This window comes from Candidatus Poriferisocius sp., assembly GCF_965204145.1.
GTDB lineage: Bacteria > Actinomycetota > Acidimicrobiia > Acidimicrobiales > Bin134 > Poriferisocius.
On sequence record NZ_OZ241977.1, the window covers coordinates 1,092,194 to 1,313,870 of the forward strand.

The following is a 221,677-nucleotide window of genomic DNA, read 5'->3' on the forward strand; positions in this document are numbered from 1 at the left end:
CGGAACCATCGCCGTTCGAGCCATCAGACGGGCGAAGTAGCTCCGGTCACGCCAGCGTCTAAGTCCTCTGGGCAACTGATGGGCCGCTAGATTTGCGCCGTTGACGCCGGTTGGCCTGCCGACCCGGTTGAGAGAAGGAGTTGCTATGGCAACGGTGCCGCTGCACGAGGAGATCGAGCCGCTTAGGGACATGGTGCCCCTGGGAGTGATCAATGCGGAAGTCTTGCCCGATTTGCGGACCACACCGCTGGGGGAGCCTCCCGAGCTCAGCGACGCGGTTGAGCGCACCGACCATGTGGTAGACGAGGCCAACGGTGTGGTGGTGCGGGTACACCGAGCTGTGGGCCAGGAGGGTGCCGTGCCGTGTGTGTACTCGATCCACGGCGGAGGTTACATCCTGGGCAGCTATGAGATGGACGACGCCAAGTTCGACCGGTGGTGTCAGGAGTACGGCATCGTCGGAGTGTCAGTGGAGTACCGGCTGTCGCCGGAGACGCCCTATCCCGGTCCGCTAGAGGACTGCTACGCCGGTTTGAAGTGGACATACGACAACGCGGCGGAGTTGGGCATCGACCCTGACAAGATCGGCATCACCGGAGTCAGTGCTGGTGGCGGCTTGTGCGCCGCCCTGGCCCTCTTGGCCCGGGACCGGGGCGAGGTGCCGTTGCAGTTCCAGCTTCTCGACTGCCCCATGCTCGACGATCGCCAAATCACCCCGTCGAGCCAACTCGACGACCTGCTGATTTGGAGCCGAGAGTCAAACGCCTTCGGCTGGCAGAGCTATCTCGGCGACCTCTACGGCTCTGATGACGTGCCGTACACCGCAGCGGCGGCTAGGGCCGAGGATCTGTCCGGCCTACCCGACGCCTACGTCTGCATTGGCGGGGCCGACGGCTTCCGCGACGAGGACATCACCTACGCCATGCGCCTGTACGGCGCCGGCGTTCCCACCGAGCTCCACGTCTACCCCGGCGCCCCCCACGGCGTGGCCATGTTCGGCCACCTCGAGATTGCCCAGCGCTATTCCGCCGACCAGGAAGACTGGCTCCGCCGACAACTTGAGCGGCTCGGCTGAGGGTTTACCAGCCAAACAGCACCAGAGAAGCGGTTACTGCGATGGTCTTATTGGACGAGGAGATCGAACAGCTCAAGCACACGGTGCCGACCCGTGATCTCAGTGCTGCGCTGCTGCCCGAGGTTCGGGCCAGCTTGCCGGTCCAGTTTCCTGAGCTGAGCGACGCGGTGGAGCGGTCAGACCATGTGGTGGATGAGGCCAACGGCGTGGTGGTGCGGGTACACCGGCCAGTGGGACTGGAGGGTGCGGTGCCTTGCGTATACTCCATCCACGGTGGGGGCTACATCCGGGGCACCTACGACATGGACGACGCCAAGTTCGACCGGTGGTGTCCCAAGTACGGCATCGTCGGCGTGTCGGTGGAATACCGGTTGGCCCCTGAGACGCCCTACCCCGGTCCGCTGGAGGACTGCTACGCCGGTTTGAAGTGGACATATGACAACGCCGCGGAGATCGGCATCGACCGCAACAAGATCGGCATCACCGGGGTCAGCGCCGGGGGAGGACTATCCGCCGCTCTGGCGCTGCTGGCCCGGGACCGGGGCGAGGTCCCGTTGCAGTTCCAGCTCCTGGACTGTTCCATGATCGACGACCGCCAGATCACCCCATCCAGCCAGGATGAAGACCTGGTGATCTGGAACAAAGCGTCGAACGCCTTTGGCTGGCAGAGCTATCTCGGCGATCTCTACGGAACCGACAACGTCCCCTACACCGCGGCTGCCGCCCGAGCCGAAGACCTTTCCGGCCTCCCTGAGGCCTACGTCTGCGTAGGCGGCGCCGACGGCTTCCGCGACGAGAACATCATCTACGCCATGCGCCTCTACGGCGCCGGCGTCCCCACCGAACTCCACGTCTACCCCGGCGCCCCCCACGGAGTAGGCCTCTTCCCCCAAACCGCCATAGCCCACCGCTACGCCACCCACCGAGAACACTGGCTACGCCGCCAACTTGAGCGGCTTGGCTGAGGGCGACACCAGGCTTGAGGCCGTCTCAGTCGTCTTGGACCAGGCGGGCGGGGAAGCCGCCTTTGGAGATGGGGCCCCATTGGTCGATGGTGAGGCGGATTAGGCATTTTCCCTGGTGGGCCATGGCTTGGCGGTATTCGTCCCAGTCGGGGTGTTCGCCGGAGATGACTCGGAAGTACTCGACTAGGCCGTCGAGAGCCTCGGGCATGTCGAGGCACTCAGCCGTGCCGTCGAGCTGCATCCACTCGCCGCCGAACTCATCCGACATCACCACCACTGACGCGTTGGGGTTGCGCTTGATGTTCATCGACTTGGCCCGCTCGGGGTAGCTGGACACCACCACCCGGCCGCTGGTGTCGAGGCCCATGGTTACCAGCGAGCTCTGAGGTCGCCCGTCGCGGCGGGTGGTGAGGAGCACGCCCCGGTGGCGGGGGCGGACGAAGTCCTCCATCTCAGCCCGGTCGACGTAGCGGTCGGTAGCAATCGAAGCCATGGGTTGAACCTAGCTGCCTGCTGCCAATGGTCCTGAACTACAGCGTGCGCCGAATGGGAAGAAGATTCTGGAAGACCGGGTCGCGTCCCTCGGTTCTCGCCGCGAAGACCTCGGCCATATCGTCGGGGTGGAACATTCCGGATTGCCAGGTGGCGACGTAGTTGAGGCCGTCGGCAACGCTGTGGTCACGGGTGTAGTTGAGCATCTCCTTTGAGCCCCAAATGGCCAGCGGCGAGCGTTGGACAATTTCCTGGGCGATGGCGAGCACGCCTTCCAGCATGGCGTCGTGGTCGGGATAAACCTGGTTGACCAGCCCGGCTGCCTTTGCTTCATCGGCGGTGAGTCGGCGGCCGGTATAGGCCAACTCTCGGGCGAGCCCGTCGGGAATGATCCGGGGTAGACGTTGCAAGGTGCCCAAATCAGCAGTCAGGGCGATGTTGATCTCCTGGATACAGAAGAAGGCATCGGCGGTGCAGTACCGCATGTCGGCGGCGCAAACCATGTCCACCCCTCCTCCGACGCAGCCCCCCTGCACAGCGGCCAGTACGGGCATGCGGGCCTTCTCCAAACAACTGAACGACTCCTGAAGGGTTAGGGCGAGGTTGCGAGTCTCGGCCCGGACCCTCCCGAACTCCGGTGCCTCACTGGACTCTGATCCTCCCGAGAACAGCGAGTCCGGCTGGGTGAACACCGACAGGTCCATACCCGCAGTGAAATGGCGTCCGGTGGAGGAAATCACCAGCGCCCGGGCGTCACCGGAGTCCGACAGCTCGTTTACCGCGGCGGGCAGCTCGGACCAGAACTCCGGAATCATCGAGTTCTTGGCCTCGGGCCGGCTGAGCCGTAGATGGGCAACCCCGTCGTCAAGATCGATCTCGAAGCAGGTGTGTTGCTGTTGTGAGTTAGACATCCTGTCCTCCTTTCGTAGCCAATCCGCTCGACTTGGATCGGCGTTCGGGGGCGTTGCCGAGCAAACTAGCCGGGTGCTCGTAGTGGACACTCATACTCACGTGATCTCCGACGACCTTGAGAAGTATCCGCTCCAGGTTGCCGACTATCCGGGGGTGGAGTGGGTGTACGAGGCTCCGGTGACCGGCGAAGAGCTGTTGGCCGAGATGGCCGCGGCCGGAGTGGACCGGGCGGTGCTGGTGCAGGCCCAGGGTGGCTATGGCACGGACAACTCCTATGCGCTGGACGCACGGGCGGCCTATCCCGGTTCGTTCAGCGCGGTGGTGATCGTCGACGAACCTGCCGAGCTCGACCGGCTGGCAGCAGCCGGGGCGGGCGGTGTGCGGTTTTTCGCCATTGGCGGAGGAGGACCGCTGCACGATGAGGCCACTTGGGACACCGCGCGACGACTCGGCCTGCGGGTGAGCGCGGCCACGGTGCCTGAGTATCTGCCTGCACTGGGTGAGGCTCTGGCTGCCCATCCTGATGTGATCTTGTCTCTCGACCACTGCGGGTTCGCCCCCGAGACCATCGGCGACTATGCCCACCTGGGGAATCTCTATCTCAAAGTCACTCCTCATGTGCTGGATGCGGGCGATCCGACAGTCATGCTGGAGCGGCTGGCCGAGCAGTTCGGCCTCAACCGGCTCATGTGGGGATCGGACTACTCCCAGACCCACGACCGGCCCTATAGGGAACTGGCTGATCAAGCCCGGGCGGCCTGTGCTGGGATGACTCAGAGCGAACAGGCCCAATTCTTGGGAGGCACTGCCTTGGCCCTTTGGCCGGAACTGGGCTAGTCGATCCCCAGCATCTGGTCGATCACCGCAGCCATGGCGGCGGGGTCGCGCTCGGTTTCGCGGGTTTGGCCGCCAGCGTCGAGGAATCGCTGCATCAGCGGTACGTGCTGACCGGTGGCTGAGCAGGCCATCATGGCCTGGGTCTCGGCCAACAACCCCGGCTCCACCGGACCCAGCGCGGCGTCCACGGCTTGTTTTGCCTTGGCTATTGACAACCTCGGCGAGGCGGCGATGCGACGGGCCACTTGGGCAGTGTGGGCCCGGAGCTCATCGGAGGGCAGCACCCGGTTGACGTAACCGATGGCGGCAGCCTCCTCGGCGGTTACGTCGTTGCCCGACAAGACGATCTCCAGCGCCCGGCTGCGGCCCACCAATCGGGCCAAACGCTGGGTGCCGCTCGCCCCAGGAATAATGCCCATGGCCACCTCGGGCTGGCCCAACACGGTGCGAGGTCCGGCAAAGCGCATGTCGAGCGACAAAAGGAACTCCGAGCCGCCGCCCCGGGCGACGCCGTCGATCATTCCGATGGTGGCCACCCCCATGGTGCGGCAGCGGTCGAACGTGGCCGCGGCGAAATTGGGCTCGGTCGGCACCTCGTCGGGTGCCTCCATGGCCAAGATCTGCTCCACATCGCCATGCATCAAGAAGAACTCGGGGTCGGCACTTTCGAACACCAAGACGTGAACCTGCTCATCAGCCTCAACCGAGTCGAGCAGCCCCATGAGCCCGCCGATCAAGAGGCCGTCAACGAGCTGTTTGGGGGGATGGTCGATAACCACCCAGCCGACGCCATCGGTAACTCTCAAAGAGAAGGGGCCAAAACTCTGCCCACTTGTTTGGTCACTCATTGTGATCCTCCCACTGGTTCCAATACGCCACTTCTGACAACGGCCGACGGCGGACGGGGCCGAAGGGCACCGCGGGCCAACCCATCGGGATGCCGCACACGATGTGGACGTCGTCGGGGATGCCCAGCACGTCGCGAACCTCGTCGGCCCGGAAGGTGTGCAGCGTGGTCAGCACCGTGCCCAACCCCAGGCTGCGGGCCGCCACCAGGAGGTTCTGCACCGCGGGGTAAATCGAATGGCTCACCCCCCGCTGGGTGGAGCACACGATTATGAACACCGGCACGTCGCCGATCTCACGGGCGAATTTGGCGGCTTTCTCGACGACTCCGGTTTCCTGGCCCCGCAACCACTCAGTGCCCGCCGCCGACGGGTTGTTGTACGACTCCTGCTGGGCTTCGAGATAAAGCTCGGCCAAACGGCGGCGCTTCTCATGATCAGTGACCACCACGAATCGGGCGAACTGCCCGTTGATGGCGCTAGGGGCCCGGATGGCGGCGTCCAGCACTTTGGTGATCAGCTCATCGGGCACCGCATCGGGCAAATAGCGCCGCACCGCCCGCTGGGTGTGCATGGCCTCGAACACGCCGACCTCGGCGGCTGCTTGGTTCATGGGCTCCGACAGTAGCGGTCGCAGAAATGTGCGGGTTGTCGTCAGCCCAGCGATAGCCTGCACCCATGGCGCAAAAGCACCGCATCAAGATCACCTATTGAGTTCCTTGAAACTTTTCCGAGCACGCCGTGAGCGCTGCCAAGGACTTGCTACAGAGCTACCAGCACATCATCGAGGATCTGACCTTGGTGACCGGCGCATCGGGCATCTTCGACGTCGAAGTCGACGGTGAGATGCTCTTTTCCAAAGACGACTGCATGCGACACGCCGATGTCGGCGAGGTGCTGAAGCTATTCGCCGAACAGTACGCCGAAGGGGTGCTGGTCTACGGCTCGTAGCTGTCCGGACCATCCGGGCGGGCCACTACGCTGCGGGCGTGGACGCCGAGGCAGCAGAGGTCACGATCGACATCGATCATCAGACACCGGAGTTCGTTGCCGGTCGCCATAGCCGCTACGACGAGTTGCGGGCGCGCTGTCCGGTGGTGTTCAACGAGCACTACGGCGGGTTCTGGATGGTCACCGACTACGAGTCAGTGGCCCAAGTAGCCCGAGACAACGAGACGTTCGCCCACAAGTACGAGCCCGACGCCCCCGACGGCATCTCCTACATGGGCATCTGCGGGGTGCCCCGCCCGGGCTACATCCCCCGCCAAGGGGTGTCTGAGATCGATGGCCCCGAGCACGCCGACCTGCGGCGGGTGCTGAACCCGCTCATGACCATCAACGCAGTGGAGAGCAACCGCCCCCGCATGGAGGCGGTGTCGGCATGGTTCCTCGACGAGATCGTCGAGTCGGGCGAAGCCGACTTAGTGCTTGACTACACCACGCCGGTGCCCGCGGTGCTGACGCTGGAGATGATGGGCATGGTCTCATCCAACTGGCAGCACTACGCCGACTTCTTTCATGCCACCTCGTCGTATGAGCCCACCGACGAGCGGTACCTCAGTGCGATCGCCCATCAACCGGACATGTGGGGGGAGCTTCGCGACTTCGCCGCGTTCCGTCGAGACAACCCAGCTAACGATGTCACCACTGCGTTGGTGTCTTCCCCGCTGGATGGCCGGATGCTGGACGACGACGAGATCACCGCCATCATGTGGAACCTTGTGGCGGGCGGCCTGGACACCACCACCTCGCTGGTGTCGTGGGGCCTGCACCACCTTGGCACCCATCCCGAGGACCGCTCCCGGCTCATCGAGAATCCGGGCCTGATCCCTGCCGCGGTGGAGGAGTTCTTGCGCCACTACAGCCCCAGTGAGACCCTCACCCGCACCGCCACCCGTGACGTGGAATTGGGCGGCCGTCAGATCCGGCGGGGAGACATCGTGTTCATCAGCTGGGTGACGGCCAACCACGACCCTGCCATGTTCGATGCCCCCGACGAGGTGCGCATCGACCGCGAGGTGAACAAGCACTTGGCGTTCGGGCTGGGCGGCCACCGCTGCATCGGCTCGTCGATTGCCCGCATCGAGTCGGAGCTCATGCTGAGAGACGTACTCGCCCGCATCGGCGATTACGAGATCGACCTCGACGGGTTCAAGCCCTATCCGGGCAACCTGCTGATGACCGGCGTGGTGTCGATGCCGGTCGCGTTTACGCCTGGGGCTCGCACGGGGGCAACCGACCCCTTCGCCTGAGGGCCTACCAGGCCCGGCTGATGGGTGTGGGGTCTAGCTGAGCCGCTCGACGATCATGGCCATGCCCTGGCCGCCGCCCACGCACATGCTCTCGACTCCGATGGTCTTGTCGGCGTCTTCCAGGCCATTGAGCAGGGTTCCCATGATGCGGGCGCCGGTCATGCCGAAGGGATGACCCAGAGCGATAGCTCCGCCGTTCACGTTGAGCTTGTCGTAGTCGATGCCCAGTTCGTCGGCGCTGGGGATGACCTGGGCGGCGAAGGCCTCGTTGATCTCCACCAGATCGACGTCGTCGATGGTCATGCCGGCTCGGTCCAGTACCTGGGTGATGGCCGGAATGGGGCCGAGGCCCATGATCTCGGGGTTCACCGCAGCCACCCCGGAGGCCACGATCCGGGCCAGCGGCTTGACGCCCAACTCGGCGGCCTTGGTGTCGCTCATGACCACCACCGCAGCGGCCCCGTCGTTGAGCGGGCAGGCATTGCCCGCAGTGACGGTGCCGTCGGGGCGGAACACCGGATTGAGCTGGGACACCTTTTCGATCACGGTGCCGGCCCGGATGCCGTCGTCCTTGGTCACCAGCGTGCCGTCGGCCAGGGGATAAGGGGTGATTTCCCGCTCGAAGAAGCCCCGTTCCTGGGCGGCCTCGGCCCGGTTCTGCGACCTCACCCCGAACTCGTCCTGGCGCTCGCGACTCACATTCCAGGCCTGGGCCACGTTCTCGGCGGTCTGGCCCATGGCGATGTAGATATCAGGCAGGCCTTCGGGAGGCTCCCACGCTGGCGAGCCCTCGCCGCTGCGCTCGGCCGAGCGGGCCTCGGCGTCGGCAAACTTGTCGTTCTTGCCACCGCGGTCGGACGCACCGGCGGCGAAGCGGCTCACGCACTCCACTCCGCCGGACACGAACACGTCGCCCTCACCGGCCCGCACTGCGTGGGCCGCCATGCGGATGGTTTGAAGCGACGAGGAGCAGTAGCGGTTGACGGTCACGCCGGGCACGTCGAGGCCGGCCAACAACCCCGACAAACGGGCGATGTTGTAGCCGGCCTCGCCCGCGGGCTGGGCGCAGCCCCACATCACGTCCTCGACATCGGCCCCATCGATCTGGGGGACTTTGCCGAGAACGTCGCCGATGATGAACGCCGACATGTCGTCGGGGCGGACGTCGACCAGCGATCCCTTGACTGCTCGTCCGATGGGCGTGCGGGAGGTGGCGACGATTACTGCTTCGGGCATGGTTGCTCCTGGTTTGCTTTTGGTCGATTGGGATTGGGGCCCTAGGGCCTATCGGGAGGGGAAGTCTGGAGTCTAGGAGAGGTCTACCCGCTCGGTATCTGTTCCGCTGCGGAGGTGCTTGCCCGGTCGGGCGTCGGTGAACTGCCCGTCTCGGACAATCTCCTCGCCGTTGCAGAACACGTGGTCGATGCCGTCGGCCTCTCCGTACAGGCGGGGGGCGCCGGCGGGCAGGTCGGCCACCACGGTGAGGGGCTTGGCCCCCACCTGGGACTCGTCGATCACCACGACGTCGCCGTGCCAGCCCTCTTGGAGCTGGCCCCGATCCTTCAGGCCGTACAGCTGGGCCTGCACGTCGGTCATCAGGTGGACGGCCTCTTCCATGGAGATGAGTTCTCGCTCTCGCATGCACTGGCCCAGCATCGAGGTGGCGTAGTTGGCCGTCATGAACAGGTCGAGGTGGGCCCCGGCGTCGGAGGCGCCGATCACCGCCCGGCCGTCCCGCCAGATTTCCATGCGGGCCTTCCAGTCCTCGGTGGAGGACACCGGCGGCGGGGTGCCGAATGAGGTCTTCAGCTCGTCGGCCACCACGATGTCGCACAGGGCGTCGAACGGCTTCTTGCCCTCGTCCTCGGCGATCTGGCCCACAGTGCGGCCCCGGTACTGCTCGTTCTCGGGAGCGAACGTGTCGAAGATGATCTTGGTGGACCAATCGGCCAGTCCCTTGAGGGGCCCGGGCTGCTGGGCCAGCTCGTCGAGCCGATCGCGCTCGGCCTGGTCGGCCAACAGCGCCATCTTCTCGGCGGGCGGGGCGAGCATGGCGCCCTCCCAGTCGGGCAGGGCGTCGAGCACGAAGCCGCCGGCCATGCTGAGGCGAATCGAGAAGGCCATCGGCACGGTGAGGGCCACCACCTTGCCGCCGTTGGCCTTGGCGTGATCGCTGGCCTCCAGCTTGGTGTAGCACTCGTCGAGGTTGCCCTCAGCCACGGTCATCACGTTCCAGTTGAGCTGGGTCTGGGCCGCCACCGACATGTCAGTCATCAAGTTGATGGCGGCATCGTCGAACGGACCGACGCAGGGAATCAGCTCCAATGAGGTGCCCGGATACTCTGAGCAAACCCGGGCCAGTTCCACCAGCTCCTCTCGGCTGGCGTAGCGGCTGGGCACCATGTTGCCGAACGGATCGTTGTGGGTGCGGGCGTAGGAAGAGGAGAACCCCAAGCCGCCGGCCTCCAAGCCAGCCCTCAGCAGGTCTTGCATCTGGGCCAGTTCCTCGGGGGTGGCTTCCCGCTTGACGCATTCCGGTCCCATAACCACCCGGCGGAGCGCAGAGTGGCCCACCTTGAATGCGGTGTTGATCGAAAGAGTGCCGTCGAATGCGTCGAAGTACTCGGCGGTGGACCGCCAATTCCAGGGCACCCCCACCTGGAGCGACTCCAGGGGCATGCCCTCCACCCGGGCCAGCATCTGCATCAGGTACTCACCGTCGGCGGGATCATCGGTGAGCGGTGCGATGGTGAACCCGCAGTTGCCCCCGATCACGCTGGTCACCCCGTGCAGGGGCGACGGGCTCAGCGTGGTGTCCCAGAACACCTGGGCGTCGAGGTGGGTGTGCACGTCGATGAAGCCGGGGCACACGGCCTTGCCGGCCGCGTCCACCGTGTCGGCGGCCTCAGCCGCGCTCAGATCGCCGATGGCGGAGATTCGACCTCCTTGCAGGCCCAAGTCGCCCCGATAGCGAGGGCTGCCGGTGCCGTCGACAATGTCTCCGCCGGTGATGATGGTGTCAAACATGGTTCGCCCCTAGTGCGCGCTGGTTCGCACGCTCGGCAAATAATCTAGGCGATGCCTGGGTTCGTTGGCGAAGAACCGGTCGTTGAGTGAACGGCCCGAGCCAAAGCATCGGTAAGCTTCCTCCCCATGGCAGAGATCCCCCGCATCATCTCCGTGGACGACCATGTGGTCGAGCCGCCCGACCTGTGGACTGAGCGTTTGCCCCGCAAGTACCACGACCGCTGCCCCCGGGTGGAGCGCGACAAGGCCACGTTCCACTTCGAGGGCGGGGTGTTCAGCTACGAGAAGGGGTCGCCCGACGGCACATGGGGCGACTGGTGGCTCTACGACGATCTGATCTACCCGTTCCCCAAGCTCTCGGCGGCCATCGGATTCGAGCCGCTCACCAATACCCCGGTCACGTTCGACGAGATCCTTCCAGGGTGCTGGAAGCAGAAGGAGCGCCTCGAGGATATGGAGGCCAACCACGTAGAAGCCTCGATCTGCTTTCCCAATGTGCTGCCCCGGTTCTGCGGCCAGACCTTCCACGAGCGGGAGGACAAGGAGCTGGCCCTTTTGTGCGTCAAGGCATACAACGACTGGATGATCGACGAGTGGTGTGCCGGCGACGGCCAAGGGCGCCTTATCCCGCTGACCATCATCCCGCTTTGGGACGCCCACCTCGCCGCCCAGGAGATCCACCGCTGCGCTGACAAGGGCAGCTTCGCGGTGGCATTCTCCGAGAACCCCTATCACCTGGGCTTGCCGTCGATCCACGACCCCAGCGGGTTCTGGGAGCCGTTCTTCGCCGCCTGCGAGGAGACCGGGACGGTGGTGAACATGCACATCGGCTCCTCCTCGAAGATGCCGACCACGTCGCCCGACGCGCCGTTCGCGGTCAGCTCCACCATCACCTTCAGCAACGCCATGGGCTCGATGTGCGACTACATCCTCTCCGGGGTGTTCGAGCGGTATCCCGGCCTGCGGGTGGCCTACAGCGAGGGCCAGGTGGGGTGGATGCCCTATGTGATCGAGCGCATGGACAAGCTGTGGGAAGAGCGGATCAACGACGATGACGGCGATTTTGGGGTGAACCTGCCCAACCCGCCGTCGTCTTACATCGCGGGCCACGTGTGGGGCTGCATGTTCGACGACGAGGTGGGGCTGCGGAATCGCGACCTGATCGGCATGGACCAGATCACCTTCGAAGTGGACTACCCCCATGCCGACTCCACGTTCCCTCACACCAAAGAAATCGCCACCAGGATCGTCACCCAGGCCGGACTCGATGATGAGGAGGCCTACAAGCTGCTGCGGGGCAACGCCATCGAGCTGTACAGCCTGGAGAAGTACGGAATCGCCGCGTAGCCAAGCTAGCCGCTTGGAGCAGCGAGCATTCCGGCAAGGGGGGAGATGGCCATGGCGCTGGCCGAAATGGAACCGCTGAACGTCGACGAGGAGTATCGCCTGCTAATCGGAGGCGACTGGGTGACCCCGGAGGCGGGGACCTACGAGATCGTCGATCCCAACACCACCCAGGTGATCGGCCACGCCCCCGAGGCGTCCGTCTCCCAGGTGAACGACGCTGCCGCCGCGGCCAAGGCGGCCCTGCCGGGCTGGCGGGACACGCCGATGGCCGAGCGGTGTGCCCTCTTGGGCCGGGCTGCTGACCTGATCGACGAGCGGATCGGCGGCCTGACCGGGCTGCTTCAGGGGGAGACCGGGGCCACCATCAACATCACCGAGGCGGTGCAGCTACCCGCGTGCGGTGACCGGTTCCGCCAGTACGAGATTCCGGTGGACCTGGACGAGTCAATGGCGCCCTACCCGGTGGAGGCCAACCCGCTGGGACCGGGCGGCTTGGCCGGTGCCCATGTCATCCGCCAGCCGGTGGGGGTGGTGGCCTGCATCACCTCGTACAACTTCCCGCTGGTCAACGTGTCGGGCAAGGTCGCCCCTGCGCTGGCTATGGGCAACACCGTGGTGATCAAGCCGGCGCCTCAGGATCCTCTGGCCATGATCAAGGTGGTGGAGATCATCGAGGAGGCCGGATTTCCCCCCGGTGTGGTCAACATCATCACCGGGTCGGGGGCGGCGGCGGGGGCCGGACTCGTGGGATCGCCCGACGTGAACATGGTGAGCTTCACCGGTTCGTCCGCGGTGGGGGTCAAGATCATGAGGGCCGGAGCAGCCACCATGAAGCGCCTGCTCATGGAGCTGGGCGGCAAGGGGGCCTGCGTGCTCACCGACGACTGCAACGTTGACGCCGCGGTGGGGGCCATCGCCTCGGTATGGGGGCTCCACAGCGGGCAGATCTGCACCGCGCCCACCCGGGTTATAGTCCACCGCTCCCGCTACGACGAGCTGGTGGACAAGCTGACCGCGGTGGCCGGGATGCTCAAGGTGGGCGACGCGCTCGACCGGGAGACGATCGTCGGACCGGTCATCACCGAACTGCATCGCAACCGGGTGGAGCACTTCATCGCCGGCGGCGTGGCCGAAGGGGCCACCATGCTGTGCGGCGGTGAGCGCCCGGACTTGCCCGGTTACTTCGTGGCCCCAACCCTGCTGGCGGATTGTGAGCCAGGTATGCGGGTGGTGACCGAGGAGATCTTCGGGCCGGTGGTGGCGGTAATGGCCCACGACGGCGACGACCACGCTGTGGAGTTGGCCAACGACAGCCACTACGGCCTGTTCAGCTACGTGTTCGCCGACAGCCCCGCCCGAGCCTTCGAGATCGGCCAGCGCATCGAGTCGGGCAACGTCGGCATCAACTCACTGGCCCCCCACATCCACGCCCCCTTCGGCGGCTTCAAGATGAGCGGCATCGGCCGCGACCGAGGCGTCTACGGCCTCCACGCCTACAGCGAACTCCAAGCCCTCAGCTGGGTGTCTAGCTAGCTCCTGTTAGTGGCCGACGCCTGGGCCAGTAGGCTTGGGGGGTTATCGGCCTTGTGAGGCCCGTGCTTCGGCCTATCCGGCCCCTCGAATAACAACTTGTAGGTTGTATTATCCGGAAGTAGGGTCCAAATGTGGGAGGTCGAGTACACCGACCAGTTCGAGATTTGGTGGGGCAAACTGGTTGTAGGCCAACAGCGCCGGATCTCAGCGGCTGTCGATCTGCTCATACGCGACGGCCCCAGCCTCGGTCGCCCCTATGTGGACACCGTCGCCCGCAGTCGGCACTCCAACATGAAGGAACTGCGGGTAAGTACACTTCGGATTCTTTTTGCCTTCGACCCGCTGCGGAAAGCGATCCTCTTGTTGGGCGGGGACAAGTCCGGGCAATGGACCAGGTGGTACCCACGGGCAATCCGTCGAGCTGATGACCTCTATGACCAGCACCTGGTATCCCTGCGAGACGAAGGATTGATTTGATGGCCAAGAAATTCAAAGACCTCGCGGCACCCCTCTACGCCGATCCCAAGTCTCGGGAGCAAATCGAGCGGCACAAGCGGGACATGGAAGCCGAGCTATTCGCGTGCAAGCTGGTCGATCTGCGCCAAGATTTGGGGATTAGCCAGACCGATCTGGCCGAGCGGCTAGGCATATCCCAGGCTGGTGTCTCCAAGCTAGAACGGTCCACCGACCCCAAGCTCTCCACAATGCGCAAGCTCACCGAAGCCCTCGGAGGAACCCTGCACATCGAGGTGCGCGTCGGAGACCGTTCCATCGAACTCGGCACGGAGGCCATTGAGTAGACAGAGCCACTCGGAGCAGCCGAGTGAAAATTGCCACAGGCGGGTGGTTTGAACGGCTCCTAGACGGGGCGGTGGCCGCCGGGGTACGGGGTGGTGGCGTCGAGGGTCATGACGGTGAGGCCTAGTTCGTCGAGTAGGGAAAGGCTGGATAGGATTTCCCCGCAGCGGTCGATGGGGCAGTCGCACAGGGCCACGGCCGCCTCCACCATGGCCTCCATCGACTCGATTTGGTCGGGTCGTAGGATATTTCCCACCAATTCATCGGCCCCCTCGGACAACACCGCGGCTTGGGGCTCGATGGTGTTGATGCGGATGTTGCGGGGGTGCAGTTCCACGGCCAGTGCGCTGGTCATGCGGTTCAGGGCCGCTTTGGTAGTGCCGTAGAACCCGAACACGCCTTTCACGCCATCAGAGGGGAACGGCGGGCCGACGGCCAGGTTGGCGGTGGCGCTGGAGAGATTCACGATCCAGCCCTCTCCGGAGGCTTCCATGTCGGGCAGCACCGCGTCGATCAGGTCGTGGGGACCCAGCAGGTTGATCTCCAGCATGAGGCGGCGCCGCTTCAGCGGATAGCCAACCATGGGCTGGTAAATGGCCGCGGCGGCGTTGTTGACCAGAATGTCGATTGGTCCCAGCGCCTCTCGAGCCTGGTGCACGATGGTCGCTCGGCTTTCGGCATCGGCCAAGTCGGCCTGGATGGCGATGTGGGTGCCGGAATGGGCGTTGAGCTCGGCCAGGGTCTCGTTGAGCGACCCGGACAGGGTGGGATGGGAATCCAGTGTTCGGGCGGTGATGGCCACATTGGCCCCTTCGGCAGCCAGTCGTTTGGCGATGCCCTTGCCGATACCCCGACTGGCTCCAGTGACGATGGCATTTTTGCCCTCGAATCGATTCATGGCGAGCATCCTAAGTTCACAGGCCTTCACACCTCGCAGTGAGGCGCTTCCAACTGCCCTGTCTCTGGCCGCCGGTACTAGGGTCGCCACTCATGTTGAGTGAAGGAACGAAGGCTCCAGAGTTCACTGCGCCGGATCAGGATGGGAACGATCTGTCGCTGGCTGATCTGCGGGGGAATTGGGTGGCGTTTTGGTGGTATCCGAAGGCTTCTACCAAGGGTTGAACGATTCAGGGACAGGGATTCCGTGATCGAATCTCCGAGTTTGAGGCCCTGAACGCCGTAGTGGTGGGGGCATCGTTCGACTCCGTGGAGGACCAGAAGGGCTTTGTGGATGGCGAGAGCTTCCCGTTCGCGCTGATCTCCGACCCCGACCGGGCTGTCGGGCGGGCCTATGACGCCGAGAGGGCCGAGGGCGAGCCTTACTTCGAATATGGGCTGCCCCGGCGGATCAGCTACCTGATCTCACCCGACGGCATGGTGGCCAAGGCCTATGACCTTGAGGGTCAGGACTTGGCTGAGCACGCCGCCGTGATTATCGGCGACATCAAGGCGCTGAGCTAAGGGCTTAACGCCAAGGGCTCCGAGGGGCCAGCTAGAACTCGATGACCCAGCGGCCTCGAGTGCCCCCGGCTTCCAAGCGGGCGTGAGCCTCTGAGGCGTTCTCCATGGGAACGGTGCCGGCCACCCGCAGGGACACCTGGCCGTCTTCGGCCTGTTGGCGAAGGCGGTCGAGGCGGGCGTAGTCCTTGTCGTATGCGAACACCCAGGTGATGTGAAACTGGATGCCTCGCTCTTCGTTGCCCGGCCATCCCCGCACCGAGGCGAAGCCTCCGCCGTCGCGCACCGCGGCCACCAGCGGCTCCATCTGCACCGACCCATCGGCCAGGCCGTCCACGCCGTCGGGGGCGTGCTCCCGGATTCGGTCAGCCACGTCGTCGCCCCGGCGCACAATCACGTCGGCGCCGAACGAGGCCACCAACTCCTCGTCTGCCTCGGAGGAGTCAGCGATCACCCGCAGGCCGTCGGCCTTGGCCAGCTCCACCATGTAGCCGCCGTAGCACCCGGCCGCCCCGGTGACCGCCAGCGTCTGCCCGGGCTGGAGGTTGAGCTGGTCGAGGCTGAGCCGGGCGGTGAGGCCGTTCATGGGCAGGGTGCTGGCCTCGGCGAACGATGAGCCTGCTGGCATCCGGGCCACTGATTCCGCCGACAGCACCACATATTCGGAGTAGGCCCCGTGCGATCCCATGGGCACCACCATGGCCATCACATGATCGCCCACTTGTAGGTCGGTTTGGGCGCCCTCTCCGATCTGGTCCAGCACCCCGGCCACGTCCATGCCCGGGATATAAGGCGGCGGCCCGGTCTTGGCCTGCTGCTCGGCCCGAGTGCCGGCCCTCACATGGGTGTCGGTGGGGCTGACCGCGGTGGCTCGTACCCGAATTCTTACCTGGCCGGGACCGGCCTCGGGGGTGGGCAACTCCACCACCTCCAGAGCCTCCGGCCCGCCGTACTCAATGACTCCAACTGCTCGCATGGGCCGACAGGCTACCCGGCTCCTGGCTGACCGCCTGTGCTCAGCTCTGGGCGCGGGCGGCCACCACGTCGGTGAAGTCCACGAACGAGCGCAGAGTGTGGCCCCCGTCAACGGTGATGAACTGGCCGGTGGTGAAGCTCGACTCCGGGCCGGCCAGATAGCGGATGGCCCCGGCAATGTCGTCGGGACGGCCGATGCGCTGGAGGGGCTGCTGTTCGAGGTACTGGGCCACCACGGAGTCGTTGTTCGCCAAGCCCTGGGTAGTGTCGGTTGCGGTCAACCCCGGGCGCACCGCGTTGACTCGGACATTCCGGTCGCCTAGTTCGTCGGCGGCCACCCTGACAAGAGCGTCCACGCCAGCTTTGCCCGCGCAGTATGGGGCCAAGAAGCGACAGGATTGGATGGCAGAGGTGGACGACACCGCCACGATAGAGCCTCCTCCGGCGTCGGCCATGTGGCGTCCGGCGTGCTTGATCATGATGAATGGGACCACCACGTTAAAGCTGACCGTTTCGGCAACCTGCTCCGGCTCGTAGTCGAGCACCGCGGCCATGACCCCTCCGCCGGGCACCGATACCGCCATGTCGAGCCGACCGGCGGGCTCGGCGGCCAGCGACACCGCGGCCAAGATTTGATCGCTGTCGGTGGCGTCGCAGGCCGTCCAGCGGATCGAGCCGCCTGATTCGGCGGCCAGCGGCCCGAGCTCGTCGGCAACCTCCTGGAGATGGCCCGCGTTGCGGCTGGCGATCACCACGTGGGCGCCGTCGGCCACCAGCAGCCGAGCCGTGGATCGGCCGATGCCGCCGGCACCCCCGGTGACTAGGGCGGCCATACCGGCCAGCGGCAGATTCTCAGACGGGTTGCTCATAGGTCGGCTACTCCTTCGCGCACCGCAGTACACAGCAGTTCGGTATGGCGATGGGCCAAGTCGTCGGGCATGCTGGCGATGCTGGTCCAGCAGTAGGCCTCCACCATGGGGATGCCCTCCGACAAGCGGCCCAAATGGGCTATGGCCTCGTCGGGGGTCAACACCTCCATCGGGGAGATGACCCCCATGGTGCTGCGCCGCTCCCGCAGCTTTTCCACCGTGAGCGGGCTGGGGGTCTTGCCGGTGCCCGATGCCCCCGCGGCCCGGTAAGTGTTGAGCTGCCAGGCCAGGTGGGGGAGGATGCGCTCGTAGGCTTCCTCGGGATCGTCGGCCACCACCATGCTCACCACCCCGGCCATCTTGGCGATACCCGGATCGTGACCGCCCTCGGTCAGGCCCTCGGTGTAGGGCTCCAGCGAAGCCGGGTTGATCGACAGCAGGCCGCAGCCCAGCCGTCCGGCTCGGCGGGCGCCCTGAGGACCGTTGTAGCCCAACCAGATGGGGAAGGGGTGCTGCACCGCCGGCGGGGTGACGACGCCGCCGTCCATCAACTCCCGTACCTCCCGCACCCGTTGGTCGGTGGTGGTGTAGCGCTTGGACAGGTCGGCCCCGTAGGCCTCGAACTCGTCGTACACGTAGCCCGCGCCCAGCCCCAGATCGATCCGGCCGTTGCTGATCTGGTCGGCCACCGCGGCCTCCTCGGCGATCTGCGGAGCGAGACGAAGCGGAGCCAGCAGCACCGCGGTGCCGATCCTGACGCGCTTAGTTCGTGCCGCCACCGCGGCGGCGAAGGTGAGGGGCTGGGGCAGATAGCCGTCCTCGAAGAAGTGGTGTTCGCTGAGCCACACCGAGTCGGCCCCCCACTCCTCGGCCTGCACGGCCAGCTCCAGCGACTGCCGATAGAAGTCGGGCCAGGGCTTTTGCCACTCCGGTGGGTTCCGCAGGTCCATGTAGATGCCGATGCGCATGGCCCGACCCTACTGATCTTCAGCAGTTCTACTCGTCTTGGGTGCCTCTACTCGTCCTCAGTAGCAGCGGGCATCCAGTCGGGCCAGTGGTCGGCCAGGGTGAGTGACCATTCCGGGGGGCGCTTTTCCAGAAAGGCCATGACTCCCTCGGTGGCATCGGGCTGGCCCATGACGTGGAGGTGGATGCGGCGCTCCAGCTCGTTGATCACTCCTTGGTCGCCGGGTGAGGTAGTCCACAGCAGGCGCTTGCTGAGGGCCACCGACACTGGGGCCACGTTGACGGCGATGTCGCGGGCAGTCTCCAGGGCGGTGGGCAATACCTCTTCGGCGGGCAGGGCGGCGGTGGCCAGCCCCATTTGGGCAGCCTCTTCGCCGGTGTACATCTGGCCGGTGAGCAGAATCTCGAGCGCTTTGGCGTGGCCCACGGTGCGAGGCAGGGTCCAGTGGGAGCGAAAGTCGGGAAGCACTCCCCGGCGGTTCTGCACGATGCCCCAGCGGGCGTCGGTGGCGATGTAGCGGATGTCGCATTGAAGGGCCATAGTCATGCCCAGGCCCACCGCATGGCCGTTGATGGCGGCGATGACCGGCTTGCGCACGTCCCAGGGGTGGAACTCCAGGGCGTCAGAGCGGAAGCTGTCGGGGTTGGGGGTACCGAACACTCCTGGTCCGCCGGAAAAGTCGGCCCCCGCGCAAAAGGCGCGGCCGGCGCCGGTCATAACCACCGCCCGCACCTCCTCGTCGCCATCGCTGCGGCGCAGGGCGTCGGCAAGCTCGGTGCCCATCAGCGTGCTGAAGGCGTTGAGCTTCTCGGGACGGTTCAGCGTGATCACCGCCACCCGGTTGTCCACCGAATAGGCGATGTCTTGGTAGTCGTCAGTCACTGGTCCTGGTATCTCCTCAAGGCCCGGGGGATGGTGACCACGCCCGCGCCGGCGATCACCACCGCTGCGATGGTCGGGATCCACATCCATGCCGGGGGCACGTCCAGCTCAAAGAAATTCCGCGCCCATGGCCACACCATCACGATCAGATACGACCCGCCCATGGCCGCGGCCAGGCCGATCTTCCACGGCCGCAGCGGGCGGCTGATCACCACCAAGATCACCAGCCCGACTCCCAACAGGGTGAATGTGGCCACGGTGCGGGCCTCGGGCAGTACTTTGTCCACGTAATCGCCCTCACCGTGGCGGCGGGCGATCTCGTAGACGAAGAAGGATGCCACCGCGGCCAACACCCCGGCGGGGATGGAGAACCGCAGCACCCGGGCCAAGAATCCAGGACGGATCAGCTCGGTGCTGGGGGCCAGGGCCAAGAACAGGCCGGGCACGCCGATGGAGAAGGTGCCCACCAGGGTGAGATGGCGGGGGAGGAACGGGTATTCCACGGTGAAGATGCCCACCAGCGCGGTGAGCAGCACGGCGTAGGCCGCCTTGGTCACGAACAGGTTGGCCACCCGCTCCACGTTGTTGATCACCTTGCGCCCCTGGGCCAGCACCTCGGGCAGGGTGGCGAACGAGTTGTCGAGCAGCACCAGTTGGGCCACCGCCCGGGTGGAGGCCGAGCCGCTGCCCATGGCGATGCCCATGTCGGCGTTCTTCAGGGCCAGCACGTCGTTGACGCCGTCGCCGGTCATGGCCACGGTGTGGCCCCTCGACTGGAGCGCGCCCACCATGGCCTGCTTCTGCTGGGGGGTGACTCGGCCGAACACGGCGTTGTCGGCCAGGGCGGCGGCCATCTCGTCGGTGTCTTCGGGCAGCTCCCGGGCGTCGATGTGGTTTTGGGCATTGGGGATGCCGGCCCGCTTGGCCACGGCGGCCACCGTGGCGGTGTGGTCACCGGAAATCACCTTGAGGTTCACCCCCTGCTCCCGGAAGAAGGCCAGGATCTCGGGGGCGTCGGGGCGGATGGTGTCTTCCAGCAAGATCAGGGCCAGCGGGGTCCGGCTCTCGGGCAGGGTCTCATCGGCCAGCGGCTCAGGGCTTCGGGCCAACAACAGGGTGCGGCGTCCCGCTTCGGCGTGGACCGCCACCTGGTCCATTACCGCGGGGAGGTCGCCGGCAATCACGTCGGGGGCTCCGAAATAGAAGGCTCCATGGCTGCGGAATTCCATAGCCGACCACTTGCGGGCGCTCGAAAACGGGATAGTCCCCACCGGCGACCAGCCACCGGCATCGCTGTCGTCGGGAGCGGGGTAGGCGTCACGCACCGCCAGCATGGTGGCATTGGGGGCCTCGTCGGCGTGGGCCATGGCCCCGAGGGCAGTGGCCACCAGGCTGGGATCCACACCGGGCAAGCTCTCCACGTCGCCGAAGCTGATGTGGCCGGTGGTGATGGTGCCGGTCTTGTCCAAGCACAGCACATCGGTGCGGGCCAGCAACTCCACGGTGGCCAGCTCTTTGGCCAACGCCCGGCGGCGAGCTAAGGCGACTACCCCGGCTACGAAGGAGAGGCTGGTCAGAAGCACCAGCCCGTCGGGAACCATGGCCACCGCGGCGGCCACCGTGCCCTGAAGCGCGTTCTGCCAGCGGTCCTCGGTGTCGAGCAGCACCAATATCAGCAGAGCCGAGGCGGGGGGAATGATGATGATCAGCCAGCGCAGCACGGTGTCGATGCCCCGGCGCAGCTCGCTGTTGACCAGGGTGAAGCGCTTGGCCTCTTCCGACAGCGAGCTGGCGTAGGACTTGGCCCCGATGCGGGTGGCCTGGTAGCGACCACTGCCCGCGGCCACGAAGCTGCCCGACAACAGTTCATCGCCGGGCTCCTTTTCGATGGGGTCGGCTTCCCCAGTCAGCAGCGACTCGTCGGCCTCCAGGCCAGAGGAGGTAAGCACCTCCCCGTCCACCACCACCTGGTCGCCCGGGGCCAGCTCCAGCACCTCGTCGGCCACGACCTCGCTGACCCCGACTTCGGCGACCTCCCCATCGCGCACCACCCGCGCCTTGGGGGCGCTGAGCACCGCCAGCTTGTCCAGTTCGCGCTTGGCCCGGATCTCCTGGGCCACGCCGATGACGGCGTTGGACACCACCACCCCGACGAACAGCCCGTCGCGGGGAAACCCGGCCACCAAGATGGCGGCGAACAGGGCCAGCATGATCCCGTTCACCGGGGAGAACACGTTGGCTCGCAGAATCTGGGACAGCGTGCGTACCGGGGCATCCGGTACCTGGTTGGTGCGTCCGGCGGCCACCCGCTCAGCCACCTGCTCGGCGGTGAGGCCCCGCGCCGGGTCGACTTCGGTGGCCGAGGTTGCGGCGGTGTCAGGAGCCATCAGGCTCCGAAGTTACCGGCTGGGAATCGAGATGGGACGATTCGCCAATGTGAAGGCTGACCACCGAACCGGTCACTGCCAGATGCGCAAAGAGCCCTCGATGGTGGCGGCGGCTACTGACATCGTGCCGTCGGGACGGGTGAGCACTGCGATGTTGGTGGCCAGTGTGCCGCCGAGCGGGCGGCTCCACATGTCCACAGCGCCGTCGGGGCCGTGGCGCACGCCGGCGATGTGCTGCCGGTCGAGCGTGGGGAGGATCACTTCGACATAGCTGTCCCGGTCGACGTCGGCGGCCACGGCCTGCTCGAGGTTCCGGGCGCCGAACTCATGGGACTGGTAACCCGTTCTAGTTGCCACAACCCCTAATCTGCCTCCGCTCAAACTCAAGAACCTCACCGATCCCTGGGCGTCGGGGTAGAGGACTTCGACGATCTCGGTTTGCCCGGTGGGACTGAGCGGCCCCACCGCTACCAGGTGGCGCCAGCCCAACAATCGGTCCACCGGATCGCTGATCGCCACCACACCGCCGCCAGTGCTAGAGGCCACCTCAAACCAGATTTCGCTGTCATTGCTGACGGTGAGCACCACATCGTGGATCCCATCGCCATCCACATCGGCCAGCAGGGGTGCAATGGACTCGATGACGTCGTCTCCAGACTGGTAGATGGTGTCCACCTCGTTCACTCCAACGGTGACCACCACCACTGCCGTGGCCTCCAGATTGTCGCCCAATGCCGAATGGGGGAAGCGGTCGGTGGGCTCGGCCAGCACCAGCACCTTTTCCGGGCTGATTTGGACCACCCGGGTGTCGGGAAGCACTTTGAGCTCGGGACGCCACAGTGTGCCGTCGGGCTCCAGCACGGTGAGCCGCTGGAGGTTGTCCACGTAGGCAGCTCGATTGCCCGTCAGGTACACGGGCACGCTGTTGGGTGACGCGTTGGCCGGTGTGGTGGCCAGTCGCACCGAATTGCCCTGTACAGCCAACACCGGTGGCTGGCCGGGGGCCAGCCGGTCGCCGGGGATGTTGATGGGGGAGGGCTGGCCCCCAATGGGGATCTGATAGCCGTACACCGTTCCGTCGGCCAGGGCAACTGCCCAGACGTCCCCGTCGGGGGTGCTGGTGCCGGTGACCCAGGTCGGGACATCGCCCAGGTTGATGTCCTTGGTGGTGATTTGCTGGATGAACCCGGTGCCCAGCCCCGAGCCGGTGGCCAATCGGTTGCCGTTGGGCTGGTAGACGGGATCGACGTAGATCACCGGGCCGAGGTCGGGGGGAGGAGTGGCGGTGGCGGGGGGCTGTGAGTCGGCCGGTGTGGCGGTGGGGCGATCCCCAGCAGCGGGGCCGTTGGAGCCCGATCCGCAGGCGCCGATGGCCGCCGCGACCACAAAAGCAACCACGGCCAGTGCCCATCTCACTCCCGCAGCTCGACGGAGAACACCTCCGGTCATGTCCGCTCGAACCGCCAGCCCCCCTCGTGCAGGGTGAGACGGTGCCGGGGGCCGGGCGCGCCGGCATCATGGGTGTCGTAGCCGGCATCGCCGTGCCACAGCGACACCGGGACTTTGCCGTCGAGGGCGATGTGGGTCTCGTAGTGGGGGATGTCGTCGGCCCGGCTGTGGGCGGCGGCCAAGGCGTGGTCGACGGTGGGGTGCTCGGCCAGCTCCATCAGGGTGATGAACGTGGGGGGGACCATCTCGACCTCACCCGCCTGGTGGCGGGCCAGGGTGTCGGCCGGTCGCCACCAGGCGTGCTCTTTGATCTCGCCGCCGTCCACGGTGACGGAGCCGGCGGGCGCAGGGGCCAAGAAGAACCAGGTGGCAAACCGCTTGTTGATGGTGGTGGGGGGCACCCAGTGGGAGTAGGGCACCAAGTCGTCGATGGCGATGGCGAGGTCGGCCTCCTCAGCGGCTTCCCGTACTGCCGCGGTCAGGCTGGCAGCGTAGATGTCATCGGGCCGGTCGGCGGGATAATCGTCGTCGTCGACTCGGCCGCCGGGGAATACCCACATCCCGCCGACGAAGCTGAGCTTGGAGCTGCGCCGCATCATCAGGGTCTCCAGTCCTCCCGGGGCGTCGCGCAGCAGCACCACGGTGGCTGCGGCCACCAACTCCGGGGCATTGTCGTCCTGCCCGGCCCAGTCGGAGAACCGATGGCGCTTGCTGCTGTTTTTCTCGTCGCTCACGGGGAATCGCTTCCCATCATCCGGGCTCTGACCTCGGGGTCGGTGACGAACACCGGGGCATTGTCGTCGCCCAGCATGGCCAGTTTCACCGACATGCCGCCGTCTACCGCCAACACCTGTCCGGTGATGTAGCTGGCCTGGGGGCTGAGCAAGAACACCGCGGCGGCAGCGATCTCGGCGGGATGGCCTCGACGCCCCAGGGGGATGGCCCGTTTGGTCGCTTCGAGCGACTCATGATCACCGGCCCGGGGCGTGGTTATGGTGCCGGGGGCGACGGCGTTGACCCGGATGCCGTGGCCGCCCCACTCCACAGCCATGGTGCGGGTGAGCGAGTTGAGCCCGGCTTTGGCCGCTCCGTAAGCAGCCAGGAAGGGCTGGGAGGCCAGGCTGCTCACCGAGGAGACGTTGACCATGGCCCCGCTGGCGCCGCCGTCGATCATGGCCCGGGCCACCGCTCGGTTGAGGAACGCCACATAGCGAAGGTTGTTGGCCATGACCCGGTCCCAGCCTTGGCGGTCGATGTCCACCAAGGGGCCGAAATCATCGATGCCGGTGCCGCCGGCCACGTTGATCAGCCCGTCGATGCGGCCATGGGCGTCGAGCGCGGCCTGCACGATGGCCGCCGGAGCGTCGGGAGCGGTGAGATCGGTCTGGACTTTGACCACCGGGCGGGGGAGCAAGTCGAGCTTGTCCAACTCCTCTGGAGACTGTTCCACAGCGACCACGTTGGCTCCGGCCGCGAGGGCCGCCTCGCAGGAACAAGTGCCGATTCCCCCTCCTCCGGCACCGGCCACGATCACGGTGGCTCCGGTGAGGTCGGCAACAGGGACAGCCATTCCTCTCACACTATGGCCTGTCGCCTCGGCAGCCTTGTCATGGGATATGGCTACAAGTCATTGGCCGGTTATCGACCCTGGCAATATGAGGCGTCGGGAAGCCGGAGAGAGGAGTTGCAGTTATGAAGGAGCTCAAGGGCAAGGTCGCGGTGGTTACGGGGGCGGCCAGCGGGATCGGCTTGGCCATGACCAAGCAGTTCGTCTCCGAGGGCATGCCGGTGGTGATGGCCGATGTGGAGGAGGAGGCGTTGGCGGCGTCGGCTTCCCAACTTCAGGCCGAGGGTGCCGATGTGCTGGGCGTGCTGTGCGATGTGAGCGACGCGGCCTCGGTGAACGACCTGGCCGAGCAAACGCTGTCTTCATACGGCGGGGTGCATGTGGTGTGCAACAACGCCGGGGTGGGACCCGCCGGGCTGATGTTGGAGACCACCCCTGAGGAGTGGGAGTGGATCGTAGGGGTGAACGTGATGGGCGTGGCCCACGGTGTGATCACGTTTGCCCCGCTCATGGTCGAAGCGGGGGAGGGCCACATCGTTAACACTGCGTCGGAGGCCGGTTTGGTCACCAACACCGCGCTGGGCATGTACTGCGCCACAAAGCACGCCGTGGTGGGATTGACCGAGTCGCTGTGGCGAGAGGTGCACCCCCAGGGTGTGGGGGTGTCGTGCCTGTGCCCCAATCTGGTGGACACACGGATCTTCCAGTCGGAGCGGAACCGACCCTACGACGCCGAGCTGACCGCCAGCCAGAACGCCATTTTGACCCCGATGCGGGAGATGCTCAGCGCCCGGGGTATCGCCCCCTCCCAAGTGGCCGCCAACGTGTTGGATGCCATCGTGGAGGATCGGTTCTGGGTGTTCACCCACGACATCACCCCGGAGGCGGCCGCGGTGCGCTTCACCGACATCGAGGCCCGTCGCAATCCCACTGACCCCTATGCGGGAATGGAGTTCTAGCGGTCGCTTCGGGGTCCTTCGCCAGCGCTGGGCTAAATTCTCGTCATGGCTGTAGTGGACCACGCTCCCCGTCTTCCGCTGTTCGACACCCTGGACTTCGAACAATTCCATTCTGATGAGCTGCCCCGGCGCTTGGCTGAGGGCAACGGGGCGCTGGCCGCGAGCATCGGCGCAGGGGCCCTGGTCAAGAGCTTCGCCTGGCGGCTGACCGATGGCCGGTCGGTGACCTATGTGGTGGGCGACGGTGAGGTTGAGGTCCGGCCCGGCGACGACGCCGAGCTGGTGGTGGAGGTCAGCGAGCAGAACTGGTCGAACTACGTGGCCGAGCTGTGGACCTGGGTCGGCCTGCTGTATTCCGAGGCCGCCGAGATGGTCCGGGGCGATTTCGGGTTGTTCGAGGACTTCGAGCCGGTGCTGTTGGCCATGTACCACGGCCGTCCCCTGTATGAGGGATGGGAGCCCACGGTGGATCTGTCCCGCAGCTTCACTCTGGACGACGACCACGAGGAGATGAGCCGGTATCTCAATGAGGCTGGGTTCCTCCACATCCGTGGCGTGTTCAGCGCCGAGGAGATCGACACTTTGCGGGCCGAGGTGGAGCGTCAGCGCGGCGAGGCCACCCCCGACGACCACCGCTCCTGGTGGGCCATTAACGCCGACGGCGAGGAGGTGTGCTGCCGGGTGACCCACATGGACGACCGCAGCGATCTGATGCTGAGCCTGATTGGCGACCGCCGTTTGGACGCCATCGGTGCCCTGGGAGGAGACGACTTCGCCGCCTATCCCGAGCGGGGCGACGGCGTCTCGGTGGTCATCAAGCTGCCCAGCATCGTGGAGGGCATGGCCGATCTGCCTTGGCACCGGGACTGCGGCACCGGCGGGCACTCCATCACCTGTCCCACGGTGAGCATTGGCATCCAGCTCGACGAGTGCTCTGAGGCCAACGGCCAACTCCACTATCTGGCCGGTTCAAGCGACTCTTCCAGTCGGTCTCGACACGTGCGTGACGACTGGCCCACGGTGGCCATCAACGCCTCACCGGGCGATGTCACCGTCCACTACGGCCACACCATGCACGGTGCCCCGCCCCCCACCGCCGCCCCCAAATCCGGTGGCCGCCGCACCATCTACGTGGGCTACCACAAGCCCATCTGGGCCGAGTTCATCCCCCCCGGCCAGGGCTACAACGACATCCTCTTCAAAGACGGCGGCCGCATCCTCAGCCCCGAAGAGTTCCAAGAGCAGAACAGCTAAGCATGCCGCAACCCATGTAGCTTGAGCCCGCGTTGAAGGTAACCGATATGGCTGAGTGGAATCCAATAACTGGCTTCGTGGGTAAAGGGCTGACTGCGGCTTTTGCGATTATGTTGACAGGGTTGAGCGCTTTGGCTGGGTATGGCTGGCATGTTACGGAATCGAATGGCATGGGACTCGGATTTGCTCTGCTCTTGTTTGGTGCGGCACTTTTTGCCGCACAGTACTATGACGTCAGTCGACACAACATAGGAAGACCTCCATACCTGACACACTTGGTCATGTCCGCGGCAGCTGTGTTCTTTGGAGTGCTGTATGCCGTTCAGATCAATAGTGGAACACTCAGCTTGTTTGTGCTGCTGTTGGGACTTATCGGTGCGTTATCCTTTGCGGTTCTAGCTGGCATGTCGCTTAAAGGAACCGACGTTTACACACACAATTGGAAGGCACCGTTATTTGTACTTCCAATGTTCATGTTCTTTTGCTTGAACGGAGCAAAGACATCTGATGAAGAGGGTCGAGTAAGAGAATTCCTTTACCGCGACACCCCAATAATGTTGGCAGTTGCTGTTGCCTTGCTTCTTTTTATACGCCCTATTCTCAAGCAACAGGAAATAAAATATAAGGTGACAAAAGGTTAAACTAATCGAGAAATAGTTGGCAAATTATTTCCTCCAAGTGGGGCTCGAGTTTTTTGGCGATGGCGTCGGTGTCTTCGCTGAGGTAGTCGTGGGGGATCACCACCCGGGGGACGTCGGGCATGCCTAAGGAGCGGGCCACGGTGTCGGCTGCCAGGGTGAAGGGCTCAGTGACCACGGTGACAGTGGGGATGCCGAGCCTCTCCAGGTTGACGGCGTCGAGCACACTGCCCGACGTGCATGAGCCTCATTTGGCCAGGCCGTTGACCACCCCCGCGCAGGCTCGGAACGAGGCCAGCATGTCGTCGCCGGCGGGGCGGCTGAGCACCGGCTTGTGCTGGCGGACCACGGCGGTCACGTCCAGTCGGTGGCGGAACTCCTGCTCCATTACTTCGGTGTAGCGGGTGAAGTCGGGGCCAGACGAGGGGTTGTACTCGTTGACCAGGAAACCGATGGTCAGCGGCCCCTGGGTGTGGCCCCGACGGGACGCCAGCGCGCCGTCGTTGATCACCACTTGGCCCCGGGGATCCACCAGCTCACCGCTCAACTTCACACTCCAATCCTGCCAGTTCTAGCCATCCAGCGCTCGGCTCACCGCGTAGCCGCCTAGGTTGCCCCAGCCGGCGCACACCGCCATCCAGGGGATGGACTCCGCCCCGGTGACCATCACGTGGATGTCCTCGGGCCGCTCGGTGATCGGCACCAGCGTGTCGGGATTGTCGGTATCCACCCAGTCGGGCCACCACGCATAGGGAGGAACGCTGGGGGAGAGGAGGTCGCCGATGCGCCGCCGGGCCTGCTGCCAGAGTTGCTCTTGCACGGCGGCCCGGTCGTAGCTGTTCTCGGCCATGTGGCGGGCTTCGTTGGGGGTGAGCACCACCAGGGTCTCGCCCATGGTGTGGGTGTTGTTGCACCCCTTGATGGCCATGGCGTCGGCCAGTTGGGCCAGGCGGTTGACGGGCGTGTCGTCGGTGCCCCACATGGCCACACTGGTAGGGGACTCGCAGGCGAACACGGTGATCCCGCTGGCCGCGTCGACGCCTCGGGCCTGGTGCAGAGGGGGCCACGGGCTGGCCGGCGACTCGGCTACGCAGAAGGCGTAGCGGCCGGGGTGGCCGAACACCTCTTTGACCGGCTCACCGGGGGTGGCGCCGCCGGCGTTCCACAACAGCAGCTTGACGGCCCGACCGATGGCCGCGTTGGCGTGGGCCCCGCCACCGCTGAACACCGATTCGGTATGGGCCATATCGAGCTGCCCCACGATTGGTCCCGACACGATGACCAACGGCCAGCACGGATGGGTGGTGGTGACCACCCCCCGCAGGTTGAAGCGGTCCTCCATCATGGCCTCGACGGCAGCCAGTACCACCTTAAAGTGCTCGGGCCGACAGCCGGCCATGGCCGCGTTGGCCGCTACCACCTCGACGGTGGCCGCCCCGCCCCTCGGGGGGATGGCCCCCAAGAGCAATCCGGGGTCCCGGCCCGACGCCTCCACCAGGGCATCAACTGTGGCCCGGGTGGGAGGATACACCGGCAAGCCGTCGGTCAGCCCCTCGGCGTGGGCCAGCGCCACCCACTCTTCGACGGTGTCGGCAGTAGTGATCAGGCTCATGTGCTCAATCCCACCCGAAGAGCCGCTTGGGGTTGGTCTCGAAGATGGCCTGTTTGTGGGCGTCGGCCAGGTCGGGGCGGTTGGTCACGCCGGTCACGCTAGTGGGGAAATCGCTGTCCCAGTGGGGGTAGTCCGATGCCCACACGATGATGTCGCAGCCGATCTGCTCGATCACCTGGGGCAGGCCGTCCTCGCCCTCGGTGGATACGAACAGCCTCCCTTCGGCCAGGTACTCGCCGGGCGGCTTGGTGATGGCGTCGAACTCGTGGCTTCGGTACTCATAGTGCTCGTTCAGGCGCTCCATGGTGTGGGGAACCCAGCCCACGCCGCCTTCCAGCAAGGCGATCCGGAGCCGCTTGAACCGCTCGAACACCCCGCCGCAGATCAGGGTGGTGGCCGCGAACATCAGGTTGAACGGGAACTCGATCACGTGGAGCTGGGCATAGGCGTCGGTGAACCGGCCATTGGCGAACCGGCAGCCGCCAGCGTGGAAGCCCAAGGGCACGTCGAGCTGCTCAGCCAGGTGGTAGAGCGGGTCGTTGTCGGGGTGATCGGGATTGCGGTCGCCCACCGCGCAGGGAACGGTCAGCGACACGAACCCCAGCTCGGTTACGCACCGCTCGGCTTCGGCCACCGCCTCGCCCATCCACTTCAGCGGCAGCGCGGGAGTGCCCCGCAAACGCTTGGGGTCGGCCGAGCACCAGTCGGCCAGCCAGTTGTTGTAGGCCCGACAGCAGGCCACAGTCAGCTCTTGGTCTGCTCCGGCATACAGGCCGAGGGACATCGCCCCGTACAGCACGGCGACGTCGATGCCCTCGGTGTCCATATCGGCCAGCCGGAGCGAGGAGTCGACCCCGCCCTCCCGGAGGGTGGTGGACTCCCGGATGCCCTCGGGGGCCCAGGCCCCCACACCAGTGCCCGGGGGGATCACCTTGCCCTCGATCACATAGCGGGTGGTGCCCCGCTCATCGGTGATCATCCGGGGCCGGCGCTCGTGGAACCGGGCTGGGAGGTACTGCTCCCACAGCTCGTCGGGCTCGAACACGTGGCCGTCCACGTCGATCACCAGATGCTCCGGCATGCCATGAAGCTAACCCGTCAGCCAGACAGTGGCCCGCGCCGGGCGGGCAGGGCGTAGTCTGCTGCCCATGGTCAGTCTTGGAGTCCTTCCCCACATGCACGAGTCGGTGGTCACCGACGCCCGCTGGATCACCCAATTCGCTCAGGCGATGGACGAAGAGGGAGTGGAGTCGATCTGGACGGTGGAGCACGTGGTGGTGGCCAACAACTACGAGCCCCGCTATTCGTACTCGGAGTCGGGCCGTATGCCTGGCGCCCCCGGCGTGGTGATGCCCGACCCGCTGGAGATGCTGGCGTTCATGGCCTCGGTCACCGAGCGGGTGCGGCTGGGCACCGGGGTGGTGGTGCTGCCCCTGCATCCGCCCGCGGTGATGGCCAAGCGGGTGGCCACTCTCGATGCCCTCAGCGGCGGGAGGGTGATCCTCGGGGTGGGCAGCGGCTGGCAGATCGAGGAGTACGCCGCCTGCGGGGTGCCCTATGAGGGCCGAGGGGAGCGGCTCGACGAGTGCATTGGCGCCCTGCGGGAGCTGTGGGCCCCCGGCTACCGCACCTACGAGAGCAACGCCGTGAGTTTCACCGAGTGCGAGAGCCTGCCCAACCCGGCCCAGCCCGGCGGCCCGCCCATCGTCATCGGGGGCAGTACCGGCCGGGCCGCCCGTCGGGCCGGGAGAATTGGCGACGGCTTCTACCCTTACGTGATCTCGCCGGAGGACTATGCCGACCGGGTGGCCACCATCCGGGCCACCGCCATCGAGCACGGCCGGGACCCCGACGCCATTGAGATGACGGTGTGGCCGGGCAGCTACCAGCTGGGCGGGTCGTTCGACTTGGGCCTCATCGAGAGGTACGCCGAGTCGGGCCTCGACCGGCTGATCGTGTCGGCCGCCGAGTCGGGCAGCACCGACATCGACGAAATCCGCCGCTTCGTCGGCCGCTACCAGGCCGAAGTGCTGGACAAGATCGGAGGATAGCCATGGCGCTAGTCACACAGGTCGGCGATGTGAAGGTGATGCTGGTGCGGGAAACCCTGCAACCGGTTCCGGCCGAGGGAATGTATGTGGAACCCGACATGGCGGTGTTCGAGGCCAATGCCGACTGGCTTCGGCCCTATTTTCTGGACGACGAGGGCAATATGCCGCTGTCTATCCATGCTCTGGTGCTGGAGTCGGAGGGCCAGACCATCATGGTGGACACCTGCATCGGCAACCGCCCCATCGAGATGGTCCCCCAGATGAGCCATCTGGGCGAAGGATTCCTCGACGAGTTGTCCGCGGCCGGCTTTGAACCGGGCGACATCGACATCGTGCTGTGTACCCACCTGCATTTCGACCACGTGGGCTGGAACACGATCCTGGTCGACGGGGAGTGGGTGCCCACCTTCCCCAACGCTCGGTACCTGTTCGGTCGCACCGAGTACGAATACTGGGACTCCGGTGCCGAAGGAGCGGCCATCACCTTCGGCGATGCTGTTCGCCCAGTGCTGGACGCCGGCCTGGCCGACCTGGTGGACAGCGACCACCAAGTCACCGGCGAGATAAGCCTGGAGCCCTCACCGGGCCACAGCCCCGGCCACGTAAGCGTGCGCATCTCATCGGCGGGCCAAGAGGCCGTGATCACCGGCGACCTAGTCCACCACCCGATCCAGTTCACCGCTCCCGAGTGGGTTATGACCGCCGACGACGACCCGTCAAGAGCCTCCGAGACCCGCAGAACCTTCCGCGATCGCTACGCCGACTCCGGCATCCTCATCTTCGGCACCCACTTCGCCGGCCCCAGCTGCGGCCACTTGTCCAACGCCGACGGCCGCTGGGTATTCACCGTCAAGTCGTAGCCAGGAATCTCAACTTCCGGCTACGGAGGCGCGGGACATCACTCTTCGGGCAGGGTGGTAGTCGTTGATGCCGTAGTGCTGCACGGCCTGGTTGTCCCAGATCACCACGGTGTCAGGGGACCAGCGGACCCGGCAATGGTATTCGGGGATCTCGGCTTGGCGGCAGAGCAGGTTGAGTAACTCGTCGCTGTTGTCAACCGGTGAACCGTCGCGGCCAACCAAATCAGTGGTGAAGCCGGCGTTCACGAACAGGGTGAGTCGTCCAGTGCGGGGATGAGGGCGGGCCACCGGGTGGACAGCGGGCGGAACTTCGGCCCGCAGCTTGTCCAGATCGTCCCCGTACTTGTCGGCGTAGGCCCCGATGCTCCAGTCGTGGCGGGCTGACAGGGAGGTCAGTCGGTCTTGAAGATCAGGGTCGAGGTTGTCCCAGGCGGCGGCCATGTCGGCGAACAGGGTGTCGCCCCCCACAGAGGGAATCTCGATGGCTCTCAGGATGGTACAGACCGGCGGGTGAGTTCGAAACGTGCCGTCGGTGTGCCACATGTTCTCCAAGCCGACCACGGTGTCGTTGCGCTCGAAGGTGATGGCATCTGTTTGGGCGGCGGTGCCGGGATTGGGGATCAGCTGATCGTCGGTGAGCGGTCCCCAGCGAAGGGCCAGCGCTCCCTGGGCAGCGACATCGATGGGCTGACCTCGCACGATGAGCACCTTCCACTCCAGCAATGCCTGATCGAGCTCCGCGAACAGCTCGTCGTCCACATCCTCCAGGGACAAGCCGGACAGCTCAGCCCCGATAGTGGGGGCCACCGGTGAGACCTCGAAACGCCGGAACTGGGCTGGCATCCAGCCCTCCGGCAACCGTCGCATGACCCGAGGACCAACGGAGTGGCGGCGTATGGATGCCATTGTGATCGATAGGTCTTCTCTCAATCAGCGGCGTCGCGCTCGGCGAATATGTCGGTGGCGATATCGAAGGCCTTCATGGCGGCGGGGAAGCCGGCGTAAATGGCGGCTTGGATCATGACCTCGCAGATCTCTTCCCGGCTCAGGCCGAAAGAGTCCAAGCCCATGATGACGTGCTCGCGGATGGCAAACTCGTTGCCCAAGGCGGTCATCATGGCAATGGTGGCCAAGCTGCGCTCCCGGCGGCTTAGAACAGGCCGACCCCACACCGCCGACGGCCCCACCCTCAGCATGTCCATCACGTCATCGCGAACTTCCTCGGGAATCGGCAGGCGGCTAAGCACATCAGGCTGGCGAGGTTCAGTCATAGCCCGACCGTACTCCACGCCTGTTTGCGATGGCCCATCTCATAAGGTGACGCCGATGGCCAGCGGGTTAGGGCGGTTTCGGGCGGCAGCCGAAGTGCTAGGTGTTCAGGTGGAGCCAGTGAGGTATCCAGAGGGGACTCGTACTGCGGCAGATGCCGCCGCGGGGGGCTGTGAAGTCGGACAGATTGTGAAGTCTCTGGTGTTCGCCACTCCAAGCAGGCTGGTGTTGGCGCTGACCTCGGGGGCCAACCGAGTGGACACCGATCACCTAGGCGAACTGCTGGTGAGGAGATCACCCTGGCTGATCCAGAGTCGGTGCGAGCAGCCACCGGCTTTGCCATTGGAGGAACTCCGCCGTTCGGGTATCTCACTCAACTGTTTACCTGGATAGATGAGGACTTGCTGGTCTACGAAACCGTGTGGGCCGCAGCCGGAACCTCGGATTCCTGCTTTTCCATGTCCCCCACAAGGCTGACAAAGATCTCGAATATGGGATAACCCACAGCAGCCCTATAGGCCGCACCAGCAGATCACTGAACGTGCGATATACAGAGCACAAAAAGAAAGACACCCCCGTGGGCAGGGCAATCCGGCAAAAGGGACCGGACAGGGCGTTCGTGGTTGAGGAGTGCGACACGTTAGAGGAAGCCAAGCGGGAAGAAGCGAAACTCATTATCATCAACAGGCTCGTAGACGGTATCCACCTCCTGAACGACTGACGCCCTTATTCATAGCTGTTCACGCAATTGGGATTGTCCACGTTCGCTATCAGCAGGCACTCCAGGAGATTTTTGGTGCCGGCTTCCCCGTCCCGTGCAAGCAGGGCCCCTCATTCCCGGCCAAGTCGATGACTGGATAGCCTAGGATCTTGTTTGCCATCGCAACCTCATTCTCTCATTATCTCTCTTTATCTGTTCGCTTAATGACATCGCACCACTGTCCGATACAATCTTGAAGATCACTGACGCGCATGAGCGGAATATCTCAATACAAACAAAGAAGCAGTGAACCCATGGAAAACAAGGGCTTCAGCAATCGTTTCTTCACTTGGAAAGATTGAATTGGCAACAATCGAAGTAATATATTGCTCTACAGCGGCACATAGTTTAGTCAAATTCGCGGCGTCTAGTATTCGCATGCCTGCGATAGGTGTGGCATCCGTTGCTAGTTGACCGGAATGATGAATGCTCATTGGGGTGGCCTTGCAAGTGTTATCATAATTCTGAGCAAACCAGCTCATGGATTGGGAAAGTTGCCCCATGTCGCGCTTCCTCAATTCCGATATGGAACCGCTTTTGCATTCAATTACAAGGAACTTAAGAGCACCCATGCTCCATAACACATCCGGTCCGATTCCATATTCCTTTTCAGGCCGTTGCGCATTGAATCCGAGCAGGAAGCCCAATTCTTCAACAGCATCTTCGAATTCGTTAACTCGTTCGGGGTCAAATTGAAGGCGATCTCGTAAGTCACCATAAAACAACAATAGATCATTTTGACTTGGAAAATTGGTAGACAAATAGGAATATGCAGCCGCGGCTTGATTTAATGCAGCCGGCGTACGTTTATAGCTAACTCCGTGTACTGGTCGCAAGACTCTTGGATTGAGTCGAATGGCACCAGCTAGTGCCTGTTGTGCTTGCACGGGGTCAATCGGGTGCATAAAGGTGGCGAGTTGCTCCTGCAACCAGCCTTTGGACTTTTGGTCCTCAGTGGCCTCAATGCCGTCCCTCAAGTGTTCGCAAGCGACATCATATTGACCAATGCATGCAGCTTCAAATGCATTTCGCAAGTGAAGCGAAAAGGGTTCCGTTGTACCGGTGTCGTCGTAGGTCACACCAACTAGGCAATTGCCGCTAACAGTGAGCCAACCTTCATCGCGGTTCAGGCATTGCTCAACGGCACCTTCAATATCATCAATGCTGCAACCTTGTATCTGCTTTGCTACATTCATCGATAGATCGAATTGTGCACGAGTGGCAGGACTAAGCTTCGCACGCATTTCAGGCCTGGCTAAGGTACTAGATAGGCTTGAGCCGAGAAGAAGGACAACGCAATAGTCCCTAGCACTTCGCACTCCACGGCCCATACCTTGTTCAATCTTTTGAAGTTTACGGTGGGCTAGTGTGGGACTTCCTCCAAGCAATTCGGACAGTCTCCGCTCAGAGTTATTGAGAGCTTCTGGCAAGTTGTCGACGACTAATATTCTGCAAGCATCATCTGGTAAGTCAATGCCATCGTATTTGTTTACAAGTACCACTAAACCAACGTGGCTGCTCTTTAATCTATCCACTACGTCTGCGATCTCATCCGCTTTTGCAATTACGTCTGCGTAGTCGTGCCAAGCAATGGACCGTCTGTAACTAGGTACCAAGACAACGGTATTGTAGCGATTAGCCAGGGACCGGACTAAGTCTTGAATTTCAGATTCGTCTATCTGAGGATTCACTTCAAGGGGAGAGAGAATGAAACGGTCTCCAATGTCTGCGGCACTATTAGGTGTAATGGGGTCGAGGACAGCCTGTTCGAGGACCCCAAAATGTGTCACGAGAACACTTTCATCTGCGAGAGTGGCTGTCAAAAATATATGTCTGTTGGCATCTTCGAGTTTAATGACTTTGTTTGTTGGCGGGCAGAAGGGCCTAATTTCTAAAGAATCACACGAGTATATTGCCTGACAAGCAGGCAAGATATCCTTTACAAAAGGCCATGTGAAACGTAACTCATCGTCATCCTTATGGCTCTGCAAAACTGCCATTACACGGGCATGATGGTCTGCCCAAGACGCTATTGGAACTCGGATAGTGACGCCAACGGTCTGATCTTCGAGATCGGCAAGGAGCGCGGCATGCTGTTTTGATATTTCGGTGCGAAAGATTTCTAAAATCTCGGTGTATGCTTCGTGATCGTTCGGTATGATGACAGTAGTCTGCTGCTCTACAGTGTTGACGCAGGCGTGGGCATCGTCAATTACAACGGAGCCAATTGGTACAGGTTCGGTCCGCGTGCTGCCAGGCCCTCCAAAGATCGATCGCCCATTGACTATCCTATATATATTTACTATGCCTATTGCCTGTGAAGACAGATATTGTGTTGATTTTGGATCATCGGTCCAGGGTATGCCCAGTTGGGTAGCTTGCTGTGCTGCTTGATCGGCAAGGAAGTTGTCTGGAGCAGCGTAGAGAGATGGCCCGAAACCTTCATTCATGCTACTTTGTAGAGCGAGCAAGCCCACGACAGTCTTTCCGGTTCCGGTGTTCATTTTGATGACAATGTCTCGCTCTTGTCTTCTCTCATACCAGGAATCCAATACTTGTCCCTGCACATCCCGCAGGTATTCGAATTCAACTGAACGACTATTTAGGGATGTAAAGATATCTCTTGGATTGATTACAGTGTGCTCGTGAGACGCTTGCAACCTTGTGAAATCAATGGACATTACGGCTCCAAATGAGTTATGCCTTCTTGGGGGTAGGCAGCAGGGCGACAAGCGACCTCTGTGGACTGCCCGATGGCGGTATTTGTGTTTCTGTTGAGAATCTGGGTGTGTGTCCTTAAGGAAGGATGATTGTATATCACCTGGATGTGGTTTGCCAAAGTATTAACTTTCGTTTCGGTGGCCACTAGATGTGAAGAGTTGACGGAGGTGAGTTGTGGAGCGTAAGCCGTTGCGAAAACGATGGCAGGGTAGTCTGCTGTCAAGAAAATGGGAAGATTGTTTGGGTATGGCGAGGAGAGCAACTAGGGATGTGGGGCAGGTGTGGCGAAAGGGACTTGCGTCGAGGCTGCCTCTTTCTTGTCTGCCATCGGGAGGCGGAGATACGGGTGGGGTATGGGCGGAGGCAAGAGGAGTGGCCTGAGCTGGCGCCTTGACGGTGACTGTGGAGAGGACGTTGCCTCCGGGGGCACATTCCACTTCGGCGTTCTGTTCGTACTTCCCAGCTAAATTGTAAATTGACTTAGTTCTGCTGGTCTGTGGTGCCTTACCTGCGGTTTCGACGCTGCTCCAGCGGATTTTGCCCGGCACGAAATCGTGTGGACCAGGCGAGACTAAGATATGGTCTAATATAAACTAGATTACTTAAGGAGATGTCTGATGGTCAAAGCTGATTTGGGGAGTACCTGGACCGTGGCTGAGGCGAAGGCGCGGTTGTCGGAGGTGCTGCGTCTGGCTGAAGAGGAAGGGCCGCAGCGCATTGGGGTCAGGAAGCCGTGCATCGTGGTGACTGAGCACCTTTGGCTGGAGCGTGCCCCGGAGCACAAGCACATGGGCCGCTGGCTTGTTGAGAATATGCCGCGCGGTCTCGATCTAGAACTGCCCGATAGGAGTGAACCTGATCGTGAGGTCCCCTTTCTTGATTGGGATAAGGGGTGAGCGGATACCTCGTCGATACCAACGTGGTATCGGAATTGGTGGCGCCTGACCCGGACTCAAATGTCGTCGCCTTCTTGAATAGCCAGTCCGTCCTATGGTTTTCGGCCGTCGTCGTTCACGAGCTCCAATTCGGCTTGCATCAACTTCCAGAGGGCTATCGCCGCAGCCGGCTCCATTTCGTTCTGATGGCGTTTGTCGACAGTTTTGCCGACAAGATTCTGCCGGTAGGGCGACGAGAAGCTGAACAGGCGGCAGCCTTGAGGGGCCAGGCCCGTCAACAAGGCAGGACAATTCACTTGGCCGATGGGTTCATCATGGGTACGGCTCTTGTTCACGGGCTTGATGTTGCAACCCGAAACGTTGGCGACTTCGCCGATTATGGGATTGATGTCGTCAATCCGTGGGAGCCGGTGTAGGCCAGTCGCGCTGATCGAGGGCGCCGGCGACTGCGGCGCCGGCGGTTACTCCGCAGGCTGCGGCCCATAGCCAGCTGAGGGCGGCCAGGGTTCCGGCGGTGGCCACGGTGATGGCGGTGCCGCCTATGGTCCAGTTCACGGCTACTGCGGCTATGGCCGATACCACTGAGAACCAGAGGGCCGACACCAAGCCGCCGATCAGGTGATGGCGCAATGGCTGGTGGGGGCAGGACATTTTCTGCACCAGGGAGAACACGGCCAATGCAGATATGAAGCCGACCACTGGGGCCAGCCGGGGGTCGACCCAGACCGCTATGGCGGTGGGCCCGGCGATCAGCGGAAGCGCGCCCACCAGGAGCCAAAATCCGGTGAACCGTTCCAGCCACCACGAGCGGCGGGGGGCGCCTCGCACCCGGCGTACGGCCCGGCAGGCGGCGGCCGCGGCCCGCATGGTGCCCCATACTGCAACCACTGCGGCGATGGATGTGGCTGCCGGGGGAGCGGAGACCACATCGGCGAACTCCTCGCCGATGGTGCTGTCCACATCGCTGAGCGCGGTCTGGCCGGCGTCGGCCAGCCACTCGTTGAACCGGTCGGCTATCCGGTCCGATACCGCCCGAACTGTGGAAGCGATGGCGGCGGCGGCCACTGCGGCCGGAAACAGTGATACCGCCGACCAGAAGGCGATCTCCGCCGCTCCGGTGCCGCCTTCGCCCTCCCGCCAGCACGAAACGGACTGCTTGGCCAGGGAAACGGCCCTCGTGAACCAACTCTCAGCAGCAGCCGACGGTGCCTCGTCAGCGCCCATCAGCGAGCGAGTCAGCCGGCCTGGGCTTCGGCGAGGCGGGGGATGAGCGCGTCGAAAACCTCGGCCCAGTCGCCCACGAAGCCGATGTCCACGATCTCCCATAGGGGAGCGTCGGGGTCGGGGTTGATGCCCACCACTGTGCCGGCATTGCGGACGCCCACGGTGTGGTTGAACTTCCCGCTCATGCCGATGGCGAAATAGAGACGGGGACTGATGCTGTGGCCGGTGATGCCCACTTGGCGGGCCCGGGGCATCCAGCCGTAGTCGGTGACCTTGCGGGTGGCGCACAGGGCGGCGCCGATGGCGGCCTGGTGCTTCTCCAGCTTGGGGTAGTCGGCCGGGTCCACCCCTTGACCCACGCCGATTACCACTGAGGCGTTGGCCAGCTCATCGCTGTCGTCGTCTCGGTAGCGCCTGATGATCTCGAGGCGGCTGTGGCCGGGAGAGTCAAGCGACAATCGGCGGGCCGGGGGGCGGTCGGGATTGGGCCGGGGGAAGGGCAGCACCCCAGGGCGCACCGTGGCCATTTGGATGGGAGAAGCGCAGAGAATCTCGGCCACCAGCCATCCCCCGAAGGCCGGCTTTAAGGCGATCAGCTTCCCGTGGTCATCCACCTTTAGCCCCACGGCGTCGCCGGTGAGTCCTGCGCCCAGTGTTGCCGCCATCCGGGAGGCCACCTCGCGGCCCCAAGCGGTGCCCGGTGCCAGCACGGCCCATGGCTGGGTCTCGGCTGCCCAGGCCGACATGGCCGACGCCAGATCTTCCTCGACCAGCGATGCCCCGTTTTCGCGGTCCACGATGTTGATCTGCTTATCGGCTCCCCATGGGCCCAGATCCTCGTCGGGGTCGTCCAGGTCGGGACCGAGGGCGGCCACCCAACCGCCGATCTCTGCGGCCAGATCGGCGGCGGCTCCGAGGAGCTCCCGGTTCACCCGCTCGCGTCCGGGCTCCACCAGCACGGCAATGGCGGGACCATCATCACCAGCCATAACGCGCCCGGGCACCAGAGGAGGCTCAGCACTCGAACCGGAGGCCAGCGCCCCCTTCTCGGCCAAGATCGCCACCGCCTGATCGATCTGCTCGTCCAGCGTGCCGGTCATCATCTGGCGGCCGCGCTCCACGTCGATCATCTGAACGGGCCCGACCGTGGTGGGGCTGGCCTCCTGACCCCACGGACCGGAACCCAGGTCAGCCGCGCTCACTGTTGTGATGTGGGAGCTGTCCACCGTGGCCCAGGCCTCCGGGTCCTTGATCTTGCACGGGTCGCACAAACGCTCCGCGCACGACACCACCGCGGGTAATTGCACTTCTACATCCACCCACTCGTCGTCGTGTTCCAACCGCAGCTCCAAGCGGTCGCCGTGAAGGGAGAAGTGCCGAACCCCGGTGGCGAACGGCAAGCCCATCAGCTCGGCCAGCTGCGGTGGCACCTGGCCGGTGTCGGAGTCAACCGAGTTGCGTCCCATCATCACCAGATCGAAAGGTCCAAACCGCTCCAGGGCGGCGGTCAGGGCCTTGGCGGTGGCCCAAGTGTCGGACCCGGCGAACTCCGGGTCGCAGATATGGATTCCAGCGTCCACCCCGAAAAGGAGGGCCTCCCGGCACACGTTTTCGGCCGATGGCGGTCCCAGAGTCAACACGGTCACCGTACCCCCGCTGGCCCGGGCCACCTCGGTGCCCTTGGCCACGGCGCGGCGGCAGTAGTCGTTCATGTGCATGTCGATGCCGTCTCGCACCATGCGGCCATCGGGCCCGAGAACCATGTCCTCGAACACCGGGATCTGCTTGGCCAAAACAGCCACTCGCAGGGGGCGATCCGGTGCAATCACTTCATCGGGCGGGTCAAACATCTGGTTTGAGGCTACCGAGCGCGAAGTGCCTATTTCGGGTTGGGCGATGTTCGGCGCGGCAACAGGTGGCTACGGTTGCCGGATGGCATTCACATGGCGGCGAATCGTTACCGGGCACAACGACAGCGGGGCACCGGTCATCATCTCCGACGGGCAGGCACCGTCGAGCTTCTTGGGGCGGAGCACGGCCAGTATGTGGTACGTGGGACAGCGTCCCGCCACAGTGGACGACGGCGGAGAGGAGCCGGACGACCGCAAGGACTTTGTTCCCCCGCCCGGTGGGATCTCGTGGCGGCTGTTCACGTTGAAGCCTTCGGGCGGCAAGGCGATCGGCCCGCTCGATGATCCCCGATTCGACCAAGACCGGGTCGGCTTTCACGTCACTCCTACCATCGACTTCATCGAGATCATCTCGGGGCAGATCCGGTTGGAGTTGAACGAGCATTGGGTGGAGTTGGCTGCCGGTGACTGTGTCATTCAGCGGGGTACGTGGCATCGGTGGATCGTGATCGGCGACGATCCCTGCACGTTCAGCGCCACCATGTTGGGAGTGGGCGACGGTGCTGATCCCGGCTTCGCTGGGGCATCCGTTGGCACCGTCGGACCTCGCAGGATCGTGACCGACGGCGACGGGGTGTGCGCGGACGGCCCTCCGGCCACTGCATCACAATCCGACGGCGGACTGCTGACCGCCGAGCTGTGGCACACCTTCGCCCCGGTTGTCAGCGAGCTCCAGGGCGGCGACGCCCCCCAGTCGGAGATGCAGCTCAACCCGCCGGGCGGAGGAGTGACCTGGAAGCAGGTCACCATCCCGGCGTCGATGGCCGACCAAGCGGCGTTGATGCACCAAACGCCCACCATCGACTTCGTGCGGATCGCCCAGGGCACGGTGGACCTCGAGCTGCCTGGCCAGCCGCCAACGCACCTGGTGGCTGGCGACTGTGTGATTCAGCGAGGCACCGAGCACGCCTGGCGGAATACCGGCGACGGCCCGTTCACGCTGTCGGCGGTGATGATCGGGGTGGGGGATGGCTGATCTCGATCCGAGGCTCCAAGCGCTGCTGGACAAAGACGAGATCACCGACACCATCCACCGGGTGGCCCGGGGCACCGACCGGCTCGACAAGGAGCTGATCGTCTCCGGCTATCACCCCGACGGCTTCGACGACCACAACAACTTCCGGGGCAGTCCGGTGGAGTTTGCCGACTGGGTGCTGGAGGTGCTGGTGCACTTCGACTACACCCAGCACCTGTTGGGCCAGTCCCGCATCCAGCTCGAGGGTGATGTGGCCTTCGTGGAGACGTACTGCAACGCCCACCACGTGGTGCATCCCACCGAGGAAGGGTCGGGTTCCGACATGCGCATGGGACTGCGCTACGTGGACCGCTTCGAACGGCGCGACGGCGGTCCCTGGCTGATCGCCACCCGGATCTGCGCCTTTGAGTGGCGCTACACCTTGGAGCTGAATTACTCGTTCCCCTACGACGACGATTTCACCATCGGCTACCGGGACCGCTCCGACATCACCTATACCCGGGCAGGTCTGATGGGGGAGCCGCGGGGGTGATTCCCGTCCGGGCCGACGCGCCTCCGCAATACAGGAGCGGAGATGGCGCTCGATAGGCGGCCTATCCGGTTTGAGCGGTTGGCCCTGGAGGAAGTGGTCCACGAGATGTTGACCTTGGCCGCCCTGGGCGACGGTTCGGGGTGGATGAACGTTCAACCGCTGGTGGCCGACGACGACCGGCCCTATGAGTCGATGGTGTTCAAGCTGTTCACGGCCAAGGGACCCGCCGTCCCGCTCGGCACTTGGGTGCCGGGCCACCATTACCGGGACAAGTGGCAGCCCGCCTCAGTGGGATTACAGCATGCCGGTGGGCGACACGCCTCCAAGCTGCTGGAGGAGCGGGGGGTGACCGAGCCCGACGGTTGGAACCGCCGCCAAGACCACATCAAGCGGGGTTTGGTGTACGAACTGCCCGAGGGCCAGGACCCGCGAGTGGCGTTGGAGTTCCTGGTTGACGCCATGGCCCAGCTCGTGGAGTTCCCACTCAGCGGGCGCTGGCAGGCGCTCATCCTGACTCAGCGCTAGGCCTGTTCCTCCCCGGCCCCGAGCCGGTCGGAGGCGTCCTTTTTGAGTTGGCCCTTGGCCACCTTGCCCCCCGAGGACCGGGGCAGGGCATCGACCACGAACAGGTGCTCGGGCCACCACTCCCGGGACACGCCGCGCCCGGCCAGGTGCTCTCGAAGCCCGTCCAAGTCCAGGGTGGTTCCGGGCACCAGCTCCACGTAGGCGGCCACCCGCTCGCCGAATACCGGGTCGGGGGCGGCTACCGCGGCCACCATGGCCACCGACGGATGGGTCATCACCTCGTCTTCCACCGCAGGGGCGCTGATGTTCTTGCCCCCTCGGATGATGAAGTCCGAGGTGCGCCCCACTACCCGCAGATAGCCGTCGTCGTCGATCTCCACGATGTCGCCCATCAGCATCCGGCCATCGTCGGTCATCAGCTCGGTGTTGGCCTTGGCATCGTCGTAGTACCCCAAGGCGGTGGCCGGTCCCCGGCAGGCGGGCTGCCCCCGGCCCCGCAGCTCGGGAAGCAAAGAACCGTCGTCGGGGTCGTAAAGGGCACAATCCATTTCGGGTTCGCACTTCCCGCCCGAGCGCAGCCGGGCCGACCGAGGATCGCTCAGCCGGGTGCCGCTCAGCATCCCGGTCTCGTTGGATCCGTAGAAGTTCAGGACAGTGCAGCCGGTGCGGTCCTCGAACTCGGAAGCCCGCTGATAAGGGATGGCCTCGCCGCCGGTGAACATCAGCCGCAGCGACGACAGATCGTGGTCGTCGAACACCGGTGAGTTCAGCATCATGATGAACTGGGTGGTGACCGCGCACAGCACGGTCACCCGCTCGGCCTCGATGAGCCGGATCAGCGCGGCGGCATCGAAGTCGGCCATCACCACGGTGGGCACGCCCAGAATGGTCGGGGTGTAGTGGGCGGTCCACAGCCCGAACCCGAACGGGGCCGGCACCGGCACGCAGAACACCTCGTCGGTTCCGAGCCCGCTGTACTCCACCGCCTTCTGGTGGAAGTAGAACCACCGGTTGTGGGTCTGCATCACGCACTTGGGCAGTCCCGTGGTGCCTGAGGTGGAGTTCAGCAAACACAGCTCTGATGCCCCCAGACGACGCGCCTCGACGGCCTCGGCGAATCCCTCGACAGACGCCGGCCTGGGGGCAGGCTGATCGTCGAGCGTGATGGCGGCACCCTGGCCTGGACCGTCAATGACGATGTGATGGGCGAGATCGGGGAGGTCGCGTCGCAGCTCGGCCACCGCGTCGGCTGCCGGCCGGCCTCGAAGCTCCCCCCCGGTGACGATAGCCCGAGCCCCGGATTTCTCTACCAAATGGGCGATTTCTGCCGGCCCAGCCCGGTGGCCGATCCCCATGACCACCACTCCGGCCTTGTCGGCGCCGGTGAGGGAGGCGTGGACCGCCGCGCCATCCGGCAAGATCACCGCCACCCGATCGCCCCGGTCCAGACCCGCAGCCAACAGCGCAGCCGCAATCCGATCCGAAAGCTGGTCGTAGCCCACCCAAGTGGTCCGGTCGATGCTCCCCAAAGAGCCCTCCTCAGATGGTCGGCTCCACGTGATATAGGCGGTGTCGCCGGGCCGCTCAACCGCATTGCGGCGGATCAGATCGGTAGGAGTCTCATGCCCCCACCAACCTGCGGCAACATAGGCCGCGGCTGTTTCAGGGCTGGCGCTGAGGTTGTCCAGCTCTATTGGATTTCGACCGTCAGCGTGTAAGTGCCTTCGTCCCATCCCGCAACTTTCACGAAGTACGGGCCCGCACTCGGCGCTTCCCAGAGGATGCGCGGGGCCAGGTCATCGTAGTCGTCGCTGTATGCCAGTTCCTCGTCGCCGTCACATAGCGCGACTTCTGGATCACGCATGGTGCCCGGAGCGACATCGATTTGGTAAGACTCGTCTGCTTCTGCCTCGAACACGAAGAAATCCCAATCGACGTCGTAGTCGATCGCACCCTGGGCGGCCTCACCCACCGTGAGAGGGGTGGCATCAGCGATCGTGTTGGCGTGATCGTCAGCAGCGACCGCGCCATCCAATCCGGCGTTACAGCTGTCTTGGAGCGGCCAAGGCGCCTCGGTCGCCGGCGGGACCATATTGTCGTCGGTGCCATCCTCCTCGTTGGCCTCGTCGGGAATGTCCCCGATCGACAGGTCGGACAGGCAGGTGATCAGGCCGGCGAAGTACGCCTCGTCGGCATCGTCTTCTTCATCATCTTGGGTGGCCAATGGGGTTAGGACTTCTGGCCCGGCGCTGACGAGCCAATCTCGTGCGCACTCTCTCTCCTCGTCGCTGAGTTCGGCCGGGTCTGCACCCGCTAGACCGACCACCGTGTCAAACAATAGGTCGGGTACGCAATTGAACATACCGAAGCCGGGGAAGTACGCGTCTCCGGTGAAATACGCGTCTCCGGTGAACCAATCTTCCGCGCACTCTCTCTCCTCGTCGCTGAGTTCGGCTGGGTCTCCCCCCAGGAGAGCGACCGACGAATCGACTAGATACCTGAGCGTGCATTCCTGCCCTTTGTCCCTCACTTCGGAGAGCGAAGTATCGTTGTCAGGATCGTCGAGGTTCAAAATCACCCAGGCGTCGAGGTCAATTCCGCTGAGCCACTGCCGCAGGCACGTTTTTTCCTTGCTGTTGAATTGTGTGTCCAGTAAATCGTTGCTGGTGCTGTGGAGTTGGTCAGGCATGCAGCCCATCATGCCGAATAAGAGGACAGTCATCATGGCATTGGCGTTGGGCTCGTCTTCAGTGTCCCAAGCTGCCGCGGCGGTAGCAGAGACGTCTTGGGCCCATTCCCAAAAGCAAGCTCTCTCGTTCTCGCTCGCATTCTCTAGTTCCACATCGACTATTGCGTCTTTGGCTATCACGGCGGCCATCACAGCCAAGAGAGCGGCGCCTCCGGTTTCTGGGGACAGACATTGGAATATGACGATCTCCCATTCGTCAAAATCCGCATATTCATCAAGATCGAGGAGGGCAGCGATTGGCTGGGACATGGCCGATTCCAGGGACTGGTCGCCTAGGCGTTCGCGGATGCACGACTGCTCCAAGGGTGTGAATGTGTCGAACAGCGGCTGCCAGGTGGTGTCGCTGTCCACGGTGACGCCAAGGTCGATGAGCTCTTGGCCTGATTCGGGGGTGGGCGACGAAGGGTGGTCTGAGGGGTCCGCGGTGGCACCGGGGTCTTGGCGCGACCCCCCGCAGGCTGTGAGCGTAAAGAGGGCCGCGATCCATAACATGGCAATCGCCCGGGAGCCCTTAGTCCGCCGGGTCTGCCGCCGCACCCAACATTCGTCGTGCCGCTTCTTCGCTGCGAGAACCGCCCCGATTCTTTGCACGCATCTCATAGACAACTTGTAGAGACCGCTGTACATGGCCGGAAAGGTTGCCACACATCCCAGCAGATTTCAGGCACCCATTCAGCGGTTGGGGAGCACGCTGGCTGGAGGCGCCGCGCCAACCCCTGCATACCGCACACCGGTAGATCGGGCGCGGGCCGATGCTCGGTTTGCCCCGCAAATGTCGGGTCCGCAGAACGCTAGAAGCTGTTGGGGTCGGCGATCACCGAGTCGGGGATTGGGTGGCGGAAGAGGTCGCTGGCGTTGGCCCAGCAGATACGGGCGACCTCGTCGGCGGGGATGCCGGCGAGTTGTTTGCGGAGCAGTTCCTGGGTGTTGGGCCAGGTGGAGTCGGCGTGGGGGTAGTCCGACTCCACCATCAGGTTCTCCAGGCCTATGTAGTGGCGGTGGTCGAAGGCCGAGGGGTCGTCTATGGCGCAGAACCAGAAGTTGCGGCGCAGGGTGTCGGCGGGGGAGAGTTCCACGTCGTTCCAGGTGCCGTACATGGAGTCGTACTTGCGGACGTGCTCCAGGCGGTCCAACAGCCCGGCCACCCAGCCCAGACCCCCTTCGCTGAGGGCGATCTTGATGTTGGGGAACCGCACCGGGATCTTGGAGTACAGCCAATCGACCGCGGCGAACATGGCGTAGCCGAAGAACAGCACCCCCACGGTGTCGGACGGAGCGTCGGGGGAGGTGGCCGGCGAGGTGCCCGATGAGCCCACGTGCAAACACACCACCGTGTCGGTCTCCTCGCAGGCGGCCATGATCGGGTCCCAGTGGCCCGAGTGCAGGCTGGGGAACCCCAGAGAGTGGGGGGCCTCGGAGAAGCTGATGGCCTTGTAGCCCCGCTCGGCGTTGCGGTACACCTCGGCCGCGCCCACCTCGGGGTCGAGGAAATAGGTGAGCTGGCAGGGGATCATGCGGTCGGGACAGGCCCCGGACCACTCCTCGATGTTCCAGTCGTTCCAGGCCCGCACCGCGGCCAAAGCCAGGTCGGGGTCGTCGGTGAGCTGCTGGAACCGCTGTCCGCAGAAGCCGGGCAAGAACGACGGGAAGCACAGCGAGGCGTAGACGCCGTTGAGGTCCATGTCGACGATCCGGGTCTCGATGTCCCATGCTCCCCGGCGCATGTCCGCAAAGCGGGTGGGGTCAAAGCTGTACTCGCTGACGGGGCGCCCGGCCACCGCGTTGAAGCCCACGTTGGGCAGCGAGTGGCCGGCATACAGCCAGGTCTCCGATCCGTCATCGAGGGTGGCCACTCGGGGAGCGTCGTCGGCGTATTTGGCCGGGAACCGGTCGACGAACGCGCCGGGAGGCTCCACGATGTGGTCGTCCACCGAGACCACCGGCGTCCACCGATCGGCTCGCTCAGGCTCGGGCAAGAACGTCACCTGACCCTTGACATTCTGGGTGAAAGAGCTGTCGGCGGCGAGATCGTCGAGCGAGATGGCCATGATCTAGCTTGCCGCGAATCAGCCCGGCTGGGCCACTGAGAGGCGCACTTGGAGGTCGGTGAAGCTGGGAGGGCCGAGGCCGTCGCTGGCGTGCAGGGCCAGATACCGCTCGCTGGGCTCGACGATCATGCCGGCGTTGCCCAGCCACGCCGTCTCGAGCCCGCCCAGGTCCCAGGCGTTCCACACTTCCAGGCGCCGGGTGTGGGCCCCGCGCACGGTCAGTTCCACCGCGACCGGACTGGTGTCCGACCACAGGGTGATGATCTCGGCGGTGGCATCATTCACCTCAAGCTGGCCGTTGACCGCAGCCAGCTTGAGGGCTTGGCGTCGATCGGGTCGGGCGGCGATCCATTCCACCCGCACCTTGGTGCCCTCCGACACCGCCAACCGCAGCAGCGGCCGGACGTCGCGCCCTCCGTGCGAAACAGTCTCGGCGCCGTCGGCAAAGTGGTCGCTGAGCGTGGGACTGGCAGTCATGGCCGGCCGAAGGGGTCGAGGCCTTGGTCGCCCCATGTGGGGGTGGGCTTGCTCTTTGTGGCCCAGCAATAGCGCAGCATGGTTTCGGGCAGGCTCAACTCCTCAATGGTGCCGGAACGGGGATTGAAGCGCTGGGGCGCCTGTCCGACGGCCATCAGCGTCCGGTTGTCCTCGCCGAACACCGCCGAGGAGCGGCGCTCGGACAGGTTCTTCCAATAGCGGCGGCGCACTGCGGTGATTGACGGCGGGGTTCCCCGGGGGGTGAGCTTGAAGATGGAATCCCCGGCTTGCCATGGCCCCGCCGACGATGGCTCCTCGGGCAGTTCCCCGTGCTGGGAGGCGGGGTTCAGGGCGGGCTGCTCTTCGTACGGTTCGACAGAGGCTTCTGAATACTCGACGGCGGCGGGGGGGATCTCCGGGGGGTAGTCGCCGGAGTCCGGGGCCAAGCTGGTGTCGGGTCCCTCCTCGGGAAGGGGGGCGTCGACCGTCAGCCATCCGGGGGTGCCGGTGGTGCGGGGGCGGAACGTGCGGCGGATGGGCTTTCCCATCCAGTCCAAGATGATGGCCAGAGTGGCCAAGGCCAGCATGATCAGCAAAAAGACGAAGAAGATGGCAATCGAGGACATAGGGCCGGTAGGTGGATTTTATGCTTAGCGACCCTGGAAACGGGGGTCGCGGTGCTCGACGAAAGCGGCCCGTCCTTCAGCAAAATCCTCGCTGGCCCAGCAGTCGGCGATGGCATCCAAGGCCGCCTGGCGATCTCCCCGGCCAGTGACCGCGGCGATAGACAGCTTGACGGCCCGAAGTGTGAGCGGAGCGTTGGCCGCCAAGCGGGCGCAGAGCTGCTCGACCTCGCGGTCCAGCTCATCGGCGGGCACAACCTTGTGGGCCAAGCCCATGGACGCGGCCTCCTCGGCGCTGATCCGGTCCCCGGTCATCAAGACGCGCGCCGCGTTTGCATCACCCACCCGGCATACCAGCTGCTCGACGCCCTCGATGGGATACCCCACCCCGAGGCGGGCGGCGGGAATGCCGAACTGCGACCGGTCGGTGGCCACCAGCAGGTCGGCGTGCAGGGCAACTAGGAGCCCGCCGCCAAGGCAGTAGCCGTCCACCGCGGCGATCAGCGGCTTGGTGAGGCGGCCCAGGGCGGCTGGTCCTCGACTGGTTCGGGCATCACCCGGGGAGGGGTTGCGGCTCGGGCCCCGAGCGGAGTCCAGGTTTCCGATGTCGGCGCCGGATGCGAACGCCCGGCCTCCGGCACCGGAGATGGTCACCACCCGGATCTTCGCGTCTTGCTCGTAGGCGTCGACAACGGCGGCCAGCGCCGCGAACATGTCGGTGGTGATGGCGTTGTGCCGCTCGGGATTGTTGAACACGATACGGCCGACCGCGCCCTCGACCTCGGCGATCAGCTTGTCGGTTTCGGTATCCACGCTCTGGGCCATGGGGTAGTAGTAGCACGATGGCCATGTACGACCGAGCCGAGGCCGGAAACGGGCCACTCGATGGCCTCCGGGTGATCGATCTCACCAGGGCCCGGGCCGGCCCGACCTGCACCCGGCAGTTGGCCGACATGGGGGCTGAGGTGATCCGCGTCGTCGAGCCTCGCCCCTACGCCCTGGGAGGATCGGACACCTACAACCTCCAGCGCAACAAGCGGTCGATGGTGCTCGATCTGACCGACGATCAGGCGCGCAATGCCTTCCTCCGGTTGGCCGAACGGGCCGACGTGGTGGTGGAGAACTACCGGCCGGCGGTCAAGGATCGCCTGGGCATCGGTTACGAGGTGCTGTCGGCCCGCAACCCCCGGCTCGTGTACGCCAGCCTGTCGGGGTTCGGGCAAGAGGGGCCGTACGCCGACCGCCCGGGGGTGGACCAGATCGCCCAAGGGCTGAGCGGGCTGATGAGCGTGACCGGGCCGCCGGGGAGCGGGCCATGGCGGGTGGGGATCGCCATCTCCGACACGGCGGCGGGCACGTTCCTCACCCAGGGGGTGCTGGCCGCGCTGTTGGCCCGGGAGCGCACCGGGCGGGGCCAGTGGGTCCACACGTCGCTCTTGGAGGCGGCCATCAACTTCATGGACTTCCAGGCAGTGCGTTGGCTGATCGACGGCGAGGTCCCACCCCAGGAGGGCAACAACCATCCCACTATCGTGCCGATGGGCATGTTCCCCACTGCCGACGGGCACGTCAACGTGGCCCCGATGTCCCGGTGGGAGACGTTCGCCGAGGCGCTGGGCGCTCCCGAGCTGGTGGCCGATCCCCGGTTCGCCGACCGCGATACCCGCACGGCTCACCGCAGGGAGCTGGACGAGATCATCGAGCAGCGCCTGGCCACTGCCACTACCGCGGAGTGGGTAGAACGGCTCAACGCCGCAGGGTGCCCGTGCGGGCCAGTGCTGGCGGTGGACGAGACGTTCGCCGATCCCCAGGTGGATCACCTGAACATCTTCTCGGTGGTCCCCGACCCCGATGGCGGCGAGCTAGCGGTGCTTCGGCTCCCGCTCACGTTCTCTGAGACTCCCGCCGCGGTGGGCGCCGGCCCCGTCCACCCCGACCACCACACCCGCGAAATCCTGGCCGAGCTGGGCTATGACGACGCCGAGGCCGACGCGCTGGTCCACAGTTTCCACTGACTCCGGATCAGGGCAGGCGGGCGAGGAGGGTCAGGAGCAGCTCGTAGAAGCCGTCGGAGTCGACTTCGGTGATGAACTGGCAGTTGGGAGGCCGGTCGGTGACGTCCCACCAGTCCACCACGGTCATGCCCAAGGTGAGGGGGGAATCGGTCTCCACCTCCACGTTGCAGTGGCGGCCGCGGTAGAGGTCGGGGCGCAGCAGGTAGGCGATCACATTGGGATCGTGGAGAGGGCCGCCGAAGGTGCCGTACTTGTCCACATCGAAGCGCTCATAGAAGTCCAGCATCCCGGCGGCGGCCGCCCCGGTGCGGGTGCCCAACCCCCGCACCTGGTTGATCCAAGCGTCGGTCATCAGCGCCTTGTGGGTCACGTCGAGGGGGAGCATGGTGACCGGGGCGCCGCAGTGAAGAACGATCTCGGCGGCATCGGGGTCGACGAACACGTTGAACTCCGCGGTGGGGGTGGTGTTGCCCCCACCGAAGAATCCGCCGCCCATGCATACGATCTCCCGGATGTGGCGGGCCGTCTCCGGGGCGGTCTCCAGCACGGTGGCCACGTTGGTCATCGGCCCCACCGGGCAGATGGTGATCTCCCGCTCTCCGGCGGCCACAAGCGTCTCGGCAATCCAGTCCACCGCGTGCTGGGTTTGCAGGGCAGTGACGGGATCGGGCAGGTCGGCGCCGTCGATGCCGGTTTTGCCGTGGACGTGCTCGGCGGTGACCAGGTCCCGGCGAAGCGGGCGGTCGCAGCCGGCGAACACCGGGACTTCGGGGCGGTCGGCCAGCTCGACCAGGATGAGGGCGTTGCGGGCGGTCAGCTCCAGGGGCACATTGCCGGCCACCGCGGTGATGCCCAGCACCTCTAGCTCGGGGGAGGCCAGTGCGGCCAGGATGGCGATGGCGTCGTCCTGGCCGGGATCGGTGTCGATGATGATCGGCCGGAGGGCGCTGTTTGGTGTCGGGCTCATCGCTTTCGTCCTGCTCTGGTGGCGGCAACGGCATGGGCGGACCATTCGAGGTCGTCGTCCAGGGGTTCCAAGTCCGCCGGGCACCCGGCGTGGTCCAGGGCCCAGCCCAGCAGGGTATCGGCCAGCCAGGGGTTTTTGGGCAGCAGCGGTCCGTGCAGGTACGTGCCCACCCGACGGCCGGCCACCGCTCCCTCGCAGCTGTCGTGTCCGTTGTTGCCGTGGCCTCGGCGCAGGTGCCCGAGCGGCGTACACCCCCCGCCGAGATAGGTACGCCCGGCGTGGTTCTCATAGCCGACCACTGTGCGGGACTGGCCGTTGAGGGTCACGTCCAGCACCACATCGCCGATGAGGCGGCTCGTTCCAGCGGTGGTCTCCAAATCCAGCAGCCCTATGCCGGGCATTCGCCGGCCGTCGGCCGCCGTGTAACCGTGGCCCAAGAGCTGGTAGCCGCCGCACACCCCCAGCACCACCGCACCGTCTTCTGCCGCAAGGCGAAGTGGGTCGGCCTTGTGGGCGAGGTCTTCGGCCACCAGCATCTGGTCGCGATCTTGGCCACCGCCCAGGTAGTAGAAGTGGCAGTCGGCCGCGATGGGGTCGCCGAGCCCTGCTTCTGTGATCTCCAGTGACAATCCTCGCCATTCGAGGCGACGAGAGAGCACTGCGATGTTTCCCCGGTCGGCGTAGATGTTCAGATGGTCCGGGTACAGATGACAGAGCCTGACTGGTGGGTTCCCGGTGCTCATTCGTCCTCCCAGAAGGCGGGGACGAGGCCTCGTTCGGCCAGCACCGCCTGGAACTCGAGCAGGGCGGTGTAGGTGGGCAGAACGTAGAGGTAGCCGTCGGTTTCGCTGGCCTTCAGGGCGGCATTCAGCCCGGCGGACACCGAGGGAACGACCGAGAGGCGCTCGGGGTCGAATCCGGCGTAGCGGAATCGCAGCGCCATGTCGTAGCCCCGATCGCCGCCCACCGTGAGCGACGCCAGCCGGTCGCTGTCCAGCAGCAATTCGTAGTCCACGTCCCAGATCCACGACACGTCCTGCCCGTCGGCGGTGCGGTCGTTGAGCAGCACCAGCAGGTGGAGAGGGTGGTCTTCCAAGAGCATGGTGCGGATGTTCTCGTTGGCCCCGGCCGGGTTCTTGGCCAGCAGCGTGGTCACTTTCACCTTGCCGACCTGGGTGCGCTCGGCCCGTCCGAAGGCCGCCTCCCGCTTGGCCAGCGCGGGACCGATGGCCCCTGGGGCAAGGTCGAGGGCGACAGAGGTGGCGGTGGCGGCGAGGGCGTTGTAGGAGTTGTGCATGCCCGGCAGCCTGAGCGACAACTCAATCGGACCTTGGGGGGTGGCGATGGAGAGTCGCTGGCCGTCCAACCCGTGCAACTCCACCCGGGTGGCCCGGACATCGGGCTGGACGCGGGCCAAACCGCATTCCGGACAGGACCACCTCCCGAGGTGGGCGATGGTGACCATTTCGTAATGCAGCGCTGCGCCGCAGTTGCGGCACTCGGTGGTGTCGGCGGCGTGGGGCAAGCGGTCGCGGCCCACGCGGGGGTCTTCGATGCCGTAGGACACGGTGTTGGGGTGCCGGGCGACGATCTCGGCTACTGCGGGATCGTCGGCGTTGTAGATCACGGTTGCGGCTGGGTCGAGTTCGGCCACTGCGGTTCGCCAGCGGTCAACCAGGTGTTCGAGTTCGCCATAGCGGTCAAGCTGGTCCCGGAAGAGGTTCATCAGGGTGACTACCCGCGGCTTGGTTTGGGCCATCAGCCCCGGCAGAGCCGCCTCGTCGACTTCGAACAGGGCCACTTCGGCCCCATCGGCGTTGAGCAGGGCGGTGGCCACCCCCCGCTCCAGATTGGAGCCGGCGGTGTTGGCCACCACGCGGGCGCCGTTGGCATCGAGTGCGGCCCGAACCAGCCGGGCGGTGGTGGTCTTTCCGTTGGTTCCTGAAAGGAGGATCACGCCGCCGGAAACTGAGCGGGCCATCTCTGCGGTGGCCTCCGGCCGCAAGCGGTTGAGCAGCAGGCCGGGAATGGTGGTACCGCCGCCCCGTCCGAGCTTCTGGGATAGCTGTCCTGCTCCACGGGCCGCTCTGGCGGCCAATCCCTGAGGCAGCGACGGCATCCTCATAGTGATGTATTACTACCGAAAGCGGCGGAAGAACTCGCGGATGTCCTGAGCCAGGGCCTCGGGCTCCTCCATGGCCGCGAAGTGCCCTCCCTCAGCCATGTCGGACCAGTGGACGATGTTGTAGTTGTCCTCCAACCAGCTCCGGGGGGCTTGCATGATCTCCATGGGAAAGTTGGCCATCCCCAGAGGGGTGTTGAGAGGGTCGCCCAGCCCGGCTGCACCAGGGCGCAAAGTCTCGTAGTACATGCGGGCCGACGACCCCCCGGTGCCTGTGAACCAGTACAGCGAGATGTTGGTGAGGAGTCGATCTCGGCTCACCGCCGATTCGATGGTGCCGTCGTTGTCGGTCCAGGCCAAGAATTTCTCGGCGATCCAGGCCAGCTGCCCGACAGCGGAGTCGGTCAGCCCATAGGCCAGGGTCTGGGGCTTGGTGCTCTGGATCTGCATATAGCCCGCGCCCTCGGTGAAATAGAGGTTGGCCCGGCCCAACCCGGCCTGCTCGGCCTCGGTGAGCTCGCCGGGCCCATCCTCAGGAGCCGTGGCGAACAAGAAGTTCACATGGACGGCCTCGCAATGGTCGGGGTCACAGCGCCCTATGTTCTGGGAGATCATCGACCCCCAATCGCCGCCCTGGGCCCCGTAGCGCTCATAGCCCAGGCGCTCCATCAATTGAGCGAATGCCTTGGCAGTGCGGAAGGTGTCCCATCCTCGGTCGGCGGTCGGGCCCGAAAAGCCGTAGCCCGGCAGCGAGGGGGCGATCACATGGAAGGCGTCGGCCGGGTCGTCGGGGTTGGTCAGCAGGCCGATCATGTCGAGGAACTCCACCACTGATCCCGGCCACCCGTGGCTGATGATCAGCGGATAGGCATCGGGGTGGGGGGAGCGCTGGTGGATGAAATGGATGTTCTGGCCGTCGATGGTGGTGGTGTAGTGGTCGAGTTGGTTCAGCTCCGCCTCGGCGGCCCGCCAGTCGTACTCGTCGGCCCAGTAGCGGGCCAGCTCCTGGATGTAGCCCATCTCTGCGCCGTAGTCCCAGCCGGCATCGGGAAGCTGGTCGGGCCAGCGGGCATCCCTCAGGCGGCGGTGGAGGTCTTCCAGGGCAGCGTCGGAGATTTCGACGGTGAACGGGGTGATCTCGGACATGGGACTCCTCAGGTCGGTTCTTGTCGTTAGGCGGGGGCGCGGGAGATCAGACCCGCGTTGTCCCGGGCTCGCTTCAGAGTGGCGGCGGCCACCGCACGGGCCTTGTCGGCGCCCGTGGCCAGCAGTCGGGCGATCTCGGCCGGATCGGACGACAGCTCACGGTAGCGCTCCCGGATCGGGGTGAGCAGCTCGTTCACCGCATCGGCGGTATCGGCCTTGAGCGGACCGTATTGGCTGTAATCGTCGGCCACCGATTCAGGGGTTCGGCCAGTGGCCGACGCCAGAATGCCAAGCAGGTTGGACACCCCCGCTTTGGCCTCGGGGTCGTAGCGGACCTCGTTGTCGCTGTCGGTCACCGCCCGCTTGAACTTGCGGGTGACGGCCTCGGGTTCTTCCAACACGCCGACGGTGCCCGCCGACTCCAGCGACTTAGACATCTTGTCGTCCGGGTTCTGGAGGTCCATGACCCTGGCACCTGCGGTGGGGATGACATGCGCGGGCACCACGAAGGTGTCGCCGTAGCGGCGGTTGAAGCGCTCGGCGATGTCGCGGCACAGCTCGATGTGCTGGCGCTGGTCATCGCCCACCGGCACCAAGTCGGTGTCGTACAGCAAGATGTCGGACGCCTGAAGGGCGGGATAGGTGAACAGGCCGGCCGATACGAAGTCGGAGCGGTCGGACTTGTCCTTGAACTGGGTCATACGGCGCAGTTCCCCAAAGCCCACCGTGCACTCCATCATCCAGGCCAGCTCGGCGTGCTCGCTCACCGCGCTCTGCACGAACAACGTGGATTGTTCGGGGTCGATGCCCACCGACATGAGCATGGTGGCCGCCGCCATGGTGTTATCCCGCAGTTCGGCCGGATCAGGGGCGGTGGTGAGGGCGTGGAGATCCACTACGCAGTACACCGCGTCGTGCTCGTGCTGATAGGCAACCCAGTTGCGCAGCGCGCCCAGAAGGTTGCCCAGGTGCATGCCGCCAGACGGCTGGATTCCCGAGAACACTCGAGCCACGCCGGTCAAACTACCCGCCCCGATCGCAAAACCCCTATGCGCGAATAGGCGAGTTCTACACTTGGCGGGTGGTCGCAGAGGTGAGAACGGAGGTGTCGGAAGGGCCGTTCGAAGTGCGAACCGAGGTTTTCGAGGGCCCCTTCGACCTGCTGTTGCACCTCATCTTGCGAGAAGAGGTGGACCTCTACGAAGTGAGGGTGGGCGACATCGTGGATGCCTACCTGGCCGAGCTCGACCGGATGGAGCAGCTCAACCTGGAGGTGGCCACCGAGTTCCTTCTGATCGCGGCCACGCTGGTGCAGCTGAAGAGCAGCCGCCTGCTTCCCGACAGCGAGTCGCTGGATCTGGACGAGGAGCTGGCCCTGTGGTCGGAGCGAGATCTGCTGCTGGCCCGCCTGCTGGAGTGCCAGACCTTCAAGGCGGCTGCCCAAGCCCTGGAGCAGTTGGCCGCGGGCGCGGGGCGGGGCGTTCCCCGCACTGCGGGACCCGACGAGCGCTACCTCGAATTGGTGCCCGATTTTCTGGAGGGGATCGGCCCCGATGATCTCAGAGCCGCGTTCCTGCGGGCCACCGCTGCCCGGCCCACGCCGCGGGTGAACGTACAGCACATCACCGACATCCCGATCAGCGTGGACGAGGTGACCGCCGACCTGATGGCCCGGCTGCCCGAGATCGGCACGGTGGGATTCCGGGAGCTGACCGACGACCTGGAGACCGGCATCGAGGTGGTGGTGTACTTCCTGGCTGTTCTGGAGCTCTACAAGCGGGGTTTGGTGGACGTCTTGCAGGCCGCGACGTTCGGCCGCATCGCCATCACCTGGAGCGGGGAAGCCGACTTCGACCAACCGCTGATAGGAGTGGACGCCTATGACGGATGAGAGCATTGAAGTCCGTCAGGCGGTGGAGGCCATCGTGATGGTGGCCGAGGAGCCGGTCCCGCCGGGGCTCATGGCCCAGCTCATTGAGATTCCCACTGGTCAGGTGGAGGCTATCTGCGCCCAGTTGGCTGAGGAGTACCAGGCCGAGGGCCGGGGATTCGAGCTGGTTCGGGTGGCCGGTGGCTACCGCTTCCGCAGCCGTCCCGAGGCCGAGTCGTACGTCAAGCGGTTCGTGGTCAGCGGCCAGAGCTCTCGCCTCTCGTCGGCCGCGCTGGAGACCTTGGCCATCGTGGCCTACAAGCAGCCGCTGTCGCGGGCCCAGGTGTCGGCCATACGGGGAGTGAATGCCGAAGGGGCCATGCGCACGCTCCAACAGCGGGGACTGGTGCAGGAAGTGGGCCGGGATCCCGGTCCGGGGAACGCCCGCCTCTTCGCCACCACCCCGGCATTCTTGGAGCGGCTGGGGCTCGACTCCATCGACGACCTGCCCCCGCTGGTCGACTTCGTGCCCGACGCCGAGGTGATCGAGGCATTGGAGACCAGTCTGATGGCCGATAACCGATCCGGGTCATCTGGAACCGACGGCCAAGACATGCCGGCTCGAGGGCAAGAACATGGCCCTCCCGTGTCGATGCTGGAGCCCGAGAGCGGCAACGGCGATGTACCGACAGTGTGAGCGAGGCTGAGCGGATTCAAAAGGTCCTGGCCGCCGCCGGTGTGGCCAGCCGCCGGGCAGTCGAGGAAATGGTGGTGCAGGGCCGCATCGCGGTCAACGGGCAGCCCGCCAGACTCGGCCAGCGGGTCGATCCTGAATGCGACACGGTGGAGGTGGACGGCATTCCCGTGGGGTTGCGGGCCGATCTGGTGTACTACCTGCTGAACAAGCCGACCGGCGTGGTCGCCACGGCGTCCGACCCCCAGGGTCGCCCCACCGTGGTTGACATGGTGCCTGGCGAACCCCGGGTGTTTCCGGTGGGTCGCCTCGACGCCTACAGCGAAGGGCTGTTGCTGCTCACCAACGACGGCGGCCTGACCCACCGGCTGACCCATCCGTCCTTCGGGATCGACAAGGAATACTTGGCCCACGTGGAGGGACAGCCCCGCCGCGGCGCGCTGCGGCAACTGCGCGATGGGGTGGAGTTAGAGGATGGTACGGCTCAGGCGGTGGCAGTTTCGCTGCCCGAGCCGTCGGTCATCCGCATCGTGGTCCACGAGGGCCGCAACCGCCTGGTCCGGCGGATGTGCGAGGCCATTGGCCATCCCGTGATCCGCTTGGTCCGCACGCGGATCGGCCCGCTGGCTGATCGCAAGCTCTCTCCGGGGGAGTGGCGGGAGTTGAGCCGAAGCGAAGTTAGGGAGCTGGAGCGCGGCGGTTCGGGATCCACCGTCAACTGAGTTCAGGGCAATCACGAGGGGTCGGTACAATTTCGGCCGTGAGCAGCGCTGTCCGCGCCCTGCGGGGTGCAACCACCATTGACGCCGACACTCCGGAACAGATCGAGGAGCGGATCATCGCGCTGTTGAGCGAGCTGATGGACCGCAACGACATCCACCACGACGATCTGATCAGCGTTGTGTTCACTGCTACCGCTGACATCGATTCGGCCTTCCCGGCGGCGGCGGCTCGGGCGTTCGGCTTGGGCGACGTTCCCTTGCTGTGTGCCCAGGAACTCGACATCGAAGGCGGCACGCCGCTGTGCTTGCGTGTGCTCGTCCACCTGAACACCGAGCGGGGACGAGAAGAGCTCCATCACATTTATTTGGAAGGCGCACAAGGCCTGCGCGACGACCTTCCCGAGTGATGGCCACTCAGCGGGCAGCCATTATCGGCACCGGGCTGCCGGGAGGTTCAGGCAGAGCAGCCATTATCGGCACCGGGCTCATCGGAGGCTCCATCGGTCTGGCATTGAGGGAGCGGGGCTGGTGGGTTACCGGCACCGATCAGGATGAAGCGGTCGCAGCCGAAGCGCTGAGCCGGGGTGCGCTCGATGCGGTGGGGCCGGCGACCGATGCCGGCATCACGTTTGTGGCCACCCCGGTGGGTTCAGCGGCGGCAGAGGCCCGCAAGGCGCTGGCGTCCGGCGGCGGGCCGGTTACCGATGTGGGCAGCGTGAAGGCCCCCATCGTGTCCGCAGTGGCCAACCATCGTTTTGTGGGTGGCCACCCCATGGCCGGCAGCGAGCAGGAGGGGGTGGCTGGCGCTCGGGCCGACCTATTCAAGAACGCGGTGTGGGTGCTCACTCCCACCGACGACACCGAGGATGATTCCCTGGTTCAGATCCGCTCGGTGGTGGCCTCTTTGGGAGCTGACGTGGTGTCGCTGGCCCCGGAGCGCCACGACGCCTTGGTCGCGGTGGTCTCGCACGTGCCCCATCTCACCGCAGCCACGCTCATGGCCTTGGCCGATGAGCGCTCCGAGGAGCACCAGGTGATGTTGCGGCTGGCCGCGGGCGGTTTCCGGGACATGACCCGCATCGCCTCGGGACATCCTGGAATCTGGCCCGACATCTGCGATGAGAATTCCGAGGCCATCTGCTCGGTGCTCGACCGGTTCATCGACGCGCTGGGCGACGTGCGCACCCTGGTGGCAGAGGGCAATCGGGGCGGGCTGTTGGAACTCTTGGAACAGGCGCGAAGTGCCCGAGCCCATCTGCCCTATGGACTGGATAGAGATGTCTCGCTTTCTGAGGTGAGGGTGCCGGTGTTCGACCGTCCCGGCGAGTTGGCCCGCATCACCAGCCTGACCACCGATATCGGGGTGAACATTTTCGACCTGGAGATCGCCCACTCGGTGGAGGGCGGCCAAGGCGTGGCCATCTTGGTGGTCAATGCAGAAGCAGCCGACGGCCTTCTGGAGGCCCTCCGGAAGCAGGGTTACGCCCCGTCGTCGAGAGCCCTGTCGTGACCGTTCTAGGGGAGCGCCGGGGTGCGGGGGGCCTGTCGTGACCGCCATCACCATAGAGGGGAAGTGCCGGTTCACCGGACGGCTCCAAGTACCGGGCGACAAGTCGATCTCCCACCGGGCGCTGATGATCGCTGCGCTGGGCCAGCGGCCGTGCACCATTAGGGGGTTGTCCAACGGTGACGACGTCGTCCGTACTCGCCGTGCTGTTGAGGCGCTGGGTGCTCAAGTGGAAGTGGCGGAATCGGGCGAAGTGGCCGTCACCGGGGGAGTGCGCGGCGCCCGCGGCCCTATCGACTTGGGGAACTCCGGCACAGGCATCCGGCTGTTGGCCGGGCTGTTGGCCGGCTTCGACTTCACCACCACGCTGGACGGAGACGCATCGATCCGCCAGCGGCCGATGGACCGGATCATCGACCCGCTGACCGCGATGGGAGCTTCAATCAGGGGCAGCGGCGAGAACGGCTCACTGGCACCTCTGACCATCGAGGGCCGCCCGCTGCGGGGCATCGAGTACACCTTGCCGGTGGCCTCGGCCCAGGTGAAGAGCGCGGTGCTGCTTGCTGCCCTGAGGGCCGAGGGGCCGACCACGGTGCACGAGACGCTTCCCACCCGAGCGCACACCGAGGAAATGCTTGCCGCCGCCGGAGTGAGGCTGGAGCGCGGGGCCTGTTCGGTGACCGTGTGGCCGGGAGAGGTGGAACCCCCCGATGTCGAGGTGCCCGGCGACCCGTCGCAAGCCGCATTCTGGGTGGTGGGCGCCTGCGTGGCCCCCGACAGCGACTTAGTGGTGGAGAACGTCTACCTCGGACAGGCCCGGGGAGGGTTCATCGAGGTTTTGCGGCGCATGGGTGCCGACATATCCGTAGATTCGGACTCGGGTGACATCCGGGCTCGATCCAGTGAGCTCAAGGGAACCCGGGTGACCGCCGAAGAGATGCCGGGCTGTATTGACGAGGTGCCCATTCTGGCCGTGGCCGCCGCGGCCGCCGAGGGGGATACCATCTTCGAGGGCGTCGACGAACTGCGGGTCAAAGAGACCGACCGGGTGGCGGCCATCGCCGGACTGCTCGACTGCCTCGGCGCAGGACGCCGGATCGACGGCGACACGCTGGCGATCACCGGAGTCGGCCGCGCCGAAGTCATGGGCAGCGGTACTGTGGACTCCCGTGGAGACCACCGGATGGCCATGGCGGCGGCCATCGCTGGAGCAGTGGGCCGCGGTTCGATGACAGTCGAAGGTTTTGAGGCCACGAACACGAGCTACCCGAGCTTTGCCCGCAACCTGGAGCACAGCACCGGATGGACGCCATGAGCACCGCCGACGGGCAGATGGGCGAGGGTGTGAGGGTAATCGCCATCGACGGCCCGGCTGGATCGGGCAAGTCCACGGTGGCCCGGCGGCTGGCTGAGCGGCTGGGCCTGGAGTATCTGGACACCGGGGCGATGTATCGATCGGTGGCCTTCGCCGCCATGGCCCGGGAGGTCGACCTGGCCGACAGCGACGCCATCGTCGAGGTGGCCCGCACCAGCGACATCCAGGTGGACGACACCTCGGTCATCGTGGACGGGGTGGACGCCACCACTCAGATCAGAGGCCCGGAGGTCACCCGGTCGGTGAGCACGGTGGCGGCCATCTCGGGGGTGCGGGAGGTGCTGCGGGTGCGCCAACAGGCCTGGGTGGTGGAACGGGGCGGAGGGGTCTTAGAGGGTCGGGACATCGGCACCGTGGTGTTTCCCGATGCCGAGCTCAAGGTGTATCTGAGCGCGTCGGCCGCAGTCAGGGCCGAGCGGCGGGCAGGCGAGGTGAGCGCGCTCGACTACGAAACGGTGGCCGCCGACCTGGCGGCCCGGGATGCGGCCGATTCCTCCCGTCAACACGACCCGCTGACTCAGGCGCCCGACGCGGTGCACATCGACACCACCGACCTAACCGTGGACGAAGTGGTGGACGAGCTGATCGCCCGATTGGGATGAGCCAAGTCGAACTGCGCCCCGAGGAACTGGAGGTCAGGTGAACCCACCTGACCTGCGCCCCGAGGAGTTGGAGGTCAAGGGGCGAGCGGCGGGTGTGGTGTTCCACTTCTTTGTGCAGCGGCTGGCCCGGGCGGTATTCGGTGCGTATTTCCGCTGCTACACCCGCGGGCGGCGCAACTTGCCTTCAAAGGGCGGGGTGATAATCGCCCCCACTCACCGATCCAACCTAGACACCCCACTCGTCGGCGCCTCAGCCGGTCGCCATCTGCGCTACTTTGCCAAGAGCGGCCTCTTCCGGGGGCCGGTTGCCAAATGGTTCATGGTGGCCATGGGCGCTTTTCCCGTTCGGCGGGAGATGGTCGACCGCAGCGCTCTGAGAGCCGCGCTGACCGTGCTGGAAGCCGGGCAGCCGCTGGTGGTGTTTCCCGAGGGGGAGCGCAAGTCTGGAACCCGCATCCATCCACTGTTGGACGGTGTGGCCTGGCTGGCGGCCAAATCCCAGGTGCCGGTGGTGCCGGTGGCCATCGGGGGCACCGAGCGGGCGATGGGTATCGGCGTCCGCATGCCTCGGCCCCGCACAGTCCGGATTGTGTGGGGCGAGCCGTTGGCCCCGCCTGCGGTGGACGACCGGGGTCGCCAGAGCAGAGAGTCTTTGATCCAATACTCCGCAGAGCTTCACAAAATCCTCCAGCGCATGTTCGACGAAGTGCAGCAAGAACTGGGCCTTCCCGGCTGGGATCCTGGCGACCCCGAGTAAGACTTCAGGTCGCGGTCAATGGCTGGCAATAAGGCCGTCGAGCACATCGCTGGCCGCCACCTTACGATCCACTATCGGGGTGGGTGACGGTGGACCCCCCAAGCTGAAGGAGGCTAGAGACCCGGAAGCCTCGATCAGGTCGCGAAGATTGCGGGGCGGAGGAAAGTACTCGTCCTCATCGGTGATCGAAACCTCCTCGATGCCTTCGGCTGGGTCGAGTCGATCCAATACCTCGTTGATCAGTTCCTCGGGAGCGGAGGCTCCGGCGGTCAATCCTACGACGCCGGAAATGTCGTCGGGCAGCTCTGATGCCCGGTTGACTCGAAAAACTCGCTGGCAGCCCAGCTCTCCGGCCAGCTTCTCCAGCGCCCGCGTGTTGGAGGAGTTGGCCGAGCCCACGATGACGACGGTGTCGCATCGCTCGGCGATGGCGGTCAGGGCAGCTTGGCGATTGGTGGTGGCGAAGCACAGATCGCTGCGCCCTGGCGTCCACATGTCGGGGAACCGGTCTTGGGCCGCGTGCAGCACCCCCTCCCAGTCTCGGTGCGACAAGGTGGTCTGGGCCAAAAGGGCTACTGGCTCTTCGAAGTCGGCCAGTGCCTCCACGCCGGCGATGTCTTCCACGGGATGGATGGCCTTGGGGGCTACTGCCATGGTGCCCACGGCCTCTTCGTGGTCTTCGTGGCCCACGTAGATGATGCGGTACCCCTTGTTGGCCCGCACTTTGACCTCGTGGTGGACCTTGGTGACCAGCGGGCACACCGCATCCACCATGTAGCTGGCCTGCTCGGTGGCCGCGGCCACAACCTCGGGCGCCGAACCGTGGGCGGAGAGCATGATCGGATATCCGGGGGGAACCTCGGAGATGTCGTCTACGAACACCACACCGAGTTGCTCGAATCGGCGCACTACCAGCTTGTTGTGGACGATCTCGTGGTAGCAGTACACCGGCCCGTCGAAGGTTCGGACCAGCCAGGCCAGCGCCTTGATGGCCATCTCCACGCCGGCGCAGAACCCCCGGGGAGCGGCCAGGATCACCTTCTCGACATCCACAAGGTCAATTTAGTGGTCGGCCGGGGCATTCTTGCCCTCGTATCATTCTTGCCATGTCCGCTCCCCGGGTGACAGCGGTCGCCGAAGGGTCGGTGGCTCAGCAGTACGGCTTGAGGGCCGGCGACGAGCTCCTTTCCGTGAACGGCTGCGTCCCCAAGGACGTGATCGAGTACCAGCAGTTGGTGGACGAGCCTGAGCTGAGCCTGGATGTCCGCCGCGACGGGGTCGTGCTGGAGCTCGAGGTGCTCAAGCGGGCCGGGGAGCCGTTGGGCGCCCAGGTGGACTCGGCGCTGTTCGACCGGGTGCGGACCTGCGACAACCACTGCGAGTTCTGCTTCATCTACCAGCTTCCGCCGGGCCTGCGCCCCAGCCTGTATCTGAAAGACGACGACTATCGACTCTCGTTCCTCTACGGAAACTTCACCACTCTGACCCGCTTTACCGAAGCCGACCTGGAGCGGGTGGTGACCGAGCGACTGTCGCCGCTGAACGTGAGCATCCACGCTACCGACCCCGACGTGAGGGCTGACATGCTCCGGAACCGCCGCGGGGCCACCAGCCTGCGCTGGCTGCGAGCGCTGCTCGACCACGGGATAGAGGTGCACGGTCAAGTAGTGGTGTGCCCCGACGTCAACGACGGCGATGTCCTGGAGGACACCCTGGCCGGGGTGTCCGATGAATACCCCGATCTGGCCAGCGTGTGCGTCGTCCCTCTGGGCGTGTCACGGCACACATCAGAACCCCGGTTGAGGCCCCACACGAAGTCCGAGGCGGTTGCAGTAGTCGGGGCGGTGCACGAGTGGCAGGAGATCAACCGACAGATGCTGGGCCGCCGACTGGTGTTCGCCGCCGACGAGTACTACCTGCTGGCCGGGATGGAGTTTCCCGACCCGGAGGCCTACGAGGGGTTTCCCATGCACGAGGACGGAGTGGGCATGGCGGCCACGCTGGAGTTGGAGTTCTCGGGTCAAACCGAAGATGTGACCGGAACCCGGCCGGGATTCTTCGCCTGGGTGGAAGGGGCCCCCGCCGAGGGCTACCGGGCGCCGAGGACCGATGGTTCGACGCCGATCGGTCTGCGGCCCCGCACAGTAGCTCCCGTGGGTGTGATCACCGGGGAGTACGGGGCCGCGGTGCTGAGGCCGCTGGTGGCTTCGTTGGACCGCGTGGATGTGCGGGTGGTTCCGGTGGAGAACCGCTTCTTCGGCGGGACCACCGCAGTGGCCGGGCTGCTGGTGGGCGAGGACATCGCCCGCACGCTGGCCGCCCAACCCGAGGGCCACCGCTATCTTCTGCCCGACGTGTGCTTGTCGCAGGGCATGTTCTTGGACGGAACTCGGCCGAGCGATCTTCCCCGCCCGGTGGAGGTGGTGCCCGCCGACGGCGTCGCCCTGCGTAAGGCGATCGGCGGCTAGCGCCGTGGTCGAGGCCCTTTCCCCGTCGCTCTCCCGCCCCTTGCCCACGGTGGCGATCGTCGGGCGGCCCAATGTAGGCAAGTCCACGCTCATGAATCGGATCCTGGGCCGTCGGGAGGCCATCGTGGCCGAGCAGCCCGGGGTGACCAGGGACCGCAAGGAGATGCGGGCCAGCTGGCAGGGGAGGGAATTCACGGTGGTGGACACCGGCGGCTGGCTGCCTCAGGGCGGGGGCGGCAACGCCTCCATGGATGCCAAGGTCTCGGCGCAAAGCGAGAAGTCCATGGAGGATGCCGACGTGGTGGTGATGGTGGTGGACTCCCAGTCGGGCATCACCGGCGACGACGAGGGGGTGGCGGGGAGGCTGCGGGGACGGCCCGGACCGGTGTTCGTGGCGGTGAACAAGGTGGACGACGACGCTCACGAGAATCTCATTTGGGAATTCGTGAGGCTGGGGTTGGGCGATCCGTTCCCGATCAGCGCCCTTCACGGTCGGGGAGTGGGGGACTTGCTGGATGCGGTGATGGCATCGCTTCCCGAGGACTCAGGGGACCAAGCTGAGGTGGAGAACGATCCTGGGCCTGTAGATGAGTTGGTCACCGTGTCGGTGTCCATCGTGGGCCGGCCCAACGCGGGGAAGTCCACTCTGTTCAACCGCCTGATCGGCGACGACCGGTCGGTGGTCCACGACCAGCCGGGCACCACCCGAGACGCCATCGACACCGTGGTGCATACCGAGCTGGGGCACATCCGGTTCGTCGACACCGCGGGCATGCGCCGCCGGGCCCGCATCGATCAGGCCGCCGAGTACTACTCGCTGCTGCGGGCGTTGGCCGCGGTGGACCGCTCCGACATCGCCCTGCTGGTCGTCGATGCCACGGTGGGGGTCACCCACCAGGACCAGCGCCTGGCCGAGCGCATCGACGCCGCCGGCTGCCCGATCGTGGTGCTGCTCAATAAGTGGGACCTGCTCGACACCGAGGCCCGCGAGGCGATTGTCCTCGACATCGACCGCCGCCTGCACTTTCTGGGCGACGCGGCGGTGCTGCGGGTCAGCGCTCTGTCGGGAAAGGGGCTGAACCGGCTCTTGCCCGAGCTTCGGGGGGTGATCGCCGAGTACCGGCGCCGCATCCCCACCCAGGCGGTGAACCGGGTGCTGCGCGACGCCCAGGCCGCCCATCCCGCCCCCGACGGTGCCCGAGTGCTGTATGCCACCCAGGGGGCGGCCGACCCTCCCACCTTCACGCTGTTCGCCAATCGGACGCTGCCCCGCACCTATCTGCGCTATCTGGAGCGCCGTTTGCGGGAGGCATTCGACCTGGGATCGGTGCCGGTGAAACTGCGGGTTCGCCGCCGATCCGGCGACTAGCTGGTGGCCCATCCGAGGGTCCAGTAGCACGAATGTGGCAGGAATTAGGCCCATTTGCGGGGTAACCTTCCGCGATGGAAACCCTCCTCCTCGTCCTGACCGCGGGGGTTTGCGCATTTGCTGCTGGCGTTTTCGTCCGAGCAGCCCGGCACCGCCATCGGTTCCTGCTGCGGGTGGAGCACACCCACGCGGGCGAGGGATACGACGAGGAGGGCGAGAGCGCCTACGAGGCGGCCCACACGCTGGCCCAGTCCAGCTTCCGCCGGGACGCCCATGCCGCGCTTCTGTACGCGGCCTTGACCGTGGTGGCCACCCTGACCGCAGTCTTGGAGTCCCGGGCGGTGGCCGCCGTCTTGGCCCTGGTGGTGGTGCCTGCTCTGTTCCCGCTGTGGTGGGGACGTCGCTCCGTGGCCGAGGCCCGGCTCACCCAAGAGCGGTTCGAGATGGAGCGCCGAGCGGAGGAGACGCTGAGCCAGGGCGATCTCGCCCCGCTGGCCTGGGCGGGACGGCTGGCCCCCGACGACCTCCCCGATTTCGCCGGCTACGAGATGGGCCGGGTGTACCAGGCGGGTGAAGGCGTGATGGCCGGGGACTTCTTCGACGTGTTCCGGGTGGGCCCAACCCGGGTGGCCGCGGTAATCGGCGATGTGGCCGGCCGGGGCATCGAGTCGTCGATCACCGCATTTCAGGCCAAGTATCTGCTCCGGGTGTTCCTGCGCCAGTTCCGCGATCCGGCACAGGCCTTGGAGGAGCTGAACGCCCAGATGTCGTCCATCGAGCGGGCCGAAGAGTTCATCTCGGTGGTGATCGTGGTGTTCGACACCGAGGCCCAGTCCATGCGGTACGCGTCGGCGGGCCACCCGGCGGCCTGGTTGTGGCACGAGCGCGAGGTGCAGCCGCTGCGGGCCACCGGGGCCTTGCTGATGCTCGACCCCGACAGCACCTATTTCAGCCGGGAGATCCCCCTGGACTCCGGCGACATGGTGCTCATGTACACCGACGGGTTGGCCGAGGTGCGCTATGGCGACGCCCAATTCGGCGAGGACCGCATCGCCCAGCACCTGCGCCGCGACCCCACCGTTTCCCCCGACGTGCTGTGCAAGACGCTGCTGGAGGCCGCCCGGGATTTCGCCGACGGCACCATCACCGACGATGTGGCCATCCTCGCCGTCCGCCGGGCCTGATCCATTTGCGCACACCCGCACTGGCGGGCAGACAGACCACTAACGGGAGGAAGCGCCGCTTTGGGTCTTGCGTCGCTCCTGCTGGTGCGGGCGACCCTGCGGCCTGCCGTTTGAATTCCTTCCGCCTCGGTTGTTGTCTTGTCGGCCGGATTGGTTGCGCTGGCTTCGGGAGTTGCCGTTTGACTTCTTTCTGCCGCGGTTATTGTCTCGGTCGGGCCGGTTGCGACGCTCTTGGTTCTTGCCGCTTCGCTTCCGGTTGTTTTGGCCAGCTCCCTTGGGCTGGGTCGGCTTGCTACGACGGACTGGCGCCTCTCTCTGCTCGATCGAGGTGGGACTGGTGATGGGCTGATTCAGCCCGAGCTGTTGCTGGATCAGCTTTACGTCGGCATGCTGGCCTTGTTGGATCAGCGACACCACGAGGCCCGTCTCGCCGGCACGAGCCGTGCGGCCTGAGCGGTGCAGATACGCCTTGTGATCCTCCGGTGGATCGAAGTGGATGACGCCTGCCACGCAATCCACGTGGATTCCCCGAGCGGCAACATCGGTGGCGACAAGGGCCATCACCCGGCCGTCGGTGAACTCCCGAAGCGTTCGGGTGCGGCGGTTCTGAGCGTGACCGCCATGAATGGCGGCGGCGCTGACCCCGCGTTGGGAAAGTTGTCGGGCCAACCGATCTGATCCATGCCGCGTCCGGCAGAACACGATCGTCGGTCCTGCCGAAGAAATCACATTGGCGCACACATTGACCCGCTCGGTCTTTTCAACAGTCCAGAACCGATGATCGGCTGACCTGACGTCGGGCGTGGCATCGCCTACCTCATGGGTGATGGGGCGATCCTGGTAGTCCCGGGTGAGCTTGGCCACGTCCTTGTCAAGAGTGGCCGAGAACATGACTGTCTGGCGCTCGGAGTTGGTTTGGTCGAGGATGCGCCGAACGGCGGGCAGGAACCCCATATCGGCCATGCGGTCGGCCTCATCGATAACAACTTGGTCGGTTTCGTGGAGGCTCACCGCTCTCTGGTCGATCAGATCCTCCAACCGACCGGGGCATGCGACCAGGATGTCCACTCCTTTTTGCAACTGCTTTCGCTGGTTTACGTAGCCAACCCCCCCGTAGACGGCGGCAACGCTGATCGGACCGGAGATCGAGCGCAGCTCCGATGCGATCTGGTCGGCGAGCTCGCGAGTGGGGGACAAGATCAACGCCCGCGGCCGTCGAGGCCTGGCCTGGGCGGTGTTGGCGACCAGTGGAATTCCGAATGCAAGAGTCTTGCCCGACCCGGTAGGCGCTCGACCGCAGATGTCTCGGCCTTCCATGGCATCGGCGATTACGGCGGCTTGGATCTCGAATGGCTTGTGGATGCCGTTGCGCTCGAGCGCGCGGCAGATGGATTCGGGCACGCCCAACTGGGCGAAAGTGGGGGGCATTGGGGCTCCTTGCCCGCGTGGGGCGGGCGGCTAGGGGATGATTGGCGCCTGAAATCGTCAGCGTGGCGCAATACAGCATCGGGCAACTTGCCCGGAATCAGAGAAAGAAACTCGGAGGCAACCCGCTCGGCAGAAATCTTCGACCGAGTAAGGCCAGGCTATCACCGCCACCGGCAAAACCCGCATCTTCTCCAAGCGCCGGGGGTCGCTGGCCGACGGATACGACTTCGGCGCTTCCTGCTTCGGGGTCTCGGCGCCTCGTGGTGGCAAGCTATGGCCGTGCCCTGGTGCGAGCCCTGCGACCGCTTCTGGAACCCCGGCTCAGTGACCGAGGAGGGGGAGTGCCCCACCTGCGGCACCCCGGTGGAGACCCCACCCGAGGCAGAACCCCTGCCCCGCCAAAAAGTCCCCTGGCACTTCTGGGTAGCCATCACCGCCGCCGGCATCTACCTAGCCTGGCGCGCCATCCAAGGCATCGGCCTTCTGTTCTGAGGGGGATCTTCTGAAATCCCAGTGGTCGGGCTGCCGGGATTTGAACCCGGGACCTTCGGTCCCCCAGACCGACGCGCTAACCAAGCTGCGCCACAGCCCGTAACGGAGTGAGCATAGTGCGGTGGCGTGGGGGCGCCCTACCTGGATAAGTAGGATTGGGTCCGTGTTGGACCTGGTGATTCGCAACGGCACCATTGTCGACGGCACGGGAAGCCCGGGTCTTGCCGGCGATCTGGCGATCACTGGCGGGCGCATAGCCGCTATCGGTGAAGTAGCCGAATCTGGGCGCAACGAGATTGATGCCACTGGCCAAGTGGTGTGCCCCGGCTTTGTGGACCCCCACACCCACTACGACGCCCAACTGTTTTGGGATCCAGCGGCCTCTCCCTCCAACCTGCACGGGGTTACCACTGTCATCGGGGGCAATTGCGGCTTCACCCTGGCGCCCCTCAACCCCGGCGACGCCCCCTATCTCCAGCGGATGATGGCCAAGGTGGAGGGCATGCCATTGTCGGCACTGGAGGCCGGCCTGGACTGGTCGTGGCGCACCTTTGGTGACTACTTGGCCCGCCTCGACGGCAACCTCGGAGTGAATGCCGGGTTCTTGGTAGGTCATTGCGCCGTCCGCCGAGTGGTCATGGGTGCTGAGGCCACGGGCAATGAGGCTGATCCCGACCAGCTGGAGGCGATGAAATCCCTGCTGGCTGAAGGCATCTCAGCGGGGGGCCTGGGATTCTCCACCTCGCTGTCCTACACCCACAATGATGGCGACGGCGCTCCTGTGGCCTCCCGCTTCGCTAGCAACGACGAGGTGATCGCGCTGTGCTCGGTGGTGGCACAGCACGAGGGCACTACTCTCGAGTACGTCACCGATGGCTGCATGCAGGGCTTCACCGAGGAAGAGCTCGACTTGATGGTGGCCATGAGCCGGGCAGCCCGTCGCCCGCTCAACTGGAACGTGCTCACCATCGATTCGGCCGATCCCGACCGTTACAGGGCCCAGCTGGGCGCCTCGGTGCGGGCGGCCGAACGCGGAGCTCGGGTGGTGGCGCTCACTATGCCGGTGCTGGTGGGCATGAACATGAGCTTCTTGAACTACTGCGCCCTCAACATGCTTCCCGACTGGGGGGAGGTGCTCGGTTTGCCGGTGCCCGAGCGGATGGCCCGTCTGGCCGACCCCCAGACCAGAGCCCATTTGGCCGAGCGGGCCGCGTCGCCCGATGCCGGTGTGTTCACCCGGCTCACGGGCTGGGGCGGGTACCGGATCGGGGACACCTTCAGCTCGGCAAACGAGGAGATGACCGGGCGGACCGTGGCCGACATCGCCTCCGAGCGAGGCACCGGGCATTTCGACACTCTGCTAGACATCGTGCTATCCGACGAGTTGCGCACCGTTTTGTGGCCCGCACCCACTGACGACGACGACGAGAGCTGGAGGCTTCGAGCTGAGGCATGGCAAAGCGAGCACACCCTTATCGGCGGCTCGGATGCCGGTGCCCATCTCGACCGAATGTGCGGTGCCCCCTACACCACCGCGTTTCTGGGTGATTGCCTGCGGGGCAGAAAGCTGGCATCCCTGGAGACGGCAATCAGCATGCTCACCGATGCTCCCGCCCGGCTATTCGGCCTACGGGAGCGGGGCCGCATCGAACAGGGGTGGCACGCCGATGTGGTCGTATTCGACCCTGGCACAGTTGATTCCGGTGCCATGCGCATGGTTGAGGACCTCCCGGGCGGTTCGCCTCGCCTGTTTGCCGACGCGGTCGGAGTGAACCATGTGCTGGTGAACGGCCAGTCGATCGTGAGCGGTGGACGGGCCACTGAAGCCCGCCCCGGCACTCTTTTGCGTTCGGGGCGTGATACCGACACTGTGCTGGTCGGGTAGTGGATCTCGAGCAGAGCAAGGTGACGTTGGCCCAGTGGCGGCGTCGGCTGGAGATTTTCTCGCTGCGCTGGCAGGCCCGTCTGGACACCCGGCAAGTCGACCGGGCGGTTCCCTGGGTTGTCGCCATATTCTTGGGAGGGGCGCTGTCGGGTTTGGCCTTGACCCGGGCCTATCAGCTGGATGCCGGGGCCGATCTGTCGGCCTATCTTCAAGGTCTGTGGCTCATCGGGGAGGGTTACGAGCCCCGGGCCAGCGTGGCTGGACACAATCTTTTGTGGGAGCAAGCCGCTTTCATCCTGTACCCGGTGGCGGGGCTGACTGCCCTGTTTCCCGAGCAGCCCACGCTGTTGTGCTTGCAAGCCGCGGCCCTGGCCTTGGCAGTGGTACCGCTGTGGCGGATTGCCCGTGACGTAGGCGGCCTCAAGTCGGGGGCGGCCTTTGCGGTGGTATTCGCCTATTGCGCCTACCCGGCGATCCACACGATCAACCTCTCCGACTTCCACCCTGAGGCCCTAGCGGTGCCCGCACTGTTCGCCGCAGTGCTCACCGCATTCAAGGGGCGGTGGAACTGGTTCGCCGTGTTCGCGCTGTTGGTGGTGACCTGCCGGTCGGATCTGGCCTTCGCCCTCTCCGGACTGGGCCTGCTGGTGCTGCTGGAAGGGCGCCGTCGCCCCGGAACCTATATCTCCCTCGGTGGCCTGGCCTACGGGCTGGTGGCGATGACCGCCATCCAGCCTCGGTTCAACGCCGGGCGGTTCCCCCACATCGAGGCGTTCTCCGACTTCGGCAGCGGGCACCCGGGCTCGGTGCTGTGGGGCTTCATCTCCGCCCCCCACCAAGTGGTGGCCGACGCGGTGTCGCAGGCCAATTTCCAGATGGTCGTCTTCCTGCTCGCCCCGGTGATGCTGCTGCCCCTGGTGGCGCCCCGCTATGTGCTGCCGGTGCTGCCCCTGTTTGCGGTGTACCTGGTGGCCGACGTGCCCTCCGGCCAGCTGGTCGAGGCTTCCCAGACGGTGCCGATGATTCCGTTCGTCTTTGCAGCCACAGTGTTTGCCCTGGCCCGCTCGGGGCGGGTGCTGGTGGAGCGGGTGAACGTCGACCGCCGCCTGCTCACCGCCCTTGTGCTCACCGCTGGTCTCTTCTTTGTGCGCGATGCTCCCAGCTCCATTTATGAGAGGCCCTGGGATTGGGGCCAGCGCGACACAATGGACATCGCCCGCCAGGAGGCAGCCGATCTGATCCCCGCAGATGCGTCGGTGCGAGCTTCAGAGCAGGTGCTTCCCCTGCTGTCGGACCGCACTCGCCTGTATCAATTGCACACCGGGGACGATCCCGACAGCGCCGCGGTGGCGGCCACGCCCAAGGTGGAGTGGATCGTGTTCGACCCAGCATCGGCACCCGACTGGAGCCCTCTTGACATAGAGAGCTTCGACTTGGATGTCCGGCGAACCGGTTTTGAGCGGCTTGAGTTGGAGGAGGGAGGGCTCTCCCTGCGCGTCTATCGCCTGCGCAACGTGATCCAGAGCTAGGCCGGGAGGTGTGAGCGCAGGGTCTCAGCGGCTTGGGCCAGTTCGTCGGCGGGAACTGAGGCCTTTGCGTTGGCGAAGTCCAAGTCGCTCATGCCGGACATGGGGATCACGTGCAGATGGGTGTGGGGCACTTCGAGGCCGGCGATGATGAGGCCCACACGAGACGGCTCGAAGGCGGCCATCTGAGCGGTGCCCACCGTATGGGCCACCACCATGAGGTGGGCGGCCAGTTCTGGGGGGACGTCGAGCCAATGGTCGATCTCGGCTCGGGGCACCACCAGGGCGTGCCCCGTCTGGATGGGGTTGATGGACAAGATGGCCACGCAGTCATCGTCCTCCCACACGAAGTGCCCGGGGAGTTCTCCGTTCATGATCATGGTGAACACGCTGGCCATAGCCCCATCGTAGGGGGCAATGCCTTGAGGCCGTAACATCTCCGCTTATGGGAGAGTCCCAGCCGGCTCCAGACGAATCTCGGATATTGACGGTTCCCAACTTCGTGTCGGTGCTCCGGCTGGGATGCGTGCCGGTGTTCTGCGTGCTGCTGTTGGGCATGGGCAATCGGGCCGGGGCCGCCATCTTGCTCGGAGTGCTGGGGGCCACCGACTGGGTCGACGGCTACATCGCCCGGCGGTTCAACCAGGGTTCCGAGCTGGGAAAGATCCTGGATCCCACTGCCGACCGGCTGATGTTCTTGGCCGCAGTGGTGGCCATGATGGTGGACGGCTCCCTCAACCTGGCATTCGGGGTGACCATGCTGGTGAGAGAAGCTGCGGTCTCGCTGGTTGTGGTGGTGCTGGCGGCAATGGGAGCTCGCCGGATCGACGTCACTTGGACTGGAAAAACGGCCACGTTCGGTCTCATGTTCGCTCTGCCATTCCTGCTGCTAGGCGACTCGAGTGTGGGCGGTGGTACCGCCCTTCGCGGCATTGGCTGGGGCCTGGGCATCCCCTCGCTGGTGCTCAGCTACTACGCGGCGGTGGAATACATCCCCCGGGCCCGCCAGGCCCTCGCCGACGGGAGAGCGGACCGAGCCGGAGCCTCAAGCTGAGGTTGAGAGTTTCGGCGAGAGCCGGTACGGTGTCGCTAATGAACGTTCCGGCAGAACTGCGTTATTCCGAAGACCACGAATGGACCAGGGTTGAGGGCAACCGGGTCTGCTTGGGCATCACCGATTACGCCCAAGATGCTCTCGGCGACGTCGTCTACATCGAACTTCCCCCGGTGGGGACAGAGGTGGCCGGTGGCGAGCCCTTCAGCGAGGTCGAGTCCACCAAGTCGGTTTCTGAGATCTATTCGCCGGTGACCGGGACCATCGTCGAGGTAAACACCGATTTGATCGACAACCCCGAGCGGCTGAACGAGGATCCCTACGGCGAGGGGTGGATCTGCGTTATCGAAGCCGTCGACCTGGCGGAACTGGACGGTCTTTTGGACGCGGCGGCCTACACCGATCTGACAGAGAGCATCGATTGACTTCCCAGCCCCAGGACGATGAGACCACGGTTGTCTATTGCCCGCGGTGCGGCCACCCCAACGGGCCCGACGACAACTTCTGTTCCTCGTGCGGATATCGACTCCAGCCGACCGGCGAGTTGGAAGGGGCTGGCTCCGTGGACGAGCCAACCACGGAACTGGAGCTTGAAGCTGATCTGATCCGGTACCCGGCGGTGCTGGTGGTCACCCAGGGACCGGCCGCAGGGAGCCGGTTCGAGCTATCCAAGGCTCGTGTGACCGTGGGCCGCCATTCCGAGTCCGACATCTTCTTGGACGACATCACGGTGTCTCGTCGGCACGCGGAGGTGTATCGAGAGGGCTTGGTGCAGCACGTCAAAGACATGGGCTCCCTGAACGGCACTTATCTGAACAGTCGGCGGGTGGAGGATGCCGGGCTGAAGAACGGCGACGAGCTCCAAGTCGGCCGCTTCAAGCTGGTGTATTACGACGGGACGAGCGAATGAGCGCCCAGTACCGGTCGATTGGGCAGGTTCTCGACTTGCTGAAGGACGAGTTCTCCGACATCAGCATCTCCAAGATCCGCTTCTTGGAGAGCCAAGGGCTCATCGATCCTGAGCGCAACCAATCGGGCTATCGGAAGTTCACCGAAGCCGACATCAACCGCCTGAGGTGGATTCTGGAGCAGCAGCGGGATCATTTCCTTCCTCTCAAAGTCATCAAAGAGCGCATCGACTTCGAAGCCTTCGACGAGACCGATGGCAACAGGGCGCCCGGCGAAGAGGAAGCCGTCCCACGCTCCCCGGACAGAAGGCGCCCGAACCCGCTGGACTCGGGGTCGGTCTCGGTTTCGCTTTCCCTCGACGAGCTGGCGTCGGCCAGCGGGTTGAGCCAGGTCGACATCATGGAGCTCCAGAAGTTCGGACTCATCGAGCCCATCGACGGCGGAGCGCTGCCGCAATACGGCGATGAGGCAGTCATCGTGGCCAAGGTTGCGGCCGGATTCCTGGCCCACGGTCTGGAGCCCCGCCACCTGCGGGCCTACAAATCGGCCGCCGAGCGTGAGGCGGGGCTGTTGGAGCAGCGGATCATGCCCTTGGTGATGCAGCGCACGGCGAAGTCCCGCAAGCAGTCTCAGGACGTGTTGGTGGAGCTGATCAACCTCGGCTCGGAGCTGCGGCTCTCGCTGCTCCGGGGCGCCTTGGCCAACCACACCGGGAATCGCTAGCCCCATGGACCCTGTGGCGCCCGAGCTGTTTGCAAGCCGGGAAGCCATCGAACAGGCGGTGGGACGCGTGGCCGCCGAAGTCTCCCAACAGTGCTCGGATGGGGTTGTGCTGGTGTCGGTGTTGAAGGGGAGCCTGCCGTTTCTTGCCGATTTGGTGAGGGCGGTAGACATCACTGTGGAGGTGGACTTCATGGCTTTGTCCCGGTTCGCGGCTGATTCGGGACGGGTCAGGCTGGTGAAGGATCTGGACTGCGACGTGACCGGACGCGACGTGGTGTTGGTAGAGGACATCGTGGACACCGGACTGAGCCTCGGCTATCTCGTGGGGGAGCTGCGCCGTCGCTCGGCTGCGTCGGTGTCGGTGGCCGCGCTCCTCAACCGGAGCGCTCGCCGCATTCTGCCCCTTGAGCCCGACTACGTGGGGTTCGAGGCCCCCGATGAGTTCTTCTTGGGCTATGGATTGGACTGGGACGGCCGCTATCGCAACCTCGACAGACTGGTAATCGGGAATCCTGACCTGCTGGCCGACGATCCCGACGCTTACGTCCCTATGCTCTACTAACGTGGACACGATGAAGGAAATGGAGCTGATCGGGGTACGGATCGAACTGCCGTCCAACGCCCCGATCGTGCTGCTGCGGGAGACCGACGGTGAAGGCCGGCTGCTGCCCATCTTCATCGGAGGAGCGGAGGCTCAGGCCATTGCCCTGGCCATGGAAGAGGTGGAAACCCCCCGCCCAATGACCCATGACCTGTTCAAGAACGTGCTGGACGACTTGGGGGTTCGAATCGAGCGCATCGTAGTGACCGAGTTGCGGGACCGGACTTTCTACGCCGAGTTGGAGTTGAAGGGGAGCAATGGGGCCCGCCGGATCTCCAGCCGCCCATCAGACGCGGTGGCCTTGGCCGTGCGAACTGGAGCGCCTATCTTCGCCGACGAGTCGGTGCTGCAAGCCGCCGGGCATACGGTGGAGCCCGATGAGCCTGAAGGCGAAGAGCCTCCAGCCGAGGAGGTTCTGGACCAATTCCGTGAGTTTTTAGACCAGGTGACCCCCGAAGACTTCAACGGCTGACGTTCTCCAGCCCCGGAATCCTCCCTTGACAATCCACAGGGCGAGGTTTACCCTGTGGAAACTCATTGGCGTAGTTTCCCCGGTGTAAGATGCCGAATTGGAAGCGCGCCCCGGCACTGGAGAGTCAGATGAGCGATCGAGGACAAGTTGCCAGCGACTTCAGTTCCCCACACACAATCGAGATCGTCGGAATCACCTACCGCCAGTTGGATTACTGGACCCGGACCGGGTTGGTCACCTCCACCGCGCAGGAAGCGGTGGGAAGCGGCAGCCGCCGCCGATACTCCTACAACGATCTGTTGGAGTTAAAGCTGATCAAGCGGCTATTGGACGAGGGGATCGCCCTTCAGCGGGTGCGCGAGGTGTTCGACTATCTGCGCGATGAGCTGGGCGAGGATGTGGCCAGCGCCGATCTGGTGATAAACGGCAACAAGTCGCTGCTGGTCCGCACCGACGAGCAGATTCTGGATGCGCTCCGCCAAGGACAGGGGGCGCTCTACCTTCGCATGGACGGCTTGATCGAAGAGGTGGATGCCGCGGTGCGGGAGCTTCCCGTGGAGGAGACCCTTCCTGTGGATACTTCCGAGCCCCAAACTGGCGTCAGCGCCGCCCGAACCGGCACGTAGGTAGGCCTGCGAGAGAGTGTTCGCCCACGATTCCGAGCGGCAGTTCGCCGAGCTGCTCGATTTCTACGGCGTCGAGTGGCGCTATGAGCCCCAGACTTTCGTGCTCTCCCGCAACGGGTTCGGCGAGGTGACCGAGGCGTTCACCCCCGACTTCTACCTTCCCCAGTTCGACCGCTATGTGGAGATCACTACCGCGCGCCAGAAGTACATCACCCGCAAGAACGGCAAGGTCCGCCGTTTGCGGGAGCGCTATCCCGGCATTGACGTGGTCGTCTTGTGCCAGCGGGATTATCACAGCCTGCTGAGCAAGTACGGTTTCGACGACGTCACCGGGGAAGACGGCGACCTGACCCACACCGGGGCGGGCGCCGGAACCGGTTAGCCGAACAGGGAGGTCGACGTGCGTTCCTCTCCGCTGGAGAGCCGGCATCGGGGCCTGGGTGCCAAATTGGTGCCCTTCGGTGGCTGGGAGATGCCGCTCTCGTATCCGTCGGGCACCTTGGCCGAGCATCGGGCGTGCCGGACTGACGCGGTGGTCTTCGATGTGAGCCATCTCGGCACTCTGCGGGTCGCCGGCTCTCACGCCTATGACCGCCTCCAGCAGGCGTTCACCAATGATCTGGCTCGAATCGGCCCCGGGCGCACCCAGTACACTCATCTGCTGGACGACGACGGCTCGGTGCTGGACGACATCATCGTGTGGTGGACGCAGCCGGACGGCTTCGATGTCATGCCCAATGCGTCCAACACCGACCGGGTGCGCGACGCCTTGGGCGGATCGCTAGCTGACGCTGGCTTCCAGGCCGACGATGTCACTGGCAGCCGGGCGGTGCTGGCGGTGCAGGGTCCTGAAGCCCGCACCCGGCTGGCCGAAGTCTCGCTCGGTGCGTCGGAGGTGGCCCGCAATTGCGTGGCGCCGGTGGAGTGGTCGGGCACTCCGCTGACGGTGGCCGGCACCGGTTATACCGGCGAAGACGGCGTAGAGATCGCAGTGCCCGCGGCCGCGGCTGAGCTCCTCTGGGATGCGGTTGTCGAGGCGGGGATCGTCCCTGCCGGGCTGGGCGCCCGAGACACCTTGCGCTTGGAGGCCGGTTTGCCGCTGCACGGCCATGAGCTCGGCCCGGGCATCACCCCGCTACAAGCCGGACTGGGCTGGGTGGTGCGCTGGGACAAGCCGTCATTTCGGGGACGGGAGGCACTGGCCGCCGAGCGGGAGCGGGGCATTCACCGAAGGCTTCGAGGACTGCGAGTCGAGGGCCGGCGCCCGCCCCGGGAGGGCCAAGCGGTGCTTCGGGACGGCGAGGTGGTGGGAGAGGTCACCTCAGGCAACTTCTCACCCATGTTGGAGACGGGTATCGCCCTGGCCTTCGTGCCTCCTGATGCCGGCATCGGAGACGTGCTGGCCGTGGATATGCGGGGCACACCCACGCTGGCCACAGTGGTGAAGCTCCCGTTCGTCTAGCAGGTTACAAAGCGCTGACGGCCTCAAGCACCTGGCTCTCGGGTATGCCGCCTCGCCACGAGGTCTGGATCGTGCCGTTGCCGTCCAGCAGCATTCCTGCCGGTTGGCCCGAGATACCGAGTTGACGCCATGACTCGAACGTCGGATCCCAGAGCATGGTGAAGGTGGTTCCGGTGGATTCCACAAAGCTCTCAGCCAGCCCGAGGCTGTCTTGGGTTCCGACTCCGATGACGGTGAGCTTGTCGGCGTTGTTTCGAGCGAACTGCTCGACGCCGGGGGCTTCCCGGCGGCAGATGGTTCAATGGGGCGCCCAAAACCAAAGAACAAGGGGCTTGTCCGCCGGGGCAAAACTGGCCAGATTCACGGTGGCCCCTGTGGCCACGTCGACCACCTCGACCGAGGGCAGGTCCGACGCCGGGGCCGGGGCCGCGCTCTCCGGTGCCGGTTCGGTCGCGGACTCCTGAGTCGCCGACGCCTCTGTTGAGGTCGGCGACTCAATGGGGGCGGTCTCGGGGCTGTCGCTGCTGTCTCCGCAAGCGGCGGCGCTTAGTGCCAAGCAGACGGCAATGGCAAGAACTCTGATCTTCGACTTCATAAATGCACCCACGTCAGGCTGTTCCAATGCTGGCCACCGTGTCCAATATCCAGCTGTCCGATGGGCTGGCCCGTTTGTCGATTTCCTGGCCAAACCGGTTGAGGACGATTACACGGTGCTGGCTGGTGATTCCAAGCCCATTCCAGGAAGCACCGGACGAATCCCAGAGCATCTGGAGCGAATTCCCGGTTCCAGTTCTCCGAACGAAGTCTTCGGCCTGACCCAGATTGTCTCGGGCACCCACCCCGATCATGGTGAACTTGTCGGTGTTGTCTCGAGCCAACTGCTCAAGGCCGGGGGCCTCCCGGCGGCAGGTGGGTCAATGGGGCGCCCAGAACCACAGCACAATGGGCCGGTCAGACGGGGCGAAGCTGGCCAAATTGACGGTGGCTCCGGTGGCCACGTTCACTAGCTCAACCGATGGCAAGTCCGAGTCGGGAACCGGCGTTGAAACGGGGGTCGGCTCTGGAGTGGGTTTCGGGGTCGGTTCTGGAGTTGACACGGGGGTCGATTCCGGAGTCGCGACTGGCGTGGACTTGGGGGTAGGCCTTGGTGTTGTTGGCGTCGAGGCGGGAGTGGATTCCGGCGCCGATGTGGCGGCTGGCGTGGAAGTGGTGGTCGGCACTTCGGGAGCGATGGTTGGCTCAGTCTCAGTTGGAGCGGGAGAAGGTGCATCCTCGGGCTCAGGCAACCCCGGCGACGCTCCCATGCTGTCCTCTTGGGTAGTCGGCTCCGATGGCCCAGCAGTGGGCGCGGCCTCCGTCGGCGCACCCGCTGTCGGCTCGGCGTCTTGGGCGGGTTGATGCGTGGCCTCAGCCCGGGTGGGCGCAGTGGTTGCATTCGCACTGTCGCTCACCGATGTCTGGGAGCCCCCGCAGGACACCGCAATCAGGCTCAACGCCAGCGCCATGCCCAATGCGACGGCAAACCCCCTGGTCCGGTTTCCGGGCTGGAAAGACCGAGTGCTCACCCTCCCGATGCTATCGCCGCGCCTTGGAAGTGGCAGCAGCGACAGCTATCGGGGGGTCATTGAATCGCTAATCGATTGGCCGGTAGGGAGCGGTTTGCTGGACGCAGGTGGGAATATCGGGATCGCCAGGACATGGGAAGTTGAACGCCAACTCGGTCACCACGTCGGGAGCGCCGAACTTGTCGGGGCCGAAGGTGGCGGGAAGCTGGTGCTGGATGTCCACTGAACCCAGGTTCTGGAAGGCGGTGTAGATGTCTTGGCGGGTGGGATTGGGCCCGGCGTCGTAGATGGCCCTGGCCACCATGCGCATCTCGGTACACACCGTGGAGGTCATGCCGTAGGCGCTGTCGTAGCTCCCGTAGATCTCCCGGGTGTGGTTGGCACCGATAGCGCTATGGGCCGCATAAGTCTCGTTGCACATGATGTTCAGCGGTGCATTGAAACTGAGCACGGGGTCGTCGGAGCGGAAGTTCCCGGTGGGGGCATCGTCGATGATGATGGTGCCGTTGTACAGCTCTGCGGCAGTGTCTCCGCCGAACTGGGCCACCTTGCCCGACACCAGGTCACCGGCCTGGCTGTTGAAGTCGGAGTTGTAGAACTGCACGTCGCCGGGGGCGTAGCCCTGGTTGACCATCTCATTGATGAATTGGGGCAGGCTGAGCACGTTGAGGCCGGGGAAGACCACGTCAACGCCCTCCTCCAGCATCCGCTCCACCGCGATGTCGTTGCCCTCACGGCAGGTGGTGGCTCCGCCGCAGCCGATCTGCTCGGCCACCGCGATGTCGTAGCCAGCGGCCTCTATGACATCGATGATCCCGGCTTGTACGGTCTCGGGTTGCCCGGGGGTGTCGGGCCAGATCACCGCAATGGTCTTGCCGTCCAAGGCGCCGGTGTCGATGATCGCCTGGGTCATGTTGACCACCGAGTCCTCGGCCACGGGGCTCAGCGAGTACAGCAGGCCGTTGGCCTGGTCGTGGAACTCGCGGGGGTTGCCCTGGGTGGTGAGGAACAGGGTGTCGTGGTCGGCGGCGATGCACAAGATTGCGCTGCCTTGGAAGCCGGTGGTGTTGGTCACGATCACCGCGTTGTGATCCTCGGTGGCTTCGATACAGGCTTGGTTGCGCAGCGTGTCGATGTCCTCGCCGCCGCCGCCGAGCGCGGATACCTCCACGAGGCGGAGGTCGATCTGGCGGCCCCAGATCCCGTTGCAGTCCTCGTTGATCGCCTTGGTGAACGCCTCGAACATGTCCTTGGGGTCGCCGACCGGAACGGCGAAGCCGATGCCCTCCAGCTCCTCGAGCTTGGTGCGGAGGTGGACGATGGTGATGGAGTCTTCGGTGATGCCCACGTCGGTGGCCTGGGGCGGCGAATCCGGGTCGGGCGTGGCCGTGCAGAACACGTCCAGCGGCTGGAACGGGTGGGAGCGGTCGAAGGTCTTGTGGAAATCGATGAACAAGTCGCCCCGGGGCTCGTCGAAACCGATGTCCACCATCTCTTCTTCGGTTGGTTCCGAGGGCTCGTCGGCCTCGTCGGACGGCTCAGAGGGCTCCGGCTCGTCGGGCGACGGTGCAGTGGCCTCCTCAGCCGGGGCTGGCTCGTCCCCATCACCAGAGTCGGCCGGGGCCGCGGGCTCGTCGGTGGCCGGCGCCTCGGTCTCTTCTGCCGGGGCTGGTTGTGCGCCGCCGTCATCGTCGTCGCCTCCGCATGCCGCGGCGATGAGTGCCAATGCCAGCAGCGCCCCCAGAATCTTGAGCATCTTGTGAGACACGGTTACCCCTCTCCGTCGTATGGCGACGAACAGTAGCCGATGGTGATTGAGGGTGTATAGGGATCAGGTGATGCGCTGCCCTGTTGCAATGGCCTAGTCTCGCGGCCCGATGGGGGACCAAATGGACGACTCGGTAGAACCGGACGTCGACGGCTCGCAGCTGGACGACCCGGCCAGCCTGGCCTCGGCGGTCTTCGAGGAGGAGTCCAAGCGCTTAGCCGAGCAGGCGGCCAAGTCGGAGGTGGTGGTGCTGCCCGACGACCTGCTGCCCGGTGTGGGCGAAGCGCCCATGACCCTGCGGCAGGGGATCCGGGCGGGCGGGGCGAGCATGCTCGTGGTGCTCTTTCTGCTCAACGTGATCGACGAGTTCGACCGGGTGGCGATCGCCGTGCTCTTGCCCGACCTCCAAGACGCCTTCGGAGTGTCGGACACGGTGATCCTGGGCATCTCTTCGTTCGGCGGCGTGGCCCTGGTGCTGGGTGCGGTGCCGCTGGCCTGGCTGGCCGACCGGGTGAAGCGCACCCTTATTGTGCCGGTGGCCACTGCGGGGTGGGCGGTGAGCGTGTTCCTCACCGGGTTGGTGAGGAACCCATTCCAGTATTTCTGGACCCGGGTTCTCACCGGGGCGGGCCAGGCCAACCGCTTGCCAGTGCACTCCTCGCTGCTCACCGACACCTATCCCATTCCCGCTCGGGCTCGGATCTTTGCCTTTGAGGGCATGGGCCGGCCCATTGGCCTGCTCATCGGGCCGGTGCTGGCCGGTGCCATCGCCTCGATTGCCGGCGGGGATGACGGTTGGCGCTGGGCATTCTACATTTTCGCCATCCCGCCGATTGTCCTCGCGCTGGTGTCGCTGATCCTGAAAGAACCCCCTCGGGCGGGCAACGAGCAGCAGGCCATCTTGGGCGAGCAGTACGAGATGCCCCCCATCGGGTCGGATCTTCCGGTTTCCATGTCCACGGCCTTCGCCCGGCTCAAGAAGGTCAAGACCTTTTACTTCCTGGCCGTGGGGGTGGGCACCCTCGGCTTCGCTCTGGTCACGCTGCCCAGCCAGCTCAACCTGATGCTGGAAGATGAATACGGCTATGAGGCCTTCCAGCGGGGCTGGGTGACGTCGCTGGTGTGGCTGGCCAGCCTGGTCGCCATTCCGATCTCGGGCTTCAAGTTCGACGGGTTGTTCCGGGAGGACCCAGCCAAGATGGTGCGTACCGCGGGCACGCTCATCATCATGTCTGGCGTGCTGGTGCTCATCGCCATGCGATTCCACCAGCCCGCCATCATGATCTTCGGCATCAGCCTGGCCAACGCCTGCACGTCGGCCTCCTTCGTGGCCGCCGCCCCCACCATTGGTGCGGTGGCCCCCTACCGGATGCGGGCCCAGGCGTTCGCGCTGTTGCCGGTGTTCATCTTCTTGATGGGCGGGTTCATGGGCAGCATCATCGCCGGTTCCATCAGCGATGCCCACGGAGAGCGCCTGGCCATCAGCATCGTGGCCCCGCCGGCTTCGATCATCGGCGGCCTGCTGGTGGCCTACGGCTCCCGCTACATCAAACGCGACATCTCGCTGGCGGTGAGCGAACTGGTTGAGGAGCAGGAGGAGATGCGACGCATGTCGGAGCATCCCGACGACATCCCGGTGCTCCAGGTGCGGGGACTGGACTACAGCTACGGCCCGGTTCAGGTGCTGTTCGACTGCGGTCTTGAGGTGCGCCGTGGCGAGACGCTGGCCCTGTTAGGCACCAACGGCGCTGGCAAGTCCACCTTGTTGCGGGCGGTCAGCGGTTTGGGTGTTCCCGACCGGGGGGCCATCCGGCTCAACGGGCGCACTATCACCTACGCCGATGCCGAGCTGCGCTTCAAGCAGGGCATCGTTCAGGTGCGAGGAGGCGCCGGAGTGTTCCCCGGCCTAACGGTGGAGGAAAACCTTCTGGCCACCATGCTCAGCACAAAAGAGGAGAAGGCCGAGATCTTCCGGCGAGTCGAGCGGGTGTACGACGTGTTCGGCGCGCTGCGGGAGAAGCGCACCCAAGCCGCTGGAGACCTCTCCGGGGGTCAGCAGCAGATGCTGGCCTTCGGAATGGGCTTGATGCACGAACCCGAGGTGCTGCTCATCGACGAGCTCTCGCTGGGCCTGGCCCCGGTGGTGGTGCAAGAGCTGCTGGAGGTGGTGGAGCAGCTGAAGGAGACCGGGCTCACCATGATCATCGTGGAGCAGTCGCTGAACGTGGCCCTGAGCGTGGCCGAGCGGGCGGTCTTCATGGAGAAGGGCCGGGTGCGCTTCGAGGGTCCGGCCCAAGAGCTGGCCGAGAGAGACGACCTCGTGCGGGCGGTGTTCCTCGGTGCCGAGGGCGGTTGAGCGGTGAGGCGAGCTGACGCAGGCCGGGACCGGATGGTCGTGCTGTGATCGACATCGGCTGGGAGATCTCCCAACAGGACTTGTTCTCGGGCAGCGTGCGGGGGCTGATTATTGCCGCGCTGGCCGCGGGCTTCGTGCTCATCTACCGCTCGACCGGAGTGCTCAACTTCGCATACGCCGAAATCGGGAGCTTCGGCGTTGCCCTCATGGCCATGCTCACATTCCGCTACGACGTGCCCTACTGGTTGGCGTTCTTCCTGGCCATCGGGGCCGCAGCAGGCTTCGCCATGGTCACTGAGCTGGTGGTGGTGCGGCGCCTGTTCAACTCGCCGCGCCTGGTGTTGTTCATCGCCACCCTGGGGGTGGCCCAGTTGGCCATCTTCGCTTCCATCCAACTTCCCGACGTGTCCCGGCCCGGGCCGTTCCCCCTGCCCCCGAAGCTCACTGTCCAAGAGTACCGGTGGAAAGTCACTGACGATCTCCAAATCGGGGGACGGGAACTCCTAGTGGTGATTGTGGTGCCGCTGGTCATCGCCGCCTTGGCGCTGTTCTTGGGCCGAACCCGATTCGGGTTGGCCATCAGGGCCTCAGCGGAGAACGCCGACACCGGGAGGTTGTTCGGAATCAGCGTGCGACGAGTGTCCACCATGGTGTGGACCATCGGCGGCGCGCTGGCCGGGGTCACTCTTATTCTGCTGGCACCATTGCGGGGGTTCAGCGCCGCCGACGTGAGTACTGCCAGCCTCGGGCCGGGCCTGCTCCTTCGGGTGCTGCTTGTTGCACTCATCGCCCGAATGCGGTCGCTGTGGGTCACGCTGTTTGCTGGCATTGGCGTGGGCATCTTCCAGCGGCTGTTCCAGGGCAACGTCGACCGGGAGATCCGCGAGGCGGTGGATGTGATCTTCTTCATCGCAATCCTGGTGATCACGGTGATGTTCGCCCGCCGGGGCACCGAGGACGAGGGAGAGTGGTCGCTGTCGCCCAAGGTGAAGGCCATCCCCGAGCGGCTCCGAGGCCTGTGGTACGTCCGGAACCTGTCGAGGTTCGGATTCGTCGCCCTGTTCGGTGCCCTGGTGCTGCTCGGGCTGTTCCTCACCAAGAACTCCAACCTCTACACCTGGACCCGCATCCTGGGCTTTGCGCTGATCGCCTTGTCGGTGTCGATGCTCACCGGCTGGGCCGGGCAGCTCTCGCTGGGCCAGTTCGCCTTCGCCGGAGTGGGCGGCCTCACGGTGGTGGCGCTGACCGAGAACGGCGACATCCCGATACCGTTCGACTGGTGGGATTGGTCGTTCGACCTTCCCTGGGGGGTGGCCATGGTGATCGCGGTGGCCGCGGGAATGGTCACCGCCTTCATCATCGGCGTGCCCGCGCTGCGGGTGAAGGGGCTCATGCTGGCGGTGACCACGCTGGCGTTCGCCATCGCCGCCATGTCGTGGATCTTCGTGCAGGACGTGTTCACCCAGGGGGCCACCAATACGCCCAAAGTCATCCCTCCGGTGTGGGGTCCGTTCGACTTCACCGCGTCCCGCAAGTCGTTCTTCTTCTTGGTGCTTGTCTTGCTGGCTCTGGCGGTGTGGATGGTGGCCCACCTGCGCAAGACCGGAATCGGCCGAATGATGATCGCGGTGCGCGACAACGAGGACATGGCCGCCGCCTCCACCGTGTCGGGTAGCCGGATCAAGCTCATCTCGTTCACCCTGGCCGGGGGGCTGGCCGCACTGGGGGGCGGGTTGATCATCACCGGCGAGCCCACCATCAACCCCCAAGTCCTGTTCAACTCCAATGAGTCGATCAACGTGATCGCCATCGCGATCATCGGCGGACTGGGGTCGATCGCCGGGCCGCTGCTGGGCGTGTTGTGGGTCAAGGGCATTCCCGCCATCTTCGGGGCCAGCGACGAGGTGCGGCTGCTCACCTCCGGTGTGGGCCTTCTGCTGTTGTTGATGTATTTCCCCGGCGGGTTCATGCAGCTCCTCTACAAGCTGCGCGACTTCTTGTTGGGGCTGGCCGATGAGCGCATGGCGGCGCGCGACGCGGCAATGCCAGTGCCGGCGTTGGACAAGCCGGTGCCGATCACCAGCGAGCGCACGGTTTCGGTTGAGGAGGGTCAACCGTGGCTGGCGGTGCGGAACGTACACGTCCACTTCGGCGGGAAGGTGGCGGTGGACGAGGTCTCCATCGACGTGTACCAGGGAGAGCTGGTCGGATTGATCGGCTCCAATGGGGCGGGCAAGTCCACCCTCATGAACGCGGTCAGCGGTTTCGTGCCGTTCAAGGGCCAAGTGGAAGTGCTGGGAAGGGACATCTCGCGTTTGCCGTCGTACCGACGTCACCGGGGTGGCCTGGGCCGGGGATTCCAGCACGCCAAGATCTACCCGGACCTCACCGTGCGAGAAGCGTTGATGGTGGCGATGGAGGCCCGCGACCGCTCATTGCTGGTGCCGTCGCTGCTGGGAGTGCCGCCATCGCCGGGTCAGGAGCGGCGCAAGCGGGCCGACGTCGATAGCCTCATGGACTTTGTGGGGCTGGGTCGTTATGCCGACCACTTCATCTCCAACCTGTCCACCGGGACGCGCCGGATAGTGGAACTGGCCAGCCTGCTGGCGGTGGACGCCAAGGTGCTGCTGCTGGACGAGCCCACCGGGGGTGTGGCCCAGCGGGAGAGCGAAGCATTCGGCCCGCTCATCCGGCGCATCCAGGCCGAGCTGGGTGCCGCGGTGGTGGTGATCGAGCACGACATGCCGCTAGTCATGAGCATCAGCGACCGGGTCTACTGCTTGGAGGCAGGGCGAGTGATCTCTGGGGGGTCGCCGGAAGAGGTGCGGAACGATCCGCTGGTCATTGCCTCGTACCTGGGCACCGATGTGCGGGCTATTGAGCGCTCCGGGGAGCGTACGACCTAGATCCTCCGAAGAGCGGGGTTGGAGACTGCTGGGGGGATGTAGAAGGCATCGTCGGGGTTTAGGTCATTTCCGGGAGGGACGAGTTCGTCGATGCGGTCGAGGACATCGTTGGACAGCCGTAGGTCGGGGTCTTCGAGGGCGGCATCGAGTTGTTCGGGGGTACGGGGACCGATGATGGTGGAGGTCACCGCGGGGTGGGCCAGGGTGAAGGCGTAGGCCAAGGTGGCCATCGAGCAGCCCACTTCGGCAGCGAGGGCGTCCAGTTCCTCCACGAGATCGAGCTTATGGGCCACCACGGGGTTTTCTCGGTCCCAGCGCTTGGCACTGACCAGGTTGCGAGTGGCTCGGGAGTTCTCCGGCCACTCGGCGTCCTTGCGGTACTTGCCGGTGAGCCAGCCACCGTTGAGGGGGCTCCACACGATCACGCCCATGTTGTAGGCCAGGCAGCTGGGCAGCACGGCTCGCTCGATCTCTCGGGTGAAGATGGAGTACGGGGGCTGCTCGCAGCGGACCCGCTCCAATCCTCGGCGCTCGGCGGCCCACTGGCCCTCCACAATGAGTTCAGCCGGAAAGGTGGAGGTGCCGATCATGCGGATCTTGCCGGCCCGTACCAGATCGGTGAGCGCGGCCAGGGTGTCGCCAAAGTCGGTGCGGGGGTCGGGGCGGTGCATCTGGTACAGGTCGATGTAGTCGGTGTCGAGGCGGCGCAGGCTGTCTTCCACTGCCTGGGTCACCCAGCGGCGGGAGCCTCCCTGCATGTTTATGTCATCGCCCATCGGGCCGTAGAACTTGGTAGCCAGCACCACGTTGTTGCGCCGCCCCTTGATGGCCCGTCCGACAATTTCCTCGGAGATGCCCATGCTGTAGCGGTCGGCGGTGTCAATGAAGTTGATCCCGGCGTCGAGGGCTTTGTGGGTCATGGCCGCGCACTCGGCCTCATCGTTGTTGCCCGCGGGGCCGTACATCATGGCCCCCAGGCACAGGGTGCTCACCTGGACCCCGGATCCTCCCAGCGTGCGGTATTCCATGGGGATTCCTTTCGAGTGACTCGACGAACTGGAGTTACTGGCTGGTGGCCTGGGCAATCACCGCGGCCACGGCCTCAGGCTGGGCCAGCATGGGGGAGTGGCTGCCCTCCATCACCACGGAGTTGCCGACCAGTCCCGCGCATGTCCGCTGGAACTCGGCGGTCAGAGTGCGGTCGTCGGCGCACACGATGTAGGTGGACTCCACGTCCCGCCAGGCCGCCCGAGCGAAGCTGTACGGCGCTTGGCCCAGCGGCTGGGGGCGGAGCTGCGACTCGGCCCAGGCGACATCTTCAGGGGTGCAGTCGTGGTAGAAGAGGTCGCCTGCGGCCCCGGGCTTCACCGAGCTGTAGCCGTCTTCGCCGTGCTCAAGGGCGGGGAAGAAGTTCTCGGCGATCACCGCCTCGGCCACATCGGGGGGATTCGTCTCACCGCTCTCATCGCCGGGCAGGATGGCGGCCAGGTACACCAGATGGTCCACGGTGGCCGGATCGAGCCCGGAGATGGACAGGCCGCCGAGCGAATGGCCCACAGTCACCACCGGCCCTTCACCACCCAAATGCTCCCTCATGCCGCTCACATCGGCCTGGAATGCGGCGATGTCCTCTGCGGTAGTCGGACGGCACAAGTCGGAAGAGTGGACAGCGATGCCCATATCCCTCAAGCACTCCTGCACCCGCTCCCAACACCACGGTCCGTGAAACGCCCCATGGGCCAAAACAACTCCTGCGGTCATGGGGCCGAACTGTAGTCCCCGCTAAGTTGCCGCCATGGAGTCCACCGAATCGCTGGAGGAGCGGCTGGAGCGGCTGGAGTCCATCGAGGAGATCCGGGGGCTGGCTGCCCGCTACTGCCTGGCGCTGGATATGCGGGCAACCGATGCCTGGGTCAGCCTGTTCCCCGCCGATGTGCAAGTGGGCCGGGGCCGCTCCGGGCGGGCCGCGCTGGCCGAGTGGTTCCGTGAGACGATGAGCGGCCAGTTCACCGGCACTGCCCATGTGACCGGTAACCACATCATCGAGTTCGACGGGCCCGACCGGGCTCGAGGGGTGGTCTACTCCCGCAACGAGCATGAGACCGGCGACGAGTGGGTGATCATGACCATGATGTACTGGGACGACTACGAGCGCATCGACGGCCGGTGGTACTTCCGGCGGCGCCTGCCCCTGTACTGGTACGCCACCGACCTGAACGCACCGCCGATCGGGGACGACAAGATGCGCTGGCCCGACGAGGAGCCCTACGAGGGGGCGTGGCACGAGTTCTGGCCCACTTATCGGGAGTTCTGGGAATCGCGCCTGGACGAGGCCGCCGATGTGGCCGAACCGGCGCCGGTGGGAGAGTTCCTGATCTGGCTGCGGGGCAACGCCGAAGGGCTCCCCAGCGTGCGAGTGCGCTGACCATGCGGGCCGCCTACCACGAGACCCAGGGCGGGCTGGATGTGCTGCGGGTGGGGGAGTTGTCCGATCCCGAGCCCGGTCCCCATGATGTGCTGATCCAGGTGAAGGCGACGTCGATGGATCGGGTGGACGTGTATTGGCGGGAGGGCTCGCACGGCATGAAGCTGCGCTGGCCCCAGCACGTGGGCGGGCGCGACATCGCCGGATTGGTGGCGGCTGTGGGGGCGGAAGTGAAGTCGGTGGCTGTTGGCGACCGGGTGGTGGCGTCGGGCGAGCGGACCCACGCCTCGCTGGCGCTAGCTCCCGCGGAGTTGACGTTTCCCCTCCCTGATGGCATCAGCTTCGAGGCTGGAGGGGCCACCCCCACGGCAGGCCGCTCCGCCCATCAGGCCCTCATCGAGAAGGCCCAGATCCAGTCGGGGGAGACCGTGCTGGTGATGGCTGCTGGTTCGGGAGTGGGCAGCTTCGGGGTGCAGATTGCCCGGGCCATGGGCTGTCGGGTGATTGCCACCGCGGGCTCAGCCCACAAACGGGCTCGAGCGATGGAGTTGGGCGCGGAATTGGCCATCGACCACTACAACGACGACATCGTTGCGGCGGTGCGGGAGGCCACCGACGAGAAGGGGGTGGACGTGGTGCTCGACCATGTGGGCACCCCGGTGTTCGCTGCCGCGATCCGGTCGCTGGCCCCCGAGGGCCGGTTTGTGACCTGCGGGGTCACCGCCGGTCACATGGGAGAACTGCACTTGGGCCAATTGTTCGTGAAGGGCATCACCCTCATGGGGGTGGGCCGCCCCGACAATCAGCGGATCGCGGCCACCATGCGGGGTTTGCTGGCCATGATCGCCCAGAGACAGGTCACGCCGCAGATCGCCGCAACATTCCCCCTAGAGGAGATCGCAGATGCTCACCAGCTGATGGAAAGCTCCGATTTCTTCGGCAAGATCGTGCTCGTTCCCTAGCCAGGAGATGTAGATGCGCTCATTCCAGTTCCCCATTGAGGCGGGCCACATTCAGGAGTTCAAACGGGCAGTGGGCGACCACGACGCAACGTTCGATCCTTATGCGGCTGCGCCACCCACGTTCATGGTGGCCGCTGACCGCTACGACCCCGAATACGACCGCCGACTGCGCTCCGACCGCCCGTGGCCACCGGTGGCGCCCGAGTCGGGATCGGGCTTCCACGCTGGAATGGTGTTCGAGTACCACCGTCATCCCCGAGCAGGTGAGGTGCTCACTGCCACGGTGGCTGATGGCGAGGAGTGGACCAAGCAAGGGCGTAGGGGCGGTGCCTTGCGGTTTCGAGAGATCGTCACCACCTTTGTTGATGCCGATGGTCAGCCTTGTGTGACTGCCCGGTGGATCAACGTGAGGGCCGCCAACGAGGTGCGGGAATGAGACCCGAGGTAGGTGTTCGACACCGCCAGGTGGTGGCCGAGGGACTCACCCGGACCCAACTGGTGGCCTATGCCGGGGCGTCAGGCGACTTCCACCCCTTCCACCACGACGAGGTCTACGCCACCACCCACGGCTTCGACCAGCTCTTCGCCCACGGCATGCTGACCATGGGCATTACCGGGGAGGCTCTGGTTGCGGTGTTCGGGGAAGAGGGGCTGGACCGTTACGGGGCCGACTTCTTGAAGCCGGTCTGGCCCGGCGACACCCTCACCACTGAGCTTGTGGTAACCGCGGTCCACGCCGACGGCTCAGTGGAGGTTGACATCTCCACCACTGATCAAAACGGCACGCAGGTGTTGCGGGGCACCGCGGCCGGAAGGCTGGCCGCAGAGTAAGCCTGATCAGGCCAGTAGCTCTTGGAGCCTCTCGACCGGGTTGCCAGAGATCACCAAAGCCTCGCCAATAAGGGCGGCGTGGTAGCCGGCATCTCGCACAGCGGCCATCGTGGTGCCGCCGGGAACAGCGATACCTGACTCAGCCACCGTGACCACATGGTCAGGAAGAAGTGGTGCCATGCGCTCGGCCCGCTGATAGTCCATGGTGAAGGCCTCACTCTTGGGCTTCTCCCGCTGGTTGACCCCGATGATGTCCGCCCCGGCTTTGAGGGCGACGTCTAGCTCGCTCTCCGATTTCACCTCGGTGAGCACGTCCATCCCCAACGACAAAGCCAACTGGTGAAGTTCGGCCAGCTGGGTGCCCGTGAGGTCGGCCACGATCAGCAGCAGCGCATCAGCCCCCATCGCATGGGATTCGTGGACGTCTTCGACGGTCGTGATGAAGTCCTTGCGGAGAACTGGCAGCCCAGAGGATCGGGATGCCGCGGCCAGATCGTCGCCGCTGCCTCCGAACATTGCTTCGTTGGTGAGTACCGACAAGCAGGCCGCCCCGCCATCGCGATAGGCCACTGCTAATTCAGCTGGGTCGAGGTCTGTGTTCAGATCGCCCCGAGACGGGGATCGTCGCTTGATCTCCGCGATGATGGCCACGTCGTCGCTGGCCAAGAGAGCCTGCTTGAAGCGCCCTGCTCGACTGGCCCGCTCGTCAGCTCCCATGAGTCGGATGATACGGGGGAGTTCTGCTGCCGGAGAAAGCAGAAACGGGTGGCTACGCCACCGCGGGCATGACCTCGGTGGCGAACAGCTCAAGCGTCTCAGGGGTGGCGAAGTCGCTGAACTGGAGCACGAACTGCTCAGCGCCCATCTCCCGGTCGGCCTGAAGGCCCTTGGCCACCTCGTCTGGGGTGCCCGCCACGAGGGCCCAGTCGCCGAACCGGCGCTGGGCGGTGGCCACTATCTCGTCCCGGGAGGCCGAGGAAGGCGCTAGGCCGATGGCCCGCTGCACCGACAGCCGGGCGTTGCCCGACAGGGGCAGCAAATCAGCTAACTCGGCCATGCCGTACACCGGGCAGTTCCACCAGTCGGCAAAGTCTCGCACCAAAGGCATGGTCAACGTGCGCCCCGCCCCGCCGATCACGATCGGGATATGGCCGTTCACCGGGGTGGGCTGCTGCTGGGCGTCGTGCAGCTGGAAGAACCGGCCCTCGTAGTTCACCAGCTCACCGGCGAGCAGAGCCTGCACCACCTCCAGCGTCTCCCGCAGGCGGGCTGCCCGCACCGCCGGCGGCTCGTCGCCGAGACCAAATCGCTCCATCTCATCGGGCACCGAGCCCCAGCCGATACCCAGATCGAAGCGCCCACCGCTGAAGTGATCCAGACTCACCACCATTTTGGCCAGCAGCGCTGGATGGCGGAACTGCCCGCACAACACCATGTGGCCGATGCGCACCCGCTCAGTCCACGCCGCCACCGCTGCAGCGGTCACAAAGGCGTCGTACATGGGAGCGGCGGACAACAAGGGCGGATTCAAATGGTCCATGAGGTCGATCTTGTGGAACCCGCACGCCTCCGCCGCCCGCACCCGCTCTTCGATGATGGCCATGTCCATCCTCATCTGCGGCATGAACACGCTGAACTGTGGAGCATCGGTCATTTCAGCCTCCCTTCCCGAGGCCGCGTCGCTGCATGTCGTCGGTGTCCACCGTCCAGTTGCGCATGGCCTCCTCTTCTACCTCTTTGGCTTCGGCGAAACTCATGCCGTCGGTGTCGTCGTAGATGCGCATGGTGGCGGCGGTGGCGGGGGTGGTGGCGGCCACGATCTGGGCGGCTAGTTCTCGGGCTTTGGCTAGCAAGTCGTCGTGGGAGACGACGTGGTTGACCAGGCCGATGCGTAGGGCCTCTTCGGCGTAGACGAAGCGGGCGGAGGCGGTCATCTCTTTGGCCATTCGCTTACCCACTGCTCGGGGTAGGAGCGCGGTCATTCCCCAGGCGGCGATGACCCCGATCTTGGCGTGAGTGTCGGCGAATCGGGCTTGATCGGAGGCCACAATGAAGTCGCAGCTCAGGGCGATCTCCAGGCCTCCGGTGACGCAGGTACCGTTTACCGCGCAGATCAAGGGTTTGGCGGTGTCTCGGCAAGCTTGGGCCGGATCCTCAGCTTGACGCTTGTTCCCGTCGGGGTTTTCTGACAGGCCGTCGGCGGCCACTTCTCGCAGGTCTACGCCGCCGGTGAACACCGGGTCGGCTCCGGTCAAGATGACGGCGTCCACCCGGCCGTCGGCGTCGGCTGCCTGCAGCGCGGCGCACAGGTCGTTGCGCATCCGCTTGGTCATGGCGTTACGAGCCTCGGGTCGGTTCAGGGTGATGGTGGCGATGCCGTCGCTGACGTCAACGAGCAGGCGCTGGTCTTCGGGGGTGACGGCTTTCTCAGCGAGTTCGGCCATGTCGTCAGCAGCCGTCGATCACGTCCACGGCCTGCTGGCGCAGCCAGTGATCGGCCAGTACCAGTAGCACCTGGGCCTCCACCATCGGCACCGCTCGGGGCAGCACGCACGGATCGTGACGGCCGCGGGCGGCCAGCGTGACCGGGTTGTTATCGCGGTCGACCGTCTCCTGGGGCGACGCGATAGTGGCGGTGGGCTTAAACCCCACCCGGATCACGATGTCCTCGCCGTTGCTGATGCCGCCTTGTACTCCGCCGGAGCGGTTGGAAGCAGTGCGGGGCCGGCCGTCGGGCCCAGGGGCAAAGGGGTCGTTGTGTTCTCGACCGGTCATGGTCACCCCTGCGAAGCCCGAGCCGATCTCGAAGCCCTTGGCCGCGGGCAGCGACAGCGCGGCCTTGGCCAAATCGGCCTCTAACTTGTCGAACACTGGCTCGCCTAGGCCTGGAGGCACCCTTCGGGCCACGCATTCGACTATCCCGCCCAGCGAGTTGCCGTCGCGGCGGGCGGCTTCAATGGCCTCGGTCATGGCCTCCGCGTGTTCGGGCGACGGGCATCTGGTGGCATCGGCCTCCACATCGGCCAAAGTCACCGCAGACAAATCGACATCGGCAGCGATGGTGCCCACCTGTCGGACCCAGGCCAGCACCTCGATGCTGGCTGCGGTCCGAAGGAGCTGGCGGGCGATGGCACCAGCCGCCACTCGGCCGATGGTTTCCCGGGCGCTGGCCCGGCCCCCTCCCTGCCAGTTGCGTATACCGTACTTGGCTTCGGTGGTGTAGTCGGCGTGGGAGGGCCGGTAGACGTCCTTGAAGTCCTCATAGGCGCTGGGCCGGGCATCGGTGTTGCCCACCAACATGGCGATGGGCGATCCCAGCGTCTGGCCCTCGAATACGCCCGAGAGGATCTCCACCTTGTCGGCCTCGTCTCGCAGCGTGGTGAGCCGGCTCTGTCCGGGTCGCCTGCGGTCCAGATCGTGCTGGATCATCTCCTCGTTCAGCGAAAGCCGGGGCGGGCAGCCGTCCACCACCGCGCCGATGCCGCCGCCGTGGGACTCCCCAAACGTCGTGACCCGGAACAACCGCCCCGTCGAACTGCTCATTGCACCTCAACACTACAGACCGGGCAGTGCCGCTCTGAGGGTCATATTGGCCTGTTGACGGTGGCAGTCATGCCTTGATCGGCCTTCCTGTGGCAGTGTCGCGACATGGATTTGGGGCTATCAGGAAGAGTGGCGTTGGTTACGGGGAGCTATCGGGGGACGGGGAGCGGGGTTGCCCGGGTGCTGGCGACTGAGGGTGCTGAGGTGGTGGTTCACGGGTTTGAGGAGGGGCAGGCCGATTGGTTGGCCGATGAGCTGGGACCGCCGGCTCGGGCGGTGTGGGGAGACATCTGCTCCGATGAGGGGGCGGAAGCGGTGGCCAGCCAGTGCGGCCCAGTGGACGTCTTGGTTAACAACTACGGGGTGGCGGTGGGCGGCACCTGGGAGGACGACGGCACGGACGTCTGGGTGGATGCCTACAACCGCAACGTGTTGAGTGCGGTGCGGATGACCCGGCTCATGGTTCCCGCCATGATGGAGCGGGGTTGGGGCCGGATCGTGCTGGTGTCAACCGTGGGTGCGACCCGACCAGGCGACCGCATCCCGGGTTACTACGCGGCCAAGGGCGCGCTACCGGCGATGACAGTGAGTCTGGCCCGGGAATTGGCCGGCACTGGGGTGACTGTGAACTGCGTCAGCCCGGGGGCTATTGCCACTCCAGAACTGGTGGAAATGTGGACTCGTCAGGCCGAGCGGGAGGGCCGCTCCACTGATTGGGCCGAGATCGAGCGCCACGTAACCACCGAGATCATGCCCACGCTGACCGGGCGCATCGCCACCGTGTCTGACGTGGGTGAGTTGGTGGCCTTCGTGTGCAGCGATCGGGCCCGCCAGATCCACGGCGCCCACCTCCGCATCGACGGGGGCGCGGCCGACGTGGTGACGTAGGCTGCCCGGCGATGCCGACCCTGTATGACGTCGTCCGCGACTTCAGCCACACCTGGCCTGACAAGCTGGCAGTGCTCACCGAGCGGGACGGACACCGCTCATTCCGAGAGCTGGCGACCCACGGCGGGGCTCTAGCCCACCAGTTCCAAACCCGCTTCGGTTTGGGCCTGGGTGACAGGGCCTGCATCTGGATGCAGAACCGCCCCGAGTACATCGAGTGCCAGCTGGGTATGCAGGCCATCGGTCTTGCGGGCGTTCCCATCAACCCGGAGTGGACCGATCCGGAACTGGATTTCGTGCTCAACCACTCCCGGTGCCGCTTGGTGTTCGCTGAGGCCGAGCGGGCCGAGCGGGCGGTGGCTCTAACCACAGGCATGGACATGGTGGAAGCGGTGGTGAGCGTGGACGAGCCGGTGGACGGGGCGTTGCTGCTGGCCGATCTCATCGGCGAGTCACCGGAGGGCGCGGGCCTGGACCTGCCCCCGGTGGACGGGTTTGTGGAGGGCAACGTGCTCTACACCTCGGGCACTACTACCGGACGGCCCAAGGCGGTGCCGATGAGTCCCGAGCTGTTCGCCGGAGGGGCGGTGCCCTATGAGGAGATGTTCGGCCTGAGCCACACCGACCGCTCGCTGGTGGTAACCCCGCTGTTCCACGGCAATGCCATGGGCGGGGCCATGTCAGCGCTGAGCCGGGGAGCCAGCGTGGTCATGCAGCGCAAGTTCTCGGCGTCGCGGTTCTGGGCGCTGGTCGACTTGTACCGCCCGACCTACTTCCTCACCCTGGTGCCCATCATCAACATCCTGATGGCCCAGACCCCCGGCCCCCATGAGAAATCGCACTCGCTGCGGGTGATGATCCCGTTGGGCTGCGCCCCGATCATCGAGCAGATCGAGGAGCGCTATGGGGTGCCGTGCATGGACTGGTATGGCATGACCGAGGCCGGGTCGGGCACCTACACCCGCTTGGACGAGCCCCGCCGGCCCGGCTCGGTGGGCAAGCCGTTCGAGGGGTCAGTGCTGCGGATATTCCTTCCCGACGGCTCAGAGGCGCAGACGGGTGAAACCGGGGAGATCTGCTTTCTGCGGTCCACCATCGGGTTCAACGGCTACATCGAAGACGCCGAGGCCACCGAAGCCGCCACATCGGGGGACTGGTTCCGCACCGGCGACCTGGGTTACGTGGACGACGAGGGCTACCTGTACTTCGTGGATCGCCAGAAGGACATCGTGCGCCGGGGCGGGGAGAACCTGTCCACCATCGAGGTGGAGACCGCGCTTCGCACCCACCCCGCAGTGGGCGACGTCGCTGTGGTAGCCCGCCCCGACCCGGTGTTGGGCGAGACAGTGGCCGCATTCATCGTGGTGGCCGACGGCTACGAGCTCCCCACCGAAGACGACCTACGGACCCATACCGAAGGCACTCTGGCCCCCTACAAGGTGCCCACCACCATTCAGCCCATCGAAGAGCTCCCCCGCACCGGCAACGGCAAAGTAGAAAAGTTCCGCCTCCGCCAGCGCTTCAGCTAGGCGAACTCGGCTCGGATTTGGGGGCCGTGCTGGTTGATGGCAGGGAGGGAGTGGGCGGCAGCGTCGCCAGTTTCGTCCCAGTCGGCGGTGGTGGCCGGGGCGGGGATATCGATGGTGCCGTTGGGGTGGGTGACGGTGATGCGGTTGAGTTGGGGGTGAGAGGAGAGTCCGGCGACGTCGTTGACTGCGCCGAAGGCCATGCGGCTGTCGGTGAGCTTGCCGTGGAGTTCGTCGGTGCTTAGGCGGCCAAAGACCTCGGCGACGGCGTCGTCGGTCTCGGTCCTGTTTATGACTCGAGCTTTGTTGGTGGCGAAGCGGGGATCGTGGGACAGGTCTGGTCGGTCGAGCACTTCTTCGCACAGGGTGCGCCACTCGCGGTCGGACTGAACGGCGATGAGCAGGATGGTGCCGTCAGCGGTGGTGAAGCCCCCATAGGGGGCGATGGACGGGTGGGCCAATCCCACTCGCTCAGGTCCCTGGCCCAGGTAGTCGTGGTGCAGCAGGGGTACGGTCATCCACTCGGCCATGGTCGAGAACAATGAGACTTCAATGTTTGCGCCTTCGCCGGTGCGGGCTTGGCGGACCAGTGCCTGGCTGATGGCTCGGGCAGCGGCTTCACCGGTGGCGATGTCGGCCACCGACACCCCGACTCGACCGAGCGGACCCGGCGCTCCCGAGACCGACACCAGGCCGCTCTCGGCCTGCACTAGCAGGTCGTAGGCCTTCATCTGGGCATAGGGTCCGGTGGGTCCGTAGCCCGAGATGTCGCAGGTCACCAGGCCGGGATACTGCTTCCGCAGGGATTCTGAGCCGAACCCCAGCCGTTGGGCGGCGCCCACGGCCAGATTTTGGATGTAGACATCAGCTCGTTCGATCATTCTCCCCAACAGTGCTTGGTCTTCGCTGTCTTTGAGGTCGAGGACGATTGACTCCTTGCCCCGGTTTAGCCAGGCGAAATAGCTGGAGAGACCGTCGGCCGCCGCGTCGTAGCCCCGGGAGAAGTCGCCCTCGGCTCGCTCGATCTTGATGACTCGGGCCCCGGCATCGGCAAGCCGACACGATGTCAGCGGCGCGGCCACGGCTTGTTCGATTGAGACCACCAGCACGCCATCCAGAGGCTTGGCCGAGCTCACTCCAGCAACGTACCCCTGCATGGGCTGAAACGACCAAGAGATAGGCTCCGGCGATGACACCAGAAGAGATCCTGGACCTGGCTCGCGAGCACGCCGCGGCCGAAGCAGAGAATGACGCCGAGCGGACGCTGGCCACGCTGGTGGACGAGCCCACCTACGAGTTCTGGCCGATGGGCAAGGGATTCACCGGCGGTGATCTGGCTCGGACGTTTTATCTGGAGCAGTATCCCAAGTTCGCCAAACGGGTCACCGACTTCGGCGTGCTGGGGGAGTGGACCAACGACCAGTGCGCCATCCAGGAGTACTGGATCGAGATCGACGGCCAGACCCGCCATATGGTGATGTCGATGATGCCCGCCGCCGGTGATCTATTGACCGGCGAGAAGCTGTATTGCGATGACGCCTTTGTGGAGGCTTTGCTCGGGCCTCTCTGCGTACACCTGAAGCCGCTCTAGCCCAAGAGATGCTTCTGCACCTTGCCTAATGCGTTGCGAGGCAACTCATCTACCAGGTGAAGTATGCGGGGGTGCTTGAAGTCGGCGCACACTCCCTCTAAGTGGGAGCGCAGGTCATCCAAATTGGGTGTCTTGCCAGAGGCAGGTACGACCCAAGCAGTGACGAGCTCGCCCCACTCTTCGTCGGGGGTGCCGGTGATGGCTACATCGTCGATGTCGAGATGGGAGCGCAGGGCGTCTTCCACTTCGCGGGGATAGACGTTCAGGCCGCCGGAGATCACCAACTCTTTGGCCCGGCCTTGCAGTCGTAGGTAGCCCGCCTCGTCGAACTCGCCTAAATCGCCGGTGTGGAACCAGCCGTCTTGGTCGAAGGCCTCCTCGGTGGCCTCGGGGCGGCGCCAGTATCCGGCAAAGACGTTGGGGCCCCGCACCATCACTTCATCGGAGTCGGGGGCTAATCGCAGTTCCACGCCGGGGAGGGGGAATCCCACTGTGCCAGCCCGGCGCTCTTCGTCGTAGGGGTTGGACACCAGCATGATGGTCTCGGTCATGCCGTAGCGCTCTAGCACTCGCACTCCGGCGGCCTCTTGCAGGCGGCGGTGGAGATCAGCGGACAGGGCAGCGGAGCCGGCCACGCACAGCCGAAGCCGGGAGAGTTCTCCAACCCTGGGCGACTGGGCCAGCCGGGTGTACATGGTGGGCACACCGAAGAACAGGGTGGCGTCGTGGGCTTGGGCCGCATCTAACACGGCGTCGGGGGAGAACCCGTCCAACAGCACCGCAGAGGCACCGGTCAGCAGCGTGCCGTGCAGCCCGACGCCCAGCCCGTGCATGTGGAACAGGGGAAGGGCCAGAACCAGGCGATCGTCGGAGGTCCACCGCCAGGCAATGCGCACCGATTCAGCTCCGGCCAGCAGATTCCCGTGGGTCAGCACCGCACCCTTGGGAACCCCGGTGGTGCCCGAGGTGTAGCCCAGCAGCGCGGGATCGCCGCTGGAAAGCTGATCGAGGCTGGGGGCCGTCGCGTCGTCCAGGTCCAGTCGGGGGGAGACCACGGTCATCTCCGGGGCAAGCTCGGCCAGCCACCGCACCCATTCAGGCCTGTCCACCACCGCAGCACGGGGATCGGCGTCATCCACAATGTGGGCTAGCTCGGCTCGCTGATAGGCCCCGTTCACCGGTACCACGATGAGGCCCAGCCGCAGGGCAGCCACATGAGCTACCACCAAGTCCACCGACGCGGCTGCCGAGAGGATGACTCGGTCGCCTTTGCGGAGCCCTGCACCGAAGAGCCTTCCGGCTGCGACCTTCGTGCGCCTAGCCAAGTCGCCCCTTGAAATCCACCCGGTCCCCGGGTCCCACAACGTCGGTTTGGTCGCCCCGGATGCCCACCGCTTGGCCCACGCCGCTGGAAGGCTGACTTCGTCCAGCAAGTCCACGTCATCGGGGTCTATGCCTCTAGGAAAGTGGACAGCATCGGCTCGGGCAGTGCTCACGACTCACGATAATGTCACTCGCCGTGCCCCTGAACCTGGCCACTGCGTGGGAAACAATTGCGGAAGTGGTGCCAGACGCGGATGCGGTGGTGTGTCATCCGGTCAGCCGAACCTGGCAAGAGTTTGAGGATCGGGCAGCTCGGCTGGCGGCGGCGCTGGGGGAGTTCGGCATCGGCGCGGGCGACAACGTGGGGCTATACCTCTACAACGGCAATCCCTATAGCGAGGTGACATTCGGGGCGTTCAAGGCCCGGGCTGCTCCCTGCAATGTGAACTACCGCTATCTGGGGAGCGAGTTGCGCCACCTGCTGGAGGACGCTGACGCCAAGGCGGTGTTCTTCTCTCCCGAGCTGGCCGACCGGGTGGAGGAGGCCAGGGGCGACCTGCCCCTGCTACGGGCGGCCATCTGTGTGGGCGACCCGGGCGACCCGGTGCCCGACTGGGCGTTGGACTACGAGACTCTGATCGCCGACCACGATCCGGCACCTCCCATCGACCGCAGCCCCGACGACCTGTGGATCCTCTACACCGGCGGCACAACCGGCAATCCCAAAGGGGTCATGTGGCCTCACAGTTCGCTGATCGGCGCCATGGCCCCCAACTTCAGGGCGCTGAGGCTGCCGGTTCCGGAGAACCTGGGGCAGGTCAAGTCCAACATCGCCGCCATCTACGACAGCAACCGGGTGACCCGTCAACTGGCGGCGTCGCCGCTAATGCATGGCACGGCCAGCATCGTGGCGCTGTCTACTTTCACCCAGGGTGGGGCGGTGATCACCATGCCCGAGCGCAGCTTCGATGCCGATGCCTTGTGGCGCTGCGTGGAGCGAGACAGGGCGACCGTGCTCACCATCGTGGGCGATGCCTTCGGCCGGCCCATGGCCGAGGCCTTGGATGCGGCCGAGGCCCGAGGCGAGCCCTACGACCTGTCGTCGGTGTTCATGGTCATGTCGTCGGGGGTGATCTGGAGCCAGCCTGCTAAAGAAGCCTTGTTGGTACACAAAGACGTGAAGTTGGTGGACTCCTTGGGCTCCAGCGAGGGCACGGGTACGGGGATGAGGATCAGCGATCGCAAGGGCGGATCGGCCACCGCCCGGTTCACACTGGGGGAGAACGCCGCGGTCTTCGACGAGGACGGTCAGCCGGTGGAACCCGGCTCAGGACAGCAGGGCATGGTGGCTGTGGGCGGCCCCATCCCCATCGGCTACTACAAGGACCCGGAGAAAACGGCGGCCACGTTCCGTATCATCGGCGGTCGGCGCTGGTCGGTGCCCGGCGATTGGGCCACCGTCGAAGCCGACGGCACCATCACGCTGTTGGGCCGGGGTTCGGCCTGCATCAACAGCGCGGGGGAAAAGATCTACCCCGAAGAGGTGGAAGAGGCCGTCAAAGCCCATCCCGCAGTGGCCGACTGCCTGGTAGTGGGAGTGCCCGACCCGAAGTGGGGCGAGGCGGTGACCGCGGTGGTGCAGATGGCAGTCGAAGCCAGCGACGACGAGGTTATTGCCGATGCCCGCACACGATTGGCTGGCTACAAGCTTCCCAAGTCACTCATCCGGGCCGATGCCGTCCAGCGGGGCGCCAATGGCAAGCCCGACTACCAGTGGGCCAAGAAGTTCGCCCTCGAATCCCTAGCCGTTGATTGATTTTCTCGGGAACTCTGAAAACATAGAGCCATGAGCATCAAAGTGACTGCGCTACCGGCGGCCTTGGGCGCCACAGTGGAGGGACTCGATGCCGATCACCTCGGCGACGGAGTAGCGGCCGAGTTGCGAGAGGCATTCTGGGCCCACAAGGTGCTGTTCTTCCCTCAGATTCACTTGACCGATGAGCAGCATGTGGCGCTCGGCTCGCTGTTCGGCGACCTGGCTGCGGTGAGCAACGACGACACCGACCATCGCGACCACCACACGGTGGACGACGAGGGCAAGATCTTGGTGCTGGACAGCTCCAATGCCTATTCGCGGGCCAACTTCTGGCACACCGACGTGACCTTCGCCCGCCAGCCTCCGCTGGGGTCGCTGCTGTCGATGAAGGAGTCCCCGCCCTCCGGCGGCGACACCATGTGGATCAACACCCAGGCCGCCTACGAGGGGCTGTCCGATCCCATCAAGGCGGCCATCAACGGGATCACCGCCCGCCACGGTCGGGCCGGACTCACCGAATTCACCGACCACCCGGCGGTGACCGTCCACCCCGAAACCGGCAATCGCATCTTGTTCGTGAACCGGGGATGGACATCGTCGCTCAATGGGATGAGCCATCTGGAGAGCAGAGGCCTGCTCACCCTGCTGTGCGACCACATGGAGCGCCCTGAGTACACCGTGCGATGGCGGTGGAGCGACGGCGACGCTGCCTTGTGGGACAACCGCTGCACCATGCACTACGCCATCGACGACTACGGTGCCGACCACCGTCGCATCCATCGGGTGACCATCTACGACCCCTCCGGCGCGGGCCCGGCGGCGGCCACGCCGACGGCGTAGCTAGAGCTCCAGCAGCGCCTGTTCGACCACCTCGGTCAGCGCGGGGTGGATGTAGAGCTGCCCCCGGGCCATCTCGTCGACGGTGAGGCCGAACTGCATTCCCTGGATGAGCTGCTGGATCAGGGTGGGGGCCTGAGGGCCGATGATGTGGGCGCCCAGCAAGAGCCGGGTATCGGGATCGGCCAGCACCTTGGTGAAGCTGGTGGTGTCCTCCATGGCCCAGCCGTAGGCGGTATCGCTGTAAGGGCGAACGGCTCGGAGATAGGGCCGCCCCTCGGCTCGCAACACCTGCTCGGTGGCCCCCACCGCGGCCACTTGGGGATGGGCGAACACCGCGTGGGGAATGCCGGAGTGATCGGGCGCCCGCAGATCGTCGGGATGGGCGATGTTGTGGGCCACGGCTCGGGTGTCCTCGTTGGCGGTGTGCTTGAGCTGGGCAGCGTGGCAGATATCGCCCAACGCCCATACCCCCTCCACTGCGGTGCGGAGATACTCGTCGGTGACCACATAGCCGGCATCGTCGAGCTCCACCCCTGAGCGGGTCACGCCCAGCTGCTCGCCGTTGGGCACCCGACCGGTGGCCAGCAGCAGAACATCGCCGGTCACGTCCTGCGCCTCGGTGCGCACGGTGATCTGCGACCCTGCTTGGGAAACGTCGACGATGGGAGAGCCGAGAGCGCAATCCATGCGCTGGCCCACGATCTGCGTGAACGCAGCCGACACGTCCTCGTCCTCGGCCCGCAGCAGCCGCTCGGAGCGGTTCACGATCGACACCGACACGCCCATGGCGTCGAACACGTGGCCCAATTCGGCGGCGATATAGCCCCCACCCAAGATCACCAGCCGCTCGGGAAGCGCTTCCAGCCGCATGACGGTGTCGGAGGTGTGGTAGGGAACCTCGTCCAGGCCAGGGATCGGGGGGATGTACGGCCGGGCCCCGGCGGCCAGCACTATGTGATCGCCAGTGATCTGCTGTCCGTTTACCTCAAGCGCTTTGTGGCCGGTGAACCGGGCATCGCCCTTGAATACGGTCACCTTGTCCAAGCTGTGCCGGTAGTCCTCTCCACCCTGGGCGATGGGGTCGATTCGCCCGAATACCCGGTCCACGATCTCGGGCCAGCGCACTGCGTCCAACGAGGTATCCACCCCGAGATGCCCGGTGTGGCCCGCTTGGTGAGCCATGTCGGCGGCGTACACGAACATCTTGGAGGGGATGCAGCCCCGGTTGAGGCAGGTGCCCCCGAACACATCCCGCTCAATGAGCGCCACCCGCCAGTCGTCGAAATCAGGGGTGAGGACGCTATTGCCCGACCCAGTGCCCACCACCACCAGGTCGAATTGCACGGGTGATTCAGCCATAGGCGGGATCAGCTGTCCCGGGGAGGCCCTTTGGCGGCTTGGTCCTCGTCGATGAGCTGGCCCCGGAAGCTGGGGTTTCGGCCCTTTTGGATGTCTTCGTGGCGCTGCATGATTGCTGGCGCATACACGTAGTCGGTCCAGATGTAGAACTGGTTGTTGAGCACCGCGTTGTACACCAGCTCGGCCACCTCGGGCGGCTTTACCGCGTCCTCGTAGATGGCCATCATCAACTGCATCCGCTCTTCATCCTCAGGGGTGGGGTCGGGCGGGATGATCGGCGAGCGCAGCGACTCGGGGCGGTTGCGCTCGGAGTTGATGATGTTGGTGGTCACCAGGCCAGGGCACAGCACTGACACGCCGACGGTCGAGCCGCTCTCCTGAAGCTCGTTGTAGAGCGTCTCGGAGATGGTCACCACCGCGTGCTTGGTGGCGTTGTAGGGACCGATGTTGGGATACGAGGTGTGGCCGGCGATGGAACCGGTGTTCACGATGTGGCCGTCGCCGTGCTCTATCAAGTGGGGCAAGAACACCCGGATACCGTGAATCACCCCCCACAGATTCACCCCGAGGATCCATTCCCAGTCGGCGGTGGTGAGCTCGTGCATCAAGCCGCCGCCGCCCACCCCGGCGTTGTTGCACACCACGTTGACCTGCCCGAACCGGGCGAGAGCAGCCTCGGCCAGCTCGTCCATGTCCCGCTCGGAGCTCACGTCGGTGAGCACGCCCACCGCATCTACTCCGGCGTCATTCATCTCGGCCACCGCGGCGTCCATGGCCGGCCCTTCCACGTCGGCGATCATGATGCGGGCCCCGGCTGCGCCGAATCGGTCGGCCATGGCCCGGCCCATCCCGCTGGCCCCGCCGGTGATGACTGCTGCTTTGCCCTCAAGAGTGTCCATGGGCCGACGCTATCGCCTGTTTGCGGTGGGAAGCGGTGTCGGAAACTAGGGTTCCCGCGGTGAGCACAGTCAACGCGGTTGTGATGTACCCCTTGGCGATGGATGAGGCAGAGCTCGACGATCTGCATCGACGGTTCCCCGGCGTGAAGTTCGACAACATTCCCTATTTCGAGCCCCACGGGCTGCGGGATGCCAAGGCCAAGGGTCGAGTCACCGATGAGCTGCTGGCCACTGCGCCGCCCCTGTCGGATGCGGAGCGGGTAACTATCGCCGACGCCGACGTGCTGATGGCCCTTGACTTGCCCGAGGGGATCAGAGAGTGGGCCACCCGGCTGCGCTGGGTGCAGGCCATCGGGGCGGGCATCGGTCAATTGGAACCGACCGAGTTGAAGGCCAAAGGCATCGCGTTGACCAACGCCGCCGGGGTGGCCTCGGCCCCTATTGCCGAATTCGCCGTGGGCCGGTTGCTGGAGGTGTGGAAGGACATCCGGTTATTGGAGCGCCAGCAGAAGGACCACCACTGGCAGATGCACCAGGGGCTGTTGGTGAAGGGAAAGACCATCGGCATCGTCGGGTTGGGGGCCATAGGCCGGGATGTGGCCCGCCGGGCCAAGGCCTTCGAAACCACCGTGCTGGGCAATCGCCGCTCGGCGCAACCCGGCGACACTGATCCCGACGTCGATGAGCTGTACGGCCTCGACGGGCTCGATGAGATGCTGGCCCGCTGCGACGCGGTGGTGCTGAGTGCTCCGCAGACCCCCGAGACCATTGACTTGTTCGACGCCGAGCGCTTTAGGCGGCTCAAGCCGGGCACGGTGGTGGTGAACGTGGGCCGGGGGTCGATCATCGACGAGGACGCGCTGGTAGCCGCGCTGGAGTCGGGCCAAGTGGGCGCCGCGGTGCTAGACGTGACCCGAGAAGAGCCGCTGCCCGCCGACAGCCCGCTGTGGGATGCGCCCAACATGTACCTGTCGCCCCACTGCTCCACCGCCCGAGAGGGTTACAACGAAGCGCTGATGGAGCTGTTCTGCGACAATCTGGAACGCTTTTTGGCCAACGAGCCGCTTCGCAACGTGGTAGACCCCGACCGGGGATACTGAGAACAGGGAGAAAATGATGCCTTCAGATGCCTACAACGCCGCTGTTACTGCTCTAAGGCAGCAGATGCAAGATGCCGCTGCTGGTCCGCCGGCTGACTTGGCCACGACCCGGGCCGGTTTTGAGGCGGCCTACAGTTCAATGCCCGTCCCCGACGGGGTGAGCTTCACTCCGGTGGACGCCGGCGGGGTTCCCGCCGAGTGGGTGACGCCCCCCGAGGTTGATGGGAACCGGACCATCATCTACCTGCACGGCGGCGGCTATGTGGTGGGCAACCTGAACACCCATCGCCACGTGGTCAGTCGCATGGCGGTCGGGGCCAAGGCCCGGCTGTTGAACGTGGACTATCGACTCGCACCGGAGAATCCCTTCCCTGCTGCCTTGGACGATGCCATGGCCGCGTGGCAATGGCACTTGGACAACGGGGGAGAGGCGGCCCACACCGCCATCAGCGGCGATTCCGCCGGTGGGGGACTGACCATCGCACTGTGCATGAAGCTGCGCGACGAGGGTATGGAACAGCCCGCCTGCGCGGCCCCCATCTCGCCGTGGACTGACTTGACGTTCTCCGGCGATTCCATGATCGAGCGGGCCGACCGCGACCCCATGCTCGCCGGTGCCGACTCCCTGCATGGGATGGTCATGGCCTACGCGCAAAGCGTTGACGCCACCAATCCATACGTCTCACCGGTGTTCGGCACCTTCGACAACCTGGCTCCCATGATGATCCAGGTGGGCACCGAGGAGGTGCTCTACGACGACAGCACCCGAGTGGTCAAGGGCATCGAGAACGCCAACGGCGCCGTGGAGTTCCGTCCCTGGCAAGACATGATGCACGTCTGGCACCTCTTGGCAAGCGTGGCCCCCGAAGCCGAAGAGGGCATCGCTGAATTGGCTGCCTACATCGCGGAGAAGACTTAGTTAGCCGCCAAGCGCGCCCCGAGGGTGCGGAGCTGTTGGGTTCCGGCGCCCAGGCTGCACTCGATGTGCTTGTTCCACAGGGTGTAGCGATGGAGGGGGTAGTCGATGCTCACTCCCATGCCACCGTGGACGTGCTGGGTGGCGTGGGCCACGTCGTGGGCCCAGTGTGAGGCGTACCACTTGGCGATGGGCAGCCGGAGCGAAGCGTCGTTGCCCTCGGTCAAGTCGTAGAGCACGGCGTTGGTACACAGCCGCACGGCCTCCACATGCATGAACTGGTCGGCAAGGCGCTGGGTGACGGCCTGGAAGGTGGCCACCGGACGGCCGAACTGCTCACGTTCTGAGGTGTATTCGGCGGCCAGGCGCAGTGCCCGGTCAACCACGCCAATCTGGGTGGCGCACAGCAGGGCCACCGCGCGATCGGCCAGCCACGCCACTGCTGCCCCGTCGGCCGGGCCCAAAGGCTCGCACGGTACCCCGTAGAAGCTCACCTGATGCACGGGCTGGAGCCGGGTGGACATCCCTGCCTCCATGGCCACTGCCGGGTCGGACAGGTCGGCCAGAAACAGCCCCGTGCCGCTGATGATTCCGTTGTCGGAGCCGTCGTCGAGCCCGGCCACCACCACCATCTTGGAAGATTCAGCAGCGAACTCAACCACCTCTTTGGCGCCCACCAGCTTGCCGTCAACCACCCGGGCCGATGGGTTCGTGATGTCGTCGTTCAGGTACTCCTGAAGGCCGAGGGTCAACAGGTTGGACCCGTCGGCGCACCCGGGCAGCTCTCGCCGGCGCTGCTCGTCGGAGCCGAAGGCGTCTACCGCGAGCGCGGCCAGCATCCCGCTCCACAACGGAAGCGGGGCCACATGGCGCCCCTGGGCTTCAAGCACCTGGCCGACGGCAATCAGGTCCAGACCGCCGCCTCCCACGTCCTCGCCCAGACCTATGCCCACCAGCCCCGCCGCGGCCAGCTCGCCGCAGAGGTCCCGGTCGAACCACTCTTCGGCGGCTTCGATCTCCATGAGCCGCTCCATGTCGAGCCGGTCTCCCATGATCCGGTTGGCCAGTTCAGATACGGCTTGCTGCTCTTCGCTCAGGGTGAAATCCATCGCCTTGCCTCCTGCCTTCTACTTGCCGCTGCTACTTGCGGCGCTTCTCGCGGGGCAGGCCGAGACCGGCCATGCCGATGATGTCCCGCTGAATCTCGTTGGTGCCGCCACCGAAGGTCAGCACCCAGCAGCCCCGGTACGACTCCTCCATCCGATGGGAGAAATCAGCGTGGGGTGAGCCCTTTTTGAGGTGACCGGTAGCCCCCACCACCTCGGTCAACCCGGAGTAGATGAGGTGCATCGATTCCGAGCCCCACACCTTGATGGTGGATGCCAGAGCCGGGTTCACGTTGTTGCCCACCGTGGACTCGTAGGCCACCTTCCAGTTCAACAGGTCCAAGAACTCCACCCGGGCCCGGCACTCGGCCAGCTTGACCTGCACCCACTCCTGGTCGATCACCCGGCGGCCGTCGGGCAGCTTGGCCTCCTTGGCCCAATCCACCGCTTGGTCGACCAGGTTGGCGATGCCCCCGGAAGCACAAAGCGACACCCGCTCATGGTTGAGCTGGTTGGTGATGAGGCCCCAGCCCCCGTTCACCTCGCCCACCCGCAGCCAGTCGGGCACCCGAACGTTGTCGTAGAAGGTGGCGGTGGTGTGGCTGTTGCCCATGGTGACGAACGGCTGGATGTCGAAGCCGGGGTCGTCAGTGGGCGCCAAGAACATGGTGATGCCCTTGTGGGCAGGAGCGTCGGGGTCGGTCCGAGCGGCCAGCCAGACGTAGTCGGCGTCGTAGGCCAGGCTGGTGAACATCTTCTGGCCGTTGATGATCCACTCATCGCCGTCGCGCACTGCCCGGGTCTTCAGCGCGGCCAGGTCGGTGCCCGCAGTGGGCTCGGAATAGCCGATGGAAAAGTGCATCTCGCCGGCCAGGATCTTCTTCAAGAAGAAGTCTTTCTGGCGGTCGGTGCCGTAGTCCCGAATAGTCGGGCCCACGGTGTTGATGGTGAGGAACGGCACCGGAACCTGGGCGGCCCAGGACTCGTTGAAGAAGATGTACTGCTCGATGGGGGTGAAGCCCTTGCCTCCGTACTCCACCGGCCAGCCCACGCCCAGCCAGCCGTCGCTGCCGATCTGGCGGATCAGCGCCTTGTAGTCCTCGTTGGCCTCGGTCTCGGTGTGGCGGATCTTCTCGCGCACCTCGTCGGTCATCAGATTGGAGAAATACGTCCGCAGCTCCTGCTGGAGCTCAAGCTGGTCATCGGTCAATTCGACGCGCATGGCCCAAGTCTGGCAGCCCCAGACAGAGTGCGGCCATACAAGACAGGTAGCCTCACATTGATGCTGGTGGTGGGACTCACTGGGGGAATCGGGGCGGGCAAGTCCACTGCGGCGGCCTGTTTCGCCGAGCTGGGAGCAGCGGTGATCGACGTGGATGCCATTGGCCGGCAGGTGCTGGCTCCCGGGGGGCGGGCCGAACAGGGGGTGATCGACGCCTTTGGCCCTGAAATCACAGACGACCGCGGACACATCGACCGGGCCAAGGTGGCTGCCGAGGTGTTCGGTCGCCCCGACCGGCTCGCCGCCCTGGAGGCGGTCAGCCACCCGGCCATCAATGCCGAGTTGGATGGGCAGCTCCACGCATTGGCCGCCAGGGGAGAAGCCCAGATGGTGGTGCTCGATATGGCGGTGCTGACCGAAAGCCGTCTCGGCCAGTTGGAGTCGGGGCGGGGCTACACCAAGGTGGTAGTGGTCGAGGCCCCGGAAGCAGTGCGCTTGTCCCGGTTGATCGAGCGGGGCCTCACCGAAGAGCAGGCCCGCGCTCGCATGACCAGCCAGGCCACCGACGCCCAGCGCCGGGCAATTGCCGATCATGTGATCGTGAACGACGGCACCCCGGAAGAGTTGGCCTCGGGCGTCGATCGAGTATGGGCTGAGCTGACCGGGAGCTAGCCAGCCAGCATTGGCGTGCTATGAGCGGGGGACCGCTTCCCAGGGTTGGCCCTTGTAGGGGTCGGGCTCCTTGGGCAGGCCCAGCACCCGCTCGCCGATGATGTTGCGCTGCACCTCGTTGGTGCCCCCGGCGATGCCCATTCCCGGCGAGCTGATCACTGCGTCGGCCCATTGGCCCCCGTCGCCGTCCTCAGCCTCCCACGCCTGGCCCGACGGTCCGGCCAACTCGATGGCCACGTCGGCCGCTTGACGGCTCAAAATGGCCGCGTTCAGCTTGGCAATTGACCCCTCAGGTCCCGGAGCTCGCCCCGACTCGGCCGCTTGGCGGATCCGCATGCCGATGAACGACTGGATGCGCTCGCGGATGTAGAGGTCGGCCAGCGCTTCACGGGCTACTGGATCGCCGGCCCGACCCCGTTGCTGGGCCTCACGTATGAGTTGCTTGCTGCCCTTCCGCCCGGCCATGGCCCCGGTTCCTCCGGCCCCGATCGCCACCCGCTCGTACATGAGCATGGCCACGGCCACGTTCCAGCCCTCGCCTTCGCCTCCCACCAGGCAGTCATGGCCCACGCTCACGTCGGTGAGATAGACCTCGTTGAAATGAGAGCTCCCGTTGATCTGGCGCAATGGCCTGATGTCCACCCCGGGAAGCGAGAGGTCCACGATGAACATGGACAGCCCCCGGTGCTTGGGCTGGGTTGGGTCGGTGCGGGCCACGCACAGGCCGTAGTCGCAGTACTGGGCGCCCGAGGTCCATACCTTCTGGCCGTTCAGCACCCACTCGTCCCCATCGCGCACCGCCCGGGTGGCCAGGGAGGCCACGTCGGAGCCGGCACCGGGCTCGGAGAACATCTGGCACCAGATCTCATCGCACCGGATGATGGCGGCCTGATGTCGGGTCCGCTGCTCGGGGGTGCCGAAGTCATTCATTACCGGCAGGCACATCCCATGGGAGATGGCCGCGGGCACCAGCGGAGCCTGGTATTGGGAAAGCTCCTGGTTGAACACCTCCACATAACTCTTGTCCAGGCTCAGCCCGCCGTATTCCTCCGGGTAGGTGATGCCCCCCAGCCCAGCGTCGGCGAGCGCACCGTGGAACCGGCGGCATTCCGCCACCAAGGACTCTTCATTCCATTCCACGGGTGGCTCGTTACGGGGAACGGCGTTGTCGGCAAGGAACTCCTTGGTCCGCTCCCGGAACTCATCGAGGGTGAGAGTCATAGCGAGAGCCTACGACGCAAGACACTGATGTTTGCTAGGCCACCGGACGAACAGCCTCGGCTGGGTCCATGCGCGATGCCCGCCATGAGGGGTACATGCCGGCCACTAGGCCCACTCCCAGCGTGACTCCCAGCCCGATGCCGATGAACGACAACTCCACAATCATCGGCCAGTCCAGCACCTGAGTGGCCACGGCCACTACAGCAATCCCGAGCCCAATGCCGGCTAGACCGCCGAGCAGGGTCAACAGCATCGACTCGATGAGAAACTGCACCGCGATGTGGACCTTTCGGGCGCCGAGCGCCCGTCGCACTCCGATCTCGCCCCGCCGCTCGAGCACGGAGATCAGCATGATGTTGCCCACCCCGATGGCGCCCACCACGATGATCACCACCACCAGCAGGCTGAGTAGCGACTCGAAGTTCTCGCTGATGATCTCCCGGGCCTCCAAATCCAGCGAAGACACCGCCACCTCGCCGGGGGCCTCGGGGTTGGCCTGGCGGGGGAGCAGTTCCCGTACCTGTTCGATCACGTCCAGGTTTGCTTGGACCCAGATGCGCTCGGGATTGTCGTCAGCGTCGTAGAGTTCCTCGGCGACCGGGAATCCGATGAGCGCGGCCCGATTCAAGGTCAGCCCCTGGCTGATCGTGAACGGGTCCAGCACGCCGATCACCGCGAATTCGTGTCCGGAGACATGCACAGTGGGGTTGGCGTACAGCTCGTCGAACCCCAGAACCTCCGCGGTGTCGGAGCCGAGAACCACCGTGGGCACGTGCAAGGTGGCCGCATCATGGAACCGGCCATGTGCCACCCCGCCCCGCAGCGGGATGAGCAAGTCCAAGTCGTCCTCGTTTACGGCGAACATCCGGATGCCCCCGGTCTCGACCGAGGGGATGAAGTCGGTCTTGCGGACGGTGGCCGGCACCCGGCGTATGGAGGCAACCACATCCACCAGGTCTCGCATGTGGGTGTCGATGGCTGCGGCTGCACCGGGCAGGAGCTCGGGATCGTCGGCGAAAGAGGTGCCAGGGGTCAGCTCGAGAACGTCGATGCCCTGTTCCAACAGCTCCCGCTGGGCGTCTTCTTCACCGGAATTGATGATTCCCACCAGGGCCACCAGCGCAGCCACGCCGATGGCGATGCCGATTGCGGCCATGGCGGTGCGGCCTTTGCGGGTCCGCAGCCCCAGCGTGCCCAGCGAGACGGCGTCGCGGAATCGCAGCTTGCTGCGAGCCATCTCAAGCCTCCGCCGAGTCGTGGCTGATGAGGCCGTCGAGGATGGAGACCGACCGGGGCATTCTGGCGGCCAGGTCTCGGTCGTGGGTGATGATCACGATGGTGGACCCCGCCCGGTTGAGCTCCAAGAAGAGCTCGATGATCTCCTCGGTGGTCTGGGAGTCGAGGTTGCCGGTGGGCTCGTCGGCCAGCACGATCGCCGGGTCGCCCAGCAAGGCCCGAGCGATGGCCACCCGCTGACGCTCTCCTCCAGAGAGCTTCCCCGGCCGGTGGTCCATCCGGTGGCCCAGGCCGACCCGGGTCAGCACTTCGCGGGCCATCTGCCGCCGCCACCGGAGGCTGATTCCCTGGTAGAGGGAGCCGGTGGCCACGTTGTCCAGCGCCGACAACCCTTCCAGCAGGTGGAACTGCTGGAAGACGAACCCGATGTGCCGTCCCCGGACCTCGGCCACTGCGCCATCCCGAATCCGTGAGAGAGGTTGGCCGTTCACCACCACTTCGCCCGAACTGGGACGGTCCAGAGCCCCCATGATGTTCAACATGGTGCTCTTGCCTGAACCGGAGGGACCGACCACCGCCACCAACTCGCCCGCTCGAACAGTGAGGTCAACACCGTCTAAGGCCCTTACCGGAGGCGAGCCTGGGTAATGCTTGACCACTTGGTGCAGTTCCAGCACCTTGCGGGGCTCGGTCACCATCGCAATGCTCTTCGAGAGCGTCCCAGTCTTGGTACTGCTGGGGGTCGCGCCACTAGGGGATGCGTACCAAGTCGCCCACTTCGAGGTCGCCGCCGGTGATCTCGACGAAGGCGTCGACAAACGTCCCCACCTCTACCGAGACCAATGTCGTCGATCCGTCGCGGACCACTTCCACTGAGAAGCCTCCATCCACGGTGGCAATGAGCGCTGAGGCGGGAACCACGAGGGCATTGGGCGTTACTTGTTCGGTGATGGTCCACGTCACGGGTGCGGCATCGAAGCGGGAGGAGGCCTCATCGTCCAGCAACAGGATGATGACCTCGATGGTGGGATCGCTGGCCGCACCGGTCTGCGGGTTGGTCAGTCGGGTAGCCACCCGGGCCACTTCCGACACCACCCCAGGAGTGATTCGGCCATCAGGCAGTTCCACTTCCACCCGGTCCAAGCGGTTCACAATCTCGGCGTCACCGGGGTCGATATTGCTCACGATCTGCTGGTGTTGGCCCGTGGTGGTGAACGCCGCTGCTTGGGCTGCCACTGGCTGGCCCACGATGGCGTTTACCGACGAGATTCTGAAGGACTCCTCGATGAACACTATGAAGCCCATGGCGATCTCGCCGGTCTCCTCCACCCCCAAGCGGTTCTGCCATTCCTCCACAACATTCTCGGTGGCAATGGTGAAGTTCTCGTCGACGGTGATGTTGTCGGCGCCGGGTATGCCCATGTCGACCAGGGCTTGTTCGAGCTGTTGCACGTCGGGCCCGTCTTCCATGAATCGCGTGTAGGGGCGATACATGGGACGCTCGCCCCTCAACAGCACCACCGGATAGCTGTTGACCTCGAAGAGGGTGTCGCCGACATCAAGAATGTCGCCCTCTTCTGGGAGGCGCCCGGTGACAATCCCTGAGGTATTGGTGTACAGCGGCTCGGGATCGCCGAAGCCCAGGGTGCCGGGGAACTCCTCGGTTTCGACGAGGTCGCGCCGTACCACCTCCGCGGTGTTCAGCTCCTCGGTTTCGCGGAGGATCTCCTCGCTGACCGATGGGGCGGGGGACGCCGTTTCTGTCGCAGCCTCCGGCTCCGGAGTCTGCGTGCTGGTGCTGGTTTCGGTGGCTTGCACGGCCGTCTGAGTGGGCGGATCGGGTTCTGCGGAGGGTGTCTGCGCAGCGGCTTGGTTGGGCTCCCCCCCGCCGAAGACCGGCAGGCACACTCTCAACGCGGCCTGGATCTCCGGGGCGAGGCCGGCGGTGCCGCCGTCGCCCTGTCCGGGGAAGCCGGTGTTGGGGTACTGGCCGAAGTCGGGGTCGGGGAATTCGTCCAATCCCTGATCGCGCATGCACTGGGAGAACGCCACTGCGTTCTCCTCCTGCTCCACCTGCTGCACGTTGGTGTCCTGCTGGGGCGCGAGAGCGATCAATTCGCTGAAAACGCTGGCGCAAGTTTGGAGGGCTGGGGCCAAACCGGGCTGGGTGAAGCTCACTCCGGCCTCCTGCATGGCTCTGAGGAACGAAGCCTGGTCCACGATCTGCGAGCTATCGATGTCGGGGAAATCCGGGAATCCCTCGTCGCGGATGCAGCGGGAGAAGTCCACGAAGGCCTCGTCGCGCATCCGCAGGAGCTCTTCTTCGGATGGTCCCTCCTCGGTGTCGGCTTGGGCAGGAACCAGCGTTTCGTAGATGTCTTCTTGTTCCGATTCTTCTGGAACCGGCTCAGGGATTGGCACCGCTGGGAGGTTGGCGATGTTCTCCAGTGCATCGAACAGGCCATCGGGGAGGACTTCGCTCAAGTCGGTGGTGACGACGCTGTTGGAGTCGCTGTCTGGTGCGGTCCCACAGGCGCCCCCCGTCAGGGCCAGCGCCATGAGGGTTCCGACAACCCATCGGATGCGGTTGGTGTTCTTCATGACTCTTCCAATCCAAATAGTCTGCGGGCGTTGTCTCCCGCTACCGCGGCCTTGTCGTCGTCTGGCAGATCAGATTCAAGAAGCTGCCCCAGGATGTGGCTGATGCGTTGGCCCAGAGGCCAGGAGTACAGGTCGGTTCCATAGACATAGCGGTGGGCGCCGTGCTGGCGCACATGGTTGGCGATGAAGTCGAAATTGTACGAAAGGCTGCAATCGAACACCAGATTGGGATAGGTGGCGGCCAGGTGGCCGCAGTGCTTGGTGCCTTCATGGGTGGAGTACCCGTCGAGTACCAGCATGGTGAGATCAGGGTGGCGGGAGGCGAGTTGCCCGACCTTCCACAACGACTCCTCCGCAGTCTCGTCCAGCGCGTGGATCACCGGCAGCAGTCCTAATTCGCCCATCGCCCCGACATAGGTGTTTACCCAGTGATTGTCGATGCTCACCCCTTGGAAACGGGTGTGAAAGCTCATGCCCACCAAGCCCAGCGGCCCGGCAGCCCGCTCCAGTTCGCCCAGGCTGACCTCGCCGTCGCGCGGCTCCACGATGCCGATGGCCACCGGGAAGCGGTCGGGGGTGGCGTCTCGGTAGGCAGCGATTTTGTCATTCTCGGCCTGGGTGTCGGCATGGCCGTTGGGTCGCAGATACCCGTGGCCGGGAATTACCGCGGCCTGCTCGATTCCGCCGCTGTCCATGATCTCGATGCGCTTGGCCAGTTCCAGGGCAGCGTAGGCCTCGGGGTCAGGGGCCTCCTCAGGCGGTAGACCCAGCGCCCCCGAAGCATCGCCCACGTGGTGGTGGACGTCGAAGACAGATATGCCCGACGAGGCGCCCATCGCTATCTCCGTTTGAACTCCGGCTTTCGCTTCTGGCTGAACGCCAGCGGCCCCTCTTTGGCGTCATCGCTCTGGAACACTTTCCAGCCGTATTCGAATTCGTGGGCTAGGGCCTCTTCCTCGGTCATTCCGTCGGTCTCGTGCAGCGTGCGCAGAATGGCCTCCACAGCCAGCGGGCCGTTCTCGCAGATCACCTCAGCGATTTCCTTGGCCTTGTCCAGAGCCTGTCCGTCGGGTACCACATGGCCGATGAGGCCGATGTCCTTGGCCTCGGCGGCGGTGATGTGCTTGCCGGTGAGCAGGATCTCTGCCGCGACGGTGTAGGGGATTTGGCGGCGCAGCCGCACTGCGGAGCCGCCCATGGGGTAGAGCGACCACCGGGCCTCCGACACTCCGAACCGGGCGCTCTCTCCGGCCACCCGGATATCCATGGCTTGGAGGATCTCGGTACCCCCCGCGATGGCCACCCCCTCGACCGCGGCGATGATCGGCTTGGTGGGCCGGTAGCTGCGCAGCAGCGCCTTCCAGTGGAGTTCGGGGTCGGCGGCCTGACGGGCGGCCACGTCGATCTCGGGGTCGGCGTTGCCGGCGTCGCCGCTCATGGCCTTCAAATCGGCGCCCGAGCTGAAGTTGCCTCCTGCGCCAGTCACGATGATGCAGCGGATGTCGTCGTTGTCGGAGGCCTCTTCGTAGGCGTCTAACATCCGCACCATCATCGCTCCCGATAGGGCGTTGTACCGTTCGGGGCGGTTCATGGTGATGATGATTAGATGGCCGTCTCGTTCCACGATGGCGTCGGGCACCGGCTGATCTCCTTTGTTCGAGGCTGCAATATCCGGCAGCCCCCGAAAACTAGTGGGCCGGTGGCAAATGGGGCGAAACGGGTAGCCCTTTACTGGTCCAGTTCCTGGAGGTCCTCAATGGGTGGGCAGGCGCAGAAAACGTTCTTATCGCCGTGTGCCCCGTCGATCCGGCCGACAGGGGGCCAATACTTGCGGTCGCGGAACTCGGGTAGGCCGAAGACGGCCTGCTCTCGGGAATAGGGGCGGTCCCAGTTGCCGTATGTGATGGCGTCGGCGGTATGGGGGGCGCGGCGCAGCGGGCTGTCCTCGATGGCGATCAGCCCGTCGGCCACCTGGTCGATCTCGGCTCGAATGGCGGCCATGGCGGCCACAAAGCGGTCGAGTTCAGCTTTGGACTCCGACTCCGTGGGCTCGACCATCAGCGTCCCCGCCACCGGGAACGACACAGTGGGGGCGTGGAAACCGAAGTCGATGAGCCGCTTGGCCACGTCGTCCACGGTGACTCCGGTCTGGTTGTGAAGGGGACGCAGATCGATGATGCACTCGTGGGCCACTAGGCCGTTCTCGCCGGTATAGAGAACCGGGAACATGCCGTCGAGGTGTTTGGCCAGGTAATTGGCGCTTAACAGCGCCACGCCGGTGGCGTCGGTCAGCCCCTCGCCGCCCATGGCAGTGATGTAGGCCCAAGAGATGGGCAAGATGCCGGCCGAGCCCCAAGGAGCGGCCGAAACCGCCCCCACCCCCGTGGACGGGCCGGCTTCGGCCACCACCGGGTGGTTGGGCAGGTGCGGGGCCAGATGGGGGCCGACCGCCACCGGGCCCACCCCGGGTCCGCCGCCGCCGTGGGGAATGCAAAACGTCTTGTGGAGATTCAGGTGGGACACATCGGCGCCGAACTGGCCGGGTTGGGCCACCCCCACCAGGGCGTTGAGGTTGGCCCCGTCCAAGTAAACCTGTCCGCCGTAGGCATGGATCAGGTCGCACACTTCGGTCACCGTGGCCTCGTACACCCCGTGGGTAGACGGATAGGTGATCATGAGGGCGCTGAGCCGGTCGTCGTGCTCCACCACCTTGGCCTTCAGATCGTCCATGTCCACGTTTCCGTCGTCGTCGCAGGCCACGACCACCACTCGCATGCCGGCCATGACCGCGCTGGCCGCGTTGGTGCCATGTGCGGAGGCAGGGATAAGGCACACATCCCGCTGGGTCTCGCCTCGGGCGGCGTGGTAGCCCCGAATGGCGAGCAGGCCGGCCAACTCGCCCTGGGAGCCGGCGTTGGGTTGGAGCGACACCGCGGCATAGCCGGTGATGGTCACCAGCATCTGCTCCAACTCGTCGATCAGCGCCCGGTACCCCTCGGTCTGATCAGAGGGGGCAAAAGGATGCATGGCGGCGAACTCGGGCCAGCTCACCGGTTCCATCTGGGTGGTGGCGTTGAGCTTCATGGTGCACGACCCCAGCGGGATCATGGTGCGGTCCAGGGCCAGGTCCTTGGAGGCCAAGTGGCGCAGATAGCGCAGCATCTCGGTCTCGCTGTGATAGCGGTGGAACGTCGGGTGGGTCAGGTACTCGCTGGTGCGGATGCTGTCGGCAGCCAGGGCGTCGGGGGTCGTCGCGTCAAGGTCGTCGATGTCCTGGGGATCGGCGGCAATCCCAAAGGCCCGCCACAAAGAGATCACTGTGCCCCGGGTGGTGGTCTCGTCCAATGAGAACGCCACGGTGTCGTCGTCAACCGGGCGCAGGTTGAGCCCCTCGGCCAATGCCGCGGCCACGATCTCTGGGGCTTGGCCCGGCACTCGGACGGTGACGGTGTCAAAGAAGTGCTCGGCGGCCAACTCAAAGCCGCCCTGACGGAGCCCGGCGGCGGCAATGGCGGTCAGGCGGTGGACCCGCTGCGCGATGCGGGCCAGCCCTTCGGGGCCGTGGTACACGGCGTACATGGCGGCCATCACCGCCAACAGCACCTGCGCGGTGCAGATGTTGCTGGTGGCCCGCTCCCGGCGTATGTGCTGTTCCCGGGTTTGGAGGGTGAGCCGGTAGGCCACCGCGCCGGCGTTGTCGATCGACACCCCGGCCAGCCGGCCGGGCAGCGACCGCATGGCCGACTCTGGCACGGCGATGAACCCGGCGTGAGGGCCGCCGAAACCGAGGGGGACCCCGAAGCGCTGCGACGATCCCACCACCGCATCGGCGCCCAGCTCGCCGGGCGGGGTCAACAGGCAGAGCGCCAGCAGATCGGTGGCCACTGCCACCAGCGCGTTGACGTTGTGGGCGGCGGCGACGATCCCGCTCAGGTCGCCGATGCGCCCCGAACTGCCGGGGTGCGACACCAGTACTCCGAACGCCCCATCGGCGAGCTCTTCGATGTTGGCCTGCTCCAGGTCGGCGATCACCACCTCGATGCCCAGCGGTTCGGCGCGGGTGACCACCACGTCGATGGTTTGGGGATGGGTGTCGGCGTCGACGATGAACCGGTCGTCAGGGGCCTTGCGGTTGAGCCGCCGCAGCAGCGTCATGGCCTCGGCCGCCGCGGTGCCCTCATCGAGAAGCGAGGCATTGGCCATGCCCATGGCGCACAAGTCGGTGACCATGGTCTGGAAGTTGATCAGCGCCTCCAGACGGCCTTGGGAGATCTCCGGCTGATACGGCGTGTATGCGGTGTACCAGGCGGGGTTCTCCAGCACGTTGCGGCGTATCACCGGCGGGGTGATGGTGTCGTAATAGCCCATGCCGATCAGCGAGGTGACCACCCTGTTGCGGTCGGCCAGCTCCCGCAGCGCCTCAGTGGTGGCCGCCTCGGTCATGGAGGGCGGCAGCTCCAGGGGGGTGTTTGAGCGGATGTTGGATGGAACTGCGGCGTCCACCAACCCTTGCAGGCTGTCGAAACCGATCTCGGCCAGCATGGTGGCCTGATCCTCGGGACCAGGGCCGATGTGGCGGGCCTGGAACTCGTCGGGGTTCTCCAGATCTTTCAGGCTGTTGGGGGGAGTGGTTACTGAGCGCGCGGTCGGCAATGACACGGTGGTCTAGCTTACCGGCGCTTTCGCCGCTCTCGCCGTCTACGGGGCGCCCGCGGCCCCGTCGGCCATCCCGTAGCGGTGGAACGGCCCGAAGAAGCCGTGCTCATACAGCCCGTAGCCCACATTGCCCTCGTAGGTGTAGCGGCCCACATGGTCGACCACGCCGTACTGTCCGATGGGCTTGACCTCGGTGTCGACATCCAGCACCTTGCCCTGCACCACCAAGCCGGGACCCTGGTACATGCCGTGCCGCCAGTCGGCGTCCATGCCGTATCCGGTTCCCACGGAGACGAAGTTCACCAAGAGGGGCTGGCAATCGATCTCGATCCCGGCCTCGGGGAAGGAGATGGTGGAGTGGGTCAGCACCCGAGTTCCCGACTCGAAGGTGTGGTCGTGCTCGGATCGGCCCAGATCTTCATCGGGGCGGCCGTCGACCCACACCCGCTTGCCCTCGACCAACCGCCGGGTGCCGTCGTCGGCCTCGTTGTTCATGTACAAGATGGCATGATCGTCGAACATCATGGGGAAGTAGTTCCACATCCCGGACATGACGTTGACACCCTGGCGGATGCCGTCACCTTCGGGCTCGCCCACCGGGCGGATACCCCAGGAGCGGTCTCGGGCGCCGCCCCATCGGTCGGGAGTGACCGCGAAGTCCTCGCCGCCTACCGACAGAGCTCCCTCCCACCGGCCGAGCTGGGCGAAGCGCTGGGTGTTGAACACAACCCGGCCCTCGCTGCGGATGTACTGGTTGGGCTCCTCCATAGCCCGGATGGACGCATCCCAGGTCACGTCCATGGCGATGGAGTGCTCGTTGGGCTCCACGATGAAGCGCACCTTCTTGAGAGGCTCGATGACCTCGATGCGCATGGGGCCGACCGACATATCCATCCGATCGGTGAGTGGCCGGGAACCCCTCACCACATGATGCTTGTCGCCCCGGCGGACGCAGCAGAAGGCGTCCTGGACACCCAGATTCGGGTACTGGCCCATGCCGAAGATGGCGAACAGTTCGTCGCTGGAGCCGTGCAGGCAGAAGTAGTTGCGATCGTAGAAATTCCGGTCGGTTGTGCCTGCGTGGCGGATCCAGTCGGGGGACTGGTGGACCGGGAACTCGTCCCATGAGGAGATGGCCATTGTTGTCCTTTCAGTAACCGTTGCGCGGTGGCCTACCTTATGTCCTCGTAGCAATGGCAATAGAAAGCAGATGATCATGAGCAACACGATGGAGGGCAAGGTGGCTTTGGTGACCGGAGGTGCCAGCGGGATCGGCCAAGCGGCCGCGGTGCTGTTCGCCCGGAGAGGGGCGAGCGTCGTGGTGGCCGACCGGAATACGGAGGGCGGCGCTGAGACGGTGGCCCTGATCGAGGCCGAGGGAAGCCAAGGCCAGTTCTTCGAGACGGACGTGACCGACGAAGACCAAGTAGCCGCCCTTGTGGCTTCTGCGGTATCGGCGTTTGGCCAGCTCGACTACGCCTTCAACAACGCGGGCATCACCCACCCTTCCCGGCTGTTCCACGAACTCACGCTGGACCAGTGGGACGAGATGATCGCGGTCAACTTGACCTCGGTGTTCTTGTGCATGAAGCACGAGATCATCCAGATGCTGGCCCAAGGCGGCGGAGCCATTGTGAACACCGCGTCGGGCGCGGCCATCATTCCTGCGCCCGGCCAGCCCCACTACACCGCAGCCAAGCGTGGAGTGCTAGGGCTGACCACCTACGCCGCCGACGAGCTCAACAACAAGGGCATCCGGGTCAACGCCATTTGCCCGGGGATGATCGACACTCCGATGGTGGCGTCGTGGCGGGAGTCGAGTCCGGAGATGGCCGAAGCGGTGGTCCAGATGATGCCCGGCGGACGCTTGGGGCTGCCCGTGGAGGTGGCCGAGGCTGCGGTATGGCTGTGCAGCGACGAAGCGCGCTGGGTGTCGGGCGACACCATGGTGGTCGACGGCGGGATGCTCAACCGATAGCAGCCAGTGCGTATGCTGCGACCATGACGAGGACGCAAGTGGCCGCGGTGGAGGGGTTGTTCACGCTCGACTCCGATGAGCCCCGGCTGATCGGGGGGCGGGCTCGCAGCCGCGGTTCCTATTTCTTTCCCAAAGCTCTGGCCGGCTCCGACCCGGCGTGTTTGGGCGATGAGATCGACGAGGTGTCGCTTAGCCGCACCGGGCGGCTGTGGTCGTTCACGACTGGTGAGTACGCCCCGCCTGCGCCCTACGTGATTCCCGGCGACGAGTTCGAGCCCTACGTGGTTGCTGCGGTGCGGCTGGCCGAGGAGAACCTGGTGGTGCTGGGCCAGGTGGTGGAAGGCGTGTCGGTGGAGGATCTCTCGGTGGGCATGGAGATGGAGTTGGTGATCGATGTGCTGTATTCCGACGAGGAGCATGACTACCTGGTGTGGAAGTGGTCGCCGATGGGGATGAGCGAGAACGGAGAAGACTGATGGACGAGATCGGTCAGAAGGGAAGCGGGTGAGGTAGCAAATGGACGAGATCGCCATCTTGGGTGTGGGGATGCACCCGTGGGGTAAATGGGGCCGAAACTTTGTGGAGTACGGGGAACAGGCGGCCCGCGACGCGCTGGCCGACGCCGAAGTGGGCTGGGAAGAGATCCAGTTCGTATCGGGGGCCAACAGCGTGCGCTGCGGCTATCCCGGCTACGTGTCGGCGTCTACCTTTGCCAACGCTCTGGGGTTCACCGGCTGCCAGTTGGCCAGTTCGTATGCAGCGTGCGCCTCGGGGGCTACTGCGCTGAGCATCGCCCGGGCCCAGATCCTGTCCGGTGTGTGCGACGTGGCCTTAGTGGTGGGAGCCGAGTCCACCCCCAAGGGATTCTTCGCTCCCAACGCCGGGGAACGCCACGAAGACCCCGACTGGCTCCGGTTCCATTTGGTGGGAGCCACCAACCCCACATATTTCGCCCTCTACGCCCGGCGGCGTATGGAGCTGTACGGAGACACCTCCGAGGACTTCGCTGCGGTGAAGGTCAAGAACTCCCGCCACGGCGTGTTCAACCCCAATGCCCGCTACACCAAGGAATACGACGTTGACGACATCGCCAACTCGCCAATGGTGGCCGACCCGTTGCGCCTGTTGGAGATCTGCGCCACCTCCGACGGCGGGGCCGCCCTGGTGGTGTCGAGCCTGGAATGGGCGGCCAGCCGGGGGGTGGACAACCCAGTAAGGGTCTCGGGCATCTCCACGGTGAGCCCCACCTACCCCAACAGTGTGATCGAACTGCCCTATCTGGCGTCGGACTCGTGGGCCGCGGTTGGCGACGAGACCATGACCTTCAAGGACAACATCGCGGCCCGGGCCTATGAGGAGGCCTCGGTGTCGCCCGAAGATCTGGACTTCGCCGAGGTGTACGACCTGTCGTCGGCCTACGAGCTCGACTGGTACGAGCACATCGGGCTGTGCGAGCGGGGCGACGCGGCCAAGCTGCTGCGGGCGGGAGACACCGCGCTGGGCGGACGCATCCCGGTGAACCCCTCGGGGGGGCTGGGTGCCTTCGGGGAGGCCGTTCCCGCCCAGGCCATCGCCCAGGTGTGCGAGATGGTGTGGCAACTCCGGGGCGAGGCCGGGCACCGCCAGGTGGAGGGCGCCCGAGTGGGCCTGTCGATCAACCATGGCATGTTCGGCCACGGCTCCTCAGTGATCTGCACCCGCTGACCCGCTCGCCCGGTTCTCGGTACTGGGGATCGCCCTCTGGCTAGAGTGCCCGCCATGGCGCCACCTGATCTGCTCAGCTCCGACGAAGACCGCTACGACGTGTACCGGGTGTACCGGGACGACTACCCGTGCTTCCACGACGAGGCGTCCGACACGTGGTTTGTGAGCCGCTACGCCGATGTGGAGCACGTATTCAAGAACCCGGATTTCAGCACCGACATGTACGAGTGGATGATCGAGCCGGCTCACGGCCCGACGCTTTTGTCCAAGCATGGGGCTGAGCATTCCCGCTACCGCAATCTGGTCGCGCCCTTCTTCCGGGGGGCATTGCTGGAGGCCGACTTCATGCCCATGATCGAGACCCAGGCTCGCTCGATGATCGATCAGTGGATCGACGACGGGAGCTGCGATCTGGTTGAGGGCTTGTCGAGGTACCTGCCCATCAAGGTGATCGTGGCCATGCTGGGCCTGCCCGATGAGGACCATCCCAAGTTCCAGGATTGGTATGAGTCGATCAACCGGTTCGTGTCCAACATCAATCAGGACCCCGACATCATCGCGGAAGGGGAGCAGACCCGGGTCGAGTTCCAGGACTACCTGATGCCGGTGATCGCCGAGCGCCGCCGCAACCCCGGCGACGACTTGCTGTCGAACCTGGTGACCGCCGAGATCGACGGCAGCGGCCTTTCCGACATCGAGGTCAAGTCGTTCACCAGCCTGCTCTTGACCGCCGGGGGAGAGACCACCGACAAGGCCATCGCCAGCCTGTTCAAGAACCTGCTGGAGCACCCCGATCAGCTCGAGCAGGTGCGCAATGACCGCTCCATGGTCACCATGGCCGTGGCCGAGACCCTGCGCTACAGCCCGCCGGCCCACTGGATCCAGCGTCTGCCCCACGAGGAGGCCGAGCTGCCGTCGGGCACTGGCACCATTCCGGCGGGGGCCACCGTGACCGGCATCATCGGGGCGGCCAATCGGGACGAGCGCAAATACACCCACACCGACCCCGAGCTGTTCGACATCAACCGTCAGGATCTGCCGGCGTCCAGTGCCTTCGCGGCCAATGCCGAGCACACCACGTTTTGCTTTGGCCGGCATCACTGCGTGGGTTCTTATCTGGCCAAGGCCGAGATCGAGGCCGCGCTCAACATCGTGCTGGACTGCACTGAGAACCTCCGTTTCGCCGATGGATTCGAGGCCAAAGAGGTTGGAGTTTTCCTCCGGGCTCCTGCTGAATTGAGAGTGGAGTTCGATCCGGCGTAGGGCGGCTAGTTCTTGAGGGAATTGGTACCCGATTCAAGGGTTTCCTACTATTGCGACTTCAAGCGTTGGACAGATTCTGAGTCGTCCAGAGAGGGGACAACTATGAAACGCTCTTTGTGGAAGTTGCTGGCAGCACTGCTGGCATTGACATTGATTGCCGCCGCGTGCGGCAACGATGACGACGATGTCGCTGATGAGCCAGCGCCTGCCCCGGCTACTGAGGCTCCGGCCCCAGAACCGACCGAGGCCCCCACTGAGGCTCCGGCTCCCGAGCCCACTGAAGAAATGGCTCCGGAGCTGCCCGACATCACGATTGGGTACCTCCAGTGGATCTACGCCGATGAGGCCGGAAAGCGCATTGAGGACGCTGCGAAAGAAGCGGTGGACTTCCTCGGCTGGGGCTATGAGACCTGCGACGCCGCCGGCGACCCGGCGCAGATGCCGGTGTGCGGCAACCAGCTGCTTGACGCCGACATCGACGTAATGCTTACCGACGGCATCCCCGAGGCGTTCATCACCGACGTGCTCGAGCGGGCCGCGGACGAGGGCGTGCCGGTTCTGTCAGCCGGCGGCGAGGTCGATCCCCGCGACTTCTACATCGCCAGCTTCGCCTCCGATGACACCGACCTCGGTGTGCAGCTTGCCAACTATCTGGTTGAGCAGCTTCCTGACGGGGGCAACATCATTGTGCAGACGGTGCCCACCGCATGGAGCGACAAGCGCATTACCGGGCTCAACTCGGTAATCGAGGGGACCGGCATCACGGTTGTCGACCAGTGGGAAGGCGACTTCGCCAACCTGGTGGCTGGTACCGAGGCTGATGTGACCACCAAGTTGCAGCAGTATGACGATGTTGACGCTGTTTGGATCAACTTCTCGGTTGCTTCCATCGGCGCTGCCTCGGCAATTGGAGCCCTATATCCCGATGGCGACGATCCAGATCGACCGCTACTGGTCACCTTCTACGCCAATCCGACCACGGTCAATGACATCCGCGACGGCCGAGTAGATGCTGCGGTAGACGAGAAGCTGGAGTGGCAGAGTTGGGCGCAGGTGGATGCCGTTGCCCAGATGCTGGTATTTGGCACCGAGCCGAGCCAAGAGCGTGCTCCGAGCTATGACGGCCGAATCTTCTCCGTACGGCAGGTGGTCACCATTGACACCGTCAATGCCATGCCAGCCGACAGCACTGAGGTTCCAGCACCGGATCCCCCAGGTGACTACGAGGAGTACTTCCGCAACAAGTGGTGCGGTCAATTCAGCGGAGTCGCCAACTGCGGCTGAGAATCTGAACTTGCACTCTTGGTGTAGGTGACTTGATCCGCTGGGGCCGGTGGCAGCATGCCTGCCACCGGCCCCAGCGCGTACTACCTGCTACTTTGGCCTTAGGAGGCTCTAGACGTGTCTGAAATAGATTCAATCCAGGCCCCTTCCCCAGGGTCAGGTGGCAGGTTTCAAGATTTTGACCTGCTGAAGGTCATCTCACGCTTTGGGGTGATCATCACGCTGCTCGCCAGCATCCTGATCTTCGCCATTCTCAACGATCGGTTCGTGGAGATCGACGGGATCCGAACCAGTCTCAACCTGGCCTCTCCACTGCTGATGTTGGCTCTAGGCCTCACTGTCGTCTTAGCCATGGGCGATTTCGATTTGTCCGTAACCGGAATTCAATCGGCGGCTGGGGCCATCGTGGTCATTCTCATTGTCAACCATGATTGGTCTTGGTTGCTCGCTGTTGTGGTGGGCCTGCTGTTCTGCCTGGTGGCAGGTTCAATAAACGGCCTCCTGGTCTCTTATGCCGGGATGCCCTCATTCATCACGACTCTTGCCACCGGCCTCATATTGATAGGAACCAGATATGAGGCAGCTGATGGGCGCAACATCACTGGCGCAAAAGACCTGCCTGCCATCTATCGCGACTTCGGAGTCGGCAGGCCGGATCCCTGGTTGGAGTTGCATACACCGGTATGGATAGCCGCAGGGCTGGCCATACTCATGTGGCTTCTTATGGCCAAGACCGAGGCAGGGCGCTACATGTATGCCATTGGCGGCAATCCCGAGGCAGCACGGTTATCGGGGATAAACGTCAAAGCTCTACGAGCCCTAGGGTTTTCTGCCGTTGGTTTCATGGCGTTGTTCGCCGCCGTTACTTCGACGGCAAGAACTGCCTCGTCGGTGGCAGACAGCGGTTTCTCAACGCTACTTGGAGCCTATGCCGCAGCCTTCTTGGGAGCGGCCGCCTCAAAACGGACTCTGTTCAATGTGCCGGGAACCGTGTTGGGTGTGATCTTTTTGCAAGCTGTTGACAGAGGGCTGATCTTGGAGGGATACAGCACCGGTGTTCGGGATATCGCCAAGGGCTGTATCTTGTTGTTGGCCATGGCGTTCACCCGCATCGGCGCCTCCCGGCGATGACCGCTACACCGCTGGCGGAGCCAGCACCTCTGCTTGAAGTCTCTGATGTCACCAAGCGCTATCCGGGCGTGCTCGCGGTGGACAATGTGACCGTATCGCTGGAGTCTGGCCAGATCGTCGGACTGGTGGGCAAAAACGGGGCGGGCAAGAGCACGCTCATCAAGATCATCGCGGGGGCGGAACACGCCGACGAGGGCCATCTGCAGCTGAACGGCGAGCCCCTAGAGCTCCACCGTCCCCACGATGCCACCGACGCCGGGCTGGCCTTCGTCCACCAAGACTTGCAAGACGTTGGCGATCTGTCGGTGGCTGAGAACGTGATGATGGGTCTGGGCTATCCCCGCAAGATGGGGTTGTTCGTGGACTGGGCCGAACTGTACCGCCGGGCCGCTGAGCCCATTGACCGGCTGGAGGCCGGCATCGATCCCCGCGAGCCGGTGGGAGAGCTAAGCGTGGCCAAACAGCGGCTGGTCATGATTGCCCGCGGGCTCGCTCAGCAGGCCCAGCTTCTCGTGCTGGACGAACCCAGCGCCTCGCTCACCGATGAGGAGATCGAGCACCTGTTTGCGGTCGTCCGTCGGTTGCGGGATGACGGCATCACCGTGGTGTATGTGTCGCATCGGTTGGAGGAGATCTTCGAGCTCACCGAGCGGGTGATCGTGATGCGCAACGGACAGCTGGTGGCCGATGAGCCCACCTCAGCGCTGAATCGGGCCTCGCTGATCTCCCACATCACCGGCCACGAGCACGCTCAAACCGCGACTGAGCGCAGAGCCAGCCAGGAAGTGGGAGGACGCCCCGACACGGAGGCCGTCTTGGAGGTAGAGGGAATTAGCGCCGACACCGGTGTACGAGATTGCACTTTCGACGTGCGCAAGGGCGAGATCTTGGGCTTAGGCGGGCTGATGGGCAGTGGCCGTACCGAGTTGGTTCGGGCGGTGTTCGGTGCCGATTACCGTCAGGAGGGCTCAGTGCGGGTGCACGGCTGTGAGATTCATGGCAACCATCCCTCAGAGTCCATGTCGGCGGGCTTGGCCCTGCTGCCTGAAGACCGCAAGACCCAGGGCAACATCATGGATTTCAGCGTGCGCAACAACATCACGCTGGCCTCCCTGGACCGCCACCGGGTTCGACCCCGGGTGCCGGCGCCATCGCCGCGGTCGGAGAAGAAATCCGCTGACCGGCGGATCGACCGGTTGAGCATCGCCACCCCTCACGACCGCCAGCTCGTGCGCCTGTTGTCGGGCGGGAACCAGCAGAAGGTGGTCATCGCCAAATGGCTGGAGCAGGGGGCCGATGTGTTGATCTTCGATGAGCCCACCATCGGGGTGGACGTGGACGGCAAAGAGGAGATCTACGACATCATGGAGGAGCTGGCTGCTGAAGGGAAGGCGGTAGTGTTCATCTCCTCGGAGTTCTCCGAACTGGTCGGCGTGTGCCACCGGGTGCTGGTGCTCCACGAGGGCCGCATCGTCGGCGAACTGGAGGGCGACGCCGTCACCGAGCCGGCCATTGTGGAGATCTGCTACAGCCAGCACTGATCCGCCATCTGACCTCTGGTTTGTGGGCCTTGGGTGTGGGGACTGTCACCGGGGGTCGGTACTGTGCGGCCACGGGCTTTAGAGAGCCGAGGCGAATACCGATAACTAGAGGCGGGTATGAAGAAGCTTCTGATCTTGTTGCTGAGCGCGGCATTGGTTATGGCTGCATGCTCGGATGCCGGCTCCGATGTGCCGATCACCGGATCTATGGGTCCGGGCGAAGACACGACGATGGAGGAAGCGGCCCCTTCCGCTGAAGCCACCGCCGAGCCCTCGGAGGAGCTTGAGCCCGACGAAGAGCCCGAGCCGACCGCTCAGCCCGAGGCCCCAGTCGAGGAGGGCGACAAGTGCCAGTCAGCGGGCGACACCGCATCAGGGGCCGCGGAGGGCCTGCTGCCAGTTGACCCGGACGTGAAGATCGGGGAACTCGACAACGGGCTCACCTACTACCTGCGGTCCAACGACAGCCCGGGCGGTGCCCTGTCGCTGCGGCTGGTCGTTGATGCGGGATCGCTCAATGAGCCGATTGTGGGCGCGGGCTATGCCCACTTCTTGGAGCACATGCTGTTCAACGGCACCGAGAAGTATCCAGGCAACGAGATCGACGATGCATTGCACAGCATCGGTATTGAGTTTGGTGCCGACAGCAATGCCTACACCTCATACGACGAGACCGTGTACATGCTTGACCTGGTCATCGACGAAGAAGAGGGGTCGGTGGACACCGCCTTCGACGTGCTCTCCCAATGGGCCCATGCCGCCACCATCACCCCCGAGGATCTGGAGGAAGAGCGGGGGATCGTCCGGGATGAGTACCGCTGGAGGGATGAGACCGGCCGGGGCGTCATCCAGCAGGTATTCGAACGAATGTACAGCCAGGGCACCCCCTATGAGGACCGCCCGCCGATCGGGACGGTGGAGAGCATCGAGGCGACCACCGCTGAGAATCTGCGGGCTTTTTATGAGGCGTGGTACGTGCCCTCCAACATGGCAGTGGTAGCGGTGGGCGATCTCCCCGTCGAAACCCTCGAGGATCTGGTTGAGGAATATTTCTGCGGTATTCCCGCCGGGGAGGACCCTGCGCCACCTGACAACTGGTCGGCGTTGAATCCAGAGGCGACTTTCGACATCGCCACGTCGCCAGAACAGTCCTACTCCTACCTCTCTCTGGACATCCGCCTGCCGTCTTGGGATCCCAACACCGTTGATGGCGACCGCCAACTGTGGATTGAAGAGATCATCAGCATCATGGTGGGGAACCGCTTGCAGGACGGCTATGAACAGGGCTTTTTGTCGCAGATCGATCCAACCCACTGGTCGGCGTTCTCCTATACGCGAGGCTTGCGGTACTACGGCACCAACCTGCGGGCGGATGATTTCCCAGCCGCCCTCACCGACTACTGGTCTTTGCTGCTGAGTCTTGCCGAGCATGGCTTCAGCGATGCTGACTTGGAGCGGGCGGCCAAGGCCATCAAGGCCGACTTGGAGTCGGCGATCGAGGCAGCCCCCACCATTCAGGATGCCCAACGCGCCGGTCAGTACACAGCGCACTTCTTGGGAGGCCGCGACATAGGAAGGGTGGAGGACACCGCGGCGCGGGTCGATGCCCTGCTTGAAGAGTTGCAAATCGACGACCTCACCGACCGCTATCGGGAGATCCTGGAAGAGAGCGGGCTGATCCTGATTGCCGTGGGTCCCGATCCCTCCCAGGTCCCCAGCGTCGAAGAAATGCGGGCCGCGCTCGACGCGGCCGCGCCGGGTGAGCTGCCTGCCCAGACCGGCGAGGCGACCGAATTGCTGACCGTTCCCGCTGCGGTCGACCCGGTGAGCGAGGGGCCGATTGAGGCAATTGCCGATGAGCTTGACGACGCCTATGAGTGGGCATTCGACAACGGAGCCCGGGTTATGTACGCCTACTCAGACATCTCGGAGAACGAGGTTGGGTTGGACGCCGTCTCGTGGGGAGGTTGGTCGGCGCTCCAGGAGGGTGAGCGGCCTCTGGCGCAGTACCTGGCGACCCGGGCAGTGGGCAACAGCAGACTGGGCGATCTGAGCCCGGCGCAGATTTCCCGCTATCTGGACGGTCGCAACGCCCAAGTCCGGCCATATATCGCCGAGACCACTGAGGGACTCTCAGGGGTGTCTGACACCGCAGGCGTGGAAACGATGTTCCAACTCATGCATCTGTACATGACCGCCCCCCAAGTGGATGACCAGGCCTTCGGCGAGGCGGCCAACTTCGGCGACATCATGGTCTCGCTGTCGCTCTCCGATCCCGATTGGCAGGAGGCGGTGGCGCTTTTCGATGCGCGCTACGGGGATGCCTTCGAGTGGTTCAACCTGGTTCCCTCCCAGGAGAGATTGGACTCGCTGACTGCCGAAGAACTGCTCGACATCTACCAGCAGCGCTTGGTCGGGGTGGATGACTTGGTAGTGGTAGTGGTCGGCGATGTGGAACGCGATCTCGTGGAGCGGATGGCCCGAACCTATGTGGGAACGCTTCCCTCGAAAGAGGCCGACAGCTACGTGAACCGGCGTACGCCGGTGCCCGGTGGTGTTGTGCGCCGTGAAGTGGTGCTCGGCCCCGATATTCAATCCACAAAGGCGACCTACACCTACGAGGCTTCCCTGGACGTGAACCCCGCGACGCAGGTGGCGATCAGGGTGCTCGATGTGATCCTCAGCAAGCGTCTCGTCGGGGACGTCCGAGAAGACCTGGGGGATACCTACGTCGTCGGTGCCTCCCTAGGCCAGAGTTTCACACCTGAGCCCAGGATCACCGGCAGGGTTGCCGCTACCGGTCCTCCCGACCAAATGGACAGCATCGAAGCGGAGATGGCCCGCATTCTGGCCGAGGTGCATGCAGGTGAGATCACCGATGAGGAGTTCGAACAGGCCCGGGCCGTGGTTGGCGACGACTTGGAGCTGATCGACAACGGCGACCTGGTGAACGTACTCATCCGCCGGGTCTATGCCAGCGACGATGAATTACCCACACCTCAGCGGCTCGTTGACGAGCTGGAGGCACTGGAGCTTGGCGACGTGCAAGCGCTCGCTGCGCTGCTGTTCGATCCTGATCAGCACATCCAGATCGTCCGAGTGCTCCCGTAGGCGTGTTCCGGTCGGGCCGGTCGGGCCCGCCGCCGGGGTCAGACCTGGCGCTCCTGCTCGCTCCAGTGGGGGTCGCGCAGCACCCGCTTGAGGATCTTGCCAGTGGGGGCCTTGGGCAGCTCGTCCACGAAGGCCACCGACCTTGGCTTCTGGTATGAGGCCAGGTTCTGGCGGGCGGCGTCGATGATCTCGTCCTCGGTGGCGGACATGCCCGGCTTGAGCACCACATAGGCCATGACCGACTCGCCCCAGGTGTCGTCGGGCACGCCGATCACCGCGGTCTCTAGCACGGCCTGGTGGGTGGCGATGGCCTCTTCCACCTGCACCGAGTAGATGTTCTCCCCGCCGGAGATGATCATGTCCTTGGCTCGGTCAACGATGAACACGTACCGCTCGTCGTCCCAGGTGGCGATGTCGCCTGTCCACATCCACCCGTCCTTGATGGTGTCGGCGGTGAGGTCGGGGCGACGGAAGTAGCCCAGCATGTTGGCCTCCGACTTCACGATGATCTGGCCGGGCGTCTTGCCGTCGCAGGGAACGTCCACGCCGTCGGCATCCACTACCCGAACCGAGGTGACGAACCCCTCCCGGCCGCACGACCGCAGCCGCTCGGGGCGGTGGTCGTCGCGGATGGCCCGGATGTGGTCCTCCTGGGCCAGGAAGCACATGGTGGTGCCCTCGGTCTGGCCGTAGCCCTGGATCAGGGTGCACGGGAACTTGTCCATGGCCTCGGTGATGACCCGAGAGGGCATGGGGCCGCCGCCGTACTGGATGTTGCGCAGGCTGGAGATGTCGTAGTTGTCGAATCCCTCCACGGCCATCATCCAGTTCAACATGGTGGTGACGCCCAAAAAGGCCGACACCCCCTCCTCTTGGATCAGCTCCAGGGCCAGGGTGGCGTCGAAGTTCATCAGCACCAGTGGGCAGCCGTGGGCCAGATAGTTCATAGCCAGCACCACCGGGATGTGGAACATCTGCCCGGTGAGCATGTACACGTCGCTGGGGACGATGCGCTCGGCCACCGTCTGGTTGAGCATCCCGAAATAGACGCTGCGGTGGCTGTGCAGCGCGCCCTTGGATTCTCCGGTGGTTCCCCCGGTGTAGAGGATGAACAGCGGGTCGGTGTCGCCCACCTCGGACGAAGCCTCGGGTTCGGCATCTGATGAGGAGGCCACGAGTTCTTCGTAGGAGCCATCGCCGCCTTCGCCGTACTGGAGCCAGTGCTCCACCGAGCTCACCAGCCCGGAAAGCTCGGCCGACTCAGCGGCGTATGCGCCCTGGGTGATGTAGGCCCGGGGCTCGCCGTTGTTGACGATCTTGGCCAACTCCGGGGCCGACAGTCGCCAGTTCATGGGTTGGGCCACCAGGCCAGAGCGCCCGCAGGCGAAGTACAGCGCGGCGTACTCCACTGAGTTCTGGCTCAATATGCCGACCCGGTCGCCCTTTTCTAGTCCCAGGCCAATCAGCCCGTTGGCCAGTCGGCGGACGTGCTCGTCGAAGGCTGCGAACGTGACCCGCTGGCCGGTGGTGGAGTCGATGATCGCCTCGCGGTTCGGCGTCTGCCGGGCCCACTTGGCGGGGATCTGGCCGATGTTCATCTGCGGCTCCTTTCTAGAGACCGATAGAGATGTTCATGGCCGCCTATGGCCGACCGTCCCTAGTAGGGCAGATCAAGGGCCAAGGAGCGCTTCTGGATCTTCCAGTCGTCGCCCACCCGCACGCAGTCGTCGGTGTACACGCCGCTGGAGAGGACGGTGAGCTGGCTGTTCTCCACGGTGATGAGCACCAGATAGCTGATGGCGGTGATGGTGTCCTCGGTCTCGTTCTCGAAGTAGAGGTTGGTCACCACGTGGCGGCGCTGGTCGGTCTGCTCTTCCATGGCCCCGCTGAAAAGCCCGGCGATGGCCTCCGACCCCTCGAAGGTGATCGGATCGCCCCCGGCGATGGTCATTGCGAACACCGGGTTGTCGGGGGCGAACATTCCGATGAGGAAGTCGCTGTCGCCCACGTCATAGGCCACCCCGGCGTGGTTCAAAAGCTCGGTTACTGCTTGCTTGTCTGCCATTGGATTACTCCATTCCCAGTTGCTCTACCGTGCCTCGCCACGCAAGCGAGCCACCGTCGATCAAAATGTACGCGCCGTTGATGAAGCCGGCCTCTCGGCTGGCCAAGAAGCACACCAGCTCACCGACCTCCGAGGGGAGTCCCAGGCGGGGGATGAGCGAGGTGTTGATAAGCGCCTTCTCGAACGCCGCCGGGTCGTCGGCTTGCTTCACGAAGTCGGTGACCATGTCGGTGGCAATGGCGGTGGGGCCATAGCAGTTGACCCTGATCCCCAGCGGGGCCAAATCCACAGCCAGGTTCTGGGTTTGCAGCCGGATACCGCCCTTGGATGTGCCGTAGGCCGCATTGTTTGGATAGGCCGACTGGGCGCCGGTGGATGCCGCGTTGACGATCGACGGCCAGTCGCTCTCCTTGAGATAGGGGAGCGCCGCCTTTGAGCAGATCCACGGGGCGACGGCGTTGACCTCCACCACCTTCCGGAACACGTCGAGGGACATCTGCTCCAGATTGCACTGGTCGGCGGGCGCCAACCCGCTTTCATGGATGCCGGCGTTGTTGTGCAAGACGTCGATGCCGCCGAAGGCCTCAGCGGCGGCCGCCATCAGTGCTTCCACCTGATCTGTATCGGTCACATCGCAGTGCTGGTATGCCGCGGTGCCCCCCGATGCGTTGATCTCGTCGGCGACCGCCTGTCCCTGTTCGTCGCTGAGGTCGGACACCATCACTTTGGCGCCCTTGCTGGCCGCGACTCGGGCGGTGGCCGCCCCGATGCCGGTCGCTGATCCGGTGATGACGAATCGCAGTCCTTCGATGCCCATTTATGCCCCCTAGTGCGAGATACGGCCCGCAGCGTAGGCGGCTTGGTTGGTGGCTGTAAAACAAAGCCGCCAGCCACATCGAATCGCAGGGCCACAAGGGTCTCTTGGTAGGTTTAGCCGGTGCCCTCGCTGATCACCACGCCGCCGGAGCGGGCCGGTGCCGACCCCCGCCCCGAGTTGGCCATTCACGAGGGACGGGTGCTCTTGACCGGCAGCCGGTGTGGGGACTGCGGCTATCCGCAGGCGGTGAACCCGCCGCGCTGTCCGATATGCGGAAGCCATTCCGTGGCGCCTGCGACCTTTGGCCCCAAGGGGACGGTGTTCAGCTCCACGGTGCTGCGGATCCCTGTGCCAGACCGCACACCGCCGTTCACCCTGGCCTATGTGGATGTGGACGAGGGTCCCCGGATCCTCGCCCACGTGGACGGGCCGGATGAGGCTCTGGTTCCCGGCAGCGAGGTGGTGCTGTCGGGATGGAGCGAGCACGGCGACCCCGTCGTGCGGAGGTCTGGGCCGTGACTGGCGCGGGCACGGCCATCTGGGGGGTTGGGACTTCGGCATTCGGCAAGCAGACCTCGCTGGGCGGTCCTCGCCTAGCCTGGCAGGCCACGGTCGAGGCGCTGGACGATGCTGGGTTGCAGGCTTCCGACATCGACGCGGTCTACGCGGGGACGGTATTCGGCGATCCGGGGACGGTTACCCGGTGCCTCCAGCAGATCGGCATCGTGGAAGTACCGGTTATCACCATCGAGAACGCCTGTGCCAGCGGCACGTCCGCGTTCCACGAAGCCCGCGAATCGGTGGAAATCGGCCGTTACGAGCGGGTTTTGGCTTTCGGCATCGAGACCATGACTGCCCATTTCGACGGGGCCATCAGTCCCATTGCCTCTGATCCCGACGGTGCCCAGGGCTATGCGATGCCCAGCATCTACGGAATGTCGGCCACCCGCTACAAGTACGAGTTCGGCGTGACCGACGAACAGATGGCCGAGGTGGCGGTAAAGAACCGCCGCCATGCCATAGGCAACCCCCGGGCCCAGCACCACAAGACCGTGACCGTTGAGCAGGTATTGGGCAGCCGCATGGTGGCTGACCCCATCACCCTGTTCCAGTGCTGCTCTATTGCCGATGCCGCGGCGGCTGCGGTGGTTGGGCCGTTGGGGGGCTCACGAGACCCGCGTGGAGAAGTGGCCATCCGCTCCAGCGCACTGCGCTCGGGCCGACTGTGGGACCACACCACCGACAAGGTGTGGGGCTGGGACATCGTGGCCGACACGGCGGCCCGGGCCTATGAGGAGGCCGGGGTGAGCGTAGGCGACATCGACGTGTTCGAGGTGCACGATGCCTTCACCATCGGCGAGATCATCACCACTGAGGCACTGGGGCTGTGCGAACTGGGCGAAGGCGGGCGGCTGGTGGAGTCGGGCCACACCTCGTTGGGCGGCCTCCAGCCAGTCAACCCGTCGGGCGGGCTCTTGTCACGAGGCCACCCGCTGGGAGCCACCGGTCTGGCTCAGATCGCCGAGATCGCATGGCAGCTTCGGGGCATGGCCGCTGACCGCCAGGTGCCCGGGGCTCGCCTCGGCGCTGTGGAGACCATGGGCGGGGGCACCGCAGGGATCGATGGCAACGCCTGCGTGGTGACCGTGCTGGAGCAGGTGGGCTGACTCAATGAGCGACCGGCAGACTTTGGCCATCGACGATGAGGTCTTGTCGCCGGAGCGGATCGCCGATCCCCATTCTTATTTCTCTGTGCTCCGCGAGCACGATCCGGTTCATTGGAATGAGAAGTACCGGGCGTGGTTCATTCACCGCTACGACGATGTGCTCGACGCGTTGCGAGACCCCCGGTTCTCCTCCGAGCGCATCGGCGCGGCTTACGACCGTCTGACCGACGAGCAGAAGGCTCAGCGCCAACCCACCTATGACATCTTGATGGACTGGTTGGTATTTCGCGATCCCCCCGACCACACCCGGCTGCGTCGACTGGTGAGCCGCGCCTTCACCCCTCGAGCTGTGGAGGCTTGGCGGAATCGAGTCATCGGCGTGGTCGACGAGCTGATCGATGGCTTATCCGACAAGGAGCACTTCGATCTGATCGAGGACTTCGCTTATCCCATCCCTGCGGTGGTGATCGCCGAGATGATGGGGGTGCCCGCCGAAGACCGCGACCGGTTCAAAGACTGGTCCGACGACGTGATGATTCTGGTGTTCGGTGCCCGTGGAGTGGGCGACCGGCGGGCCCGGGCCCAGCAGGGGCTGATCGAACTGGCCGCCTATCTGGGCGAGTTGGTGGCCCACTACCGGCAGCATCCGGCCGACAACATCATCTCCAACCTGGTGGAGGCCTCCGAGGGAGACGACAGTCTGGAAGACCCCGAGATCGTGGCCAACTGCGTGCTTTTCCTCTTCGGCGGCCACGAGACCACCACCAACCTGATCGGCAACGGCATCCGGGTGCTGCTCAACCATCCCGGCCAGCTTCAGAAGCTGCGGGACGACCTCTCGCTGATAAAACCAGCGGTGGAGGAGATCCTGCGGTTTGACGGGCCGTCCAAGATGGAGGTTCGCACCTTGGCCGACAAGGTGGAGATGGGGGACAAGACGCTCCCCGCGGGCGACATGGTGTACCTCGTGCAGCACGCCGCCAACCGCGACCCCGGGGTATTCGATCAGCCCGACCGATTCGACATAACTCGAGACCCCAACAACCACATCGGCTTCGGCTTCGGGCTGCACTTCTGTCTGGGGGCGTCGGTGGCTCGCCTGGAGGGGACGATCGCCCTGGAGGCCTTGGTGCGCCGCCTGCCCAATTTAGAGCTGGGGCCTGAGCCCGAGGTGTGGGTGCCCACCATGCTGAGCCGGGGACTGGAGCACTTGCCGGTGAGCCTGACATGAGCTCCCCGCGGCCCCTGGAGGGATTGGGCGCCGTGGTCACCGGGGCCACCGGCGACATCGGCGGGGCCATTGCCCGGGTGCTGGCTGGCCAGGGGGCGCGAGTCGGCCTCATCGCCCGGCGAGCCGAGCGTTTGGAAGAGCTGGCTCATGAACTGCAAAGCGGCGGCACAGATGTCTCCGTGGCTCCATGCGATGTGACTGATTCTGACGCAGTCTCAGCCGCCGCGGAGGCCATCAGCGAGGGAATCGGCCCCATAGACATCCTCATCAACAACGCGGGCGGCGCCCGGTTCACCGCTCCGGTACTGGACATCAACGAACCGGGCTGGTCGAAGACCGTGGCCCTCAACCTGACCGCACCGTTCTTGGTGTCGCAGGCGTTCGGGCGGTCGATGATCGAGCGGGGCGGGGGCAGCATCGTCAACGTGGGCTCGCTGTCGGGGTTGCGCCATCTACCCGGCATGGCGGCCTACTCCGCGGCCAAGGGCGGCCTGTTCCAGCAGACCAAAGCGTTGGCCCGGGAATGGGCCCCCCACGGCGTGCGAGTGAACGCGGTAGCCCCCGGCTTCGTGGACACCAGCGGCTGGGACAGCTACGACAAAGACGCGGTAGTAGCCGAGGCCGGCATCGGCATCCCGTTGGGCCGCTGGGCCACCGCCGAAGAAGTGGCCCTGCCGGTGGCCTTCTTGGCCTCCCCGGCCGCCTCCTACATCACCGGCGCAGTTCTGGTTATCGACGGCGGAATGCTGGCCTAGTTGCTGGTGAGGCGCAGTCCGGCGTCGAGCCGGACCACCTCGCCGTTGAGGAACGCGTTCTCCATGAAGTGGACGACGAGGTTTCCAACATCTGAAGGGGTGCCCAGGCGGTGGGGGAACACGTTGTCTTCCACCAGCTTGGCGATGAAGTCCTCGTTGAGGGTGGCCAACATGGGGGTGTCCATGGTGCCCGGGGCGATGGTCATCACCCGGATGCCCCACACCGCCAGGTCGCGGGCCATGGGCAGCGTCAGGCCGATCACACCGGCCTTGGAAGACCCGTAGGCCGACTGGCCCACTTGGCCCTCGTAGCCGGCGATGGAGGCGATGTTCACGATGAGGCCCCGCTCACCGTCTTCGTTGGGCTCGTTGGTCGACATAGCCGAAACCGCATGGCGGGCCACGTCGAACAGCCCGATCAGGTTCACCTCAATGTGCTGGCGGAAGTGCTCCATGGAGTTGGGGGTGCCGTCGCGGGAAACCACCCGCTGACCGGAGCTGATCCCCGCACAGCTCACCAGTACGTCCACCTGGCCGTGAGCCTCGGCCGCGGCGGTCACGGCCCGCTCGACATCATCAGAGTCAGTGACATCAACGGGGACAAAAGCCACCGCCTCGCCCATGTCGTCGGCCATGGCCTCTCCGGCCGAGGAGGGCAGGTCCAAGATCACCGCCCGGCCGCCCTTGCCCACCAGGGTCTTTATCACCCCGGCGCCCAGACCGGAGGCCCCGCCGGTTACCAACGCAACAGATCCAGGTACCTGCATCGCTTAGAACTCCCGGAGGCGGGCGCTGGTCGGGTCAACTTCGGTGCGCAGGATGTGCAGCTCCTCAGCAGTGGGCTCCGCGGTGGTGGGAATGTCGTCTTCGGGCATCACTACCTCGAAGCCGGTGGCCTCCTGAACCTGCTCAGCGGTAACGCCGGGGTGAAGCGAGGCCAGGCGCATCCGCTTGCTGGAGGGTTCGAAGTCGAACACGCACAGGTTGGTGATGCACAGCTGCGGCCCGCCGGGCATGCCCATGCGCTCTCGGTGGTCGCCGCCGTCGCCCCAGCCGATGCCGGAGCGGAAGTGGAGCTGGTCTACGAAGGTGCGGGGGTCATGGGTGGACGACCACAAGTAGATGCGGGGGATCATGGCCCCGAGATCGGCCATCCCGCCCCCGCCCGGCAGCCGCACCTTGGGGGCGTCGTAGGGGCCGATCACCGTGTTGTTGACGTTGCCGTAGGCGTCCATCTGCGCGCCTCGGAAGGCAAAGGTGTTGTAGCGGGCCCCTTGGGCGTAGCTCCAGAAGTCGAAGGGGGAATTGCTCAGCATGGAAGCCCCGCCCCACAGCGAGTCCGAGAGGGTGGAGTCGCCTATCTCGTCGGGATCGGCGTCGACGGCTATGGAACTGGCTCCCCACACCAATTCGGGCGCATGGGTGCGCCGGGCCAGCAGGTAGCCGCACACCGGAATGAACGACACCGCGCCGTTGAACGCCCGGGTGTCGTTGGACATGGCCCGGGAGAAGGTCACCACCATCAACTCGTCCATGGTGCAGTCGTAGCCGGCAACCGGGGTGCTCATGCCGAGGCCCCCGTCGCCACGCTGTTGACGGCCAAGAAGTCTTCCCAGGTCTCCGGCCCCACCACTCGTTCCTGGAAGAACTGGGTGAACGTCTCCCGGTCTCGGGCCGCCTGGGAGTACTCCGTGAAGAACCCTGAATCATGGCCGTAGTCGGGGAAGCACGAGCAGGGGTAGGCGCCGATTGGGGCTGGGGCCACCGTGTCGATCATGAACCTCGGATACGTCGTGCGCTCCGGCTCGGCCGTGAACGCCGCGGTGTCCACCACCCGCTCTACCGAAGCCACCGTGCGACTGGCCGCGTTCACGATCTCGTTGTCCATCCACACCAACTTGGGATTTACCCTGGTGTTGCCCCGCTCGTCGGCTTCGTGGGCGTGGACCAGGGCCACATCCACCGGCAGGCGAGTGCAAGCCACGTAGTGCTCGCCCGTGGGGCCGTCTTTCTCCTCGCGCACCGCGCCGCTTTCGGCGTGCAGGCCGAGCACGTCGGTGCCCAGTCCGGCCTTGGTGGGCATGAACGGCAGGTTGTAGCTCTGGGCCTGGAGTCGGCAGATCAACAGATGCTCGCTGTACTCCTCAATGGCCACCTGCCCCGACTGCACCGCCGCTCGGAAGTTGGGGGCCAGGCCCAGGCCCTCGAAGCTGACCAGCCCGGCGAGCACTCGGCGCACGCAGCCGCCGGCCACCAGCCAGTCCACCGCCATACCGGACACAATGGCCACCAAATCCAGGTCTTTCTTCTGCTGGCGCACCAGCTCGCGCACCAGGGCCATGGGGGCGCTGTTCATCGACAGGCCGCCGATGGCCACGGTGGAGCCGTCGGGAATCGATGCTGCCGCCTCTTGCAGTGTCGTGACTTTGCTCATGAGATCTTCCGCTTCCCCCTGACTGGCCATTCTTGAAGTTCTTGCAGCCCGCCGTACTATACGGCCCATGACCGAAGCCCCAGACATCCTCTCGCCCGAGTACGACGCCAATCCCTACCCCTTCTACGAGGTGCTACGCGACGAGTACCCGGTGATGTGGCACGAGGGCACTCAGGCCTACGTGATCAGCCGCTACGAGGATGTGGCCGGGGCGTTTCGCAACCCTCAGATCTCCAGCCGCAACTACGAATGGCAGACCGAGCCGGTTCACGGGCGCACCATCTTGCAGATGGAGGGCAAAGAACACTCCTCCTACCGGGGCATCGTCAACCCGATTTTCCGGGGCAGTTATCTGGAGCAGAGCATCGTGCCGGCCATTACCAAGGCGGCCCGCCAGCAGATCGGCGAGTTCTTGGCCGACGGCGAGGTGGACCTGTGCAAGAGGTTCAGCACCTACTACCCGATCGGGGTGATCGTGCAGCTCCTCGACCTCCCCATGGAGGACGTGCCCCAGTTCTACGAGTGGTACACGATGATCATGGACTTCGTGTCCAACATCACCGGCGACGAGGAGAAGAACCGCCGGGGCATGGCTGCTCGGGCGGAGATGGGGGAGTACCTCATGCCCAAGATCGCCGAGCGGCGGGCCAACCCCGGCGACGACCTGCTCACCGCCATGGTGACCAAGGAGTTCGACGGCGTGCAGATGAGCGACGACGACATACGAGGTTTTTGCAGCCTGTTGCTGACCGCCGGGGGAGAGACCACCGAGAAGGCCATCACCCTGACCATGCGGAACCTGCTGGACAACCCTGAGCAGATGGCCGAGGTGCGAGCCGACCGCCAGCTCATCGGCCCAGCCTTCGCAGAGACGCTGCGGTTCACCGGTCCGGTGCAGATGATCATGCGCCACACCGACGAGGACGTTGAGTTCTCCGGCGGCGCGGTGGAAGCAGGCCACACCCTCGAGCTGCTGCTGGGTGCAGCCAACCGCGATCCGGAGGCCTTCGACGAGCCCGACCGGTTCGATATCCACCGCACCGACATGGAGTTCGAAAAGGCCTTCTCCGCCGCCGCCGACCACACCGCGTTTGCCTTGGGTCGCCACTTCTGCGTGGGTTCAATGCTGGCCCGGGCCGAGTTGACCGTGGCCATGGACGCCCTGCTCGATGCCATGGACGACATTGCCTACGCCGATGGCTACGAGCAGGTGGAGACCGGGGTCTATACCCGGGGCTTGACCTCGCTGCCGCTGACGTTTACGCCGAATCCGGATTTTGTGGCTGGCTAGCGGGGGACGACGTAGCCCGCGTCGTCGCGGTCCCAGGTGTCGGGAGTGATGCCCTCTTCACGGAGCTTGAACTTCTGCACCCGCTCGGAGGGGGTCTTGGGCAGGTCGTCACACCAGCGCACATAGCGGGGGACGGCGAAGTGGGCCATGCGGGGGACGCAGAAGTCCAGCAGTTCGGTCTCGGCCAATTGGTGGTCGGGCTTGAGCACCACCACGGCCATCACCTCTTCCTCGCCCAGCTCAGAGGGCACGCCGATTACCGCTGACTCCAATACCGCGTCGCAGGTGTTGATCACCGCCTCCACCTCGTAGGAGGAGATGTTCTCGCCTCGGCGGCGTACGCAGTCCTTCATGCGGTCGATGAAGGTGAGGTAGCCGTCCTCGTCGAGGCGGCCCCGATCCCCGGTGTGGAACCACAGATTGCGGAAAGTCTCTACCGTCACGTCGGGCATGTCGAAGTAGCTGTCGATCATGATGTGGGGCTTCTTAGGCCTCACCACGATCTCGCCCGCGGTGTTGGGGGGTACCGGTCGATCTTCGGGATCTACTACCTGCACGTGGTACAGCGCCGACTCCCGACCAGCGGTGCCGATCTTGCGCATGCCCCGACGGTTCTCGGTGGTGATGGCCACCTCGGTCATGCCGTACACCTCGCTGAGATGCACGCCGAAGCGCTCCTCGAACGGCTCCCAGATCTCGATCGGACAGGGGGCGCCGAATCCGTTGCGCACCGGGTTGTCGGCGTCGTCGGGCCGCTCGGGCTGCTTCCACAGCATCATGATCAGCCCGCCCTGGTAGTTGAACGCGGTGATGCCGTCGGCTCGACAGCGGTCCCAGAACCGGCTGGCCGAGAACCGCCGGTCCATGATGAGCCGGGCATCGGCCTCCATGGCGCACATCACGCTGGTGTACTTGGCGTTGATGTGGAACAGGGGGAAAGCGGTGTAGAGCACGTCGTCGGCGTCGTAGCCCACCAGATCCACGGTGTGGCGGGCCAGGTTCAGGTTGGCCTCATGGCACAGCATCACGCCTTTGGACGGGCCGGTGGTGCCCGAGGTGTAAAGGATCACCGCGGTGTCCCGGTAGTCCACATCGGGTTCGGGGGCGGGGGAGTCGAGGTACAAGTCGGCCAACTCGTGGACGGTGACATGGCCGGGAAAGCCTGGGGTGCCTGAGTCTTCAGTGCCCTCGGCCCGGTTTACCACCACGTGCTCGAGGCCGGGGAGGCTTTGGGCCGCCTCGGCGATGCGGTCGAGGTAGTCGGCGTCGCACACCACCGCCGAGGAGCGCGACTGGCTGATCAGATACTCCAGCAGGTGACCCCGGTAGGCCTGGTTGATGGGCACCTCCACCACCCCGGCCTTGTTCATGGCGAACCAGGCGTCGATGCACTCCAGCGAGTTCTGCATCATCAGACAGGAGCGGTCGCCCTTCCCCAACCCGAGCGAGGCCAAACCGGCGGCCAGTCGGTCGGAATCCAGGTCGACCCCGGCGTAGGTTTTGTCCCGACCCTCCACGGTGAGGGCCAGCCGGTCGCCGTTGGCTTCGGCCTTGTGGCGGATCCACGCTCCGATGGTGCGCGGTGCGGCGGTGTTGGGGTTGGCGCTCATGGCTGGTCCCGTCAGTTCAGCACTTCGGGGGCCTCGCGCAGCAACCGCCGCACCGCCCCCTCCCAGTAGTACCGCACCGTCATGTGGTGGCTGTTGACCGCGGCCTTCAGGGTGGGGCGCTGGTCGGGGGGCACCGGCACCGGGGTTTGACCGGCCTGCATGGCGTCGTAGTTGAGGCGGCATACCCGCTCGAAGTTGGAGGCCCGGTAGACGGCCTGCTCGGTGGTCTCCCCGGCGATGAGTACCCCGTGGTTGGCCAGGATCACCGCGGTGGCGCTGCCTACTGCGTCGGCCATCTCTTGGCCTCCGGCGGCGTTGTCAACCCCTCCGGTGTAGGTGCCGAACAGGGCGATGTCGCCGTCGAACATGCAGGCCTGCTGGTCGGTGATCTCCGGCAGCTTGTGCATGGTGGACAGCAGGCTGCCGTAGTAGGGGTGGTTGTGGATCACCACTCGTGCATCAGGGCGGGCCCGGTGCATCTCGGTGTGGATGAACACCGCCGGGGTGACGTCCCAGCGGCCCTCGAGCACCTCTCCGTCGGCATTGATCATCAAAATGTCGGAGGCAGTGATCTCGTTCCACCACAACCCATAGGGGGTACACCACATGGAGCCGTCGTCGGCGTCGTCCCGCACCACGGTGATGTGCCCGGCCACATCCAGGGCGTATCCCTCGGCGTCGAGGATGCGGGCGGCGCAGGCGATCTTCTGAGGCACGGTGAGCGGCTGGTCGAGTCCGGGCATCACCCGGGGAAATCCGCTTTGTCCGGCGATGGCTTCGTCTAGCTTGCCCATTCCCTGCTAGATAGCACACTTGGAAGCTTCCCAAAGAATGTGAGAGCACCGGAAGGGGCGAACTATGGGCTGGAGAACGATGGGCGAGGCCGGGTATCCGGCCGGTTTGGAGGCCAATCCGGCCGTGCCGCCTCGCATTCAACGCTGGGATCACATCGGGATCGCGGTGCGCTCCATTGAGGCCGCGGTGCCGCTGTTTCGGGATGTATTCGGCGGGCAGTTCGTGATGGGGGGCGATGACATACCGCTGGACATCCGTACCGCCATGTTCAAGCTGCCCGACACCGTGAAGGTGGAGCTGCTGGAGCCGCTGAACGAGCAGAGCTACCTGCACCGCTTTATCGAAAAGCACGGGGAGGGTTTTCACCACGTGACCATCTTCGTGGACGACGTGGAGGCCACCATCGTGGACTTGGAGGCCGCCGGCTATGAGGTGGTGGACACAGAACTGAGCGAACCGCACTGGCGGGAGACTTATGTGCGCCCCCGATCAGGGCACGGCTGCCTGTTCCAGATCGTGGACTCGACCATCGACTGGATGAATCCCCACCCGCACTGCACGGTGGAAGACGTGATAGCCGGCAAGTGGCGCTGGTGGAGGAGCCAAATCTGGCACGTCGACCAACTGCCCGACGGCTATAGCGAATGATTCCCCGGTGGGCGGCGGGTCAGAGCCCCAGTTCGGCTTGGAGTTTTTCGGCTAGGCGGAATTTTTGGATTTTGGTGGCGGACATGGGCCATTCGTTGGGGGCCACGAACTGCACGTGGCGGGGGATCTTGAAACTGGCGATCTGGCCTCGGCAGAACTCGATCAGCTCGTCCTCGCTGGCCTCGGCCCCGGGCTTGAGCTCGACGAAGGCGGCCGGTATCTCGGAGTACTTCTCGTCGGGCAGGGGCACCACTTGGGCGATGGCCACCGCCGGGTGGGTCTGGAGGTAGCTCTCGATCTCCACCGCGGCCACGTTCTCGCCGCCCACCTTGAGCATGTCCTTGGTGCGGCCCAGATAGCTGATGCGCCCGTCGGGGTCGAGTGAGCCGATGTCGCCGGTGAAGAACCAGCCCTCGTCGTCAAAGCACTCGGCGTTCTTCTCCGGGTCTTTGTGGTATCCCTCGAACACGTTGTAGCCCCGCACCCAGATCTCGCCTGCTTGGTGGGGCTCGGCGAGCGTTTCCCTGGTCTCGAGGTCCTTGATCTTGACCTCGATGCCCCGGAACGGGCGGCCCGACGACACCGCCCAGGTTTCCGGGGGGTCTTCGGGGCCGGAGAAGGCCACCACGCCGCCGCACTCGGTGAGGCCGTAGGCGTTCATGTGGCGGGCCCAGGGGAGCAGGGCGTGGATGGCCCGCAGCGCGTCGGGGGGCGCCACGTTGTTCACCAGCCGGATGCGCTGGAACTCGTCGGAGTCCCAGTCGGGGTGGTTGATCATGGCCTGGGTGACCGGCGGGAAGGTGGAGAAGCACACGGTGGCCTTCTCGTCGCGCATCTGGGCGATGGCCTGGGCCGGGTCGAAGTGGGTGATGGTGACATAGGACGACCCCGCGTCGAGGCAGCCGATGAGCGGCAGGATCGAGCTCATGTGGAACAGGGGGAGCGGGTCCCAGAACACGTCGGTGTCGGTCAGCTCGAACCGGGTCCGACAGGCGGTCACCGCGGTGCGCACCAGCGACTCGTGGTTCAGGGGGCAGCCCTTGGGCTCGGCGGTGGTGCCCGAGGTGTAGATCATCAGGGCCTCATCCCGGATGGCCACCTGGCTGCGAAGCAGCTCCACCTCGTCGTCGGCAGCCTGCTCGGCGAGTGCCTCGAATGCGCCTCGGTCCACCATCCCGGCGGGGGAGGTGCTGCCCAACAGCACCACTGCTTTGAGTTCAGGGGCGACGTCGAGATCGAGATTGGCCGGGTCGGGCGCCTCGGCCAAGCCGGGCAGGCAGTCGTGCAGAATCACCACATAGTCGGTGAACTGGTCGATGATGTCGCTGGTCACCAGCACCTTCAGATCGGCGTTCTCGGTGACATAGGCCAGCTCCCGCCCCTTGAAGCGGGCGTTGATGGGAACCGGTACGGCGCCGATGAGGGAGGCGCCGAACATCACCTCGATGAAGTCCATGCAGTTGGGCATGAGGATCCCCACCCGGTCCTGGGGCCGAACCCCCAGTCCCAACAGCGACCGAGCCGACCGCCGGGCCGCGTCCTCCAATGACGCAAAGTTGTGCCGCGTGTCCGGGAAAACCACCGCGTCCTGATCCCCATACAGCGCCGACCCCCGCACCACCAGATCGCCGTACGTGGTCACATCAACCCAAGTACTCATCCCCGTAGCTTCGCGCACCCCCCTCCCACCCGACGAAAAATGCACACCTCCCCATCACTTTTCGCCGAAAAGTGTCAAGTAGCGATGCGGATCGCGCCAAAGTTCTACCATTATGGTAGAATCTGTCTATGGATCTGAACATCAAAGACCTCGACGATGACGTGGGCCAACGTCTGAGAGAACAGGCGGCGGCAGCTGGTCTCTCAGTGCAGCAGTACTTGCGAAACGAGCTGACTCGCATCGCGTCACGCTTGTCACCTGCTGAATTGTCCGGCGATTACCCGCCGATGGACCGTTCAGAGTTCGAATCCATCCGCCAGCAACTGCGCGACCTAGATGCCCAGTAGCGTCGTCTGCGACGCCGGGGGAGTGTTGGCGGTGGCCGGTGTGCTGAATGGGACGGTGCCAGTTGACGCAGAGTTTCTGGCTCTGGATTGGTCGGCGATGACCGTTGGTCGTTTTGTAGCAGCTCGCCATGAGGGCAATCCGGAGAGGGTTCAAGTAGAGATCGGGCTTGCTCTTTCCGCAGTGCACGAGTGGTTCACGGTTCGCACTCTGGTGGCAGAGACCATCTTGCGGGCCGGTATAGGAGCAGTGGATGTTCTTGACTCATGGTCCGCCCTCGTACTCGCCGAACATCTTGACCTGCCGTTGTTCACTGCCTCAGATGAAGTCTCCAGTTCCCGGATTGAAATACGCCGCCCCTGGTAGGCACCCGCCGAGCATCTAGAGTCGAACTCTCAGCCCGTAGGCGTCCTTTCCTCCGAGGTATTCACGGTATCGCTCGCCGTGGGTGGCTATGAGCTCGTCGAGGGCTGCGAGACCGGATGCCGACGCGGTGGCCTGGCCGCTTCTGAGGGCATGGCGGGCTTCCAGGAGGCCGCCGAGTCCGTATTCAGTGTCAGGCATGAACACCGCGGGTCCGGCAAACTTGTCCATCTGCTCGATGGCCGGGAGCACGATGGCGGCAAGTTCAGCTCCTATGAGCGACCCGGCCCCACGTGCCGGCTAAACAGGCATTTTGGTTATTTCAGAGGCACAGAGAGGCGCATCGTGTGACCACGAGCGACAGCCGGCTACGTTGGCAGGGTGCGATCGCTGAGCGACTACCTCGACCTCACCGTTGAGCAAGCCCGGTCGCAGTGGAGCCAGATACTTCGACGACAGCCGAAGCCACGCCAAGAGCCGTTTACTCCCGTGGAAGCGATCTTGTGCTACGGGCTCTTCCAGATTGTGGATGAGCCCCACAAGTACGGGAGCGCCTCGATCCGAAACGCGCCTCCAATCGTGCTCCGTCTCGCAGAGCTGTTTGTCCGGCCTCCGACCTCGATCACTCACAAAATGATGAACCTAGAGGGGGGTGCTCGAAACCGGGGTGGAAAGTTCGAACCAGACTTCTACGCCAAGATGAGGAGAGATCCCAGCCGGTTCACTCAGCTTTACAACATCGCCCTCTCGGCTGCTCGAGAAATGGGAGTCCGTCCTCTGGATCTGCCGGACTTCCTGATGCTGGAGGGGGTCGACTACTCCGACCTATTGGGCCAAGAGGAACTGGATCATCAGGAGTTGTCACGAGTGGTGACCAACATGGCTGCTCAACAGCGAAGTCGCCGTTTGGGAGACGTAGGAGACACCGAGCGAGTTGTTGAACAGAAGGTTCGCATCGGCCAGCACAGATTCGCGACGGAGGTGCTTGAGAATTTCAGGTACACCTGTGGGTTCTGCGGATTTGCGCCCAATGCGCTTCGCGGTAACAAGCTGCTCGTAGCATCCCACATCAAGCCCTGGTCTGTCTGCGACAACAAAGAGCGTGTAGATGTCCTAAACGGCGTGGCAGCCTGCCCGACACATGACGCGGCCTTCGACTCGGGTCTCATCACGGTCAATGGCGGATTGAGGGTCCATCGGGCCCCGAACCTGGAAACCAGCACGCGCGCCGATCCTGGTGTTGATCAGTACTTCGGCCAAGTGCTCAAGCGCGAGTTGATCATTCCAGAGCAGGCCGAGCGCCCGGGGGATCCATATCTCACTTGGCATCACGAGCACGTCTTCCAAGGAGTCGTCGAAACCTGACTTAACTTAACGACATATTGCTCTGGAGAGAGTGCTCAAGGCAATGGTATGCTGGCATACATGAAGCGCACCACGGTGAAGCTCCCTGACGAGACTGATGCCCGGCTTCGCCATGAGGCAGAGCGGCGTGGCATCACGATATCCGAGTTGACTCGTGAAGCCATTCAGGCGCATCTGGGTGCCCAGAGAACTCTTGGTGCTGCCGCTGCTGGGCGGAGCGGGCGCCGCGACATCTCGGAGCGAATCGAAGAGATTCTGGCCAAAGAGGTAACGCCATCGCCCTGATCGTCGATGCAGGTCCGCTCTACGCCTACATCGATGCTGACGACCGGCACCACGAATCCAGCCTTGAACTACTGCTGACGCATCCGGGTCCTCTCGTTGTGCCCACCTTGGTGATCACCGAGGTCAGCTACCTCGCAGCAACTCGTCTAGGTGCCGAAGCCGAAGTGAGATTCTTGGGCGATTTCGCTTCGGGCCAGCTTGGAGTGGAGCCAGTGGCGGCAGGCGACTGGCTTCGCATGGCAGAGCTTGTCCACAACTACCGCGATCTGCCGCTGGGTACGGTCGATGCATCGGTCGTGGTTGCGGCCGAGCGCCTCGGAATCACGACGGTTGCGACGATGGATCGACGGCATTTTACAGTGGTGAAGCCGCGCCACTGCGATGCCTTCGATCTCCTGCCCTGATGCAGCTGTCCGTCAACAACCCTTGTCCGTGCAAAATAGTGAAATTGGGAGAGGAGCTCTAGCTCTTCTCGAATAGGTCGTCGCAGCCGATGAGATCGGGGTTGGTGGGGGCTAGGCGGTGGATCATGGTTTGGATGGCTTCGGGGTTGTTGTCGATGAGGAGGTAGTCGCGGTTGTGCTTGGCGGCGGCTTCGCCGAGGGTGCCGCTGCCGGCGAAGAAGTCGAGTAGGAGGTCGCCGGGCTTGGAGTGGACCTTTACCAGGCGTTCGAGGACGCCGAGGGGCTTTTGGGTGGCGTAGCCGGTTTTCTCTTTGCCGTTGGGGCTCACGATGGTGTGCCACCACACGTCGGTGGGGGTCTTTCCCCGGGCGGCCTTTTCTTTGCCGACCAGGCCGGGGGCCATGTAGGGGATTCTGTCCATCTCCTCGTAGCAGAACGTGTAGTCGGACGGGTCTTTGGCGTACCAGAGGATGCTGTCGTGTTTGGCCGACCACTTCTTCTTGGAGCGGGCCCCGTAGTCGTAGGCCCAGATGATCTCGTTCATGAAGGAGTCTCGGCCGAAGATCTGGTCGAGCAGCACTTTGCAGTAGTGGACCTCGCGGTAGTCGATGTGCAGAAAAAAGCTGCCGTTGTCGGTGAGCACTCGATGAGCTTCCTCGAATCGAGGGGTGAGGAAGCCCAAGTAGTCGTCGAAGGCGTCCTCATAGCCTGACTTGCCGAGGCGAATCGTCTGGTAGCGGCGGCCAGCGAAGCCGATTCGGTCTCCGTTGGCCTCGTCGTGAGCGGTTTTGATCCGGTCGCGCTCTTGACGCTTGCCGGTGTTGAACGGCGGATCAATGTAGATGAGGTCAACGCTACGGTCGGGCAGGCCCTGCAACACCGGCAGGTTGTCGCCGAAGACGATTTTGCCCATCTCTTCCAATCTTAGTGGTCCGACTGCAAACTTCCCGGTATATTGAAAACTATTGAAAATGATTGAATCCACAGTGATGTCCACATATCCACAGGAGAGGCGAAGGATGGAGTGTCCATCGCGCACGAGGGCTCATTGCCAATCCTTAGGATGGCTTCGGTGGCCTAGTTGGAGAGGAGCAGCTGATGCACGAGTTTCGGGTCCATGTTGAGACTGACGAGGAGGGGTCGAGCTGGTGGAGCGAGGACGGTTGCGGTTTTGTTGCGGTCGCTGACACGTTGCCTCAGCTGGAGTCCTTGATCCATGAATGGGCTGAGGATGAGGGCATCACGGAATTCACGATGGTGATGCCGGATGTGCAGACAGAGGTTGCCATGGGCGGTGAGCCGGTCAAACCCCTGCGGTAGCTAGCTGGCTGCTGCGGAGCCAGCGGCGTGGGCGGCTACGAGGAGGGGGCCGATGGTGCCGCCGGCGCCGGGGTAGGCGGCGCCGAGGGGGCTTGCCGCGGCGTTGCCTACGGCGTAGAGGCCTTCGATGAGGTTGCCGTCTTGGTGGCGGACTTGGCCGTGGATGTTGGTTCGGGGGCCGCCCTTGGTGCCGAGGCAGCCGGGGTGGAGGTGGACGGCGTAGAACGGCGGCTCGTCTACTGGGCCGAGTGTGGGATGAGGAGCATTGGGATCGCCGACGAAGCGGTCGTAGATGGAGCGGCCCCGTCCGAAGTCGGGGTCGTCGCTGTTGGTGGCCAATTGGTTGAAGCGGGCGACCGAGGCGGTGAACTCCTCGCCGTCTATGCCGATGGCGGCAGCCAATTCGGCGAGGTTGTCGGCCCGGTACAGCCACTTGGGATCGGGGTCGTCTCGGCGCAGCGGGCCCAGGTGGTAGCGGCGGCGGTAGCTGGCGTCGAATACCAGCCAGGCGGTGGCCGCCGGATACTGGAATCCGGTGGGGTCGAAGTCCTGCATGGCTCGGCCCACGTCGTTGTAGTTGCGGGCCTCGTTGGTGAACCGCCGACCCCGAGAGTCCACCATTAGCGAACCGGGCCGGGCCCGCTCGGTGAGCACCAGCCGGTGAAACGTCTCGCCGTCGATGGTCTCGCCCGGCACGGTCATGGCCGGACACCACCATGCCTCGGCCATGTTGCCCAACTCGGCCCCTGCGGCCAGCGCCAGGCGGAGCGCGGTGCCATCCATGCCGGGAGCACCCACCGGGCTGGTCATCGGCCCCCGCAGGAACGCCTGCACCAGGGAAGGGTCCCGTTCGAAACCCCCGGAGGCCAAGATCACCCGACCGGACAGCACATCAGGGCCGATGCGCACCCCGTTGACCGTGCCGCCCGACTGAGCCAATCCGTCCATGCCGATGCCGGCGAGGATCACTGCTCCGGCGGCCTCGGCAGCCTCCGTCAGGGAGGCGATCATCGACCGTCCCATGGTGATCATGCCGCGGCGGGACCGGTCGGCCACCTCGTCCCAGTCGATGTTTCCGGTGGCCAGCTCCCGGTAAGTGATGGGCGCGGTCACATTGGGGGCGGTCCGGATTCGCTGGTCAAGGTCGGGTGGCACCTCACGGGGCTGGGGCTCCAGGGGACGATGTCCTGGCTTCCCGCCGGGTAGTTCTGGGTGGTAGTCGGGGTAGGGGACGGTTTGCCATGACAATCCAGTGGCTGACTCCAGCCAATCGGCCACCACCGGTGCTTGATCGGCGAAGTAGCCCACGAGTTCGTCGTCCACGTCGCCCAGCCGCAGCGCCTGCAAGTACCGGCGGGCTTCGGCAGGGGAGTCGTCCACCCCTTCGTCCGCCATCATCCGGTTGGCAGGCATCCACGCCAGACCCCCCGACAGTGCGGTAGTGCCACCCAGCACCGATGCCCGCTCTACCACGGTGACCTCGGCTCCCGCTTGCGCCGCGGCTACCGCCGCAGTCAACCCGGCGGCCCCCGACCCGACGACGACTACTGAAGCCACGTCAGCGGGGTAGCGGAACCGCTATTCGCCCTGCAAGGCAGCGGCCAGCGCGGCGGTGTCAAACCACTGGGACAGACGGCAGATACGGCCGCCTTCGACGTCGAATATGTCTACAGCGTCGAACGACACCACTTGTCCGTCTTGGGTTGCGCCGTTGAAGGTGATCTCTACCACCACGGTGTTGCCGGCTTCCAGGAACCGGGTGGGGTTGTCTTGGTGGACCGGGAATCGCTCGAAGATCTTCTGGAACATGGTGATGGCTTTGTCAGATCCGATGCGGGGGCGCGACCCGGAGGGGATCAAGTCGAGCTGGGGGTGCAGGACCGAGGCCATCAGGTCCCAGTCCTCGTCGTTGAGCGCGGTGAAGTAGTCCTTCACCACCGCAAGCGGGCTTTTGGTCGATCCTTCAGCGCTCATCAGCCGGCCCTCAGAATGTCTTTGACCTCGCGCATGGCCCGGAATGACCAGCCGGCCAGCTCGGGGTCGCCGAAGGCGGTGACGTTCCACATGATCAGGTGGCGCAGACCGGCGTCGTAGTAAGTGCTGACCTCTTCGGCGATCTGCTCGGGAGTGCCGCAGAAGCAGTAGTAGTCCACCACTTTGGGCGGGATGCCGTCGATGATGGCTTCGGCCTGCTCCCGGGGCACCGACGCGGGGATCAGATCGTGGAATCCCTCGGGCGGCTCCACCCCCAGTTCACGGAAGATCTGCGGGGGCAGCATCACCATGATGGCCCGCAGCAGCGGGGCCTCCTGCATGCGCCGCAGCGTGGCCTCATCGGGGGCGGCCAGCACGTAGGCCAGCAATCCGGGGGTGACTGCCTCGGCGTCTCGGCCCGCTTCCACCGACGACTGGCGGATGGTGGCCAGCGAATCGGCGTAAACGTCGGGGGCCAGCTTGGTGGGAAGCCAACCGTCGGCCAGCCTGCCGGTGATGCGCAGCATCCGGGGGCCATGGGCCGCAGTCCAAATGGGCGGGGGAGTGTCCCCGTAGGGCGACAGGCCGAGCACGGCGTCGTTCAGCTGATGGAACTTCCCCTCGTAGTTGATGGGGCCGTCGGCGCCCCACAGTGCCCGAATGATCTCGATGCCTTCTTCCAGTCGGCCCACGGGGCGGTCGAAGTCCATGCCATAGGGGGTGACGTTCATCCGCTCGCCCGAGCCCAGCCCCAAGATGGCCCGGCCCTGGGTGAGGTGGTCGAGGGTGAGGGCCATGTTGGCCACCATGGCCGGGTGGCGGCGGATCAGGTCGGTGACCACGGCCCCCACTTTGATGGTCTCGGTTTGGGCACCGACTGCGCCCATCATCACCAGCGGGTCGAAGTACACGTGGCCGCTGGGCTGCACTGCGGCCAGCGGGCTCATGTCCGGGGTCCATATCGAGTCGGGGTGCCAGCCCATCAGGTGGCAGGGCCACCACAGGGCGTCGTATCCATCGGCCTCAGCCCGCTGTCCTAATTCCACCGCCCGGTGGGCCGGGGGCATGATCTGGCCGGGAACGCCGATCTCGAGGTCTTTCATCCGCCGAACTCCCGGCGGCGCATGTTGTCGGGGTCGATCACCTCGCGGATCAACCGCACCTGCTTGATAGTGGGCACCGCGGTGGTGGGCAACTGCCCCTCAGGGGCGGGCAGCTCGAAGCCGGTGGCCTCCTGCACTTGCTCAAAGGTGACACCAGGATGCAGCGACGCCACCTGCATGTGACGGGTTTCGGGGTGGAAGTCCATGACGCAGAGGTTGGTGATCACCAGCTCTGGTCCGCCTTCCAGTCCGGCATCAGATCGCTCCGATCCGCCGCCCAGGTAGCCGGCACAGGAGATGAAATCCACCTTCTCCACCAGCGAGCGGGGGTTGTGATTGGGATTCCAGTAGTAAAGCGCTTTGCCGATTGATCCCATGTCGCCCAAACCGGCGGTGCCCGGAAGCCGCACTCGGGGAGCGTGATAGTCAGTGCCGATGATCGAGTTGTTGCCGTTTCCGTAGCGGTCGAGTTGAGCCGACCCGACGCAGAACTTGGTGAGCCACCGGCCGTTCAGGGCAATGGTCCAGAAGTCGCCGTACTGCTCCACGTACATGATGGAGTCCCGCCACAGGGGGGCCTCGAGGGTGGAGGCGGGCACTCGGTCGGGTCGGGGTTCGAGGCCGACCGCTCCGGCCAGCCACACCAGGTCGGGGGCGTGGGTGAGCCGAGCCAGCCAGAAGGCGCTCACCGGCACGAACGAGGCCATGCCGTTGCAGGCTTGGTCGCCATCGGTGAAGCAGGCGGCGAGCCGGGCGATCATCAGCTCGTCGATGGTCCAGTCGTCAGCCGGGGGACTGTTCTGCCAGTCACTCATGCTCTTCCTCCCGATGCGCACCTTCCGGACGTTCTCTCGCCAACGAGTACCTTCACGTCTGCTCCCAGGCTTCCACTGCGGCCAGCTGCTTCGCCCCGCCCACAGCCTCCAGGTAGGCAGCGTGGTCAGCGGGACCGGTCACGTACTTCTCCATGAACCCGGCCACCGCCTCGTCATCGCGGGCTGCACCGATCCACTCCAGATGCATGGCGGTGTCATAGCCGTAGCGGGGGTAGAACGACGTGGGGTGGGCGCCGAACGGGGCTTCCACCACCGCGTCCACCATGAAGCCAGGCAACACCGTGCGGTCGGGATCGGCCCGCAGCACTTCAGAGTCCACGATCTCCTCAACGGTGACGATCACCGTGGTGGCTGCTTTGGGCATGATCCCCAGGTCGGGCCACAGCGCGGTGGGCTCGTAGCCGATGTTGCCAAACCGGTCGGCCTTGTGGGCGTGTACCAGGGCCACGTCGGGTACCAGCGCTTTGCAGGCCACCACCGACGGTCCGCCGAACGGGTCGTCGAGCATGACCAGGTTGTCGTTCACGTCAATCAGGTCGGTGCCGATAAGACCCCTGGTGGGCAGGAACGGCAGATTGCGAGCGCCCGCGCCCAGTCGGGCGTTCAGCGCCGTTTCTGACAGCTCCTCGACCCGGATCGCTCCTGCCTCCACTGCTTTGCGGTAGCGCTGGCACAGCCCGAACTGCTCCATCGACACGGCCGCGCCGATGAGGCGGTTCATGGCTCCAGCGGCAGCCAGCCAGTCCACCGGAATGCCTCCTACCAGGCACACCACACCGAGTTCCCGTCGTCCTTGGCGGATCAGCTCCCGCACCAGGGCCATCGGCGCGGCCTGGGTGGCCATGTTCTGGATGGCCACGGTTTGGCCGTCGCGGACCAGCGCGGCGGCCTCCGGCAGCGTGGTCAGCTTCTCTGCGCTCATAGCAGCTCTACCATCTCTCGTCCTCCGTGGAGCTCGATCACCTGTCCGGTTGCATAGTCGGAATCGGGCGAGGCCAGCCAAGCGCAGGCTCCGGCCACGTCTTCAGGAGTTCCGGCCCGCCCGATGGGGATCTGGGCCTCAATGCGCTCGATGATCTCCTCAGGGATGCCTAGCCCGGTGTCATCGTCGCGGGCGCCGGTGAGGCGGGTGCCGGCGATGTAGCCCGGGGCCACTGCGTTGACGTTGATCCTGTGTCGGGCCCACTCTCGGGCCAGTGATTTGGTCAACGCGATCACCCCGCCCTTGGCCGCGGAGTAGTTGGCATTGCCGGCGATGCCGTAGATCCCGTTGATGGAGGCCATGTTGACCACCTTGCGGTGGTGGACCGGCGGGTTGTCCCGGCTACCCCGCAGCAGCGGGAACGCTGCTCTGCATAGGTTGAACGTGCCCTTCAATGCCACATCGCACACCAAGTCCCACTGTTCGTCGGTCATGTTGTGGGCCATGGCATCCGCGGTGATACCCGCGTTGTTCACCAAGATGTCCAGGCTGCCGAAGGAGTCCTGGGCGGTGCTCAACATGGCGGCCACGTCGTTGTGGTCAACGACTGAACCTGGCGCGGCCACGGCTTGACCGCCGCCAGCAACGATGGCCGAGACGGCCTCTTCAGCGACTTCGCCGTCTACATCGTTGACCACCACCGCAGCGCCATCGCGGGCCAAACGAGCCGCCACCGCTAACCCAATGCCTCGACCAGCGCCGGTTACCAGCGCAACCCTCTCTCTCAACATCGCTTACCCATCCGAGGACAAGACCGACGAGGGTCGGGGGGTGGCGCCGCAGGCGGACCTGGCCGCTCCGACGGCCAGGCCGCCGTAGGTGACAGGACCCGCCGGCCCGGACACTGCCAACAACCTGGGCAAGCGAGGCATCAAAAGCTTCTGGGCAGCCCGAAGGTCTCGGCGATGCTGTTCCTCGCCATCTCGTTGGTGATGGGGCCGATGCGGTAGAGGCGGCTGTCTCGCCAATAGCGCTGGGGGTGGGTTTCGAGGGCGTAGCCCATGCCGCCCAGCACTTGGATGGCGATGTCCGAGCATTTGCCGGCGTACTCCGAGGCCACCACCTTGGCCATGTTGGCCTCCCGGCCGCAGTCCTCACCCGACTCCGACTTCCAGGCCGCGTAGTAGGTCATCAACTCGGCCTGCTTCTGCATCATGGCCATGTCGGCCAGGTTCTGATGCCACACCTGGAACGAGCCGATCTTCTTGCCGAACGCCTCCCGCTCTATCAGATAGCTGAGGGTCTCCTCGATGCAGCCGTCGATGATGCCGGTACACAGGGCGGCCACCATGATCCGCTCGTTGTTGAGGGTGGACAGCATTTGGTAGAAGCCCTGGCCGGGTTGGCCCACCACGTACTCGTCGGGCACGAACACGTCGTCGAGGAACACCTCGCACGATCCCACCGACCTCATGCCCACCTTAGGGATCTGGTGGCACTCCAAGCCTTCCGCAGGGTTCTTCACCAAGAACAGGGTCACTCCGCGGGCCGGCTTGTCGGCGATGTCCTCGGTGCGGGCCATCAAGAACAGGTAGTCGGACACGTGGGCCGCAGTCGACCAGATCTTCTGGCCGGTGATGCTCCAGCCGCCGTCCACCTTGGTGGCCCGGGTTTTCATGGCCCCCATCAGGTCGGTGCCCCCGGACGGCTCGGTGACGGCGATGGCCACTCGGATCTTGCCCTCGGCCAGCTGGGGGATCAGCTCCTCGCGGGCCACGTCGGTGGCGAACTTGTTGATCGACTTGGCGCAGAACGAGGAGATGCCGAAAATCCAGGTGAGCCCGGCCAGCGAGCGGGCCAGCTCCCGGGTGAGGATCATCTGGGTGACCACGTCGCCGCCCTGGCCGCCCAGTTCGGGAGGCAGGCCGATGGCGTGGAACCCGGCGTCGGACATCTTGTCCCACAGCTCGAACGGGTACTCGAACTCCTGGGCCTCGTAGTCGCGGGACGCATCCTTGTTGCATTCCTTCTCGACCCAATTGCGGACCGTCTCCTGGAACATCGTCTGCTCGTCGGTGAGGGTGAACTCCATGTGCTTGGTTGCTCCTTGTAATTCCTGTCGTCTAAGTGTCTCAGTCTGAGGTCAGTGGTGGGGGTCGATAGCTAATTCAGTACCGCCAGCCGTCTCCGAAGGTGGGGATGCGGCGGCCCAGGATGTCCTCCACGCAGGTGAGGGCGGCCCGGGCCGAGCGGTCGGTGCCGATGCCCCGGCTGCGGAAAGTCTCGCTGGCGAAGTACAGGCCGTCCACGGTGGGGGCCCGCCAATGGGGCCGGAACTTGCCCACCAGCATGGGCTTTTGGGCGACGCCGAACGCCGGGTCGAACACGAACAGGCGCCTCTTCCACACATGCTCGGCCAGACCGGGGTACATCACGTAGAGGCCCTGTTCGAGGCGGTTGTACATGTCCTCGATGTAGCGCCGGTCCCGCCCCTTGGAGCCGGGGACGATGCCGCCGGTGCAGTAAAGGTGGAGTCCGTTGGGGATGCCCTGGGGGTCCATGGCCGCCTGGTCGTACATGTAGCCCGGCGTGGGGCTGTGGGGGGTTTCCAGCCAGGTGGCCAGCTCCCGGGGGTCGAACATGGTCACCGGCTCTTCGGTGGCGAAGTAGAGGTTGAGCATGGTCACCCGGTACTGGTCCTGGGCCAGGTAGCGGATCTGGCTGGTGTACCAATCGGGCAGCTCCCACTCGGGCACCACGTTGAACACGTTCCACACCGGCAGGGTTGAGATGACCGCGTCGCACTCGATCACCTCGCCGATGTCCCAGTCGTTGGGCACGGTGGGCTCATGGGGGATGGACACCCCGACCACCGCCCCGTTCTCGATCAGCACCCGGCCGGCCGCGGTCTGCATTCGCAGCTCGCCGCCGTGCTCGGTGAACCCGTCGGCCAGGTCTTGCCACATGCCGTCCCAGCCCTGGCCGGGCCAGCACGAGTAGGCGGCCATGTGCCGCTCCTCGTAGTGCATCTTGCGCACCCACAGGTTGTCGCTGGCCGAGTGGTCGTACCACTCGTCGGTCATACACTCCAGCACAGCGATGAACTCGTAGAGGTCGTAAACCCCCTGGTCGGAGGTGTACTGGGCCAGCCATTCCCGCATGGGGCGGTCGTCCCACTCCTCCAGCTCGTCCCATGTGCTCTCAGTGATGGCCTTGATGACCTTCTTGACCTCGGTCTTGTCGGGATAGCGGTCGCGGATCGACCCCCAAGTCTGGGTCTCGTTGTCCCAGATCGGCATGTCGTGAGAGACCTCACCGTGGATGAGTTCCTTGCCGACGTGCTCGAACACCTTGGTCAGACCCGAGCCGGGATCCTCGATGAGGTGCCCGCCGAGGTTCACCTTGAAGCCCTCGTCGTCCACCGCCAGCGCTCGGCCCCCCAAGAAAGGGGACCGCTCCAGGAGGGTGACCGATTTGCCCTCAGCCGCCAGAAGAGCCCCGGCGCTCAGCCCGGCAGCGCCGGCGCCGATGACGACAACGTCGCATTTGGTCATGGGGGGATACTAAGAGCGGACGGTGTTGGGAGGCACGTTATGAAGTCAGCCGCTCAGGGGCCAGCATCCGACTCAGCGCATCCACTGTGGCCTGTGGGCCGACGTCGTCGCCCACATGGGCGCCGGTGAGCAGCACGATGGGCAGGTCGACGCCCGCCGCCCGGTAGGCGTCGATTCGCTCAGCGAGCATGTCGGGTCCGAGGGCGCATTGAGCCAGGACGGCCTCATCGGGCACCAGCGACAACGCTCGTGCGCGGTCGCCCTTCTGCCAGGCCTCGGCGACTTCGGGCAGGTTGTCGAACGTGCCGACGAAGGCGGGCTGGTGCGTGGGGACCATGGAGTAGGCGAGCACTTGGCGGCGCATCCGCTCCAGGGCTTGCTCGGGATCAGGACCGGCGTAGGCCCAAAACGAAAGCATGGTGGCAACGTCGGACGCATCGCGCCCTGAGTCTGTGGCCGCGGCCTCGACGATGTTCCGCTTGGGAGTTACCTCAGACGGCGGGCACCACGTCATAAACACTGCATCGGCGACCTCGCCGGCCACGGCCAGCATCCGGGGATTGATGGCCCCCAGCCAGACGGGTACATCCACCGCGGGCAAATCGAGCCGGAAGCCGCGGGATCGGAACCGGGGGCCGTCGTGGTTCAGCTTCTCCCCGGCCAGTGCAGTCCGGAGCAGGCTAATGAATTCCCGCACCGTGGCCAGAGGCTGCTCGAAGTCGCCGCCGTGCCAGCGCCCGACGACAATCGGGCTGCTGGCCCCGATGCCGGCCACTATCCGTCCGGGGGCCAGCGAGGCCAAAGTGGCGAAGCCCATGGCCGTGAGGGCGGGGGAGCGGGTGTAGGCGGCCACAATGCCCGAGCCCAGCCGGATGCGCTCGGTGCGGGCGGCCATTGCCCCCAGGGTGGCGAACACCTCGGGACCGGCCACCTCGCCCACCAACGCAGTGTCGATGCCAGCCTGTTCTGCGTCCACCACTAGATCGGTAAGCCATCCGACGGGCAACCCATCTTCCACCGGCATGGTGATGGCCACGGGAGATCTGGCCATGGCGAGTAGTGGCCTACTGCGTTCTGCCGGAAACTGGGGACTATCCGGAGTACCGCCCGTGGAGCTCGTCGGCCAGGGGCTGGTTCTCGGCGTTGTCGGGGTGGGGGAGCCACTCCTCGCCGACCGACAGGTAGCGGGTGGCCAGCTCGATCAGCGGGCCGTGGGCCTTGCTGGGAGGGATGAAGTTCCACTTGAGCCACGGCTGGGTGTCGGGATGGCTGGGTTCCTCCATGACCAGCGGGATGTCGGCGTCGCGCACTCCGTCGATCATGGTGTCGAAATCGTCAGAGCAGAAGGCGATGTGGTGGACGTACTCGCCCTTCTTGGCCAACACCTTGTCGGGCCAGTGTCCCGGCTCAGCGGGCGACCACAGTTGGATGGACACGCCGGTGGGGTCGGGGTTCTGGAAGGTGACCCACGCCATCGGGGTTCCGTCCATGTCGTCGGCGCCCTCTCCCCGGGTGACTTTCATGGTATGGCCCGGTGCCAGCACCTCGAGGATCTGTCGCCAGTCTTCCTCCGCCTGGGCCAGGTCTTTCACCAGCAATGAGATGTGGTCGATATGGATGCCCATTTGCTTCTCGGCCTCCTTGGGGATCTCCCTGGCTAAGCAGCCAGGTTCTCGATGATGGTGGCGTTGGCCAGACCGCCGCCCTCGCACATGGTCTGGAGCCCGTAGCGGCCGCCGGAGCGCTCCAGCTCATTGAGCAGCGTGGTCATGATCCGAGCGCCGCTGGCCCCCAGCGGGTGGCCCAAAGCGATGGCCCCGCCGTTGACGTTCACCTTGTCCATGTCGACGCCGGTGTCCTTGGCCCAGGCCAGCACTACCGAGGCGAAGGCCTCGTTGCACTCGAACAGGTCGATGTCGTCGAGTTCCATGCCGGCGCGCTCCAGCACCTTGGCGGTGGCCGGGATGGGGCCGGTGAGGATGAGCACCGGGTCGCTGCCCACCACCGCCATGGTGTGGATCCGGGCCCGGGGGGTGAGGCCATGCTCCGCCACCGCTTTCTCGGAGGCGATGAGCAACGCAGCTGAGCCGTCGGTGATCTGGCTGGAGTTGGCCGCAGTCAGGGGGCCATGTTCGGAGAACGGGCGCAGCTTGGCCATCTTCTCCATAGAGGTATCGGGCCGGATGCCCTCGTCGCGGGCGCATTCGCCCACCGCTAGGACCTCCCGCTCGAAACGCCCTTCTTCCCAGGCCCGGGCCGCGTTCTGATGGCTGCGCAGGGCCAGGCCGTTCATGTCTTCCAACGTGACGTCCCACCGTTCGGCGATGAGATTTCCGCCTCGGAACTGGTGGACTTCCTCGTCTCCAAAGCGGTTGGCCCAGCCGTCGCCGTCGAAGGGATAGCGCATGCCCAGATCGGGGCCCACATCGCCCTGGCTGTTGAGGTGAATGAGGCTCATGACCTCCACCCCGCCGGCTACCACCAGATCTTGAGTGCCCGACATGATGCCTTGGGCTGCGAAATGAACTGCCTGCTGAGACGACCCGCACTGGCGGTCGATGGTCACTGCCGGGACGTGCTCGGGCAGACCGGCCGACAGCCACGCGTTGCGGGCCACGTTGAACGCCTGAGCGCCGATCTGGCCCACGCAGCCCATGATGCAGTCATCTACCGCGGCCGGGTCCACGCCGGTGCGCTCGATCAGCCCGCTCAGGATGTTGGCGCCGAGATCGGCCGGGTGGAGGTGGCTCAGCCCCCCGCCGAATCGGCCCATGGGGGAGCGAACTGCGTCGATGATGTAGGCGTCGGCCATGTCTGTGCTTCCTGGTTCTTCTTCCGGATTCCTTGGTTGCTGTTCCTTGTTGGGCCGGGGCTGTTCAGCCCACAGCCCGCTCAGCAGCGGCCACGGTGTTGGCCATCAGCATGGTACGGGTCATCGGCCCCACCCCGCCGATTCGAGGCGAAAGCCAGCCCGCCACCTCGGCCACGTCGTCGTCCACATCCGACACCAGCTTGCCGTCGGCGAAGCTCACCCCAGCAGCCACCACCGCGGCACCAGGCTTGACCATGTCAGCCTTCACCATGCGGGGCGCCCCGGCCGCAGCGATGAGGATGTCGGCGTTCTTGGTATATCGCGAGATGTCGCCCGCCCCGGTGTGCACCACAGTGACCGCGGCATTGGCATTGGGCCGCTTCAGCGACAGCAAGTTCGCCAGCGGCCGCCCAATGGTGAGACCTCGGCCGATGATCACCACATGCTGGCCGGCGATGGGAATCTCGTAGCGCTCTAACATCAGCTGAATACCTCGCGGCGTGCAGGCCAGCGGTGCGTCCACTCCCTGCACCAACCGCCCCAAGTTCACCGGGTGCAGCCCATCGGCGTCCTTCTCCGGCAGCACCCGCAACAAGGCGGTCTCGTAGTCGAGGTCGCCGGGGAACGGGTATTGCATGATGTAGGCGTCCACCGCCGGGTCGGCATTGAAGTCGTCCACCACGGCGTCCACTTCTTCCTGGGTGGCATCGGCAGGCAGGTGCACCTCTCGAGAGCCCATCCCCAGTTCCTCGCTGTCGCGGTGCTTCATGGCCACGTAATTGGCCGATGGCCCATCGTCACCCACGAGCAATGTGCCCAACCCCGGGGTCTTGCCCTTCTCGGCCAGCGCAGCAATCCGCTCCCGCAGGCCTTCCTTGATCTCAGCCGACAGCATTTCGCCGTCCAATTTGATAGCAGTCATCGTCCGGAATTCTCTCGCAAACGCTGCGGTTTCACAATGACCTTCTAGCTATCGGTTGATCGGACCGTACGATGGCGACATGAGCGCGGAACAAGTGGGAACGGGTCAAAGGAGAGGATCCGGGGAAGCTTGTGCCTGGGTGGTGCGAGGTGAGCCTGGGGGTGGTGAGTTGGAGGGTGGTACGTCTTTCGTGGATTTCAACCTTGACAATGATGTCGTGACCCTTGGGTGGGGGGACTGGGCTGTCGATGCCCCCGTCGCAGCCTTCAATGATATGGAGATGCTCGACAGATGCACCCAACAATGGAGCGCGATCAATTGGGAGCCAGATTGGAAAGAATCGTTCAAGAGGGAAGCCCCATGGTGCATCTGGCGGTTCTGCAACGAGATTTACATCGGCGACATCGTCGTGCTGCCTCCAAAGGGGGAGAGGTGGATCGCCATCGGAGAAGTGACCGGTGCTGCGGAACGGGACGGGAGTCAGGATCCCGGTGCCCGCCTATATCGACCAGTTAAGTGGCTGGCCAAGAGGAAATCACGGGTGGTTGTCCCCGGTGACCTCTTGAGTTCCATCAACTCTCAAGGGACGATATTCCGACCAGGAGCAGACGACCATTCCCGCAGAACCAAATTCTTTCGGGCACTCCAAGATCTTGTGTAGATCAATCGCTTCTCTGGGCCAGTTCGACCTGATTCATCTCGCGGTGCCGACGGAGTTCGGTAAGTGAAGCCTGTTCTAGGTCACGCTGTGACGTACGTTATGTCCTAGGAGTACGTAAGACTCGAAACAGGGTATGGCCGTGCAATTCCTTGCCGATTCTGAAACCAGCCGCAGACTTCGCGAGGTGCTCGATGCTGCCGAAGCAGGGAAGGCAGCGGGGGTCGAGCGCCGGGGTAGTCGGGTTGCGCTGGTAGAGCGAGACCGTTTGCACGGACTATTGGCCGATTCTCGGCAGTTGGGCAGGCCGGAGGCGATGGCTGAAGCAGACGGGTGGTCTGTCTTTTTGCCCGGTACCCCAGTTGCAGCCGATGGGGCCGACTTTGAGGAGGCCGTCGAGGAATTCATGAGGGCCCTCCGTGAGTATTCGGAAGACTGGGAGGACCGGCTCAGGATGGTCGCCAACCACGAGCACCTTTGGCCGCTTGTGCTGTTCGTGGCTATGAGCTCTGATTCTGAGCTAGCCAGTTGGGTATACGGCAAGGAGTCTTGAGTTCTTCGGCGCCCGTCCCGCGTAACCATGCTGGCTCTTGCGAAGTTAAGGGTTGGAGGCTGGTCGGCTCAGACGCTGGCAAGCGCAATGCGCTAGGCGGCGACAGCTTCCGTTGGACCTCGAGCGCGATCTCGGTCGATTGCGCGGTGGGGGGATTTCAGCTTGCGCCGCCCGGTGCCGTCCTTGATCACCGTGTAGCCCTGTTTGTGGACTTTCCTGTGGCACTTGGGGCATAGCAGCACCAGATTGGTGATGTCGGTGGGGCCGTTGTTGTCCCACCAGATGATGTGGTGGGCGTCGCAGGCGCTGGCTCTCATGCCACAGCCGATGCATTTTTTGTCGCGGGCGATCAGGGCGAGCTTCTGGGCGGCTGTGACGGCCCGCTGTTTTCTTCCCATGTAGAGCGGTTGGCCGTCGGCGGCGAAGATGGCGGGCACGATGCCGGCGTCGCAGGCGATATGGCGGAGGTCGTCAATGTCGATGGGGGTACCGTCGATGAGGCCGGCATTCTTGAGTTGGCCGGTGAGGGTGTCGTAGTCGACGGAGACGATCAGCGTGGTGGCCTGGGGGGCAATTTCGGAGCCGACGTGGTGATCCTCGGAATCATCGCTGGACACAGCGTCCGAATCGTCGACGGGGGAGCAACTGTTGCCGTTGGAGTTGGCATCGGAATTATCGGCTCGGGCCGGTTGCTGGGTGATGAGCGCGACCAGGGCATCGGCGTTGCGCTGCTCGTGAGTGCGGTCGCTCCCGGACTTGGCATCCTCGCGAAAGAGGCGATCGCTCAGGTCGTAGAGAGCGGTCTTGACCCGCTCCCCGGCGATGCGATCAAACTCTGCATGCAGAACGACCATTTCGTCGTCGCCGTCGAACACTTTGCCGTTGCGCCGCTCGCGCTGGCGCTCATGGCGGGTCAACCCGTCGTCGGCCCGGCGCTGGTCTTCGCTGCGGGCAACAGTCTTCTTGAACTCGTCGAGGTCCTCGGAAATGGCCACGACGACCAGCTCCAACTCCTCGTCCTTGGACAACGGCGCCCGCAGATGCGACTCGCCCATCACTCGAGCGTGATCGATAGAAATCCACCCCTGCTTGGCAGCCTCCAACGTGTCGGGCAACGCCTTAAGGGCATTAGAGGTCTTGGCCTGCTGGCGAGCCTTGTGGCGACCGAGCCCGAATTGACGGCACAACTCCTCAACCGCATCCTGCCCCTCCAGATCCCCAAACCGGCCCAACAACGCCGTCAGATAGCCATCCAACTGCCGCCGGGCGCTGTCGGCCTGGAGGATCAACTTGACCAAATCACCGGACCCCAGCCCGTCGAATTTAGCCAGCTGAACATTCACGGTTGCGCTTCCACAGCCCCGTGGCTCACCCCTAGTTGTTGTGGCATTTGCCCTGGTGAGAGCCCCTAAATCCATGCCCTCAGTCTACCGACGCCAGTGACAGTATCCCCTGGAATAGCTCATATATGATCAGAACATAAGGTGGATCGGTGCGATCACTTCCCGCCAAATCGCCATTTGGATCAAGGATTGGGCAGGGTCCGGCGCATTTGCCGACGGGGCTCGCCGGTGGGGTATGTTGGGTGGGTGAAGAAGCTCATCTCTCTCTCTCTCTCTCTCTCTCTTCTCGTTAGCTGCGGCTCCTGTCGCCGCGGCTGACGAGGGAGTCTGCCCGCCGGGATACGGGCATCACGAGTTCAACGGGATCGACAATTGCACTGCGCCGGGGAGCGTCAACGGGCAGTACCCCTGGGAGGCGTGGCGGGACTACGGCCAGCCCCAGGGCGATCCCCAGCCCGGCGTGGAGGTGGAGCAGCCCCAGGGCGATCCCCAGCCCGGCCCGGAGGTCGAGTCTGGCCCGGAGGCCCAGCCCCATGAGGAGCCCGCCATCGTCGAGGTGCCCCAGCCCGTCGAGGTGCCTGAGCGGCGGGAGCCGCGGGAGCCGCAGGCACAGCGGAACGTGCCGCAGACCGTGAATTGGGGCACTTGGGGGAATCCGCCCGCGAACTCGGGCGGCTGCAACAACGGGTGGCGGTACGAGTCCACGACTTCGACATGCCACGCCGACCTCAGCAACCCCAAAGCGGACGGGTGCCGCGGACCGCACTGCCGCATCACGCCGGTCAATTGCAACCAGGGCAGCCGGAGCGCCACGGAGAAGGCGGAACTACGCAAGCTGCACTATTGGTGGGGCGGGGCCTGCACCGACGCGCCGGCGTGGTGGGGGACGTGTCCGACGAGCAAGAGTGGCTGCTAGCTGTGCGGCGGCTGGCCATCGTTGATCTCTAGCGTCTCGATCTGCACGTCGAGGCCGTTGGCGAGGTCGGTGGCCATCGCCCGGACGGCGACGGCGGCGAGCTTGAGGGGCTGGGGCAGGCCCTTGAGGACTTTCGCTTCGCCGAGAACAGGCTCGGGAGCAGAGAAGCCAATAAACCGACGAGGAGTGGGCGGAGTATACGCAGAGACTCTTGGAGCAACTCATAGAGGAGCACTCTGCGGAGCAGTAGTTTGACCTGCTCAGGGGTCAGCAGGAGACTTGCGGGGGTTCTATAGACAGTCTGAGAGTCCAGAAGATTGTTGGCATCGTGAGGCTGTCAGGTGATCCTGACACTCATGGGTGTGATCGCTGCTGATGCATTATCGGCTGACCCCTTAGAGGCACTGCGGGAGCTTGCTCGCAGTGAGCCAGAATTGGAGCGGTTGCGCCGTGACAAGGTTCGGGCGGCCCGAGCTGCCGGAGCCACTTGGGAGCAGGTTGGCGATGCGCTTGCAGTGAGCCGCCAGTCGGCTTGGGAGTATTTCACTGCTCGAATTCGACAAGAACTGGCGGACAATGCCAATGCCAACGCCGAGTTGTCAGAGGTTGAGGCAATGCAGATGGCAGTAGACGAGGTGCGGACGGTTCGACGGCGTAGACGGCACTGAGCGGCGAAGGTGGTGCTAGACGAACTGCTCTACGCAGCAGCCAAGCAGCTCAGTGTTGCCCCACTTGGTTGATCAGTTGTCCTGGCAGACCGGCCCAGAGTCCGTATCTCCATGAGATGGCAGGACGCAACCGGCGGCATCGACCCTGGCCTCCTTCTTTAGGGCGTCGATGCGGGCGCGACGCTCAGGGTTGATTTCACTCGCTATGTCGCTGAACTTGCGGTGTCCCATACGAGGATTCCTTGGGGTAGCCCGCCTATGGCTTCAGGCGAACACGGAGCTTACAGAGCAGGTGAAGCCGGGGAGGACTTCGTGGCCGTTTAGGGAGTCGTCTTCTTGCAGGGTCGTGGGATCGGTGCCGGGGCGGTACACATCGATGGTGCGGGTGTCGGGGTGGACGATCCAGACCAATGGCGCGCCGTGGCCGAGCCACATCTGCGCCCGGTCGCGGGCCCAGCGGTGGCTGTCGCTAGGGGAGACGATTTCTACTACTAGGTCGGGGACGACTTCGGCGTAGCCGTCGATCTCCGCGTCCAGTGGGATCTTCTCTGCTGAGGTGAATGCCACATCGGGTTCGCGTACGGTGTCGGGGTCGCGCTCCAGCCACACGCCCGAATCGGAGGCGACAAGCGTGCCTAGCTTCCTGGGCTTTGCGAAGTTGTTCAACTCGGTGACGAGATTGACGGCGATCTTGCCGTGTCGGTGTCCTGATGCCATCGTCTCGTGAAGCACTCCCTGCACCAGCTCGCCGCGCACGCCTTGGGAGCTCAAGCGAAGTAGGTCGTCGGCGGTCAGCAGCTTCGTATCGGCCAATCCAGTCATTGCCCTAAACGTAGTTCAAGCCGAAGCGGCGGCTGATGCAGGGGTTGCTCTGGGTTGCGTCATTGTCGTCGGAGCTGGTGCATCTGATGATGACGTAACGGGACCTAGCTGTCGCTGCCCCTTATTTTTGTGACTCGCAGACGACCCGGCGCTCATCGGGGTACACCAGGTTGATAAGCGCTTGGTGGATGTGGTGGTTGACGCACTCGTTGTTGGGGTAGACGACGTGGGTGATGTGGGAAGTTTCTATTAGGTAGCCGTTGGTGAGGGTGTCGGTGGCGAGTTCTTCGGACTCGCCGAAGGGGGTAGCGGGGTCGGAGTGGTTGCCGATGACCAGGATGGGCACGTTCCCGCCGTCGAGGGGGCCTTGGAGGGGGTCGGGGGCGAATTGGTCGTAGAACAGGCAGGCGCTGGGGAGAGGGGGGAACATCAGCGCCAGCAGGGGGAACCGCTCCTCGAGAACGGCCTCGGCGGCCTCGGCGTCGGCCAGCAGTGTGTCGCGGTCCAGTTCCGGGTACAAGGTCTGGCTGTCCAGGCAGTTGACGTGCTCGGTGAAGCTCGCCGCGGCGGGGTCCTCGCCCAATTGCAGCAATGCGAACTCCAGCAAGACCGACGGGTCGTTATTTCGGAGCCGGTACAGCCCCTGCCACAAGTAAGGCCAGTAGTCTTGGCTGTACAGCGTGGTGAGCACTCCCAAACCACCGGCTCGCGGATTGCCGTTGGCTGCCTGGTTTACCAGGTCAAGCTTGGTGACGGCCTCCCGGAAATACGCGACCGGGTTCCCCCGGTTGTAGATCGGGCACTGCTTCCAATCGTCGCACGCGGCCAATGCCTGATCCAGCGAGTCGGCGAAGGGGGCGACCTCCTCGATGGCCTCCTCGATGCGTTCCTGCCGGGTGCTGGCCGGGTCAACCGGGTTGTCGGCCCCGTCCACCGCCATTGCCCTAACCGATTGCGGGAAGAGCGTGGCGTACCAGACACCGAGGGTCGAGCCGTAGGAGAAACCCAGGTAGGAGATTTGGTCGGCGCCCAGGGCTTTGCGGATCTCGTCCATATCCCGGGCGACGTATTCGCTGTGCAGGAGGCCGCCGACGGGGCCCATCGACTGGATGCACAGGTTGGCGGCGGCTTCTCCGGCCGCGATGTCGTCGGGACTGTCGATGGGCATGTCTATTGCCGCGAGCAGTTTGAGTTGCTCGCCGGAGGCCCCACAGGAGAAGGCGGGCTCGGATTCACCGACACCGCGGGGGTCGAACCCCACGATGTCAAAGCGCTCGAGCAGTTGATCAGCGAAGCCTTCGCCGCTGGCGACGAGCTCCACGCCGCTGCCGCCGGGACCTCCGGGGTTCACCAGGAGGTAGCCGATCCGCTGCTCGGGGGAGGCAGTCCGGAGCACGTTAACAGCGATCTTGATGGTGTCGGCCTCGGGTGACCGGTAGTCGGCGGGTACGTCCAAGGAGCCACATTCGAGGTTGGAGCCGCAGTTAGTCCACTCGATGCGTTTCTCCGCGGGGGATGGCTCTGCGGTGGCGGCGAGGTCGGCGGCGCGCAGCGTGTTGATTGCGGCCGAGTCGAGGGTCAGGTAGCAGCCGATGCTCTCGTCATACCCCCAGCTAAGGCGGGCCAGCACGGTTTGGCCGTTGACGGTTTTGGCCACATCTACCGGCTCTGCCCCGAACCGGTGGTGCTCAAAACAGCGCCTCGAGTCATCGGTCTCGCCTCCAGGCAGGCTCCCGGGCGGACCAGCGCCCCGCAGGGCGGCCAATGCGTCGTCGTCGAGGGCGAGGAAGCAGCCGATGCTCTCGTGGTACCCCCAGCGGACCTGCGCCAGCGCGGTTTGGCCGTCGCCGGTTTTGGCCACATCCACCGGCTGGGCGCCGAAGCGATGAAACTCCGAGCAACGCTCGGCTGCGCTCCGCTCAACCGACTCCGCAGTCGCCCCTTGGGCGCCGACGGCCACCAGCACGGACCCGGCCAGCAGAGCCAATGCCACGACTCTCGCCACCAGAGATCGATCTTTACCTAGCATCCGGGCTAAACGTAGTCCCCCCCCTCCCCCCCCCCCCCCCCCCCCCCCCCCCCCCCGATCCGCCAACCCGTCAAAGACTGTCGCCCTCTACCTGTCTTCCGAACTAAACGTAGTTCCAGCCGAAGCGGCCTTTTATGCAGAGGTTGCCGCTTGTTACGTCGTGGTCGTCGGGGGAGGTGCATTTGACGATTTGGTTGTCTTGGACGTGGAGTTCGAGGTTGCAGCCGACGCCGCAGTAGGAGCACACGGTTTGCGTGACGGTTTGGTCTTCGGGGCGCCAGTCGTCGGCTTGGCGGAGGTCGAACTCGGTCTTGAACTGGAGGGCGTTGGTGGGGCATACGGCTACGCAGTTGCCGCAGTAAACGCAAGCCGAGTCGGGCAGGGTCACGTCGAACTCGGTGGAGATGCGGGCGCCGAAGCCGCGGCCGGCCACCGAGATGGCGTAGGTGTGCTGGGCATCGTCGCCGCAGGCCTCCACGCAGCGGTAGCACAGCACGCACTTGTCGTAGTCCCGGATGTAGAGGTTGTCCTGCACCCGCACCGGCTCGTCCATGGTCTGGCCGCCGGGGACGTAGCGGCTGGGGTCGGCGCCGTAGTGCTCGGCCCACTGGTCCAGCTCATCGGCCTGGGACACGTCGACTCCGGTGGCCAAGAACTCCAGCACCATCTTGCGGCTATGGCGGACCCGCTCGCTGTCGGTATGGACCACCATTCCCTCCTCCGCCGGGCGGGAGCAGGAGGGGACCAAGGCCCGGCTGCCGTCGAGTTCCACCACGCACACCCGGCACACGTTTACCGGGGTGAGGGTGGGGCCGTAGCAGATGGTCGGAGTTTCCACGCCGGTGGCATCGCAGGCGTCCAGGATGGTCGCGCCTTCGGGCACGGCCACCTCTTGGCCGTCAACCCGGATGGTCACCGCGGTCTCGGTGATGACGCCGCTCACTGGCTATTTCCTATCAGGCCCAGCGACAAAGCGGAGCGCACCGCAGAAGCCGCAGTGTGGCCCAGGCCGCAGATGGAGGCGTCCACCATGGCCAGGGCCATGTCGTCGATGAGCTCGGCTCGCTCCGGGGCGAGAGGCTGCCCGGAGGCCTGCAACTCCACCAGCACCTCGTGCTGGCGCTGGGTGCCCACTCGACAGGGCACGCACTGGCCGCACGACTCGTCCCGGAAGAACTCGGCAATGCGGACGACCACGGCCTCCATATCCACGGTGTCGTCGAACACCGTGACCACTCCCGATCCCAGGGTGGCTCCCGCTTCTCGGGTGTCTTCCAGGGTGAGGGGCATGTCGAGGGCGTCGGGGCCGACAAACACCCCGGCTGCGCCACCCAGCAGCACTGCGGCCAGCGAACCGGTCGGTCCGCCGGACAAGTCGATCAAGTCGCCCAGGGTGGTGCCGAACGGCACTTCGTAAAGCCCGGGAACTCCCACCCGCCCCGACAGGCAGAACAGGCGAGTGCCGGGGGAGCGCTCGGTGCCCACTGAGCGGTAGGCGTCGGGGCCGTCGACCACGATGTCGAGCACGTTGATGAGGGTCTCGGGGTTGTTGATGGCAGTGGGCTGGGAGAACAGGCCGTGGGTGGTGGGGAAGGGGGGCTTGTTGCGGGGTTCGCCCCGGAAGCCCTCAATGGAGTTGAACAGCGCCGTTTCCTCGCCGCAGATGTAGGCCCCGGCCCCCCGGCGAACCTCGATGTCGAACCGCTGTCCGCTGCCGGCCACATCGTCGCCCAATAGGCCAGCGGCCCGGGCCTGGGCGATGGCATCCTCCAGGCGGGCGGTGGCCCGGGGGTACTCGCCCCGGATGTAGATCCAGCCGTGGGGCGCCCCGGTGGCCAATCCCGCGATGGTCATCGACTCGATGACCGCGAACGGGTCGTGCTCGCACACGATGCGGTCTTTGAAGGTGCCCGGCTCTGATTCGTCGCAATTGGCCACCACATGCTTTTCCGGCCCGGGTTCGTCGGCCACTGCCCGCCACTTGATCCCGGTGGGGAACGCTGCCCCGCCCCGGCCTGACAGTCCGGAGTCGGAGATGGCGGCGATGACCGCGTCGGACCCCATCGCAATGGCGGCTATCAGGGCCTCATAGCCGCCGTGGTCCCGGTAGGAGTCCAACGAGGTCGGGTCGACCACACCCACTCGGCGCAACACCCGCAGACCAGGGTCGCCCGCTTGAGGCAAACGGAACTTCTCGTCATCATCGGCCGGCACCCGATCGGGCCGCCCAACACCCTGGACGAACAGCGCCGGGGCCCGATCGCATTGGCCGAGGCAGGGGCTGGCATGGACTTTGGCCCCGTCTGCCTCCAGCGAAGCCCGCAGCCCATCGTTGTCCGCGAGAGCACACGTCGGATCAACGCACACGTGGACGACGTCGTCGCGGTGGCCGGGGTCGGTGGTGCGGAGCAACTCGTAGAACGTGGCCACGCCATAGGCCTCGGCCGGGGGAACCCCCAGCCGCTCGGCCGCCCCGTTCAAACCGCCGGGACTGATCCAGCCGATCTCGTGCTGAAGCGAGTGCAGCACCGGCAGGAGCAGATGGCGCAGTCCTTGGCGTCGGCTGCGGCCCCCGCGAACGAGCCGCTCGGTCTCGACAACGGTGGCGGCGTCGGCTTGGGGGACGATGGCGTCGATTGCCGCCCGCTCGGCTTGGGTGGGCTGGTCGTCGCCGAAGTGGAGGTCAGCCAACGGATGCGCCTGCGGTCGCGGCGTCTTGCGGAGAGCCGATGCGCTCCACGCGGACAGCTGCCGCCTTGAACTCGGCAGTGCCGGATTTCGGATCCCAGTCGGGGTTGGTGAGCACGTTTACGTCGATCAACTCGGGATGGTGAAGGGTGGTGAAGGCCAGGCCCGAGGGCAGGCTCGACACCAGCCGGGCGTTCATCTCGACCGAACCCCGAGGCGAGCACACCAATACCCGGTCGCCGTCGGCAATTCCGAGGGCAGCCGCATCCCGAGAGTTCAAATCCAGGCCGGCGAACCGCAGCGGCGAGTCGTATTTTCCGCTCTGCACGCCGGTGTTGTAGGAGTCCAAGGCCCGCCCGGTGGTGAGCCGGAGGGGAAATTCCTCGCTCAACTCCTCGGTCGGCCCCTCATGCTCCAGCACGGAGAACGGGGCCGGATCATGGCCTTCCAGATCGTCAGCCCACAGCCAGCCGTGGAGGAAGGCACTGCCGGGGTGGTCCTCGTCGGGACATGGCCATTGCAAGCCGCCGGCGGCCTCCAGACGCTCCCAGGACATGCCGCTGTGCATGGCCGACAGAGATCGTAGCTCGTCCCACGCTGCTTCCGGGTCGCGGGGGCCGAGTTCGTCACCCATGGCCTCGGCCATGTCGCACAAGATGTCGATGTCATGGCGGGCCTGGCCAGGAGGAGAAACCGCGGGGCGCACCCGCTGCACCCGGCGCTCGCTGGAGGTGACGGTGCCGTTGCTCTCGGCCCAAGCCACCGACGCGGGCAGCACCACGTCGGCCATCTCCGCGGTGCGCGTCATCAAGATGTCCTGCACGACCAGGATGTCCAAGCTCTCGAGCTGGGCTCGGGCATGGATCACATCGGCCTCGGAATCGGCCGGGTTCTCGCCGATCACGTACAGCGCCCGCAGATCGCCCCGCTCCATGGCCTCGAACATGAGGGTGAGGTGCAATCCGGGCACTGGGTTGAGCTCTCGGCCGTAGGCAGTTTCGAAGCGGGCCCGATGGTCAGGGTCGTCCACGCCAGCGAATCCGGGGAACTTATTGGGGATTGCCCCCATGTCGCCGCCGCCTTGCACGTTGTTCTGGCCCCGCAGCGGCACCAGACCAGAGCCCCACCGACCCACATGGCCGGTGAGCAGGGCCAAGTTGCACAACGACAGCACGTTGTCGACCGCGTTGTGGTGCTCGGTAATGCCCAGGGTCCACAGGATCTGGGCTTTGCCGGCGGTGGCGTAAGCATGGGCCATCTCCACCACCACCTCGGCGGGAATGCCGCAGATGGCTGCTACTGCGTCGGGGGTGAACGGCTCCACCGAGGTGGCGTAGGCCTCGAAACCCTGGGTGGAGTGGGCGATGAACTCCTGGTTGGCCAGACCGGCGCGGATGATCTCTCGGCCGATGCCGTTGGCCAGGGCGATGTCGGTGCCCACGTCGATGCCCACCCACACATCGGAGAATTGGGCCGAGGAGGTGTAGCGGGGGTCGACGCAGTACATGCGGGCACCGTTGTCGATGCCTTTGAGCACGTGGTGGAAGAAGATGGGGTGGGCCTCGCGGGCATTGGATCCCCACAAGAGGATCACGTCGGTTTCCTCAACCTCCTGATAGGAGCACGTGCCCCCTCCTGCTCCGAACACTGTCGCCAGACCGACGACCGAAGGAGCGTGTCAAGTTCGGTTGCAGGAGTCGATGTTGTTGGATCCCACCACCGTGCGGATGAACTTCTGGGCGATGTAGTTCATCTCGTTGGTGGCCTTGGAGCAGCTGAACATCCCGAACGCCTGCGGCCCGTGCTCAGACAGCACCTGATTGAACCCGGCCGCAGCCCGCGACAAAGCCTCTTCCCATGTCGCTTCTCGCAGGCTCCCGTTGTCCCGCACCATCGGCACGGTCAAACGTTCCCGCCTCGCCATTTGCACCCCTTTCCCCAAGGAGGTTCCCAAGGGCTGCTCTAGTTTATCTGGGCTTGCCGACTCCTTGCCGGTTCGACACAAGCATTGGCTTGTCACGCGGTGGGCGGCTGGGTGAGGCGGTTGAGGAGTGGGATCTTTTGGCGCAAAACGGCGCGCAGGGTGAAGGTCCAGGCCGCCACGGCGGCGGTGAGGGCGGCGTACCCCCATCCGGGGATCTCGGCGAGCTGCAACCAGGAGCGGAGCCCGGTGGCCATGATCACCGCGAGCAGGGCGATGCTGGCGAGCACCATCCATGCGGCCCACCGGTCGGGGTGGAGGGGCTGGTGTGGGGTGGTGAAGAAGCGCAGCGGGGGTTGCAGGAACAAGATGGTGATGAGGCCGGTGAGGATGAGGAATACGACGAGGCTGGTGCGGCCGAGGATGGCGGCCACCTCGGGGGCGCTTTGTTGGTCGGCGCCGAGGGTGAAGCCGACGATGCTGTCGAATTGGCCGTCGAAGAAACGAAAGCCGTGTCTCGTGGTGTAGTAGGTGGCGACGAAGACGGCGGCGCCGAAAAGGAGGTTTGTGAGGGCGACGGGCACGACGAAGCGGGCGAGCTCGGCGGCGTCGACATCGGTGGCCCGGGTGGGCCGGGCCCAAAGGGCGAGCCCGACGGTGGGGATGGTGATGGTGATGAGGCCGTAGATGGTTTGGGCGCCGGCGGAGAACGGGAACACCTGGTTGATGATCATCATGGCCACCGCCACCAGTGCGAGGGTGGCGGAGCGGGCGACGGTGAGCCGGAGGATGTCGCGCATGCCTGAGATGATGCGGCGCCCCTCTTCGATGGCGGGCCGCACGGCGGTGAACGAGTCGTTGAGCAAAACGAGGTCGGCGATGCCCCGGGCCGCGCTGCTGCCGGACTCCATGGCGATGCCGACATCGGCGGTCTTGAGCGCGAGGGTGTCGTTTACTCCGTCGCCGATCATGGCGACGTAGTCGCCGCTTTTTTGGAGGGCGGCAACGATGCGGTCTTTTTGGTGGGGGGCGATGCGGCCGAAGACGTCGGCCCGCTGGGCGACCGAGGCGAACTCGGCTTCGCTGAGCTCGTCGAGCTCGGGGCCGGAGATGACGTTGATGTCTTTGTGCATGCCGACTTGGCGGGCCAGCGCGGCGACCGTGTCGGGGTTGTCACCGGAGATGACTTTGAGGGTGACGCCTTCGCCGAGCAGGCCGGCGATGGTGTCGCGGGCGCCTTCGCGCAGCTCGTCGGCGAAGCTGAGCAGGGCGAGGGGAGTGAGGGGCGGCAGGGCTGGGTTGCCATCGCGGTCGTGCAGCACGTCGGTGTCGCGGTTGGCGGTGAAGAGCAGCACCCGGTGACCGGCCGCGGTCCACCGGTCGATGGTGTCGCGCCCCTCGATTCCGGTAGCCAGGTGCGGTTGGAGGGCTTCGGGAGCGCCGAGCACATAGGAGGCGCCTTCGAATGAGGCCGCGCTCCAGCGGTTGGCCGACGTGAAGGGGATCTCGTCGGCCAGTGCGAGGGCTTGGCGGGGGAAGGCGGCGCGCAGCGCGTCGTTGGTGGCGTTGGTAGCGGTGGTGCTGTGGGCAAAGGCGCCAAGCAGGGCGCTCAGTTCGTCGAGGTGATTGCCATCGCCGAGGGGCTTGATGTCGGCGAGCCGTATTCGATTGGCCGTGAGCGTGCCGGTCTTGTCGGTACACAAGACGTTGACATGGCTGAGCGATTCCAAGGCGTTGAGCTGCTGCACCAGCAGGTCGTGGCGGGTGAGCCGGGCGGCGCTCATGGAGTAGGTGACGACGAAGATCAAAAAGAGGCCGACGGGGATGATGGCCGCGGTCACCGTTGCGGTCTCGACGACGCGGACCGCCGAGGTCTCCGAGACAATGCCCTGGGCCACGAAGAGGAGGCCGAAGAACACCGCGGTGACGATGAGGACGCGCAGCACGTCGTCGACGAGGCGCTGAAGCGGCGTCTTGGTGACGGTGAACTCTTGGGCGGTGGCGGTGAGCGAGGTGGCCAGCGAGGCCGGTCCGACGCGGATGACACGGGCCAGGGCGGCCCCGCTGGTGCAGAACGTGCCGGAGCAGAGCTCGTCTCCGAGTCGCTTGGTGTTGGGCTCGGACTCCCCGGTAAGCAGTGACTCGTCTACCGTCACCGGCCCGCCCTCGATCAAGATGCTGTCTACGGTGATCTGGTCGCCGGGACCGATAACCAGGATGTCGTCGAGGACCACTTCAGCAGGGTTGATGTGGTGGTCGCGGCCCCCGCGGCGGACGGCGACCGCCGGCGTGGAGAGGATCGTGATGTGGTCGAGGCGGCGCTTGGCTCTGATCTCCTGGAAGCTGCCGATGGCGACGATGGCGACGATGAAACCCAGGTTGATGACGCCGTCGCGGGTGCGGTCCATCGCGGTGAGCGCGGTGCCCAATGCCAACAAGACGACGTTGACGGAGTTGAAGGCGTTGGCATAGAGGATTTCAGAGACGCTGCGAGTGGCGAGCGCGCTCGCCGCCGCGTTGGTCTTGCCCTTGGCGACTCGTTCCTGCACCTCAGCCTCGGTGAGGCCGTGAGCGGAGTCGGGCGTGTCCTGGCCAGCGGACATCGGCACAGGGTATTTGTTCTGCGCGCTGGTGCACACCTGTGGATTCTGTCGGGGGTTCTGCCGTGCAGGCCGGCGGGTCCCGGTCTGGTTCCGGCTCCGGGGTTGGCGGTGTTGTCGAGATGAGCGGCCCGGCCAAAGACTTGACTCTCCCCCCCCCCCCCCCCCATAATTCCGGCGTGCGGAAGATCATCACATCGGCGCTCGTTCTGGCTTTGGCTGCGTTCCTGGCCCCCGCGATGGCGTCGGCGGACGGCTCGGTCTGCCCGCCGGGATACGGGCATCACGAGTTCAACGGGATCGACAACTGCACCGCGCCGGGCAGCGTCAACGGGCAGTACCCCTGGGAGGCGTGGGCCGACTACGGCCAGCCCCAGGGCGACCCCCAGCCCGGCCCGGAGGTTGAGCAACCCCAGGGCGATCCCCAGCCCGGCCCGGAGGCCGAGCAGCCAGTGGGCGACCCCCAGCCCGGCCCGGAAGCCGAGCAGCCCCGGCAGCGGGGCGTTGAGGCCCAGCCCCAGGGCACCCCTCCCACGAGGGAGGTCGAGCAGCCCCGGCAGCCGGAGGCTCAAGAGGAGGATGCGGAGGCGTTGGCCGAGTTGCTGCGGTGCGCCCAGAACCCCGCTGACTGCGAGTTCGCCGAAGAAAGCCCGCAGACTGTGAATTGGGGCACTTGGGGAAATCCGCCCGCGAACTCGGGCGGCTGCAACAACGGGTGGCGGTACGAGTCCACGACTTCGACATGCCACGCCGACCTCAGCAACCCCAAAGCGGACGGGTGCCGCGGGCCGCACTGCCGCATCACGCCGATCAATTGCAACCAGGGCAGCCGGAGCGCCACGGAGAAGGCGGAACTACGCAAGCTGCACTATTGGTGGGGCGGGGCCTGCACCGACGCGCCGAGCAGTTGGAACAGGAGTTCATCTTAGTAGGCGTGGCCGGTGCGGGGTGGTGTGGCCCCCTCCCCCGGAGGGCACCCCGGCCACCCACCCCGACCCGGCTATTCGTCGTCGACTTCCAGCGTCTCGATCTGCACGTCTAGGCCGTTGGCGAGGCCGGTGGCCATCGCCCGGACGGCGACGGCGGCGAGCTTGAGGGAGGCGGCTATCGCGCCCTGGTCGATGAGGCGGCGGCGCTGTTCGTCGGTGAGGTGGTTCAGGGGGCGAGTGCGGTGATGGGGATGATGGAGACCCCTTCGGGGTGCTCGAAGCCGTAGCCGCTGGCGGTGATGATCACGAGGCGGGACGGCGTTCCGCTGCGGTCGGGGTCGACTCTGCTGCGGAGGCGGTGGAGGGAGCGGATGCCTTCTTCGATGCCCTGTTCGCTGCCGAGTTTGACTTCGGCGGCGATCCAGCGGCCGTCGGGGTGCTTGATGACCACGTCGACTTCCAAGCCGTCGCTGTCGCGGTAGTGGGACAGGTCGAGGTTGTTGGCCTGCCCGTAGACGCGCAGATCCCGGACCACCAGCGATTCGAACAGCAGCCCGGCGTATTTCCTGTTCTGCATTACCGATTCTGGGCTGGCTTGCAGGGCCGCCACGGCCAAAGAGGGGTCGGCGAGGTGGCGTTTCGGCGCGCTCCGCAGCTGCGCCCGCGAGGTGATGTGCGGTTTCCAGGCCCGCAGGTCCTCGACCACGAACAGGCGCTCGAGGGCTGCCATGTAGGACGCCACGGTGCGGCGGTCGACGATGCCCTCCTCGTCGGCGGTGTCTTTGGACAAGGTGGCGAAGCTTGCCTCCGAAGAGATATTCCGCCCGAGCGAAGACAACAGTTTGCGGACCCCGGCGGGGTTGCGGGCCACCCCGTCCACTCGGGAGACGTCGGTTCGGCTTATCTCGTCCAGGTAGCCGCGGGTGGCCCGCAGCGCGGCACCCAGGTCGGTGTCCAACAGCCGCGGCCACCCGCCCCGGCAGGCTGCCTCGATGACGTCGCCAAGTTTGAGCCCGCCGTCGCGTGCGGTGGGCCTGCCAGCGCCGAACAGGCCGTTGAGCGAGATGCTGCCATCGGACAGGCCGGACTCGAGCAGACTCATGGGCCGCATCCTCACCCGCAGCACCCTCCCTGCCCCCGAGTGGCGGGTGATGTCGTCGGGGGGATTGGCGGAGCCGGTCAAGACGAACTGGCCTGCTCTGGCCCGGTCGTCGCAGGCCCGGCGCATCGGGTTCCAGATTTCCGGTGCGAGCTGCCACTCGTCCAACAGCCGCGGCGTCGGGCCCTCCAGCACCGCCGCGGGATCCATATTGGAGGCCAGCAGGGAGCTCGCCGTGGCGTCAAGGAGCGCCTCGCTGAGGGCGAACCGCTTCCCGGTCCAGGTTTTCCCACAAGCTCGCGGCCCCTCGATCAGCACTGCCGGCGACGCTGCCAGCGAAGCCTCCATCTCGGCATCCACCACCCGCGGCCGGTAGCCAGCCGGGGTCAGCCGTCGCGCCATCTCTTCCTCTTCCTCCAACAGCGGGCAACAATCAACACCACAGTATCAGATGCCCATATATGGGCAATCAATACGCCTATATATGGGCATCTGACATGCCCATAGGAGGGACAGGCGGCGCGGTGCCCAATGCCAACAAGACGATGTTGACGGAGTTGAAGGCGTTGGCATGGAGGATTTCAGAGACGCTGCGAGTGGTGAGCGCGCGGGCTGCTGCGTTGGTCTTGCCTTTGGCGATGCGTTGCTGCACCTCTGGTTCGGTGAGGCCGACAGCGGGTTCGGGCGTGTCCTGGCCAGCGGACATCGGCACAGGGTATTTGTTCTGCGCGCTGGTGCACACCCGTGGATTCTGTCGGGGGTTCTGCCGTGCAGGCCGGCGGGTCCCGGTCTGGTTCCGGCTCCGGGGTTGGCGGTGTTGTCGAGATGAACCGGCCCGGCCAAAGACTTGACTCTCCCCCCCCCCCCCCCCCCCCCCCCCCCCCTATAATTCCGGCGTGCGGAAGATCATCACATCGGCGCTCGTTCTGGCTTTGGCTGCGGTTCTGGCCCCTGCGATGGCGTCGGCGGACGGCTCGGTTTGCCCGCCGGGATACGGGCATCACGAGTTCAACGGGATCGACAACTGCACCGCGCCGGGCAGCGTCAACGGGCAGTACCCCTGGGAGGCGTGGCGGGACTACGGCCGGCCCCAGGGCGATCCCCAGCCCGGCCCGGAGGCCGAGCAGCCCCAGCCCCAGCAGCAGCCGGTGGGCGGTCCCCAGCCCGGCCCGGAGGCCGAGCAGCCCCAGGGCGATCCCCAGCCCGGCAACTCCCAGCCCCAGCAGCGGGGCGTTGAGGCCCAGCCCGAGGGCCAGCCCCATGAGGGGCCCGCCATCGTCGAGGTGCCCCAGCCCGTCGAGGTGCCTGAGCGGCGGGAGCCGCGGGAGCCGCAGGCACAGCAGAACGTGCCGCAGACCGGCGGCGGCTGTACGGCGGCGGTGGTCATCTACTACAGGGACGCTGACCACGTCGGCTATTACGGGACGACTGGCTGCGTTGATGAGTCGATAGTGGCTGCGATCGATCAGATCCAGGTCGATGGCTTTGAGGATGGCATTGCCAATGGGTGGGTCGATGTCGCGTGGCGGCGCAACATGGACCACCTCGGCCAGCTCCCCGAGGTTGAATGCACGCCCAAGTGGGTGCAGACCAGGGGGGGCGAGGAGGCGGACCGCTACGCCACCGGCGGCAATACCTGCGTCGTTCGTTAGGCGTGGCCGGTGCGGGGTGGTGTGGCCCCCTCCCCCGGAGGGGACCCCGACCACCCACCCCGGCCCGGTCACCCGTCGTCGGCCTCGAGCGTCTCGATCTTCACGTCTAGGCCGTTGGCGAGGTCGGTGGCCATCGCCCGGACCGCGACGGCGGCGAGCTTGAGGGCGGCGGCGATGGCCCGCTTGGTCGACCAGGCGGGCGCGCTGCCGCGTTCAGATATCTGCGCCTCGAGAATCGAGGTCTGCCGTTCGTGAATGCCGGCCTGCGTGGAATCGACACGCCCTAGGTTCGTCGCAGGGTCTTGCGCCGCCAGCTCCAGTGGGCGGAGGCGTAGGCGATGGCCTCGTCGGTGAGCAGGAGCCGGGTGGAGTTCCCGATGCGCACGTAGAAGTCGGCGGCTCGCTGGCCTCCGGGCGGGTTAGCGAACACTGCCCGGGGGTGGGGGCTCACATCGTCGGAGTATCCGAACTCGGCTCTCATGTCCTCGATGATCACGCTGCCCGTGCCTCCCGAGTACGGGGAGCCGAAGTGCCGCAGGCAGCCAGTGCCAGAACAGCGGCGATCACTGCCGGTAGGCGTTTCATGGCAGGAGGCTCCCTTCGGATTGAGGGCTAGCTTTCTGCCACGAAACGCGAGCGCATCCGTTCCGAAGGAAGCCATGAGTTGCAAGCCCTCTTCAAAAACGGAAAATAGGTGCGCCTAGACGCGTTTCGTGGCACGGAGATACTGCCATGAGATAAGGCTATGACCTGCGATTATACGTGTCTGGTGAAAAAGAGGCGCTTGGTTTTAGGGCGCTGCGGCTACGATAAATAGAAAGAGATGATGTGGATTCGGATACTTGGGATTTTCAAGGAGGGAAGGCTGAAGGCATATCCGAACGGCCTATTGATATAGACTGGCTGTGCGGCCAGGGTGCTAGGGGAGCAGCAGTGAGCGCTGATATATCCGAGCGAGAGCGTGTCGAGGTGTGTGTGCTGGCACTTCTGGCAGCGGCCGAGACCATGCGGCTGGAGATCACGCGCACCAAGATGGTGAAACTCCTCTACCTTGCCGATGTCCAATCTGTCGAGCACGACAGGATCACAGGCTCAGGGGTGGCATGGCGCTGGATGGATTACGGGCCCTACGACGACGTGCTGCGCGAGGTCGAGGACGATCTTGTAAAGCGGGGATTGGTACGACGTGAAACATCGCCGCGCGAGGAGGGTGGAGAGCGCAATGTCCTCACAGCCGTGGACACGTCTATAACCGTTCCAGACGACTTCTCGGACCACATTCGGACCACAGTGGCCGAGAAGGGCGACTGGAAGATAGAGAAACTCATGGACTATGCCTACGAGACGAAGCCGATGGCAGCGGCCAGCCAGGGCGACACGCTCGACTTCACAGTGATGGGCCATCTGACAATGGCAGATATCGAAGAGTCGATCGGCAAGGGCCCGGCTTACGATCCCGATGAATGCACGTTCTACGCCAGCACAGAGGACTTCATTGAGGCGATGTGGGCCGACCGTGGGGGACGGCCCGCTGATCTAGCACTCTGATACACGGATCAACGTGCCAACTTACGAGGCAATGCCCGCGTTCAAGCGCGGCCACAAGAAGCTGACGAATAGCGAATTGTCTCTGTTCGAGAAGAAACTGGATCAGTTCATAAGCGATCTCGCCGACATGGAGACAGGCAGGCTGACGTGGTTCAGGCCCGGACTCAGAGTGACGAAGGTTGAAGGAGCGCCGGGCTTGTTAGAGATGTCTTGGGACGGCGACGGGCGGGCTACGTTCACATTCGGTCCAGAACAGGTGACCGGCAAGCATCACATCGTCTGGCACGATATCGGCGGGCACGAGATATTGCCGTGAGCGGTGCCGTCCTCAGTTGCCGCAAGCGCCGGCTAACTTGGAATCATGGATGAAAGCGGCACTGAACAGCACTCTGACCAGCCAGAACAGGCTGTCTAGTTAGGTGTATAAGTCCCAGTCAGGGCATACAACGACGCTGGCAAAGGCAGTTGGGCGACCTTGCAGGTGTTCTAGTAGGCGTGGCCGGTGGCCATCGCCCGGACCGCGACGGCGGCGAGCTTCAAGGCGGCGGCAATCGCCCCCTGGTCGATGAGGCGGCGGCGCTGTTCGTCGGTGAGGTCGTCGGGGTCGGTGTAGAGCAGGCCGTCGCCCATGTCCCACGATGCCCGGCTGTGGCCCGCGTCGGTGCGGTGGACCATGACGAGAAGCGACGTGAGAAGCTCGAGCGGCTCGTGGGAGCGGATGGCGGCGGCGAGGTCGAGGGCGTTTGAGACGGCGCTTGGCTCTGGTCTCCTAGAAGCTGCCAATGGCATCGACGTTTCGCGCAGTAGAGTGTTCGACGGAACGCGCAGTAGGAAATCGACGTTTCGCGCAGTAAGATGTTCGACGGAACGCGCAGTGGCGCTTTCGAACGCGAGGTGCGGCTGCACCACCTGCGAGACCGCGACGGAGGCGAGATCGACTTCATCGCGGAGGCCGCCGACGGACGCGTCGTCGCATTGGAGGTCAAGGCCGCGCAAGCCGTCTCGCCCCGCGACGCCCACCGGCTCAAGTGGCTGCGCAACAAAATCGGCAGCGACTTCGCGTGCGGTGCCGTGCTGCACACCGGCGAGCGCTCCTTCCGGCTCGACGACGACATCTACGCCCTGCCCATCTCCGCCCTCTGGCTGACCCCCTGAAACCCGGCGACCCGCACCCCCGTCAAAGAAAGTGCATGGCTGCCCGCGGGCGACCGAGGCGACAACAGCGGCAGCGAAGGGGGCGCATCTAGGTTCGTCGCAGGGTTTTGCGCCGCCAGCCCCAGTGGGCGGAGGCGTAGGCGATGGCCTCGTCGGTGAGCAGGAGCCGGGTGGAGTTCCCGATGCGCACGTAGAAGTCGGCGGCTCGCTGGCCTCCGGGCGGGTTGGCGAACACCGCTCGGGAGTGGGGGCTCACATCGATGCGGGCGATGTGGTGGGGACCGCACGGCGGGAAGGTCACGGTGATCGACGCCAGCGCGGAGCTGCCCAGCGTGGACTCGAGCATATCGGTCAGCCAGAGTTGGTAGCGGTCGAGGTCGGGCTGTTTCATGTGCTGGAGGTCGGCGTCGAGCCCGACGGGCGCCGCGTCGTCGTCCACGCCGATGAGCAAGGTCCCGCCGCTGCCGTTGAGAAAGCCGGCGACCGTCTTGGCGACGGCGAACTCCATGCGGGCGTCTCGCTCGCCGGTGTGGACGTTGTGGCGGGCGGTCTGCTTGAACTCGACGCTGTTGGACTCGCCCGCGCTGAGAACCTCGTTGACGGGCTTGGCCGAACGACCGGCCAGCCTGGACGCCAACGCGGCGTAGACCGCCAAGACGCCGACCGAGCCTGCGACCGCCGAGACTGCCGACAGGAGGGTGAAGTCGAACGCCCGGCTGCCTTGGAACGCCGACAGCAGGGTGGTGCCGACTCCGGCGCCGACGATCCCGACCAGGATGGTCTCGGCCCACGACAGCGAGACCCTTCTCCACAGCACCAGGCGGGCGATCGTCCCCAGAACAAGCCCGGCGAAGAGAAAGCCGATCCATGCCAGACCGCTCAACACAGCCGGCACCCCCGGCTACTGGCATCGGTGGGGCAACAGGCGCTGAGAGTCGACAAGGCGGTCATCCAGCGAGCGCTCCCATCAACCAAGAAGCCGATCATACCCGGGGAGGTCTGTCTATGGGCATGGGGGCTGTGTCCAGACCACGGGGGAAGTTCGACCGGGGGTTCGGGGGTGGGGGTTGGCGGAGCCGGTCAAAAACCCGGCTCCTGCTCACCGACGTCCAGGTGGCGCGCTTGAACACCAGCGGCACCAGGGGTTTCAAGCCCGACGAGTGCGGCGGGAGCGTCAGATCTCGTAGCTGTCCTCGAACTGGGCCGGGATCAGATCCTCATACATGTCAGGATCAGGCGGGTACACGCCCATCTTGCCGTTACGGCGGTACACCACCCCTGTGCCTGTCTGGTAGGCCTTGAGATGTGCGTCCTTGGCCGCCATCCGCAGCGCCTCCAACACGTCCTCGAGCCATTCATCGTCAAACGACGAATCATGCTGACCGTTGGCTTGGACCTGTCCAGGGTCGGTGGCCACTGGGAACTCACCCCCGCTCGATGACTCTGGGAACAAGACCATTGTTGTCGAAAAGAACCCAGCAGGTCGGCATTCACGAACGGCAGACCTCGATTCTTGAGGCGCAGATATCTGAACGCGAAGGTCGTCTTCCCGGCGCCGTTCGGGCCGGCGATGATCAGAACCTCCTTGTTTGCCATGCGACAAGATAGCCGCCGCCCTCAAGCTCGCCGCCGTCGCGGTCCGGGCGATGGCCACCGGCCTCGCCAACGGCCTAGACGTGCAGATCGAGACGCTCGAAATCGACGACGGGTAGCCGGGCCGGGGTGGGTGGCCGGGGTCCCCTCCGGGGGAGGGGGCCACACCACCCCGCACCGGCCACGCCTAACAAGTGCCATACCCATGGATGCGGGCAGTCCGCCCCGAACAATTGTTCCAACTCGCAGGCGCGTCGGTGCAGGCCCCGCCCCACCAGAAGTGCAGGTCGCGTAGACCCTCCTTCTCCGTGGCGCTCCGGCTGTTGATGTTGCAATTGATCGGCGTGATGCGGCAGTGCGGCCCGCGGCACCCGTCCGCTTTGGGGTTGCTGAGGTCGGCGTGGCATGTCGAAGTCGTGGACTCGTACCGCCACCCGTTGTTGCAGCCGCCCGCGTTCGCGGGCGGATTTCCCCAAGTGCCCCAATTCACAGTCTGCGGGCTTTCTTCGGCGAACTCGCAGTCAGCGGGGTTCTGGGCGCACCGCAGCAACTCGGCCAACGCCTCCGCATCCTCCTCTTGAGCCTCCGGCTGCCGGGGCTGCTCGACCTCCCTCGTGGGAGGGGTGCCCTGGGGCTGGGCCTCAACGCCCCGCTGCCGGGGCTGCTCGGCTTCCGGGCCGGGCTGGGGGTCGCCCACTGGCTGCTCGGCCTCCGGGCCGGGCTGGGGATCGCCCTGGGGTTGCTCAACCTCCGGGCCGGGCTGGGGGTCGCCCTGGGGCTGGCCGTAGTCGGCCCACGCCTCCCAGGGGTACTGCCCGTTGACGCTGCCCGGCGCGGTGCAGTTGTCGATCCCGTTGAACTCGTGATGCCCGTATCCCGGCGGGCAGACCGAGCCGTCCGCCGACGCCATCGCGGGGGCCAGGAACGCAGCCAAAGCCAGAACGAGCGCCGATGTGATGATCTTCCGCATGCCGGAATTATGGGGGGGGGGGGGGGTAGTCAAGTCTTTGGCCGGGCCGCTCATCTCGACAACACCGCCAACCCCGGCGCAGCTCTTTGCCGCCGACGCTGAAGGCGGCACATTGTCGGCTTGGCCCAACGGCAGGTGCTGTGGGTGATGGTATGCGGGGGCTAGAGCCGTGTCGGCCCAAAGACCCCGGCGGGCAAGTTGGTGGTCCAGTCCCAGCAGGTGATGGTGTTGTCGGTTCGGAGGGCGCACGAATGAGTGTCGCCTGCTGCGATGGCGGTGAACTGCCCGTCGGGCGCGTCGGCCTGCCCCCAGGAGTTGTAGCCCCAGCAGGTGATGGTTTGGTCGGTTCTGAGGGCACATGAGTGCACGCCGCCGGCTGTGATGGCAGTGTATTGGCCGTCGGGCGCGTCGGTCTGCCCCCAAGAGTTGTCGCTTCCCCAGCAGGTGATGGTGTTGTCGGTTCGGAGGGCGCACGAATGCGAGCTGCCTGCTGTGATGGCGGTGAACTGCCCGTCGGGCGCGTCGGTCTGCCCGGAGCGGTTATCGCCCCAGCAGGTGATGGTGTTGTCGGTTCGGAGGGCGCACGAATACACGCCGCCTGTTGCGACGGCGGTGAACCGCCCGTCGGATAAGTCGGGTTGGCCGTCGTCGTAGTCGTAGCCCCAGCAGGCGATGGTTTGGTCGGCTCGGATGGCGCATGAGTGCGCAATGCCTGCTGCAATGGCGATGTACTGGCCGTCGGGCGCGTCGGCCTCGCCGGAGCGGTTATCGCCCCAGCAGGCGATGGTCTGGTCGGTTCGGAGGGCGCAGGAATGCGCGAGACCTGTTGCGATGGCGGTGAACTGGCCGTCGGGCGCGTCGGCCCGCCCCACGGACTTGTTGTAGCCCCAGCAGGCGATGGTTTGGTCGGCTCTGAGGGCGCAGGAATGCAGGTTGCCTGTTGCGATGGCGGTGTATTCGCCGTCGGGCGCGTCGGCCTGACCCCAGGAGTCGTTGCCCCAGCAGGCGATGGTCTGGTCGGTTCGGAGGGCGCACGAATACGTGAGGCCTGTTGCGATGGCGGTGAACTGTCCGTCGGGCGCGTCGGCCTGAGCGAAGGAGTTGTTGCCCCAGCAGGTGATGGTTTGGTCGGTTCGGAGCGCGCACGAATGCAGGTAGCCCGTTGCGATGGCGGTGAACTGCCCGTCGAATAAGTCGGGTTGGCCGTCGTCGTAGTCGTAGCCCCAGCAGGTGATGGTGTTGTCAGTTCGGAGGGCGCACGAATCCGAGATGCCTGTTGCGACGGCGGTGAACTGCCCGTCGGGCGCATCGGCCTGGCCGTCGTCGTTGTTGCCCCAGCAGGTGATGGTTTGGTCGGCTCGGAGGGCGCACGCATGCCCGCCGCGGCCGGCTGTGATGGCGGTGTATTCGCCGTCGGGCGCGTCAGCCTGGCCGTCGTCGTTGTTGCCCCAGCAGGTGATGGTTTGGTCGGGTTTGAGGGCGCACGAATGTGAGAGGCCGGCTGTGATGGCGGTGTATTGCCCGTCGGGCGCGTCGGCCCGCCCGTCGTCGTTGTTGCCCCAGCAGGTGATGGTTTGGTCGGGTTTGAGGGCGCACGAATGCAGGTTGCCGGCTGTGACGGCGGTGTATTGCCCGTCGGGCGCGTCGGCCTGGCCGTCGTCGTTGTCGCCCCAGCAGGTGATGGTTTGGTCGGTTCTGATGGCGCACAAATGATCGCCGCCGCCTGCGAGGGCAGTGAACGCGGGTTGGGGATCGCCCTGGGGCTGCTCGATCTCCGGGCCGGGCTGGGGGTCGTCCTGGGGCTGGCCGTAGTCCCGCCATGCCTCCCAGGGGTACTGCCCGTTGAGGCTGCCCGGCGCGGTGCAGTTGTCGATCCCGTTGAACTCGTGATGCCCGTATCCCGGCGGGCAGACCGAGCCGTCCGCCGCCGCCGTCCCGGTCAAGGTGACCGCGGCCAAAGCCAGAACGAGCGCCGATGTGATGATCTTCCGCATGCCGATAATTTAATTATTGGGGGGGGGGGGGGGGGGGGGGGGGAGTCAATTCTTTGGTCGGGCCGGTTTATCTTGACGGCACTACCAACCCGGCACGGCTCCTTGCCACCGAAACCCCCAGGACTTCCGTGTGAACCCGCATGCCGCCCAACACCCGCGCCGCTCAACATGGCCGGTATCCTTGGCTACTGGCACCGGTGGGGCCGCAGGCGCTGAGGGTCGGCGAGGCGGTCATCCGGTGACGCTTCTATCGGACAAGGGGCCGGTCACACTCGGGAGGTCTGTCTATGGGCATGGCGCGAGCAGCCCGCTCTCGGACATCACGGCTTCGGCGCATGCTGGGCCGGCGCCAAGACTGGCGGCTGAAGGTCCCCAACATCCGCATTCTGCGGCCCCACTTCGGCTGGATCGGCCCGATGCTGGTGTTGGCGACAACCATCGCGTCGATCATCGCCGCGTCCGGCGGATCAGGCCCCGCGGGCGATGCGACGGCCGCGGGGCTCACCATTGGCGCTGCGTCGATGGCGCTCATGGCGTGGAGCTTCATTCTGGCCGTGCGCATCCCGCTCATTGAGCCCATTTTCGGCGGTCTCGACAGCGCGTATCGCGTGCATCGGTGGGCCGGCGCCCTGTCGATACCGATGATGCTGTTCCACGCCGGCTCCGCAGAGATCGCAGACGGCTATCTCGAGTTCTCCCGGTCGGCTTCGAACACCGGCCTCACCGTGGCCGGTGTGGCGTTGATCATGGGCATCGCTCTGTTCTTGCTCAGCATCTTGCGGTGGATGCCCTACCGCTGGTGGCGCCTGACCCACAAGCTGTTCGGGGTGGTGTACATCTTCGCGGCCTGGCACATCTACACCGTGGAGAAGCCCTATCAGAACTGGTCGGTGCAGGGGGCCTATCTGAACGTGCTCATGGCTGCGGGCCTGCTTGCGTTCTTGTACCGGGTGATCGGGCGCGACATGATCCGGCGGGGCCTGCGCTACCGGGTGGTGTCGGCAACCAGAGTGGGAACCGCCGTCGATCTGGTGCTCGAGCCGATGGGCAAGGACCTCGACTACCACCCCGGCCAGTTCGCCGTCATCAAAGTCCAGAAACGGGGCCTGTCGGAACCCCATGTGTTCACGGTCGCCGCGCCGCCGGGGTCAGGACATCTGCGGTTCTTCATCCGCCGGCTCGGCGACTGGACCGCCAAGCTCTACGACGCCGACCTCGAAGGGGTAGAGGTGCTCGTCGAAGGCCCCTACGGCACCTTCGAGGCTACCAAGCAGGACGCTCCGACGGTTTGGGTGGCCGGAGGGGTGGGGATCACGCCGTTCCTGTCGAACTCCACGGTGCTGCCCACCGACTCGCACAATCCCCCCGTGCTGTTCTACTGCGTGCGCACCCGAGACGACGCGATGGGAATCGAGCTGCTCGACCGAGCCCACCGCGACGGCAAGATCGACCTCCAGATCATCGCTTCAGCCGACGGTCAGCGGTTCACCAAATCGACGCTGGCCGACCACTTCGGCCCCAAAGGGCTCAAGGGCGGCCACGTCGCACTGTGCGGCCCCAAGAGCCTCATCATCTCGGCTGAGAAGGCCAGCCGGAAACTGGGCGCGGCATCAGTCGAGACCGAGGACTTCGACTTCCGCCAGGGATTCGGCCCCGACCTCCCCGGTCTGCGGCGCGACTGACCAACGGTTGAAGCGATACTCGCCAGAATGGGCGGTCGCCGCGGTCAGCTCAGCCCGACGATCTCTCCGTTTTCGTCGAGGTCGATGCCCATGGCGGCGGGTTGGCGGCCGAGGCCGGGCATGGTGCGCATGTCGCCGCAGATGGGGTAGACGAAGCCGGCACCCACCGAGGCCCGCACCTCCCGAACCGGCAGGGTCCAGCCGGTGGGCGCTCCCTTGAGGGAGGGGTCGGATGAGATCGACAGGTGGGTCTTGGCGATGCACACCGGCAGGTGGCCGAAGCCCGCCGACTCGTAGGTGTCGAGCTGGCGGTTGGCGGTGGCCGAGTACTCCACATCGTCGGCGCCATACACGGTGGTGGCCACCGCGGCGATCTTGTCCTTGAGCGACAGATCGTCCTCGTACAGCACCTTGAACGAGCTGGGCTCCTCGCAGGCTTCGGCCACTGCCTCGGCCAGCTCGGCTGCACCCGCGCCGCCGTCGGAGAAGTGGGTGGTGACCGCACAGCGGGCGCCGTACTCATCGGCGATCTCGGCGATGGCGGCCAGGTCGGCGTCGTGGTCGCCGGGGAAGGCGTTGATGGCCACCACCGGGGTCACGCCGTGGGCCTTCATGTTGGAGAGCTGCTTGCGGAGGTTGTCACCCCCGGCGTGTACCTCGTCGGGATTCTCGGCCAACAGCGCCTCGGGCAGGGGCCGCCCGGCCACGATCCGGTGGTTGCCGGAGTGGGCCTTGAGCCCCCGCACGGTGGCCACCATCACCGCGGCGTCGGGATCGATGCCTGAATAGCGGCACTTGATGTTGAAGAATCGCTCTGCCCCCATGTCCGCGCCGAACCCGGCCTCGGTCACCAAGAAGTCGCCGGTGCGGATGGCGATGCGGTCGGCCACGATGGAGGAGTTGCCGGTGGCGATGTTGCCGAACGGCCCGGTGTGTACCAGGGCGGGGCCGCCCTCCAGGGTCTGCATCAGGTTGGGCTTGAGAGCGTCCTTCAACAGCACGGCCATGGCCCCGGCGGCCTTCAGGTCTTCAGCGGTCACCGGGTCGCCCGCTTTGGTGTAGCCCACCACGATCCGGCCCAGCCGGGCCCGCAAGTCCGACAGCGACGTGGCCAGCGCCAAGGTGGCCATCACCTCGGACGCGGCGGTGATGTCGAAGCCTGATTCCCGGGGGACTCCGTCGAGCCGCCCGCCCAGGCCGATCACCACGTTGCGCAAGGCCCGGTCGTTGATGTCCACCACCCGGCGCCAGGTGATGTTGTGCAGATCCAGGCCTGATTCGTTGCCGTGGTAGATGTGGGCATCGAGCATGGCCGAGCACATGTTGTGGGCCGCGGTCACTGCGTGCATGTCGCCGGTGAGGTGGAGGTTGAACAGCTCCATGGGCACCACCTGGCTGTAGCCGCCGCCGGCCGCGCCGCCCTTGATGCCGAACGTCGGCCCCAAGGAGGGCTGGCGGATAGCGATGGTGGCCCGCTTGTTGATGTGGCCGAACCCCTGGCCCAGGCCAACCGTGGTGGTGGTCTTGCCCTCTCCCAGCGGGGTCGGGGTGATGGCAGTCACCACCACATACCGGGCCCGGGGCCGGTCGGCCAGCGCCTCGATGGCGTCCAGGCTGATCTTGGCCGCGCCCGCCCCGTAGGGCTCCAGCATCTCGATCGGGATGCCGGCTTCATCGGCGATATCGGTCAGCGGTCGGAGATTCGCCCCGCGGGCGATCTCGAGGTCAGAGGGAAAAGACATGGACCCGCCTCTCATGCTCGTTGCTCGTTGTCAACCCCGACAGCGTAGGCGCAATCGCGGTGCTACGGCACTTGGGCGATAAACCAGCGCGTCGATTCGTAGTACGGGGCGGAGTCGTCATACTGCAGCACGCGGGCGAGCACGAACCCATCGCCGACTGTAAGCAAGACGGTTGCCTCGTTGGCTTCGGAAGGATCGAGCCCGAATGCGTCAGCGGCAGACTGCCACCACCAATCAGCACCATCGGCCGACCACCCGAGCCAATGCTCTTCCCCTTCAGGGCTGTCGACGGCCAGCCCGGTAACGTTCCCCACGGGGAATGAGGGCAGCAGTTCTCTGCGAGTGAACGACACCAATCGGTCACCGGTTTGCCCATCTTCAAACACCAGTACCACCGCGTCCATGTCAGCGTTGTCGTGTTCTGGATACGTGAACTCGCAAACAGCTTCCTCATCCGGGCCCGCGCCCTGCGCCCAGAGAACTTCACGCTGGCACTCATAGACCGCGACGCCTGCCGACAGATCCCAAAGGGTGAAGCCTCCCTCAGGCTCGTTGAGCCGTAGTTCGTAGCCGCCTTTGGCAATTCGCTTGTTCGGGAGGGTGAAGAGGTCGGTGCCGGGAATGGTCATCGCGTTGACAGCAACCCCTGAGGGTCCTGCGGTCATAAGGAATGGGAGCGAGTTGTCAAAAGCAACCTTGGTTGTCAGCGTCCCCTCTCGATCAAATCGGTGTAGGCCGTACCCAGTTCCCAACCAGACTGTCCTCCACAGCGATCCGTCGGGGCCAAGCGCCGCGGGGGTGAAGGTGACAGAAGCAGACTTGCTCTCACTCCAAATGCGGCCATCGGGGGAAGTGAGCGTCGATAGCCGAGCAGGCTCCCGATCGGTTCCGCCCTCAACGTAGAGCTGGAGAGAGAAGCCGGCAGGAGTGCTGAAGCTCATACCGATTCCACCGCCGGCGATCTGGCCGTGAAATTCCGCAACCTGTTCGAAGGCGCCGCCGTCGCTGGCAAAGATCCAGGATTTGAGATTTTCCTGGGTGTCTTCCTCCGACTCGCTGGACATCTCAGTGCTGGAGTCGGGTCCGGCATTCGTGCCCGCTTCCTCGCCCTGGAGCACTATCACCATGTGCTCTCCTGATGTCAATGCCGCGGTGACGAATAACGGGAGATGCTCGTAGGGGGACGGCACTTCGACCGAGCTCGAGGAAAAGTTGAATTCCACCTCAGTCCAGTTCGCCCCCTGATCATCGGAGAAGAAGGCCTGATACCTGGAAAGAACCTCGCTGCCGTTGTCATCAGGTTCTCCCGTCGCGGGGCGGGGCTCAGCGCCGAAGTCGTATCCCGCGACCAACCAGCGGTCACCGGACAAATCATGGGAGAGCGGTGACGCGCCCTCCGGCATCGGCACCTCAGACCAATCGATGCCGTTCTCGGTGATCAGGAACCGGTAGCCAGGCTCCGTGCCGTCGTAGTCTTCGCCGAAGGCCTTGACGAGGATCCGGCCGTCGCCGAGCGGTTCGAGAATCCCCAACAGGGCATCTTCGTCGAAGCCGGGGTCGAACTCGGTCCATTCAAGCACTGGCCCAGTGGAGGCGCTTCCCGGTCCGGTGACGTGGATGTCGTTATCCGACCCGTCGCGGTCCAACAACTGCCAAGTGCCGAAACCGATAGCGAGCAGGGCGAGTGCCGCGATGGGGGCTAACGACTTCCAGCGACTATGTCGGACCTTGGCCGGGCTCTCGGCCTGGTCCTCGTCTGGGGATACATCCACAACGAGAACGTACCTGCCTTAAGGCGACATGGGTGGGCGGTCTTTGGAATCGGCCGATCGCAAGAGCACGCAGTGACGGAGGCTCACCATGACTGACTTCTTCGACACCGTTGACGAGATCCGGGCCCGTTATTCCGAGCAACTACAGCAATCGTTCCTATTTCAATCGGGCCGGTAAGGCCCGCCTATGGGAGAGTGTGAGCATGTCCAGTGATCAGACGATGCGCGACATGATGGCCAACCTGCCCGTGCCAGAATTCGAGTCCACTCCGTGGGCGACACCGCCGCCTTTGGCGGAGGCCACGGTGGCCATTGTGACCAGTGCGGGTTTGCACCGGGCCGATCAGGACCGCTTTGAGGGCCGAGGCGACGTCAGCTATCGGATGCTCGACCGGGGTGATCGGGAGCTGATCTTGGGCCACTGGAGCTCGAACTTCGACCGGGCTGCGTATGTGGCAGACCACAACGTGGTGTACCCCATCGACCGCTTGGAGGAATTGGCCGCCGACGGGACCATCGGGGCAGTGGCGCCTCGCCATGTGGCATTTGCCGGCAACCAACCCGACACGGTGTCGGAGGTGCGTCTGGACACCGGCCCGGCCGCAGCGGCCGAGTTGCGGGCCGACGGGGTGGACGTTGCCATCTTGACCCCGGTTTGACCGCTGTGCACGCGCACCGTGTGTGTGCTGGCCCACGTACTGGAAGATGCCGGGATCGCCACGGTGGTGCTGGCGTCGATGCGTCCGGTGGCCGAGCGGATGAGCGTCCCCAGGGTGCTGTACTGCGAGTTTCCCCTGGGTCGCCCGTTGGGCATGCCCGACAACGCCCAATTCCAACACAGCGTGCTCGCCGCAGCATTCGACCTGCTCCAAGCTCCTTCGGGTCCAGTGCTCGTGGACTATCCCGAAGTAGTGGAAGCGGTGGAGACGCCACTGGCCTGTGCGCTGCCGCCCCGCTATGACCCCGATATCGCGCCGTCAATTGATGAGGCCCAGGGTCTGCGGGCCGCCTACGACCGGGCGGTGGCCCGGCGGGGCGCCACCGAGGTGGGCCGGGCCGTCGACGCCGACGGCGTGGCCGCAGCGCTGGCCGACCTCGAGCGGGTGGCGGCCGGAGAACACTGGAAAGAGGTGTACGGGCCCCGGCTGGACACCATCGCCATCGCCCACGACATCCGGGCCTACTACCAGGAGGCCGCCCTGGAGATGGCCAGCGGCCCGCCACCGGGTGCACGGCAGGCGGAAGCCTGGTTCTACGAGGAGACTGAGGCGGGCAAGACCTTGGCTGCCGCTCGGGACGCCCTCACCGAGCAAGAGGCCCCCAGTGGCATCACGTTCTACATGCAGCCTGTGGGGCGCTGAGTTCTCAGCCCACCGCAGGCAGCGGATCGCCGATGCGAGCGAAGCAATCGGCGGAGGTCGCCCCCATGAACGCGGTCCTCACCTCGTTGTCGAGCTCGTCGAGAGCGGGGCGATACAGCTCGATCGGGTCGGCATTGCCCTCCTGATGGGGGTAGTCGGAGGAGAACACCACCATGTCGGGCAGCGCGGCCAGCACATCGAGGGCGTCGGTGTCGCCGAATCCGGGCAGGGGAGTGAGCCGCAGGTTGCGGCGCAGCATGTCCTCGCCGCTCGTGGGCCAGGGCCAGTCGCCTAAGGACGGCGACGACAGGCACTGGCGGGAAAGGGTGGCCACATACCAGGGGAGCCATCCGGCCCGCATCTCCTCTACTAGCACGGTGAGCTTGGGGAACCGGTGGAACACCCCGCCGAACAGCATGCTGGCGATGAGGTTCTGGGCGGCGTGGAGTCGCTGGGTGTTGGCCAGCCGGATCAGTCCGCCGATGCCGGCCCCGTCGGGCAGGTCCCAGCCGATGTCAGCCCACTTGGAGAAGTCCGACTCGGTATTACCCACGTGGATCACCGCCACCATGCCCAAGGAGGTGGCCGCGGCCCACACCTTGTCCCAATCGGGGTGGCCGGGCGGGCCGCCAGCGGGCGCACCCCGGCAGGTGTAGAGGAAGAAAGCCCGGGCGCCTCGCTCCCGGCACCGCTCTAACTCAGTCACCGCATCGTCCAAGTCTGAGAAGTCAATAGTGGCCACCGAATGGAGCCGGTCACGCTGGTCCCAAAGCTGCTCGGTGAGGAAGTCGTTGCACCGCTGGGCGGCGATCACCCGATCCTCAGGCCGCAGGTAGTCGAGCTTCTGCCAATAGCCGCCGGGGTTCACCAGGCAGTGGTCGATGCCCACCGAGTCCATCCACGCCACCCGCTCAGCCGCGGTGGAGTCATGGCGAGGGTGCAACACCACCGGCCCGCCCGCGTCCTTGGCCCGCTCGAACAATCTGGGCAGCAGCTCTGCCGGGCTTGGCAAACGGTCCGCAGGCAGCACCTGAAGGAGGTCGCCCGCGATGGCGTTGGCCAGATGCGTCCGATTGTCGGGAATCTGATCGGCCCACTGCTTCATGGGGTCAACCCCCGCCGAATCCCCTGTGATCTCCCAGTGGGTATCCACATCGATGATCATTCGCTGAGTCTATGGGGCAGCCAGCATCCCCGCTCTCAGCCCACCCTGGCGATGAACCAGCGGCTGATAATGCGGCTGATACTCGGGTAGTAGGAGACTTCGACTAGCACAAAACCATGACCGACTACTACCTCCGATAGCGAAATGTCGATATAGCTGTAGTCTTGGCCAAACGCATCGGCCAAGGTTTGCCATTCCCAGTCGGCACCGCTCGTTGTCCATCCCACCCAGATCTCCGGCTCATTGAATGATGAGAACGGGTACTCAAGAGCTTGACGCAGTTCCTCAACAGAGAATGTCACCAAGTCTGCGCCAGTTTCCGGATCGGCAAATGCGAGTAGGTATGATTCGGCGCCGTCAGTGCCAGGACTCACCTCAAGCGCAGGTTTGTCTGGGTCGAATGTCGGTACATCAGGCTCGGGGGAGTCTCCCACGATGAGTCGAATGCCATCGGGCATTTCTTCATGCTGTGGAGACAAGACCTCAGGTCCAAATTTGTAGAGCGCGACATCTGCATCGAGGTCCCACAATGCGAACCGGTAGTGAAAGACGCCCGTGTCGACGGAGCGGAGTTCGTAGCGTCCCTTCGCCATTCGAATGCAGAGATTTGGCTCGTCTTCATGCGTCGCTTCGGCGAAGACACCAGAGGGACCAACTTCTGGAGCCGTCACATGCAAGATTCCTTCATCCGTTTTTACAGATGGCCGCAGGTCCCCGATGCAATCGGGTTCCTCGACCAAGAACGGCCCCTCATGCTGGCTAATGGGCCAATCGCCGATCTGATCCCCAAGATCGGCTATTTCGGCAAAGGCATCTTCAAGGGCTGGATTACCGGTTGGGTCTTGAAGGGCTTCGTCGCTAACGGGAATCTCCTTCCAACTCGTACCGTCTTGCGAAGCAACCAACGCCGGCCCGTCTGGCGTATCCCTTAGGACGTAGAAGCTGTCATCTGAACTCCACGCCAATTGAGTGTCTCCAAACTTCATTGGGTCATTACGCCACGGGAAATCAGCAGGTTCAAGAAGAGCGCCGCCCTCGCTCACAAGCACCAGGGTCAGTACTTGACCAGACTTATCGAAAATGGTTTTGAGTTCCTCTTCGGTCATTTCGAAACGCTCGACATCATTTGAGCCCGATCTTTGGAACATGACTGCTTCACCATCCAGTTCTGCCATTTGCAAAGAATCCCGTTCTGGAACAAGCCCGCGTGAGACCACCAGTGACGCGGCATCTGGCAAAAGGAGAGTTGGTACAAGAGCGGCCATGTTCTGACCCGAGACCAGAATAAGGCTTATCCACGAGTGTCTTGTGATGCCCGGCAGCTCCGAAACGGGACCAGCGGGCAAAGTCAAGTGCAGTTCCGTCCAGTTCGCCCCCTGATCATCAGAGAAAAATGCCTTGTCGTCTCCGGCGACCATCCACCGGTCACCTGAAATCTCAACCAGGTCTGAGATATCGACTTGGTCTGCGCCGATCCCTGCTGGTAGGGGAACTTTGGTCCAACTGGCTCCCAGGTCATCGGAGAAGAAGACCTGGTCTTCGTCGCTAATCAGCCAGCGCTTTCTCCAAAATTCGACCTGGTCTGGACTGACGCCGGATGGCAGGGGAAGAAGCTCCCAGTCTTCCCCGTTCTCTGTGACGATTATTCGCTTATCCGTTGGTGATGCCTGGGCCATGACGCGTCCATCAGGGAGCAGCTGCGGGTCGGTGAGATCAACGAGAGGCAGTCCATTTATCTGTTCCAGATTGAATTGAGACCACTCCAGACCAAGCGCGGTGAATGTCTTCACCGGAGCAAGTTCGACACTGTTGTCGGACGCACTGGAATCTGGAACAACAGATGGAGTTGATGCAGGGGGCAGGGTCGTTGGCTCTGGCGGAGGTGAAGGCGCGGCAGTTCGTGAGGCGGTCGGAGCAGCAACGGGAGGGTTCAAGAGAGCGCTATCGAGGGTGCCGGTTGCTTGCTCAGTCGCCTGAAAGTCATCCGGTTTGCCGCACCCTGTGATTGCGCCGGTCGCCAACACGCTCAGAATGGCCGCGACGGCCCAGGCTGAGTGTGTCAATCGGTCAAGGTTTCTACTCACTAAACCTTAAACACCTTTCAACGGTGGTTGGTTCCGTGGTCCGCGACCTTGCATCACTCCACCCTGGCGACGAACCAGCGAGGGGGTGAGGGGGAGGTGGTGGTAGTGAGGTAGGCAGAGGTTGAATCGGACTGGCTGTCGCCGACTCCGATCGGGGCGTCTTCGCCGAAGTCAGAGCCGAGAAACTCATAGGTCTGAACCATGGCGATCACGAAGTCGTGCCCCACAGCCACTTGGACTTGGGTGAATGAGTTGTCGTCAGGGGTGCTTTCGGGTAGGCCGAATGCCTCTTGGGGGGTCTGCCATTCCCAGTCGGTGCCGTCCGTTGACCAGCCGATTATGAACTCGTCGGGGTCGTATTCGCTGTAGGCGGCCGAGACCTCTTCCGTGACTGCGGCCGCCAACTCTTCACCGGAGAAAGCCACGAGCTCAGCTCCGGTTTCGGGGTCGTGGAATACCACATTTGAGCCAGAGGCATCCTCGACTTCCGACACTCCCTGGAACTCACCCTCACTTTGGAGAGTCTCAGCATCGAATACATAGACGGCTGAGTCCTCGTTCAAGTCCCAAAGCGTGATGCCGCCTTCGGGCTGGTTGTACCGGAGCTCGTAGCCGTTTTTCTCGATGCTGATGTCGGGCAAGGTGAAATCCCCGCCAAGCTCGTCGTTGGGCGATGCCGGCCCTCCCACCGCGGCAACCCCCGCAGGTCCGACGGCCAGATCAGGCATCCAGCCGATGCCGTCGGGCAGCGTCAACACTTGATCTGACCCGAAGACCCCTTCAAAGCGCTCGAGTTTGAATCTCCCGTCGGTCGGATCAGCAGTCCAGAGCTCGTTCCGCGCGCTGTCGGTGACGTGAACGTCAACAATGGTGCTGCTCCATTGGCGGCCATCGGGGGAATGCAGCAAGTAGTCCTCGGCGGCGGGGCCAGAAATGATCAGGTGGAATCCATCAGATGCCCCGTGGCCACCGGTGTACCAACCCTGGAATTCGGCAACCAGCTCGGCTGGCCCACCGTCGCTCAAGAAGAGGTGGACATGCTTCTCACTCGGCTCGTAGGCCATGTCATCATCAAGGGCTTCGTCTAGTTGGGGTTGCCAGGTGTCGCTCTGGACCGCCGCCACAATGAGCCTTCCGGCCACGATGGCGTTGCCGATCCAAGCCGTGCCATCGAACGGGCCAAGTTCAACCGCCAACTCAGTCCAATTGGATCCTCGGTCGTCGGAGAACAGAATCTGGGTGCCGGGAGCTTCTTTGGTTGGATCCCGTCCTAGGATCAACCAGCGTTCGCCGGTGATGTCGACACTCCAGGGGCTGAATCCGTTGGGAATGGGAAGCGCAGCCCAGTCCACCCCGTTGTCGGTGACAAGCACATTGTTCACAACGTCGGGACTGGCGGAAACGGCAAGCACGCGACCGTCTCCGACCGATTCGAGTTCTAGGGACTCATCCACATCGAGGTCGAACACTCCGCTGAGGTCGACCTCGGTCCAAACGAGCCCCGATTCCTGAGAAATGTCCAATTGAGCAGATTCTTGCTCTGGAACAGCCGGGGTCCCGGCGACAGGCGCAGCGGTTGGCGCCTGAGAAGGAACGGGGGTCAGTTCGCTGGACACGATGACTTCGTTGGGTTCCGACGAACTGCACGCGGTGATCCCGCTGATCGCGATTGCGATCAGCGAAGCAACGCCAACTGCTGTCCGCAGGGCATACCGGGTTGAAGTTGCGATCACCGGACACAAGATGCCACATCTATGTCGGATCTATGCAGCAGGGTGGTGTACGGCACTGTGGGCGGTTGGTGCGGAGGGGGAACGCACCAACCGCCCACAGTCGTCCCGCCGTCAGCCGACTCGGGCGATGAACCAGCGGGGAGGTTGGGGGGTGAGGGAGACGGCTCCGTCGCCGTCGCTGGGGGTATCGGAGGGCACGGCCTCGTAGGTTTCTACCTGGGCAAGCACGAAGTCTGTGCCGACGGCCAGATCCACGTTGGCGTGCTTGGTGTCGGAGTCGGCGAGGTTGAAGGCATCGGAGATGGCCTGCCAGCCCCAGGCGGAGCCGTCGATTGACCAGCCCACCCATCGCTCGGATTGTTTGGGCTGGATTGACGGCGGGGTCGGCTCATTGTCGGGATCGGGCAACGACTGGCGCAGCGCAGCTTCCAGGTCGGCCAAGTTGAACGTCACCAAGTCGTCTCCGGTATCCGGGTCTTCGAAGATCAAATGGCTGCTATCACCGCTCTCGTCTTCGACCGGACGAAAGCCCTCAGGCGGGGTGTTGCCGTGGAGAGCTTCGTAGTCAAACTCATAGACCGGGGCGTCCTCGGCCAAGTCCCACAGGGTGAAGCCGCCCACCGGCTCGTTGTACCGAAGCTCATAGCCGCCCTCGGTCAACCGCAATGCGGGAGTATTGCCGAGATCAGGGCGGTTTCCCGCCTCGGCTGTGACCGCGATGCCCGCGGGGCCCGCTGCCAACCGGTCGACATGGCGGATTCCGTCGGGATACACGGCAACCAGTGGAGGGGCATAGACGCCTTCTGAGCGCTCAGCCCGGTAATCGCCGCTCGTTTGGCCCGCAGTCCAGATGGTTTGCTGGTGCGAACTGGAGTAGGTGTAACTCTGCCAGATGGAGACACCGTCTCCATCAACCAGAGGTGACTGGATCCATTGGCGGCCGTCGGGGGAGGTGAGCAGCCACTCTCCCTGGTCGTTGATCAGTGTGAGGTGGAATCCATCGTCGGCGCCGTAGCCCGTCGGGGCCCAGCCCGGGTATTCGGCCACCAGCTCGGCGGGGCCACCGTCGCTGAAGTAGAGGCGGACGTGTCTCTGGGTTCCCCCATAGAGCAGGTCTTCCTCCTCAGCGGTCAGCTCGAACGACTCGGGAGCCGACGACTGGTCTCGGGCGAAGCTCACCGTGTCGCTCTCCACGCTTATCCACCCCTGGATCGACTCTCTGTCGGGGACCAGGCCGCGACCTACGATCACCGAGGCGATGTCAGGGCGAGTGCGGTTTATAACGGCCACCACCATGTTCTCGCCCGACACTAGAGCCGTAGCCACAGATGCGATCTCATTCTCGGTGGCGGGACCGAGCGGGAGGTTCAGATCGGTCCAGGTGGCGCCCTCATCATCGGAGAACAGGGCTCGGATGGTTGAGTCGGCCTTCCCGAATATGGGCCATCCGGTGACCAGCCAGCGGTCGCCGACGATGTCGAAGTGCTCCAGGGAGAAGTCCGGCGGCACGGGGACCACAGTCCAATCCGCACCGTTCTCCGAAACCATCACCTGGTGGATCACCTGGCTGCTCTCGGGGCTGTAGACATCGACCAGCACCCGGCCGTCGCCCACCGTGTCGACGCGGCGAACGAAGGAAACATCAGTACCAAACACGGAGGCCGGATCGAACTCCGTCCATTCGAGCACCGGCCCAGTGGACAAGCTCTCCGGGGTAGCCGGCCCGGTGCTGTCGGGGGGCGTGTCCGGGGGCTCGTCGATCGGGGCTGCGGTGGGTGCCGGCTCGGAGGTGATCGGGGACTCGTCAACCACAATCACCTCAGTGGGCTGGCCGTCGTCCAGCGCATTCCAAGTCGCGAATCCACCGGCCACCAAGGCGATGGCGGCCGCGATGCTTACCACCGTCCGGCGGGTGTTGCGAGCCTTGGCCCGGGCGGCAGCCCGTTCGGCAATCGAGGACACCGGCGGCCGGGCGGCCGGGGCATCGACGCGTCCTCGGATGGCGGAACCAAGAGCCTCGCCGAGGGCCTGATCGTCGGCTTCGGTCAGATTCTCAGGGGTGCGACGCTCGTCGCTCATTGCTCGACCACCTTTCGCAGCTCGGCCAATCCTCGGGAGGTGGCGCTTTTCACCGTGCCCGGCCGTACCCCCATGGCCTGGGCGATCTCCTTTTCGGTCATGTCGGCGTAGAACTTCAAGACAAGGGTGGTCTTCTGCCGGGGTGATAGCTGGTCGAGGGCATCAAGGAGATAGTCCTGATCCTCGGGCTGAGGGGGAATGAACGGCCGAAGGCCGATCCGCCGCCTCACCTCCCGCTTTCGCAACTCGCTGCGGGCGCCGTTCACCACTACGGTGCGCAGATAGCCGCCAGGCTGGTCGAGACGGCTCCAGCGCTCGTACACCTTGGCGAAGGCGTCCTGCACGATCTCCTCGGCGACCTCCGGTGCGTCCACCAGCCCTCGGGCCAGCCGGACCATCGGCTCGTATTCGTCCCGGTACAAGTAGTCGAAGCTGGCCAGCGCGATGGCTTCATCTACTGGCGAGGTTTCCGGGGAAACCGACAGTTCGCCTTCGGGAACTTCTGAAACCATCCAAGAGATAGTCTTCATCACCTCACAACGACGCCCGGTGATGCTGTTTGGTTCCTTGTGTCGCGGCGCGGGGCGCAAACCGATGGGGAGTGGGCCAGTGGTGCGGTGTTGCTGCCGGCCGTGCCAGGCCGGAAATGCCGTTAGGCCGCGACGGCGTTCTTGAGCAGGGCCTCGTTGGGCTCGTTGGGAAGCTGGTCGAGGGGGACGGCGATCTCTTCGTAGGTCGGGCCGTGCTGGGCGGCCAGCGGGGCCAGGGCATCGAGATTGAAGCCGTAGAGGTCGGCGGCGTTGCCGGCCAGGATTTGCTGGAGCTCAACAGCGTCGGTGTCGCAGAACACCTGGCGCAGGTGCTCGCGGGTGTAGGGGCCGGTGCCCTCGTTGTGGGGGTAGTCGGAGCCCCACATCACCTTGTTCACCCCCAGCACCTCGCGGGCGGCGGCGTCGTCGTGGCCCGGCTGGCTGATGCCCACCCAGCAGTTCTGCTGGAAGTACTCGGTTGCGCTGCGGGGCAGGATATGGCTCTCGTCGTAGCGCATCTCGCCCATGCGGCCGGTGTCGCGGATCTTGGCCAGGGTCTCGTCCATGTGGGCCAAGGCATCCACCAGCCAGGCGCAGCCCTGCTCGGTCATCACGAACTTGAGCTTGGGGAAGCGCTCGAACACTCCCGACAGCAGAAGCTGGTAGAAGGGCCGGTGGGAGTAGAAGCTCACCTCGGTGATGAACAGCAGGTCGGCCACCGAGTACTTGCCGTAGTTGGGCACGCCGGTGCCACCGTGGCTGTTGACGATCACCCCGAGGTCCTCGCAGGCGGCCCAAAACGGGTCGTACGCCGGGTCGTACAGGGGGGAGAGGTCGTCGCAGTCGGGCGGGATGGCCGAGATGAGCACGCCGCCGCGGAGGTTGTTGGCTGCAATGAACTCCACGTCCTTGATGGCCTCGTCCACGTCGTTCAAAAAGGTCTGGCCGATGCCGGCCCGCTGGTCGGGATACTGGGCGCACCAGTCGGCCAGCCAGCGGTTGTGGGCCCGGATACCGGCCAGCCGGTGCTCGAGCTGATCGGCCCGGGGCGGGCGGGCGAACAGGATGAAGCTCGGGAAGAAGGGGGGCACGGTGTTGGGGAACACCACCTCGCCCACCTGGCCGTCGGCGTACAAGTCGCCCAGTCGGCGCTCGTTGTCCCAGTTGCGCACCCGGCCGCCGTCTTGGAGGTCGCGGAACGGGTTGCGGTACTTCTCCCGCCAGGCGTCGAAATCGTCGTGGTACTTCGACTCGAGAAATCCGCGGTAGGTCTCGTGGTTGGCGCCGGCATGGCAGTCAGCCGAGATGATGGTGTAGCGGTCGCTCATTGCACTAGTTTGCCCTCTATGGGAACGTCGCCGGGCATCGTGGAAGGGGAGTGGGACGACCAGCCCCACAACTGGAAAACGTTCTTCAAGCGCTGGCGCCGCAGCAAGGAGTTGTTCCGGCTTGAGGTGGTCCGCACCGAGACCATGTCAGCCGACGATTTCTTCGTAATCGGCCGGCCTACCGCGGGTCGGGTCCTGCGTGCGGGCGACGCGTTGGTGGTCGACATCGGCGACGAACCGGTGCCCACCCGAGTCGTTTCCATCGACCACGCTGCGCAAGGTGACAGCGGCGAGGGCGGCGACGACTTCCACATGCTCCTTGTCCTCAAACTCGACGGCATCGGCCCCGACTCCGGCGTAGAGCCCGGAACCATCATCCGCCAGCCGGGCTAGCTGGTATTCAGAAAATCCCGCAGCGGAAAGACTAGGCCCGCTTCGGCCTCAGCCTGAGATCTACGAAGCGAGGCCAGCAGATCGGGATCGCTCATGATGTCAAGGGTCTCTTCTAAGGACTCGAGATAGTCGCAGTTGACCATCATGAACGAAGGGCGACCATTGCGGGTCACCAGAATCCTCTCACTTTGCCTCTCGACGCGATCAGCCAGCTCTGACAGGCGGTTCCTGACCTCCGAGGACGGCAGAACGGTATTCATCGGCCTCCATTTTGACCCAACCAGTCCCCGATGGCACGCGGGTTGCTCGGTGGTTAGAGGATCCCCATGCCAGCTCGGTCAAATGTCACTGCCGGATGGCATCATGTTTCTTGTTTGAAGGGGGACTCATGGCTGGAGGAACATGGAACGGACGGGACTTCTACGTGGTGCTCGGGCGCACCGATGAGGGAGATTACCGCTGGCCCATAGCTGGCGAGTACGGGCTTCTCAATGCAGGCGGGGGTTCGAGGTACTGGAAGCCATTACAGAATCTCAAGCCAGGACATCGGGTGTTTGCCTATGTAGGTGGTGCCGGATACGTGGGGATCGGCAGAGTCACTGGCGAGATGATCATGGCACGCGATGCAATAGTCGAGGTCGCAGGTGAGAACCTGCCGCTTCTTGCCCAGCCAGAGCTAAGTTCGGAATTCAAGGAGCGAGCACTCTCAGGCGACCTAGACCTAGCTGAAAGGGTCGTCCCGACCAATTGGCTCGTCAAGCGGCCCTTCCATGAGGCCGTTTGGGAGAGAGGAATGTTCGCGTCGCAGTGGATAGCGTGCAAACTTCGTGATGAGAACACCATCGCTGCTGTCGAGTCTGCATTCGGGATCGATCTTTCAACGACCTAATCTGATTCATTGGAATAGACGTCAAGGCCCAACGGTCACAGCAGAACGTGATTTAGCCTTGTTTCTTCTTGTGGGTGCACGTAAATTCGTGAAATTACTCTTGATTTTTGGAAGATAACTGTCACTGACGTTGATATAATCTCATATATGGAATTTGGCTTATACTCTAAAACAAGCCCTAATAATCCCAGTGTTGCTGGGGCCTTCGGGTTTCCTGAATTTTCTGAGGCAGGTGCGGCTGAGTTGCTTGGTTTGATGGGCGAAGCCGATTCATTGCGCCGCCGGGCGGAAGGATATCTCGTCGGTTTGATTGTCCGTTACGGCGAGTTAGAGGGCTGGAATGCTGCGGCGTCGGTGTGCCATCAATTCGGTGTCGGCGCTTACAAGGCCCGCCAGTTGGCGAAGACCGCCGAGGCTCTTATCACCATGCCTGATGTGCTTGGTGCGGTGCAGCATGGGCGCATCTCCGCTGACCAGGGTGGGATGGTCGCACAATCGCATAAGCGGGCGCCGATGAGCGGGCAGGATCAGCAAGAACTCGTGACGCTGGGAGGTTGGCAGGGCCACGACGAGTTCAAAAAGACAGTCGCAGCCCGAGAAGACCAGCGCCGCGCGGATGACGGGATGAGCCGCATCGAACGCCAAAGGGCCCGCCGCTCGGCAAGAGTGTTCAACACCAGCGGCGGCATGGTCATCTTGCACGCCGAGTTGGACGAGATCGCCGGAGACCGGGTCAAGACCGCCCTCGGCGCTATGAGCACCAAGATGCTCATCGACGACACCGCCCACGACCCAGTGCGCACCTTCGAGCAGCGCAACGCCGACGCCCTCGTCGCGCTCATTACCCAACAACCCGCCGAAGCGCCGATGCCAAGATCTGAAGTTGGCGGTTGCGCCACCCGGCCACAGAAGACGGTGCTGGTGGTGACCGCAGAATACGACGCCATCGAGAGCCGGCTCATAAGCGCAGGGCTGGCAGACGGTTCGCCCATAGACCTCGACGAACTCCGCCGCCTGGCCTGCGACGCCGAGATCATCCCCATGATCTTCTCAGCCGACGGCCAGCCCCTCTATGCAGGCCAAGCCCGAAGGTCGGTGACCAAAACCCAGCTATTGGCCCTGTACCGTCGAGATCGGGGCTGTGTCGGATGCGGCATCAGACCCCAGACCTGCGACGCCCACCACATCCAACCCTGGGAGCACAACGGACCCACCAACATCGACAACCTGGTGCTTCTATGTCCCAAATGCCATAGAAAAGTCCACAAACACCGCCACACCATCGAACGCAACCCCCAAACCGGCAGGTACACACTCCAACCCCCCACCCCCAGCCAGCCACCCACCACCACGAGAACCGCCCCCCGAACGGCAAATCGCTGCTTGAGGGAACTACGGCGTCAATGGCCGCCAAACACCTGAGTGCCTACGGGGCTGCGGCACCCGCAAATTCGCATTCGACTTCTTGACTTCTCCTGAGCATCCGCCCAGTTGGCTGGATGCGTTGTTTGTGAGACTGGTTGTCGTCGGGATTACACGCGGTAGACGTGGACGTTGTCGGCGTGGGCGGCTAGTGCCCGCATGTCGGAAAGGTCGCCGGTGAGTACTGCACCGCCGGGCTCGGCGAGGGCGACCACGATGGCGTCGACCGCCGAACCCCGCTTGGCCAGAGCACGGAGCTCGCCTGCTCGTCGCGCCGCCGACCGGGGCACTCGCTCGTCGACCTCGCACAGCTTGATGAGCCGGCTCACGGGCACATCAGTTCGGGGATGTCCTGAGAGCGATTCGGCGAGAACCACGGTGGGCACGGTTGGAGGCCAAGCCAGCGGGAGAACACCCCAGGATCGCGTTGATCAGAAACTGGGGAAGTGATCTTGTCATGTTCTAAACGTGATCTCAATGTGTGCTAGAACCGGAAGCCGAATAGGAGGTTCTAGTGAAGCGGAAGAAGTGGTGGGTCGTTTTGCTCTGCGCGGTTGGACTGTTCGCCTTTGGTGCGACAATCGCGGGCACCGTGTACGAGGACGGAGACAAGCCGTCTAAGGCAATAGAGAAAAGCCCGGCTGTGGAAGCGGTGGATGTGGCCGTGGAGTCGTATGCGTTGGAGTACTCGGTGTCGCAAGCTGAAGCCAGCCGCCGCCTAGGACGTATTGAGGCGATCCAGGAGGCTCTGGCATCGATTCGCGGTCTTGAGGCAGCGCGGGTTGCGGGGTGGGGTATCGACCACCGTGGCGATTTCGAGGGATGGGTGCTGCTCACCGGGGATGGGCCCGCGAGCGCAGCTACGGCGGCTGTGGCCGATGCCCACAGCGATGTGGAGATCCGCACCGGTGCCCAGCACAGCTACGCTGAGCTCCTGACCGCTCAGCGCGGCCTTTCAGAAGAGCTCTTCGCGGCTGAACTATCTTCCGCCAACAGCGGCGCAGTGGGCAGCACCGGCCAAGGAACGCAGACCGGACCTGGTGTGCCTGGGACCCCCGGCGGGCCGGGCGAAACCGAGGGCGGCGGGATTGACGCTGGTTTGGCCAACGTAGTCACCTTCTTGGAGCCCGACATGGCGGGCAATGCTATTCGCGTCGGCATAGACCCCGGCCTCGCTCCTGAAATCGGCCCGCTGGCCACAGTATCTGAACTGACTTTCGAGCAAAGCAAGGCTGTGGTCGCGGAACTGCTCGACGATCACATCGAAGTGCCCTTCACCGTCGCCGACGGCCGCGGCCTCGTCCTAGCGGCGAACTTCCAAGGTGGCGAAACAGCGGGTCCATGCACTTCGGGGTTCACGGCCCGGCGAGCCCGCAGCGGCGGCTACGATTACGGCGTCATCATTGCCGGACACTGCAATTTCCCTGGCCCAAATGACACCCTATCGGTGAACATGAAGCGTGTCGTGCTGCCGTTTGTTTACGGCTGGCTGAGCGCCACCGCTGACGCCCAGTTCCACCGCATCCCTATTCCTTCCAGCGGATCTCACTATGTGGCAGACGACTACTTGTGCCGCCAAGCTGGCAGTTACCCAAACCCCTCTTGCGACGTCACCGGAACCACACCCCGCGCCGAAATGCCAGGCGATTATGTGTGTCACACTGGCAGGAACAGCGGGATATCCTGCGGCAGGGTCGTTAGCATCAGTTTCACGCTGGGGAATATATGCCTCGACTCCGCTGGCGCAGATACGGTCTGCGACTCAGTGTTCGTCAGGGCGCACGGCCAATTTCTGAGAGGCTGCGGTGGGGACAGCGGGGGACCAGTCTATAGGGGCGGAAGAGCCTACGGGATAACGGCGGGTGTTACCGACGAAGACGATTGCGATTCGGGTGGTGAGTCAGTTGTCTTCTCTGGTATCCGGGAGGTCGAGTCCTTTCTGGATGTGGAGGTGCTCACCCAGCCGGTCACACTGAACGCGCCGTGACGGTTCCTGGTAGCTCCTAGTGACTCGGCGGGATCAACACCGCAGCAAAGAGCACACACCGCAACAAGAGATACGCGACAACAAGACGCGCTCGGCGCGGAGCCGCGCGGCTCGGCGCCGCGGGAGTGCGGTGCGGTGCGGGGTTGTGTTTGTATGTTTGGGGTTGGCTGTTGCAGGGTGTTCGTCTAGGCCGCAGAGGCGTGTGGAGCAGCCTTCGGCCACCTTGTCGGCGACATCCGAGGCTGACCGGAGCAGTACGGAACGACCTCACGTGGGAACCGAGGTGACGGGTCAAGAGGGTAGCGGGTGGGATGGTGGAGGTTGGCTGCGGCCGCAGTTGGCGGGAATGTACGTGGGCCACCCCGAAGATCTTGGCTTAACTGAAGGATGGTTGCATGCGGTCTTATCGATAGAGCCGCCTTGCGTATACCTCACCCATATCTCAGAAGAGTTCGTGTACGACTCGTTGGCGAAATGGGAGGGAAGGCGCCTGGCGCTATCGCTGCCCTATCCCCAGATCCGCTTTGATGAGAGCAACCAGACGCTGTGGATTCAGTGGCCGACTCGACCGAAACTGTGGAGCTACGACATCCCGATCGCCCACGGAGACCGAGTCATTGCGGCCCCAACAGTGGTTTTCGACACGATTGGCGGCAAGGAGCCCCACGATCTGCATCTTTTCTGGGATGTCTGCCCCGCCCACGCCGTCGCCGTGGCTGACGGTGGTTTGACGTCCGTGGAGTGGCTTTGCTCAAAGAAACCGCCAGAGTGGAAATGGCACCAGGGGCAAGACCTTGAGCCCATCTGCGTGGAGGACACGAGGCCAAGGAATCAGCGAGAGCTGTTAGAACAACAGGGACTCGCACCTGTAGTCGAACCGCCCGCCGCCGGCTGGGAGCCCGGCGACCCACCACCCGTTGCAGAACTGGATCCGCCTCCGTTTTGGGACATGCATCCGTACCATCCCGACATGGAGTTGGAAGTAGCCAAGCTGGTGGGGATACTGACTATCGAACCCACGGGGCAGGACGACTACTGGTCACGGTTGTGTGCGTACTTGTACCCCATAGCGGCCTCGGGGCAGCGAACGCCGCTATGGGGCGACTCCTGGAAGTACACCGGACCCGACGGCCAACCGCTCGCCGTACGGTTGGATCTGCCCTACCCCCAGGTCCGCTTCGACGAAGACACCGGGACGCTGTGGAACGGCGCCATCGGCCCCATGGCCACCGGAGACCGGGTCATCGTCGACCCGATAGCCCCGCCCGACTTCAACGACAACGGCCACGGCAACTTCAAGCAGCCCCATGAAACCCAGATACACCTCTGCAAAAGAGCCGGCGCGAACACAACCGTGCTGGACATACAACCCGTCGAGCACTACTGCACACACGACCCGCCGGCCAGACACAAGAGCCAATGCGAACAGGCGATGAGCCTGCGCGATCAGCCCGAGTCCAATCTGACACTCCCCCAGTAAGCCCCAGAAAAGATCTACGGCGTCAAGAGCTGGCCGAGGCGGCGGCTGGCTATGGCGGCGCCGGCGGCGGCTAGGGCTAGGAGGTAGGCGATGTGGACCAGGATGTCGAGGCTGATGTCGCCGGCTATGAAGGCTCGCTCCATGGCGACGCCGTGGTAGAGGGGGGTGGCTTGCACTAGGAACTGGACGGCGCGGGGGTAGGTGTCGAGGGGGAAGAAGGTGGCTGAGAACAGGAACTGGACGATGAGGGGCACGGTGACCAGGTCGAGGTCGTTCCAGCTCCGCATGTAGCTGGTGGCGGCCATGCCCAAGGCGGCGAACGTGAAGCCGATGAGCGTTGCCCCCGGTAATGCGGCAATGGCCCAGAACGAGTCCACCAGGCCGAGCCCAGCCATTATGCCCAGGAACCCGCCGGAGTAGAGGGTGGCCCGCAGCACCGACCAGCCCATCTCGCCCAGGGCCAGGTCCACAACGCCCACTGGGGTGGCTAGCACTGCGTCGTAGATCTTGGCCCAGGTGAGCTTGTAGTACATGTTCATGGTGCTGTCGTAGAAGGTGCCGTTCATGGCGGAGGTGGCCAGCAGCCCAGGGGCCACGAACGTGCGGTAGTCCACGGTGCGCCCTCCCACGGTCACGTCGCCCACCAGCTCGCCGATGCCGATCCCGATGGACAGCAGGTAGAAGACCGGCTCGAAGAACCCGGAGAGCAGCGTGACCCAGGTGCGCCGGTACACGGTGATGTTGCGCTCCACGACGCGGGCGAATCGCCGCGATGGCAGCAAACCGGCCGCCGAGGCCAATCCCAGCCGGTTGGGGCGGCGCCCCTGGCCCACCAGGCTCATTCGTACAGCCTCCGGGTGAAGGTTTTGCTGGCTATCAGCGTGCCGATCAGGATCAGGGCCACCAAATAGGCCAAATGGCCAGCCAGTTCCCACTCCAACCCGCTGCCGGTGCTCAGCGCCCGGCACAGCCGCACGCCGTGCCACACCGGGGTGAGCCAGGCGATCTGCTCTAAGACGATAGGCAGCTGAGATACGGGGTAGAAGATGCCCGAGAACAAGAACATGGGCATGATCACGAACCGGGTGTAGGTGCTGAAGTTGTCGGCGTTGATCCGGGTGGCGACGAAGGCCGCGGTGGGGGTGGCGAAGGCCATGCCGCACAAGGCGGCGCAGAACGGGGCCAACACCGCCAGCGGCGACGACACCGACCCGAAGGCGGCCATGACCCCCAAGAACACGAAGCTGGCCAACGTGACCCGGAAGGCCATGTAGGCGAAGTGGCCCAGCAGGATGTCACGGCCCCGCAGTGGGGAGGCGGCCATGGCCATGTAGGTGCGGTACCACTTGAAGCCGCCCAGCACCGGATAGGTGGACTCGTTGACTGCCAGCATCATGGCGTTGCCGGCCAACAGCCCAGGGGCCAGGAAGTCCAGATAGTCAAGCCCGCCCAAGTCACGACCGGAACCGACCTCGGCATCGACCAGCGAACCCAGGCCCAGGCCCATGGCGGCCAAAAACAACACCGGGCTCAAGAAGCTGGTGAGGATCGATCCCTTCCAGTTGCGGCGATACGTAAGGAGCCAGTACTCCACCGCCAGCCTTGTACTGGGGACCACCGCGGCGCGGGCCATCAGTCCACCAGCGAGCGGCCGGTCAGGTGCAAGAACACGTCTTCGAGGGTGCTGCGGCGAACCAGCACGCTCTCGTGCTCGACTTCTCCGAGCAAAGCAACCAGCCGTTCGCCCTGGTCGGTGTAGAGCAGCACCCGATCGGGCAGCTCCTCGACCCGCTCGTAGAGCTCTTCCCTCGCCTGGGCCTCGGGACTCTCGCCCAAGCGGCGCAACGCGTCGGCCATCACGGTCACCTGGCCGTGGGTACGCACCTCCACCACCTCCCGGGTGGAGTAGCGCTCGATGAGCTGGCGGGGCGAGCCCTCGGCCACAATCTCGCCCCGGTCCATCACCACCAGGCGGTCGCAGAGCTGCTCGGCCTCATCCATGTAGTGGGTGGTGAGCACCTGGGTAACCCCTTGGCGCTTCAGCGTCCACAGCCGCTCCCACACCACATGGCGGGCCTGGGGGTCGAGGCCGGTGGTGGGCTCGTCCAGCAGCAGCACCTCGGGTTCGCTGATCAGGGCCCGAGCGATGGTGAGGCGGCGCTTCATGCCTCCCGACAACGGCTCCACATGGTCGTCGGCCCGCTCGCTGAGCTGCACAAACTCCAACAGCTCGGCGATGCGGGGGCGCAGCACGGCGCGGGGAAGGTCGAAGTAGCGCCCGTACACGTATAGGTTCTCGGCCACCGACAGTTCTTCGTCGAGATTGTCCTGCTGGGGGACCACCCCGAGGTGAGAACGGATCTTCGTTCCCTCGCGGGCGGGGTCCATGCCCAAGATGCGCAGCGCCCCGCCGGTGGGGTCGGACACACAGCCGATCATCCGCATGGTGGACGACTTGCCCGCGCCGTTGGGCCCCAGGAAGCCGAACACCTCGCCCCGTTCGACCTCGAAGTTGATGCCGTCGACCGCCGTGAAATCGCCGAACCGCTTGGTCAGCCCCCACGCTGCGATCAAAGACACTCAGGCAGGTTACGGCTAGGACTACTTCGGGTAGGAGTCAAAATGAATCCTGGCCAGCCGTCGGCGGTCGCCGAAGCCGGGCAGTTCTGACCAGCAGCCCACCGATGGGCCATGATGGGGCCAAGAGCTACGAGCATCTATGAGCTAGGAGCATCAATGAGCTACGAGCATCTGCTGTCACCGGGACGCATCGGCGCGATGGAGCTGCGCAACCGGCTGATCATGGCCCCCATGGGCGAGGAGCTGGGCGACGAGAACGGCGAGGTTTCCGACGACCAGGCCGCCTACCTCGAGGCCCGGGCCAAAGGCGGCATGGCCGTGGTAATGCTGGGTTCTGTCGGGGTGGCCCATCCGGTGGGCTGCTCCAACAAGCGCCAGACCGCCATCTCCGACGACCGGTTCATCCCGTCGTGGAAGCGGGCCGCCGACCGGGTCCACGCCCACGGCGGCAAGATCGCCATGCAACTCACCCACGCCGGCAAGATGGGCCTCCAAGACACCATGGCCGGACGGCCTATGTGGGTGCCGTCGCAGCCGGGGCCGATGACCGTCGATCCGCTCTACGGGATGGTCACCGCCGATGAGGGGGCCATGATGGCCGAGCCGTTCATGGCGCCTACCTCCAACCCCCATTACCGGGTGATGGACCACGACGACATCGCCACGGTGATCGACCAGTTCGCGGCGGCCACCGTGCGGGCTCGGGAGGCCGGAGTCGACGCGGTGGAGTTGCACAGCGGCCACGGCTACCTCATAGACGCCTTCTTGTCGCCCACCATCAACACCCGCGACGACGAGTACGGCGGGTCGGTGGAGAACCGGGCCCGGTTCCTCGTAGAGACCCTCACCGAGATCCGCCGGCGGGTGGGCGACGACTACACGGTGTGGGTGCGGCTCAACAGCACCGAAGTGGGCATTGACGGCATCATCCTCGACGACGCCCTCTACAACGCCCGGGTTGCGGCCGCCGCCGGGGCCGACGCCATCCATGTGTCGGCCTACCACGACCCCGGTATCGCCACCGGCCCCACCGACTCCTACGGCCCCCACGTGCCCGAGCTGCTGGTGCCCAACGCAGCCGCGGTCAAAGCCGAGGTGGATGTGCCGGTGATCGCGGTGGGCCGGATCAGCCCCGAAGCGGCCGACCAGCATATTGGCGAGGGCAAGTACGACTTCGTGGCCATGGGCCGCAAGATCCTGGCCGATCCCGACCTGCCCAACAAGCTGGCCTCGGGCCAGGCCGAGGATGTGCGCCCGTGCGTGTACCACTACCGCTGTATCGGCAACATCTTCTTGCGGGTGGGCACCCGGTGCGCGGGCAACGGGTTCCTGGGCCGGGAGGATGAGCTCACCGCCGAGGCTGCGCCAGCGGCGAGAAAGGTGTTGGTAGTGGGCGGCGGGCCGTCGGGCATGGAGACCGCCCGAGTGGCCGCCCTGCGGGGACATGAGGTGATTCTGGCCGAGGCTTCCAACCGGCTCGGGGGCCGGTGGGCGCTGGCCTCGGCCACCAGCGATGTCAACGCCGAGCTAATGGAGTGGTTTGAGCGCCAGCTCGATCAGCTCGGAGTGGAGGTGCGGCTCGACACCCGTCTGGACGCGGCCGCCGCCAGTGCGCTGTCCGCCGACGCGGTGGTGGTCGCGGTGGGCGCGCACTGGGGGCGCCCCGCGGTGGACGGCATCGACGGCTCCAACGTGTGGGGGGTGGACGACCTGGCCCCGTGGCTGCTCGACGGCAACCCGCTGGATGCCGCCCGAGTGGCGGTACTGGGCGGCGACTTGCCCGGCCTCGGGGTGACCGAAGTGGCCCATCACCAAGGCGCGGAGGTCACGCTGATCGAGTCTGGTCCGGCGTTTGGCTACTCCCTTGGGCTGCCCGGCCGTTGGCGAGTGGTTCATGATCTTGGCCAGGCCGGGGTGAACCTGGTGGCCAGCGCCGAGGTTGTGGCCATCACCGACGAGGGAGTGGTGTGGCGCTCAAACGGCGCCGAGCAGACCACGGCCGCCGACCTGGTGGTGGTGACCTCTGAGCTGGCGGCCGACACCTCGCTGGCCGACGAGTTTCGGGCGGCCGGTGTCGAAGTTCACGCGGTGGGCGACTGCGCCCAGCCCGGATTCCTGGAGGGGGCCATGCGCTCCGCAGTGGAGTTGGCCGCGGCGCTCTAGCCCGAATGCTGTGCCCGAAGGGGAGATCGCGATGAGCTTTCGACTGGCCAACTGGGCCGGACAAGCAGTGCTGTTGGACGGAGGCGACTACTGGGCACTGGGCACCGACCCGATGGATATCCTGACCCGCCCCCAAGAGCTGCACGACCGCTGGGCCAGCCGGGGCACCCCAGACGGCCAGCTGAGCCTGGCCGAGCTGGGCCCGCCGGTGCCTGCGCCCATGCAGGTGTTCGGCTACGGGCTCAACTACATGGACCACATCGAGGAGATCGATCGGGTGGATTCCATGGGCCGCACGGTGAGCGAGGCCCCGGTGGTGTTCACCAAGTTCCCCACCTGTCTGACTGGGCCGGGCGCGCCGGTGCAACTGGTGGGCGACCACTGCGACTACGAGTGCGAACTAGTGGTGGTGATCGGCCCCGAGACCAGCAACGTCGACGAGAGCCAAGCCTGGGATCGAGTGGTGGGACTCATGATAGGACAGGACATCTCCGACCGTGCCTTGCAAACCGCGGCCGCCCCGCCCCAATTCAACCTGGGCAAGTCCCGACCGTCGTTCGGCCCCACCGGCCCGGCGCTGGTGAGCGTCGACTTGGTAGACGACCCCGACGACCTGGCCATCTCATGTCGCATCAACGGCGATCTGCGCCAGAACAGCCGCACTAGCTTCCTCATGCGCCCGGTGGCCGAGATGGTTGCTTACCTGTCGTCGATCCTCACCCTGCACCCCGGCGACATCATCTTCACCGGCACCCCCGGGGGTGTCGGCCATGCCCAGGGCCTCTACCTCAAGCCCGGCGACGTGATCCACTCTGAGGTCGAGGGCCTCGGCGTGATGGAGAACACCTGCGTCTAAGCCGCTAGGGCAACGCCAGCATCTCGGCTGTCTCTGCGCAGGTGGCCACCGGACGGCCTACTTCGTTGCACAGGGCCACGGCTTCGGCGAGCAGCTCCTGGTTGGTGGGGGAGCGGTCGGGGTCGTAGAACTCCTCGATGCCCACGTGGAGGTGGCCGCCGAGCTCGAGGGCCAGCCGGGCCACCGGGGTGGCCATGAGGTCGCCGCCCCACACCGACACCGACCACGGGATGCCGGTTCCCTCCAGCATGTCGAGATAGGCCAGCAGGGCGTGTTTGGTGGGGGGAAGTCCGAAGGTGACTCCCTTGGAACGGCGGGAGAGCCCCCACTCGGCGCCGAAGTAGAGCTTGGCCATCGATCCCGTCGGCAACTGTCCAACCCGGTGATAGGTGAGCACGCACTGCAAGAACCCGGGCTCGTAGATGGCCATCGCCGGGGCCCAGCCGTTGTCGCGGCACAGGTCGAAGCTGGCCCGGATGTCGGCGTAGTCGTTCTTGTAGGTGCCGCCGACCGGCAGGCCGTCGGGTCCAGCGCCGCCGATGTTGGTGGAGCCGGGATCGACGGCCACCATAGGGAGGGGCAACTCAGCGGCGATCATGGCCATGTGGGCGTACTTGGCCTGGTGGTCCCCCGAGGTGAGCGTCGGATACCACAGCGCGTCGGGCCGGGCGGCCAGCACCGGGGCCATGGCCTCGATGTAAGGGCCGGCGGCATCGCGGCCGGTAAGGCTGATGTCGTGGTTGTGGGTATGGATGATGGCCGCACCCCCCTCAATGCAGGCCAAGGCATCGGCAGTGATGGCTTCAGGGCTCAGGGGCACGTTGGGATTGATGTCGGGGCTGGTGATGCCGTTGATGGCCACTTCGATGATGGCCGGGACTTCCTCGGGTGCAGCTGCTGGCATGGGCTGAACCTAATGGACAACGGGAGCCGGTTCATGTGACCAGCGGCTGGCGTGGTTTACTGCGGGGCGTGGTTGCACCGGCAGGGGACGGTCCCTGGTTCGAGGATTTCACGGTAGGCGAGCGACTCGATCCCGCCCCGGCCATCACCATCGGACTGGGCGAAGCCGCCGTTTATCAGGCCATCTGCGGCGATCCGCTGGCCATCAGCCTGAGCCGTCCGCTGGCCGAGGCTGTTACCGGACAGCCGGGAGCGGTGGTCAACCCCGCCCTGGTGCTGCAAGTGGCCATCGGCCAGTCCACCGTGGCCACCCGCAAAGTGGTGGCCAACCTGTTCTACCGGGGGGTGCGCCAACTCCGCACCGTGCGAGTGGGAGAGACGCTCACCACGGTGGTGACCGTTCGGGGCCTGCGAGAGGCCTCGGCCCGGCCCGACCGTCCCCCTCGGGGCCTGGTGCTGCTCGGCATGCAAACCCACGATGACCAGGGCCGACTGGTGCTGGACTTCGAGCGGTGCGCGCTGGTCCGCCGCCGCTCTGATGCGGCTACCGGCCACCGCGATGACTTGGGGGGCACCCCTGAAGAGCTCGACATGGCCCCGTTTGTCGAGGCCGCCCCCACTGATTGGGATCTGAGCCCGCTGGGGGCGCCCCAGGAGTGGCCTGTGGGGGAGAGCCGGAGCGATCCCCTGCGCGACACCGTCACCGACGCCCCCGCATTGGTGCGGCTCACCCAGAATCTGGCTCCGATCCACCGAGATGCGTCGCTCGGCCAGGGGGGCAAACGCTTGGTGTACGGCGGGCACACCGTGGGACTGGCCCAGGCCGGGTTGGTCCGTCTGCTGCCCACCGCGGCCACCGTGGTGGGCTGGCATCTGTGCGATCACTCCGGCCCGGTGTTCGAAGACGATGTGGTGGACGTGACCGCCACCCTCGATATGACCGAGCCGGTGGCCAATGGCCGTCTGCTGGCCTTCACGGTGATTGTGCGGGCCGAACGAGGCGGTGCTGATCCGGTTCCTGTGCTCGACTGGCGGCCGATTGTGCTGGCCCTGTGAGCGAGACCCCGGAACCGAGTGACCACGAGCTGGCTCACTGGTTGGCCCAGCAGGCTGGGGAACAGCTCCAGGCTCTGTCAGATGAGATGGAGCAATCCCGGGCCGGTTACCTCCACCGGGAGATGGCGGGCGATCAGCTCAGTCACCGCTATCTCACCGGGGCGCTGGCCCAGCTCAGGCCCGACGACATCGTGCTATCCGAAGAAGGCCGTGACGACGGTGCTCGCTTGGACTCTGAGCGAGTATGGATCGTCGACCCGCTAGACGGCTCATCCGACTACGCCGACCAGTGGAGCGATACCTGGGCGGTCCACGTCGGTTTGGCGGTGAACGGCGAACCAGCAGCCGGGGCGGTTTCGGTGCCTCCCTGGGGCCGCACATTCAGCACCATCAGCCCTGACGGACCTCCCGCTGACTCTGGTCGAAAGCGACCGCTGGTGGTGATGTCCCGATCCCGAGTGCGATGGGACGGCCACCGCCTAGCCCGCCATCTGGATGCCGACGTCTACGGCGTGGGCTCCGCAGGGGTCAAGGCGATGGCCGTGGTCACCGGTGAGGCCGACGCCTGGGTTCACGCCGGCGGCCTCTATGAATGGGACACCTGCGCCCCGGTGGCCATCGCCTTGGCCGCCGGACTGCACGCTTCTCACCTCGACGGCTCCCCGCTGCGCTACAACCGCGGCGACCTGGCCCAGTGGGGCATCCTGATCTGCCGCCCTGAACTGGCCAAAGACCTCCAAGCCGCATTCGCGGCCTGATCTCTCTAGTCTCCTGCCATGAGACTTGGGATATTGGGGGCGGCGTGGATCGGGCCGATGGGACTGATCGAACCGGCCAAAGAGGCGGACGGGGTAGAAGTGGCCGCGGTGGCAGCCCGCGATCCGCAGCGGGCCCGGGCCTATGCCGACGAGCACGGCATCCCCCTGGTGTTCGACAGCTACGACGACCTGTTGGCCTCTGACGAGATCGACGCGGTGTACAACCCCCTGCCCAACTCCCATCACGCCCGCTGGACCATCGCGGCGCTGGAGGCAGGCAAGCCGGTGTTGTTGGAGAAGCCGTTCACCGCGAATGCCGACGAAGCCCGCCAAGTGGCCGAGGCTGCTGAACAAACCGGACTGGTGGTGATGGAGGCCTATCACTGGCGCTTCCATCCCCAAGCCGACCGAGCCATTGGGCTGGTGGCCTCGGGAGCATTAGGCGAGATGACCCACGTGGAGGCGGCCATGGTCTTCCCATCGATGCACGGCCCCGACGACATCCGCTACCGCTACGACCTGGCCGGTGGCGCGCTCATGGACACCGGCTCGTATGCGCTCAGCAACTTGCGGGCTTTCGGCGAGCTTGACGTGGTGCGGGCTGAGTGCGAGGAGATGGCTCCCAACGTCGACCGGCGCACTACCGCCGAGCTGCGCTATCGCCATAGTGGGGCCACGGCGTCCATACTCTCGGAGTTCACCGGCACCGACCGCAAGGCTGAGTTGGGCGACCCCGAAGACATTGACCCCGAGGCATTCGACTTCGAGTTCCGGGCCGAGGTGGTGGTGACCGGCTCAAAGGGGCGTCTCCTCGTCGACAACCCGCTGGCCCCCATGTGGGGAAGCGGCCTCACCGTCTCTGACAGCGACGGCAACACTGTCCACCACGAACCGGCTGAGCAGGTGGGCACCTACACCTGCCAGCTTCGGGCCTTCCGAGACTGCGTCGAAAACGACGGCCCCAACCTGTATCCCCCGTTGGAGTCGATCAAGACCATGGAGCTGATCGACGCGGTCTATCAGGCTGCTGGCTTGCCGGTGAGGGTGGGGATCTAGCTAACCGTCAACCTCGGCGAGCACTTGGCGGGTGGCGCCTCCCAACATGCGGGCAAAGCCCACCGGGCCCAGCGCCTCTAGGCGGCCCGAGTCGAACACCTCGAGGGTGATGGGTGCCTGGCAGCCGGCACTCCGAATAGTTCGCAGCGCGCCAACCAAGTCCATCGCCCCCTCACCGGGCACACTGCGGAGATACCGAGTGGCGAACGCCAAGTCATCTGGAGGCTTCGCGGGGGCGTCGTTGAGCTGGATGGCCCCGATCAGATAACCGGGAATCGAGGCGAAATCGGCGAAGTCGCCGGGGCCGTAGAACACATGCCAGAAGTCCACGGTGAGCCCGCAATTGGCCCGACCGGTGGCGGCCACCACCTCGGCGCTGGTTAGCGGGTCGGGGATGGGCCGGTTGCGACTGAACTCCATATACACGTCCACCCCGACCGAAGCCCCCTGGTCGGCCAGCTCGGCCATGGCATCCACCGCCTGCTCCCTGGTCGCCGAACCTGGGCACACCAAGAGCGTGTTCACCCCGGTGGCGCCCAGAGCGGCCGCGGCCTCGAACACCGCCTCTCGGGGGGCCTCCTCGTAGTAGGGCCCACCAGGGTCTCCGGGGCCCACCCACACGATGGCGGCGTCCATGTCGACTACGACCAGCCCGGCGTTGCGGATTCGCTCACCAATGGCCGGATCGGGGGGATAGACCGCGGGCCACAGGGTCAGCCCGGTAAATCCGCCAGCGACCGCGGCTTCCACCAGCACTTCGATGGGGGGATTTTCCACAGAACCCGAGCTGAGCACCAGATCGTCAGGACCGAGGGTCACTCCCATAGCATGGCACCCCATGTCCGCTAATCCCTCTACTGGCCACACCACTCATCCCGACGACGAGTTTCATCCCCCGACTTCCGACGACCCCTATTGGACGGAGACGTGCTGGTTCACCTTCGCCGCTCCCGAGCACAAGCTATCGGGCCAGCTCTACCCGTTCTTCCGACCCAACCAGGGGGTCACATCGGGCGGAGCGTTCTTCTGGGACACCGGGGGCGACCAGATCTGGAACTGCCGCTACGCCAAGAACTTTTGGCATCTGCCCCTGCCCGACCAGCCGCTGAGCGACATCGAGTTGCCCAACGGAATCTGCTACCAGGTGATCGAGCCCTTGAAACAGTACCGGATCAGATTCCTGTGCCAAGACGACGGTGAGGCCGAGGTGGACCTGACCTTTACTGCAGTGTGCCCGCCCAACTATCTGGGCGACGGCCACCTCGACCAGCCCGGCCGCTACCAGGGCACTATTCGGCTGGGCGACGACGTGTACGAGGTGGACGCCTATGGAATGAGAGATCGATCGTGGGGGCCGCGCAGCCAATTCGGCGCCACGCTGCACGGTGCCGTCCGGGGCGGCTACAGCTACGCCACCGCTTCGAACACCGATGGCTTCCACGCCCTGACCATGGCCTACGGCGAGGGAGACGACCCCGACTGCACGGTCATTCATGGTTACTACTTGCGAGACGGCGAGTACTCCCGGTTGGTTCCCGGCCAGGGCCGGCGGGACGTGCTGGAACGCGACCCCGGCACCGGCGCGCCCACCGTGGTGCGCATCGAGGCGGTGGACGAGTCGGGCCGGGAGCTGGTGGCCACCAGCCGGTCGGTGAACCGCATCGGCGTCCATCTCAATCCCAACTTGTGGACGTGGAACTGCCTCAGCGAATGGACGTTCGGCGACGCCGTTGGCTGGGGCGAAGACCACGACAACTGGAGTGCGGCTGGCTACCGCCGCTTTGTCCGAGGCCACCTCGGATTGGACTGAGCCTGGCTGCTTTGCTCAGCCTGCCCCGCGGTAGTCGGCCAGTTCGACACCGTCGATGAGGTCGGAAAACTCGGAGGTGATCCCAACATCGAGCCGTCCCGTCAGGCTTGCCAGGAAAAATGACGTTGCCAGGTGTTTGAGGGCAGCCTGCATGGCAAGGGGATCAGCGTTTTCCGGCGTGCATCCGTCTTCGGCCCGGGCTACCTGTTCCGCTCCGAGGAGGGGCTCGAGCATGCCCAGCCCGCCTCCCGCGAGGATGACGGGGCAGCTATCGGTGAAGCTGTTGTGGCCGGCCTGGGCGAGATTGACGAAGGTTCTGGGTCCGGGGGCCGAGTCGTAGCTGGCCAGGCTGCTCTCGGTAGGCACGGTGAGGTCCAATTCCGCGACCACCACCAAAATCGATTTGTCGACGGCCTCCGGGGGAGCGACTCCACCGCCAGCCAGCGGAATGGCGGCCAAGACCGCATCGTTGGCCAACGCGTCCAGGGCGGTTCT

The 221,677-nt window shown here is 65.0% G+C and carries 218 protein-coding genes, 1 tRNA gene and 3 pseudogenes (2 of these 222 cut by a window edge); 106 read left to right on the forward strand and 116 right to left on the reverse strand.

Annotated elements, in window-relative coordinates:
- The 3 genes from ACOGI7_RS04860 to ACOGI7_RS04870 all read left to right on the forward strand — a co-directional run.
- Window positions 1-40 carry the final stretch of an ABC transporter permease gene (locus ACOGI7_RS04860; RefSeq protein WP_419850788.1) on the forward strand. Its footprint begins 734 nt before the window's first position, so only the last 40 of its 774 coding nucleotides appear in the window; the start codon falls outside the window, past its left edge; it ends in the stop codon at window positions 38-40.
- Window positions 41-145: 105 nt separating this feature from the next.
- Window positions 146-1,075, forward strand: coding sequence for an alpha/beta hydrolase (locus tag ACOGI7_RS04865; protein WP_419850789.1), 930 nt, complete (start codon window positions 146-148; stop codon window positions 1,073-1,075).
- A 41-nt stretch (window positions 1,076-1,116) separates the two neighbouring features.
- Entirely contained in the window at window positions 1,117-2,040 is a 924-nt protein-coding gene (locus ACOGI7_RS04870) for an alpha/beta hydrolase (protein WP_419850790.1), read from the forward strand.
- A 25-nt stretch (window positions 2,041-2,065) separates the two neighbouring features.
- Here the strand turns inward: ACOGI7_RS04870 and ACOGI7_RS04875 are convergent, their stop codons facing one another.
- Window positions 2,066-2,533: a PPOX class F420-dependent oxidoreductase gene (locus ACOGI7_RS04875; protein ID WP_419850791.1), complete on the reverse strand. Its 468-nt coding sequence runs from the start codon at window positions 2,531-2,533 to the stop codon at window positions 2,066-2,068.
- A gap of 37 nt (window positions 2,534-2,570) precedes the next feature.
- Window positions 2,571-3,443 (reverse strand): crotonase/enoyl-CoA hydratase family protein, encoded by an 873-nt coding sequence (locus ACOGI7_RS04880; RefSeq protein ID WP_419850792.1) that lies wholly within the window; start codon window positions 3,441-3,443, stop codon window positions 2,571-2,573.
- A gap of 73 nt (window positions 3,444-3,516) precedes the next feature.
- Between ACOGI7_RS04880 and ACOGI7_RS04885 the strand changes: the two genes are divergently transcribed.
- Window positions 3,517-4,281: an amidohydrolase family protein gene (locus ACOGI7_RS04885; protein ID WP_419850793.1), complete on the forward strand. Its 765-nt coding sequence runs from the start codon at window positions 3,517-3,519 to the stop codon at window positions 4,279-4,281.
- Here the strand turns inward: ACOGI7_RS04885 and ACOGI7_RS04890 are convergent.
- Together ACOGI7_RS04890 and ACOGI7_RS04895 are read right to left on the reverse strand one after the other, a co-directional pair.
- A complete protein-coding gene (locus ACOGI7_RS04890) occupies window positions 4,278-5,129 on the reverse strand; it encodes an enoyl-CoA hydratase/isomerase family protein (protein ID WP_419850794.1) in 852 nt (283 codons plus the stop codon). The two genes, ACOGI7_RS04885 and ACOGI7_RS04890, sit on opposite strands and share 4 nt — an antisense overlap.
- Window positions 5,122-5,739: a nitroreductase family protein gene (locus ACOGI7_RS04895; RefSeq protein WP_419850795.1), complete on the reverse strand. Its 618-nt coding sequence runs from the start codon at window positions 5,737-5,739 to the stop codon at window positions 5,122-5,124. Before ACOGI7_RS04895 ends, ACOGI7_RS04890 begins: the two co-directional genes overlap by 8 nt.
- Before the next feature lie 125 nt (window positions 5,740-5,864).
- Here ACOGI7_RS04895 and ACOGI7_RS04900 point away from each other — a divergent pair.
- Window positions 5,865-6,077: pseudogene (locus tag ACOGI7_RS04900) on the forward strand (Rdx family protein); the annotation flags it as partial.
- Between the two features lie 38 nt (window positions 6,078-6,115).
- Entirely contained in the window at window positions 6,116-7,378 is a 1,263-nt protein-coding gene (locus ACOGI7_RS04905; RefSeq protein WP_419850796.1) for a cytochrome P450, read from the forward strand.
- 33 nt (window positions 7,379-7,411) lie between these two features.
- Here the strand turns inward: ACOGI7_RS04905 and ACOGI7_RS04910 are convergent, their stop codons facing one another.
- Together ACOGI7_RS04910 and ACOGI7_RS04915 are read right to left on the reverse strand one after the other, a co-directional pair.
- Entirely contained in the window at window positions 7,412-8,614 is a 1,203-nt protein-coding gene (locus ACOGI7_RS04910) for an acetyl-CoA C-acetyltransferase (protein WP_419850797.1), read from the reverse strand.
- Between the two features lie 72 nt (window positions 8,615-8,686).
- Complete coding sequence (locus tag ACOGI7_RS04915) at window positions 8,687-10,405, reverse strand: N-acyl-D-amino-acid deacylase family protein (RefSeq protein WP_419850798.1); 1,719 nt, start codon at window positions 10,403-10,405, stop codon at window positions 8,687-8,689.
- Window positions 10,406-10,531: 126 nt separating this feature from the next.
- Here ACOGI7_RS04915 and ACOGI7_RS04920 point away from each other — a divergent pair, with 126 nt between their 5' ends.
- From ACOGI7_RS04920 to ACOGI7_RS04935, 4 genes are all read left to right on the forward strand, one after another.
- Entirely contained in the window at window positions 10,532-11,752 is a 1,221-nt protein-coding gene (locus ACOGI7_RS04920; RefSeq protein WP_419850799.1) for an amidohydrolase family protein, read from the forward strand.
- 51 nt (window positions 11,753-11,803) lie between these two features.
- Complete coding sequence (locus ACOGI7_RS04925) at window positions 11,804-13,285, forward strand: aldehyde dehydrogenase family protein (protein ID WP_419850800.1); 1,482 nt, start codon at window positions 11,804-11,806, stop codon at window positions 13,283-13,285.
- Window positions 13,286-13,414: 129 nt separating this feature from the next.
- The gene (locus ACOGI7_RS04930; RefSeq protein WP_419850801.1) at window positions 13,415-13,762 is read left to right on the forward strand and encodes a type II toxin-antitoxin system RelE/ParE family toxin; all 348 of its coding nucleotides are present in this window, start codon (window positions 13,415-13,417) and stop codon (window positions 13,760-13,762) included.
- Complete coding sequence (locus ACOGI7_RS04935) at window positions 13,762-14,085, forward strand: helix-turn-helix domain-containing protein (protein ID WP_419850802.1); 324 nt, start codon at window positions 13,762-13,764, stop codon at window positions 14,083-14,085. The genes ACOGI7_RS04930 and ACOGI7_RS04935 overlap by 1 nt, the downstream gene beginning before the upstream one ends.
- Window positions 14,086-14,144: 59 nt before the next feature.
- Here the strand turns inward: ACOGI7_RS04935 and ACOGI7_RS04940 are convergent, their stop codons facing one another.
- Complete coding sequence (locus ACOGI7_RS04940) at window positions 14,145-14,981, reverse strand: SDR family NAD(P)-dependent oxidoreductase (protein WP_419850803.1); 837 nt, start codon at window positions 14,979-14,981, stop codon at window positions 14,145-14,147.
- Between the two features lie 92 nt (window positions 14,982-15,073).
- Here ACOGI7_RS04940 and ACOGI7_RS04945 point away from each other — a divergent pair, with 92 nt between their 5' ends.
- Complete coding sequence (locus ACOGI7_RS04945) at window positions 15,074-15,544, forward strand: peroxiredoxin (protein WP_419850804.1); 471 nt, start codon at window positions 15,074-15,076, stop codon at window positions 15,542-15,544.
- A gap of 31 nt (window positions 15,545-15,575) precedes the next feature.
- Here ACOGI7_RS04945 and ACOGI7_RS04950 read toward each other — a convergent pair whose 3' ends face one another.
- The 8 genes from ACOGI7_RS04950 to ACOGI7_RS04985 form a co-directional block, all read right to left on the reverse strand.
- Complete coding sequence (locus ACOGI7_RS04950; protein ID WP_419850805.1) at window positions 15,576-16,517, reverse strand: NADP-dependent oxidoreductase; 942 nt, start codon at window positions 16,515-16,517, stop codon at window positions 15,576-15,578.
- A gap of 40 nt (window positions 16,518-16,557) precedes the next feature.
- Complete coding sequence (locus tag ACOGI7_RS04955) at window positions 16,558-17,385, reverse strand: SDR family NAD(P)-dependent oxidoreductase (RefSeq protein WP_419850806.1); 828 nt, start codon at window positions 17,383-17,385, stop codon at window positions 16,558-16,560.
- The gene (locus ACOGI7_RS04960; RefSeq protein WP_419850807.1) at window positions 17,382-18,353 is read right to left on the reverse strand and encodes an LLM class flavin-dependent oxidoreductase; all 972 of its coding nucleotides are present in this window, start codon (window positions 18,351-18,353) and stop codon (window positions 17,382-17,384) included. The genes ACOGI7_RS04955 and ACOGI7_RS04960 overlap by 4 nt, the downstream gene beginning before the upstream one ends.
- A 47-nt stretch (window positions 18,354-18,400) precedes the next feature.
- The gene (locus tag ACOGI7_RS04965; RefSeq protein WP_419850808.1) at window positions 18,401-19,234 is read right to left on the reverse strand and encodes an enoyl-CoA hydratase-related protein; all 834 of its coding nucleotides are present in this window, start codon (window positions 19,232-19,234) and stop codon (window positions 18,401-18,403) included.
- Window positions 19,231-21,621, reverse strand: coding sequence for an HAD-IC family P-type ATPase (locus ACOGI7_RS04970; RefSeq protein WP_419850809.1), 2,391 nt, complete (start codon window positions 21,619-21,621; stop codon window positions 19,231-19,233). The genes ACOGI7_RS04965 and ACOGI7_RS04970 overlap by 4 nt, the downstream gene beginning before the upstream one ends.
- A gap of 72 nt (window positions 21,622-21,693) precedes the next feature.
- The gene (locus ACOGI7_RS04975; RefSeq protein ID WP_419850810.1) at window positions 21,694-23,019 is read right to left on the reverse strand and encodes a hypothetical protein; all 1,326 of its coding nucleotides are present in this window, start codon (window positions 23,017-23,019) and stop codon (window positions 21,694-21,696) included.
- Between the two features lie 47 nt (window positions 23,020-23,066).
- Window positions 23,067-23,804, reverse strand: a complete 738-nt coding sequence (locus tag ACOGI7_RS04980; RefSeq protein WP_419850811.1) for an NUDIX hydrolase — start codon at window positions 23,802-23,804, stop codon at window positions 23,067-23,069.
- Window positions 23,801-24,640 carry an SDR family NAD(P)-dependent oxidoreductase gene (locus ACOGI7_RS04985; RefSeq protein WP_419850812.1) on the reverse strand — a complete coding sequence of 280 codons (840 nt, stop codon included), beginning with the start codon at window positions 24,638-24,640 and terminating at the stop codon, window positions 23,801-23,803. The genes ACOGI7_RS04980 and ACOGI7_RS04985 overlap by 4 nt, the downstream gene beginning before the upstream one ends.
- 122 nt (window positions 24,641-24,762) lie before the next feature.
- On the opposite strand from ACOGI7_RS04985, the gene ACOGI7_RS04990 reads away from it, so the two are divergent.
- The 3 genes from ACOGI7_RS04990 to ACOGI7_RS05000 are packed head-to-tail and all read left to right on the forward strand — an operon-like array spanning window position 24,763 to window position 27,491.
- Window positions 24,763-25,596, forward strand: a complete 834-nt coding sequence (locus tag ACOGI7_RS04990; RefSeq protein ID WP_419850813.1) for an SDR family NAD(P)-dependent oxidoreductase — start codon at window positions 24,763-24,765, stop codon at window positions 25,594-25,596.
- A gap of 45 nt (window positions 25,597-25,641) precedes the next feature.
- Window positions 25,642-26,850 (forward strand): phytanoyl-CoA dioxygenase family protein, encoded by a 1,209-nt coding sequence (locus tag ACOGI7_RS04995; RefSeq protein WP_419850814.1) that lies wholly within the window; start codon window positions 25,642-25,644, stop codon window positions 26,848-26,850.
- A gap of 47 nt (window positions 26,851-26,897) precedes the next feature.
- A complete protein-coding gene (locus tag ACOGI7_RS05000; protein ID WP_419850815.1) occupies window positions 26,898-27,491 on the forward strand; it encodes a hypothetical protein in 594 nt (197 codons plus the stop codon).
- 1 nt (window position 27,492) lies between these two features.
- Here ACOGI7_RS05000 and ACOGI7_RS05005 read toward each other — a convergent pair.
- From ACOGI7_RS05005 to ACOGI7_RS05020, 4 genes and pseudogenes are all read right to left on the reverse strand, one after another.
- Window positions 27,493-27,723 (reverse strand): annotated as a pseudogene (locus ACOGI7_RS05005) (UGSC family (seleno)protein); the annotation flags it as partial.
- 12 nt (window positions 27,724-27,735) lie between these two features.
- On the reverse strand, window positions 27,736-28,041 hold the full coding sequence (locus ACOGI7_RS05010; RefSeq protein ID WP_419850816.1) for a hypothetical protein: 306 nt from the start codon (window positions 28,039-28,041) through the stop codon (window positions 27,736-27,738).
- An 18-nt stretch (window positions 28,042-28,059) separates the two neighbouring features.
- Entirely contained in the window at window positions 28,060-29,100 is a 1,041-nt protein-coding gene (locus ACOGI7_RS05015) for a hypothetical protein (RefSeq protein WP_419850817.1), read from the reverse strand.
- Between the two features lie 4 nt (window positions 29,101-29,104).
- Window positions 29,105-30,181, reverse strand: coding sequence for an amidohydrolase family protein (locus ACOGI7_RS05020; protein ID WP_419850818.1), 1,077 nt, complete (start codon window positions 30,179-30,181; stop codon window positions 29,105-29,107).
- Window positions 30,182-30,248: 67 nt separating this feature from the next.
- On the opposite strand from ACOGI7_RS05020, the gene ACOGI7_RS05025 reads away from it, so the two are divergent.
- The gene (locus tag ACOGI7_RS05025) at window positions 30,249-31,151 is read left to right on the forward strand and encodes an LLM class F420-dependent oxidoreductase (RefSeq protein WP_419850819.1); all 903 of its coding nucleotides are present in this window, start codon (window positions 30,249-30,251) and stop codon (window positions 31,149-31,151) included.
- Between the two features lie 2 nt (window positions 31,152-31,153).
- A complete protein-coding gene (locus ACOGI7_RS05030) occupies window positions 31,154-32,011 on the forward strand; it encodes an MBL fold metallo-hydrolase (RefSeq protein ID WP_419850820.1) in 858 nt (285 codons plus the stop codon).
- A gap of 9 nt (window positions 32,012-32,020) precedes the next feature.
- Here the strand turns inward: ACOGI7_RS05030 and ACOGI7_RS05035 are convergent, their stop codons facing one another.
- Together ACOGI7_RS05035 and ACOGI7_RS05040 are read right to left on the reverse strand one after the other, a co-directional pair.
- Complete coding sequence (locus tag ACOGI7_RS05035; protein ID WP_419850821.1) at window positions 32,021-32,878, reverse strand: TauD/TfdA dioxygenase family protein; 858 nt, start codon at window positions 32,876-32,878, stop codon at window positions 32,021-32,023.
- A 59-nt stretch (window positions 32,879-32,937) separates the two neighbouring features.
- Window positions 32,938-33,282, reverse strand: a complete 345-nt coding sequence (locus tag ACOGI7_RS05040; protein WP_419850822.1) for a carboxymuconolactone decarboxylase family protein — start codon at window positions 33,280-33,282, stop codon at window positions 32,938-32,940.
- A 315-nt stretch (window positions 33,283-33,597) separates the two neighbouring features.
- Between ACOGI7_RS05040 and ACOGI7_RS05045 the strand changes: the two genes are divergently transcribed.
- The gene (locus tag ACOGI7_RS05045) at window positions 33,598-33,780 is read left to right on the forward strand and encodes a YbaK/EbsC family protein (RefSeq protein ID WP_419850823.1); all 183 of its coding nucleotides are present in this window, start codon (window positions 33,598-33,600) and stop codon (window positions 33,778-33,780) included.
- On the forward strand, window positions 33,702-34,001 hold the full coding sequence (locus tag ACOGI7_RS05050) for a hypothetical protein (protein ID WP_419851541.1): 300 nt from the start codon (window positions 33,702-33,704) through the stop codon (window positions 33,999-34,001). Before ACOGI7_RS05045 ends, ACOGI7_RS05050 begins: the two co-directional genes overlap by 79 nt.
- Before the next feature lie 239 nt (window positions 34,002-34,240).
- Here ACOGI7_RS05050 and ACOGI7_RS05055 read toward each other — a convergent pair whose 3' ends face one another.
- On the reverse strand, window positions 34,241-36,721 hold the full coding sequence (locus ACOGI7_RS05055) for a DEAD/DEAH box helicase (RefSeq protein WP_419850824.1): 2,481 nt from the start codon (window positions 36,719-36,721) through the stop codon (window positions 34,241-34,243).
- Between the two features lie 657 nt (window positions 36,722-37,378).
- Here ACOGI7_RS05055 and ACOGI7_RS05060 point away from each other — a divergent pair.
- Together ACOGI7_RS05060 and ACOGI7_RS05065 are read left to right on the forward strand one after the other, a co-directional pair.
- The gene (locus ACOGI7_RS05060) at window positions 37,379-37,657 is read left to right on the forward strand and encodes a prevent-host-death protein (protein ID WP_419850825.1); all 279 of its coding nucleotides are present in this window, start codon (window positions 37,379-37,381) and stop codon (window positions 37,655-37,657) included.
- Complete coding sequence (locus tag ACOGI7_RS05065) at window positions 37,654-38,073, forward strand: type II toxin-antitoxin system VapC family toxin (RefSeq protein ID WP_419850826.1); 420 nt, start codon at window positions 37,654-37,656, stop codon at window positions 38,071-38,073. Before ACOGI7_RS05060 ends, ACOGI7_RS05065 begins: the two co-directional genes overlap by 4 nt.
- Here ACOGI7_RS05065 and ACOGI7_RS05070 read toward each other — a convergent pair.
- Window positions 38,051-38,881, reverse strand: a complete 831-nt coding sequence (locus ACOGI7_RS05070; protein ID WP_419850827.1) for a YhjD/YihY/BrkB family envelope integrity protein — start codon at window positions 38,879-38,881, stop codon at window positions 38,051-38,053. The genes ACOGI7_RS05065 and ACOGI7_RS05070 overlap by 23 nt on opposite strands.
- Window positions 38,882-38,892: 11 nt before the next feature.
- Window positions 38,893-40,731: an FAD-binding protein gene (locus ACOGI7_RS05075; RefSeq protein ID WP_419850828.1), complete on the reverse strand. Its 1,839-nt coding sequence runs from the start codon at window positions 40,729-40,731 to the stop codon at window positions 38,893-38,895.
- Window positions 40,732-40,813: 82 nt separating this feature from the next.
- On the opposite strand from ACOGI7_RS05075, the gene ACOGI7_RS05080 reads away from it, so the two are divergent.
- The 3 genes from ACOGI7_RS05080 to ACOGI7_RS05090 are packed head-to-tail and all read left to right on the forward strand — an operon-like array spanning window position 40,814 to window position 42,824.
- The gene (locus ACOGI7_RS05080; protein WP_419850829.1) at window positions 40,814-41,767 is read left to right on the forward strand and encodes a cupin domain-containing protein; all 954 of its coding nucleotides are present in this window, start codon (window positions 40,814-40,816) and stop codon (window positions 41,765-41,767) included.
- The gene (locus ACOGI7_RS05085; RefSeq protein ID WP_419850830.1) at window positions 41,760-42,299 is read left to right on the forward strand and encodes a nuclear transport factor 2 family protein; all 540 of its coding nucleotides are present in this window, start codon (window positions 41,760-41,762) and stop codon (window positions 42,297-42,299) included. Before ACOGI7_RS05080 ends, ACOGI7_RS05085 begins: the two co-directional genes overlap by 8 nt.
- Before the next feature lie 42 nt (window positions 42,300-42,341).
- Complete coding sequence (locus ACOGI7_RS05090) at window positions 42,342-42,824, forward strand: hypothetical protein (protein WP_419850831.1); 483 nt, start codon at window positions 42,342-42,344, stop codon at window positions 42,822-42,824.
- Here ACOGI7_RS05090 and ACOGI7_RS05095 read toward each other — a convergent pair.
- The 6 genes from ACOGI7_RS05095 to ACOGI7_RS05120 form a co-directional block, all read right to left on the reverse strand.
- Window positions 42,821-44,557: a class I adenylate-forming enzyme family protein gene (locus ACOGI7_RS05095; protein WP_419850832.1), complete on the reverse strand. Its 1,737-nt coding sequence runs from the start codon at window positions 44,555-44,557 to the stop codon at window positions 42,821-42,823. The genes ACOGI7_RS05090 and ACOGI7_RS05095 overlap by 4 nt on opposite strands.
- The gene (locus ACOGI7_RS05100) at window positions 44,515-45,924 is read right to left on the reverse strand and encodes a hypothetical protein (protein ID WP_419850833.1); all 1,410 of its coding nucleotides are present in this window, start codon (window positions 45,922-45,924) and stop codon (window positions 44,515-44,517) included. Before ACOGI7_RS05100 ends, ACOGI7_RS05095 begins: the two co-directional genes overlap by 43 nt.
- A 440-nt stretch (window positions 45,925-46,364) precedes the next feature.
- Window positions 46,365-47,621 (reverse strand): amidohydrolase family protein, encoded by a 1,257-nt coding sequence (locus ACOGI7_RS05105; RefSeq protein ID WP_419850834.1) that lies wholly within the window; start codon window positions 47,619-47,621, stop codon window positions 46,365-46,367.
- 18 nt (window positions 47,622-47,639) lie between these two features.
- On the reverse strand, window positions 47,640-48,098 hold the full coding sequence (locus ACOGI7_RS05110) for a hypothetical protein (RefSeq protein ID WP_419850835.1): 459 nt from the start codon (window positions 48,096-48,098) through the stop codon (window positions 47,640-47,642).
- The gene (locus tag ACOGI7_RS05115) at window positions 48,095-48,724 is read right to left on the reverse strand and encodes a hypothetical protein (RefSeq protein WP_419850836.1); all 630 of its coding nucleotides are present in this window, start codon (window positions 48,722-48,724) and stop codon (window positions 48,095-48,097) included. The genes ACOGI7_RS05110 and ACOGI7_RS05115 overlap by 4 nt, the downstream gene beginning before the upstream one ends.
- 24 nt (window positions 48,725-48,748) lie before the next feature.
- Entirely contained in the window at window positions 48,749-49,546 is a 798-nt protein-coding gene (locus ACOGI7_RS05120; RefSeq protein ID WP_419850837.1) for an enoyl-CoA hydratase-related protein, read from the reverse strand.
- 17 nt (window positions 49,547-49,563) lie between these two features.
- Between ACOGI7_RS05120 and ACOGI7_RS05125 the strand changes: the two genes are divergently transcribed.
- The gene (locus ACOGI7_RS05125) at window positions 49,564-50,736 is read left to right on the forward strand and encodes a CaiB/BaiF CoA transferase family protein (protein WP_419850838.1); all 1,173 of its coding nucleotides are present in this window, start codon (window positions 49,564-49,566) and stop codon (window positions 50,734-50,736) included.
- A gap of 7 nt (window positions 50,737-50,743) precedes the next feature.
- Here the strand turns inward: ACOGI7_RS05125 and ACOGI7_RS05130 are convergent, their stop codons facing one another.
- Genes ACOGI7_RS05130 through trpS form a run of 5 tightly spaced genes read right to left on the reverse strand, consistent with a single transcriptional unit; the run spans window position 50,744 to window position 55,984 of the window.
- Window positions 50,744-51,703 carry a nucleoside hydrolase gene (locus ACOGI7_RS05130; protein WP_419850839.1) on the reverse strand — a complete coding sequence of 320 codons (960 nt, stop codon included), beginning with the start codon at window positions 51,701-51,703 and terminating at the stop codon, window positions 50,744-50,746.
- Window positions 51,700-52,446, reverse strand: a complete 747-nt coding sequence (locus tag ACOGI7_RS05135; RefSeq protein ID WP_419850840.1) for a type 1 glutamine amidotransferase — start codon at window positions 52,444-52,446, stop codon at window positions 51,700-51,702. The genes ACOGI7_RS05130 and ACOGI7_RS05135 overlap by 4 nt, the downstream gene beginning before the upstream one ends.
- Entirely contained in the window at window positions 52,443-53,828 is a 1,386-nt protein-coding gene (locus ACOGI7_RS05140) for a MurT ligase domain-containing protein (protein WP_419850841.1), read from the reverse strand. The genes ACOGI7_RS05135 and ACOGI7_RS05140 overlap by 4 nt, the downstream gene beginning before the upstream one ends.
- A 12-nt stretch (window positions 53,829-53,840) precedes the next feature.
- Entirely contained in the window at window positions 53,841-54,971 is a 1,131-nt protein-coding gene (locus ACOGI7_RS05145; RefSeq protein WP_419850842.1) for an epoxide hydrolase family protein, read from the reverse strand.
- A gap of 26 nt (window positions 54,972-54,997) precedes the next feature.
- On the reverse strand, window positions 54,998-55,984 hold the full coding sequence (trpS, locus tag ACOGI7_RS05150) for a tryptophan--tRNA ligase (protein WP_419850843.1): 987 nt from the start codon (window positions 55,982-55,984) through the stop codon (window positions 54,998-55,000).
- A 68-nt stretch (window positions 55,985-56,052) separates the two neighbouring features.
- Between trpS and ACOGI7_RS05155 the strand changes: the two genes are divergently transcribed.
- The 8 genes from ACOGI7_RS05155 to ACOGI7_RS05190 are packed head-to-tail and all read left to right on the forward strand — an operon-like array spanning window position 56,053 to window position 62,498.
- Window positions 56,053-56,862: a segregation and condensation protein A gene (locus ACOGI7_RS05155; RefSeq protein ID WP_419850844.1), complete on the forward strand. Its 810-nt coding sequence runs from the start codon at window positions 56,053-56,055 to the stop codon at window positions 56,860-56,862.
- Complete coding sequence (scpB, locus tag ACOGI7_RS05160) at window positions 56,852-57,538, forward strand: SMC-Scp complex subunit ScpB (protein ID WP_419850845.1); 687 nt, start codon at window positions 56,852-56,854, stop codon at window positions 57,536-57,538. Before ACOGI7_RS05155 ends, scpB begins: the two co-directional genes overlap by 11 nt.
- Complete coding sequence (locus ACOGI7_RS05165) at window positions 57,535-58,257, forward strand: pseudouridine synthase (protein WP_419850846.1); 723 nt, start codon at window positions 57,535-57,537, stop codon at window positions 58,255-58,257. Before scpB ends, ACOGI7_RS05165 begins: the two co-directional genes overlap by 4 nt.
- A gap of 38 nt (window positions 58,258-58,295) precedes the next feature.
- Window positions 58,296-58,664 (forward strand): chorismate mutase, encoded by a 369-nt coding sequence (gene aroH, locus ACOGI7_RS05170; RefSeq protein ID WP_419850847.1) that lies wholly within the window; start codon window positions 58,296-58,298, stop codon window positions 58,662-58,664.
- Window positions 58,664-59,767: a prephenate dehydrogenase/arogenate dehydrogenase family protein gene (locus ACOGI7_RS05175; RefSeq protein ID WP_419850848.1), complete on the forward strand. Its 1,104-nt coding sequence runs from the start codon at window positions 58,664-58,666 to the stop codon at window positions 59,765-59,767. Before aroH ends, ACOGI7_RS05175 begins: the two co-directional genes overlap by 1 nt.
- Window positions 59,768-59,804: 37 nt before the next feature.
- A complete protein-coding gene (gene aroA / locus ACOGI7_RS05180; protein ID WP_419850849.1) occupies window positions 59,805-61,079 on the forward strand; it encodes a 3-phosphoshikimate 1-carboxyvinyltransferase in 1,275 nt (424 codons plus the stop codon).
- Between the two features lie 17 nt (window positions 61,080-61,096).
- Entirely contained in the window at window positions 61,097-61,741 is a 645-nt protein-coding gene (gene cmk / locus ACOGI7_RS05185) for a (d)CMP kinase (RefSeq protein WP_419851465.1), read from the forward strand.
- A 37-nt stretch (window positions 61,742-61,778) separates the two neighbouring features.
- On the forward strand, window positions 61,779-62,498 hold the full coding sequence (locus ACOGI7_RS05190; protein WP_419850850.1) for a lysophospholipid acyltransferase family protein: 720 nt from the start codon (window positions 61,779-61,781) through the stop codon (window positions 62,496-62,498).
- A 15-nt stretch (window positions 62,499-62,513) separates the two neighbouring features.
- Here ACOGI7_RS05190 and ispH read toward each other — a convergent pair whose 3' ends face one another.
- Complete coding sequence (gene ispH, locus ACOGI7_RS05195) at window positions 62,514-63,551, reverse strand: 4-hydroxy-3-methylbut-2-enyl diphosphate reductase (protein WP_419850851.1); 1,038 nt, start codon at window positions 63,549-63,551, stop codon at window positions 62,514-62,516.
- Between the two features lie 53 nt (window positions 63,552-63,604).
- On the opposite strand from ispH, the gene ACOGI7_RS05200 reads away from it, so the two are divergent.
- The 3 genes from ACOGI7_RS05200 (at window position 63,605) to ACOGI7_RS05210 (ending at window position 67,519) form a co-directional block, all read left to right on the forward strand.
- Window positions 63,605-64,966, forward strand: coding sequence for a DUF512 domain-containing protein (locus ACOGI7_RS05200; protein WP_419850852.1), 1,362 nt, complete (start codon window positions 63,605-63,607; stop codon window positions 64,964-64,966).
- 4 nt (window positions 64,967-64,970) lie between these two features.
- Window positions 64,971-66,335, forward strand: coding sequence for a ribosome biogenesis GTPase Der (gene der, locus ACOGI7_RS05205; RefSeq protein WP_419850853.1), 1,365 nt, complete (start codon window positions 64,971-64,973; stop codon window positions 66,333-66,335).
- A gap of 74 nt (window positions 66,336-66,409) precedes the next feature.
- Entirely contained in the window at window positions 66,410-67,519 is a 1,110-nt protein-coding gene (locus ACOGI7_RS05210; RefSeq protein ID WP_419850854.1) for a PP2C family protein-serine/threonine phosphatase, read from the forward strand.
- A 39-nt stretch (window positions 67,520-67,558) separates the two neighbouring features.
- Here ACOGI7_RS05210 and ACOGI7_RS05215 read toward each other — a convergent pair whose 3' ends face one another.
- The gene (locus ACOGI7_RS05215) at window positions 67,559-68,947 is read right to left on the reverse strand and encodes a DEAD/DEAH box helicase (protein ID WP_419850855.1); all 1,389 of its coding nucleotides are present in this window, start codon (window positions 68,945-68,947) and stop codon (window positions 67,559-67,561) included.
- A 273-nt stretch (window positions 68,948-69,220) separates the two neighbouring features.
- On the opposite strand from ACOGI7_RS05215, the gene ACOGI7_RS05220 reads away from it, so the two are divergent.
- The gene (locus tag ACOGI7_RS05220) at window positions 69,221-69,439 is read left to right on the forward strand and encodes a hypothetical protein (RefSeq protein ID WP_419850856.1); all 219 of its coding nucleotides are present in this window, start codon (window positions 69,221-69,223) and stop codon (window positions 69,437-69,439) included.
- A 22-nt stretch (window positions 69,440-69,461) separates the two neighbouring features.
- Here ACOGI7_RS05220 and ACOGI7_RS05225 read toward each other — a convergent pair.
- A tRNA-Pro gene (locus ACOGI7_RS05225) sits at window positions 69,462-69,539 on the reverse strand.
- Window positions 69,540-69,602: 63 nt separating this feature from the next.
- On the opposite strand from ACOGI7_RS05225, the gene ACOGI7_RS05230 reads away from it, so the two are divergent.
- Together ACOGI7_RS05230 and ACOGI7_RS05235 are read left to right on the forward strand one after the other, a co-directional pair.
- Window positions 69,603-71,324, forward strand: coding sequence for an N-acyl-D-amino-acid deacylase family protein (locus tag ACOGI7_RS05230; protein WP_419850857.1), 1,722 nt, complete (start codon window positions 69,603-69,605; stop codon window positions 71,322-71,324).
- A gap of 20 nt (window positions 71,325-71,344) precedes the next feature.
- Window positions 71,345-72,853 (forward strand): DUF2079 domain-containing protein, encoded by a 1,509-nt coding sequence (locus tag ACOGI7_RS05235; protein WP_419850858.1) that lies wholly within the window; start codon window positions 71,345-71,347, stop codon window positions 72,851-72,853.
- On the opposite strand, the gene ACOGI7_RS05240 is transcribed toward ACOGI7_RS05235, so the two are convergent.
- A complete protein-coding gene (locus ACOGI7_RS05240) occupies window positions 72,850-73,248 on the reverse strand; it encodes an HIT family protein (protein WP_419850859.1) in 399 nt (132 codons plus the stop codon). The two genes, ACOGI7_RS05235 and ACOGI7_RS05240, sit on opposite strands and share 4 nt — an antisense overlap.
- A gap of 47 nt (window positions 73,249-73,295) precedes the next feature.
- Here ACOGI7_RS05240 and ACOGI7_RS05245 point away from each other — a divergent pair, with 47 nt between their 5' ends.
- From ACOGI7_RS05245 to gcvT, 10 genes and pseudogenes are all read left to right on the forward strand, one after another.
- Complete coding sequence (locus ACOGI7_RS05245; RefSeq protein WP_419850860.1) at window positions 73,296-73,904, forward strand: CDP-alcohol phosphatidyltransferase family protein; 609 nt, start codon at window positions 73,296-73,298, stop codon at window positions 73,902-73,904.
- 38 nt (window positions 73,905-73,942) lie between these two features.
- The gene (gene gcvH / locus ACOGI7_RS05250) at window positions 73,943-74,329 is read left to right on the forward strand and encodes a glycine cleavage system protein GcvH (RefSeq protein ID WP_419850861.1); all 387 of its coding nucleotides are present in this window, start codon (window positions 73,943-73,945) and stop codon (window positions 74,327-74,329) included.
- Window positions 74,236-74,427, forward strand: a pseudogene (locus ACOGI7_RS05255) (zinc-ribbon domain-containing protein); the annotation flags it as partial. The gene gcvH and the pseudogene ACOGI7_RS05255, both read left to right, overlap by 94 nt.
- A 39-nt stretch (window positions 74,428-74,466) precedes the next feature.
- A complete protein-coding gene (locus ACOGI7_RS05260; protein ID WP_419851466.1) occupies window positions 74,467-74,814 on the forward strand; it encodes an FHA domain-containing protein in 348 nt (115 codons plus the stop codon).
- Window positions 74,811-75,536 (forward strand): MerR family transcriptional regulator, encoded by a 726-nt coding sequence (locus tag ACOGI7_RS05265; protein ID WP_419850862.1) that lies wholly within the window; start codon window positions 74,811-74,813, stop codon window positions 75,534-75,536. Before ACOGI7_RS05260 ends, ACOGI7_RS05265 begins: the two co-directional genes overlap by 4 nt.
- 4 nt (window positions 75,537-75,540) lie before the next feature.
- Entirely contained in the window at window positions 75,541-76,098 is a 558-nt protein-coding gene (gene hpt / locus ACOGI7_RS05270) for a hypoxanthine phosphoribosyltransferase (RefSeq protein WP_419850863.1), read from the forward strand.
- Window positions 76,099-76,108: 10 nt separating this feature from the next.
- Window positions 76,109-76,609 (forward strand): bifunctional nuclease family protein, encoded by a 501-nt coding sequence (locus ACOGI7_RS05275; protein ID WP_419851467.1) that lies wholly within the window; start codon window positions 76,109-76,111, stop codon window positions 76,607-76,609.
- Between the two features lie 128 nt (window positions 76,610-76,737).
- Window positions 76,738-77,235, forward strand: coding sequence for a MerR family transcriptional regulator (locus tag ACOGI7_RS05280; RefSeq protein ID WP_419850864.1), 498 nt, complete (start codon window positions 76,738-76,740; stop codon window positions 77,233-77,235).
- A gap of 16 nt (window positions 77,236-77,251) precedes the next feature.
- Window positions 77,252-77,617, forward strand: coding sequence for a hypothetical protein (locus ACOGI7_RS05285; protein WP_419850865.1), 366 nt, complete (start codon window positions 77,252-77,254; stop codon window positions 77,615-77,617).
- A gap of 18 nt (window positions 77,618-77,635) precedes the next feature.
- Complete coding sequence (gene gcvT / locus ACOGI7_RS05290; RefSeq protein WP_419850866.1) at window positions 77,636-78,697, forward strand: glycine cleavage system aminomethyltransferase GcvT; 1,062 nt, start codon at window positions 77,636-77,638, stop codon at window positions 78,695-78,697.
- A gap of 4 nt (window positions 78,698-78,701) precedes the next feature.
- Here the strand turns inward: gcvT and ACOGI7_RS05295 are convergent, their stop codons facing one another.
- The gene (locus ACOGI7_RS05295) at window positions 78,702-78,992 is read right to left on the reverse strand and encodes a TlpA family protein disulfide reductase (protein WP_419851468.1); all 291 of its coding nucleotides are present in this window, start codon (window positions 78,990-78,992) and stop codon (window positions 78,702-78,704) included.
- A 647-nt stretch (window positions 78,993-79,639) separates the two neighbouring features.
- Here ACOGI7_RS05295 and ACOGI7_RS05300 point away from each other — a divergent pair.
- A complete protein-coding gene (locus ACOGI7_RS05300; RefSeq protein ID WP_419850867.1) occupies window positions 79,640-80,095 on the forward strand; it encodes a hypothetical protein in 456 nt (151 codons plus the stop codon).
- Between the two features lie 234 nt (window positions 80,096-80,329).
- Here ACOGI7_RS05300 and ACOGI7_RS05305 read toward each other — a convergent pair whose 3' ends face one another.
- Window positions 80,330-82,030, reverse strand: coding sequence for a hypothetical protein (locus tag ACOGI7_RS05305; protein ID WP_419850868.1), 1,701 nt, complete (start codon window positions 82,028-82,030; stop codon window positions 80,330-80,332).
- Window positions 82,031-82,139: 109 nt separating this feature from the next.
- Between ACOGI7_RS05305 and ACOGI7_RS05310 the strand changes: the two genes are divergently transcribed.
- The gene (locus tag ACOGI7_RS05310; RefSeq protein ID WP_419850869.1) at window positions 82,140-84,386 is read left to right on the forward strand and encodes an ATP-binding protein; all 2,247 of its coding nucleotides are present in this window, start codon (window positions 82,140-82,142) and stop codon (window positions 84,384-84,386) included.
- Window positions 84,387-84,430: 44 nt separating this feature from the next.
- On the forward strand, window positions 84,431-87,292 hold the full coding sequence (locus tag ACOGI7_RS05315) for an ABC transporter permease subunit (RefSeq protein ID WP_419850870.1): 2,862 nt from the start codon (window positions 84,431-84,433) through the stop codon (window positions 87,290-87,292).
- On the opposite strand, the gene ACOGI7_RS05320 is transcribed toward ACOGI7_RS05315, so the two are convergent.
- Together ACOGI7_RS05320 and ACOGI7_RS05325 are read right to left on the reverse strand one after the other, a co-directional pair.
- Window positions 87,289-88,320: an aldo/keto reductase gene (locus ACOGI7_RS05320; protein WP_419850871.1), complete on the reverse strand. Its 1,032-nt coding sequence runs from the start codon at window positions 88,318-88,320 to the stop codon at window positions 87,289-87,291. The genes ACOGI7_RS05315 and ACOGI7_RS05320 overlap by 4 nt on opposite strands.
- A 34-nt stretch (window positions 88,321-88,354) precedes the next feature.
- Window positions 88,355-89,053 carry an alpha/beta hydrolase gene (locus ACOGI7_RS05325; RefSeq protein WP_419850872.1) on the reverse strand — a complete coding sequence of 233 codons (699 nt, stop codon included), beginning with the start codon at window positions 89,051-89,053 and terminating at the stop codon, window positions 88,355-88,357.
- A gap of 34 nt (window positions 89,054-89,087) precedes the next feature.
- Here ACOGI7_RS05325 and ACOGI7_RS05330 point away from each other — a divergent pair, with 34 nt between their 5' ends.
- Genes ACOGI7_RS05330 through ACOGI7_RS05345 form a run of 4 tightly spaced genes read left to right on the forward strand, consistent with a single transcriptional unit; the run spans window position 89,088 to window position 91,510 of the window.
- The gene (locus ACOGI7_RS05330; RefSeq protein ID WP_419850873.1) at window positions 89,088-89,717 is read left to right on the forward strand and encodes a nuclear transport factor 2 family protein; all 630 of its coding nucleotides are present in this window, start codon (window positions 89,088-89,090) and stop codon (window positions 89,715-89,717) included.
- 2 nt (window positions 89,718-89,719) lie between these two features.
- Window positions 89,720-90,679: a quinone oxidoreductase family protein gene (locus tag ACOGI7_RS05335; RefSeq protein WP_419850874.1), complete on the forward strand. Its 960-nt coding sequence runs from the start codon at window positions 89,720-89,722 to the stop codon at window positions 90,677-90,679.
- Window positions 90,680-90,692: 13 nt separating this feature from the next.
- A complete protein-coding gene (locus ACOGI7_RS05340) occupies window positions 90,693-91,115 on the forward strand; it encodes an FAS1-like dehydratase domain-containing protein (RefSeq protein WP_419850875.1) in 423 nt (140 codons plus the stop codon).
- Window positions 91,112-91,510 carry a MaoC family dehydratase gene (locus ACOGI7_RS05345; protein WP_419850876.1) on the forward strand — a complete coding sequence of 133 codons (399 nt, stop codon included), beginning with the start codon at window positions 91,112-91,114 and terminating at the stop codon, window positions 91,508-91,510. Before ACOGI7_RS05340 ends, ACOGI7_RS05345 begins: the two co-directional genes overlap by 4 nt.
- A gap of 6 nt (window positions 91,511-91,516) precedes the next feature.
- Here the strand turns inward: ACOGI7_RS05345 and ACOGI7_RS05350 are convergent, their stop codons facing one another.
- The 4 genes from ACOGI7_RS05350 to aroC are packed head-to-tail and all read right to left on the reverse strand — an operon-like array spanning window position 91,517 to window position 95,053.
- Window positions 91,517-92,227 (reverse strand): indole-3-glycerol phosphate synthase TrpC, encoded by a 711-nt coding sequence (locus ACOGI7_RS05350; protein WP_419850877.1) that lies wholly within the window; start codon window positions 92,225-92,227, stop codon window positions 91,517-91,519.
- A 52-nt stretch (window positions 92,228-92,279) separates the two neighbouring features.
- Window positions 92,280-93,164, reverse strand: a complete 885-nt coding sequence (locus tag ACOGI7_RS05355; protein WP_419850878.1) for an LLM class flavin-dependent oxidoreductase — start codon at window positions 93,162-93,164, stop codon at window positions 92,280-92,282.
- Window position 93,165: 1 nt separating this feature from the next.
- Entirely contained in the window at window positions 93,166-93,954 is a 789-nt protein-coding gene (locus ACOGI7_RS05360) for an enoyl-CoA hydratase (protein WP_419850879.1), read from the reverse strand.
- Window positions 93,955-93,958: 4 nt separating this feature from the next.
- Window positions 93,959-95,053 (reverse strand): chorismate synthase, encoded by a 1,095-nt coding sequence (gene aroC / locus ACOGI7_RS05365; protein ID WP_419850880.1) that lies wholly within the window; start codon window positions 95,051-95,053, stop codon window positions 93,959-93,961.
- Window positions 95,054-95,158: 105 nt separating this feature from the next.
- Between aroC and ACOGI7_RS05370 the strand changes: the two genes are divergently transcribed.
- Both ACOGI7_RS05370 and ACOGI7_RS05375 read left to right on the forward strand, forming a co-directional pair.
- Entirely contained in the window at window positions 95,159-95,941 is a 783-nt protein-coding gene (locus tag ACOGI7_RS05370; protein WP_419850881.1) for an SDR family NAD(P)-dependent oxidoreductase, read from the forward strand.
- Between the two features lie 11 nt (window positions 95,942-95,952).
- On the forward strand, window positions 95,953-97,470 hold the full coding sequence (locus ACOGI7_RS05375; RefSeq protein ID WP_419850882.1) for a class I adenylate-forming enzyme family protein: 1,518 nt from the start codon (window positions 95,953-95,955) through the stop codon (window positions 97,468-97,470).
- Here the strand turns inward: ACOGI7_RS05375 and ACOGI7_RS05380 are convergent.
- The gene (locus ACOGI7_RS05380) at window positions 97,467-98,624 is read right to left on the reverse strand and encodes a CaiB/BaiF CoA transferase family protein (RefSeq protein ID WP_419851469.1); all 1,158 of its coding nucleotides are present in this window, start codon (window positions 98,622-98,624) and stop codon (window positions 97,467-97,469) included. The two genes, ACOGI7_RS05375 and ACOGI7_RS05380, sit on opposite strands and share 4 nt — an antisense overlap.
- Before the next feature lie 32 nt (window positions 98,625-98,656).
- Between ACOGI7_RS05380 and ACOGI7_RS05385 the strand changes: the two genes are divergently transcribed.
- The gene (locus ACOGI7_RS05385; protein ID WP_419850883.1) at window positions 98,657-99,058 is read left to right on the forward strand and encodes a hypothetical protein; all 402 of its coding nucleotides are present in this window, start codon (window positions 98,657-98,659) and stop codon (window positions 99,056-99,058) included.
- Here ACOGI7_RS05385 and ACOGI7_RS05390 read toward each other — a convergent pair.
- Window positions 99,055-100,554 carry an AMP-binding protein gene (locus ACOGI7_RS05390; protein WP_419850884.1) on the reverse strand — a complete coding sequence of 500 codons (1,500 nt, stop codon included), beginning with the start codon at window positions 100,552-100,554 and terminating at the stop codon, window positions 99,055-99,057. The genes ACOGI7_RS05385 and ACOGI7_RS05390 overlap by 4 nt on opposite strands.
- A gap of 23 nt (window positions 100,555-100,577) precedes the next feature.
- On the opposite strand from ACOGI7_RS05390, the gene ACOGI7_RS05395 reads away from it, so the two are divergent.
- On the forward strand, window positions 100,578-102,197 hold the full coding sequence (locus ACOGI7_RS05395; RefSeq protein WP_419850885.1) for an AMP-binding protein: 1,620 nt from the start codon (window positions 100,578-100,580) through the stop codon (window positions 102,195-102,197).
- Between the two features lie 30 nt (window positions 102,198-102,227).
- Entirely contained in the window at window positions 102,228-103,037 is an 810-nt protein-coding gene (locus ACOGI7_RS05400) for a TauD/TfdA dioxygenase family protein (RefSeq protein ID WP_419850886.1), read from the forward strand.
- On the opposite strand, the gene ACOGI7_RS05405 is transcribed toward ACOGI7_RS05400, so the two are convergent.
- Both ACOGI7_RS05405 and ACOGI7_RS05410 read right to left on the reverse strand, forming a co-directional pair.
- Entirely contained in the window at window positions 103,038-104,396 is a 1,359-nt protein-coding gene (locus ACOGI7_RS05405) for a mycothione reductase (protein WP_419850887.1), read from the reverse strand. It abuts the gene before it with no gap.
- Between the two features lie 8 nt (window positions 104,397-104,404).
- On the reverse strand, window positions 104,405-105,295 hold the full coding sequence (locus tag ACOGI7_RS05410) for an SDR family NAD(P)-dependent oxidoreductase (protein ID WP_419850888.1): 891 nt from the start codon (window positions 105,293-105,295) through the stop codon (window positions 104,405-104,407).
- Window positions 105,296-105,354: 59 nt separating this feature from the next.
- On the opposite strand from ACOGI7_RS05410, the gene ACOGI7_RS05415 reads away from it, so the two are divergent.
- Both ACOGI7_RS05415 and ACOGI7_RS05420 read left to right on the forward strand, forming a co-directional pair.
- The gene (locus tag ACOGI7_RS05415; RefSeq protein WP_419850889.1) at window positions 105,355-106,395 is read left to right on the forward strand and encodes a D-2-hydroxyacid dehydrogenase; all 1,041 of its coding nucleotides are present in this window, start codon (window positions 105,355-105,357) and stop codon (window positions 106,393-106,395) included.
- 16 nt (window positions 106,396-106,411) lie between these two features.
- On the forward strand, window positions 106,412-107,314 hold the full coding sequence (locus ACOGI7_RS05420) for an alpha/beta hydrolase (RefSeq protein ID WP_419850890.1): 903 nt from the start codon (window positions 106,412-106,414) through the stop codon (window positions 107,312-107,314).
- On the opposite strand, the gene ACOGI7_RS05425 is transcribed toward ACOGI7_RS05420, so the two are convergent.
- Window positions 107,311-108,420, reverse strand: coding sequence for an acyl-CoA dehydrogenase family protein (locus ACOGI7_RS05425; RefSeq protein ID WP_419850891.1), 1,110 nt, complete (start codon window positions 108,418-108,420; stop codon window positions 107,311-107,313). The genes ACOGI7_RS05420 and ACOGI7_RS05425 overlap by 4 nt on opposite strands.
- A 31-nt stretch (window positions 108,421-108,451) precedes the next feature.
- Window positions 108,452-109,639, reverse strand: coding sequence for an acyl-CoA dehydrogenase family protein (locus ACOGI7_RS05430; protein WP_419850892.1), 1,188 nt, complete (start codon window positions 109,637-109,639; stop codon window positions 108,452-108,454).
- A gap of 60 nt (window positions 109,640-109,699) precedes the next feature.
- On the opposite strand from ACOGI7_RS05430, the gene coaE reads away from it, so the two are divergent.
- The gene (gene coaE, locus ACOGI7_RS05435) at window positions 109,700-110,311 is read left to right on the forward strand and encodes a dephospho-CoA kinase (protein ID WP_419850893.1); all 612 of its coding nucleotides are present in this window, start codon (window positions 109,700-109,702) and stop codon (window positions 110,309-110,311) included.
- 18 nt (window positions 110,312-110,329) lie between these two features.
- On the opposite strand, the gene ACOGI7_RS05440 is transcribed toward coaE, so the two are convergent.
- From ACOGI7_RS05440 to ACOGI7_RS05475, 8 genes are all read right to left on the reverse strand, one after another.
- On the reverse strand, window positions 110,330-111,532 hold the full coding sequence (locus tag ACOGI7_RS05440; protein ID WP_419850894.1) for an acyl-CoA dehydrogenase family protein: 1,203 nt from the start codon (window positions 111,530-111,532) through the stop codon (window positions 110,330-110,332).
- 34 nt (window positions 111,533-111,566) lie between these two features.
- Complete coding sequence (locus ACOGI7_RS05445) at window positions 111,567-112,769, reverse strand: ABC transporter permease (protein WP_419850895.1); 1,203 nt, start codon at window positions 112,767-112,769, stop codon at window positions 111,567-111,569.
- A 1-nt stretch (window position 112,770) separates the two neighbouring features.
- Complete coding sequence (locus ACOGI7_RS05450; RefSeq protein ID WP_419850896.1) at window positions 112,771-113,466, reverse strand: ABC transporter ATP-binding protein; 696 nt, start codon at window positions 113,464-113,466, stop codon at window positions 112,771-112,773.
- A 52-nt stretch (window positions 113,467-113,518) separates the two neighbouring features.
- The gene (locus ACOGI7_RS05455) at window positions 113,519-115,369 is read right to left on the reverse strand and encodes a peptidoglycan-binding protein (RefSeq protein WP_419850897.1); all 1,851 of its coding nucleotides are present in this window, start codon (window positions 115,367-115,369) and stop codon (window positions 113,519-113,521) included.
- Window positions 115,366-116,205: an amidohydrolase family protein gene (locus tag ACOGI7_RS05460; RefSeq protein WP_419850898.1), complete on the reverse strand. Its 840-nt coding sequence runs from the start codon at window positions 116,203-116,205 to the stop codon at window positions 115,366-115,368. Before ACOGI7_RS05460 ends, ACOGI7_RS05455 begins: the two co-directional genes overlap by 4 nt.
- A 2-nt stretch (window positions 116,206-116,207) precedes the next feature.
- Window positions 116,208-117,008, reverse strand: coding sequence for a crotonase/enoyl-CoA hydratase family protein (locus tag ACOGI7_RS05465; RefSeq protein ID WP_419850899.1), 801 nt, complete (start codon window positions 117,006-117,008; stop codon window positions 116,208-116,210).
- 89 nt (window positions 117,009-117,097) lie between these two features.
- Window positions 117,098-120,028, reverse strand: a complete 2,931-nt coding sequence (gene gcvP, locus ACOGI7_RS05470; RefSeq protein WP_419850900.1) for an aminomethyl-transferring glycine dehydrogenase — start codon at window positions 120,026-120,028, stop codon at window positions 117,098-117,100.
- A 39-nt stretch (window positions 120,029-120,067) separates the two neighbouring features.
- Window positions 120,068-121,165, reverse strand: a complete 1,098-nt coding sequence (locus ACOGI7_RS05475) for a hypothetical protein (protein WP_419850901.1) — start codon at window positions 121,163-121,165, stop codon at window positions 120,068-120,070.
- Window positions 121,166-121,241: 76 nt separating this feature from the next.
- Between ACOGI7_RS05475 and ACOGI7_RS05480 the strand changes: the two genes are divergently transcribed.
- From ACOGI7_RS05480 to ACOGI7_RS05515, 8 genes are all read left to right on the forward strand, one after another.
- Entirely contained in the window at window positions 121,242-122,003 is a 762-nt protein-coding gene (locus ACOGI7_RS05480) for an SDR family NAD(P)-dependent oxidoreductase (RefSeq protein ID WP_419850902.1), read from the forward strand.
- 23 nt (window positions 122,004-122,026) lie between these two features.
- The gene (locus ACOGI7_RS05485) at window positions 122,027-122,479 is read left to right on the forward strand and encodes a Zn-ribbon domain-containing OB-fold protein (RefSeq protein WP_419850903.1); all 453 of its coding nucleotides are present in this window, start codon (window positions 122,027-122,029) and stop codon (window positions 122,477-122,479) included.
- Window positions 122,480-122,519: 40 nt separating this feature from the next.
- Window positions 122,520-123,707 (forward strand): lipid-transfer protein, encoded by a 1,188-nt coding sequence (locus ACOGI7_RS05490; protein ID WP_419850904.1) that lies wholly within the window; start codon window positions 122,520-122,522, stop codon window positions 123,705-123,707.
- A gap of 54 nt (window positions 123,708-123,761) precedes the next feature.
- Window positions 123,762-124,970: a cytochrome P450 gene (locus tag ACOGI7_RS05495; protein ID WP_419850905.1), complete on the forward strand. Its 1,209-nt coding sequence runs from the start codon at window positions 123,762-123,764 to the stop codon at window positions 124,968-124,970.
- A 102-nt stretch (window positions 124,971-125,072) separates the two neighbouring features.
- Window positions 125,073-126,254, forward strand: coding sequence for a sugar ABC transporter substrate-binding protein (locus ACOGI7_RS05500; RefSeq protein WP_419850906.1), 1,182 nt, complete (start codon window positions 125,073-125,075; stop codon window positions 126,252-126,254).
- Window positions 126,255-126,371: 117 nt separating this feature from the next.
- Entirely contained in the window at window positions 126,372-127,385 is a 1,014-nt protein-coding gene (locus tag ACOGI7_RS05505; protein ID WP_419850907.1) for an ABC transporter permease, read from the forward strand.
- Entirely contained in the window at window positions 127,382-128,926 is a 1,545-nt protein-coding gene (locus tag ACOGI7_RS05510) for a sugar ABC transporter ATP-binding protein (protein WP_419850908.1), read from the forward strand. Before ACOGI7_RS05505 ends, ACOGI7_RS05510 begins: the two co-directional genes overlap by 4 nt.
- Before the next feature lie 117 nt (window positions 128,927-129,043).
- Entirely contained in the window at window positions 129,044-132,037 is a 2,994-nt protein-coding gene (locus ACOGI7_RS05515; RefSeq protein ID WP_419850909.1) for a M16 family metallopeptidase, read from the forward strand.
- 38 nt (window positions 132,038-132,075) lie between these two features.
- Here ACOGI7_RS05515 and ACOGI7_RS05520 read toward each other — a convergent pair whose 3' ends face one another.
- Genes ACOGI7_RS05520 through ACOGI7_RS05530 form a run of 3 tightly spaced genes read right to left on the reverse strand, consistent with a single transcriptional unit; the run spans window position 132,076 to window position 134,919 of the window.
- On the reverse strand, window positions 132,076-133,635 hold the full coding sequence (locus ACOGI7_RS05520; protein ID WP_419850910.1) for an AMP-binding protein: 1,560 nt from the start codon (window positions 133,633-133,635) through the stop codon (window positions 132,076-132,078).
- Between the two features lie 59 nt (window positions 133,636-133,694).
- Entirely contained in the window at window positions 133,695-134,102 is a 408-nt protein-coding gene (locus ACOGI7_RS05525; protein ID WP_419850911.1) for a nuclear transport factor 2 family protein, read from the reverse strand.
- A 4-nt stretch (window positions 134,103-134,106) separates the two neighbouring features.
- Window positions 134,107-134,919: an SDR family NAD(P)-dependent oxidoreductase gene (locus ACOGI7_RS05530; protein WP_419850912.1), complete on the reverse strand. Its 813-nt coding sequence runs from the start codon at window positions 134,917-134,919 to the stop codon at window positions 134,107-134,109.
- A gap of 120 nt (window positions 134,920-135,039) precedes the next feature.
- Here ACOGI7_RS05530 and ACOGI7_RS05535 point away from each other — a divergent pair, with 120 nt between their 5' ends.
- Genes ACOGI7_RS05535 through ACOGI7_RS05550 form a run of 4 tightly spaced genes read left to right on the forward strand, consistent with a single transcriptional unit; the run spans window position 135,040 to window position 138,572 of the window.
- Window positions 135,040-135,438 (forward strand): Zn-ribbon domain-containing OB-fold protein, encoded by a 399-nt coding sequence (locus ACOGI7_RS05535; protein ID WP_419850913.1) that lies wholly within the window; start codon window positions 135,040-135,042, stop codon window positions 135,436-135,438.
- The gene (locus ACOGI7_RS05540) at window positions 135,435-136,586 is read left to right on the forward strand and encodes a thiolase family protein (protein ID WP_419850914.1); all 1,152 of its coding nucleotides are present in this window, start codon (window positions 135,435-135,437) and stop codon (window positions 136,584-136,586) included. Before ACOGI7_RS05535 ends, ACOGI7_RS05540 begins: the two co-directional genes overlap by 4 nt.
- Window positions 136,587-136,590: 4 nt before the next feature.
- Window positions 136,591-137,817 carry a cytochrome P450 gene (locus tag ACOGI7_RS05545; RefSeq protein ID WP_419850915.1) on the forward strand — a complete coding sequence of 409 codons (1,227 nt, stop codon included), beginning with the start codon at window positions 136,591-136,593 and terminating at the stop codon, window positions 137,815-137,817.
- Complete coding sequence (locus ACOGI7_RS05550; protein WP_419850916.1) at window positions 137,814-138,572, forward strand: SDR family NAD(P)-dependent oxidoreductase; 759 nt, start codon at window positions 137,814-137,816, stop codon at window positions 138,570-138,572. Before ACOGI7_RS05545 ends, ACOGI7_RS05550 begins: the two co-directional genes overlap by 4 nt.
- Here ACOGI7_RS05550 and ACOGI7_RS05555 read toward each other — a convergent pair.
- Genes ACOGI7_RS05555 through ACOGI7_RS05565 form a run of 3 tightly spaced genes read right to left on the reverse strand, consistent with a single transcriptional unit; the run spans window position 138,569 to window position 141,006 of the window.
- Window positions 138,569-139,339 (reverse strand): SDR family NAD(P)-dependent oxidoreductase, encoded by a 771-nt coding sequence (locus tag ACOGI7_RS05555; RefSeq protein WP_419850917.1) that lies wholly within the window; start codon window positions 139,337-139,339, stop codon window positions 138,569-138,571. The genes ACOGI7_RS05550 and ACOGI7_RS05555 overlap by 4 nt on opposite strands.
- A gap of 3 nt (window positions 139,340-139,342) precedes the next feature.
- Window positions 139,343-140,140: a CoA-transferase subunit beta gene (locus tag ACOGI7_RS05560; protein WP_419850918.1), complete on the reverse strand. Its 798-nt coding sequence runs from the start codon at window positions 140,138-140,140 to the stop codon at window positions 139,343-139,345.
- Entirely contained in the window at window positions 140,137-141,006 is an 870-nt protein-coding gene (locus tag ACOGI7_RS05565) for a CoA transferase subunit A (RefSeq protein WP_419850919.1), read from the reverse strand. The genes ACOGI7_RS05560 and ACOGI7_RS05565 overlap by 4 nt, the downstream gene beginning before the upstream one ends.
- 67 nt (window positions 141,007-141,073) lie before the next feature.
- Here ACOGI7_RS05565 and ACOGI7_RS05570 point away from each other — a divergent pair, with 67 nt between their 5' ends.
- Entirely contained in the window at window positions 141,074-142,297 is a 1,224-nt protein-coding gene (locus ACOGI7_RS05570) for a cytochrome P450 (RefSeq protein WP_419850920.1), read from the forward strand.
- Here ACOGI7_RS05570 and ACOGI7_RS05575 read toward each other — a convergent pair.
- Window positions 142,294-143,907, reverse strand: coding sequence for an AMP-binding protein (locus ACOGI7_RS05575; RefSeq protein WP_419850921.1), 1,614 nt, complete (start codon window positions 143,905-143,907; stop codon window positions 142,294-142,296). The genes ACOGI7_RS05570 and ACOGI7_RS05575 overlap by 4 nt on opposite strands.
- Before the next feature lie 11 nt (window positions 143,908-143,918).
- A complete protein-coding gene (locus tag ACOGI7_RS05580) occupies window positions 143,919-144,701 on the reverse strand; it encodes a class II aldolase/adducin family protein (protein ID WP_419850922.1) in 783 nt (260 codons plus the stop codon).
- A 64-nt stretch (window positions 144,702-144,765) separates the two neighbouring features.
- Between ACOGI7_RS05580 and ACOGI7_RS05585 the strand changes: the two genes are divergently transcribed.
- Window positions 144,766-145,350 (forward strand): VOC family protein, encoded by a 585-nt coding sequence (locus ACOGI7_RS05585; RefSeq protein WP_419850923.1) that lies wholly within the window; start codon window positions 144,766-144,768, stop codon window positions 145,348-145,350.
- 19 nt (window positions 145,351-145,369) lie between these two features.
- Here ACOGI7_RS05585 and ACOGI7_RS05590 read toward each other — a convergent pair whose 3' ends face one another.
- Window positions 145,370-147,010 carry a class I adenylate-forming enzyme family protein gene (locus tag ACOGI7_RS05590; protein ID WP_419850924.1) on the reverse strand — a complete coding sequence of 547 codons (1,641 nt, stop codon included), beginning with the start codon at window positions 147,008-147,010 and terminating at the stop codon, window positions 145,370-145,372.
- Between the two features lie 128 nt (window positions 147,011-147,138).
- Here ACOGI7_RS05590 and ACOGI7_RS05595 point away from each other — a divergent pair, with 128 nt between their 5' ends.
- Window positions 147,139-147,357 carry a FitA-like ribbon-helix-helix domain-containing protein gene (locus tag ACOGI7_RS05595; RefSeq protein ID WP_419845960.1) on the forward strand — a complete coding sequence of 73 codons (219 nt, stop codon included), beginning with the start codon at window positions 147,139-147,141 and terminating at the stop codon, window positions 147,355-147,357.
- Window positions 147,347-147,721: a hypothetical protein gene (locus ACOGI7_RS05600; protein WP_419850925.1), complete on the forward strand. Its 375-nt coding sequence runs from the start codon at window positions 147,347-147,349 to the stop codon at window positions 147,719-147,721. Before ACOGI7_RS05595 ends, ACOGI7_RS05600 begins: the two co-directional genes overlap by 11 nt.
- Before the next feature lie 15 nt (window positions 147,722-147,736).
- Here ACOGI7_RS05600 and ACOGI7_RS05605 read toward each other — a convergent pair whose 3' ends face one another.
- Complete coding sequence (locus ACOGI7_RS05605; RefSeq protein ID WP_419850926.1) at window positions 147,737-147,970, reverse strand: hypothetical protein; 234 nt, start codon at window positions 147,968-147,970, stop codon at window positions 147,737-147,739.
- A 237-nt stretch (window positions 147,971-148,207) separates the two neighbouring features.
- Here ACOGI7_RS05605 and ACOGI7_RS05610 point away from each other — a divergent pair, with 237 nt between their 5' ends.
- From ACOGI7_RS05610 to ACOGI7_RS05620, 3 genes are read left to right on the forward strand one after another with little or no spacing between them, the layout of a single operon-like run.
- Window positions 148,208-149,083, forward strand: coding sequence for an HNH endonuclease (locus tag ACOGI7_RS05610; RefSeq protein ID WP_419850927.1), 876 nt, complete (start codon window positions 148,208-148,210; stop codon window positions 149,081-149,083).
- A gap of 60 nt (window positions 149,084-149,143) precedes the next feature.
- A complete protein-coding gene (locus ACOGI7_RS05615; protein ID WP_419850928.1) occupies window positions 149,144-149,368 on the forward strand; it encodes a CopG family transcriptional regulator in 225 nt (74 codons plus the stop codon).
- Window positions 149,368-149,772, forward strand: coding sequence for a type II toxin-antitoxin system VapC family toxin (locus tag ACOGI7_RS05620; RefSeq protein ID WP_419851470.1), 405 nt, complete (start codon window positions 149,368-149,370; stop codon window positions 149,770-149,772). Before ACOGI7_RS05615 ends, ACOGI7_RS05620 begins: the two co-directional genes overlap by 1 nt.
- A 58-nt stretch (window positions 149,773-149,830) precedes the next feature.
- On the opposite strand, the gene ACOGI7_RS05625 is transcribed toward ACOGI7_RS05620, so the two are convergent.
- Window positions 149,831-150,685 carry a DNA-methyltransferase gene (locus tag ACOGI7_RS05625; RefSeq protein ID WP_419850929.1) on the reverse strand — a complete coding sequence of 285 codons (855 nt, stop codon included), beginning with the start codon at window positions 150,683-150,685 and terminating at the stop codon, window positions 149,831-149,833.
- 185 nt (window positions 150,686-150,870) lie between these two features.
- On the opposite strand from ACOGI7_RS05625, the gene ACOGI7_RS05630 reads away from it, so the two are divergent.
- Window positions 150,871-151,092, forward strand: coding sequence for a hypothetical protein (locus ACOGI7_RS05630; protein WP_419850930.1), 222 nt, complete (start codon window positions 150,871-150,873; stop codon window positions 151,090-151,092).
- On the opposite strand, the gene ACOGI7_RS05635 is transcribed toward ACOGI7_RS05630, so the two are convergent.
- The 12 genes from ACOGI7_RS05635 to ACOGI7_RS05690 all read right to left on the reverse strand — a co-directional run bounded on the left by ACOGI7_RS05635 (window position 151,093) and on the right by ACOGI7_RS05690 (window position 163,215).
- A complete protein-coding gene (locus tag ACOGI7_RS05635) occupies window positions 151,093-152,649 on the reverse strand; it encodes an FAD-dependent oxidoreductase (RefSeq protein ID WP_419850931.1) in 1,557 nt (518 codons plus the stop codon).
- A gap of 21 nt (window positions 152,650-152,670) precedes the next feature.
- Window positions 152,671-153,066, reverse strand: coding sequence for a nuclear transport factor 2 family protein (locus tag ACOGI7_RS05640; protein WP_419850932.1), 396 nt, complete (start codon window positions 153,064-153,066; stop codon window positions 152,671-152,673).
- The gene (locus ACOGI7_RS05645; protein ID WP_419850933.1) at window positions 153,066-154,169 is read right to left on the reverse strand and encodes an LLM class flavin-dependent oxidoreductase; all 1,104 of its coding nucleotides are present in this window, start codon (window positions 154,167-154,169) and stop codon (window positions 153,066-153,068) included. Before ACOGI7_RS05645 ends, ACOGI7_RS05640 begins: the two co-directional genes overlap by 1 nt.
- Window positions 154,166-154,984: a CoA-transferase subunit beta gene (locus ACOGI7_RS05650; protein ID WP_419850934.1), complete on the reverse strand. Its 819-nt coding sequence runs from the start codon at window positions 154,982-154,984 to the stop codon at window positions 154,166-154,168. Before ACOGI7_RS05650 ends, ACOGI7_RS05645 begins: the two co-directional genes overlap by 4 nt.
- Window positions 154,985-155,036: 52 nt before the next feature.
- Entirely contained in the window at window positions 155,037-155,927 is an 891-nt protein-coding gene (locus ACOGI7_RS05655; RefSeq protein ID WP_419850935.1) for a CoA transferase subunit A, read from the reverse strand.
- Window positions 155,924-156,718: a glucose 1-dehydrogenase gene (locus ACOGI7_RS05660; RefSeq protein WP_419850936.1), complete on the reverse strand. Its 795-nt coding sequence runs from the start codon at window positions 156,716-156,718 to the stop codon at window positions 155,924-155,926. Before ACOGI7_RS05660 ends, ACOGI7_RS05655 begins: the two co-directional genes overlap by 4 nt.
- 140 nt (window positions 156,719-156,858) lie before the next feature.
- Window positions 156,859-158,019 carry an acyl-CoA dehydrogenase family protein gene (locus ACOGI7_RS05665; RefSeq protein WP_419850937.1) on the reverse strand — a complete coding sequence of 387 codons (1,161 nt, stop codon included), beginning with the start codon at window positions 158,017-158,019 and terminating at the stop codon, window positions 156,859-156,861.
- A gap of 76 nt (window positions 158,020-158,095) precedes the next feature.
- The gene (locus ACOGI7_RS05670) at window positions 158,096-159,481 is read right to left on the reverse strand and encodes a phytoene desaturase family protein (protein WP_419850938.1); all 1,386 of its coding nucleotides are present in this window, start codon (window positions 159,479-159,481) and stop codon (window positions 158,096-158,098) included.
- Between the two features lie 37 nt (window positions 159,482-159,518).
- A complete protein-coding gene (locus ACOGI7_RS05675; RefSeq protein WP_419850939.1) occupies window positions 159,519-160,532 on the reverse strand; it encodes an LLM class flavin-dependent oxidoreductase in 1,014 nt (337 codons plus the stop codon).
- 40 nt (window positions 160,533-160,572) lie between these two features.
- Window positions 160,573-161,106 (reverse strand): VOC family protein, encoded by a 534-nt coding sequence (locus ACOGI7_RS05680; protein WP_419850940.1) that lies wholly within the window; start codon window positions 161,104-161,106, stop codon window positions 160,573-160,575.
- Between the two features lie 32 nt (window positions 161,107-161,138).
- Window positions 161,139-162,293, reverse strand: a complete 1,155-nt coding sequence (locus tag ACOGI7_RS05685) for an acetyl-CoA C-acetyltransferase (protein WP_419850941.1) — start codon at window positions 162,291-162,293, stop codon at window positions 161,139-161,141.
- Between the two features lie 64 nt (window positions 162,294-162,357).
- The gene (locus ACOGI7_RS05690; RefSeq protein WP_419850942.1) at window positions 162,358-163,215 is read right to left on the reverse strand and encodes a bifunctional 5,10-methylenetetrahydrofolate dehydrogenase/5,10-methenyltetrahydrofolate cyclohydrolase; all 858 of its coding nucleotides are present in this window, start codon (window positions 163,213-163,215) and stop codon (window positions 162,358-162,360) included.
- Between the two features lie 79 nt (window positions 163,216-163,294).
- On the opposite strand from ACOGI7_RS05690, the gene ACOGI7_RS05695 reads away from it, so the two are divergent.
- Both ACOGI7_RS05695 and ACOGI7_RS05700 read left to right on the forward strand, forming a co-directional pair.
- Window positions 163,295-163,876 carry a hypothetical protein gene (locus ACOGI7_RS05695; RefSeq protein WP_419850943.1) on the forward strand — a complete coding sequence of 194 codons (582 nt, stop codon included), beginning with the start codon at window positions 163,295-163,297 and terminating at the stop codon, window positions 163,874-163,876.
- 313 nt (window positions 163,877-164,189) lie between these two features.
- Window positions 164,190-164,426, forward strand: coding sequence for a hypothetical protein (locus ACOGI7_RS05700; RefSeq protein ID WP_419850944.1), 237 nt, complete (start codon window positions 164,190-164,192; stop codon window positions 164,424-164,426).
- Window positions 164,427-164,518: 92 nt separating this feature from the next.
- On the opposite strand, the gene ACOGI7_RS05705 is transcribed toward ACOGI7_RS05700, so the two are convergent.
- On the reverse strand, window positions 164,519-165,769 hold the full coding sequence (locus ACOGI7_RS05705) for a DUF222 domain-containing protein (RefSeq protein ID WP_419850945.1): 1,251 nt from the start codon (window positions 165,767-165,769) through the stop codon (window positions 164,519-164,521).
- A 289-nt stretch (window positions 165,770-166,058) separates the two neighbouring features.
- Window positions 166,059-166,304, reverse strand: a complete 246-nt coding sequence (locus tag ACOGI7_RS05710) for a hypothetical protein (RefSeq protein ID WP_419850946.1) — start codon at window positions 166,302-166,304, stop codon at window positions 166,059-166,061.
- A 722-nt stretch (window positions 166,305-167,026) separates the two neighbouring features.
- Between ACOGI7_RS05710 and ACOGI7_RS05715 the strand changes: the two genes are divergently transcribed.
- Window positions 167,027-167,353, forward strand: a complete 327-nt coding sequence (locus ACOGI7_RS05715) for a hypothetical protein (RefSeq protein ID WP_419850947.1) — start codon at window positions 167,027-167,029, stop codon at window positions 167,351-167,353.
- A 264-nt stretch (window positions 167,354-167,617) separates the two neighbouring features.
- Here ACOGI7_RS05715 and ACOGI7_RS05720 read toward each other — a convergent pair whose 3' ends face one another.
- The 6 genes from ACOGI7_RS05720 to ACOGI7_RS05745 all read right to left on the reverse strand — a co-directional run bounded on the left by ACOGI7_RS05720 (window position 167,618) and on the right by ACOGI7_RS05745 (window position 177,416).
- A complete protein-coding gene (locus tag ACOGI7_RS05720) occupies window positions 167,618-168,175 on the reverse strand; it encodes a Uma2 family endonuclease (RefSeq protein WP_419850948.1) in 558 nt (185 codons plus the stop codon).
- 121 nt (window positions 168,176-168,296) lie between these two features.
- On the reverse strand, window positions 168,297-170,180 hold the full coding sequence (locus ACOGI7_RS05725) for an alpha/beta fold hydrolase (RefSeq protein ID WP_419850949.1): 1,884 nt from the start codon (window positions 170,178-170,180) through the stop codon (window positions 168,297-168,299).
- A gap of 127 nt (window positions 170,181-170,307) precedes the next feature.
- Window positions 170,308-171,147, reverse strand: a complete 840-nt coding sequence (locus tag ACOGI7_RS05730; protein WP_419850950.1) for a 2Fe-2S iron-sulfur cluster-binding protein — start codon at window positions 171,145-171,147, stop codon at window positions 170,308-170,310.
- On the reverse strand, window positions 171,144-172,895 hold the full coding sequence (locus ACOGI7_RS05735) for an NADH-ubiquinone oxidoreductase-F iron-sulfur binding region domain-containing protein (RefSeq protein WP_419850951.1): 1,752 nt from the start codon (window positions 172,893-172,895) through the stop codon (window positions 171,144-171,146). Before ACOGI7_RS05735 ends, ACOGI7_RS05730 begins: the two co-directional genes overlap by 4 nt.
- Window positions 172,888-174,816: a molybdopterin oxidoreductase family protein gene (locus tag ACOGI7_RS05740; protein WP_419850952.1), complete on the reverse strand. Its 1,929-nt coding sequence runs from the start codon at window positions 174,814-174,816 to the stop codon at window positions 172,888-172,890. Before ACOGI7_RS05740 ends, ACOGI7_RS05735 begins: the two co-directional genes overlap by 8 nt.
- Window positions 174,817-174,908: 92 nt before the next feature.
- Window positions 174,909-177,416 carry an HAD-IC family P-type ATPase gene (locus tag ACOGI7_RS05745; protein ID WP_419850953.1) on the reverse strand — a complete coding sequence of 836 codons (2,508 nt, stop codon included), beginning with the start codon at window positions 177,414-177,416 and terminating at the stop codon, window positions 174,909-174,911.
- Window positions 177,417-177,592: 176 nt separating this feature from the next.
- Here ACOGI7_RS05745 and ACOGI7_RS05750 point away from each other — a divergent pair, with 176 nt between their 5' ends.
- Window positions 177,593-178,342, forward strand: coding sequence for a hypothetical protein (locus ACOGI7_RS05750; protein ID WP_419850954.1), 750 nt, complete (start codon window positions 177,593-177,595; stop codon window positions 178,340-178,342).
- A 226-nt stretch (window positions 178,343-178,568) separates the two neighbouring features.
- Here ACOGI7_RS05750 and ACOGI7_RS05755 read toward each other — a convergent pair whose 3' ends face one another.
- The gene (locus ACOGI7_RS05755) at window positions 178,569-179,843 is read right to left on the reverse strand and encodes an ATP-binding protein (protein WP_419850955.1); all 1,275 of its coding nucleotides are present in this window, start codon (window positions 179,841-179,843) and stop codon (window positions 178,569-178,571) included.
- A gap of 76 nt (window positions 179,844-179,919) precedes the next feature.
- A complete protein-coding gene (locus ACOGI7_RS05760; protein ID WP_419850956.1) occupies window positions 179,920-180,147 on the reverse strand; it encodes a hypothetical protein in 228 nt (75 codons plus the stop codon).
- Between the two features lie 190 nt (window positions 180,148-180,337).
- Here ACOGI7_RS05760 and ACOGI7_RS05765 point away from each other — a divergent pair, with 190 nt between their 5' ends.
- Window positions 180,338-181,093: a hypothetical protein gene (locus tag ACOGI7_RS05765; RefSeq protein ID WP_419850957.1), complete on the forward strand. Its 756-nt coding sequence runs from the start codon at window positions 180,338-180,340 to the stop codon at window positions 181,091-181,093.
- Window positions 181,094-181,376: 283 nt separating this feature from the next.
- On the opposite strand, the gene ACOGI7_RS05770 is transcribed toward ACOGI7_RS05765, so the two are convergent.
- Entirely contained in the window at window positions 181,377-181,589 is a 213-nt protein-coding gene (locus ACOGI7_RS05770; RefSeq protein WP_419850958.1) for a hypothetical protein, read from the reverse strand.
- A 437-nt stretch (window positions 181,590-182,026) separates the two neighbouring features.
- Between ACOGI7_RS05770 and ACOGI7_RS05775 the strand changes: the two genes are divergently transcribed.
- Both ACOGI7_RS05775 and ACOGI7_RS05780 read left to right on the forward strand, forming a co-directional pair.
- Window positions 182,027-182,641: a hypothetical protein gene (locus ACOGI7_RS05775; RefSeq protein ID WP_419850959.1), complete on the forward strand. Its 615-nt coding sequence runs from the start codon at window positions 182,027-182,029 to the stop codon at window positions 182,639-182,641.
- A 31-nt stretch (window positions 182,642-182,672) separates the two neighbouring features.
- Complete coding sequence (locus ACOGI7_RS05780; RefSeq protein WP_419850960.1) at window positions 182,673-182,957, forward strand: hypothetical protein; 285 nt, start codon at window positions 182,673-182,675, stop codon at window positions 182,955-182,957.
- Between the two features lie 170 nt (window positions 182,958-183,127).
- On the opposite strand, the gene ACOGI7_RS05785 is transcribed toward ACOGI7_RS05780, so the two are convergent.
- Window positions 183,128-183,430: a hypothetical protein gene (locus ACOGI7_RS05785; protein ID WP_419850961.1), complete on the reverse strand. Its 303-nt coding sequence runs from the start codon at window positions 183,428-183,430 to the stop codon at window positions 183,128-183,130.
- 105 nt (window positions 183,431-183,535) lie between these two features.
- Between ACOGI7_RS05785 and ACOGI7_RS05790 the strand changes: the two genes are divergently transcribed.
- A complete protein-coding gene (locus tag ACOGI7_RS05790) occupies window positions 183,536-183,796 on the forward strand; it encodes a DUF4143 domain-containing protein (RefSeq protein WP_419850962.1) in 261 nt (86 codons plus the stop codon).
- Between the two features lie 88 nt (window positions 183,797-183,884).
- Here the strand turns inward: ACOGI7_RS05790 and ACOGI7_RS05795 are convergent, their stop codons facing one another.
- Window positions 183,885-184,691: an RNA-binding domain-containing protein gene (locus ACOGI7_RS05795; protein ID WP_419850963.1), complete on the reverse strand. Its 807-nt coding sequence runs from the start codon at window positions 184,689-184,691 to the stop codon at window positions 183,885-183,887.
- A gap of 279 nt (window positions 184,692-184,970) precedes the next feature.
- Complete coding sequence (locus ACOGI7_RS05800) at window positions 184,971-185,213, reverse strand: hypothetical protein (protein ID WP_419850964.1); 243 nt, start codon at window positions 185,211-185,213, stop codon at window positions 184,971-184,973.
- A 172-nt stretch (window positions 185,214-185,385) separates the two neighbouring features.
- Between ACOGI7_RS05800 and ACOGI7_RS05805 the strand changes: the two genes are divergently transcribed.
- Window positions 185,386-185,508, forward strand: coding sequence for a hypothetical protein (locus tag ACOGI7_RS05805; protein WP_419850965.1), 123 nt, complete (start codon window positions 185,386-185,388; stop codon window positions 185,506-185,508).
- A 68-nt stretch (window positions 185,509-185,576) separates the two neighbouring features.
- Here the strand turns inward: ACOGI7_RS05805 and ACOGI7_RS05810 are convergent, their stop codons facing one another.
- Complete coding sequence (locus tag ACOGI7_RS05810) at window positions 185,577-186,359, reverse strand: hypothetical protein (protein ID WP_419850966.1); 783 nt, start codon at window positions 186,357-186,359, stop codon at window positions 185,577-185,579.
- 161 nt (window positions 186,360-186,520) lie between these two features.
- Complete coding sequence (locus tag ACOGI7_RS05815) at window positions 186,521-188,353, reverse strand: RCC1 domain-containing protein (RefSeq protein ID WP_419850967.1); 1,833 nt, start codon at window positions 188,351-188,353, stop codon at window positions 186,521-186,523.
- A gap of 287 nt (window positions 188,354-188,640) precedes the next feature.
- Between ACOGI7_RS05815 and ACOGI7_RS05820 the strand changes: the two genes are divergently transcribed.
- A complete protein-coding gene (locus ACOGI7_RS05820; RefSeq protein ID WP_419850968.1) occupies window positions 188,641-190,035 on the forward strand; it encodes a ferric reductase-like transmembrane domain-containing protein in 1,395 nt (464 codons plus the stop codon).
- Window positions 190,036-190,079: 44 nt separating this feature from the next.
- Here the strand turns inward: ACOGI7_RS05820 and ACOGI7_RS05825 are convergent, their stop codons facing one another.
- Both ACOGI7_RS05825 and ACOGI7_RS05830 read right to left on the reverse strand, forming a co-directional pair.
- On the reverse strand, window positions 190,080-191,777 hold the full coding sequence (locus tag ACOGI7_RS05825) for a formate--tetrahydrofolate ligase (protein ID WP_419850969.1): 1,698 nt from the start codon (window positions 191,775-191,777) through the stop codon (window positions 190,080-190,082).
- A 62-nt stretch (window positions 191,778-191,839) separates the two neighbouring features.
- A complete protein-coding gene (locus tag ACOGI7_RS05830; protein ID WP_419850970.1) occupies window positions 191,840-193,357 on the reverse strand; it encodes a hypothetical protein in 1,518 nt (505 codons plus the stop codon).
- A gap of 395 nt (window positions 193,358-193,752) precedes the next feature.
- Between ACOGI7_RS05830 and ACOGI7_RS05835 the strand changes: the two genes are divergently transcribed.
- Together ACOGI7_RS05835 and ACOGI7_RS05840 are read left to right on the forward strand one after the other, a co-directional pair.
- A complete protein-coding gene (locus ACOGI7_RS05835; RefSeq protein WP_419850971.1) occupies window positions 193,753-194,208 on the forward strand; it encodes a glycine/sarcosine/betaine reductase selenoprotein B family protein in 456 nt (151 codons plus the stop codon).
- A 24-nt stretch (window positions 194,209-194,232) separates the two neighbouring features.
- A complete protein-coding gene (locus tag ACOGI7_RS05840) occupies window positions 194,233-194,910 on the forward strand; it encodes a hypothetical protein (protein WP_419850972.1) in 678 nt (225 codons plus the stop codon).
- Window positions 194,911-194,914: 4 nt separating this feature from the next.
- Here the strand turns inward: ACOGI7_RS05840 and ACOGI7_RS05845 are convergent, their stop codons facing one another.
- The 6 genes from ACOGI7_RS05845 to ACOGI7_RS05870 form a co-directional block, all read right to left on the reverse strand.
- Entirely contained in the window at window positions 194,915-196,075 is a 1,161-nt protein-coding gene (locus ACOGI7_RS05845) for an amidohydrolase family protein (protein WP_419850973.1), read from the reverse strand.
- A gap of 35 nt (window positions 196,076-196,110) precedes the next feature.
- Window positions 196,111-198,096, reverse strand: coding sequence for a WD40/YVTN/BNR-like repeat-containing protein (locus ACOGI7_RS05850; RefSeq protein WP_419850974.1), 1,986 nt, complete (start codon window positions 198,094-198,096; stop codon window positions 196,111-196,113).
- Window positions 198,097-198,212: 116 nt separating this feature from the next.
- Window positions 198,213-199,682 (reverse strand): hypothetical protein, encoded by a 1,470-nt coding sequence (locus ACOGI7_RS05855; protein WP_419850975.1) that lies wholly within the window; start codon window positions 199,680-199,682, stop codon window positions 198,213-198,215.
- 321 nt (window positions 199,683-200,003) lie between these two features.
- A complete protein-coding gene (locus ACOGI7_RS05860) occupies window positions 200,004-201,971 on the reverse strand; it encodes a hypothetical protein (RefSeq protein ID WP_419850976.1) in 1,968 nt (655 codons plus the stop codon).
- Window positions 201,968-202,483, reverse strand: a complete 516-nt coding sequence (locus tag ACOGI7_RS05865; RefSeq protein WP_419850977.1) for a SigE family RNA polymerase sigma factor — start codon at window positions 202,481-202,483, stop codon at window positions 201,968-201,970. Before ACOGI7_RS05865 ends, ACOGI7_RS05860 begins: the two co-directional genes overlap by 4 nt.
- A gap of 140 nt (window positions 202,484-202,623) precedes the next feature.
- Window positions 202,624-203,829, reverse strand: a complete 1,206-nt coding sequence (locus ACOGI7_RS05870) for an amidohydrolase family protein (protein WP_419850978.1) — start codon at window positions 203,827-203,829, stop codon at window positions 202,624-202,626.
- A gap of 18 nt (window positions 203,830-203,847) precedes the next feature.
- On the opposite strand from ACOGI7_RS05870, the gene ACOGI7_RS05875 reads away from it, so the two are divergent.
- On the forward strand, window positions 203,848-204,222 hold the full coding sequence (locus tag ACOGI7_RS05875; RefSeq protein WP_419850979.1) for a hypothetical protein: 375 nt from the start codon (window positions 203,848-203,850) through the stop codon (window positions 204,220-204,222).
- Here the strand turns inward: ACOGI7_RS05875 and ACOGI7_RS05880 are convergent.
- Window positions 204,219-204,482: a type II toxin-antitoxin system Phd/YefM family antitoxin gene (locus ACOGI7_RS05880; RefSeq protein ID WP_419850980.1), complete on the reverse strand. Its 264-nt coding sequence runs from the start codon at window positions 204,480-204,482 to the stop codon at window positions 204,219-204,221. The two genes, ACOGI7_RS05875 and ACOGI7_RS05880, sit on opposite strands and share 4 nt — an antisense overlap.
- A gap of 128 nt (window positions 204,483-204,610) precedes the next feature.
- On the opposite strand from ACOGI7_RS05880, the gene ACOGI7_RS05885 reads away from it, so the two are divergent.
- Together ACOGI7_RS05885 and ACOGI7_RS05890 are read left to right on the forward strand one after the other, a co-directional pair.
- Window positions 204,611-205,111: a hypothetical protein gene (locus ACOGI7_RS05885; RefSeq protein ID WP_419850981.1), complete on the forward strand. Its 501-nt coding sequence runs from the start codon at window positions 204,611-204,613 to the stop codon at window positions 205,109-205,111.
- Between the two features lie 255 nt (window positions 205,112-205,366).
- Entirely contained in the window at window positions 205,367-206,533 is a 1,167-nt protein-coding gene (locus ACOGI7_RS05890) for a DUF222 domain-containing protein (RefSeq protein WP_419850982.1), read from the forward strand.
- A gap of 110 nt (window positions 206,534-206,643) precedes the next feature.
- Here the strand turns inward: ACOGI7_RS05890 and ACOGI7_RS05895 are convergent, their stop codons facing one another.
- Window positions 206,644-206,919: a hypothetical protein gene (locus tag ACOGI7_RS05895; RefSeq protein WP_419850983.1), complete on the reverse strand. Its 276-nt coding sequence runs from the start codon at window positions 206,917-206,919 to the stop codon at window positions 206,644-206,646.
- Between the two features lie 128 nt (window positions 206,920-207,047).
- Here ACOGI7_RS05895 and ACOGI7_RS05900 point away from each other — a divergent pair, with 128 nt between their 5' ends.
- Entirely contained in the window at window positions 207,048-208,520 is a 1,473-nt protein-coding gene (locus tag ACOGI7_RS05900) for a hypothetical protein (protein ID WP_419850984.1), read from the forward strand.
- 454 nt (window positions 208,521-208,974) lie between these two features.
- Window positions 208,975-210,000, forward strand: coding sequence for a hypothetical protein (locus tag ACOGI7_RS05905; RefSeq protein ID WP_419850985.1), 1,026 nt, complete (start codon window positions 208,975-208,977; stop codon window positions 209,998-210,000).
- A 14-nt stretch (window positions 210,001-210,014) separates the two neighbouring features.
- Here ACOGI7_RS05905 and ACOGI7_RS05910 read toward each other — a convergent pair whose 3' ends face one another.
- From ACOGI7_RS05910 to ACOGI7_RS05920, 3 genes are read right to left on the reverse strand one after another with little or no spacing between them, the layout of a single operon-like run.
- Window positions 210,015-210,842, reverse strand: coding sequence for an ABC transporter permease (locus ACOGI7_RS05910; RefSeq protein ID WP_419850986.1), 828 nt, complete (start codon window positions 210,840-210,842; stop codon window positions 210,015-210,017).
- Window positions 210,839-211,633 carry an ABC transporter permease gene (locus tag ACOGI7_RS05915; RefSeq protein WP_419850987.1) on the reverse strand — a complete coding sequence of 265 codons (795 nt, stop codon included), beginning with the start codon at window positions 211,631-211,633 and terminating at the stop codon, window positions 210,839-210,841. The genes ACOGI7_RS05910 and ACOGI7_RS05915 overlap by 4 nt, the downstream gene beginning before the upstream one ends.
- Window positions 211,633-212,580 (reverse strand): ABC transporter ATP-binding protein, encoded by a 948-nt coding sequence (locus ACOGI7_RS05920; protein ID WP_419850988.1) that lies wholly within the window; start codon window positions 212,578-212,580, stop codon window positions 211,633-211,635. The genes ACOGI7_RS05915 and ACOGI7_RS05920 overlap by 1 nt, the downstream gene beginning before the upstream one ends.
- 156 nt (window positions 212,581-212,736) lie before the next feature.
- Here ACOGI7_RS05920 and ACOGI7_RS05925 point away from each other — a divergent pair, with 156 nt between their 5' ends.
- Both ACOGI7_RS05925 and ACOGI7_RS05930 read left to right on the forward strand, forming a co-directional pair.
- A complete protein-coding gene (locus ACOGI7_RS05925) occupies window positions 212,737-214,743 on the forward strand; it encodes an FAD-dependent oxidoreductase (protein ID WP_419850989.1) in 2,007 nt (668 codons plus the stop codon).
- Window positions 214,744-214,774: 31 nt separating this feature from the next.
- A complete protein-coding gene (locus ACOGI7_RS05930) occupies window positions 214,775-215,599 on the forward strand; it encodes a fumarylacetoacetate hydrolase family protein (RefSeq protein ID WP_419850990.1) in 825 nt (274 codons plus the stop codon).
- A 4-nt stretch (window positions 215,600-215,603) separates the two neighbouring features.
- Here the strand turns inward: ACOGI7_RS05930 and ACOGI7_RS05935 are convergent, their stop codons facing one another.
- Complete coding sequence (locus ACOGI7_RS05935) at window positions 215,604-216,503, reverse strand: 3-keto-5-aminohexanoate cleavage protein (protein WP_419850991.1); 900 nt, start codon at window positions 216,501-216,503, stop codon at window positions 215,604-215,606.
- Between the two features lie 68 nt (window positions 216,504-216,571).
- Here ACOGI7_RS05935 and ACOGI7_RS05940 point away from each other — a divergent pair, with 68 nt between their 5' ends.
- The 3 genes from ACOGI7_RS05940 to ACOGI7_RS05950 are packed head-to-tail and all read left to right on the forward strand — an operon-like array spanning window position 216,572 to window position 219,372.
- Entirely contained in the window at window positions 216,572-217,558 is a 987-nt protein-coding gene (locus ACOGI7_RS05940) for an acyl dehydratase (protein WP_419850992.1), read from the forward strand.
- Window positions 217,555-218,316 carry a 3'(2'),5'-bisphosphate nucleotidase CysQ gene (locus tag ACOGI7_RS05945; protein ID WP_419850993.1) on the forward strand — a complete coding sequence of 254 codons (762 nt, stop codon included), beginning with the start codon at window positions 217,555-217,557 and terminating at the stop codon, window positions 218,314-218,316. The genes ACOGI7_RS05940 and ACOGI7_RS05945 overlap by 4 nt, the downstream gene beginning before the upstream one ends.
- 18 nt (window positions 218,317-218,334) lie before the next feature.
- Entirely contained in the window at window positions 218,335-219,372 is a 1,038-nt protein-coding gene (locus ACOGI7_RS05950; protein ID WP_419850994.1) for a Gfo/Idh/MocA family protein, read from the forward strand.
- On the opposite strand, the gene ACOGI7_RS05955 is transcribed toward ACOGI7_RS05950, so the two are convergent.
- Window positions 219,373-220,197: a sugar phosphate isomerase/epimerase family protein gene (locus ACOGI7_RS05955; RefSeq protein WP_419850995.1), complete on the reverse strand. Its 825-nt coding sequence runs from the start codon at window positions 220,195-220,197 to the stop codon at window positions 219,373-219,375.
- Between the two features lie 13 nt (window positions 220,198-220,210).
- Between ACOGI7_RS05955 and ACOGI7_RS05960 the strand changes: the two genes are divergently transcribed.
- A complete protein-coding gene (locus ACOGI7_RS05960; protein WP_419850996.1) occupies window positions 220,211-221,182 on the forward strand; it encodes a hypothetical protein in 972 nt (323 codons plus the stop codon).
- A gap of 15 nt (window positions 221,183-221,197) precedes the next feature.
- Here ACOGI7_RS05960 and ACOGI7_RS05965 read toward each other — a convergent pair whose 3' ends face one another.
- A protein-coding gene (locus tag ACOGI7_RS05965) for a chlorophyllase/cutinase-like alpha/beta fold protein (protein ID WP_419850997.1) crosses the window boundary here: on the reverse strand, window positions 221,198-221,677 show its 3' end. Its footprint extends 756 nt past the window's final position; 480 of the gene's 1,236 nt are visible here — the last part of the coding sequence; the start codon falls outside the window, past its right edge; it ends in the stop codon at window positions 221,198-221,200.

What these genes read in the sequence shown, in the direction of transcription:
- ACOGI7_RS04925 (WP_419850800.1), top strand. Translation starts at nt 11,804, where the DNA reads ATGGCGCTGGCCGAAATGGAACCGCTGAACGTCGACGAGGAGTATCGC.
- ACOGI7_RS05425 (WP_419850891.1), bottom strand. Translation starts at nt 108,420, where the DNA reads ATGGATTTCACCCTGAGCGAAGAGCAGCAAGCCGTATCTGAACTGGCC.
- ACOGI7_RS05675 (WP_419850939.1), bottom strand. Translation starts at nt 160,532, where the DNA reads ATGGCCAGATCTCCCGTGGCCATCACCATGCCGGTGGAAGATGGGTTG.
- ACOGI7_RS05445 (WP_419850895.1), bottom strand. Translation starts at nt 112,769, where the DNA reads ATGGCTCGCAGCAAGCTGCGATTCCGCGACGCCGTCTCGCTGGGCACG.
- ACOGI7_RS04930 (WP_419850801.1), top strand. Translation starts at nt 13,415, where the DNA reads ATGTGGGAGGTCGAGTACACCGACCAGTTCGAGATTTGGTGGGGCAAA.
- ACOGI7_RS05245 (WP_419850860.1), top strand. Translation starts at nt 73,296, where the DNA reads ATGGGAGAGTCCCAGCCGGCTCCAGACGAATCTCGGATATTGACGGTT.
- ACOGI7_RS05870 (WP_419850978.1), bottom strand. Translation starts at nt 203,829, where the DNA reads ATGAGCGACCGCTACACCATCATCTCGGCTGACTGCCATGCCGGCGCC.
- ACOGI7_RS05650 (WP_419850934.1), bottom strand. Translation starts at nt 154,984, where the DNA reads ATGAGTGACTGGCAGAACAGTCCCCCGGCTGACGACTGGACCATCGAC.
- ACOGI7_RS05440 (WP_419850894.1), bottom strand. Translation starts at nt 111,532, where the DNA reads ATGACTCTCACCCTCGATGAGTTCCGGGAGCGGACCAAGGAGTTCCTT.
- ACOGI7_RS05880 (WP_419850980.1), bottom strand. Translation starts at nt 204,482, where the DNA reads ATGAATACCGTTCTGCCGTCCTCGGAGGTCAGGAACCGCCTGTCAGAG.
- ACOGI7_RS05785 (WP_419850961.1), bottom strand. Translation starts at nt 183,430, where the DNA reads ATGCCATTGGCAGCTTCTAGGAGACCAGAGCCAAGCGCCGTCTCAAAC.
- ACOGI7_RS05460 (WP_419850898.1), bottom strand. Translation starts at nt 116,205, where the DNA reads ATGGGCGCCTCGTCGGGCATATCTGTCTTCGACGTCCACCACCACGTG.
- ACOGI7_RS05815 (WP_419850967.1), bottom strand. Translation starts at nt 188,353, where the DNA reads ATGCGGAAGATCATCACATCGGCGCTCGTTCTGGCTTTGGCCGCGGTC.
- ACOGI7_RS05090 (WP_419850831.1), top strand. Translation starts at nt 42,342, where the DNA reads ATGGCGCTCGATAGGCGGCCTATCCGGTTTGAGCGGTTGGCCCTGGAG.
- ACOGI7_RS05525 (WP_419850911.1), bottom strand. Translation starts at nt 134,102, where the DNA reads ATGGCAGACAAGCAAGCAGTAACCGAGCTTTTGAACCACGCCGGGGTG.
- ACOGI7_RS05645 (WP_419850933.1), bottom strand. Translation starts at nt 154,169, where the DNA reads ATGAAAGACCTCGAGATCGGCGTTCCCGGCCAGATCATGCCCCCGGCC.
- ACOGI7_RS04940 (WP_419850803.1), bottom strand. Translation starts at nt 14,981, where the DNA reads ATGAATCGATTCGAGGGCAAAAATGCCATCGTCACTGGAGCCAGTCGG.
- ACOGI7_RS05820 (WP_419850968.1), top strand. Translation starts at nt 188,641, where the DNA reads ATGGGCATGGCGCGAGCAGCCCGCTCTCGGACATCACGGCTTCGGCGC.
- ACOGI7_RS04890 (WP_419850794.1), bottom strand. Translation starts at nt 5,129, where the DNA reads ATGAGTGACCAAACAAGTGGGCAGAGTTTTGGCCCCTTCTCTTTGAGA.
- ACOGI7_RS05875 (WP_419850979.1), top strand. Translation starts at nt 203,848, where the DNA reads ATGGGAACGTCGCCGGGCATCGTGGAAGGGGAGTGGGACGACCAGCCC.
- ACOGI7_RS05115 (WP_419850836.1), bottom strand. Translation starts at nt 48,724, where the DNA reads ATGTCCTCGATTGCCATCTTCTTCGTCTTTTTGCTGATCATGCTGGCC.
- ACOGI7_RS05280 (WP_419850864.1), top strand. Translation starts at nt 76,738, where the DNA reads ATGAGCGATCGAGGACAAGTTGCCAGCGACTTCAGTTCCCCACACACA.
- ACOGI7_RS04895 (WP_419850795.1), bottom strand. Translation starts at nt 5,739, where the DNA reads ATGAACCAAGCAGCCGCCGAGGTCGGCGTGTTCGAGGCCATGCACACC.
- ACOGI7_RS04950 (WP_419850805.1), bottom strand. Translation starts at nt 16,517, where the DNA reads ATGCGAGCAGTTGGAGTCATTGAGTACGGCGGGCCGGAGGCTCTGGAG.
- ACOGI7_RS05745 (WP_419850953.1), bottom strand. Translation starts at nt 177,416, where the DNA reads ATGTCCGCTGGCCAGGACACGCCCGACTCCGCTCACGGCCTCACCGAG.
- ACOGI7_RS05510 (WP_419850908.1), top strand. Translation starts at nt 127,382, where the DNA reads ATGACCGCTACACCGCTGGCGGAGCCAGCACCTCTGCTTGAAGTCTCT.
- ACOGI7_RS04920 (WP_419850799.1), top strand. Translation starts at nt 10,532, where the DNA reads ATGGCAGAGATCCCCCGCATCATCTCCGTGGACGACCATGTGGTCGAG.
- ACOGI7_RS05660 (WP_419850936.1), bottom strand. Translation starts at nt 156,718, where the DNA reads ATGTTGAGAGAGAGGGTTGCGCTGGTAACCGGCGCTGGTCGAGGCATT.
- ACOGI7_RS05590 (WP_419850924.1), bottom strand. Translation starts at nt 147,010, where the DNA reads ATGAGTACTTGGGTTGATGTGACCACGTACGGCGATCTGGTGGTGCGG.
- ACOGI7_RS05485 (WP_419850903.1), top strand. Translation starts at nt 122,027, where the DNA reads ATGACGAGGACGCAAGTGGCCGCGGTGGAGGGGTTGTTCACGCTCGAC.
- ACOGI7_RS05760 (WP_419850956.1), bottom strand. Translation starts at nt 180,147, where the DNA reads ATGTCCGCTGGCCAGGACACGCCCGAACCCGCTGTCGGCCTCACCGAA.
- ACOGI7_RS04865 (WP_419850789.1), top strand. Translation starts at nt 146, where the DNA reads ATGGCAACGGTGCCGCTGCACGAGGAGATCGAGCCGCTTAGGGACATG.
- ACOGI7_RS04915 (WP_419850798.1), bottom strand. Translation starts at nt 10,405, where the DNA reads ATGTTTGACACCATCATCACCGGCGGAGACATTGTCGACGGCACCGGC.
- ACOGI7_RS05930 (WP_419850990.1), top strand. Translation starts at nt 214,775, where the DNA reads ATGAGCTTTCGACTGGCCAACTGGGCCGGACAAGCAGTGCTGTTGGAC.
- ACOGI7_RS05420 (WP_419850890.1), top strand. Translation starts at nt 106,412, where the DNA reads ATGCCTTCAGATGCCTACAACGCCGCTGTTACTGCTCTAAGGCAGCAG.
- ACOGI7_RS05700 (WP_419850944.1), top strand. Translation starts at nt 164,190, where the DNA reads ATGGCTGAAGCAGACGGGTGGTCTGTCTTTTTGCCCGGTACCCCAGTT.
- ACOGI7_RS04990 (WP_419850813.1), top strand. Translation starts at nt 24,763, where the DNA reads ATGAAGGAGCTCAAGGGCAAGGTCGCGGTGGTTACGGGGGCGGCCAGC.
- ACOGI7_RS05720 (WP_419850948.1), bottom strand. Translation starts at nt 168,175, where the DNA reads ATGACTGGATTGGCCGATACGAAGCTGCTGACCGCCGACGACCTACTT.
- ACOGI7_RS05135 (WP_419850840.1), bottom strand. Translation starts at nt 52,446, where the DNA reads ATGAGCACCGGGAACCCACCAGTCAGGCTCTGTCATCTGTACCCGGAC.
- ACOGI7_RS05040 (WP_419850822.1), bottom strand. Translation starts at nt 33,282, where the DNA reads ATGACTGAACCTCGCCAGCCTGATGTGCTTAGCCGCCTGCCGATTCCC.
- ACOGI7_RS05145 (WP_419850842.1), bottom strand. Translation starts at nt 54,971, where the DNA reads ATGTCCGAGATCACCCCGTTCACCGTCGAAATCTCCGACGCTGCCCTG.
- ACOGI7_RS05455 (WP_419850897.1), bottom strand. Translation starts at nt 115,369, where the DNA reads ATGAAGAACACCAACCGCATCCGATGGGTTGTCGGAACCCTCATGGCG.
- ACOGI7_RS05240 (WP_419850859.1), bottom strand. Translation starts at nt 73,248, where the DNA reads ATGGCCAGCGTGTTCACCATGATCATGAACGGAGAACTCCCCGGGCAC.
- ACOGI7_RS05575 (WP_419850921.1), bottom strand. Translation starts at nt 143,907, where the DNA reads ATGAGCGCCAACCCCAACACCGCCGCACCGCGCACCATCGGAGCGTGG.
- ACOGI7_RS05400 (WP_419850886.1), top strand. Translation starts at nt 102,228, where the DNA reads ATGAGCATCAAAGTGACTGCGCTACCGGCGGCCTTGGGCGCCACAGTG.
- ACOGI7_RS05640 (WP_419850932.1), bottom strand. Translation starts at nt 153,066, where the DNA reads ATGAGCGCTGAAGGATCGACCAAAAGCCCGCTTGCGGTGGTGAAGGAC.
- ACOGI7_RS05275 (WP_419851467.1), top strand. Translation starts at nt 76,109, where the DNA reads ATGAAGGAAATGGAGCTGATCGGGGTACGGATCGAACTGCCGTCCAAC.
- ACOGI7_RS05655 (WP_419850935.1), bottom strand. Translation starts at nt 155,927, where the DNA reads ATGAGCGCAGAGAAGCTGACCACGCTGCCGGAGGCCGCCGCGCTGGTC.
- ACOGI7_RS05685 (WP_419850941.1), bottom strand. Translation starts at nt 162,293, where the DNA reads ATGGCCGACGCCTACATCATCGACGCAGTTCGCTCCCCCATGGGCCGA.
- ACOGI7_RS04955 (WP_419850806.1), bottom strand. Translation starts at nt 17,385, where the DNA reads ATGAGCAACCCGTCTGAGAATCTGCCGCTGGCCGGTATGGCCGCCCTA.
- ACOGI7_RS05075 (WP_419850828.1), bottom strand. Translation starts at nt 40,731, where the DNA reads ATGTTTGACCCGCCCGATGAAGTGATTGCACCGGATCGCCCCCTGCGA.
- ACOGI7_RS05025 (WP_419850819.1), top strand. Translation starts at nt 30,249, where the DNA reads ATGGTCAGTCTTGGAGTCCTTCCCCACATGCACGAGTCGGTGGTCACC.
- ACOGI7_RS05860 (WP_419850976.1), bottom strand. Translation starts at nt 201,971, where the DNA reads ATGAGCGACGAGCGTCGCACCCCTGAGAATCTGACCGAAGCCGACGAT.
- ACOGI7_RS04910 (WP_419850797.1), bottom strand. Translation starts at nt 8,614, where the DNA reads ATGCCCGAAGCAGTAATCGTCGCCACCTCCCGCACGCCCATCGGACGA.
- hpt (WP_419850863.1), top strand. Translation starts at nt 75,541, where the DNA reads ATGGACCCTGTGGCGCCCGAGCTGTTTGCAAGCCGGGAAGCCATCGAA.
- ACOGI7_RS05500 (WP_419850906.1), top strand. Translation starts at nt 125,073, where the DNA reads ATGAAACGCTCTTTGTGGAAGTTGCTGGCAGCACTGCTGGCATTGACA.
- ACOGI7_RS05340 (WP_419850875.1), top strand. Translation starts at nt 90,693, where the DNA reads ATGCGCTCATTCCAGTTCCCCATTGAGGCGGGCCACATTCAGGAGTTC.
- ACOGI7_RS05370 (WP_419850881.1), top strand. Translation starts at nt 95,159, where the DNA reads ATGGATTTGGGGCTATCAGGAAGAGTGGCGTTGGTTACGGGGAGCTAT.
- ACOGI7_RS05125 (WP_419850838.1), top strand. Translation starts at nt 49,564, where the DNA reads ATGGCCATGTACGACCGAGCCGAGGCCGGAAACGGGCCACTCGATGGC.
- ACOGI7_RS05200 (WP_419850852.1), top strand. Translation starts at nt 63,605, where the DNA reads ATGTCCGCTCCCCGGGTGACAGCGGTCGCCGAAGGGTCGGTGGCTCAG.
- ACOGI7_RS05310 (WP_419850869.1), top strand. Translation starts at nt 82,140, where the DNA reads ATGGGGGACCAAATGGACGACTCGGTAGAACCGGACGTCGACGGCTCG.
- ACOGI7_RS05710 (WP_419850946.1), bottom strand. Translation starts at nt 166,304, where the DNA reads ATGGGGCTGGGCCTCCGGGCCAGACTCGACCTCCGGGCCGGGCTGGGG.
- ACOGI7_RS05955 (WP_419850995.1), bottom strand. Translation starts at nt 220,197, where the DNA reads ATGGGAGTGACCCTCGGTCCTGACGATCTGGTGCTCAGCTCGGGTTCT.
- ACOGI7_RS05755 (WP_419850955.1), bottom strand. Translation starts at nt 179,843, where the DNA reads ATGGCGCGACGGCTGACCCCGGCTGGCTACCGGCCGCGGGTGGTGGAT.
- gcvH (WP_419850861.1), top strand. Translation starts at nt 73,943, where the DNA reads ATGAACGTTCCGGCAGAACTGCGTTATTCCGAAGACCACGAATGGACC.
- ACOGI7_RS05130 (WP_419850839.1), bottom strand. Translation starts at nt 51,703, where the DNA reads ATGAGCCCGACACCAAACAGCGCCCTCCGGCCGATCATCATCGACACC.
- ACOGI7_RS05670 (WP_419850938.1), bottom strand. Translation starts at nt 159,481, where the DNA reads ATGACCAAATGCGACGTTGTCGTCATCGGCGCCGGCGCTGCCGGGCTG.
- ACOGI7_RS05350 (WP_419850877.1), bottom strand. Translation starts at nt 92,227, where the DNA reads ATGGGAGCTGACGAGCGGGCCAGTCGAGCAGGGCGCTTCAAGCAGGCT.
- ACOGI7_RS05080 (WP_419850829.1), top strand. Translation starts at nt 40,814, where the DNA reads ATGGCATTCACATGGCGGCGAATCGTTACCGGGCACAACGACAGCGGG.
- ACOGI7_RS05480 (WP_419850902.1), top strand. Translation starts at nt 121,242, where the DNA reads ATGAGCAACACGATGGAGGGCAAGGTGGCTTTGGTGACCGGAGGTGCC.
- ACOGI7_RS05935 (WP_419850991.1), bottom strand. Translation starts at nt 216,503, where the DNA reads ATGCCAGCAGCTGCACCCGAGGAAGTCCCGGCCATCATCGAAGTGGCC.
- ACOGI7_RS05070 (WP_419850827.1), bottom strand. Translation starts at nt 38,881, where the DNA reads ATGGGCGCTGACGAGGCACCGTCGGCTGCTGCTGAGAGTTGGTTCACG.
- ACOGI7_RS05085 (WP_419850830.1), top strand. Translation starts at nt 41,760, where the DNA reads ATGGCTGATCTCGATCCGAGGCTCCAAGCGCTGCTGGACAAAGACGAG.
- ACOGI7_RS05595 (WP_419845960.1), top strand. Translation starts at nt 147,139, where the DNA reads ATGGATCTGAACATCAAAGACCTCGACGATGACGTGGGCCAACGTCTG.
- ACOGI7_RS05835 (WP_419850971.1), top strand. Translation starts at nt 193,753, where the DNA reads ATGTCCAGTGATCAGACGATGCGCGACATGATGGCCAACCTGCCCGTG.
- ACOGI7_RS05625 (WP_419850929.1), bottom strand. Translation starts at nt 150,685, where the DNA reads ATGGGCAAAATCGTCTTCGGCGACAACCTGCCGGTGTTGCAGGGCCTG.
- ACOGI7_RS05810 (WP_419850966.1), bottom strand. Translation starts at nt 186,359, where the DNA reads ATGCGGAAGATCATCACATCGGCGCTCGTTCTGGCTTTGGCTGCGTTC.
- ACOGI7_RS05015 (WP_419850817.1), bottom strand. Translation starts at nt 29,100, where the DNA reads ATGAGCCTGATCACTACTGCCGACACCGTCGAAGAGTGGGTGGCGCTG.
- ACOGI7_RS05000 (WP_419850815.1), top strand. Translation starts at nt 26,898, where the DNA reads ATGGCTGAGTGGAATCCAATAACTGGCTTCGTGGGTAAAGGGCTGACT.
- ACOGI7_RS05380 (WP_419851469.1), bottom strand. Translation starts at nt 98,624, where the DNA reads ATGCAGGGGTACGTTGCTGGAGTGAGCTCGGCCAAGCCTCTGGATGGC.
- ACOGI7_RS04960 (WP_419850807.1), bottom strand. Translation starts at nt 18,353, where the DNA reads ATGCGCATCGGCATCTACATGGACCTGCGGAACCCACCGGAGTGGCAA.
- ACOGI7_RS05570 (WP_419850920.1), top strand. Translation starts at nt 141,074, where the DNA reads ATGACCGAAGCCCCAGACATCCTCTCGCCCGAGTACGACGCCAATCCC.
- ACOGI7_RS05430 (WP_419850892.1), bottom strand. Translation starts at nt 109,639, where the DNA reads ATGCGCGTCGAATTGACCGATGACCAGCTTGAGCTCCAGCAGGAGCTG.
- ACOGI7_RS05265 (WP_419850862.1), top strand. Translation starts at nt 74,811, where the DNA reads ATGAGCGCCCAGTACCGGTCGATTGGGCAGGTTCTCGACTTGCTGAAG.
- ACOGI7_RS05345 (WP_419850876.1), top strand. Translation starts at nt 91,112, where the DNA reads ATGAGACCCGAGGTAGGTGTTCGACACCGCCAGGTGGTGGCCGAGGGA.
- ACOGI7_RS05450 (WP_419850896.1), bottom strand. Translation starts at nt 113,466, where the DNA reads ATGGTGACCGAGCCCCGCAAGGTGCTGGAACTGCACCAAGTGGTCAAG.
- ACOGI7_RS05300 (WP_419850867.1), top strand. Translation starts at nt 79,640, where the DNA reads ATGGGCCGGTCAGACGGGGCGAAGCTGGCCAAATTGACGGTGGCTCCG.
- ACOGI7_RS05885 (WP_419850981.1), top strand. Translation starts at nt 204,611, where the DNA reads ATGGCTGGAGGAACATGGAACGGACGGGACTTCTACGTGGTGCTCGGG.
- ACOGI7_RS05520 (WP_419850910.1), bottom strand. Translation starts at nt 133,635, where the DNA reads ATGAACATCGGCCAGATCCCCGCCAAGTGGGCCCGGCAGACGCCGAAC.
- ACOGI7_RS05585 (WP_419850923.1), top strand. Translation starts at nt 144,766, where the DNA reads ATGGGCTGGAGAACGATGGGCGAGGCCGGGTATCCGGCCGGTTTGGAG.
- ACOGI7_RS05630 (WP_419850930.1), top strand. Translation starts at nt 150,871, where the DNA reads ATGCACGAGTTTCGGGTCCATGTTGAGACTGACGAGGAGGGGTCGAGC.
- ACOGI7_RS05825 (WP_419850969.1), bottom strand. Translation starts at nt 191,777, where the DNA reads ATGTCTTTTCCCTCTGACCTCGAGATCGCCCGCGGGGCGAATCTCCGA.
- ACOGI7_RS05580 (WP_419850922.1), bottom strand. Translation starts at nt 144,701, where the DNA reads ATGGGCAAGCTAGACGAAGCCATCGCCGGACAAAGCGGATTTCCCCGG.
- ACOGI7_RS05780 (WP_419850960.1), top strand. Translation starts at nt 182,673, where the DNA reads ATGCCCGCGTTCAAGCGCGGCCACAAGAAGCTGACGAATAGCGAATTG.
- ACOGI7_RS05490 (WP_419850904.1), top strand. Translation starts at nt 122,520, where the DNA reads ATGGACGAGATCGCCATCTTGGGTGTGGGGATGCACCCGTGGGGTAAA.
- ACOGI7_RS05355 (WP_419850878.1), bottom strand. Translation starts at nt 93,164, where the DNA reads ATGACCGATGCTCCACAGTTCAGCGTGTTCATGCCGCAGATGAGGATG.
- scpB (WP_419850845.1), top strand. Translation starts at nt 56,852, where the DNA reads ATGACGGATGAGAGCATTGAAGTCCGTCAGGCGGTGGAGGCCATCGTG.
- ACOGI7_RS05120 (WP_419850837.1), bottom strand. Translation starts at nt 49,546, where the DNA reads ATGGCCCAGAGCGTGGATACCGAAACCGACAAGCTGATCGCCGAGGTC.
- coaE (WP_419850893.1), top strand. Translation starts at nt 109,700, where the DNA reads ATGCTGGTGGTGGGACTCACTGGGGGAATCGGGGCGGGCAAGTCCACT.
- ACOGI7_RS05865 (WP_419850977.1), bottom strand. Translation starts at nt 202,483, where the DNA reads ATGGTTTCAGAAGTTCCCGAAGGCGAACTGTCGGTTTCCCCGGAAACC.
- ACOGI7_RS05845 (WP_419850973.1), bottom strand. Translation starts at nt 196,075, where the DNA reads ATGATCATCGATGTGGATACCCACTGGGAGATCACAGGGGATTCGGCG.
- ACOGI7_RS05330 (WP_419850873.1), top strand. Translation starts at nt 89,088, where the DNA reads ATGGAGTCCACCGAATCGCTGGAGGAGCGGCTGGAGCGGCTGGAGTCC.
- ACOGI7_RS04995 (WP_419850814.1), top strand. Translation starts at nt 25,642, where the DNA reads ATGGCTGTAGTGGACCACGCTCCCCGTCTTCCGCTGTTCGACACCCTG.
- ACOGI7_RS04970 (WP_419850809.1), bottom strand. Translation starts at nt 21,621, where the DNA reads ATGGCTCCTGACACCGCCGCAACCTCGGCCACCGAAGTCGACCCGGCG.
- ACOGI7_RS05950 (WP_419850994.1), top strand. Translation starts at nt 218,335, where the DNA reads ATGAGACTTGGGATATTGGGGGCGGCGTGGATCGGGCCGATGGGACTG.
- ACOGI7_RS05020 (WP_419850818.1), bottom strand. Translation starts at nt 30,181, where the DNA reads ATGCCGGAGCATCTGGTGATCGACGTGGACGGCCACGTGTTCGAGCCC.
- ACOGI7_RS05405 (WP_419850887.1), bottom strand. Translation starts at nt 104,396, where the DNA reads ATGGCTGAATCACCCGTGCAATTCGACCTGGTGGTGGTGGGCACTGGG.
- ACOGI7_RS05375 (WP_419850882.1), top strand. Translation starts at nt 95,953, where the DNA reads ATGCCGACCCTGTATGACGTCGTCCGCGACTTCAGCCACACCTGGCCT.
- ACOGI7_RS05035 (WP_419850821.1), bottom strand. Translation starts at nt 32,878, where the DNA reads ATGCGACGGTTGCCGGAGGGCTGGATGCCAGCCCAGTTCCGGCGTTTC.
- ACOGI7_RS05360 (WP_419850879.1), bottom strand. Translation starts at nt 93,954, where the DNA reads ATGGCCGAACTCGCTGAGAAAGCCGTCACCCCCGAAGACCAGCGCCTG.
- ACOGI7_RS05680 (WP_419850940.1), bottom strand. Translation starts at nt 161,106, where the DNA reads ATGGGCATCCATATCGACCACATCTCATTGCTGGTGAAAGACCTGGCC.
- ACOGI7_RS05910 (WP_419850986.1), bottom strand. Translation starts at nt 210,842, where the DNA reads ATGAGCCTGGTGGGCCAGGGGCGCCGCCCCAACCGGCTGGGATTGGCC.
- ACOGI7_RS05925 (WP_419850989.1), top strand. Translation starts at nt 212,737, where the DNA reads ATGAGCTACGAGCATCTGCTGTCACCGGGACGCATCGGCGCGATGGAG.
- ACOGI7_RS05475 (WP_419850901.1), bottom strand. Translation starts at nt 121,165, where the DNA reads ATGGCCATCTCCTCATGGGACGAGTTCCCGGTCCACCAGTCCCCCGAC.
- ACOGI7_RS05335 (WP_419850874.1), top strand. Translation starts at nt 89,720, where the DNA reads ATGCGGGCCGCCTACCACGAGACCCAGGGCGGGCTGGATGTGCTGCGG.
- ACOGI7_RS05215 (WP_419850855.1), bottom strand. Translation starts at nt 68,947, where the DNA reads ATGCCCCCCACTTTCGCCCAGTTGGGCGTGCCCGAATCCATCTGCCGC.
- ACOGI7_RS05095 (WP_419850832.1), bottom strand. Translation starts at nt 44,557, where the DNA reads ATGGGACGAAGGCACTTACACGCTGACGGTCGAAATCCAATAGAGCTG.
- ACOGI7_RS04985 (WP_419850812.1), bottom strand. Translation starts at nt 24,640, where the DNA reads ATGGCTGTCCCTGTTGCCGACCTCACCGGAGCCACCGTGATCGTGGCC.
- ACOGI7_RS05410 (WP_419850888.1), bottom strand. Translation starts at nt 105,295, where the DNA reads ATGGACACTCTTGAGGGCAAAGCAGCAGTCATCACCGGCGGGGCCAGC.
- ACOGI7_RS05530 (WP_419850912.1), bottom strand. Translation starts at nt 134,919, where the DNA reads ATGGGCATCGAAGGACTGCGATTCGTCATCACCGGATCAGCGACCGGC.
- ACOGI7_RS05220 (WP_419850856.1), top strand. Translation starts at nt 69,221, where the DNA reads ATGGCCGTGCCCTGGTGCGAGCCCTGCGACCGCTTCTGGAACCCCGGC.
- ACOGI7_RS05615 (WP_419850928.1), top strand. Translation starts at nt 149,144, where the DNA reads ATGAAGCGCACCACGGTGAAGCTCCCTGACGAGACTGATGCCCGGCTT.
- ACOGI7_RS05600 (WP_419850925.1), top strand. Translation starts at nt 147,347, where the DNA reads ATGCCCAGTAGCGTCGTCTGCGACGCCGGGGGAGTGTTGGCGGTGGCC.
- ACOGI7_RS05385 (WP_419850883.1), top strand. Translation starts at nt 98,657, where the DNA reads ATGACACCAGAAGAGATCCTGGACCTGGCTCGCGAGCACGCCGCGGCC.
- ACOGI7_RS05495 (WP_419850905.1), top strand. Translation starts at nt 123,762, where the DNA reads ATGGCGCCACCTGATCTGCTCAGCTCCGACGAAGACCGCTACGACGTG.
- ACOGI7_RS05175 (WP_419850848.1), top strand. Translation starts at nt 58,664, where the DNA reads ATGGCCACTCAGCGGGCAGCCATTATCGGCACCGGGCTGCCGGGAGGT.
- ACOGI7_RS05665 (WP_419850937.1), bottom strand. Translation starts at nt 158,019, where the DNA reads ATGGAGTTCACCCTCACCGACGAGCAGACGATGTTCCAGGAGACGGTC.
- ACOGI7_RS05695 (WP_419850943.1), top strand. Translation starts at nt 163,295, where the DNA reads ATGAGCGCGGAACAAGTGGGAACGGGTCAAAGGAGAGGATCCGGGGAA.
- ACOGI7_RS05560 (WP_419850918.1), bottom strand. Translation starts at nt 140,140, where the DNA reads ATGAGCACCCCGGTTGCCGGCTACGACTGCACCATGGACGAGTTGATG.
- ACOGI7_RS05550 (WP_419850916.1), top strand. Translation starts at nt 137,814, where the DNA reads ATGAGCTCCCCGCGGCCCCTGGAGGGATTGGGCGCCGTGGTCACCGGG.
- ACOGI7_RS05555 (WP_419850917.1), bottom strand. Translation starts at nt 139,339, where the DNA reads ATGCAGGTACCTGGATCTGTTGCGTTGGTAACCGGCGGGGCCTCCGGT.
- ACOGI7_RS05030 (WP_419850820.1), top strand. Translation starts at nt 31,154, where the DNA reads ATGGCGCTAGTCACACAGGTCGGCGATGTGAAGGTGATGCTGGTGCGG.
- ACOGI7_RS05890 (WP_419850982.1), top strand. Translation starts at nt 205,367, where the DNA reads ATGGGCGAAGCCGATTCATTGCGCCGCCGGGCGGAAGGATATCTCGTC.
- ACOGI7_RS05690 (WP_419850942.1), bottom strand. Translation starts at nt 163,215, where the DNA reads ATGACTGCTATCAAATTGGACGGCGAAATGCTGTCGGCTGAGATCAAG.
- ACOGI7_RS05545 (WP_419850915.1), top strand. Translation starts at nt 136,591, where the DNA reads ATGAGCGACCGGCAGACTTTGGCCATCGACGATGAGGTCTTGTCGCCG.
- ACOGI7_RS05515 (WP_419850909.1), top strand. Translation starts at nt 129,044, where the DNA reads ATGAAGAAGCTTCTGATCTTGTTGCTGAGCGCGGCATTGGTTATGGCT.
- ACOGI7_RS05565 (WP_419850919.1), bottom strand. Translation starts at nt 141,006, where the DNA reads ATGAGCAAAGTCACGACACTGCAAGAGGCGGCAGCATCGATTCCCGAC.
- aroC (WP_419850880.1), bottom strand. Translation starts at nt 95,053, where the DNA reads ATGAGCAGTTCGACGGGGCGGTTGTTCCGGGTCACGACGTTTGGGGAG.
- ACOGI7_RS04875 (WP_419850791.1), bottom strand. Translation starts at nt 2,533, where the DNA reads ATGGCTTCGATTGCTACCGACCGCTACGTCGACCGGGCTGAGATGGAG.
- ACOGI7_RS05105 (WP_419850834.1), bottom strand. Translation starts at nt 47,621, where the DNA reads ATGGCCATCTCGCTCGACGATCTCGCCGCCGACAGCTCTTTCACCCAG.
- ACOGI7_RS05060 (WP_419850825.1), top strand. Translation starts at nt 37,379, where the DNA reads ATGGTCAAAGCTGATTTGGGGAGTACCTGGACCGTGGCTGAGGCGAAG.
- ACOGI7_RS04870 (WP_419850790.1), top strand. Translation starts at nt 1,117, where the DNA reads ATGGTCTTATTGGACGAGGAGATCGAACAGCTCAAGCACACGGTGCCG.
- ACOGI7_RS05110 (WP_419850835.1), bottom strand. Translation starts at nt 48,098, where the DNA reads ATGACTGCCAGTCCCACGCTCAGCGACCACTTTGCCGACGGCGCCGAG.
- ACOGI7_RS04935 (WP_419850802.1), top strand. Translation starts at nt 13,762, where the DNA reads ATGGCCAAGAAATTCAAAGACCTCGCGGCACCCCTCTACGCCGATCCC.
- ACOGI7_RS05915 (WP_419850987.1), bottom strand. Translation starts at nt 211,633, where the DNA reads ATGGCCCGCGCCGCGGTGGTCCCCAGTACAAGGCTGGCGGTGGAGTAC.
- ACOGI7_RS05960 (WP_419850996.1), top strand. Translation starts at nt 220,211, where the DNA reads ATGTCCGCTAATCCCTCTACTGGCCACACCACTCATCCCGACGACGAG.
- ACOGI7_RS05320 (WP_419850871.1), bottom strand. Translation starts at nt 88,320, where the DNA reads ATGGAATACCGCACGCTGGGAGGATCCGGGGTCCAGGTGAGCACCCTG.
- ACOGI7_RS05055 (WP_419850824.1), bottom strand. Translation starts at nt 36,721, where the DNA reads ATGTCCATTGATTTCACAAGGTTGCAAGCGTCTCACGAGCACACTGTA.
- ACOGI7_RS05140 (WP_419850841.1), bottom strand. Translation starts at nt 53,828, where the DNA reads ATGAGGATGCCGTCGCTGCCTCAGGGATTGGCCGCCAGAGCGGCCCGT.
- ACOGI7_RS04880 (WP_419850792.1), bottom strand. Translation starts at nt 3,443, where the DNA reads ATGTCTAACTCACAACAGCAACACACCTGCTTCGAGATCGATCTTGAC.
- cmk (WP_419851465.1), top strand. Translation starts at nt 61,097, where the DNA reads ATGGGCGAGGGTGTGAGGGTAATCGCCATCGACGGCCCGGCTGGATCG.
- ACOGI7_RS05210 (WP_419850854.1), top strand. Translation starts at nt 66,410, where the DNA reads ATGGAAACCCTCCTCCTCGTCCTGACCGCGGGGGTTTGCGCATTTGCT.
- ACOGI7_RS05325 (WP_419850872.1), bottom strand. Translation starts at nt 89,053, where the DNA reads ATGACCGCAGGAGTTGTTTTGGCCCATGGGGCGTTTCACGGACCGTGG.